Raw genomic sequence first — 184,561 nt, 5'->3', positions numbered from 1 at the left:
CTACCGACAACTGTTCGGTAGGAGATCCGGTCGGCGTGAGAGGTGACGGTTTATTGTTGACCGATCCATATCCAGTTGGTGAAACCACAATCACCTGGACGGTGACCGATATCCATAACAACGATGCGGTTCCGGTAGAACAGACTGTGACAGTAACTGATACTGAAGCTCCAGTAATCAACACCAACGGAGATCAAACTGTGGATGCAGAAGCAGGACTCTGCTCTGCAACTGTGATAGTTAGTGCAAGTGCTACTGACAACTGTTCGGTAGGAGATCCGGTCGGCGTGAGAGGTGACGGTTTATTGTTGACCGATCCATATCCAGTTGGTGAAACCACCATCACCTGGACTGTGACCGATATCCATAACAACGATGCGGTTCCGGTAGAACAGACTGTGACAGTAACTGATACTGAAGCTCCGGTGATTACCTCCAACGGCGATCAAACTGTGGACGCAGAAGCAGGACTCTGCTCTGCAACCGTAACAGTCAATGCAAGTGCTACCGACAACTGCTCGGTTAGTGATCCGGTCGGTGTCAGAAGTGACGGTTTATTGTTGACCGATCCATATCCTGTTGGTGAAACCACCATCACCTGGACGGTGACCGATATCCATAACAACGATGCGGTTCCGGTAGAACAGACTGTGACAGTAACTGATACTGAAGCTCCGGTGATTACCTGTCCTGCCAATATCAGTAGCACGGTAGGATTTGGTGAAACTGGAAAGGTAATTACCTATAACTTACCAACAGCTACAGACAATTGTAGTGTTGCTTCGGTTGAACTGATCAGTGGTCTGGCAAGTGGAGAGATCTTCCCAGTAGGTTCTACAACGGTGACTTACAGAGCTACCGATCCTTCTGGAAATACAGTTGATTGCAGCTTTACCATAACCATCACAGAAAGTGATGACAATGAAAATCCAGTAATCAATGATTGTCCATCGGATATTATAGTATCCAATGATCTTGATAATTGTAATGCAGTGGTGACTTGGACAGAACCTACGGCCACGGACAACAGCGAATCGGTGACTCTGACAAGTAACTTTGAACCAGGATCAGTATTCCCTGTAGGAACAACCGAGGTGACCTACACTGCAAAAGATGCAGCGGGCAACCAAGTGACATGTAAATTCAATGTCACAGTAAATGATACTCAAGCACCAACTGTATTTACCAGTAATAAATCATTCACTATTGATTTGGGTGAAGAGGTTAATTTGGTTCCTTCCGATATTGATAATGGGTCATCCGACAACTGTGGAATTCTTTCTTTTGAATTAAGCAAGACGTTGTTTACTGCAGCTGACGAAGGTGAAAATTCAGTAATACTTACGGTGGAAGATATGTACAGTAACCAGAGATCTGAACAAGCTATTGTTACCATTATTGTCAACGCTGCTGATCCAGGTGACGTAGATTCTGATGGCGATGGATTTACTCCAAATCAAGGTGATTGCAATGATTCCAACAATACAGTATATCCAGGTGCTCCTGAAATCTGTGACGGCATTGACAATGACTGTGATGGCCTAGTAGATGATGAGGATCCGGATGCTGTTGGGCTGACCACTTTCTATTTAGATCAAGATGGAGACGGTTTTGGTGACGCTTCTAATTCGATTGAGTCCTGTGAAGCTCCAACAGGTTATGTCACGGACAACACAGATTGTAATGATTCCAATGACACCGTTTATCCAGGTGCGCCTGAAATCTGTGATGGCATTGACAATGACTGTGATGGTATTATAGATGAAGGGGTTCAAACTGCATTCTATATCGATGCGGACGGGGATGGATTTGGTGATAAAAATGCGGATCCAGTCTTCGCCTGTGAAGCTCCAACAGGTTATGTCACGGACAACACAGATTGTAATGATTCCAATGACACCGTTTATCCAGGTGCTCCTGAAATCTGCGATGGCATTGACAATGACTGCGATGGACTGATAGATGATGAAGATCCGGATGCTGTTGGACTGACCACTTTCTATTTAGATCAAGATGGAGACGGTTTTGGTGACGCTTCTAATTCGATTGAGTCCTGTGAAGCTCCAACAGGTTATGTCACGGACAACACAGATTGTAATGATTCCAATGACACCGTTTATCCAGGTGCGCCTGAAATCTGTGATGGCATTGACAATGACTGTGATGGTATTATAGATGAAGGGGTTCAAACCGCATTCTATATCGATGCGGACGGGGATGGATTTGGTGATAAAAATGCGGATCCAGTCTTCGCCTGTGTTGCTCTTGAAGGTTATGTCCCGGACAACACAGATTGTGATGATTCGGATCCGAATAAAAACCCAGGAATAATCGGATCATGTGTTGAAGATCCATGCGTGGAAGCCCTTGATATTTTAAGCGTTAGTAGTCCATTAGAACCAATTCAAATCAATAATCCGGTGCTGGTATCTGCTGTTGTTTCCGGAGAAGTTGTTGAAGCCAAGTGGGTTTGGGATAATGGTGCGGAAACAGTTCTTAGCGCACCATTTAGTGATTTCGCAACTCAATTCGCTTACACAACCCCTGGGGTTTATCAGATTCAATTGGTAGTGAAAGATGCCTGTGGTAATGAGCAAGTCGAGTTTACAGATTTGGCTGTAATCTTTGATCCTGATGGTGGCTTTATCACTGGAGGAGGCTGGATTTGGTCAGAAAAAGGAGCATATACGGTAGACCCTAATGCTGAAGGAAGAGCTAATTTTGGCTTTGTGGCCAAATACAGAAAGGGAAATAATAAAGTTGATGGTAATACTGAATTCCAATTTAAAAATGGAGACCTCAATTTCAACAGCACTTCTCATGATGATATGGCCTTAGTAATCGCCGGCCATAAAGGGATCTATAGAGGCAAAGGGAGCATTAACCAAGAGGAAGGTTATTCCTTCATGGTTTCTGCTATTGATGGCAATTTGAAAGATCCTGTGGAAGCCGACAAGTTTAGGATTAAGATCTGGGAGACAGTATCTGAAGCGGTTGTATATGATAACCAACTAGGAAGTGCAGACAATGCTGATGCAAGTGCCTCAATCTCTGGTGGAAATATTGTGATTCATCAACCTCAAAAAGGTAAAAACAAATTCATTGATCCTTCGGGATTAATAAAAGTGGCCTGGAACACTCCATTTGAGGAGTTGAAGGATTACACAGTGCTTTACGATCTGGAAGGTGAAACGGTTGAGATCAAAGTAGTTTGGAATGAGAAGGATTACGATCCTTTGGTGCCGGGAATCTATGAAATCAAAGGAAAGGTAGATCAGATTAATGAAAACAGAACCATTCCGTTAGCTGACTTCAGTATGTTCGTCTTGGTGATGGATAAACCAATGTCACTTGATATCACGCTGAGTAATCAGGTGATTGGTAAAAATCAATTGGCAGGTCAGGTAATTGGAATTTTGGAAACGGAAGATCCTGCGGATAACATTCATGAATATTTATTGGAACCATCAGCTGAGTTTGCATTGGAGGGAAATCAGGTAGTATGGATAGGTTCAAATGAACTCCGACACGAATACAGCATCACTGTCAGCAGTATTGATCGGGTGGACCAAAGTATTTCCAAGGAGATCCGAATTACCAGAGAGTTTGGTGAAAATCAGGTGACGGTTTATCCAAACCCGGCATACAAGGAGACCAATATCAAGGTTGACTTGAATCAGGCTAATGAAGTTAGTATTAAAGTGTTTGATTCAGCGGGTAAACTGATTATTGAGGAAAGTGACTATCATGAGCGAGGATTTATCCGAAACATAGATTTAAGAGAATTGAGCAATGGTTTATATCAAATTCAAGTTCAGATCAATTTCCAGACAATTACGAAACGATTCATTAAAAACAATTAATTAAGAGTGGCTTAACAGTCAAAAACCGTTTGGAAACTATCCAAGCGGTTTTTTTTAAATGAGAACGAGGAAAGTCTTGCTGGTATCCTATTCTAGATTTTTTAAAAGGCGGTGCTCCCAATTTTTTACCGGTGGTTTGGGATCGCTTTTCTATTTAGGTTTCTTTGTAAAAATTTTAGGACTATGCATTTCAACTTGGCAAAGCCTTTCGTTGGGCTTTTTCTTTTAATGGTAGCTACTAGCAGTGTCTTTGCCCAGACAGGAAGATTTCAGCAAGCTGCTAATTACCAGATGGACGTTGATTTGGACGTCAAAACCAATCAATATAAAGGTACTCAGGTGTTGATGTACACCAACAATTCTCCAGATACTTTACATCGGGTGTTTTATCACCTGTACTACAATGCATTTCAGCCAGGCAGTATGATGGATGAGAGATCCAGAAGTATCACTGATCCAGATCGTAGAGTAGGAGATCGTATCAGGAAGTTAAAGCCAGATGAGATTGGTTATTTAAGAGTGACTAGCCTGACCATGAATGGTAAAGCTGTAGAATACAATGAGGTAGGTACTATTTTGGAAGTGGAGCTTGACGAGCCAATTTTCCCAAATTCCGATGCCAAATTCCAAATGGCATATATTGGTCAAGTACCTAAGCAGATCCTAAGATCAGGTAGAGATAGTAGTGAAGGAGTGAGATATTCTATGTCACAATGGTATCCTAAAATGTCTGAATACGACGAGCAAGGATGGCATGCTAATCCTTATGTTGGCCGTGAATTTTATGGTATTTGGGGGGATTTCGATGTGAAGATCACGATCGACAAAACCTATGTACTAGGTGGTACAGGGTACTTGCAAAACCCAAATGAAATCGGTCATGGCTATGAAGATGAAGGAGCTCAAGTGACTCAGGCCAAGGGCGATAAGCTTACTTGGCATTTCAAAGCACCGATGGTTCATGATTTTATGTGGGCTGCTGATCCTAAGTATCGTCACGATAAATTGCTCATGAACAATGGAGTGACTGTGCATCACTTGTATATCCCTTCCAATCAAACTACCAGAAACTGGGTCAAGCTAATGGAATACACGCCAAAAGCGATTGAGTTTATGTCTGAGCATTTTGGCCAATATCCATATAAACAATATTCAGTGATTCAAGGTGGAGACCGCGGAATGGAATACCCCATGGCAACTCTGGTGACTGGCGAACGAAATCTTAATGGGCTTGTCGGAGTCATGGCTCATGAGTTGGCTCATAGCTGGTTTCAGGGAGTATTAGCTACCAATGAGGCACTATATCCCTGGATGGACGAAGGATTTACTAGCTATGCATCAGCCCTTATCATGTCAGCTATTTACAGACCGACTGAGAATCCTTTAAGAGGATCATATGCAGGGTATTACAGATTGGTGAGCTCAGGTAAGGAAGAGCCTATGAGTACACACTCAGATCATTACCATGCCAATTCAGCTTATAGTTCTGCCACTTATTCCAAAGGAGCTGTCTTTCTTGCTCAAATGGGCTATGTCATTGGGAATGAAACTAGAGACAAAGGAATTCTGAGCTATTGGAATACTTGGGGTTTTAAGCATCCCAATGTGAATGATTTTATCCGTATCATGGAAAAAGAGAGTGGTTTGGAGTTGGATTGGTACAAGGAATACTTTGTATTTACCACCAAAACGATTGACTATGGGATCAAGTCAGTGATAGCTCAAGGAGAAGAAACAGATATTACTCTTGAGCGAATTGGGCTGATGCCAATGCCTATAGACTTGGTCATCACGTATAAAGATGGAACGTCTGAGATGGTTTATTTACCGCTGGAAATCATGAGAGGAGAAAAAGCTCCTGAAAAAGGAGCGGCTACTCGGGTGCTTTCCGACGACTGGCCATGGACCAATCTGACTAAAACAATTCGAATCCCTAAAAGATCAGATTCTATTAAATCGATTGAGATCGACCCTAGCAAAAGACTAGCAGATATTGATCAAGAAAATAATAAAGTGGAGTATTAAGGTTCACATTGAACACAACTCCATAAAAAAAGGTGACTAATTCGTCACCTTTTTTTGTTGTTGGGATCATCCTGAGTTCTTCATGTCTTGTACTTCCTTGCGAATGTCCTGAGCCATGTTTTTCAAGTCTTGCATTCCCTTTCTTACTCGTGTACCAGCTGCCTGATTACTTTTTTCGTAGAACTTGTCAAAATCGTCTTTAAGAGAATTAACCAGTTCGCTTACTTCACTAAATTTGCTCATAGTAAAAGTGTTTTTTTATTGTTGATGATAATTTTTTTGCAAATCAATATAGCCCAAATACTTGCTAAATCAATCCAGAGGGCATTTTATTTGAAATTTTTTTACTCACCAAACGAAATTGCAAACTCTGAATTTTTATAAACCCCGCTAGTCAATTTCTCTTTTATAGCAGCAAAAGCTGTAATCGTTTGATCTACATCTTCCAGTGTATGCACAGCAGTAGGGATTAATCTTAAGATAATCATTCCTTTAGGTACTACCGGGTAAATGACTACTGAACAGAAGATACCGTAGTTTTCTCTCAGATCTTGCGTCAATGCAGCAGCTTCACCCACTGTCCCGTTAAGTACAACTGGAGTCACGGGAGAGTTTGATTTTCCGGTGCTAAAGCCGTTGTCATGAAGTCCTTTTCTAAGTGCCCCAACTATTCTCCAAAGATTGTCTTTTAGTTCAGGCTGAGTTTTTAATAGCTCAAGACGCTTTAACGCACCAGCCACCAAAAGCATTGGAAGAGACTTTGCGAAGATCTGAGACCTCATATTGTATCTCAGAAATTGGATTACCTCAGGATCACCAGCAATGAATGCACCGATGCTTGCCATTGACTTGGCGAAAGTCGAAAAGTAAAGATCTACCTGATCCTGTACACCTTGTTCTTCATCTGTACCTGCGCCAGTTTTACCCATAGTACCGAAACCATGTGCGTCGTCAATTAAAAATCTGAAGTCAAACTTTTTCTTAAGGGCAACAATTTCTTTCAGCTTGCCCTGATCACCCGTCATTCCAAAGACACCTTCAGTGATGACAAGAATCCCACCGCCGGTTTCATTGGCTAGTTTGGTTGCTCTTTCTAGTTGCTTTTCACAGTTCTCAATGTCATTATGTGGGAAGACGTAGCGCTTGCCCAAGTGCATTCTAAGTGCATCGATGATACAGGCATGACATTCTGAATCATAGACTACCACATCTTTTCTATCCAGAAGGGAGTCTATCACAGACATGATACCTTGGTATCCGTAATTCAATAAATAAGCTTTCTCTTTCTTGACAAAGGCTGCCAATTCGTCCTCAAGTTGCTCGTGAAGGCTGGTTTGTCCTGACATCATACGCGCGCCCATAGGATAAGCGGCACCATATTGAGCAGCTGCATCTGCATCAGCTTTACGTACTTCAGGATGATTTGCGAGGCCTAGGTAATTATTCAAACTCCAGGTAAGAACATTTTTCCCCTGAAATATCATTCTCGGGGCAATTTCACCTTCAAGTTTGGGGAAGGAGAAATAGCCTTCTGCAAACTCAGAGTGTTTGCCCAAAGGGCCCATGTTCATTTTTAATTTTGCAAATAGATCCAAAGCGTATCGAATTTAAGTGATAAAGGATTTAATGATCTGTTCATTAAAATCCGACAAAAATAAAACTTTAATGCCTGCTAAGCAAAAATCGATGCTGAAACAAATGATTCTTAACAAAACTCAGATTATTTTCCTTATTTAGCCTAAACCCAAAATTTTAGCTTTTAATATCAGTGATAATGGCAAAAATCAGAAAAATACTAGTAGCAAACAGAGGTGAAATCAGCTTGCGAATCTTGCGAACTGCGCGTGAAATGGGTATTGCGACGGTAGCAGTTTACAGTGAGGCAGATAGACTTTCTCCACATGTACTTTTTGCCGATGAAGCCGTTTGTGTGGGGCCTGCACCCTCTGCACAATCTTATTTATTGGGAGATAAAATAATCGCTGTAAGTAAGGATCTGGGCGTAGATGCCATCCATCCCGGCTATGGCTTTCTCTCAGAAAATGCTGAATTCGCCAAAAAAGTAAAGGAGGCTAATTTAATATTTATTGGACCATCTCCGAAAGCAATCCAGGTAATGGGAAGTAAGCTTGCTGCCAAGCAAGCAGTGGCCAATTACGATATTCCCTTAGTTCCAGGAACAGAAGAAGCTATTTCTGACATTCCCATTGCCAAAGCTAGAGCTTCTGAAATTGGCTATCCTATTTTGATCAAAGCTAGCGCCGGTGGTGGTGGCAAGGGCATGCGAATTGTTGAAAATGAAGGGGAATTTGAAGAGCAAATGCAGCGGGCAGTGAGTGAGGCTCAATCTTCATTTGGCGATAGTGCGGTTTTTATAGAAAAGTACATCAGTTCCCCAAGGCATATAGAAATTCAGGTGTTGGGAGATCAGTTGGGAAATATTGTTTATTTGTTTGAGCGCGAGTGCTCCATCCAAAGGAGGCATCAGAAAGTCATAGAAGAGGCTCCCTCGGCGGTTGTTTCCCCTGCGATGAGAAAAGCTATGGGTGAAGCAGCAGTGGGCGTAGCGAAAGCTTGTGGTTACTATGGGGCAGGCACAGTAGAGTTTATTGTTGATACACAATTGAATTTCTTTTTCCTCGAAATGAATACCCGACTTCAGGTGGAGCATCCGGTGACGGAAATGATTACCGGAAAGGATCTTGTTCGTGAGCAAATCTTGATTGCCGAAGGAAACCCACTTTCTTTTACGCAGGATGAACTGAAAATAACTGGGCATTCGCTTGAAGTGCGGGTCTATGCAGAAGATCCAAGAAATAATTTTCTACCGGACATCGGTAAACTGGAAACGTATCGACGTCCTCAAGGCCCAGGGATTCGGGTGGACGATGGATTTGAAGAGGGGATGGAGATTCCGATCTTTTATGATCCGATGATTGCAAAATTAATCACCCATGCAGAAAATCGTGGCGCTGCTATTACTAAGATGGTGCGCGCAATTGAGGATTATAAAATTGTAGGGATTCAGACGACACTTGATTTTTGCAAATATGCAATCAGTCATGAGGCTTTTGTAAGTGGTGATTTTGATACCAAATTCGTTGAAAACTATTTCGATCCTTCAGTCCTTGATCAGGAATTTTCTGATTCTGAACTGGAATTGATCTCTGCTTTGGCTGTTGAGTTTTATACAAGAAACAAGCCTTCAGCAAGTCTAAAGTCTGAATCAACTACCCAAAAAGAATCCGCTTGGAGAAATAGACTTCAGTAAGATGGCAGAAATATTACCTTTAAGAGCTTGGCGATATGCAAAGTCTTTGACTCCCAAAATTGAGGAGTTGACTGCACCACTTTTCGATGTGGTCTCTACCAGGCAGCGACAAGTCCTTTATGAAAATCCCTTAAATAGCATTCATCTCGCCGTTCCTCAAGGAGAAGATCCCTCCCAAAATGCTTTGGAAATCTTAAATAAATGGAAATCTGAAGGCATTATTCAGCAGGATCTACGGCCTGGGTTTTATGTGTATTACCAATATTTTCACTTATCTGGAGAGCATGACCTGCGCTGTAGAAAAGGATTTATTGCCCAGATAAAAGCGTATGATTGGAGCGAGGAAGTTATTTTGAGGCATGAAAACACAATTGTCTCTGCGGTAAATGACAGAATTGATCTTCTGAAAACGACTCAAATTCAGGCAAGTCCTACGCATGGTTTGTATGAAGATAGCGATGAGCAGCTAGAACGGTACATGGATGAGGCAATTGCAAATCCCATGTACGAATTGGAAGATTATCAGGGAGTACGTGAAGTAATGGCGGTAATTCAAGACCCAAAAATCATCAGTCATTTTTTAAAAGTTTTAAAAGAAAAGCAAGTCATACTGGCTGACGGTCATCACCGGCTGGAAGGGGCAATTGAATATCGGAAATCGATGCTGGGAAAGTTACCAGAGAAGCAATGGAAAGGATATGATTATCACCTAATGTACCTGACAAATACCAGCGGAAACCATTTGAAGATCCTTCCTACTCATCGCTTATTTTATGGGTTAGAATTATCAGCAGAGGTATTGCTTGGCAAGATCAAAGAATGGTTTGAAGTGAAAAAATTTGCTGATCCTGAGGAATTGGGGGCGTATGCTTTTCATAAACCTCATACCTTTGGATTGGTAATGGGTGAGGAGAGTTATACTTTGCAGTTGAAAGCTGGTAAGCTAGGTGGTATCAACCTAGATTTGCCAGAGAGTATTAGACTGCTTGACCTGACAGTACTTCATGAGCTATTATTTGCAAGAATATTAGCCATTCCGGTTGTCGATCAGAGAAGCTCAGATCAGATTGCATATGAAAGGAATTTTTCAAGGTGCATTCATGAAGTTCGATCCGGAAAAGCAAGTTTTGCAATCATCACCCGTGAATTAGAATTAGAACAAGTGTTAGAAGTATGTAGAAGTGGAGAGGTAATGCCACAAAAGTCCACCTATTTCTATCCAAAAGCATTAGGCGGATTGCTTTTCGCTAGTATTAAACAAGATGAATTTGATTTCGATTATGGAGCCTTTTTTGAGTAACCTTACTGATAAGAAAATTATACTTGCCTCTAATTCCCCGAGGCGACAGGAATTATTAAAGGGGTTAGAAGTAGATTTTGAAGTAAGGGGCAATTTCGTGGATGAAACTATCCCTAAGGATATTCAAGCGGAATATTTAGCCGCTTACCTGTCTAAATTGAAGTCTGAGGCTTTTGCCGGGGAATTAGGGCTGAATGAAATCCTCATTACATCAGATACTGTGGTGATAGAAAACGGGCATGTGCTCGGGAAGCCAGCTACAGAACAGGAGGCATTTGACATGCTCAAGAGTCTTTCCGGTGCTACTCATACGGTGATGACGGCAGTGACGCTAAGAGATAGATCCAGACAAATTACTCTAGAGGATGAGACGCGTGTGACCTTTAGGTTTCTGGAGGAAGAAGAAATCTGGCATTACATCCATCATTACCACCCAATGGATAAAGCCGGGGCTTATGGTATTCAGGAATGGATTGGGTTTGTGGGAGTAGAAAAAATCGAGGGTTCCTATTATAATGTGATGGGTTTCCCGCTTCATTTGGTATATGCCCAATTGAAAAAATGGTAAAATAGAGGCAAATAATCGCCTTTGATTAATAAAGCCCTGTGAATTTCAATTCACAGGGCTTTATCGTTGGGAGGAGCGAAAAATCGTACGCTCCTGATGGTTAATCCTTTTTAATAGCCATGATCTTTCCTTCCACTGGTGCTATTTTATCACCTTCTTTCAGGTTTTTGCTTACGATGAAGTAAGGGCCTGAAATAATCTCTTCACCTTCAGTAAGGCCTTCTAAAACTTCAATATTCTGAAAGTCTGAGATACCCGTTTTAATTTCTTTTAATTTGGCTACGCCAGCGTCATTTACGAATACTAATTCTTTGGCGCGTGTGTTTCCACCTACCAAGGTGTCTTGCTTATGTTCTCTTGTAGTCACAGCACCTAAAGGAACTGACAATGCGCTATTCTTAGAATTCGTAATGATTTCAACAGAGGCAGTCATTCCCGGGCGAAATGGGTATTTCTTGCCCTCGTCCACCAAGTCTTGGTAGGAATCATTCAAAATTTTGATTTTCACTTTGAATTCCGTCACTGCATCTGCTGATGCTTTTGCATTAGCGGTGTTAGCAATGCTTGTGACCACACCTTTAAATGTCTTACCGGTATAAGCATAAGAATCTACATCTATAATAGTGGTATCTCCCAAGCTTAATCTTACAATGTCATTTTCGTTCACATCTACCCGGACTTCCATTTTAGAAAGGTCTGCGATGGTCAACATTTCAGTACCAGCCATTTGTTGAGTTCCTACTACACGTTCGCCTTGCTCTACCAGTAGGTTGGATACGATTCCGTTTACGGGCGAATAAACATTGGTCAATCTCAAGTTTTCAGAGGCTTCATCTACAGAAGCTTGAGCGCTTTTTACTACAAACTCCGAAGCGCGAACACTTTGTTGTGCAGCCTCCAAGTCTTTTTGTGCTGTAATAAAAGTAGCTTGAGCTTGCTCAAAATCTGCTTCAGAAATAGCTTTTTGCTCATAAAGGCTTCTCTGTCTGTTGAAATTTTGCTCTGCTTGAGTGAATTGAGCTTCCGATCTCTGCAGTGCAGCTCTAGATTGAGAGAGGTTAGCTTCCTGCTGATTGAAATTTGCTTTGGTCCTGTCCAATGCTGAGATGAAGTTATCAGGTCGGATTTTCACCAGCAGCATACCCGCTGCCACAGAATCTCCTTCTTGTACGTGCAGGGCGATGATTTCACCTGCCACATCAGGACTTAGATTTACTTCCACCTCAGGTTGAATCTCACCTGATGCACTTACCCGCTCTATGATTGCTACTTTTTTCACTTTGGAGACTTCTACCTGAGTTTCTTTTTCGCCGCCGACCCATCCGGCGTTTCGGGCGATTATTGCAAAAATGATTAGGACTACGATACCTCCAAGAAGGTAATACAACAATTTATTAGATTTCTTATTGGCCATGGTTTAATTAAGATTAATGGGATTGCCCAGGTAAAAATCAAGAACTTTTACTCTGAAAATATAAGTGTACTTAGCGTTTAGCAGATTTGCTTGCGCGTTGAAAAGGTTATTTTGAGCAACTTGAAAATCAACTGAGTTGATAGCCCCAAGATCAAATCTTTGCTGCGCAATTCTGAAAGTTTCTTGAAGACTTTTTACTTGAACTAAGGATGATTCGTAAGTCAATTGGGCTGCTAGCGCACTATTATAGGCAGTTTCTATATCATTTCTCAACTGATTTTCTGCTTCTAATGCTGCTACCTCGCTGAGTTGCTTTTGGACTCTGGCCCGTTGTACGCTTGCTTTATTATTTAGTCTAGAAAATAAGGGAATACTCAGCTGAAGGTTGACAGCTTCAGAGAGGTTGTTTTCGATCTGCTGACCAAAGGTTGGTTTTTCTGTTCCGTAGGATTGATCTACATAATTGGAGAAAATATTGGCTCCTATTCCTAGTGTCGGTAAGTATCCCGCTTGAGCCAATTTCACACCATACTCAGCACTCTCAATATTTGCTTGGGCGACTTTGATTTCCGGCATTGTTTCTACTGCTACAGCGTAGATATCTTTTGGAGTTTCAGTCGCCATAAGTAATTCATTTATTTCGAATTCAGGCTCTATTACCGAAAATTCCGGTGAATAAGGTATCTGCAATGCCTGCGCAAGATTAAGCTTGGCAATATTATAATTGTTTTTTGCATTGATCAAATTGACCTCATTAGTTGCATTTTGAGCTTGTACATCCAGCTGATCAGACAATGGCAATGAACCTGCATCCACTAATTTGGTGGTTCTGCTTAATTGATCCGTGGTAGTTGCCAGTTGATTTTCTGCCACAGTCACCTGCTCACGATTAAAGACCACGTTGATAAACAAATTAATAATGTTCAGTGTGATGTTGTTTTTGGTGGATTCTATAGTGTACATCCCAGCCTCCAGGTCAATTTTGGATTGCTTGATGGAATTGTTGATTTGATTGCCGGCAAAAAGCGTGAGGTTAGATGACGCAGACACGTTAATATTACCAATACGTGCTGTTTCGAATAAGTTGGACACCGGGTTGATAGAACGACCCCATCTATACCCCGAACTAGCGCCGGTAGTCAGGTTTGGGAGGCGTTGTCCCTGATTCTGCATCAGTGTGGCTTCATTCGAAAGTTGGTTTAGTTCACTTCTTTTCAAGGTAAGATTGTTTTCCAAAGCAATAGCAACTGCTGTTTCCAAATCCAGAGGACCAGATGGAATAACTGTTTCTTGAGCAAAAGTTGAAAAACCAATCCCAGTCGCTAAGGCAAAGCCTAGTAGGAATTTTCTCATAATGTAGTTAAAGGTCAATGTCTGGTATATAAATTAATTCTGTAATCCATGGTAATGATTTAAGGTAGGTTAAGGTAATTTCTTTGATCCCAGAGTCCATTTCGATCACGTGACATGCTAGGTTATTTTTACCTTTTCTGGAGACAGACATGGTGGCGATATTGGCTTGTTCTTGTGCGATTATTGCTGAAATAAAAGCGATAGCACCAGATGTGTCCTTTGCTTTAATAATGAGTGTGTGATCAGCTGCCGAGAAATTTGCAACAAACCCGTCAACTTCTGAGATATTTATCACTCCACCTCCCAGGCTTTCTCCCACTACTTCTACTATTCTTTCACCTTTTTTGAGTATAAGTTTGATCGTATTTGGGTGATGAATAGAAGAATTTGCAATGGACTTAAATCGATAAATAAGCTCTTTTTCTTGAGCTAGTTCAAGTGAATTTTTGATGTTGGCATCGTCAGTTTTGAAGTCCATCAGGCCGCCGATTATAGCTCGATCACTTCCATGTCCTTCGTAAGTTCTCGCAAAAGAATTATAAAAAGTAATAGAAGCATCGTCAGGAATACCTCCCAATACACGGATAGCAGCTCTGGCGATTCTCACGACTCCAGCTGTATGTGAAGATGATGGCCCTATCATGATAGGGCCTATCATATCAAAAATGCTACTTTTATTTGCCATCTGGGTCTAATGTTCCAATTTTGGTGCTAAGGTAAAATCGTTGATACGATTTCATGCAAAAATTCATTTTTATTGTATAAAATGGGATTTAAATGGACTTATGTTGACATTGTTTAACATATACTTTAGTAGACAAAGCTTTCGTCTGACCGAAAATGAACAATTTTATGATCGAAATCGAAACAATATTTCAAAAATCATCCTCAAGTGAAACTTGGTTCTGTAATGACACCATGAAAGCACCTAATCGGGCTAGTAATTTTGGAGATGGATTGTTTGAGACCATGGTTTGGGACCAAACTGAAATCAGGTTTTTCGAGAAGCATATTCAGCGCCTATTGGGAGGAATGCAGGTACTGGGTTTGGATACTGATGCTATCGACTCCTCTCAACTTTTAGGATTTTTAACCGCTAACTATTCCTCTCAAAGAAAGCGAGTCCGATGGAATGTCTGTAGAGCTGGATTAGGTAAGTACACACCTGATAGTAGTGAAGTTTTCCAACTGCTTCAAATTTCAGAATATAGGTCAGCACCTGCTGTCAAGCAGGTGGTTGATGTTTCTTTGAAAATTCAAATATTTCCTACGCTATGGTCCGCATTTAAGTCTCTTAATGCCTTGCCTTATGTGTTGGCAAATCAAGAAAGAAAGGACAGGGGATTAGATGAAATAATCATGCTTGATCACAGGGGGTATATTTCTGAAGCAGGCGCATCAAATATTTTTTGGGTAAGAGATGGTATTGTTTACACTTCAGCATTAAGCTGCAGTTGCATTAATGGAATAAGCCGTCAAGTTATTCTAGAGCATTTGGATCGAATAAAAATACCATATACAGAGGGGGAATTTCTAATTTCCGAATTGGAACTTGCAGAGCAGGTATTTGTGAGTAACTGTACCGGTATCAGTTACTTAGAAAGTTTTCGCGGGAAGAAGTTTTCCACAGTTCCTTTACGATTTTTACAACTAGTATTTGATTAATTTTTTAAATGCCTTTTATTATTACTGACATTATCTTGAAAATATTATCTTTAACGTCCTATTCAAAAAAGATTAGTCGTTTACCCAAACTAACTGCCCAAAACCTAACCTAACATTTTATGCTCTTAGAACCTTTAGATTTAGCCGTCTTTATAGGCTATTGCTTGCTCATCATCGGGATGGGTTTTTTTGTGTCCCGTGAGAAGAAGGGACACGTAAAAAATTCATCCGATTATTTTCTTGCTTCCAAAGCATTGCCATGGTGGGCAGTAGGGGCATCTTTAATTGCTTCTAATATTTCAGCCGAGCAATTCATCGGCATGTCCGGGTCAGGTTTCGCCTTAGGATTAGCTATCTCTACCTACGAATGGATGGCTGCAGTTACCCTGCTGGTAGTTGCAATATTCTTCTTACCGGTTTATTTCAAAAAAGGCATATACACTATGCCGGGTTTCTTACTGGATCGCTATGATACACGAGTAAGAACCACCATGGCAATCTTCTGGCTTTTACTGTATGTTTTTGTCAATCTAACTTCCGTATTGTACCTGGGAGCACTAAGCTTAAATACCATTCTAAATGTCCCGATGGCGTACGGTATTTTTGGATTGGCACTTTTCGCTATGATTTATTCTATCTATGGAGGTCTGAAAGCTGTTGCTTGGACTGATGTGATTCAAGTGGTCTTTCTAATAGCCGGTGGACTCGCTACTACCTACATCGCTTTGCAAATGGTCGGTGGTGGTGACGCATGGGAAGGCTTAGGATTATTGAGAAGGGAAGTTCCTGAAAAATTCTCTATGATATTATCACAAGGCGAAATGATGATTCCCGATGGAACTGGAGGGACTCGTGATGCCTATCTTGATCTTCCTGGCATCTCCGTTTTAGTTGGAGGTATGTGGATTACTAATCTAAGCTACTGGGGATTCAACCAGTACATCACACAAAGAGCACTGGCTGCTAAGAGCCTGGATGAAGCACAGAAAGGGATGATTTTCGCAGGTTTTTTGAAATTGCTTATGCCTTTGATCGTAGTGATCCCAGGAATTGCAGCTTTTGTCATTGTGGAAAACGGAATAGACGTGGGTTTTATCGAATCAATGAAAGATCCGGTAACTGGTCTAATAAAATCTGATAGAGCTTATCCTACCTTACTTCAGTTATTGCCGGTTGGCTTGAAAGGTCTTGCCTTTGCTGCTTTGACTGCAGCTATCGTGTCTTCCTTGGCATCTATGGCAAACAGTACTTCTACCATTTTCACCATGGATATTTACAAAAAGTACATTGAAAAAGATGCTTCTGAAGTCAAGCAGGTAAAAGTTGGTCGTATCACGGCACTAGTAGCTTTTGGAGTAGCTTCCATCGTGGCTCCAGCTTTAGGGGCATTGGATCAGGCATTCCAGTTTATTCAGGAATATACCGGGTTCATTAGCCCGGGTGTATTTGCTATTTTCTTCTTTGGTGTATTCTGGAAGAAAACAACTTCCAATGCTGCATTAACTGGTGCTGCATTGAGTATTCCACTTTCGGTGGTGTTGAAGATCGTTTTTCCGGCATTACCATTCATTGATAGAATGGGGGTTGTATTCCTGATTCTGGCTGCTTTGATGATCATTATTAGCTTGGTAGAAGGTAGAGGAAAAGATCATCCAAATAGTATAGAGATAAATAAGGATCTATTCAGTACTAGTACAATATTTAAACTGGGAGCTGTTCTGATTGCAGGTATTACTGCCGCATTGTACATCGTATTTTGGTAAAACATATTTTAAATGAGAAGATTATTATTAGGAATTGATATAGGGAGCTCCTCTGTCAAAACTTCATTATTAGACGCAGATACGGGTAAAGCTATATTATCCAAGTCATTTCCGGAGGAGGAAATGATCATAGAATCGCCTGAAAAAGGCTGGGCGGAGCAAGAGCCTGAGATCTGGTGGAAGTATGTGCAGCATTCTATCCGCTATGTTCTAAATAAGACTACAGTGAAAAAAGGCGAATTGAAAGGAATTGGAATCGCCTATCAAATGCATGGTCTTGTACTAGTTGATAAGGATCAAAATGTCCTCAGACCTTCTATTATATGGTGTGATAGCCGCGCTGTAGGTATAGGTGAAAAGGCTTTTAAAGAACTTGGAGAGGAATATTGCCTGAAGAACTTGTTGAATTCCCCCGGTAACTTCACAGCATCCAAGCTTCGCTGGGTGATAGAAAATGAGCCAGCTTTAGCTTCTAAAATCCATAAAATGATGCTACCTGGCGATTTTATTGCGATGAAATTGAGCGGCGAGATCTTCACATCCGAAACGGGTCTGTCCGAAGGAATATTTTGGGATTTTCAGAAAAATGGCTTGAGTGATAAGGTTCTTGATAACTATCAGATCTCCAAATCTTGGATTCCTGAGGTGGTTTCTTCTTATTCTATTCAAGGAAGAGTTTCAGCGTTGGCATCGGAAGTTACCGGATTAGAAGAAGGTGTTCCTATATCTTATCGTGCCGGCGATCAGCCAAATAATGCTTTTTCGCTTCAGGTATTAAAGCCTGGGGAATTGGCGACTACAGCAGGCACCTCAGGCACAGTTTACGGAGTTGCAGATAAACCTCTCCATGATCCTTTGTCAAGAGTTAATACCTTTGTACATGTAAATCACTCTGAAGAAAAACCATCGTATGGTGTTTTGCTTTGTGTGAATGGAACTGGTATTTTGAACAGCTGGCTGAAAAAAATAATGGGGGCTGCTCATATCGAATACGATGAAATGAATAACCTGGGCAGTTCTGCTCCTATTGGATCTGAAGGGCTAACTTTTATTCCTTTTGGAAACGGAGCTGAGCGTATCATGCAAAATAAGTACGTTGGTGCTCATTTATTAGGTTTGAATCTACTTAAGCATGACAAGAGACATATGGTTCGTGCTGCGCAAGAGGGAATAGTCTCAGCGCTTACCTTTGGATTCCGAATCATGCAGGAAATGGGATTGGATCTTAAAACGGTCAAAGCCGGCAAAGCCAATATGTTTCTTAGTCCGGTATTCCGTAAGACTTTTGTTCATATGAATAAAGTCGTCTTGGAATTGTATGATACAGATGGTGCACAAGGTGCGGCTCGAGGAGCTGGCATTGGTGCCGGTGTATTTGCCAGCGAATCAGAAGCTTTTGCAGGATTGGAACTTCTCGAAACAATAGAGCCTAATGAGCATTTCTTTGAGCCGTATGAAGAAGTATATTCTAATTGGAAAAATCACTTGGAGGAAATCCAAAAAATGAACTTATAATTGAATTTCAAACCTATAAATACCTATAAACCACAGGAAAAATGTCAAAAACTTATTTCTCTTCTATCGATAAAATTCCTTTCGAAGGTAAGGAAAGTGATAATCCACTAGCTTTTAGATTTTATGATGAAAATCGTATAATCGCCGGTAAAACCATGAAGGAGCATTTCAAATTTGCTATTGCCTATTGGCATTCCTTCTGTGGAACCGGTGGAGATCCGTTTGGCCCAGGTACCATCATTCATCCATGGGATGCTGCTGCTGATCCTATTCAGCGTGCCAAAGATAAAATGGATGCTGCTTTTGAATTCATCACTAAAATTGGAGCACCATATTATTGCTTCCATGATATAGACTTGATCGATGAAGGATCAAGCTTAGGAGAGTATGAAAAAAGGATGCAAATCATCACTGAATATGCTAAGCAAAAACAGGCAGAAACAGGTGTGAAACTTTTGTGGGGAACCGCCAACGTTTTTAGCAATCCCCGCTACATGAATGGTGCTTCCACCAATCCAGACTTCAATGTGGTATCTTGGGCAGGAACTCAGGTGAAAAATGCAATAGATGCAACAATTGCTTTGAATGGGGAGAATTATGTGTTCTGGGGTGGTCGTGAAGGCTATATGTCTTTGCTCAACACGGATATGAAGCGTGAGACAGAGCACCTTGCTCAGTTCTTGAGCATGTCACGTGACTATGCTAGAAAGAATGGCTTCAAAGGAACATTCTTCATCGAACCTAAGCCAATGGAGCCTACTAAACATCAATATGATTATGATGCTGCTACGGTGATAGGGTTCCTGAGACAGCACGGTCTTGACAAGGATTTCAAATTGAACATTGAGGTAAACCACGCTACGTTGGCGGGGCATACTTTCCAGCATGAACTGCAGGTATGTGCTGATGCAGGAATGCTTGGAAGTATAGATGCCAACAGAGGTGACTACCAAAACGGTTGGGATACCGATCAGTTTGCCATGAACTTGCAGGAAATGACCGAAGCAATGCTTGTGTTGTTGACCTCTTCAGGTATTCAAGGTGGCGGAGTGAACTTTGATGCTAAGATCAGAAGAAATTCTACTGACATGGATGACTTGTTCTATGCACACATCGGAAGTATGGATGCCTTTGCAAGAGGTATGCTGATCGCTCAGGATATTTTAGACAAATCTGATTACTTAGAAAGAAGAAAGAATCGCTATGCGAGTTTCGATTCTGGGAAAGGTAAATCTTTCGAAGAGGGAAGTCTTACCCTTGAGGATTTGAGAAACTATGCGGCTGAAGTAGGAGAACCTATTCAGACAAGCGGGAAGCAGGAATACTTCGAGAATCTATTGAATAGATTTATCTAAGCATCTTTTATAAAAAAATCAAAAAAGTCCGGTTGAGATTAATCAATCGGACTTTTTTAGTGAAATTGATTGCCACATTTTGTAAAATATTGGGATGGAAATAAGATGTTTCCTTTAATTCTTATAATTTGGCCTCCATAGTTACAGGCGTATGAAAGGATATGTGGTAAGTGGGTTAGCTTGTTTGATGATGCTTTGGGCAGGCATAGCTATAGGTCAAGGCGAATCAGAAAAGCTGGTATTCCGGAACCTTGACGAAAGTCTGGGTTTATCCAATTCCAATATTCTAAGTATAGTCAGAGATGCAGATGGCATGATGTGGTATGGCACTGCTTATGGTTTGTATCGGTATGATGGCACGCGCACCAAGATTTTTTTGAACACCAAAGATTCCACCTCCATATCACATAATAACATTCTCAAGATTTTCGTAGGCCCGGAAGATAAGCTGTGGGTCAAAAATGTGAATGGGATATTTGATATATATAATCCGGTTAACGAACAGTTTTCTCGGGGCGTTAAAGTTTATTCCTCAGTTTATCATCTAGCTTCTGATTCAGTAGGGATGCTGATGCAGGATCGCCAAAACAGATTTTGGTTTACACATCCTGCTAAGGGAATCAGTATTTATGACGTGGATACTGGGGAAACCAGCTATGTACAAAAGACTGATGAAAAAGGTAGCCTTTTCTCGAATCAAATAGCAGCTATAGCTGAAGCTCCTGATGGTTTGATGTGGGTGGTTCACAGTTCTGGAGTTATAGATTTACTTGATCCCAATCGTCTGATTGTCACCCAAACGTTAAGACTTCCAAAAGTTGAAATACCTTCCATTGCCAACTATGAGCTTATGATTGACTCCGATGGAGATGCCTGGATCTTTGATCCTGAGCGGGACTTGGGCGTTTTTAGGGTGGATGGATTTACCCATAAAATAGAAGCCAATCAAGAAGATAAAGGTACATATCGACTAAATAATAATATGGTGAAAGCCATAGTGGAAGCAAAAAAGGGACATATATGGCTAGGTACCGACCATGGCGGAATCAATGTCCTAGATAAAACCACCCAAACAGTCAGTTACCTAGCTGGTGAAAATGCTCAGGAAAATGCGATGCCTCACAATGTGATTTATTCATTGTATAAAGACAATGAAGACATTATTTGGGTGGGTACGCACAAAAAAGGAGTAGCCTATTATCACAAAGGTCTGTTGCGGTTTTCTCATGTACGCAAAAACTTCGCAGATAAAAATTCCCTCCCATTCAATGACGTGAATTCCTTTGCGGAAGATAAACTAGGTAACCTCTATATTGGCACCAATGGTGGTGGCCTCTATTACTATAATAGAAAGACTAATTCCTACACCGTGTACAAACATACTCCTGACGACAAGAATAGTCTTACAGGTGATGTGATTGTAGATTTGATGATCGATCACGAAGGGATTCTGTGGATAGGCACCTATTTGAATGGTTTGGGCAGCTTTGATGGCAAGCAGTTTAAAAATTATCAATACCTGCCTGAAGATTCATCAGGTATCCCTGGGCCGAGTATTTGGAAGCTTTTTGAAGACAGTACCGGTAAAATCTGGATCGGGACGCTGCGCTCTGGGATATCTATGTTGGATAAGGATCGAAAAGAATTTCATAATTACCCAGCCGGAAGCGCACCGTTTTTTACCAACAACCAGTACATCACAGGGTTTGCAGAAGATAAGGAAGGGAATATATGGGTATCTGGCGGTAGTGGTCTGAATATGCTGAACTTCGAAACTGAGACAAATGCATTTTATTCGGAAACACAGGGGAATGGTCTGATAGATTCTAACATCAGCGATCTGTTTGTAGATGCAGATGGAATTCTTTGGTTTACAACCTTAAGTGGTTTGTATTACTTAAATGCCTCTGACACCACATTTGTGCATTATGGGAAAGATAATGGCTTACCTACTGACTACTTAGTAGATCTGCTGGAAGACGACGACAAGAACTTATGGATAAGCTCTCAAATGGGGTTGACTTATGCTGAGATAAATAGGAGTGTGACACCTTTCTCTATTGCCTTTCAGAATTTCGATCAGAAGGATGGACTTCAGGCAGCCTTATTCAATAAAAATGCAGCCTTAAAGACTAGTAAGGGAGAGTTTATATTTGGTGGACCAAATGGCTACAACATTTTTAAATCTGAAAATTTTGCCTTTGAAAGAAACAACCCAAAAGTAGCTTTTACTGATTTTCAGCTGTTCAATGAAGAGGTAACAGTGGGAGAGAAGCTAGGCAATCGAGTGCTGCTGTCGAATTCTCTGGACAAAATGGATCAACTTGTATTAAAGCATGACGAGAATATTTTTTCGATCAGTTTTAGTGCCCTGAATTTTCTTTATCCTGAAAAGAACAAGTACCGATACAAATTACTTGGCTTCAATGATGACTGGATATACTTGAATGATGACCTAGCGAAAGTGACCTTCACTAACCTCGATCCGGGGAATTATACACTGGTGGTACAGCCAGGGACTGTTTTGGATGGCTGGAGTCCATACGAATACAATTTGGATATTAAAATCCTAGCACCTTTCTGGAAGACTCCATTTGCTTATTTTTTGTATGTGATGGTGATTTTTGCCATTATATTTTATTTTAGAAATCAGCTTTTGACCAGACAACGGGAGAAGTTTGACCGGGAGCAAGCAATGCGCGAAGCCAAACGTATTCAGGACTTAGATCGATTGAAGACTAAGTTTTTCACTAACCTCAGCCATGAATTCAGGACGCCACTTTCATTGATCTTGACTCCTACTGAGCATCTGATTTCTGAGACCGAAAACACGGGATTACTGAGTCAGTACAAGATTATCCAGCGAAATGCAAGACGCTTACTTAAGTTAATTAACCAGTTGTTGGATGTGAAAAATGTAGAAAAGGGAGGCTTGGTTTTCCACCCATCAGAGGGAGACGTGGTCCAATTTATCAAAGATTGTGTAGCCGATTTCCACGAATTGTCTGAGAATAAGCACATACATCTGAATTTTGAAACAAATACACACGGTCAGCAGGCGATTTTTGATCCTGACAAATTGGAGAAAGTTATTTTCAATTTACTTTCCAATGCATTTAAATTCACTCAGGAAGATGGCGCTATTACAGTCGCGCTGGAATTGCAGCAAGAAAATGAAGAGCGGGGACTTTTGGTTTTGTCTGTTTCCGATACAGGAGTTGGAATATCCAAAGAAGATCAGCTGAAGATTTTTGATAGATTTTACACCACTGAAGGACTCAAGCATCAACTGAATCAGGGAAGTGGCATAGGGTTATCCTTAGTACAGGATTTTGCTAAAACAATGAAAGGTGAAATCTCGGTAGAAAGTGAGCCGGGGATGGGATCTGTATTTTCGCTTAGCATTCCGCTAGTCTTAATTATTCCTGAAAATTGGGAAGAAGTAGAGGAAGACTCTAAGCATGAAAAAAATGATCTTAAAGAAGTGATTCTTATAGCCGAAGATCATGCGGAGTTTAGAAATTATTTGAAAGACTGTCTTTCTGACACCTATCAAGTCATTACTGCGAATAATGGAATGCAGGGATGGGATCTGGCCCAGCAGCATATTCCAGATTTGATAATATCGGATGTCATGATGCCGCAGATGGATGGAAAGGAGTTTTGTCAGAAAATAAAAACTGACATCAAAACTTCACACATCCCAGTGATATTGCTTACTGCCAAAAAATCTGAAGAGACGATGGTTCAGGGGTTGGATAGCGGTTGCAATCTTTACCTCACCAAACCGTTCAATCTGGAAATCTTACAGCTTAGCATAAAGAATCTCTTGCGTGAGCGAAATGTGATTCAAGAGCAAAACCGAAATAAAATCCAAATTAATGCTTCGCAAGTAAACGTGACTTCCCTGGACGATCAGCTGATCCAAAAAGCAGTCGCTTTGGTAGAGAAGTACATGGAAGATCCGCAGCTTTCTGTAGAATTCTTGAGTAAGGAATTAGGAATGAGCAGGGTTCATTTGTATAAAAAGCTACAGTCTATTACCGGTAAAAGTCCAATAGAGTTTATTCGGCTAATCCGATTGAAGCGTGCTTCTCAATTATTGGCTAAAAGCCAACTCAATATCTCAGAAATCGCCTACATGGTCGGCTATAATAATGCAAAGTATTTTGCGAAGCACTTCAAAGCAGAATTCTCAATCCTGCCTTCTGAGTATGCTACCAGACAGCAAGAAATTGCTGCTGAGTAATATTTTCCGAAAGTCTCTGATTAGTCCCCTCAGATTTACACAGAAAAAGACGCAAATTTTCGCAGATGTTTTAGATCAGATTAAACATTTCGGTTTGTGAAGGCTCATTCATGAAGGTTTTTATTGATCTTTTAACGATCATTACCCTAATCGGAAACAATTGATACCCATACTTAAAATTATGTTGGTGTAACATTGGTAATTCAATTAACAAACCCAACTAATGAAAAAACTGCTTGTTATTGTAGGCTTGATTTTGTCGTCCTGCGCAGAAGCTTCAGCTCCTGATCCTACTCCAACACCTCCAGTGACTATTCAAGATCCTATCGGGGAAGTAAAATACTTTGGAAGTCTCAACGTAACAGATGGCAAGTTGACCGATAGTAATGGTCAGACGGTGATGCTGAGGGGCGTAAGTTTTGGTTGGCATAACTGGTGGCCAAGATTTTACAATGCTTCCGCTGTCAAGTGGCTTAAAAGTGACTGGAACGCCAATTTGGTGCGGGCTGCTATGGGGGTAGATCCCGTAGGTGCCTATTTGGAGAATCCAGCGTTTGCCATAGAGAAAATCAAAGCGGTGGTGGAAGCTGCTATAGCAGAAGATATGTACGTAATCATCGATTGGCATAGCCATGAGCTTTATCCGGAGCAAGCAAAGGCTTTTTTTGTCGAAATGGCACAAACTTATGGTGATAATCCACATGTGATTTATGAGCTTTTCAATGAGCCGGATTATGAGACGTGGGAAGAAGTAAAAGCATACAGTGAAGATATCATCGCGGCAATCAGAAAATATGATCCCGATAATTTGATCCTTGTAGGCTCACCTACTTGGAGTCAGGATATTCACATAGTGGCGCAGAACCCAATCCTGAATCAAGAAAATATTATGTATGTACTGCATTTCTATGCAGCTACGCACAAGGATTATTTGAGAGATAGAGCCGAGAAAGCTTTTCAGGAAGGGTTGCCGATTTTCGTGACCGAGTGCGCAGGGATGGGAGCTACTGGAGATGGGCCGATCGATGCAGCTTCATGGAATGCCTGGCTCAGCTGGATGGAGAGTAGAAAAATCTCATGGGCGGCCTGGTCTATTGCAGACAAAAATGAGAGTTGCTCGATGCTATTACCTCAGGCATCTTCAGAAGGGGCTTGGAAAGATGCTCAAATTAAGCCTTGGGGTGAAGTAGTCAAAAAGGCTTTGGGAAAGAATCTGGAATAGTTCGACGCGCAACAATTCAAAGATACCAGTCTTTTTTCTGGATTTATCACTCGAATCGGGAGGAAACGGGGAGTGTAAAACTCTCATTTTCAATGGATTTTGTAGGTGTTAACATTTGATACCCCTATTATAAACATTTGAATACCCTCTGGCTAGTTTACTAAAACTACATTTATTCGAATCAAAGCTATAAACCCAAAAACCTGATCCCATTCTTTTCTGATTGAATTTTTCATAATTCAATCATCGCTGGAAATGCAAGTTCAGTGTAAGGAATAGTGCTCAGTTCTGGGTAGTGGTAGTGATGAATTTTTGTACAAAACCTAAAACTGAATGCAATACAACGCGCTATCAAGCAGATTAAATTTTACCTCGGGAAACCCTTTTCCTACTCAAAACCTATATTCCAATTTATTACAATTAAACCCCTCATGATGAAAAAACTATTACCACTTTGGCTCATGCTTCTGGTAGGTGTAGTTCAGGCTCAGGTCACGGTCAAAGGTACCGTAAACTCTGAAGCTGATGGACTCTCTCTTCCTGGAGTAACAGTGCTGGTGAAAGGAACCACTACCGGCGTAGCAACTGAAGTAGATGGAACGTATTCAATTACAGTTCCATCTTCGCAATCTATCCTGGTTTTTAGCTTTATTGGCTACAAGCCGCAGGAAGTCTTGGTAGGTAACCAATCCACAATTAACATCTCCATGGAAGAAGATATGGCTTCTTTGGATGAAGTTGTAGTGGTAGGTTACGGTACTATGAAAAAACGCGATATGTCCAGTGCACAGGTGTCTGTGACTTCTGAGGACATAGAGCGTACTGTCAATACAACTGTAGAGCAAGCTCTGCAAGGTCGTGCTGCTGGTGTATATGTGACTCAAAATACTGGTGCTCCGGGAGGAGGGATCTCGGTAAATATCCGTGGGGTCAACTCAATAGGAGGTACTAATCAGCCGCTTTATGTAATAGATGGAGTTCAGGTGCAGCCAGCTGCTGTGTCTTATGGTAATACTTCTTCTACCAATCCTTTGGCAGGTCTTAACCCAAGTGATATCGAGTCAATGGAAGTATTGCAAGGTCCTTCTGCAACTGCGATTTACGGTTCTAGAGGCACCAATGGTGTAATCATGATCACCACCAAACGTGGTAAGGCTGGTGAAACCAAAATTACTTACAATTACCTCTACACACTTCAGGATAAACCGGAAAATCTGGATGTAATGTCATTAAGCCAATATGCAACGATGACTAATGATATCCGCGAAATTACTGGTGGTGATCCACCGGCAGCATTTCTAGATCCTACACTCTTGGGTACTGGTACTAACTGGCAAGATGCGCTTTTCAAAACAGCGCCCTTGAACAAGCACAATATCACACTGACAGGCGGTGATGAAAAAACTAAATTCTTTATTTCTGGTGAATATTTCAATCAGGAAGGTGTGGCGATAGGTTCTTCATTTGATCGCTATTCAGTGAGAACAAACATAGACAACCAAACCAGAAAATGGTTGAAGCTTGGCTTGAACCTGCAGCTTTTCCATACGGATGAGCAGCTGGCTACAGGGAGCTCTGATGTGATCAACAATGCTATACAGATGGCACCAAATGTACCCGTTACCAATCCTGATGGATCATGGGGTGGTGCCGATCCTGTGAATGGATCGAGCTTGCAATTCACTCCAGCTAACCCGATCGCTTTGGCTAATCTACTGGACAGAACCTATAAAAGAAGAGGTTTGCAAGGTGGATTCAATGTGGAAATTGATATAGTGAAAGGATTGAAGTTCCGCACTATGGTGAACACAAACATTAACTATAACAACGGTCACTTCTTTACACCTACTTACACGCTAGGTGTGGTGACTAACGATACGAATACACTTTCTGAACAATCCAGCAATAGCTTCTACTGGAACTGGAACCAGATGCTGACTTACAGTGCCGTTTGGGGCAAGCATGCATTGGACGTAATGGCCAGTCACGAAGCACAGGAATCTCAATATGAGTTCTTGAACGCCGGAAGAGTGAATTTCCCTTCCAATGATCTTCAGGAATTAGGTCTTGGTTCTGCTCAGGGTGCTACTAATAGTGGTGGAGCTAATCAGTGGGCTATGGAATCCTACTTTGCTAGAGCAAATTATACCTTCGATGAGAAATACATTCTTTTGGGTGCGATCCGAGCAGATGGTTCTGCCAACTTTGGTCCAGAAAATAGATGGGGTTATTTCCCTTCTGTATCAGCAGCATGGAGAGTGTCTGAAGAAACCTTCTTGCAAGATGCTTCTTGGTTAGATGAATTTAAGATTCGATTCGAAACCGGTCTTACTGGTAATCAAGGTGATGCTAACGCAATCTATGCCCCTCTTAGCTCGCCAAGTATTCCTACTCCTTGGGGTGGTGGTTTCTTAGTCTCTAGGTTTGGTAACCCTAATTTGAAATGGGAAGAAACATCTACTGTCAATCTTGGTTTCAACTTGAACATGTTCAATAACAGAGTTCAGATCGAAGGGGATTTCTACTTGAAGAAAACTGACAACTTACTTTTGCCTAACCCACTGCCTTGGTACATGGGTACATCTGCAGAGGGAAGCATTGGCACTCCTACAGTAAATATTGGAGCTTTGCAAAACAAAGGTTACGGTATCACAATCAATACGATCAACATTGATCACAGAGCCAGCGGTTTCTCTTGGAGCTCTAATTATAACTTCTCTGGCTTCAAAACTGAAGTAACGAAATTCTTCTCTGAGACGGCATTCATTGACCGTACAGCGTGGTGGTTAAATAGCTTCACTGCAAGAGCTCAGCCTGGCTATGCACCATGGCTGTTCTATGGCTATCAGGCTGATGGCTTATTCCAATCTCTGGAGGATGTGGAAACAAGTGCAAGACCTGTAGATAACTCGGGAAACCCAATCCAAGTTGATCAACAAAATGGCATCTATGTAGGTGATATCAAATACAAGGATCTGAATGAGGATGGTGTAATCGATGAGCGTGATCAGACTTTCATCGGAAACCCATGGCCAAAATTCACTTTTGGTATGACTCAGCAATTCTCATACAAAGGCTTTGCACTTGATGTCCTGTTTACAGGAGCTCTTGGAGTAGATATCTACAATTACAATAGATTCCTAAACATCAACCCAAACAACGTGAACTTGGGCAGAAACATGCTTTTAGAAACCTATGATTACGCTAGAATCGAAATGGACGAGTCAGGTAATCCTTTCATCGCTAATGCAGGTACAGAAATTCCTAGAATTACAGGTACTGACATAAACGGAAACGGAACTAGAATCTCTGATAAATATGTAGAGGACGGTTCTTATGTGAGAATCAAAAACATCAACCTTTCTTATGTAGTCCCTAATGAATTGCTTGGAAAGCAAAAAGTAGTTAGAGGACTGAAGCTAGCCATCGGTGTTCAAAATGCATTCACTTTTACCAAGTATAAAGGATATGATCCTGAAGTAGGTGCATCTATAGGTAACAACGTTTCTGCCGGCAACCAATTGATCGGAGTGGACTACGGTAGATACCCTCAGACCAGAATGTACACATTCAGCTTAGGTGTTGACTTCTAATCCAAAAATCATAAACAAATGAAAACAAACACGAAATTCCAAAAATTAGTCCTTGGAGCTACTTTGCTACTTGGAGGAATGGTGGGCTGTTCAGAAGATTTCTTGGATAGACCCCCATTGGACGCGATTGTAGATGCCAACTTCTACAAAACGGATGATCAGATTTTGGCAGCATCTGCACCACTTTATAACATAGTGTGGTTTGCTTACAATGATAAAGCAAGCCATGGGATAGGTGATGCCAGAGGTGGTACACTTACCTCAGGATCATATCAACTAGAAAACGTAAGATTCAATACAACTGGAGAAACTGCTGAAAATGGAACCTCCTGGAGAGCTTTCTATAACGTAGTAGCTCAGTCTAACTCACTAATCAACAACATTACTGCCTATGCAGGTGAAAATGTGACGGAGCGAATCAAAAATCATGGCCTCGCAGAAGGTAGATTTATGAGGGGTTTGGCATATTCTTACTTGGTACAAAACTGGGGTCCAGTGCCTATTATTACTAATAATACGGCACTTCTTCAGGATACTACCATTGCGAGAAACACGGAAGAATCTGTGTGGCAATTTATCATCAAAGACTTTAGGTTCGCTACAGAGAATCTTCCAGAAAGTTCTGTCCTTAACGGAAGACTTACCAAATGGAGTGCTGAAGGTATGCTTGCAAAAATGTACTTGACTAAAGCAGGAGTAGGTGGATCAAGAAATCAATCTGATCTTGATTCCGCAGCTTACTATGCTAAGCGAGTGATAGATAACTCAGGTGCTTCCTTGATGGAAAACTATCAGGATTTGTTTAAAACTGAGAATAATAACAACGTAGAAACACTGGCTGCGCTACAGTGGGTGTATAATGCAGCACAAGCAGGTGCATGGGGAGCACAAAATTCCGTGCAAGCATTCTTAGCTTTCGGTTCTGAAATCACCGGATTCGGCGACGGATGGGGCGGTGATATTGGAGCCTCCAAGTGGATGTTGGATCTCTATGATGATCTGGTATTTGATGAACGAAGAAAGGGCACATTCATGTTCCCAGGTGATCATTATCCCTACATCACTCAAGTTCCTCCAGGAGGCTCTGCACAGGAGCTCAGAGTTCCTGCAAGAAGTATAGATGGAAGCAGAGAATATAATTCCCGTGCTTGGGTGAAGAAATATGTAGTAGGTCGTCCAGAAGACAATGGTGGAAAGGTTGTTCAGCAGGGCACTGAGATCAATACTTATATTCTAAGATTGGCAGATGTTTACTTGACGTATGCAGAGGCAGTTTTGACCAAAAATCCTGCTGAGGCTTTGAAATATGTCAATCTCGTAAGAAAAAGAGCTGGAGTGATTCCGCTAGAGTCCGTCACGTGGCAAGATATCTTCGAAGAACGAATCAAAGAATTTGCAATGGAGGGTCAGGCTTGGTATGAATTCACCAAACTACACTATTATGATCCTGCGAAAGCTTATGAAATCCTATCTAATCAAGATAGAGGTACTTTCAGAATCTATGCAGACAAAATTCCAGATCCTACACTGTGGGAAATTGAAATCCCTGAGGGAGATACTTCACCAAGATATTTTGATGTCAGTGCATCAAACTTCCTGATCCCTATCCCTTCATCGGAACTGTCGAGAGCTCCTAATTTGAGGAAACCGGCTGTGCCGTATGATTTCTCTGCACCAGAAAATTAATTTGTGGACTTCTATTGAACTATAAAAATATGAAAATCATAAAAGATATAAGATCCTCACATTCACTCCTTGTAGCGACTGCGCTAGTAATGGTACTTGCTGTAGGAGCATGTAAGGAAGAAGATGAAATAAATGTAGGTCCGCCGACTATCGAGCGGGTGCGCAGTACAGACCCTTCTACAGCAGACAGTGCATTTACTTCTGCTACATTAGGAAGTACAATTGCAATCTTGGGAAATAATCTATTGGGTACCCAGCAAGTGTATCTAAACGATTATCCGCTAGGAATAAATACTGCTTATGTCACTAATACATCTGTGATTGTTACAGTAGGGGATAGTGTCCCTACAGTAGCTACAAACCCTGGCGTTCCCAATACACTTCGCTTAGTAAATAAGAGCGGTGAAGCTATTATGGAATTTCAGACACTTCCACCGGCTCCGCAGGTCACACAAGTGAAAAATCAATATGTAAAACCCGGTGATGAACTTACGCTGTTTGGTAAGTATTTCTACTTCATAGATACAGTTTACTTCCCAGGTGAAGATGTATATGTCACTTCTGGTTTTGAGACTAATGCAGCTGGATCTTTACTTAAAGTGACTGTGCCTGAAAATCTAGATTTTTCAGAAGGTCAATCAATTAGCGTTGTTTCAAAATCCGGTGGATCTGCTACGAATAGAAATACTCAGATATATGCCAATCAAGGCATGGTTGCTGATTTTGATACCAATGGAGCTTTAGAGTGGCCTTGGAACTGGGGATGGGGAATATCAGGTGATATGATCCAGCCTTCTCAGCCTGGTATCTCTAGTTTGGAAGGCAGCTTCGCTGGAATGAATCAAGCTTTTCCTAGTGGCTATGGCTGGAACAACGACAAAGTTATCAATCTCGCAAACTGGGGTGGGGTGCAGATCTTCCCTGAAGGGGAAGGATACGAGCCAAACACTCCAGCAGCTAATTTTGATATTAGGTTCGAAGTAGCTATCAACACTACGGAATCTATTGCAGGACTTGAAATGCAAATTTGGTTTCCTGATAGCCAAGGCAATGAGTTGAGCTATAATATCCCTATGAGTGAGTTTGTTAAAGCGACTGATGGCAGCTGGTACACGCTGTCGGCTAACATAACCAGATTGACAAACGGATCTACCAGATTAAACACTTACGGGGACTTCTTGAAAGGTGATGGTGGTGTTAAGCAACTTCGATTACTAGTTGTTAATACTACGTCAAATGATATTCAAGCAGTAGTAGGAGTAGATAATGTGAGAGTGATCAGAGCAGTAAATTAATAGTATAGCATAAGAGGTTTATTAATTCAATCTCCGGGGCGGATGTTCTGCCTCGGAGATTTTTTCTAAGTTCTTTATTAATCATGGAGAACACGGCGTTTTGTACAGACGGCGCAGTAGCTCAATATGCTTACAATCCATCGTTTACGAGTTTTAATTCAGGTTAAAGAATGCTTTTCTTTTATTAATAAATAATTGAGCTTGATCACCCAACTTATATTTGAAAGAAACAAATCATCAAAATTATTCCAAGTTATTTTGCTGGGGGTACTATTGATGTTTTCAGCATGTCAGGAAAAAAAGGAAGCACAAACGCTTACACTTTTTGAGTTAGCAAGTGCTGACTCCACCCAATTGGCATTTACCAATCAGATCAAAGAAACAGAAGCAGCTAATATTCTTACTTACCAGTACTTCTATAATGGAGGAGGAGTTGCTGTAGGTGATGTGAATAACGACGGATGGGAAGATCTATATTTTACCGCTAATCAAGGACAAAACAAGCTTTTTTTGAATCAGGGAAACCTGAAATTTAGAGACATTACCCTTGCTACTGGAACTGCCGGAAGGGAAAATTCCTGGACTACGGGTACAGCAATTGTTGACATAAACGGAGATGGACTTACAGATATTTATGTATGCTATTCTGGGGATTTACCAGATGAGCAACGAAGAAATCAATTGTTTGTCAATCAGGGATTGGACAAGGACGGAATCCCATTTTTCAAAGAAATGGCCGCAGAATACGGTCTGGATGATCCGGGGTATAGCACCTCAGTATATTTTGCAGATCTAGATCTGGATGGGGATTTGGATATGCTTTTGCTCAATCACAATCCAAGGCTTTTTAATAATCTGAATATGAATGCCTTCGAAGCCATGCTCGGTACAGCTGACGCGATGAGCAGCTCGAAGATCTATAGAAATGACAATGGCGTATTTAAGAATGCAACCAAAGAATCCGGTTTGACCGAGACCGGTCTGAGCTACGGTTTGGGAGCATCGATCGCAGATTTCAACGGAGATGGCTTTCCGGATATTTATCTGGGGAATGATTATTCAGCCCCGGATTACCTATACATCAATCAGCGAGATGGTACTTTTTCCAATGAGATAAACACAGCAATCGGGCTTACCAGTCTCTATACCATGGGCGTGGATGCTGCCGATATCAATCGGGATGGCAGGCTTGACCTGATCAGTCTGGACATGCTGCCAGAAGATAACACCAGACAAAAGTTGCTTTTCACCCCCGAAAACTACGAACATTATAGCCTATTCCTTAAAGCAGGTCTTCATCATCAATTGATGCGCAATATGCTGCAGCTGAACAATGGGGATGGGACATTTTCGGAGGTTGGTCAGCTGGCTGGAATAAGTGCCACAGATTGGAGTTGGGCACCTTTATTTGCTGATTTTGATAACGATGGCTTTACAGATCTTTTTGTCAGTAATGGCTTTCTGAAGGATTTTACAAATATGGATTTCATCAATTATAGAAATGAATACCTGCAAAATTCCAAGGTATCAGCTTCCGGAATTAATGAATTGATCGAGAAAATGCCTGCTACCAAAGTTGGTAATTATGGTTTTAAAAATATCAATGGGATTCAATTTGAAAATCAATCTGAGAGATGGGGATTGAATGAACCAGGGAATTCCAATGGAGCTGTTTATGCGGATTTGGATCAGGATGGGGATTTGGATTTGATCTTGAATAACCTGAATGAACCCGCTCAGATTTTTAAAAATCTGACTTCTGAGCGTTCTACAGCAAACTACATACAGATACGACTGAAAGGTTTGGAGGGAAATCCAGATGGAGTAGGAGCCAAGGTAACTGTTTATCAAAATGGTCAACTCAACTATCAGGAGCAGCAAATTTATAAAGGATACCAAGGCAATGTCAGTTCAGTACTCCACTTTGGATTAGGAGAAGGAAAAGTAGATTCGGTGGAAGTTCACTGGAAAAACAGAAAAACTTCTCGTCTAGTCAAGCCGGCAATTAATCAAATCCATGAGCTGGTAGAAGCAGAGGCAAGTCCGAGAAGATGGCGTGAAAACTTAATTCTACAAAATTTCACAGGAATTGGGAGCTATGTTAATAAGGACAGCACTGTTAAACTTCCAAATGATTTTAAGAGGCAAAGTCAGTTGCTATATAGCTTGTCACAAGAAAAAGTGTCAATGATAGAGGCTGACTTAAATGCTGATGATAGTACTGAAGTAATAATCTCAGATGGGAAAAGAGTTTATTCTGTTTCGAAGGAAGGTGACTCAACTGGTGAGGATACTTACCAAATATATGCCTCAGATTCTCCTACGATTACTTCAATAGCAGCTTTGGATGTAGATGGAGACTCGGACTTAGATCTTTATGTGGCAAAAGGTGGGTATTTTGATTTGGAGGAAGGTGATCCCAGACAGCAGGACCTACTTTTGATCAAAGATGGAAATGGAAACTATACCAAGTCCCAACTGGATTTTGGGTCGCATCCTTCCGAAAATGTAATCACTTGGGATGCCAACGGTGATGGAATGGATGATCTATTTGTTGGTTCAGGGTATGTGCCTGGAAGATGGCCTGAATCTGTGCCAAGCCAAATTTGGCTGAATTCTGGTGATGGTAATTTTTCTTCTATTTCCTTAGAACACATATCTAGAGTCAAAGCTTCTCAAACTTATGATCTGGATCAGGATGGATTAGACGAACTGATTATTGCTTCTGAATTTGATAGGATTCGTATTTTGAATCTAAATGATGGAAAGGTAATTGATCGCTCTGAGGAGTTTTTACCAGGAGGGAAATCAGGACTTTGGTCATCTATTCTCATAAAGGATCTGGATGAAGACGGGATTCCTGAGTTGCTGGTAGGAAATTGGGGATTGAATTCCAGATTACAAACTGACGAAGATAATCCTGTTCGCGTTTATTTTGAGGACTTTGACAGTAATGGATCTATTGATCCGCTGATGACTTTTCCGGTGATGGGTGAGGAGTATCCCTTCTTTTCCCGAGATGAGTTAGCCGCTCAGCTGTACAAAAAGAAGGCGCTTTTTCCAACTCATGATGCTTTCTCCAAAGCAAAAATCCAAGATATCTTAACTGCTCAAGAACTAGAGAAAGCAAAGATAATTGAAGCTCAAATTCTTGAAACGAAAATGTACACCCTGAAGAATGAAATTTTTGAAGAAGTGAGTTTACCGATACTGATTCAGTCATCCCCGATTCAGTCGATTGCTGCTCTGAATGCATCCAAAGGTTTTGATTTGCTACTTCTAGGAAATCGGGAAAATGCTCGCCTGAAAATTGGTAAAATAGATGCAAATCCAGGCTGGATACTGCATAAAAACGATCAAGGAATATGGGAGGTTATAGCACCGAATAAAACCGGACTTCAGCTGAGATCCAATGTGAGCAGTGCGGTAAATATTGGAAATACACTCTGGGTAGGTATTCCTTCCGTTGGTGTTTACAAATTCGGGTATTGATTAAATTTTAGTAATTTAAAAATTGAAAATCAACTTGTTATGAAAATGAAAAGTAAGCATGTTTTAATTTTAAGTTTGCTTTTAATCCAGTGGGCTTGTAAAGCTCCAATGATAGATGAAAGTCTAGTAGTTGATGAATCAATTCGTCTTAATCAGATTGGTTTTTATCCTGAACAACAAAAGATCGCAGTAGTACTAAATCATGAAGAAGCGGTGGATTTTGTGATTTGGGATTTAGATAAAAAGAATATTGTATTCGAAGGGGACTTATCAAAGCAATTCACCAAAACACTTTCCGGAGTCAATTCAAGAATTGCTGATTTTTCTCATTTTAATCAAGCTGGAAATTATGTTTTAGTTTTGACTGGAATTGGCAAATCCTACCCCTTTGAGATTCATGAACAAATTAATCAAGAGCTTGGTAAAGCAAGTTTAAAGGCCTTCTATTACCAGCGTGCGAGTACTTCATTGGACGAAGCTCAGGCGGGTATCTGGGCTAGACCTTTGGGGCATCCTGACAATGAAGTGATGATTCATCCCTCGGCAGTTTCAGATACTAGAAAAGTAGGGGATTTAGTTTCCTCGCCATTTGGCTGGTATGATGCCGGTGATTACAATAAATATGTGGTAAACTCTGGAATCACAGTAGGGACACTGCTGTCTCTTTACGAGGATTACCCAGGTTATTTTCAAAAACTAGAATTGAATATTCCTGAGTCCGGAAATGAAATTCCAGATATTCTGGATGAGATTCGCTGGAACTTGGATTGGATGCTAACCATGCAGGATCCAGGAGATGGAGGAGTTTATCATAAACTTACTACAGCTAAATTTGAGGGAATGGTAGAGCCACATGTTGCAGTTTCGCAGCGCTATCTAGTAGCTAAAAGTACCACAGCTACCTTGGATTTCGCTGCAGTAATGGCTCAAGCTTCCCGAGTTTACAAAGCATACTATCCAGAGGAATCAGTTTTGTTTTTGAAAGCTGCTGAAAAAGCCTGGAGCTGGGCTAAAAAGAATCCAGCACTGCTCTACAAGCAAAATGAAATGAATGAAACGTATGATCCAGATATAGTTACGGGGGCATATGGAGATTCTGATCCAAGCGATGAGCGTATTTGGGCTGCATCAGAGTTGTTCATTACCACGCATAATTTGACCTATTGGGATGAATTGGCTAATGCAGATCAAAGTTTCAAACTTCCTTCCTGGAATCAAGTAGCTTGGCTAGGATACTATTCCTTGCTGCGACATCAAGATAGCATCACTTTACTGCCTCAAGAATGGATGGCTATGCTTAAAATAAACTTGCTTTCAGCAGCCAGAGCTCAACTAGCAGGAACTGAAGCAACAGCGTTTCACAGTCCAATAGAAACCAATGTCAGGAATTTTATATGGGGATCTAACGCCGTGGCAGCAAATCAAGGCATACTTTTCTTGTATGCATTTAAGCAAAACGGTGAGCATGTCTTCTTAGAAGCTGCTTATGACAATTTAGATTATATATTAGGCAGAAATGCCACTGGCTACTCCTATGTCACCGGTTTTGGAAGCAAAACTCCCATGCGCCCCCATCATAGATTAGCAGTGTCAAGACCTGATCTACCCCCCTTGCCAGGTTTTATAGTTGGTGGGCCTAATCCTGGACAGCAGGATGGATGTAACTACGCCAGTTCCTTTGCGGATGAGTCTTATTCAGACGAGAGTTGCAGCTATGCATCTAACGAAATTGCGATTAACTGGAATGCACCTTTTGCATACTTAATAAATTCACTTGAAGCAATAAATCAGTAAGTTTCTAATCGCTCTCCTAAATCCGAACTTCCCGGGACTAGTCCAGACGCGGTACAGCCTTGACTGGAAAAACAGCTATTCACTTTATGTTTTATATGTCTCCACTTCTTTACCAGTCAGTAACCGTGGCTGCCGAAGAATAAGGATAAGTCCTGAAGTTTGTCTTCCGTCTCCTGCCTTCCCGCCTGTTTAATTGCAGAAATTATTCTATTGGTATCATTTGGTATAGATGTTTCAGATTTTTTAGGCAAATTCCCATTTATAATATTCTATCCTTATGAAACCTATCTGGAAAGTACTCACCCTATTTATCCTGTTTTCTTGTGAATCGTCAAAATTTGACTCACTCGTATCCCTTCCCTTGCTATTTGGTGATGGGATGGTGGTGCAGCGCGAGGCAGCTATTTCCGTATGGGGGAGAGGTGTTCCTGGAGAGAATGTGCGAGTAAGTTTGGCCGGTGCTGTGACTAGCGGTACCGTGGAAGCGGATAGTACTTGGACGTTGCAATTGCCCAAATTACCAGCTGGAGGACCTTTTGTTCTGGCAGTAAATCATCAAAAAATCAATGATGTCTATATAGGTGATGTTTGGGTGGCGGGCGGTCAGTCAAATATGGAATGGAGACTTAGGTCGCAGGTAATTGGAGCTGAAAAAGAATTTGCAGAAGGAGGTAATCCTCAGATTCGGTTTTTTAAAGTTCCAAATTCTTATAGTGCTGTAAAGCTGGATGATGTAGTAGGAGGTGAGTGGAAAGTGGCGGATTCATTGAATATGCCAGATTTTTCGGCTGTTGCCTGGTTTTTTGCGAAGCGAAATAATCAAGAAAAAAAGGTCCCGGTAGGAATCATAGAGTCAAACTGGGGAGGTACGCCAGTAGAAGGCTGGACAGATGCCGAGATTCTGGCAGAAATGGATGGGTCATTTAATGATCAAGCAAAAGATGTAATAGAAAACAATGCTAGCTGGAATGCCAAGCTGAAAGAGAATGAGGCTAATCGTCAAATCCGGGATTCTTTGGCGAGTAAACCAGATTCTCTTGCAGCGGTTAAAGCTTCTTCTATCAGCTACGATGATTCAAACTGGAGCAAGATCAGTCTTCCTCAGGCAAATCCCTTGCAACATATCGCATGGGCACGCAAGAAGTTTATTATTGGGAATAAGGACAGTGTAACGCTTCATTTACCATTATTGGATCAAATGGCTTTTGTGTATTTGAATGGGGGATTATTGCATCATAAAGACTGGGGAACTACGATGCCTGATATTGAAATCCCGTCCGATATGCTAGAGGAAGGCAATAATGTGCTCTCTATCAGGGCAATCAATTCTTGGAATAATCAGCCTAGAATTGGACAAGAAGGTGAAATGTACTTGCTGGAAGCTGGCAAGAAAATCTCATTGGAAGGGACTTGGAGCTACTCGAATACGGCAGTAGAGCCTATTCTTCCCAAAGTAGAATGGTATAATTGGATGCCTGGAATGATGTACAATGCCATGATTGCTCCTATTAGCAAATACACCATCAAAGGTGCGATCTGGTACCAAGGAGAAAGCAATGCTGGTCGGCATGAGGAATATCAAGCACTTTTCTCAGCTATGATTACCAACTGGAGAGACGCATGGGGACTAGGTGATTTCCCTTTCCTTTTTGTACAATTGGCCAATTTCATGGAGCGGGAAGAAGTTCAACCCGCCAGTAATTGGGCATTTTTGAGAGAAGCACAGGCTCAGACCTTGGAACTCCCCCATACTGGGATGGCTACGATTATAGATATAGGAGAAGCCGGTGATATTCATCCCAAAAACAAAAAGGATGTGGGTGAAAGACTTTGGCTACAAGCTAAAAAAGTGGCTTATGGAGACAAGAATTTAGCCTCTGGTCCTCAGTTTGATTCTCTTTACAGGCAGGGAAATGAGTTGATAATCAAGTTTAAATCCGTTGGTGAGGGACTAAAACTGACTAATGGTGATGAAGTAAAGGGATTTATTGCTGGAAAGGAGGACGGTGATTTTCAGCTAGTCACTGCTACCATCCAGGATCAGGAATTTGTCAAAATTATGCTACCAACAGGAATGGAAGTGGGGGAGATTCGCTATGCCTGGGCAGATAATCCTGAAGTAAATCTGGTAAACAATCTTGGCTTACCAACTGAGCCATTCAGAGCGAAGTTTGAGTGAAAAATAAAATTAAGAAGACTGGGTATTGTACACGGCCTAATATAAAATCACTTTTAAAGGTAGATAAGGATTCAATAGTATCACCTTAAAATCCGCTTATCCAATTCAAGCGGGAAGACTATGGGCTCTATTAGTGAGAATTTTTCAGAAAGTGGGTTGACTACAAAATTTAATGATGTGGGATCCACTACAGAAGGGACAGCAAAGCAAAGGATGTCTGGTCTTAGCAAGTTTGTTCCATATTCCTGAGAGGCTCTGACTGCTGGGATTTGATTCCAGTCGAAAGGCAAATCAGATAATTCAGGTGTAAAAATGAGGTCACTGGGAATGCTGATTTCCATTACAGAATAAAAGATGTAGCGTTCTGAGGAAAATAATTCGGGGTCGATAGTTAATCTTTCAAGCAGTGAAGCAGAAATACTTGCTCCTGCATAGATTGCTGGATGGACTGGAAGATTCCATCGGCCACCATAGCGTTTGGCTCCTTCACCGCTGATATCACAGTATTGGGTTAGGGCTAATCGGTAGACTTTCACGACTGTCAGATAGCAATGCCATGTTGAAGACGCATGATTTCGGTTTTTAGTAAGTCTATACCTTCCGAAACATCAATCAAACCAAGGGGCTTGCGATTGCCAAGTGAAAAAAGTGGGCGATCCATCCACCTTCGGAATCCTTCACGACCGAAATAATTCACACCGATCGCATAGAGCTCCGCCAATTCGTAGAGCCTTTCGGACTGACCGGTATCAAAAACTTCTTTGCGTTGCAGGGTTTTGGTAGATACTCCCAATGCATCGGCGAGCGTGTTATAGTCGAGTCCTGAAAGCTCCTTCAAGCTCTCAAATGCATTTTTGTCCAAGCCATTGCGAAAAGTATCCACCCGGGAGAGTGGCTCAACCAGCCATTCTGAATCTACGCGGAGAATATCCTGAGGGGATAAATGTGCTCTTTGGTAAATGTCCACAGCTGGCTCGCTAAGCTTGGAAATTTTCTTTGCCATCGCTTTATCGGTTAATTGTCCATTAAGATAACGTAATTTGTCCGAAAGTAATTCTTTTTGATATTTTTTTAAAGATTATCTTTCATCTGTTTATAATTGATTTTTATTGGTCATATGGAACCTCGCACGCATTATAATCATCCCAGTGTGTGACTTTCTAGTCATGCTCGATTTCATGTGATTATAATTGTTTTTTAAAGGTCATAACCTATCCCGTGACGAAGGAAACGGTGCATAATCATTCCACTGTGTGTGGTTCTTCGTCATGCTCGATTTCAAGTGAATAAGGTCTTTGGACTTGTCCATATCGAGGGAAGACATATGCCTTCAAAAATGTGGCTCTTCGACTGCTTTTGAATAGCGGGGAAATCGCTTTTATTCTAAAAAAATTTTTAGGGTTCGAAATAGGTAGATTGAAATACTCAAATTAGACCGATTCCTTCTAAAAAGTTAACCATCGAAGGGTTACTCGATTCAGGATTGTTACAGGCGATTTCCCTGGTTTGAATAGTCCAAATTTTTGAAACTACTATTTTATAGATCATAGTTTCGGTTTCATTTCCTTTGGATATTTTGATGGGAATTGTCTGAAAATAAAGGAGACTCAAAAGACCAATTGATTTTTACTTAGGTCTTTTGAGTGTATTATTCAATGGTTCCCATAGATTCCTGCACTTGCAGTAACTCATCTACTTTCTCCTGAAATTCAGGCTTAGGTGGGATTTTTACCACATTTTCTAAGAAATCAATCGTACTAAAGAGCACTCCTTCCCAGTCACCAGAAGTAATAGAACTTCCAATCACATGATCACCTGCATTTGGAAAGGCTTTTTCTCGCTTCATTTCAGCTGGAGTAGAAATCTGCTCATACATTTCCTTCATCTTGGGTACCGAAACTACCATGTCTTGAGCTTCATTGTCTTTGTAGTAGTATCCTAAAAATAGGGGTTGCTTTATTTTTTTGAATGTATTTTCATTCATGTTGCTATACAAAATGATCGCAAGACTCTCGTAGGAATTGATATGATAATCTTCTGACCAGTACATGGCTTTTTCACCTTCTCGCTCCTGGTGTATCACTTTATTCTTCATCATCGTCATCTCCATGATTTTTTTCATCCATGGAGTGAAAAAAGATGAAAGCTTCTCGCCGTAGTCTCGAATAGCAGGTGAATAGACAGCCACAGCTTTGATGTCAGGTTGCTGGCTTGCCAAAAGCAAGGTCAATGCCCCGCCCATGGATGTCCCCACTACGATCACCTCATCACCAAGACTTTTTCCGATTTGATAAGCCTCACCAGCGGCGTTGCCCAAGGTCTGAGGACTTAAATACTCCAAACCATTTTCTCTCTTGACTCCATGATCAGGCAATCGGGTAACAAAAAGATTGGCACCGAAATGAGCTGCCAGAAACCTATGTACAGGATCTCCTTCCATAGGACTTGCACCAAAACCATGGATATAGACGATAGCGTAGGGAGTCTTGCGCTTATTCATACTATCTGCCCAGACTATATAGGCTTCATTTCCAGGTTTCAGGCCGATCACCGAATCTTCTCTTTGGTTTACATAGCTTCGCAGCTCAGCTAGTCGAGTAGGTACTTCAGGGAATTCTATGGCTATTTCTTCATTCTTCACCTTTGGACCCAGCATATAAACAATGGTGAGCAGCATCGCTGCGGCAAAAATTCCGAGTAGTATTTTTCTTAGCATAAGATCAGAAAGTTAAAAGCATTAGAAATGTTAATTGAAAAACTATTAAAACAGTAAAATTTTATCAAATCTAACCATCAAATTGGACCGAAAAGAGTTAATTCGTATTAATAATTTTTAAACCATCATTTATGAAACGTGTAATCCTTGGATTCTTACTGCTGGCATGTAGTCAGATAGCACTTGCGCAGGAAACAGAAAGAAAACTTTCAACTCAGGCTATTTATATGGAGTTAGGAGGAGCAGGACTTCCCTATAGTTTTAATTATGACTTTCGCTTTGATAAAAAGAGAATGGATTCATGGGGTATGAGAGTAGGATTTGGAGGTTTTGCAGTAAGTGGAGATTCATTCTTTTCCCTTCCGGTTATGGTTAATAAACTATACGGTAAAGGGACTAATTTTTTTGAATTGGGTTTTGGAACGACTTTCCTGGCTTTTAATAATGAGGAGTATTACTATGATAACTGCTATTATGATCAAAACGGTAATTATATCTGCAATCCCAGCTTTGAAAGTACTTCTGGGACTAGTTTTATCCTTGATATAGATGGTTCCCCTTCCATCATGGGCGTTTTGAATTTTGGCTATCGCAAAATGCCAACTGATGGCGGTTTTATGTGGAAAGTGAATTTAAATCCTATTTTTAACAACAATGGATTTTGGCCATTATTTGTAGGAGTAGGGCTAGGCTATGCTTTTTGATTATTAGACTATAATTAATACAAAATTCACAAGGTTTTTTGATGCAAAGTTTGAGAGTTCAGATAGCCGGATTCATCTATCTGAACTCTCAAACCCATAATCTCGCTCCACCAAACAAATCCGTGTTTTATAAGTTAAATACCATTTTTCCCGCCCCATTTTTTGGGCCAGCAAATGATCAGTCTGCTGTTTCCAATTGCGGATTGCGTCTAGACTTTCCCAGAAACTAACAGTAATACCCAATCCGTCCCTTACGCTTTCATGTCCCAAATAGCCTTCTTGGGCTTCAGCTAATCGTACCATTTCCAGGGCAGTTTCTTCATAACCTTCTTTTATTTCAGTTCTGATATTCGAAAAAATCACAGCGTAATAGGGTGGGTCAGGAGTATTGGCTATCATCTTTTTTTATTTCAGCTAAGGGGACATACAAAGTAAACTGTCTAATCTTTATCTGCTAAAGATGAATTGAAAATCTCTGTTTTTCGAATGAAATTTGGAAAAATCTGTAAGAAGAAAGTGATAAGACAGCACTGAAAAGGAAATGAATTCCGCATTCCTAATTTATTACTGAACTAGACCTTCCCTTTACAAATGGATCTAATTTGCAATTGCATTCTAGTTGTAATGTTTTTCTACGGCAGTCTGAAGTATGCATTGAAATAGGTCCAAGATTGAAGTCTTAAACCAGATGTTATTTACTCTTGTTTAACACTTAAAAAATAAGTTGTATTCCACCGGTAACTCCTCCAAAACTACGGTAGATGCCATGAGAAGTGGTTTTATCCAGTATATTCCACCCACCAGTGAAGTCTCCCTGACCTGGATCCAAGAATGCGAAGTTGAGACTTGGGCCTGCGAAAATGCGAAGACGATTGCCAATTAGATAACCTGGAACTAGTCGAAAAGATTGAATATGATTAGATATTGTCTGAAAATCGCTGGCTGTTAGGCTTACAAATTCTGTGTCTAAGGATAATTTGGAGTTGGGGAGCAGATGTAAACCTAATCCCGCCTCTAATCCTATAGGTGTATCAATTTCCCGAAAATTATAGGCTATCCCAAGAATACCATACATTTTCCTGCTCCCTGATCTAATAGTAAGATGAGAGAAACTTGACTCATCAAGACCATAAGAAAGACTTATCTCGCCGTCTCGAACAAAATTCAGCAAGCCAAGTGGGTAGTCGTTTTCTTCTGCGATATTTATCAGCGCAAATTGAAAGCCGTTGACTTTTTTGGCTCTGTTTATAATGGACGTGAATTGATGATTTACAGAATCCCCGGCAATGTTGGAAATTCCTGCTAACTGAAAACCGGCAGATTCAACAGCAATATTGGATATTCCGCCAAGCTGAAAGTGGTTTGAAGTTCTGGCCAGATTGACAATTCCTGCAATCTGAACATCGGCATTATTTTCTACATGATTGGCTATTCCTCCGATTTGGAGTCCCTTTACATTTCCTTTGACATAGTTATATATTCCTCCGACTTGAAGTCCATCTACATTTTTATACACTGAATTATATATGCCACCTGCCTGAAGACCTTTGGAACTTCCACCTACCATGTTAAAAATTCCAGCCACCTGAACAGATTTGACATCTCTTTTATTGATATTAAAAATCCCGGCGACTTCCAGACCTTCAATTCCCGCAGTATATCCACCGATTAAATTCAATGAAAAGTTACTGATCGTTTGACTGTTAAACATCCCCTTAGAGCTTAGTCCGGGAGTCAAAGACATCTGAAATGGACTTTCAGCAAAGAAACTTCCCACATTCATACCCTGTAACCGCTGCCTGAAACTAATAAACATCCTTCCCAAAAAACTGTCTTCCATTTCCCTGGTAGTGCTATCACCAGGTATATAGCGGAACCTTCGATTTTCCTTATCAGCAACAATACTCACGGTCGGTAAGAGTGAAAAAGTAGTATCTCGATAATTCTCCTTGCTCAGCGTAAGCCAAATCGATGAATCCAGTTTCTTAGATTTTAATTTGAAATATCCCTTCTCATCAGTAAGTGTAGAAGCAAGGCTATTTTTGTCATAGATACTAGCTTGGCTTACTACTTCATTGGTTCGGACATTTTTGATATAACCTTTGACTGTTACGGTTTTAAATCTGGTCTGCATTTCAGCATCCAGATCAAGCTTTTCAGGGGCATACCGGATGATGATGTAGCCAGGCAATTCCTTGTATTCATAGGTATTGCCCAACTCTTTTAATAGAAATTCCCCAATTGTACCCGAGAACTGATCGGTTCCCATAGGTTTATCCAGTTGTACCAATGTACTTTCATAAGAAAAATAGAAATCATTTTGGTCTGAAAGGGTATCTAGCATCTGACGCAGACTGAGCTCATCGTGGCTTTCAATCCTGATTTTTTTCTCCAGCATCATTTGCGAAAATCCATCGATCGAGTTGATCAATACCAATAAGAGAAGGAGTGAGCCCTGAAAAAGTGATTTTGAGCGCGGCATTAAGGTGAAATTTTTAAAAGCAAGAATGGGGATTAATATAACAAAGTGAGGACTATGATTTTTCAACCCTAGTCCTTTATTCTCAAGAACATAAATTCTTACTCGATGATAATCTTTCCATCCCGTTGAGATATTTTCAAATTTAGGGTTTCTCTAATAACCTCAAGATTTTTATTGAGGGAGCCATATTCCAAAGTGGTAGTGATCGGTAAGGTTTTCAATTCCTCTTTGGCGATTTCTATATTAGAATCATAAGCCTCATTAAGCGCATTGATCAAATCGCCTAAAGGGATTCTGTCGGCTTGAAATACGTTGCTGACATAATAATTGTACAGCTTATTGGAAGGTTGCGACTTTATCATTTCACCAGTTTGCTGATTAATTCTCAGCTTTTCGTCTGGTCTTAGTACTTTTTTCTTCCCATTAATTTCCACCTGAACTGAACCTGTAACCACAATAACTTCTGTGGTTTTCTGGACCGTCTTGACATGGAAACTTGTTCCCAAAACTGTGATAGAAACATTCTCAGTTTGGATTACAAAAGGCTTTTGTTCATTTCTTTTCACATCAAAGAAGGCCTCTCCACTTTCCATACTTACCTTTCTCACATTGCCAAAAAGCTTCTGGGAGTAGTTCAATGTGGTGTTTTTATTCAAGGTAATAGTGGTTCCGTCGAGTAAAGGAATTTCTACAGCATTGCTTTCTGACTGAAGTTCAACTGAACTGTAGTATGCCTTTCCTGATTGGGGGAGAAAGGTTGTATAAACCCAGGTAGATACAACTATCAAGGTGATAGCAGCAGCCACTCTAAACCAAGTGCTTTGCAAGAATTGCTGAGTTTGTCTGGGTTTAATCTCTACTTTTTGATCTCTGAGCGCGGTGAATTTTTGCCAAGCTAGCTTTTCATCCACTTTGCTTTTTTCCAACAGCGCCTTACTGGAACTCCATATCCACTGTATTTTATCTAATTCCTTTTGATTTGCCTCATCCTCTGAAACCCATTCTTCTATAGCTTTTGTCTCCTCGGAATTACTTTCCTGAAGCAAATATTTGATCAATTTTTCTTCTTTCATGGTTTCCATAGCTTATAGATTTATCAATAACATCAAAAGCAAAGGAAGAAACTCTGCCAATTCCACCCTTAGCGTTTTCAACGCCTTACCCATATGAGCTTCCACCGTTTTGATGGAAATGTCTAGCCGGTTGGCTATTTCCTGATATTTCAGTTCCTCAAACCTGCTGAGATTAAATACCATTCGGCATTTTTCAGGTAATTTTTCCAGCGCTACATGAAAGCGCTCGTACAGTTCGTTTTCTTGACCTTTGATCTGCTCACCGACTAGCTCAGGTTTGCCCTGAGTCATTTCATAATGCGCATGATCCCAATGTTTCCGTTTCACTTTCTGATGGTTGATGTAGTTCAGACTGTCATGGTACACAGCTCTATAGAGATATGCTTTTATAGAACTGTTGATTTCAATAGAATCTCGCTTTTCCCAAAGTTTGAGAAATACACTCTGCACGATTTCTTCAGCAGCTTCAGATTCTTTGAGAATAGCCATTGCATACGCATGCAACGCCTTGAAATAGGTCTTAAATACAGCCTCGAAAGATTGTTCATCCACGAAGGCAGGGGTGCTCGACGAAAGGGGTAAGATCTCTGTCACCATTGATTAATTGATGCTTTGAAGGATATGACAAGCTAAGTTGCACTTACCCTTAGTGCTTTTGGTAAAAATATGAGAATATTAGGAAAAAGATGGAAGACAGAAGACGGTAGACGGGAGGATTGAAGCATCCTACGTCAATTTTATAATGTATCAACATAGCAGTCTTTAAGTTGACAATTTTTTAGTTCTTCTGTCTTCTGTCTCCCGTCTTCCAACTTCCTAAAACCTCACATTCAGACCCGCAGTGAAACCCAAAAGAACGGCTTGGTAATTTTGGCGGTGAAATTGATCCCAAATCGTCAAACCTGAGTGGTCAACATTATCCAGCTCATTGGCATGCATGTAGGATAAGGTAGGTCCTGCAAAGAGGTGAATGCTTTGGGAAATCTTAAGTGCAGGAAGTAATTGGAAGCTGAATTTGTAGTAATCCTTGCTTTCGAAATCAGTCAGGTATTTGCTAACTCCTTCCATATCCAATCGGAAGTGAGTACTTTCTGTTAAATTCAAGCCTAGACCTGCCTCAAAACCATAATTTTCCTCTTTGCTTTCGAAATTTGTTCCCAAGCCAATAATACCGTAAACCTTTTTCCCACCCGAGCGGAATGTCAGAAATGAATTAAGATTTTCATCCACCGAAACACCCAATCTATGATCACCGTTTTTCACAATATTCAGCAAGCCAATGGTATAATCACTGCTGTCCGAGATATTTATCAGACCGATTTGTATGCCTTTAACGGTTTTAGCTCTATTGACCAGCCCTGCGATCTGCATGCCTTCTACATGCTCAGCTACGTTTGAAATTCCGGCGATTTGAATACCTTTTATATTTTTGGACACTGTAGCGATTCCGGCGATCTGTGCGCCATCGATTTCAGGTGAAAGACTAGCAATACCGGCTACCTGCAAACCCTTTACTGACTTAGTTAGACTAGCGATTCCTGATGCCTGAATTCCATCGATTGTGGCTGCAATATTCGAAATTCCTGCAAATTGAGCTCCCGTCACCATCTCGGCGGTATTGAAAATGCCTGCAGCCTGAAATGAAACATTGCCTAAGTTTATGTTGCTAATTCCTGCGACTTGTGCTGCTTGGGTAGCATCAGCGCTTTGATTCAGAATTCCTGCAGCCTGGAATCCGGTTACTTTTCCTGAGACATTGTTCCAAAGTCCTGAAATCTGTGCGCCTTGCACATCTCCTTTGACTATACCAGCCAAACCGTAGATGGCAGCACCAGTTTCTCCTCCAGATAGTCCGGTGAGTAAATGAAGGCTGAAGTGGTTGCTGTAATCTGCTGCCTCAGTTCCGTGGGTAGAAATAGGATAGAATAAACCTAAGTGCGCTGGACTTTTTTCCTGGGCATATGAAATGGAAATCATTAGTAAAAAAAGGAAGGAAAGGAGGGTGATTTTTAATGCTGAAGTTTTCATTGGTTTGTTTGTGAAAGGTGAACAGTTGACATCAGGAATTGGCTGTCTTCTAGGTTATAATCGGATGAAATGGTAATTTTTTTTTAAAGTATTTTTTAACCGCAGTGATCGAGGAGGTTTTCGCAGAGGGCACAGATCAGTGATAATTGTTAGAAAATCCTCTTTATGACGTCATCGGTAGGAACGAAGCAATCTCGTATAATAGACCCATATCGCTTAATCTCTCAGATTACCGTTGAAAAGGTCGCTGATTGCCCTGGATTTACTTAATCGGCTTAGTCACTTTCATTAGCTTTTGTGCCTGCCTCGCCAGTAGACGCGAAGTCCTAAAGCATGAATTCTATTTTAATTAAAGAATCAATCGAGCAGTAAAGCGATCAATTGGGACGGGGCGTTTACCTGAATGATTTTATGGTCTTCGAGCTCCTTGTTAAGGGCATATTCCAATTCGAAAATCAACCCATTCAGGAAGATTTTGTCCATTCTCAGGTCGAAAATGAAGTGATCATGCTTTCGAGCTCCAGTCAATACGATTCCGTATTCGCTGAAGACTTGTGTGATTTTTCGGAGTTGGCTATATTTTCCCATATGCTGTGATGACGATTTGTGGTGTCGTTATCTTGACAGCCTGAGAAGTAATTACCCTTAGTTGGGAAGGCAAAAAAAATAAAAAAGTAGAAAATGAAGCTTTTCCAAAGTTTAGAACTTTGGAAAAGCTGCTTTAAAGTTTATAATCCAGAAGCTATTGATTTTAAGCCTCTTTCCTTGATTAATGATTCTCTTACTTTAAGTGTTCGGAATGTATTAATAGGATCAATTGCTCCACCCGATCTGCGTATCGCTTCAGCCAGCAAGGGTCGAAGATCAGTTCTATAGGCATCTTGCAATAGTTCCTGTGCTCCAGTCACATCATGGATTTCCTGTGCATCTTCCAATGATTTGCTATCCACTAAAAGAGCTTGTGCATAAGACAGCTTGATTGCCTGAACGGATTGGATCAAATCTTCCATAGGATCTTTCAGGTTGTGACTGGCATCAATCATCCAGGAAAGTGGGGGATTATTGGTTTCCTCAAAACCCTTCACCAGTTCCTGAAAAATCAAGAATAACTGGTATGGTTTGATGCTACCCACAGTCAGATCATCATCTCCATATTTGGAATCATTGAAGTGGAATCCACCCAATTTCCCTTCTGTCATCAGGGTGGCTACAATCTGCTCAATATTTGTATTGGGCAAGTGGTGTCCAAGATCTACGAGCGTATAAGCCTTTTTGCCAAGCTTATTTGCCAAAAGGAAGGAAGTTCCCCAATCCTGAATCACCGTACTGTAGAAATGCGGTTCGTAAGGCTTGTATTCAATGAGTAGCTTCCAGTCTTCCGGCACTGCTTTATAAATTTCCTGTAAGGATAAATGAGTATTCTCAAGAGCTTTTCTCAGGCTATGCTGACCGGGAAAACTGCTTCCATCAGCTAGCCAGACGGTCAGCGCTTTGGAACCCAGTTTCTCTCCAATTTCAATTACCTGTTTGTTATGCTCTACTGCCAACTCACGAACCGCATCTTCTGAATTCGCCAAAGAACCGAATTTATAGCTTTGAGCTTGGTTTGCTTGGTCTTGAAAAGTATTGGAATTGACAGCATCGAAACCGATTCCTACATCAGATGCACTATCTTTAATAGCTTGATAATCATTGGGTATATCCCAAGGAATATGAAGTGAAACAGCATCACTAGATTGGTTAAGGGCATGCAGTATGCCTACATCCTGTATTTTCTGGATTAAGGTAGCAGGTTCCCCACCACCGGAGAATCTACCAAAACGGGTTCCACCTGTTCCCAGCGCCCAACTTGGGATAGCTATTTGCAATTCCTGAAGTTTAGAAATCAGCGCTTCTACCTTGATTCCTTTTTTGTCCAAAGTTTCGGAAAGGAATTCAAAGCTTCTGTTATGTTGAGCAAGCTGCTGTTTATTTTGATCTTGAATTTGATCTGGTGTAAGTTTCATAGGTTATGTTTTTTTAACCGCAAAAGGCGTGAAGATTACGCAAAGTGCACAGTTGTATTTTCCAAAGTTGTAGTTGTCCTGCTTCTCCAGAAGCTGGACTTTTATTATGACATCTGGTACAATCTACCCAACTTCCTCTTCTTTCTCGGATTTATTCAACCAAAGGGAAGCAGATCCAAACCAAACTAGGGTACCGACCAGCATAAGCGTTTTGCTTAGATCCGGCGTTATTATTCCCTTTAAAACCAAAAAGGAAGGGAGGAGTGTCAGAGCTAAAGCAGCGATTGATATGATTTTTAGTATATTTTTCACAATCAGTAAGTTAAGGGGACAGTTGGAGAGGCGTGTGTTACTTTTTTCTGAATGGCTTTGGAAGCAAGGAGGTAAACTAAAACAGCTACAAACCAGCCGGGAAGTCCAAGGAAGAAGATTTCAATTCCACCATATATATTCAGACCCAAACAAAAGATCAGAGAAATTGCCCAGGTAATGCCTACAGCCGGATTGAAATGTGACTTGGTCAGTTCTGCATAATTGCTTGCAAGTCCCATTTTTGGAAGAACAAAAACATCCAGGAAAATCACTGCTCCCAGAGGCATTAAAATCAGCCCATAGAGCGCTACGAATTCTAATAACTGCATCACCAATGCCGGGAAGCAAGCTGCGATCGTGGTTACCAAACCCACAAAGAGCGTTACCTTCCACGTCTTCCATTTTGGGTTGATGGACTGGATGGCAAGCCCAGCTCTATATAGCGTTGGGTTGGCAGTGGTCCAACCTGCAATCACCACACAAACAGCACCTGCAATACCGGCAGCTTCGTAGGCGATGGGACCCGGAGCGAAAACCAAGCTGCCCTGTGATTCCAAAAGAAAGAGGGAATATAAAATCCCAGATGCCATCCATGCGATAAAGTGCCCTAGGAATACACCTGCAGTGGATGAAAATCCGTATGTCCATTTCTTTGCGTAGCGAAGGAGCGACATGTCCGCCATTCCGATATGCATCCCCATGTTACAAAACCAAGCAAAGAACATGATGTGCCAGAAAGTAAATTTGCTTTGCCCTTCTAATGGTACTCCATTCCAAATGGTACTTTCTGCTACAGGCCAAAACTCAGAGAAGGAATTGATTCCCAATCTAGGCAATACACCCACCGCAGCTGCTATAAAGATCATAATCATCCATGGAGCTGCGATATTGGCGAATTTTGAGATCACGTTGAATCCAAACATGGCGACTACCGTAGTAATGGCACCAATGCAAAAAACCGTGATAATCCATCCTACGCTATTAGGGTAAACATCCGTGAGAGATGGCATAGGAAGATTAAAAGGAATCCCAACTGCAGTAGCTGAAACTGCAATCATCGAACCTGCGAGGAAGCAGAATAGCGCCGCATTTACTACATTATAAACAAGGGTAAATCGATTGCCGGCAATCTTTTCCAATTGATAATACAATGTGGTCCTGGTTTTTACTGCTACTTTTCCTGTAAGAAAAGCCCAGCTAAGAATTGCCAGAATATTACCGACTATTAGCCCACTCACCAAATCTCCCGCAGAAGCTCCATGTGCTACGAAAAGTGGTCCTAGAACAAATTCAGTTCCTGCCGTATGCTCACCAGCGTAGGTTCCAATAAAGCTTTTCCAGCCTTTAAGTTTGTTTTTGGGAATGGGAGTTCGCTCGTATTCGTTGACAGCTTCGAGCCGCTGTTTTAGGTTTTGGGTTGATGACATCGATTTTCTTTTGGGCTTGAAGTTCAAATTAGGATTGGAGATACGTTCATGTATCCTGTACTATATGGGTTATAAGAGATAAAAACCCTGAGGTAAACTCTCTTACTTATTAAAATTCCAGAAGTTGGATTTTTCCATCAAGTCCAGATGGCATTGTCCTCCAATTACTGGCGTCAAATGGTTTATAATCGATATTGACGAAGTTGATTTCGTGGTAATTTCTCCATTCAATCCCATTTCTATCCAGGTACCGAATACTATTCGCCATCAGATTTGCTACTTCAATTTTGATGGTGTTTTTGCCATTTTTTAGATGCTCAGTGACATCAAGTTGATAAGGGATACTCCAGGTATTGCCGGCATATTTCCCATTAATCCAGATTTTGGCACTTTCATACACCTTGTCTATGGCCAATAAATAATGCTTGCCCTTCGTTTTTGAGAATTCAAATTCAGAGGAATAGCTTGCCTGTCCTGAGAAATCATCTGCTGCGGGATGGCCATGGTTTGTCCAAGGTTTGATAATTTCCATGGCTTGAGGAGCAGGGAGATTTGGTTGTCCCTGGGTAAAGGAAAGTTTCCAGTTTTTGGAAATATCAGTAGTTTTTGATGGTAAACTGTAATCAGGCCAAGTAGAAATCTCCAAGTCAACTTTCTCATCAAAAGTCTTAAGAAAAATGGATTCTCCTGATTTAAGGAAAATTTTCACACTTGTTCCTTCAGCTGTATTGGTAGAAGGGATTGTGCCTGTATTACCCGTAAGAGGATCCATTGCCATCACGGTTCCTGCTTTTGCGTTTAGAGAAATAGTTTTATTAACAGGCTGGCCGGTATGATTTACAAGAAAGTAATACGTACCGTCTTCTACTTTTCTTCGGACAAAATCAAGCCCGGAATCCACCAGCTTTTCTCGATAGATCCCTAATTCTTCCAAAGTTTGTCCCAAGTTTTCAGAAAGATATACCTGTCCTTTTCCAAGTGTTGATTTTCCTACTTTAAACGGTATTGAGGTCCATAATTGATTAAAATCATTCTCTTTTGACTTTTGGTCAGTATGAAAGCCAGGGATAGATTTTGGCTTGGATTGGAAAATTATAGTTGCACCATTTTCCGCTAGTCTGATGAGTTCTGTTAAGGTCTGAATGGGCATAAACTCAGTTTCAGGAATGATTAACACTTTGGCGGAATTTTTCTCCGAAGTTTGTACCAGTCCATTTGTAACCTTTGATTTTGCAATCATATCATCGGAAATAAAATCCAGGGAATACCCAGCCTCCATCAGTTTTTTGGATTGCTTATAAAACTCCGTTGGATGTAACCACTCATCTATTGCATGCACGGTGATCATTTCCATTTTACCTTTTGGCTCCGCCCAAACATCATAAACCGGCCAATAAACCAGCAGTTCATTATTCGCTTTTCCAGCCTGTAAAATGGCCTGTGATCTGCCAATAAAGTCATTAAACTCTTTAAAATGTGGCCAAAGGCTATTCTGCTGGGTAAGATTTAGCGAAGCATAAAACAACCAGCCGGGATAGGGGACATCTTCGGGACTGTAAGTGACACCATGATAAAAAATGTGATTGACTCCTGCGAGGAATGCCTGCTCCACCTCAGGCTTCATCTGGGCAAATGAGGATTTGAAATGCTCACCCAACCAAGTAAAGGTCTCGGAGGAAACTAGGTTTTTGCCTGTTAAATGAGCTGCTGAAGACGCAAATTTCAGCATGATGGGATCAGGGTCCACATTTCGAATATCTGCGCTGTCTCTGCGTAATCCGGGAATAGGGAAGTAGCTTGATCCGAAGGTTTCACATTCTGGGATATCCACCGCAGCATAGAGATCAAGCAAGTTTCCGGGAGAACCGTGGGCTTGGTTCTTCGTGAGTTTGGATTGACTATGTGCCCAACTTGTCCAGTTCTTGGTGAAATTATTAAGCAGAAGATCATTGATAGTCTCCCGATAATCAGACTTCACTCTTCGCACAATATCTGTGTTTGCCTCGCTTTCTAGATAAGGCAGAAATTCTTTTAAATCATAGCCTCGACGCTTTTCAAATTCATCAAAAAAGCTGGCAGTAAAGTCTGCCCCATACACTTCAAAGCTGTCATTATAAAATGCCCGGAAGCCGTAATCCTTTCCTGTAAAGGCTTTTTCAAAATATGAATTATAAGAATCAACTGCTGATTTGCTAAAGTGATCTAAGGTCAATCCAACTCCACCGGGAGCTGCACGCTTTACCATTTGACCTGTTTTATCCATGAAAATGGCTTTAATCAGCCAATTTCCAGCTTCATTCCAAGTAAGCTTTCCTTTTTCATCTACATATGCCGTGATCTCCTTTGCAGTATTATTTTCATCATAGGCCATCACAGCGATCAATTGCGCATCCGGCTGACTGTCTTTTTTCTTTTGGAAAATAATGAGAGTAGAAAGCTCCACTCCATCCACTTTTTCATAATCTTGAATCACCATCCTGGTTGCCGCATTTTCCACACTTACCTGCGGACCTCCAAATGGCCAACCCGTTCCCTGAGTCATATCCACGCCCATCCCGAGAGAATGAGCTTTGTTCACCGTAAAATCAAGCATGCTCAACCAATTTTCGGAAAGAAAGTCGATGTAGCGGTTTTCATAGCCTTTAGCCCCGTAGATAGGTGCGATTTCCACTCCACCCATACCGGCTTCTTGGTATGTTTCTAAGAGTTTGGAAAGATTTTCTTGATCTACCGCGTTTCCCATCCACCACCAGCGGGTCCAGGGTTTGGCAGTCTGGGTGATTTCGGGCCATTCCGCAGAAGTCGGTGCCTGTTTTTTTACCTGATGGAAACCAAAGAACAGTAGGACGGGTATGGCGAGAATATAAAGGTTTTTGGATTTTTTGGTCATTGGGAATTGAGGTTATTGCAGATTAAAAACATTTGAAAGTTCTACAGAAATAGGAGAGTTATCGGGATTGGTTTCCATAATATCAGCCATGTTCTTCCACCAGCGTTGGACGATCTCGGTGCCGCCAAGCTCTTGGGAATTTGCATTTCCATCTATCACCTGGTAGGCAAAAAGACAGGAAGTTTCCCTATCTAAAAAGATCTGATAATCTATGATTCCAGTGTCTTTGAGTAATGTGACCAGTTCGGGCCAAATCTCTCTATGTCTTCTTTCATATTCTTCCTCAAAACCTGGAATCAATTTCAGGCGGAAGGCTAGTTTTCTAGGCATTTTGGGTTGATTTAGTAGATTTAAAAGAGATCGTTTTGATAAATATAGAATTCATGCTAGTCCTTTTTTAGGTATGTTTTGAGCGTCAGTTGATCTATATCTTTAATCGCTACTGCAGCAATTTTCGCATTCAATTCAGCCCCTTCCTTGATCGTGTGGGTATGATCTGAATCATTGAAGTAATGTGCTTTCACATACTCCTCACCCAGCTCATCGTACTTATTTGCCACCAATTGATTTAGATCGATAAAGGCCGTCTTGGTATCGTCTGCGACTTGTCTTGCCCATAGTCCATAATCAGTGTCTGCTGTGATGACTTTGCCATCTTTCCAGTTGTTTCGGGGAATCAGTGAGCAAACAATAGGCGTGACACCCTTGGCTTTGGCTGCCAGAATCATCTGACGCAGATATTGCCCATAGGAGTAAACCGTTTCTTGACGTTGGGTGATGGGATTGTATATGTTTTCAGCTTCCAGTCCGGCACTTTTTATTGTACCCCGAGCTCGCGCTTCATCATCCAGCGGACTTGAGTCATTATGCCCAAACTGCATAATCAAATAATCACCCGGTTCTAATTTTTCCAGCACCTTGTCCCAAAGACCATACGTCTGGAACGTTCGGCTGCTTGTACCACCAAGTGCATGATTTTGGACTTTGATTTTTTCCTTATCAAAATAAGGGGCGATAAAATCACCCCATCCCCAAAGTCCTCCGGCTCCATCGCCTTGACCATTTTTCACGGTAGAATCGCCGATCAGAAAAAGAGTAGGCTTATCCTTAGTCAGGTAATCTTTGAGCGTGCAATTTTCTAGGTTCCGTATTCCTTCAGTTACTGACCAGGCATTGATCCGTGCGCCCGCTTCATTTGTATGGGTGTGATCTTTCTCAAAAAGGCCTTTTACGACTTCATGTCCCCATTTATCATATTGGTCAGCTACTATTGAATTGAGGTCAATGAACGGCACGCCATGACGTCTAGCAGCATCCTTGGCCCATTTCCCAAAGTCTTTACTGGCTCTTTCTACTTCAGCGTCAAGGAATTTATTACGTGGAATCATGGATGCTACGATAGGAGTGGCACCTTTAGCTTTAGTGTCTTGGATAAATTTTTCCAAATACCATCCATAGGTATGAACCGTTTCCAGTGTGCCATCAGGCCAAGTGAGTTCTTTAGTTTCCTCACCCATTCCCCTCAATACGCCTCTGTATCCAGCTTTGGTAGTATCCGGGGCTGAACCTTCGTTATGGCCAAACTGCATGATGACGTAATCCCCTGGTTTCAGCGTTTCGAGGATTTTATCCCATCTGCCTTCTTTGATAAAGGTTCTGGTACTTCTACCAGCCATGGCTTGGTTACTGACTGCTAGTTTGGTGCTGTCAAAAAACTCGTGTAGAAAATTGCCCCAGCCGCGCTGTAGCGTTCCTTCTCCACCATTTCTAACTGTAGAATCTCCGATTAAATAGAGCGTTTTCTTATCTTCTTTCTGTTGCTGAAAAGCGGTGAAAAAGAGAGCAAAAACAAGAATAAATAAAGGTTTGATAAGGCTTTTTAACTTCATAGAATTCTGTGCGGAGCTACAACATAGCAGTTTTTAAGTTGCCTAATTTAGTGAAAGAATAGTAGGCAAAAGCTCGATATTAGCATAAGAAAGCATTTCCCGCAAATAAATCCAGCAGATTAGTGCTGATATTGTGATTATACAGAATTTAATGCTGAAAATATCTGCGACTATTTGCGCATCTTTTCCGCGTCAATCTGCGGGAAAAATTGATACTGAGATGACCTAAAAAGGAAATATCAGCAAGGCATGCTGGCCTACGGTATTAAAATCACGCCAGACGCGATTGAGTTCTGTGTGGGTTTTTGCGGCCTCCAATCCAGCAAATGGATAAAGCTTACCATTAATCTCTCTACACTTTTGCGTAAGCTTTCGACTGATTTTACTGATGTCCTTTAGCTTCACTTCTGAGATTTTACCTTTTTTATCAAGTTCAGCCCATGAGGCATTTATACTATGATAGAAATCATTTCTAAGATTTTGGAGTTTATCTTCCTGCTTTCCCAGAAGTTTCTTGAAATACTTGAGATGCTTTTTGTCGTACTTTCGGTATTCATGCCTTCTCCAAAACGAATGCTCAATCAGTTCTTTTAAGTGTAGAGAAATACCCAAAATATTCGCTGCTAGCGTAGCTTCGGCAAATTGAAGGAACGGATATTGGTAAACGGAGGCAGCCAATTGCGCCTTTTCGGGAAGTATTTCAAAGCAGCGATTGAGTGGAACGCTTAGATTTTCGCAGCGAAAAGCAAGGCTTCCAGTAGCTTTCATGCCCATGTAATCCCAGCCATCGAAGATTTCAACTTCTTTACTGGCTAGCACAAAAGCTTTGATCACTGGCTGCCCCTTTTTATCTAAAAGTGCTTTTCCAGCTTCAAAAATCTCACAGTTGGCGGTGAGATGCGTAGCATGCAAGGCTCCTGATGCATAGGTCCAACTTCCTGTGATCAGGTAATATTCTCCTATTTTATCAGCTTTGCCTCCCACAAACCCACTCCCTGCCAGACAGAGTTTGTCGTTTGGGAAAATGTCTTTTAGCAAGGATTCATCCATGAAACCTACAAACCAAGTTGCACCGGCGCAAAGTGTCACTGTCCAGCCCAGACTTCCGTCCAACTTTGCCAGTTTTTCTTCAATTTTCAAGGCTTCGGGCAGAGTACAGCCCAGTCCTCCCAAGTCTTTTGGCACAAAAAGCTTAAACCATTTTTCGGAATAAATCTCAGCCAACCATTCATCGGGAAGGTATCCAAGTTTTTCTGCTTTGGTGGCAAGTTCGTGACTAAACGGTTTTAATCTTTCCATGGGAATGGTCTAGTACTTTTTTCCAGTCGAAATAACCAAATATGGCTACGATGAAAAGGAAAATGGTGAGAAATGAGATTAGAATCAGTTGCTTATGAAAGAGCAAAGGAATGGCTACTATGTTAGATACATTCAGCCATATCCAGTTTTCCAGCTTTCTTTTTGCCAAAAGCCACATGCCTGCCCAAGCCGTGGACGATACGAAGGCATCTACTACCGGCACATCGGAGTCAGTGAAACTGGTAAGCATAAAGTAGAGAAATGCCCAGCCACCAAGGGCAATTGCCCAAGTGATTTTCTGATCAGTAACCGTACTTCTGGAGATCCGGGAAGCTCCTGAATCGGATCGGTTTTTCCACAAAGCCCAACCATAAATACTCATCACCAGATAATAGGCATGAAGTAGGGTCTCGGCGTAGAGCTTGGCATCCACGAGCAAGAAACCGGAACATAAAATTCCGATGATGCCTGCCGGATAGAGTAGTACATTGTTTTTGCGGGCCAGCAATACTTCGGTAACCCCAAAACTCACAGCGATCCATTCCAGTAAACTGGTGGATTTGATCTGCTCTGCAAGCAGACTCATGTCAATAGAAAATAACATTTGAATAACGTTTTATGATTATTCAAAAAAGGGAGAACAGTAATCTAATCCCTACGCCGGCATTACCCGGATCAGGTGCTCGGTGATGGCTCACCGATGGGTATGATCTCAGCCCGTAACTTTTAGGGCACCCCTCATTTGATGGGGCTAATATAGAAATTAATATTTTCTGAGTGGAACAGAAAGAGGAAATAATTGAGGCTAAAAGCCCTGCCTGCTTTCCAGGTTTATTTATTTATTAGTCTTAGCCACCTTTTGGGGTTTATTGTATTTGATAATTATTGTATATTATGTGATTAGTATATTCCTATAATCTTAAAAAAAATAGAGCCATGGATAAATTAGATAAATTGGAAATGATGGATAAAATCCTGAGGGAATTTGAAGATCTGAAGAACAGTCAGACTTCTGTTTTGAAAAAAATATCCAAAATAGAAGCAGATAATATCAATTTAGGCGTAGGGCTTCTGGAAAAGAAACTTCCTGACATATGGCAGGGGGTAGATAACAACCTCGAATTAGTTACTACACTAGAGGAGGAGTTTCAAGAATATCGGGATAAATACTATACAGATAATAACCTTGCAGCCTTACAAGATGAGGCGGACTAATTGAACATACTAAGAGTTCCAGTCAATAGGAAATGATTTTGGTATTTCAGTTTAGCACCAATTCCCCTCAATGGAGCAATATGCTATGTGAGCTAGTGGATTCACTATAACCTGTTGCCAAATTCATTTTTAATCATCCCTTACTTCTGTAAAACCTTCGCCGTCAACAGCAATTGCCCGAAATGTCTTTGGGTATGCTCGGCTGCATGGAATACTAAACCGCCTACAGACGAGGGAAGTTGATCCCTGCCCACAGCACGAGAATCAGTCAAAGTCTTGGGATCTATCATGGCGACAAACTGTAAAAACATTGAGATCTGGCGGTCCAAGTTTATCAGAAGGATTTCTGTGGTCAACCCCACATCCGCTTCACCTTCCTTTTTCAGATATTCAACTTGTTCTTTGCTAAGTGATAAAGCTTTGGCATAAGTAGCCATACGATCCATTACTCCTGCGATATGCTGCAGATGAAAGCCCGGACTGGCCATCCCGCCAGGTCTTTCCCAAAGCAAATCAGCAGAAAACCCCTTCATCAGCCTATGAATTTCTTCTTGTGCCTGCAAAACTGCATGTACTACGGGTTGCAATTCTAGAGGATAGCCCGGTATGGGTCCTCTCAGCCAGACTTCGGGTTGAGATTTCATTGGAGGTAAATTTAAAGCAAAAGTAGTAGGCAATTATCTTATCGCATGCCATTTCTTGGGGTTTAAAAATGTACCTGCTCTAGTTAAGGTTTTATAGAAATCATCTATTTTAGTTGCTATATACGCCTTAAGTTCAAGATGGGGAAGATACCGTCATAAATTAAAAAGTAATGAAAACCACAAGTAATCACGATGAGAGGATGGTGACTATGACCTTCTCCTCCGTATATCCGCATTATCTCCGCAAAGTGGAGAGAAAAGGCCGTAGCAAAGCAGAGTTGCACCCAGTGATCGAATGGTTGACCGGTTTTGATGAAAAAAAGCTGGATAAACTGATGGAGGAAAAAGCAACTTTTGAGACATTCTTTCAGCAGGCCAAAATCCACCCAAATGCACATTTGATCACTGGGATGATCTGTGGGTACCGGGTGGAAGATATCGAAAATACTTTGACTCAACAAGTCAGGTATTTAGACAAGCTAGTGGATGAATTGGCGAAAGGACGTAAGATGGATAAGATTTCAAGAAAGGCATAGCATGAGCTTTCCTAGGGCAAAAATCCCGGCAGAATTTACATCTTGGAGAAACGAGAAAATGCGGGTAACATGGATGCTAAAATTCCCCCTACAAGTGATAGTCCAATGATTGCTAAGGAGATCCACTCAGGTACTTCTACGTGATGCGAAAAGATCATTTTTAAGCCAACAAATGCCAAGATCACCACGAGACTGTAATTGATAAAGCGGAATTTGTTAAGCATACGTGAAATAAGGAAATACATTGACCTCAATCCCAAGATCGCTAAGATGTTTGAGCTAAAGACAATAAAAGGATCAGCAGTAATGGCCAAAATAGCGGGTATGCTATCCAGCGCAAACAGGATATCGGTAAGCTCTATGATAACCAGTGCCATAAAAAGTGGTGTGGCTACTCGAATTCCCCTTCTATGGAGAAAGAATTTATCACCATCCATAAAAGCAGTGAAAGGAATTACTTTTCTCAATTTTCTAAACACAAAAGAATCCTTAGGATTGAATTCAGAGTCATCTGATTTCAACATTTTATAAGCAGTAAAAATAAGGAAGGCACCAAAAACATAGATAATCCAGTCAAACTGATTGAGGAGAGCAACTCCAAAGACTATCATGAGTGCACGGAAAACTATTGCACCCAAAATGCCCCAAAACAGCACCCTGTGCTGATAAATATCCGGAATACTAAAAGCCTTGAAAATAACAGCAATCACAAAGACATTATCTATACTCAAAGACAGCTCAATCAAGTATCCGGTGATATACTTTAGTACTGCTTTGTCGGGGCTTAGTCCTGTAGGATTGGTAATAAGTCCCTCTGAAAATATCCACCAGATGACACCGGAAAAGGCCGTGGCAACCAAAACCCAGATTCCCGTCCAAATAGCCGCCTCCTTTGATTTGATGACGTGAGCTTTTTTGTTGAAAACCCCCAGATCGAGCGTGAGGAAAAATAAAATGCAGATTATAAAGATTATCCAGACACCCATACTAAGATTGATATTTTAATTAATTGGCGAAAGTATAAAAAAAGGAGGTATGTGCAACCCCTTAAATTATATCGGATTGGCAAAATTGGCCGACCTGAAATTTATTATTTTGGTGTGAGTAAAAACGCTTGCAAAATGGATTTATTTAAAGCTAACTTTAGCCTTTATTTCGAATGAAACAATGAACAACCAGCAGATATCATACTTTCTGGGCCTAATATGGCTGGCAAGCATATCTGTTATTTTTTTGGTATCTCCCCAACCGAATTTCGAAAAGATTGGCAAAGATCGACAGGAAATAGTGCAGGAGTCAACTGCTCTGAAAATTCTTCCTTTAATTTCCAGTGACACTCCCAAAACCCCTTCCTTTGTCATTGATTGGAGTCTTTGGTCTAAGTTCAATTCTGAATGGGTTTCCTTACAACATGAAGTAAAGGGTAGCTCTACCTTCTATTTATTTTTCAAAAAGTCCTTTGCGTTATTTGACGTGAAAGTAACTTTTATCCATTTTTTCCATCCCTGGTAGGATTTAATAAAATCAACTGGCCGTCTAATAGGCCTTTGTTACATTTTATTGCTAATCCAATTACCCTCACATGTTCGAAATTGATCTAGTGACATTACTTATGTCATGTTTGCTTATGTGCGCATTCAGCGTACCGTTCATTACTCATGGACTCAAAAACAAAAAGAAAACCAATTTACTGATTACCCAACTGAAGGAGCTGGGGCAGTCTATTGGTTCCAGCCCCTCGGAATTAGATACTTGGAGACATTGTTATGCAATAGGAATAGATGTGCATCAAGGTGTATTAATCTATGTGCGTCACGGTGTAGCTAGCGTAAGTCATCGCTTGGAATTGGCGGATTATAAGAAAGTCAATCTGATTAAAAACTTTCAGTCAAATACGGAAAGGCCCAAAGCTCCTCAACTACCAGAATATGTCGCTTTGGAGCTCATCCCGGTAGCTTCATCTGCAAATGCAGTTTCCTTGGAAATCTATGATGTAGAGCAGTATTCTGACCTTCTTGGAGAGACTGTGTTAGCTGATAAGTGGTTTGAGTTAGTGAAAAGTCAATTAAAATAATTTGGTATTGGGTGTCCTAGTGGCACCCAATATTTTTTACTTAAATCATATGGCAAAGCATAACGAATCCTGGGAATCCAGAACAGGTTTGATCTTGGCAATGGCTGGAAATGCGGTAGGGCTTGGCAATTTCCTGTACAGGATGACTCCTCCTAAAAAAAGTTTACAGATTAAAGTTTAAATACTGGTATTCGTTTACAGTATTGTTTAACCCGCATTATGCATTAGCAAATCTACTACGGCTTTAAACCGCCTCAAAATTAGTCGCTATGCTTCACTTTTCGCTCTCACCGTAGCAGTGCTACGACTCGATCTCCAAAGTGACTGATTTTCTTATAGTTTAAACCCTCGCTACGAATCCTAATGCATAGTCCGGGTTTAATCCTGAAATGGATTTACAAGTGTACGTTTTTAGGGTAGTAGTTTTTTCACAGTCTTTCAGTTTTTTGATTGGTGTGATGAACTTGTTCTGGCGTTAGGTTTCCAATGCTCAAGTGGGGGCTTTCTTGGTTATAGAGTTTGACAACCTCTTTTAGAAGTAAAGTAGTGTCCTGAATGGTTTATACTAAAGGGTTAAATATTAGACCAACTCCCTCAAATCCACAGGAACAACTCGTGAAACACCCGCTTCGATCATGGTGATGCCATAAATAATATCCGTGCTGGCCATGGTACGCTTATTATGAGTGACTATAATAAACTGTGACTCACCGCTGAATTGCTGGATGATCTGGTTGAACTTATCAATATTCGCATCATCGAGGGGCGCATCTACCTCATCAAAAATACAAAAAGGTGCAGGTTTCAGCAGGTAAATAGAAAAGAGTAGGGAAGTGGCTGTCAAAGTCTTTTCACCTCCAGAAAGCTGATTAATAGTCAGCGGTCTCTTGCCTTTTGGCTTGGCTATGATTTCAATCGCCGATTCCAGTGGATTACTTGGATCGACCAAAGTCAAATCGCAATCATCCTGCTCGGTAAATAAGGATCTGAACACTTTCACGAAGTTTTCTTTGATCTTGGCAAATGCTTCCAAAAAAGTCTCTTTGGCTACCAGGTCTATCTCCTTGATGGTTGTCAGCAGGGACTCCTTCGCTTTGACCAGATCTTCTTTCTGTGAGCTGATAAAATCATAACGAATCTTTATCTCATCATAGGCTTCCATTGCCATAGGATTGATCGGTCCGATTTTTTCCAGTTTTTCTTTTTGTTTACGGACCAGTTCCCGAAGTTCCTCCTCCCTGAAATTCGCGAATTCCTGATCTATTTCTGGATTTTCTTCCATGAGTTCGTCCAAATCCAGTTCGAATTCCACACTGAGTCTTTCCTTCATTCCGGCCATTTTCAGTTTGATCTCATTCACTGCATTCTCCAGTTCATGAATCAGCTGATCAAAGCTTTCCTTAGATTTTTGGAAACTTCGGATCTTTTGATCTGTCTCATCAATAAATCCTCGTGAAGCATAGTAGTCTTTTTCCGCTTCTTGTACTCCCAATTCAATACCTTCTTTCTCAGCATACAATTCGATAAGCTCATCATCCTTGACTTCATTATTGTCCAGTAAAGATTTTACTTCTGTATCAAGCTGGGAAAGTTCGGTTTGAGATTTTCCTATGCGCTCTTTCGAACCATCATATGCAGTTTGCTTGAATTCTATTTCCTGATCCAAACTCGTCACTCTGTTCAGATGCTGATGATACAAAATATTTTCAGCGTTGAATGACTGGGACTTCTCAGTCAGCAGTGCGGATTCCCTTTCGTAAGTTTCGTTGAGCTCCTCAAGATCATCATGCATGGCTTCAAACTCAGCCCGCTCGTCAAAAAGCTGTGGCTGAATCTCAGTCAAGCTTTCTTCAATAGAAGCGATTCTATCCAGAATATCCTCTCGTTTGTTAGCATTTGAGCTGAGCAATTCGGCTAGTTGCTCTTTCTTGGTGCGCACAGATACATAATCTTGATTGATGGAACTGATCTTATTCTGCCATTCTTCCAGCGTATTTTTATAGCTGATTTCCTTCAGTTTCATCAGTTCAGAGAGCCTATTGTCCAGATTATTTCTGGTGCTGCTGACTTTCTTATTCAGTTCTTTGATTTCCTTGTCCAGCTTCTCCAGATTCTTGGCTCTACCGATTCTTTTTCCTTCGAAAAGCCCCACAGATCCTCCCGAAATACTGAATTTCCGCTTGGTGTATTTTCCGTTTTCAGAGATGAAAATAGCCTCAGAATCCTGTGGAAAATCCCGGTACTCACCCGTAACGATATAGACATTGTCCAGTATGAAGTTGATCAGGCGGGAATACTTGACATCAAATTCAATAATTTCTGTAGCTGCGATAGCATTGGTAAAAAGCCTATTCTGACTAGGTTTAAAGCGCTCAAAATGTTCCAAAACAAAGAAATTAGCCTTTCCCCTCGCCGAATCACTGAGCAGTTGAATCGCTGAAATGGCCTGTGACTCCGTATCCACCACATAGTAATTCATGTAGCTGTCTAGGTAATTTTCTACGGTGACTCTGTACTTTTCTGAAGTGGCCAGCAGGTCGGAGAGGAGTGGCATGTCCTTACCCCAACTTGGATTTTTCTTCAGAAATTTGATTGCTTCCGGAAAACCTTCCAGATTCTCTACCAGAGACTTGGTGAGGTTGTATTCATTTGTTTTTGAATCGAGTTTTCTGGAAGACTGTGTCAGTTCCTCCCGGATCATTTCGATCACACGATTGGTTTCTTCAATTTTTTGATCTAGGTCTTCTTGCTTAGCTTTTAGCTCTTGATAGCCTTTAGTTGACTCATCAAGTTCAGCCTTTAGCGTAATCAGTTTCTCCTCAAAATCCACCAAGCTAGCTTCCTGGGAAGAATCATCGCTGGAGGTTCGTTCAAGTTCCTGCTTGAGTGTAGAAAGCTGAATTTGTTTGATTTCTATGTCTTTACTCAGCTGATAAACTTTCTCTTTAAGTGCTTCAAAATTATGATTGATCATCTTTTGAGCTTGCTGATTTTCTGCTTGGATTAATTTCTGGCTATCGTATGCTTCCCGAAGCTCAGCAACAATCATTTCCTTCTCGACAAGCATCTTCTCGGCAGATTCTTTTTCCTGTTTCAGGGAGCGAATACTGAATCCCGCCCGATCGTTTGACTTACGGTCAGTATCAATTTGTTCTCGCAGTTTCTGCGATCTATCCTCCAAAAATCTCAGACGCTCATTCTTAATTTTCTTCTCAGACTCAAAGGACCGGATTTTATTTACATGTTCATTGAGTGCTTTTTGCCGACTGGAAAGTAGTTTTTCCTTTTGGATCAAATCAGCTTTCAACTGGCTGAGTAATGCTTCCTGCTCTAATACTTGGGTCTGAAGCTGAAGTTTTTTATCTCCTTCATCCTGGATTTTATGACTAGACTCCAGAAGTGACTTGCTGTATTTCTCTAAGCTTTTTTTTGCGAGATTAATACTGGCCACTCTATAATCCTTTTTGATTTCAAAATATTTGGAAGCCTGCTTTGCCTGCTTTTCCAGGCTTTTTAGATTCTTTTCTATTTCAAAAAGCACATCTTCTACCCGGTCCAAATCATCGTCTGTATCCTGAAGTTTTCGGAGCGTTTCTTTCTTTCTGTTTTTGAATTTGGAAATACCGGCAGCCTCCTCGAACAGATCCCTGCGGGAATTATTTTTGTCATTGAGGAGCTCATCGATCATTTTTAGTTCGATGATTGCGTAGCTGTTAGAATTGATCCCTGTGTCCATGAAGAGATTGGTGATATCCTTCAGACGACAGGTAACTCCATTGATCTGGTATTCACTATCTCCAGATCTATAGTAACGACGGGTTATCGTGACGTAAGTATATTCGGTTGGAAGTAGGTTTTTGGTGTTTTCAAAAGTGAGGGATACTTCAGCAAGATTGGATGCTTTACGGTTCTTGGTTCCGTTAAAAATCACGTTCTCCATCTTATCGGAGCGAAGCAAGCGTGTTTTCTGCTCGCCGAGCACCCAACGGATTGCATCGACCACATTGGATTTTCCGCAGCCATTTGGCCCAACTACACCGGTGATTCCCTTGTCGAAGTTAATCACCATTTTATCCCCAAAACTTTTAAACCCTTTGATCTCCAGCTTACTGAGCAGCATCCTGATGAATTTTTCTTAATTATTCAAACAAATTAAGATCAATTAAGCCATTGTCCAAGAATTTGGGGAGAGGTGTTGGACAAATTCTCCTGTAAATTCATTTTGATTAAACCGCAAAGTCGCTGAGGGCACAAAGTAAAACGCCCAGGATATTTTTTATTCCTACAAAATAATTTTCTGCGAAATCTTTGCGTAGTCGGCACCTCAGTGTTTAAAAAAATATGTAATACTTAATGAAATGGATTAACTTACCACTGTGGATTTAGGAAATATAGTTTATATCGTCGCAATTTTAGCCTATTTTATCTATCAGGCTACCCGAAACAAGAAAAAAAATCAGGATGGAGAGGCACAAGAAATGTCTGATGTTCCTGAGAAAAAAGCAGTATCCTTTGAGGATTTGATGCGGGAAATCCGTGATACCCAGAAGCCAAAGCCTGTGGCACCAGCCAGACCTAGCTTGCAGCCTGCTCCTGTGGATCAATCAAAGCCAGTAGAATATGAGCGTGCAGGTGAGATTGAATCACGTCCAGAATGGAGAGCTGATCCAGCTCCGGCGGTAAAGAGATTTCCAACCAAAAAGTGGGAAGAAGGGGACGATGATGAGATTCAACATTATCAAGGTGCTTTTGAGAAAGTGAAATCTGATCTAACCAGGACTTCCAAGGGTATTCCAGATATTCCTTCCTTAAAAGAGGTGACTGTGGAATCCTCTAATACTGGAAGAAGTAGATACACCCGAATGCTAAAAGATCCCCAAGGAATCAGAGATGCTGTGGTGCTGAAAGAAATTTTGGATAAGAAGCATTTCTGATTTTCAGTGGCTTATGTGGGGTATTTAAATTTAAAATTCATTAGTGAAAGTATTATCTCACATACACCCGCTTCCAAATAATACCCCCATTTTCTTCTCCCCTCAATGTGTATCCTAGCTCAACCAGCTTAAGCATTACCCTATCAATTTCCTTCTGCTCTTGAGGATATGCATGCTGATAGTAAGAGTATAGCAATAAGGAAACTGTGTCTGTTTTAGCTTTTTCCCATTCTAAAAAACTGTCCAACCCATGAAGCTTTTGCTGAGTAATTTCATCCTCTGGAAAAATCACTTGCTCACTAAAGTCCAGAAAGTTGTTTGTAAGTAAAAATGATTGATTACTAGTGCGTTGTATTTCATTAGTTAAAGTTTTAATCATTCTTTCATACTGCTTCAGATTCTTCTGATAAGGAATGGCAATCAAGGCTGGGGTAAGTAGTATCCCCGCGAAAATAATAGCTTGGAATTTGAAGTGATAAACATACACAGCACCCACCAATGCAAGCTGAAAAGCTGTCATTTTCCAATCTGCTTGCATTAAGCTGATTATAGCGCCCAATCCAAGTAATCCCATAATCCAGCATCTCCATTTTCTGGAATATTGCCATTCTTTCCAGCCTATGGAAATCAGCAAACAAAGAATAGGAACGATGATAATCAGATGCCTTGGATTGAGATAAATTGGATTGTAGAATTCCAGTGTAGAAGTCATAAACCAAAAGCCTATCAACAGGCAAAGGAAAGCCAACGAGAATTCAAACCCCGGAGTATTTCTGGACTTTAATCCCGCTGCTATTCCGGGTACAGCAAAGACTATCCAGGCCCAATACGAGCGCTCTACAAACGTGATGATGGGTAGCATGGTGATCCTTCGGAGTATTGACCAAATACCTTTATCTGCATAAGTGAATTCGGATATATAATGACCGGCATTGATAGAGCTGACCCGATGAAGAGGATCACCGAACTTTATCCAAAAATAGAAGAGATAGGTAGCCGAAAGAACAATACCAGTTAGTACTAGGGCAATGTAAAAAGAGCTTTTTAAATTTTTGTTTTTCCAATCAAAGTAGAACAAAAGGATCGGGAATGGGGCTAAGAGTACTATGGTTTCTTTCGTGATAAAACCTATAAACAAAGCTGCAACCAATAGTATTCCAGAAAAGACAGGTTTACTTTTTCTGAAAGTAGCAGCAACTGGAACCACACAAGTCCAAAGTGCCAATAAACTATCAGGATATACTTTGGTCAGAAAATGAAGGAAATAGACTTGTGTACAAAACCAAAGCACCAATACCCAGACAGGTGCTGATTTTGGAATTACTTTCACTAACAAAAACAGGGTTGCCGAATAGCTAAGAAGGGAAATAAGAGAAATTCTGTGCGCATCAAATCCAACAAAATACCCAACCAATCCAGCGGGTACGTATGCTCCCCAGCGACTTGAAAAATGGTAATCATTCACCTCCATGGTGCCTTCCCAGAATTTTTTACCGGCGAGTAAATAATATACATCATCGCTGAAGGTGATACCATCGAAGCCAACGTACCAATAGACGAGAAGAAAGAGTAGGCCTACAGCAAAAGCTGAAAATTGGGCTTTGGATAAAAATCGATCCGATTTTAGGCTATTCATTGCGCTAAAATTAGAAGGAATTTTCGTCTTACTATGAAAATCTCCATCATAGATTTACTGACAATACACGTCAAATAGTAAAATCTATTTTATCATTTGTGTACTTTTACTTTTCTAAATCCAGAATAAGCTATGAGTCAGGCCGGAAAAATCGAACAGCAAAAAATTCTTCGTGTATTCAAACTAATCAATTTGCTACAAAGTAATATTGGTAAACCTGTACATAGACTGGCCGAACTCCTGGAGACAGATGAGCGAACGATCTACCGCTACTTCAAATTATTGGAAGCACTGGGTTTTGAGGTGGTGAAGGAATTCAGTAAATATAAAATCCAGCAACGTCCCGGAATGGAGCAGACGCTGAACTACGGCGCCTTCTCACAGGAAGAAAGTCAATGGCTGAGAGCTATGATAGAGCGTCAGGGGAAAGGCAATCTCCTGCATGATTCTCTCTTGAAAAAACTGGCTGTCCGGTCGGAAGTCAAGCAAGTAACTGAGCAATTATTCAAAGCAAATCTAGGTAGGTTGGTAGATGAAATCGGCCAAAGTATTCAGCAAAAAAAACAAGTTTGGCTAAAGGATTATTACTCCCTCAGCTCTGATACTACGAGTGATCGCTTGGTGGAGCCGGTTACATTTTCATCCAATTATGAAACTATTCATGCCTTTGAACCTACGAGTAAAAGTATGAAAGTATTCAAAATTGAGCGTATCGGTGAAGTGGTGTTGAGTCAGGAAGCTTGGAAATATGAAACTAGACATCAGTTGCCAAGCGCTCAGTTGTTTGGTTTTACCGGTAAAAACAAGTTTTTAGTAAAACTGAAACTAAGCAAGAAAGCCTATCAACTTATGCTAGAAGAGCATCCAAATGCGCGCCCATTTATGTCAATCAAGAACAGAAATCAGTATTATTTCCTTGGAGAAATCCCCCAGTTGCCTGGATTGGCGAGGTTTATTCTAGGATTGCCGGGTGAGATAAAAGTGGAAGAAGGAGAGGAGCTAAAAGAGTATTTGAGTGAGCAATTATCCAAGATGATTTTGTGAAAAATAGATTTTTTCTAGGGGTTTGATTGGGGGTTAATTCTACTATTTATTAATGAGTATCTGTAGTTACACACGTAGCCAAATGGCATTATGAGTATTGTCCCCTCGACTTTGCTCGGGGACCGAATTAAAGTCTAAACGTTGTGTGGAGAGAAAGATGCGGCTCCGCCGGCTCTTTCTCCCTACATTACATGATTAAAAAAAGGTCTTAGAATTTAATCAAAGCCCTTTGTTTAATCAGATCTGCCTGCTAATTGATGGTATTTACCTTGCTCTTCTATTCACAAGCATATTTCCAAAAACAATCAAAACTATCATACCAACTAAAGTCACCAAAACCCATATATTACTTAGCGATGGCCTATCTAACCAAAATCCCACAAAGTATCCTGTAATAGATATCAGCCCCATAACTCCAAATACAATAGCAGCAAACGTGGGCAGCCTGTTGGTTTCAGCATTTTCTTTTTCTCTATTGGATAAACTATTGTAACCCGCTAAGAGTCCAGGGAAAAATTTGATCAGAATTCCTAGTACTATAAAAAGCGAACCTATGTAAATACTTTCCATGATTGATACATTTGATAGTTAAAAACAACTATAGAATATAACAATTACAAATCAGATTGACAATATGAATTAGTTTTGTTATAACCGCCGAAAGCATGGCTATACCTTGCTCCGTGAAAGTAAAAGTTAGTGAAGTGAAATGATTTAGATTGTTTAACTGGTCACAATTTGTGACTAGTTCAGATTATTCTTTTTCAGTAAGCTGAAATACAACAATTTTCGGACAAGCCGGTTACACTCCTTCGGGGCTTAATTTTTCTTAGGTTTTTAGCTTCCCCCGGCTTTGCCGAGGGTTATGAATTGTTTCAATCCTTCGGATTTTTTCAGAGGAAATGAAAAGTAATTTGCAACAATTAAGTCAAAAATTGTATTCTGGTGTTATTGAGGATATACATATAAATAGATTACATACTGTCAGTCTCCAAAACTGAAAAAGGGCTTAGATTAAATTCTAAGCCCTTTTCTTATGTCTTATGTCTTAAGTCTTAAGTCTAAAGTCTTAAGTCTAAAATCTAAAATCTAATGTCTTATTTCAAGCTTTTATTCATCTTCTCTACTTTCTTGTTCAAGTCCAAGATTGCTTTTGAATAGCGCGTATCCCATTCTTCCAAACGCACTGTTGACTTGGTTTCTACTTCGTACTTGATGCCTGGCAAAATCCAAGAAGCATATCCAGAGAATGGATCTGTACTTACATAAAGCGATTTATACCAGCTACCGAAATACATTCCCTTTGGATCGATCCAGCTCTTTTCTAATCCAATCAATTTTTTATTCAACGCGAGTATTTTTTTCTTAGAAAGTTTACCGAATGTCAGAGTAGCATTAATAGCTGTTGCGTATGCAGCCGAACTCACGCTTAACTTCTCGATAGCGGCATCTACTTTGTCAAAGGAAACAAATGAAGAGTCCAGTTCTTTCACTGATTTCATCGCGTTGTCGAAATGAATTCTCAAATCCTGAGCATATCTTGGCACATCATAAGGGATGATTGTCGCATTTGCTAAGCGAAGAGTGAGCACACCGATCACAGAAGCTAACGTCCCGCCCATTTTGAACGTTGGGTCAACAAACTTGCTATAATAATGGAAGTTGTCATAATTGGAGTGGTAGGCAGAAGTCCCGCCCGTTCCTCCACTCATGCTTGGCACTCCAGCATACATATAGAAGGCAATATGATCTGATCCACCTCCCAAATTGCCAATTACAGGTTCCTCATTTTTTCCAGCCCAAACCTCATAAACTGATTTGGCAGAATCAGGATAAGCGACCTCTTTGGAAGCCTCTATAATCAGGTTTTTCAATGTAGGAGCAGCAGATACACCAAAATTTCTTCCTGAAACCGCTGCATCAAAATTCATATAGATTACAGCTTTCGCTCCCAATTCATCTTTGAACTGCTCTACCCATTCGGAAGAACCGATCACCCCTTGCTCTTCAGCATCCCAGTGCCCGATCAAAATGGATCTTTTGGGACGCTCTCCTTTCCTAATTAATTCTCCCATGGCTTCCGCCAAAGTAAGCATCATAGCAGTACCTGAATTTGGGTCAGTAGCACCGAAGCTCCAGGCATCGTAGTGACTTCCTAGAATAATCCACTCATCAGGATATTCACTTCCTTCGAACTTCCCAACCACATTATTTGCTCTGATGTAATCGACTGGCTGATCTACTTTCACTCGTACTTTCAGTTCAGAACCTCCGGTAATTCTGTAATCGAAAGGCAATCCTCCTTGCCATTCTTCAGGCACAGTAGATCCTTTCATCCGGCTTAGGATCTCTTTGGCGGCACCATACCCAATCGGTGAAACAGGAATTGTATGAAATGCCACATCTTTAGGGTCTAGTCTTTTCACTTTTTTCGCTCCATCTAAAGGAAGTGCCGGTTCGAACGGAGTCAATGGGTCTCCAGTGTAATTAAGCGTCAGCAAAGAGCCTCGCTGAATCGTAGTTTCATTGTAAAAAGGTCCCACTGGATAAACATCGCCTTTTCCAAATCCAGAGTCCTCTGGATCGGTATAAATAATCAATGCTGCCGCGCCATATTGCTCTGCAAATTGAGCCTTGTACCCTCTGAAATTCCCACCATATCTAGCAATGACAACTTTGCCTCTGAGATCAACTCCCATCTCTGCAAGTTTTTCGAAGTCAGCCTTCACTCCATAATTCGCATAAACCACCTCTGCAGTGACATCTCCAGAACCTGAATAGGCATTAAATCCTTTGAAAAGTCGCGAATCTGTAGAGAAAGGATCGCCTTCGATTGGACCTTCTTGCTGTGACAGCGTGATTCTATCCGGAGTTATGATTTCCAAAACCGATTCGCCCGGATCATTTGGCAAATACACGTCATAAGGGTAGGAGGTCACATCCATTCCCGCATCGCTCATTATTTTGGTCAAGTAAGTCGCAACTGCTTCGTTTTCGGGCGTTCCCGCAATGTGAGGGGCTTTAGTCAGTTCTTTTAGGTGTATTTTGAAGCTGTCAAAATTGACGGCTTTTAGGTAATCCTGCTCCAGGGAGACTTCTTTGCTTTTATCCTTTGGCAAAAAGCCAGTGACCTGTTGGGCATTTGCTGTGAGACCTAAGCTGATAGCAAATGCAATCCCTAAACATATTTTGTTTTTGGACATTTTAATTGTTGGTTAAAAGCTCTGAAACGGATAAAATATGCTCGGAAGGCACATTGGCAATTCTTTTTGTCCTCAAATACCTTCCTAGTTCGTACGCATCATAATTAGGGTTTTCCGGGTCAAAACTTGAAATCCTAACCAAACCTCTAGAGTGGATAAATTCTCCATTTCCAATCCACATCCCAACGTGAACCACGCGTTCTTTTTTCTCAGGAGTGCCTTTTACTCCGAAAAAGAGTAAGTCTCCGACTTGAAGTTTGTCCCAGTTTTTATCGGCATCTACTAGTTCGCCTTCATTGATTTGTTGTGAAGCATCACGGGGAATAATCTTTCCATTGAGGTAATAAATCGTTTTGGTAAATCCGCTGCAATCCATGCCTTTGATTGAAGTGCCACCCCAGAGATAGGGTGTCCCCATCATTTGCTTGGCCGTAGAAATCAGCGCTTCAGGAGAAGTATTTCGGGAAGCAATCCAGCTTTCCCATAATTGGGCTTCTTTTGCAGAAATCCAGCCTTGACGTCCGTCGGGAAGCCTTACTTTCAACTGGTCTTTTGTCTCATCTTCAAGCGTCATAATATCGCCAGCAACTAAGTCAGACACCATTTCTGTTTGTTCTGGATTTTGCCAGATGTGACCTGTAAGGGCCGTATAAACTACTTTTGGTTCTCTAAACCAATGCTCCATCTCCTCCACAGTCATCAAATGTATGCCAGCTTGGTCCACCCAAGAAAGGTATCCGTCTGGAGTTTGAACCAGAAACCACCCGTCATCCTCTTTGAGAACATTAAGTGGTGTACCCATTAGGGCTTGTGTAGCAAGTTCGGCTGAATGCTTTGGGTTGCTTCGGATATTTGCCACAGAGATGGTGACCAAAGCTCTGGTTTTTTCTCCCAGTGCTGTATCTGGCAAGCGTACTACTGCATCGGTAAAATTGATTTGTTGGGATTTGAGTTCTTCAATTAAATTTACTAGAGCCCCAAGTTGATCAGTTTCTCCTTTGAGTGAGTCATTTTCAAAGATCAAGTCCCAAAGTGCCACACGTTTATCCGGTGCAATTTCGGCTCTTTTTTTTTCGACTAGATTGTTTATTTCCTCGTTTTTATTCTTCCTTTCACAGGAAAACAAAACAACAATCAGGGAAATTAGAATTCGGATATATATACTTTGCATAGCTAGGGCAAAATAAAAGAAAACCACAAGAAAAGCTCAAAATCTGAACCTTTCCTGTGGTTTTAATTGATAGGGGTCAGATGATTAATTCATCTTCAATCCGGGAGAACGATCGAGGAACTCCTGGTAAAGTCGGATTTGACGGTTTGAAAGGGGCATTCTATAGCCATTAATGAACACATGCATGATATTGGTTTTGGTCTCAAAAGGATCACCGTCCGCCACGATCAAGTTTGCGACTTTACCGGCTTCCACAGATCCGTATCGATCTGCCAAGCCGAAGATCTCTGCAGGATTAATAGTCACAGCTTTCCAAGCTTCTTCTTTGCCCATACCGTAGGCTGCAGCAAAAGCAGCGAAGAAAGGTAAGTTTCTTACGTTCTCTTGATCGTCTGTTCTGATTGCAACTTTTACGCCTGCTTTGGCCATTTTACCTGCATTTGCATAAGGTGTGTCGTAGCGATCTGAATCACGAGTAGGTAATGCTTGGATAGGACCCGTAATCACTGGAATTTCAGCCTTAGCTATTTCATCGGCAACTCTCCAGCCTTCAGCTACACCTGTGAAGATTACTTTGGCATCTTTTCCTTCTACCCACTTGATAGCTGCCTGAATATCAGCTGCCACATTTACTTCGATCAAAAGAGGAAGCTCACCACTTGTTGCTTTGGCTAGCTGGGCCATTTCTGGGTAATACTCCAATTCTGCACCATTTGAAACCAGTGAAGCATAGCTCATAGCCTTATCCCAGAGATCATTCGCCTCTTTAAGCGCTTTTTCGGTCGCCTTTTTGATATCCTCATCAGATCTTCGGTCATACCTGCCTCTACGTCCAGAGCTAGGAAAGTTCATCACGATGCCTTTGAAGCCTGCATACATCTGGTCCGGCGTGTAGCCATTCAGATTAATAAGGGCGGCTGTACCTGGGAATAATCCGCCTGCTGGAACAGTAAGAACTGTAGTAACACCCGAAACTCTCGTCACTGGGATAGCCACTGAATTGGGATTTACGGCAGTCAATGCCTGCATATTCGGAGTGAAATTGCCTATTTCAGCATAATCTACCGTCTCTGCGACAGAGTTAATCTCTACCAGGCCTAGTTTTGTACCGCCATCGATCATACCGGGATAGATATATTTACCGGTACAATCAATCACTTCAGCTCCATTGGCAGAAATAGTAGTACCTATTTCCTTAATTTTTCCATCTTCTACCAATACAGAGGCATTGTTTAAAATGCCTTGGGTGATAGTTATTACTGTCGCATTTTGTAATAAAAATTTACCCGGTCTTGGTTTGATGAATTCCCCGTCGATCTGTGCCATCGCCATCATTGGCAGTAAGGCAAGGAGGAAGGCGAAAAAGGTTTTGTTTAGTCTTTTCATGTCTTCTTTAATAGCCGGTGATTATTTAGTTATATGGAAAAGAGAATTGGTAGTCTCAAACAGGCTTTCTGTATCCTGCATGCATCTGCTATCGTGGCCTTCAGAGATCATCACTGGCTCTACCATTTCTGTAGGACTGACTTTGATTCGTTGATCATCAGCATCTTCTTTGATGTCGAAGTATTTCACACCATCAACAAAAGTCATTTGAGGGACAGCATAAGACGAAAGAGGATGTCCTTCGAAAATCACCAAGTCAGCTTGCTTTCCTTCTTCTATAGAACCTACCTTATCAGCAATACCCAATTGCTTGGCTGGGTTAATAGTAATCATAGAAAGTGCTTGCTCATCTGTCATTCCACCATATCGCTGGGTCTTAGCAGCTTCGTGATACAAGTGGCGGATCAGTTCTGCATCATCAGAATTGATAGAAGTGATGGCTCCATTTTCTGTTAAGATCGCTGCGTTGTAGGCAGTGGAGTAATACACTTCAAATTTGTATGCCCACCAGTCAGCAAAGACTGAGGCTCCCATGGTGTATTCTGCTATTTCCGGAGCTACTTTGAAACCTTCATTGGTATGTTGGAAAACCAGTTTAGTAATTCCAAAATCTCTAGCCACATTGATTAGCATGTAGATCTCATCCGCACGATAAGAGTGACAATGTATAATGATCTTACCATCTATAATGTCAGATAGAACTTGGAGCCTTTCATTGTGAACAGGAGAAAGAGCAGTACTTCCTTTTTGAGATGATGCTTGATTGTATTCATCCCAAGCTTTCTTGTACTGAATTGCCTCATTGAAACCATTTCGAAGAATAGCCTCTACGCCCATTCTAGTTCGTGGTTGAATACCATTGCCTCTACCATGCACTCTGGTAGGGTTTTCACCCAAAGCAAACTTAATGGTACGTGGAGCCTCTTGCATGATGATGTCAGCAGGATCTGTAGATCCCCATCTATGTTTTAAGGTAGCATTTTGACCGCCGATCACATTCGCAGATCCATGCATCGCATGTGAGATAGTCACTCCACCAGCCAATGCCCTGTAGATTCCTACTTCATACGGATTCACCACATCTTTCATCCGTACTTCAGCTACTATAGGAGATGTGGATTCATTTACCACATCTAAGCCTAGGTGGGAGTGTGCATCTATAATACCTGGCATAAGGTACTTGCCAGCGGCATCTATAGTCGTTACTCCATTGGGAGCAATTAGATTTTGGCCTACTTTCTTGATGAGACCATCTTGAACGAGAACGTCTGAATTCTCAAGTGTTCCTTTAGTAACCGTAAGAACGGTTGCATTCTTTATTAATACACTGCCTTTTTTCACTTGAGCTGAGGCAAACTGCATACTCAGACCCAAAAGTGCAGCAAGAAAATAATTTACTTTTTTCATGTGTTTATAATTGTTTTTCAAAGGCCATAACCTGTCCCGTGACGAAGGAAACGGGATGGAATCTCGCAAGTCTTATAATCATCCCAGTGTGTGACGCTTGAGTCATGCTCGATTTCATGTCTTTACTTATTTGCAATTAGAATAGGATTGAGTGTGCCTTTGAATGGAAAAGATCCATACTCACCGACCGTCATAGTGGCTTCAAAGCTACCTTTACTGACTTCACCTGATACATCCACGGTGATCTCCATTCCATTAGCTGTGACATCAAATGAAAAAGATAAGGTGCATCCGTCCAAGACTACATTTCTGATTGCTGAAGTAGTCTGGCCAGAGCCAGAAGGATCATCGTATGTGATGGTACCAGTATAGTCTCCCCCTTCTTTTTCAATAGTAAATATTCCTCCTGAAGATCCAGCAGGGCTTTCTGAAGTGTAGTCCCAGTTTCCTTCGACTTTCGCAGATCCTTCGCCTTTACCTTCTTTAGATCCTTTCTTTTTTGTTTTGGTTTCATAGTCGTAGATGAAGCCATCTACGACCATGTGTTTTATTTGAGAATCCTTTGCAAAAATAGAATCCGTACTCAAAATCAAATTTGCCATTTTCCCTTTTTCGATAGATCCAGCCACTTTGCTCAAGCCTAGGATGGATGCAGGGTTGGTGGTCAAAGCGGCTAGAGCTGCTTCTTCAGAAAGCCCATTTTTTATCATTTTCTGAAGAGCTTTCTTAATATCACCTGATTTAACTCCTACCGTAGTGAATGCGAAAGGAATACCAGCTTCTTCCAATTTACCTGCTTGCGCTAGTGCCTTGTCATATGCTTCCTTTACACGGGCATTAAGTGCCTTTACCTCATCTGTAGCATCGCCTTTCTGAGCTTTGATGGCTTTATCCTCTGGGATTTCCAGTTTTACTAATACACTAGCTCCAGATGCTTTTATTACATCAAGCACACCTTCATATTCTTCCAAACCAGTCAGAATTAATTTGAACCCTTTTTCTTTTTGTAAATTGATGGCTCTTCGGATTTCCAATTCGGAGGAAGCAGAAAACAGGATAGGAATTTGGCCTGTGATTACTCCCTGCATAGCAGTATAAGTAGGGGTGAGCTCAGGACGCTTCAGTCCAGCTAGGGTTGTATATTTTTGCGATCTTTCCGAAGTAAGCTTAGTGTTTTCATATATCTCTCGGAATTTCGCCATTACGCCAACTGCGGTTCCTGGATACATTCCTCTCGAACCTCTAAAACTGGCAGACAAAGCAGTATTTTCCTTCAATAAATTATTGGAATTCTCAGATCCTAACAGGATTATGGCAGCCTTTCCAGCAAGCATTCCTCCATCTGGGGTGATCTGGGCTATCGCAAATCCGACTTTTCTGAGGTCATCTACTTTACTGTCCTGAATAGAAAATTGATCAACTGCAGATCTCCAAGGAGTGATACCTGCGATTTCATCCGGTGGATTAGAGGAGATAAAATTTTCTGGCCTTTCAGGATCTTTTGGTTTTGTGATTCCTACATCGCTTGCTCCGGCTACAAAACCAGGATAAATAAATAAAGAATCTCCAGCGATGGTTTTTGCCTCTTTTGGTAGGTTAATATTACTTCCGACACCTTGAATCAAGCCGTCTTTGATGAGGACTGTCGCCTTAATTCCTGGTTGGCCTGGCGCAGTAAAGACAGTTGCATTTGTTATTGCGTAAGTGTCCGTGATTCGTTTCTTTCCTGAAGGATCGCTTTGAGCCTGTACTAAAGGGGAAGAAAGTAATCCTGCAACCAACAAGCACAAAACACTTGCATACAGTAGTTCTTTTTTCATTTGATTGAATTAGTTAAAAATAAAGTGGAGTGGTTAGCACTAGTAAATAGGATGGTATTTCCTAAGTTATTTAGTATCAAGCTTTCCTTGGTTGATGGTTGAATTTAGAAAAGCAAGCTAATAAAAGCGATTTCAGAATCCATTTGGAATTATTTTTCACACCTTATTATTTGACCAATGGCAGGAAAGTAGATTTGAAATGCTATTTCATTTCTATAAGAATCACTCCTAGTAATATGAATTTATTTGACTGGTAAATGGAGTTTGGTTTTAATTATAAGATCCTATATTTGAGGTCAGTGTCACCCACAAATTAGAATGAAAAAAATCCTGATCATCGAGGATGATTTGCTTATTTCCAGCTTAGTACAGTTTCGTCTCAAAAAGGATGGGTACGATACTGTATTGGTAAAAGATGGGAATGCAGGCATCATTGCTATCGATACAGAAACGCTTGATTTGATTATTACAGATGTTATGATGCCTTTTAAAAATGGGATTGAAATCATTCATCATGCCGTAAAGACAAAACCTGAAATCCCTATTATAGTGTTAAGCTCCTTGGGGGAAGAGGAAAAAATCGTGTTGGAAGCGTTCAATTTGGGCGTGGCTGATTTTATCCCCAAACCTTTTAATCCCAATGAACTGGCTATCCGTGTTAAACGCATTCTCAAATCCTGATTCATGAAAGTTAAAAATGCAGTTGCACTTGTGTTCTTGCTTTTTTTGGTAATCAGAACAGTTGAGGTTTTAGGTCAGGAAGAGCAGGAGTTGACAGACTCAGTTTCTTTCGTAGATTTTTTGATAAGCCAAGGCGAAATCCCGGGATTGCAATTCAGGTTAATTGATACTGGAAGCGGAATAATTTCAGACAGCCTACTTAATGTCATCCATGGGACTGGGCTTATTGCTGATTTTGCTACAGCGCTCACTTTGAAGGATAGTCTTTTGCTGTCACAAGCCATATCCTCCGAGGTTCAATTTTTAATATTTGAGGAGCCAAATACCTATGTGGCTACACAAGAATACGTTTCAAACCTTCTTAGAAATGGCGATTTAATTGCAGAAACTACAGATAATTCGAACGGCAAGGACTTAATATCATTGGCAAGTAGGGAGCGGTACGCTCCATTATTAAAGGGTACTTATGCCTATTTTGGAGATTTTAAAATTTTTGCTGTTACTATAATAATTTCCTCCTTCTTCATTTTTGCTTTTTCGATGATCCTCTTTATGCTGATTTTCAAGGCAAGAAGAAATCGAAAGGAGATATTACAAAGAACCTACGACGAGCAGGTGGTGGGACCACTCTCTGAGATTTTATTTGAAAAAACCCTTGAGGAATTGGAATCCTTGAGTGATGAAGACCTCTACCGGAATTTCCCTGCAAAGCAGCTCAAAAAGCCGCTCTATGTGCAGGTGTTGGTAGAACGAATACTGGCCTTGAACAAAACAATGAAGGGTGATTTTAAGCTGAAACTGAAAGCACTCTATCGAAGGTTACAGCTCGACAAGGTCTCCATAAAAAAGCTGCATAGCTCTAAATGGGACAAGGTGGTGATAGGATTAGTTGAGGTCAATGAGATGGACTTGCATGAGTCGCTACAGGAAGTAAGGAAGCTTGTCAATTCCCCGAATTTTTACATTCGTTCTCAGGCCGTGGCTACCTTATTGAATCTTTCGGATAGTGTTGATCTTTCATTTCTACGTGACCAGACTTTCCCGCTTTCTAGATGGCAGCAGATGAATTATTTACGAATCATTAAGTTCCTGAATTCCTCAAGAGAGCTCAATATAAATAGTTTGTTTAGTTCTGAAAATCAGAGCATAAGGTTATTTGGATACAAGCTGGTTCGGATACTTGGACTAGTAGATCTATTGGCGGAATTAGAAGAGAAATTTGAGTTTGTATCAGATGAGGAGAAAATAGAGATTATCAAAACTTTCGAGTACCTAGGGATTCCTACACAAACCGAATTAATAAATACTAGTCTAAAGTCTGAAAATACAGAGTTGGTTTCTACCGCAGCAAAGGCCGCGGGCTCAATTGGCGATGATACTTCAGCAAGGATTATTTGCGAAATATTAGAAAAGACTCCTGATTTTAGACAGCAAATGAACTTGTTGAAAAGCCTTCAAAATCTAAATGGGGAACTATACCGTCACTTTACTACTGAAAATTCAACTTCAGATCTACGGAGAATTAATAAGCACTTACTAGACCCTTTACTACAAGATGTATAATTTCTTGTTCTATCTTATCATGGAAGTTTTGGGAATTATTTTTCTATTCCTCAGTTTTTCTGTGATTGTTATCTACTTACTTATAATGATTCTGAGTGCACTAGAAATGCGCGATCACAGAAGGAAAAATAGATTTGCCGATTATCACGATATTATCACTTCGCCTATTGCCCCAGGTGTTTCTATTTTGGCACCTGCATACAATGAAGGAGAGTCAATTGTACTTAACGTAAAGAGCTTGTTATCACTTCATTATGGTAAGTTCGAAGTGATTGTCATCAATGATGGGTCTAAGGATGATACACTAGTCAAGCTGATCAAAGCCTTTGAATTGGAAATCACTGATTTTGCATATAGTGAAGAAATCCAAACGCAGACTGTACGGGGAATTTACAAATCCAAAAACCGCTCATATAATAGACTTGTAGTTATTGATAAAGAAAATGGCGGAAAAGCAGATGCCCTCAACTCAGGGATCAATGTTTCTTCGAAAGAGCTATTAGCCTGCATCGATGTAGATTGTATTCTTTCTCATGAATCTATCACGAGAATGGTACGCCCATTCATGGAGGAAACCAATCGACAAGTCATCGCTGTAGGCGGTGTGATTGGTATAGCCAATAACTGTGACGTACAAGATGGCACAGTGACCAAATATCGCGTACCAACGACGCTTTTAGGAAGATTTCAAGTTATTGAATATTGCAGAGCTTTTTTGATGGGAAGAATGGCATGGACTAGAGTCAATGGCTTAATGCTTATTTCAGGTGCTTTCGGTTTTTTTAAGCGTGATTTAGTAGTAGAAGTGGGAGGATACTTCCCGAAGACTGTGGGTGAAGATATGGAGCTTGTGGTTCGGATGCGACGTCACATGGAGGAGCGAAATATCCCGCATAAGGTTGGATTTGTACCAGACCCACTTTGCTGGACAGAGGTTCCGGAACAGGAAGAGGTTCTTTCCCGCCAGAGAAATCGCTGGATACGTGGGACAATCGAAACACTGCAGCTTCATCGCGTGATTCGAATGAATCCCAGCTATGGGATATTGGGTATGGTATCTTATCCCTATTGGAATATCTTCGAAAAAATGGCTCCAGTATTAGAGTTACTTGGTCTAATATATACCTTAGTACTTATTATCATTGGTGATTTCTCAGCATTCTATTTTATTGCTCTATTCGTTGTTTTGTACTTGTTGTCAATTCTAGTATCCTCTTTCAGTATCTTGTATGAACAGATTTCTTACAACAATTATAAGGACAGAAAGGACCTAAATAAACTAATCCTTACTATTTTTCTAGAGCCTTTATTTATTCACCCAAAGATTGTTTATTGGGGACTTGGTGGGCATTGGGACTTTATCAAGGGCAAAGGTGGCTGGGGCCATATGATTCGAACTGGCTTTAAAAAATCGGAAGATAAAAAAAACATAGAGCCTAGTACGCTGAATTCTTGATCATGAAACAAGCATTTATTCTTTTGATTTGTTCGATAGTATTCACTACTGCAGCTAAGGCCCAAGATTCATTTGATCCTGATGCTTTACTCGTGGATGCCCGAACACTGATTTTGGATGGTAAATATTTGGAGGGTAGAAAGATTGCATTTAGAGCGCTTTCTAAATACCCCGATTATGCTGATATTCTGATTTTGGTAGGCAGAAGCTATGCCTGGGAAGGCAAAAATGATTCAGCTTCTATCTATTTGGAGCGTGCCATTTTGGCAAGTCCTGCTTATGCAGACGGATATTCTGCCTACTTGGATAATCTGTCTTGGGCAGAGCTCTATGATCAAGCAGACGTAGTTTTAGCAAAAGCTAAAGAAAACTTAGGTACGCCTCTTCCGAATGGTCTTCGCTACAAGGAATCCCGATTGCTTTATTACAAGGAAGAGTATGACGAAGCTTTTGAAATCGCTGAGGATCTATTTAGAAAGGATTACAAAGCGGATAATTTGCTCAGCTATATACAAACCTTGCAGCGGCTGAGACGAAACAATGCAGTGGGGGGTACCTATGATTACGATACTTTTGAAGGAGATATTTCACCATGGAGCACCTTTTCTTTCTATGGTAGGACACGTACGAATCTGACAGGAACTCTAATAGGCAGAGTGACTCAATCCTCTCGTTTTGATGCTAATGGGACGCTGTTCGAACTTGATGCATATCCTTCATTGGGAGAAAAAGCTTATGCTTATTTAAACGTAGGGGGATCTTCAGCAAGTTTCTTTCCTGACTTTCGATTTGGGGTTTCTGTCTATTATAACTTACCCAAAGCTTGGGAAATAGAAGGTGGATATAGGTACTTGAAATTTTCTGATGCTACTCATATTTACACAGCTTCATTGGGGAAATACGTGGGCAATTGGTGGATTAATCTTCGTGGAAATTTAATTCCTGGGACTGGAACTAGCCTGGGAACCTCAGCAAATATGCAAGCCAGATATTACTTCAAGACAGGAGAGGATTTCTTCTCCCTGCAGCTGAGCTCGGGTGTGTCTCCTGATGAGGAAACCCGTGACCCCACCCAACTTCTCAATTCCTATCGTGCCAGAGTGGGCTATCAGCAGTTGATTACACCCAGTATTATGGTTTATGCCTTTACGGGCTATAGTCAAGATGAGCTCGGGCCAGATAGGTTTAGAAACAATTTGAACTTTTCTTTGGGCATTGAATATAGATTTTGATGAAAAGTATAGTTACCGAAGAATTTAAACTTTTTTTAAGACGGGTTTTACCCTTCGTGTTTGTCGTGCTCTTTATTCCATTGTTCAGTTATTTGCTTTGGTTGATATCTCCTTCAAAAGCGATGGAAATATTAGTGATAGACAAGACTGTGCCTGTGAATGACTATCAAGAGCACCAAGCTGCTTTTTGGGCTTTTGAACATCTAAAGTTTATTAAAAAGACTGGAGAATTTTTTCAAAAAGATAAAGACTATCTGGGGTTTTTTCCAGATAATTCTCCTTCATTCGGTACATCCAAAGACCTAATGAAACTCTCTGAAAACGAGATACTTGAAACTGCTTCGAATCTTGATATTCTTTATTTTACAGACACCTACGGTGTATTCGAAAATGATTTTGAGCAGCATGATGCTGATGAAATATCCAAAAAAATATACGGAGGGTTAAATCGCGGCGATATCAATTTATTACGCGAGGTAGCTGCGCAGAATAAAACCGTTATTGCAGAATTCAACACGATGGCTTCCCCGACCTCTGTAGGCATTAGAACAGAGTTTGAGAACCTGATGGGACTCAAATGGACAGGGTGGATTGCCAGATATTTTGATGAAATGGATACCACCATCAATCAGGATATTCCAAAGTGGTTTATAAGTCAATATGTAGAGCAGCATGCTAATACTTGGGTTCCATCTGGGCCAGGGATAGTATTTGTACATGAAACTGGGGGCGTAGAAGTCTTTTCCAATGGCTTGGATTACTTTGGAGAAACTCCAAAAATCCGTACCCAACGAATCAATCAACATGGATTTAAACTTCCGGAAATAGTGCCTTACCCCGAATGGTTTGACATTGTACTTATTGAGCGGGATTATCAGGTGATTTCTTATTATGACATAGATCCATCTAATACAGGAAAAGAAAAGTTAAGGGATATGGGCTTGCCGAGATTTTTTCCGGCGGCAGTCTTCAAAGATGTAGGACAAGGACAATATTATTATTTTGCAGGAGATTTTTCTGACATGCCAAATTCTATGGGCTCTCCACGCTTCAAAGGATTGCCGAGTCTCTGGAGAGGATTTCATCTGGTGACTGATTTTACCGATCGAGAAAGCTTTTATTGGAATTATTTTTATCCCTTGCTTTCTCAAGTTCTAGCGAAAACGTACAAGGAAAAAAACGCTCGCTGATAGTCAATCTAATGGCAGCAACTTACGCGTTTGCACAGTGTAGCTATTTTTGTTTTTGAAATCCTCAAACTCCCCCGTTAGCTTATTCTTCAGGTTCTGATCTTCAATAGGATCAATATTCAATCCATCAGAAATCGCAAATAGCTGATCATCTGACAGGAAAAATTCCCCATCTATGTATTCCATTAATTGATTCTTATTTCGCATCAGTGGCATAGCAATTTGGGATTGGAATACCCGGGAAGTGTCCAAAACCTGCCCCATCCAAATGTTCTGCTCAGGTAGTTGGATACCTAACTGCGCATGCAAAAATGCCAAAAAAGAAGGAGTGACTTCGAAATGGCTAATTATACCCTTGAAGTAGGCAGGTCTAGTGATCAGTGGTGAGTATATAATCAGTGGAACATGAAACCGATCCAATCTGGAAGCCATAGGGATATCTGGCAATCGATGATCTCCGGTGAAGACGAAGATAGTATTAGCGAACTCGGGCTTCTTACTGTAAGAAGTGATGAAATCCCTAACCGCGTCATCAGCATAAAGTATCGTCATATAGATATCCTGGTAATTCCTATATTCGGTCTTTTTGGCTTCTGCCAGTTTCAGGTAGTTTTCTAAATGGTCTTCAAATTTTTTTGAATAGAATTCTCGCTCAGGAACCAAATAGGGGTCATGGGATGTGATTGTTTGAAAAATTCCTAATTGAGGCTTGCTGTTGTTTTTTGGAAAAAATGAGAGTCCGTTACTGAAGATTTCTTTGTCACCATATCCCCAGGTGAAGCCATTGGCAGGAGGCATTTTTTTGTATTTGGGATCAAAGTCGTCAATATCTATGACTTGGGATACGCCTGCATTCTCCAAAAACTCCTTCTGATGGTCAAAACTTACATCACTGCCTATGAAAAAGCTTGACTCATAGCCAGTACGATTCAAAACACTTATCAGGCTCTGGTGATGAGGAAAATCCTCATATAATTCTTGAAACCCTTTTTCACCGAAAGGAAGCCCGGCAAAAAGTCCGGGTAGAATGCCGAAAGTTCTTCCGGTAGAGGAAATAGCATTAGTCCAAACCAAACTATGAGACTCCAGAGAATCGAGAAAAGGAGTGAAGCTTCCCAGATAAGCATCTTTTCCTGAATATGCCTTACCTATACTCTCAATAATTACAAAAACTATATCCGGTGGAGATGAAAGGCTATCGAAATATGGACTCAGGACGTCAGGGTAATCAGCCGTATGAAGAAATGGATAGCTGGGATCTGTGTATTCCTTTTTGACAAACAAGGCATTATTTATAGACCTCAGATAGAAATCAAAGTAATACTCATTTTGATACATGAAGTAGTCAAATGCCTGCTCGGAGAGGTACTTTGATTTGTTCCGCTCAATATTAATTTTTTCTTCGTTCAATTTATCCGTATCTGTGAATGGTATAAAATAGAAAAAGATCAAAAACCAATAGGTAGTGATCGTCAACAGAACTGAGACCTTTGTACTCAAATTCAGTAGCTTATAGGCAAGATGGAAAATGTAAAAAAGAAACAAGCAAACAAGTAGTATTGCCCCAACTGATATAAAGTTCAGCAGCCCTGAGGATCTCAGGGTAAGAATAATATCATCCAAATTGTAGGCAAAAAGATCATTTCCTAGAGGCAGAAGCGTTTTAAGGAAATAGAAAATCAAGGCAGTTTGAGTCAAGAGTGCAATCACTAACCAGGATTGGGTAAACCACTTGGCTAACTTGGCAGAAAACAGACTAAGAATCACATGAAGAATGAAGAGCAAGCCAAGAAAATAGAGGATCCAGTTGAGATCCTCGTATAAGCTATAGCCTATTACCTCTCGAAAACTAACGCGAACTGCGTGAGAATTAAAAACCAAGACCAATTCAATTGCTCTAGTCAAAAACATTAAAATTGAGAAGATCAGCGTCATACTCCAAAAGTTATTTAGAGTAGTTTGAATTTTTGCTGGTAGATTAGATCGGATTTCAGCCTTTTGGGCCATATTTGCGTGTTGACTTTTTGGGTGAAGACCGAAAAGATAGGTCAAAATCAGGTATCTTCAAGGAGAGAATTAAATATTATATGAGCAAATCGGATTTGTTGTTGGAGTTGTATTCCAATCTGAGCACAACTGGAGCTGTAGCTTTCAGTTCAAAAACATTGGTAAAGAAAATGCTTACACATGTGGATTTCAAAGATGCCAAATTAATTATTGAATTAGGTGGTGGTGATGGCAGTATCACTAAAGGGATAGTAAATAAATTACAGCCAGATACTGAGCTTTTGGTTTTTGAAATTAGCAAATCTTTCTGCAAATCTATGGAAAAGTCATTTCCTCAAAAAAATGTGAGAATTATAAACGATTCAGCTGAAAATATTGGGGCGTATTTAGAAGAAAGAAAGGCGGACTACGTGCTTTCCAGCCTGCCTTTTAGTTTTTTTGCTCCAGAAGTGAGAGATCAGATTCTTTTTCAGAGCAAAACTGCTCTTACTCCAAGTGGGTTTTTTATTCAAGGTTGTTATTCTTATTTGCTGAAGAATCTGTTCAAAAAACACTTCGTAAGGGTCAACACCAGTTTTACGCTTAAAAATATCCCTCCGGCATTTGTGATGGTATGTAGATAAATCTTTGCTATGGAAGTGCTACGAACAGCCATATTAGACAGGTTAAATCGGGAAAAAGGCGAGTTTTTTACCACATGCGAAATTGTTCAGCTGATGTTTCCTCAGGATTGGGATCTATTTCTCGAAGAAGTAAATACGGTTGCAATTGAACTCTATCATGAAGGTCTTATAAATTTAAGTTCCTCAGAGCTGCCTATTGATTATGATACGATTCGGTCTATTCCCTTGATAATATCATCTCCAATCAAACTTTAGTAGATTTATTTCAGTTGAGAATGAAACAAGAAATCGAGCATGACTAGAAAGTCACACACTGGGATGATTATAATGGATGCGAGATTCCATCCCGTTTCCTTCGTCACGGGACAGGTTATGGCCGTAAAGAAAAAATTATAAACATATGAAAACTGAGCTATGGCTAACGAAATAAAACTACCCACCACTGAAGTGCAGATTCCAGAAGGGTTAAATTTGATCACACTTGGAGCAGGTTGCTTTTGGTGTATTGAGGCCATTTTTCAGCGCCTTCAAGGCGTGGAAAAGGTCATTTCAGGTTATTCCGGAGGATTTATTGCAAACCCTGCCTATGGAGCTATTTGTTCTGGAACGACAGGTCATGCAGAGGTGATTCAGGTTTACTATGACCCTTCAATACTGAAGTTGTCGGAACTTCTGGAGGTTTTTTGGGCTACTCATGACCCCACTACCTTAAACAGACAGGGTGCTGATGTAGGACCACAATACCGATCTTCAATTTTCTTTCACAGTCCTGAGCAGAAGAAGTTGGCCACTACTATTATGATTCAATTAAATGATTCTAAGGTGTTTGACGATCCAATAGTGACGGAAATTACTGCTTTTACTAATTTTTACCCGGCAGAAAACTATCATCAAGATTACTATAATCAGAATGATACGCAACCCTATTGCCAGTTTGTGATCAAGCCAAAAGTGGACAAGCTGAAGAAATTCTTTGCGGAGCGTTTAAAATAGTATTTGCTATTTTTGCCTTGCAAAACCCATTTGCACTTATGAAGTCGAGCTTGTCGAAGGCGACACACAGAGAGTTGATTATTCTCTATGCGAGATTCTCCCGATCCGCCGCGGCGGACGGGACAGGCTATCCCGTTTCCTTCGTCACGGGACAGGGTATGACCTTTAAAAAACAATTATAATCAGATGAAATACCCATGATCCCGTACCTACGGGGACACACAGGGGGATGATTATATCCCAGCATACACCGCAACAGCAGATATGCTTGTTCTTAGGGCGCGTAAGGCTGTCGCAGCAGCGAGCCAGGCGGCTGGTCTGCGGGGTGGAGCTTTGCTGGCGTCTTGACTTTTTGGTTCTTTTGCGTCAAGGCAAAAGAACCAAAGAAATTGAACATGACTCAAGCGATACTTAAGAGAACGATTATTAAATCCTTCAGGTGTTTTTTCGAATTCCGCAGGCGTTTAACTAAGAAATCTAAATTATAAACACATGAAAAGAACCCGAGCACACGAATCCAGAGCCGCTATCGAGCGATTGTACATCACGATGCGGCACCTTTTTACCCGAGGTAGCTACAAACCAATGGGAGTTTCAGGTGAAAGTCTAGTAGATGCCTTGCGTGTATTGAGTCCGGAGATCTACGGATTGGTGACTGACAATGAAAAGATCGAGTTGGATGGGTTACTTTATGTGATGGAGCGACTTCCACGAGGAATAGAAGAGTGTCGCTTCGTGCGTCTGATCAGCCGTGAAGGCTATGAGACTTCCAAGCTAAATGCTATCATTCCTTCCAAGCGTAAGCGTAATTGCTATAGACTGGATGAAAATATCATGTATGTAGAGATGACCCGTGGTCGCTCCGATATCTATGATATTTTGACACACTTGACATTTTTGTATATCGAGTCCAACAAGATCTATAACAACAGCACTGATCCAAAAGGTAAAATATCTACCAATTGGCTTATGCTGGAAGAATTTGTACAAAAAGAATCAGCCGGTGAGGAGTTTGAAAGGGAGGCTGCAAGTGCTTACTTGAGTCATCTTATCGGCAGGACCTACGAAGAGACTGTTCAGGCAGTGGATAAGTTTGAAAAAAGCAGTAATTCCAACAGCCTTTTTTCTATCGTGTATCATATGGGCAGACTAGCACAGGATGAAGCCTCCAAGCATTTGGATCGAGAGATATCGTTTTCCACGACGCTGAGAGAGCGCATCGGCCATCACGTCTATGGTGAAATGTGGGCTCGCAGAATTAAAGTTGCGCTTGATGAGCATGATTTACTGAAGCGTCCCATTCACATCATTTCTGCCAATCTTCATTCTGTTGTCAACACAATTTACGGTGCACAGCTCCTTAATCTGAAAACCTACGAGGAACTTGAAGAGGTGGTGATGGACATCTCGGTAAAAGCAAAAAATAATAAGGGAGCAGCTATTGACAAGTATGCTGTCAAACACGGTTTTATCAATCTCCCTGATAAGTCCGGAACCAACATAGGTGCTCAGATTATAGATACGGCACTTTTGGAGAAGGATGAGTTGATACCCGGAGTTAAACTGCCAAAGGAAACAGAAAAAAGACCAGTATTCGTGGTCATGGATTATGCCTTTGGAGAACAAGCTTACGAATGCTTTGATGAGCTTTTGAAACCCTATGAAAAGGAAGGCAACTCTATTCCATTGGACGTGGTATCTACTTCGATCATGGGCAAAGCAGGTATTCTCTACGGAGGCAAAGGAGATCTGATGATCCCAAATGCTCATGTATTTGAGGGAACTGCTGACAATTATCCCTTCAAAAATGAATTGAAAAAAGCTGACTTCGAAGGGTTTGGGTTAGGCGTTTATTCTGGAACCATGATTTCTGTTCTGGGAACGTCCCTCCAGAATAAGGACATACTTACTTATTTTATGGATTCATCATGGAATGCGGTAGGATTGGAAATGGAAGGAGCCCATTATCAGAAAGCAATTCAATCTGCCTCAAAAATCCGTAGATCCATCCGATCAAATGTGAAAGTGCTTTACGCTTACTACGCCTCAGATAATCCTCTGGAAACGGGCAGTACCTTAGCTTCCGGAGCTTTGGGAATGGAAGGAGTACGACCTACTTACTTGATTACATACAAGATTTTAGAGAAATTATTCGGATAAAAATCAGGCTGGATGGTAGCACTCAACTTGATTTTATCGTCTTTTCAAAAAGCTCTGCTATGAAATATTATTTTACGATTTCGCTCTTGTTTTTCCTTTTTCTCCAAAGTTGTCAAGAGAAAAATTCATTAAACTTTTTGGAATTCTACTGGGATCAAACGGGCTGTACTGATCCTTGGAATACAAATTCTAACGACTCTGATGAAGAAACCCAACAAGCTGTTGAGGATTATCTGAAGGGGGAAGACATAAGAGGAGCCAAAGTAATTTCGATTACTAGTGATGGTGTTCAACAAAGTTGCGAGGCTTGTTTTTGCACAAATGGAACCCGGATTAATTTGACTGTTCCTATAAATCAAAAAAGCAAGATGATAGCGTTGGGATTTCAGGAACCCAACTAGAAAGTTTGTTAAATGGATTTTTTCTGAAGGAGCCTTTCGGATAATACTCTGGTAACTTTCTGAATATTCTGAAGTGTCTACAAGTTGGGCACTTTTCCTTTATGCTGGGCAAATAGCCATGACCATAAATTGGGCTCATTGCTTACCAGATGCCAAATGTTATGGCCTTCGTTGTCATATTTCGTATATAGTGGATTTCCGCCAGCAGCTTCGATTGCGAGTATCATTTCGCTAGATCCGCTCACCGGGACATTTCTGTCTTTTTCCCCATGAAAAGCCCATACTGCAACCTGAGTAATCTCGGAGGCCAAGGAAGTATTACCTTCACCACAAACAGGAATAGCAGCAGCGAATAAATCGGGTCGTGCCGTGATAAAATGCCAAGTGCCATAACCACCACGGGAAATTCCAGTAATGTATCTTCGATCCACATCAATGTTTTCGTGTCCGTCGAGGGCTTCTATTGCTTCGAACACTAACTCATCAATAACAGGAGTAGTTGGAACACCGCCCCAGCCTTTTCCTTCAGGACAAAAGGGCACAAAAATATACGCTGGGTACTTTAATCGATTTACATTTTCTGAAAGAACCTGTGCTGCACTGGCATGATATCCTGCATAGGGAAGTGATACCACCAGAGGATATTCTTTTGTAGAATCAAATTGAACTGGCCTGAGTAAGAGGTACTGCAGGCTGTCTCCTTGACTTCCTACAAATGTATTTTCTTCAAAAAGCTCTGTAAGTTGATCTGCCCTTTCTTGATTCTTTCCTTGCCAATAGACTTGGGAATAACTGGCGGTAGCGAAGGGAATGCTGATAGTGAGAAAAGCGAGGATAAATAGAATACCTAAGATTCCATAAGCATAGCCAGCACTTTTTGATTTAGCATTAGAATAGGAATTAAGTTCATCCTGAAAATTAAGTGCCAAAAAGATCGGGATTATAGCTGTACCTAGTGACATCCATTTAGCTGACTTATCTAAGGTGGAAAGAACCTGAAAATCTCGTGTAGAAACGCTCCAATATGCTGTTACCATTAAAATTCCACTTGAAACCAGTAGAAGAATCCCGGTAATTTTAAGCCATTTTCGTTTTGAAGATTCTGAAAAAGTGAGGACTCCTCCAAGGAGAAGGCCTGAAAATAAGGAGAAGATCAAAGCCTGAAAATAATATTCATCAAACTTCCGCTCTACTATCATCATATAAAGTATCACTACTTGAAACAAAGTGGCAATAGCAGAAAATAAGAGAGTAAGTAAAGCAGGTCTGTAACTTTTGGAATAGAAATACTTACCTAAAACAGCTATGGAAGTGAAATTGATAGCATTTATAAGTATAAACCAAGCAATAAAAAAGTCTTGAAAAAACATTAGATTCCCAAGAAACATATAGATAACACCTTGGATTAGTCCTGTAATAAAGGCTAGAATCATAAGAAATACCGCAAAACTATAATCGCTGCTATTCATTGCTTGTGGATTTAATTGGAATCCAGAGTTCCTCCTCGGAGTTAGCATCATTGTTTTTGTACTTTTCACCCATCAACGCAAAATGAGGTCGGTGATCCAACTCATAAATGGAATTTGGAATCCAGCTTCCAAAAATATACTGATACATCTTAGGAGCCTCGCTTGCTATTCCTCTAAATGGAAATACAGCGTAAAGTCCAGATGGGATAGTGAGATTTTCCATCCCTACTGGAATGTCTTCATGTTTTTCAACTTTCACAGCCGCCCATTTATCAAATTCACGAGCAGGTTGATAGGAAGTAAAATATGAAAGGGAATCATACAATTCCACGGAATACAACTCACTCCCAATGCTATATTGAATTTCTTTTTTCCTAGGCATAAATGCTTTCCATAACTGTCCAGCTTGATTGTTCAGAAAGCTCATTCTTTTCTTTATACCCACTAGCTTTGTCTCTGGAAGGGTTTTAATGGTTGGATTCATTAGGATATCATATAGAAATTATCATCATCATCTTTTGAATTCAATAAAAATAATAATGCTCAAAAGAGCCGAAAATATAACAGCTAACCTGGGAGCGAATTAAATCTATTCTACAAGATAAATGTCGCTGATGAACTTTCCCAATCTTCCTCCAGTTTGCAAATAAGGTATTTAGACTCTTTTCATCCATTTGCTTATTGGCATTACTGACAAGTCTTTGTACCTTGGGAACCCTGTCTTTTTGTGATTCTTCACAATTAGGGCTTATATTTGACAAGGCAATAAAAAGATATCGCCTGTTTTTTACTTTACTTCACTCAACTCATTTTGGAATTTTCATCATTCAACTTTGAAACCTCGCTTCAGGAAGGACTGGACGCAATGGGTTTTGAAAAACCAACTCCAATCCAAGAAAAGGCCATTCCGGTCATCATGGAAAATAGGGATCTTATCGCTTGTGCCCAGACGGGAACAGGTAAGACAGCCGCATTTATACTTCCGATTTTAAATAAGATAAGTAAGAACGGTACTAGCACTTTGAATACACTTATTCTAGCGCCGACTCGGGAACTTGCTATCCAGATCGATCAACAAATCCAAGGATTTGCATATTTCCTTGGGATAAGCTCTATTCCTATTTATGGAGGAGGAGATGGCATAGTATGGGAGCAACAAAAGAAAGCGCTGGAAACCGGGGCTGAAATTATCGTAGCCACACCTGGACGTCTTATCGCACTTCTTGCAGGCGGCAAAATCGATTTGACTTCGCTTGAGCATTTGATTCTTGATGAAGCAGATAGAATGATGGATATGGGATTCTCAGATGATATTCTGAAAATCGTCAATTACCTTCCAAAAAACAGGCAAACCGTTCTTTTCTCCGCTACCATGCCTACCAAAATCAGGCAGTTTAGCATGAAGTTTCTAAACAACCCCGCCGAAATATCCATTGCTATGGGAAAGACGGCCGAAGGAGTAACCCAAGCCATGTATTCTGTGTACGATACGCAGAAGGAAGAATTAGTCAAAAATATACTTTCTCAGAAAGCTTACGAAGCTGTGATAATTTTTGCTTCGACTAAGGACAAAGTGAAATCACTCTTTAAAGTGCTGAGAAAGCAATTCGATATAGAGGCTTTTCACTCAGACCTGGAGCAGGTGGAGCGTGAGAAGATCATGTCTGCCTTCAAGAATAAATCAGTGAAAATACTGATAGGCACAGATATTATTTCCCGTGGCATCGATGTAGTAGGGATCGAATTGGTGATCAATTATGACACGCCATCTGATCCGGAAGATTATGTCCATAGAGTAGGACGTACTGCCCGTGCAGATGCAAAAGGTGCTGCTATTACCTTCGTGAACCCTAAGGATCAGTATAAGTTTGATAATATAGAAAAACTGATTGGGATGAAGATTATCCAAAATCCGCTACCTGAAGGGTTTGAAGCCGGTCCTAGCTATACAGGGACTGCAGAGAAAAGCAAATCTGACTATGGTTCAAAGAAGAAATCTGGCTTCAATAAAAACAAAAAACCTAGTGCCTCGGGAAATAGAAAGTCTTTTCCAAGACGAGAAACCTCCGGAATAGAAAATCATAAAGAAACTCAAGCCAAACCTTCTGAAGCAGAAAAAGCACCTTTATCAAAGATTGCTTCTCATCCAAAGGAAGTGAAGCCAGGTAAATTTGGAATGAGAAAAAATGTCATCGATCCTAATTAATTGACAGAATTTTCCATTGCGATTACGAAGTACTTCAATTAAATTGAGGTACTTTTTATTTTTAAATCTTAAAGCAATGCAATACATAAGACGCAGATCTCGGGGCTCATCCGTTTCATTTTTACAGGAGCTTATAGGGGGAATTGGTTATGAAATCCCTCATCAAGTTATTTTGGAATTGAAATTGAGGTCGCTGTCAAAGACTTCCAGATGAAATCGAGCATGACTTTAGCGTCACATACTGGGATGATTATCCCTAATGCGAGATTCTCCCGATCCGCCGCGGCGGACGGGACAGGCTATCCCGTTTCCTTCGTCACGGGACAGGTTATGACCATTGAAAAACAAATTATAATCAGATGAAAAATCAGTTGGAAGTAGATGGTGAGGTAGGGATCAAAATGTGGACTTTACTATTTGACAAAACAAAACCAGCGGATGTATTTGGCCGCTATATCCTAAATAATGGCTGTTTGGCTCACTTGCAGCGTAAAAACTGGGCAAAATACGCTGAGTGCTATAATGCTTCGGGATATGCTCAGAATAAGTATGATGTAAAGATGGCTAAGGCCTATGTGAAATTTTCAACCCAAAGATAAGTTATGGTACTTGAGGAATTGATTAGACTTTTTGAGCGGGATATTGAGCGACTGAAACTGGAAATACACTCCTATTCCAACGAGGAAAATTTATGGAAAGTAGAGCACAATATCACAAATTCAGCTGGCAACCTTTGCCTGCATTTGGTGGGGAATATGTCTCACTTTGTAGGTAAAGAAATGGGGGGGTTCGACTACGTCCGAGATAGAGAATTTGAGTTTTCCTGCAAGTACGTTCCCATATCTGAATTGGCAGGTATGGTGGAGAAATTGCAAGGTCTAGTGACTGCCAGTCTGGAAGGGTTGGATGAAGAAATGCTTGAGAAAGACTATCCTTTGGAAGTGTTTGGATCAAAAATGTCTCACAGTTATTTTTTAATCCATCTTTATGGTCATTTTAATTACCATTTAGGCCAAATAAATTACCACCGAAGGCTTCTTGATAAATAAAGACATACGATGTACAAGACAAAAAAGTATCCATGAATTTGGACTCAAGCCTATTTTCAATTCACGGATCACATTAATTATTTAAACTTATCAAGCTTGACAAATCCCCCTATTTAAGACAGAATAACCTTCAATAAATTTTCCTTTCTGTACCTTTTTTGCAGAATTCAGATTTAGTGGTAACTTATTGATTACCAAACAAAATTACTTTTAAATTCTTACCAACAGCGTTCTCTTCAAGCTGATATTCTTCACTGGTGAATGACATCCGCTCAGAGGGGTTGCCTCTAAATCGAACCAATTATGAAATCGAGCATGACGCAGACGTCACACAGAGGGATGATTATCCCTAATGCGAGATTCTCCCGATCCGCCGCGGCGGACGGGACAGGCTATCCCGTTTCCTTCGTCACGGGATAGGTTATGACCATTGAAAAACAAATTATAAACACATGAAAAGAAGACACTTTGTTAGGATCTCCGTACTCAGCGTGACAGCGATAAGTGCTTTCGGATTTATCCGATATGACGGAGAAAAGTATGTAGCTGACTGTGCTACTACATCAGATATTTTAGGTCCTTTTTACAGGCCTGCAAGTCCGGTTAGAACTAACTTCCGCCGACCTGGTGAAAAAGGTAAAAATGTAGATCTCAGCGGAAAAATCCTTCATCAAGACTGTACCACCCCTTACCAAAACGCAAAAGTCGAACTCTGGCATTGCGACGCAGAAGGAGTCTATGATAATTCCACGGATGAATTCAAATATCGTGGCACTGTCATAACAGATGCTGAAGGGAATTATGCTTTCCAAACCATACTTCCCGTTCCTTATGATGCAGGAGGAGGATTGATCCGGCCTGCCCATTACCACATGATGGTAACAGCAGAAGGATATCAGCCTTTAGTCACCCAACTGTATTTCACAGGAGACAAAAATATAGAAAAAGACCCATGGGCATCTAAGGCCAAGGGGAGGATTTTGGATGTACAGGACAATCCAAATGGGACGATCAAGGTTATTTTTGACGTAGGAATGGCTCAAACTTTGGCAATTGAAACGGCCTCCATTGATAAGCTTATCGGAACCTATATCGATGAAAATGACCCTCAAAAAACACTTATACTATTCAAAAACAAAAACGCTCTTTGGGTGAAAAATGAGGTGTTTGGGGAAGGATACGAATACGCTGGCAATAACCTATTTGTATATCCCAGCAACCCGGAAGGAAGTTTTGACAAACTGGAATTTGAAATCATTCCTTCAGGTTCAATCAGATTGACCCATTCCTTTCAATATGTGGATCTTGGCAAGGCAACCCACGTTTACATTAAAAAAATCTAATCGCCTGAAATCGAGCATGACTCAAGCGTCACACAGTGGGATGATTATCCGTAATGCGAGATATCACCTGCCTGCTGGAAGGCTGGTGTGGCCTTTAAAAAACAAACTATAAACACATGAAAGCCAGAATCCTTCTACTTTTATTTTTCATCTTTTTCTCCCGGCACCTTGCCTTTGCTCAGGAAAAAACCAGATTCTCAGGCTTTCTTTGCTAAGTATTGGTTTGGGAGAATGCCTATTAGAGGAATGGGACGACAATGACAACAGAACCAAATCCACCTTCCGGGAACTGGGAGGGAAGGTTTTTCATTCTTCCGAACTGAATGCGACAATGGATTCAGAAATGAAATTTATCATGCCGACCACCAATCCCCAATTGATCACAGATGATTTTTCTGTTATCAATGAGACAGCATTTCAGATCCACTACCTATCCAAAATGACCAAAGGCAATAGCCTTCGAGCGGAATCCTTAAAATCTGATGCAGCTCGCTTATTGGGCCTGATTCATTCAAAATATAAACTGAACTGACCATGGAAAAACCACAGATAAACCAAGATCAGACTTTTGAAGAACACAATCCAAATGGGCCAATTGTCTCTAAAAAGAGAAATTGGACATCCTATTTCAAAGAATTCCTGATGCTGTTTTTGGCAGTTGTCCTTGGATTTTTTGTAGAAAATCAGCGGGAGGCCTACGTTGAAAACAAAAACGCTGAAGTCCTTGCGAAATCCATGTTGGAAGATTTGGAACAGGATAGAAAAGGGAGAATGGGAACTGGTACCGATTGCAGCCTCATTGATCAATTTTGAGGTGACAGGTGAGTTGCGATTCAATAAGCCCATTACCAAAGAGACGTACATCAAAATCCGGGACCAAGATACCTTGGACTTATTTATCAATAAGGTGGTGACGGTCCGGACTATGACAGGGCGTTCGCTTCAGGAGTATAAGGCGCAACTGCTACTAGGCGAAGACCTGATCAAAGAGATAGGAGGTAAATACAGATTGAATTAAGCATCACAAGCTATTTGGAAAAGGGTAGATAGAAAATTTAATAATATGTATAAAAGCAACATTACTTGTAATGAAAAAGACTTATAGAAATTTAATTTCCCAATTGATCCTGTTAGGTTTGAGTAGGTCAGGTGCCATCTTTGCGCAGGATGTTTCCATCCAAATCGGAGTCCATGAAAGCATCCAATCAGAAATCCTCCAGGAAAACAGGCCCTTTTTGATTCATCTACCGGATAGCTATCTAACTTCCGCTTCATCCTATCCGGTTTTGTACCTGCTCGATGGTTCGGAATATGGACTATTTAACGCCATCGCTGATCTCAGAAGGTTGCAAGGAAGAGAGTTGGCCCCGGAAATGATCATCGTGGCTATTGAGAATACAGACCGCAATAGGGATATGATGCCGGTCCAAGCCGAAGGCTATCCCGGACCTCCCAGGGCAGAAGATTTTCTATCCTTTATCGAAAAGGAACTGATTCCTTCCATCGAAGAAACCTACCGTACCGACGGGCAAAGAATCCTGAAAGGTCAATCTCTAAGCGGCCTTTTTACACTGTATGCCTTGCTTACCAAACCAACCGTATTTGATGCATACATCGGACACAGCGCAGGTTGGTTTAAAGAAAGCAACAATTATTTTCTGGACTTGAGCGAAAAAGCTTTTCAAAAACTTGCAGATTTTGATGGCAGAAAAATCTTTATGGCCAATTCCCTGAACGACCCCTATGACTCCGATCGGGTTATCCATAAGCAATTAGCGGACTTTTCAGAATTAATCAAAACCCGATTAGGTGAAAGGATTTCCTACAAGTATGTCACTTATGCCGATTACGGTCATGTGCCATTTCCGGGATTTTACGATGGAATCAAATTCATTTATGAATCTGAGGAAACAAGACTTGCGATCGATACTGATGAGACCGCTGTTAAGAAATTGGTAAATAGCTTTTTAATTGCCATTGGAAACGGGGATGTAGATGCCACTGAACCTATATTTTTACCAAAGGCGACAATTGGAGGGGCAAGCTTTAGAGAAGGAAAACGGAATTTGGAAATTTCTGAGTGCCGCATACACCGCACAGCCAATAATCATTAAATGAGAATTTCAATGAAACGAATCCTAACCACCCTAAATGAAAAATGGCCGGAATACTTCCTAGAAATCCTTGTGCTGATCATCGGTATCTATGGGGCCTTTGAATTGGCGAATTATGGAGAAAATAGAGCCCGAAAAAGGACGGAGCTCGAAATACTGAAAGGGTGCAGAACAGAACTGATCGCCGATCTGAAGGATATTAATATTAATATGGAGGATTTGAGAAAAAGCCAGGTAGCATTTGACCTGATCCTCGAAGTATTTGAAAATGACGGACCTTACCATGATTCCTTGAGTTGGCATTTCAATCACACCTTGCTCCCCATGCATTTTGTGCACTCGACTAGTTCTTTCGAAACAGCTAAATCCAAAGGATTGGACATCATTTCCAATGCGCACCTACGGACCAAGTTGATTTCACTTTATGATTCTCAGTATGATTTATTCCTTCAGGCAGAGGCAGAGGAGTTGGCCGAAGTACAGTATGGGATGAGGCATATTCTGTCGGGTCGGTTTGAATCAGGATTTAATTATGATGGATCCTTTGCAGGAAAGATGGTTCCCTTAGATTTTGAATCACTCAAAAAAGACCAAGAATACCTTTACTTCATCAAAACCCAGCAAAATAGAACCCGATCCTATCAAAGTTACTTTTATGAAACTCTAAAAAACTCGGTAGAATCCATGATTCGTGATTTGGATATAGAAATTAACAGACTGGATCGATGAACAGTATGCCAACCAACTTAAATAATATGATCTCACTTTTCCAAAAAATCCGTCAAAACTACTTTAACAAAACAAGATAGACAGTGCCTTAAAATACGCCATTGGCGAAATCCTACTAGTGGTGATTGGAAAGATAAGTCCCTTTAGCCACTTGATATGGGTAGAACAAACAAATAACCAAGACACCGCCGTGCCTTTTGGTACGGGATATGTTGGAACCCCTACGGAAGACACAAATCAAATCGCGTACCTATGGCACGCTCGTCAAATTATTTACATTTTTATCTACCCATGTTTTGTCCCTAGGGGACAATTACCACAATAACAATAATTGCCTTCAAACCAATGATGGATCTCTTCCGAAAAATCCGTCAAAAACTCCTCGCTCACCTGCCTGACGACAAGGCAGGAAATAGAATTACCCAATACTTAGCTTATGCCATAGGTGAAATAATTCTTGTAGTCATCGGGGTCATGCTCGCTCTGCAGGTCAATACCTGGAAAGAAGAGTGCGCAAATCGGGCCCAGGAAAGCAGTTTTTATATGGCTCTTCCGCTCTGGTGATCGCAGAGGGAGGCAAAAAGGGATTTTATGCCCATCTCTGGTCAGTCAAAGACACAAGAAATATAGATTCAGAATCAGCATTGTAAAAAAAGCCAATACATAAAAAGGAAGTGGTGAAAGCATTTTTTAATCTATCCATAGGGAAATCGATTTTTTCTAGAATTATCAGTTCAAATTGAGTCAAGGTCGAGGACATGAAGTTAAGCTGATAACATACGGCAGGCTGGTGTTTTCATCGAAGAGGGTATAAGGATTGAATTTGCCTTCTCTGAATAGGGGGGACTGCGTTCTAGGTTTAATCCTCATCCTCGGAAAATTTTCCATTCGAGCAGGGAAATAAAAACATGCCTTCGTCCTAACCAAGATTCTATTGAATAGAAATCAGGTTAGTTTAACACAAGCAGAATTTTTTCAACCCTGCTTCTTTTTCAAAATCATCATTCAATTAAACACCTCACAACTATGACCCAAACCCCCTCTCTTGAGCTCACTCCACTGGCAGAATCAGAGCGAATCCAATCCCTAGACGTCATGCGCGGGATTGTTCTTTTTGGAATTCTATTAATGAATATCAACGCTTTCGGGCTGGCAAATTCTTATAATGACCCCACCGTAGCAGGTGGATTTGCAGGATGGAATCTATATTCCTGGATTGCTACCAACATGTTTTTTGAAGGTACTATGCGAGGGTTATTTTCACTCCTTTTTGGAGTGGGAATGTTCATTTTTCTGGATCGGTTAAGTAAGAGGGGAGCAGGCATCAAAGCCGCAGATATATTCTTTCGCAGGCTTACCTGGCTGCTTGTTTTTGGATTGATCCACGGATATCTGCTGCTTTGGACAGGAGAAATTCTATACGATTATGCGCTGATGGGTTTCTTGGTGTACTCATTTAGAAATATGGCTCCAAAGAAATTGATCACAGCAGCAACAATTTTGGTTTTAGGAGGTATGGTTTGGAACTATTCGGATTTTCGAAAAAGTGAAAAACTTGTAGCTGATGTTGCCCTCATTGATACTTACAAAGCGGAAAATAAAGAGCTAACCAAAGAGCTTAAAGAATCCCAAACCCAATGGGTAAAGATGCAGGAAGAACGATCTCCCGAATTCATAGCAGAATACAACACATCGATGCGGAAAGGCTATTTTGATGTGCTTGCATTTTTGGCACCTATCAATTCTCATTACGATCAATTTATGTCCTACCGATACGGTCTCTGGGATATTCTCAGTATGATGCTTATTGGGATTGCTCTGTTTAAATGGAATGTACTTTCAGCCGAAAAATCTATGAGTTTCTATGCTATCATGGCTGCAGGAGGATACCTGATAGGACTTTCAGTTAATTATTACGAACTCCAAACTGTTTTGGCTGGTCAGTTCTCTTCCGTGGCAATAGCTAAATCCAATTTGACCTACGATGTAGGAAGAATCGCTACCTGTATGGGTCATATTGGGTTGATTATGCTATTGTGCAAGTCAAACTTTTTGATTTGGTTGAAAAGCAGCATTTCCGCAGTCGGAAAAATGGCTCTGACCAATTACATCATGCACTCTGTCATTTGCATGGTTGTCTTTACCGGAGTTGGATTTGGACTTTTCGGAAAGTTGCAGCGCTATGAACTCCTTTATGTAGTGTTTTCGATCTGGATTTTCCAGCTGATCCTAAGCCCGATTTGGCTCACTTATTTTCACTACGGTCCGATGGAATGGCTTTGGAGAAACCTGAGCTATCAGAAAATCCATCCGATCAGGAAGGAATCATCGGCACCAGTCTCAACCTCGTACTTGTAATCATTCATACAGGCATTTATCCACTTTCAGAAGTAGTTCTTACTACTATTTCTTGAAAAGAATCTCCTGGACTTCGGACATTAGAACCCCCAGTTCGTCCTATGCTCCTTTCTAATCACTGGTAATCTGTAGATTTTTAAAATATTAAATAAACTTTTCCTATTACTAAATAATCAAATCCAATTATCATGAAAAATTTCAAAACAATCTTAGCATCTGTATTCCTGCTGTTGCTGACGACCCTTGTTTCAATAGCTCAGGAAGTGACTCTGGAATTCCAGAATGCAGCTAAAGCAATGGAGGTGGTTCAAGCCTACACCAAAGCGCTTCAGGCCGGAGATGTGGCTACGATGAATGCTCAGTTCGCCCCAGGTACAATGATCTATGGTTTGGGCGGAGGCTTGGACTCACTTACAGTTGCCCAGCACAAAGAATATTATACCAATAGCACCAATACTTACAAGCATAACCTTTCGCAAGAGCTTTATCTGCCTGTCAAAGTAAGTAACAACTGGAATGAGGGGGAATGGGTTTTAGCATGGGGAACAAACACACTTACAGATAAGGCAAGTGGGAAGAAGATAGTGGTGCCATATCACACAGCCTCACAAATTGAGAATGGTAAAATTACTTTTATAAGATACTGGTATGATATGCTCAGTATTCTGGAAACGCAGGGATTTAAGGTGACCCCTCCTGCTAATTAAACTAGTCAAAAGTCTTAAAAAAAGCTTAGCTCCTTTGGTGGTCTTGAGATCGCCAAAGGAATTTTTTCAATCACACTTACACTATAAAAGCTGGCCTACTTTCTAGTTTATTGCATTCATTTAATCCTCATCAATAATTAATATCAAATAGATAATCATGAGAATTTTCTTTTTACTATGTCTTTTTTTTCTGTCAGTTGCTCATGTTTTTCCTCAAGGATTGATTCAAGGAAAAGTCCACGATAATCAGGCCAAGGGAATATCTTATGCCAATGTACTTCTCAGAAGCCCGACTGATTCGGTACTGATAAAAGGAGCTATTTCCGATGAATCCGGGAACTTTGTTTTTGCGGAAATTCCAAAAGGGGAATACTTTGTTGAAACTTTTTTCTTGGGTTATGCCAAATCCTATACTCCTTTTTTTAGTTTTTTGGGAACAGAAACCATTGGTTTGGATGCAATCACTTTAATTGAAGAAGCTAAAAATCTGGATGAAGTGACCGTAAATGCCACAAAGCCTCTTTTCGAATTGGAAATGGGGAAAATGGTTGTCAACGTATCCAACAGCGTAACGTCAGCCGGTTTATCGGTAATCGATGTTTTGGAAAAATCTCCGGGGGTAATGGTCAACAGGCAAAATAATTCACTGTCTCTTTCGGGTAAAAATGGGGTGGTGATCTTGATGAACGGAAAAAGATTCAGAATGCCAATAGATGCTGCGTATCAGATGCTGGCAGGCTTGAATTCCAGTGATGTGGAAAAGATCGAAATCATGACTGTGCCTCCTGCCAATTATGATGCAGACGGCGACGCAGGATTTATCAATGTGGTAATGAAAAGGGATAATAGCATGATAGGCACCAATGGTTCCCTGACAATCGGCCAGGGTTATGGCACAGGGTATAATGGTAATTTGAGTTTCAATCTCAATCATCAGGGATCAAAATTCAGCTGGTTTGGGCTTTTATCTTCGACCTATGTGGATCAAGTCCAGATTTATGAAAGTCAAAGAACCAACAATGACGGGATACAGGACATTGGTATCAGTTCGGTGTTAGATCGAGTCATGTCCCGAAAAGCCTTTAATTATCAAGCGGGATTTGACTATAACCTGGGAAAAAATACCATCCTAAGCGCTTTAGTCAGTGGCTACGAAAATCGGTGGGATCTGACAGCAGGAACTGATACTGAATCCATCTATTCTATCTCGCCTGATACCATTGCCACCATGACAACCAAAGAAGAAAATTACTGGAGCCATATTATGGGAAATATCAATCTCCAGCACACATTCAAAAACGGACAAGTCATCAATTTCAATTTAGATTATCTAACATATAAAAACTCATACCCAACCTGGTATACCACTGAATATTTTTCAGAAACCAACGATTTTCTCAGGTCAGAAGAAATAAGAATATCAAAAGAAACTCATATTGACATTTGGGTTGCTGATCTGAACCATTCCATGAAAATAGGAAAGTCTTTAACGGTAGATTCGGGAATAAAAGGCACCTTTTCCAACTTAACCAACCAAGTCGTTTATGAAGAACAGCTGGACTCGGACTGGATAGTCTACCCCTACTACAGCAGCGATGCCTTGCTAAAGGAGGATATTTTGGCAGCTTTCTCCACAGCAAAAATTGTTTTCGATGAGAAGACGACCCTAAATGCCGGCGTGAGGTACGAGAATACGAAAACCAATCTGACCTCGGTCAAAGGTGAGGAAATCGTTGACCGTCAATACGGTGATTTCTTTCCAACAGTATTTGTATCTCGAAAAATCAATTCTGATAACCTTGTCCAACTTTCTTATGGGCGAAGGATTACTCGCCCAACTTTCAATGAAATGGCTCCTTATGCAATTTTTTTTGATCCTTTTACATTTTTTACTGGTAATGAAAACATCCTGCCTACCTATACGAACAACATCAAAACTGATTACTCTTACAAAAGTTGGATCTTCTCTGTACAGTATAGTATAGACAAAAACGTGATAATGCGATTTCAGCCTACCCTGGATGAAGAGACCAATACCCTTTTCTTAAAAACAGATAATATCGACCAAAGACAAACAATATCCATGGTGGTCGCTTTCCCTTGGCAGGTGACATCCTGGTGGGAAATGCAAAACAATCTTACCGGGAATTATCAAAACGTCAATTCTGTATTGAACGGGGAAGCTTATGAAGTGGATCAACTGGGTATTCAAATCATTTCCACCAATACTTTCAAGCTTCCCAAGAAATATACCATTGAGTTGGTTGGATTTTATTCATCTCCAGTGGTTAACGGCTATTTCAATTGGCTTTCCCGTGGATTTGTAAATCTGGGAGTTCAAAAGGAATTCGAAAAAGCCGGAGTTTTAAGATTTTCATGCAACGATATTTTCGAAACGACGCAGTTCAGATGGAAATCATTTGAGGGTTCTGAAATCGGCTTTTCCGGCAGGATTAAATTTGAAAAGCGGGTGTTCATGGCGACCTATACCTATAAGTTTGGAAACAATAAAGTCAAAGGAACCCGAAATAGATCTGTAGGATCCCAAGCCGAACAGAACAGGGTTACGAACTGACAGGAAAGCTGGTACTATCAGCCTCTCTCGGAAAATAATTCCTAGACTTCGGAAAGTAGAAGCAGCTTTTCGTCCTAGGCAGATTCCAAATCAACGCTAATCCGAATAGCTTGTGTTCAAATCTTTTGGTTTGCCCGATTTTTAGAGACTAAGAACATTCATTCATTTTTAAACCCCACAAAATGAAAAAGGTACTGATTACCGGAAGCAGTAGAGGCATAGGACTTGAAACTGCTTTAGCATTTGGAAGAGCAGGATATCAGGTGTTTGCTGCCCTTAGGAATCCTGATGGAGCCACTGAACTTAAGCAAAAAATCCAGGAAGAAGCTTTGCCGATCTCTATTCATGCGATGGATGTCAACTCAGACGAGTCTGTCAAATCCTGCATCAAGCAGATTATCCAAGACTATGGAGTGGTCGATGTCCTCGTCAATAATGCAGGAATTGCCTTAAATGGATCTATTGAAGAAATGTCTATTTCGGATTTTAAGGGGGTGATGGAGACCAATTTTTTTGGAGCTGTCAGATGTTTACAAGCAGTCATTCCTTCAATGAGAACGCGAAAAAGTGGTTGCATTATTAATATTACTTCCATCTCCGGTCGATTGACTCCGTCTCCTTTAGGATGCTATCCGGCAAGTAAGTTTGCCCTGGAAGCAGTGAGTGAAGCATTAGCTCAAGAAGTCAAGCCCTTTAATATCCGTGTAGGAATAATCGAACCAGGTATCATTGATACTGATATGGCCCATGAGATAGAGCAAGAGCACACCTCTATCTATCCAAGCTCCAAACGAATGGCGGATCTTTTCTTCGCTTCCTTGAAGAATCCAAACCCTGCCTCTTTAGTCGCTGATCAAGCGGTGGACTTTGCGTCTGGAGATTCTTGGATCCTTCGGCATGCTGTTGAGCCTGATGCTTTAGCATTCATTCAATGGCGCAATTCCATGACCGATGAGGAATGGATTAATTGGAATTCTGTCAGCGATGAAGATTGGTACACTGCTGTAGAGGAAACCTTTGGATTGATGGCTAGGCGAGATTGATTTTTGAAGGAATTCCTGTTCCTGAAAATATACCTGAGTAGAACTAATAGCATTTCTTTTTTATAGAAAAACCTTAAAAAAAATATCGGGGAAGCTGAAAACCGACCAGAGTAAGCTCAAAAATTTAGATAAATGGAAAATCAAAACATTAACCCTTCGCCGGAAACCATCATGAAAATTGGATCTGGTTTTTGGCCTTCAAAAATTTTGTTGACAGCAGTGCACTTTGAAGTCTTTACAAAATTAGCCAAGAAGAAATCCATGTCTGCCCGGGAGCTAAAAAGTGAGTTGGGACTGCAGTGCACAGATAGGCACGTTTATGACTTTTTGGATACCTTAACCGGACTAGGGTTTTTAAACAGAGAGGGTCTTCTTGACAATGCCCATTATTCTAACGGCACAGATACTGATGTATTTTTAGACAAAAACAAACCTTCCTACATAGGCGGAATTCTCGAAATGATGAATGAGCGCTTGTTTGGGTTTTGGGACAATCTTGAGGAAGGTTTATTGACAGGGCAGCCTCAAAATGAAGCTAAAAAAGGAGAGAATATTTTTGAAGCGATTTATAGCGACCCGGATAAACTGAAAGTTTTTGTGCACGGCATGACAGGTGTTCAGATGGGAGCGTTTATCGCATTTGCGGAAAAGTTTGATTTTTCATCCTACCAAACCTTGACCGATGCAGGAGGTTCTGCCGGAATGCTTTCCATTATGGTGGCAAAACATCAACTGCATATAAGCTGTGTCACTTTTGATTTACCTCCCATTGAGGCTATCGCCAATGAGACCATCCAAAAGTTTCAGTTGACTGACCGGGTGAAAACAGCGAGCGGAGACTTCTTCACCAGCTCATTGCCTCCTGCAGACCTTGTGGTCATGGGCAACATCCTACACGACTGGGATGAAGATTCCAAAATTGCCCTGATTAAAAAAGCATACGATGCCCTTCCGGCCGGAGGGGCTTTTGTGGTCATAGAAAATATTATTGATGACGATCGCAAGCATAATGTATTTGGGATGATGATGAGTTTGAATATGCTGATTGAAACAGGAACAGGCTTCGATTATACATTCACTGACTTTAATAAATGGGCAAAAATGGCTGGGTTCAACTCAACAAATCTACTTCCATTGGTAGGGCCTACAAGTGCTGCAATTGCTTATAAGTAATTTTTCTATAAGAAACGGGTAAGCTGAAAACCGATCAGAGTAGGCACTTAACAACAATGAAAATGACCCAGAAAAATTATTTCCAATTAGCGACTGCCAGTATCGCACTTTCTCTTTTCAGTGTGGCATGTAGTCCAGCTCCAGACACAGCGACTGTCTCTGAAGAAATGGACACTCCGGTAATGGCAGAACCGGATATGGCTGCTATCAAAGCTGAAATTCAGGCCTTGGAAACTGCCTGGTCTGCCGCTGATAATGCGGGCGATGTAGCTGCCTTACTTGCTTTCTATAGTGACGATGCCGTGAGTATGGGAAGTGGAACTCCAATGGCAGTGGGCAAAGCTGCTATTAAACAGGAAATAGAGGAGTCCATGGCATCCAGACCTGCCGGAAGGACTGTTTCTTATGAGGTATTGGATGTTTTTGGGGATGAAAATACCGTCACTGAAGTTGGTAAATCCACTCGAATGGATGCTGCCGGAAAAGTGATTTCCACAGGGAAATATATGGCTATCTGGGAAAAGCGGGATGGCAAATATCTCTGTGTAAGAGATATCGGCAATAGTGATGCGGAGGAGGATTAATCTCTTTGAGTTAGAGATCTCTTCCTTTTAAAAAACTAAGGAGGTATTACCAAGTGCCTCCTATGTCTTCTTGTCGTTATATCCGAGAGGTAGCTTTTCTCTCTCTCAATGAAAAAGCTTATAAAATTGAAAGAAACGGACAAGCCGAAAACCGTGTAGAGTAGGCATTAATTAAACAACAAAAACAATGGCAACTTATATATTTCGTCACAAAGTAGGGGATATCAATACTTGGCTAAAGGGCCATGTCGATAGAGTAAGAATATTTGCTCCGGCATCCAATGGGTTCCGAACCTTTCAGGATGCTGATGATCCCAACTCCATTTTGATTGTAGTCGATACCGATGATATCGAAAAATTAGGTGCAATTATCAACGATCCAAAAATCCAGCATATTAAAGATTCCCATACGGTACTGGAACCAATTACCATGTCCAGAGAGATCAAATTGTAAGTATAATATGGGCAGTTAGAGTTAAGGGCGGAGTAAGGTAACAAGCATCTGCTCCACCAAAATTTTTGTTTGAAATTCCTAACCACGTAAACATGAATTCAGAAAAACCCGAATACTTCTGCCTCAGACCTGAGGTTGAAAAAGCATACGGCTATTCCCATGCCGTCAAGATTGGAAACAGTATCAAAGTCTCCGGCGCCGTCAGCATGGATGATGAAGGTGCCCCCACAGCCAATGGTGATTTTCTCCAACAGATGAAAAACTGCTATTCCGATCTGGACAAGGTGTTGAAGCACTACGGCTGCACATTTGACGATGTGGTGGTGGAGAATGTATTTACTACAGATATGCCAACATTTTTGGAACATGCCGAATATCGCAATTCCATTTACACCAAACATTTTCCGACCGGTACCTGGCTAGAAGTCAAAGGCTTGGCTTTGCCTGAATTTTTGATTGAAATCGAATTGGAAGTAGAAAAATCAAATTAACATTTCACCTAAAACTAAATATTACACTATGAATACATTAAAAAATTACCTGTTCATCGTTGCATTGTTTTCCATAACAATTCCAGCTATCAGTCAGGAAAGTAATGCCAAAAAATCTGGTGGCTCTGCTGAATCAAAAAAAAACACAACCATTGTTGATGGACTTTATAAAGCCTTTGCCGTTGGCGATATTCCTACTGTTTTGGGAGGCTTGGATCCAAATATTGCCTGGAATGAAGCAGAAGGAAACTTCTATGCCGATGGTAATCCTTATATAGGTCCAGATGCAGTACTAAATGGCGTTTTTGGCCGACTAGGTGCTGATCACGAGTATTTTAATCTGAAGGATATTGTCCTTCACGAAATGTCCAATGGCAAAGTATTGGCAACATTACGCTATGATGCCAAATTCAAGAATGGCAAGGCTTATGATGCACAAGCGGCTCATCTGTGGTCACTAAAAGACGGAAAAGTCGTGTCTTTTCAACAGTATGTAGACACCAAAAAATTGCATGAGGCGATGGCTAAGTAAATCAACTAACCTATGGCCAAAACCCTCACCCTAGTCCCCTATAAACCTAAAGCCTGGCTGATGCTATTGGCTTGGGCTTTCCTGATCCTCTTTGCTGGAAAATTTGTACTAAATGATGCCTTGCCTTATTTCGGATTTGATCAGGAAGTTTTTGGCAGATATTGGGGAATGAAGTGGCCTCTGATCGGGCATATTTCCGGAGGATTACTTGCCTTGATATTAGGTCCCTTTCAGTTTTGGGCGGGGTTCCGAAACAAGTATTTGAAGATTCATCGATGGATGGGTAGACTTTACCTGACAGGAATTTTGGTCGGAACCATCAGTTCGGTAATGCTTGCTTTGACCACAGGGATTGCCATCCATTTATCATGGGCTGTTTCCTTATTTGTCTTAGCAATGGCTTGGTTTTTAACTTCTGGAATGGCCTTACGATTTATCCTGCTGAAGCGGGTCAACCTCCACAAAGAATGGATGATCCGAAGCTATGTGGTCACTTTTGCCTTTGTGCTGTTCCGCTGGCTTAATGGAATGGCATGGATCCATGAATTTGGAAATTTCACAATAGTAGGACCCAATTTGATCTGGATTTCCTGGGTTATCCCGCTTTTTTTCACTGAGATCATTTTACAATGGAATAAGAAATATTGAAAATAGAATATCGATTCAACTAGTTGATTTTCATTTAGTAACGTTTTAAATTCAAGAAAAAAATATGAAAGTATCCGCATATGCATCCTATGGTCCGTACGAAAAATTAAAACCATTTTCTTACGAAATGGGAGAATTAAGTTCTGAACAAGTCGAGATCCGGGTGATCAACTGCGGAATTTGCCACTCGGATCTCAGTATGATGAACAACGATTGGGGAATGACGGCCTATCCCATTGTCCCCGGCCACGAGATTATTGGTGAGGTGAAGGCAAGGTTTCGAATTATTTTAAAAAATCAGCTTGAAATGAATTAAAATTTCCAAAACATACCACTAAATAAAAAAACGATATGCTCAAGAAAATAATGCTCGGAATTGTTAGCCTCCTAATCTTAGCGATTGGAGGAATAGTTGTTTATGTCCAACTGAATTGGGATAAAAAATATGATATTCCCTATCCTGACTTACAGGTAAGCACTGACTCCACAGTAATCGCGCGAGGCAGGTATCTGGTTCATGGACCTGCTCATTGTTCTAATTGTCATGTGGGCAGTGTCGCGGAAATGATATCCGCTGATGCTGGAGAAAATATTCCATTAAAAGGAGGGGCAGAATTCCCTTTGGGTCCAATAGGAACAATTTACCCGAAAAATTTAACTCCTGACCCAGCCACCGGTATAGGAAGATACTCTGACAATGAAGTCTTCAGAATGATGCGGCATGCAGTGAAGCCAGATGGAACGGCTACTTTGTCCGTGCTCATGCCTTTTTGGGATATGGCAGATGAAGATCTAATAGCAGTCGTATCATATTTGAGAAGTATGGCACCTGTCCAAAATGACGTTCCCGAAAACGACTATTCCTTTATGGGAAAGGCTGTCCGAGTGATGGCTGCATCCTTTAAGCCAATCGAAAACCCCAATCCATTCCCCAAAGCTCCTCCAATGGAGGCAACTATCCAACGAGGAGAATATTTAGCTCGATATGTGGCCAACTGTGTGGGTTGCCATACCAATAGGGATCAGATGACTTTTGAAGCTATAGGCCCTGAATTTGGCGGAGGAATGGAATTTGAACCTTGGCCGGAATTTGCCTTGGCGGTAGGCGGGGATCCTGAAATGTGGATGAGAACTCCCAACATCACCCCGCATCCCAACAGTGCTTTGTCCAAATTCAAGACTGTGGAAGAATGGAAAGCACGATTCCGACAAGGAAGGCTGATTAATATCTCACAAATGCACTGGGGGCCTTTTTCAAGGATGTCAGATGAGGATCTGGAAGCACTATACCTGTATCTGACAAGTCTTGAGCCAGCTGACTATGATGCCGGGGAAGTGATGTTTAAGAAATAGACTGTTTCCATTTAGTGACCTTGAACTCACCCACATATTCAATGTATGAATCGGATTTGAATAATGATTTAACCCGCATTATGCATTAGCAATCTAACGAACATCTTAATATGAATAATCTAACAAAATTGCTAATTCATTTTTTTTCTCTATTCGCGCTGATTAGTTGTGACAAAACTTATGAATCAGGAACAACAGATCACATCAAATCCGTAACCGATCAGGTCGACGATAATCAGCTACTGAATGCAGATGAAAGGCCTGGCGACTGGTTGACTTATGGGAGAAATTATTCAGAAGATCGATATAGCTCACTTAATCAAATTACAAAGAGTAATATCAAAGATTTAGGATTGGCTTGGAGTCTCAATCTTGGGACTAATAGGGGAATTGAGGCAACACCTATCGTAGTTGATGGAATCATGTATATATCAGGCCCCTGGAGTGTCGTGTACGCTATTGATGCTAGAAAAGGGGAATTGATATGGACTTTTGATCCTGAAGTTCCAAAAGAAAATGGAGAAAAAGCCTGTTGCGATGTAGTCAATAGAGGAGTTGCTCTTTACAAAGGACATATTTTTGTTGGGGCACTTGACGGAAGACTAATTTCAATAAATGCTGCTACAGGAAAAAAAGCCTGGGAAGTCATGACCGTCGATCAATCAAAAGCATATACCATCACCGGTGCTCCCAGAGTGGTAGAGGGAAAGGTAATTATTGGAAATGGTGGTGCGGAGTATGGGGTACGGGGATATGTTACAGCTTACGATGCCATAACAGGTAATCAAGTGTGGCGTTTTTATACCGTTCCAGGTGATCCTTCGAAGCCATTTGAATCCAATGCCATGGAAGAAGCTGCCAAAACATGGACAGGCGAATGGTGGAAATACGGCGGAGGTGGAACAGCTTGGGATGCAATGGCTTATGATCCTGAATTGAAATTGTTATTCATCGGCACAGGTAACGGAGCCCCATGGAACAGAGAAATTAGATCACCGGAAGGAGGGGATAACTTATATCTTTCATCCATCCTTGCAATCAATCCTGAGAACGGTGAGTTGGTCTGGCATTATCAGACTACTCCCGGAGATTCTTGGGATTACACCGCAACTCAACATATCATTCTTGCTGATATTGAAATAAATGGAGGCATGAAGAAGGTATTGATGCAAGCTCCGAAAAATGGATTTTTCTATGTGATCGACCGAACTAATGGAAAACTAATTTCAGCTGACCCTTACACGTATGTCAATTGGGCCAAGGGAGTTGATATCACTTCTGGACGCCCTATAGAAACTGATTTCAGTCGCTATGCCAACATTAATGCTCTGATAGCTCCTTCAGCGGTTGGTGGACACAACTGGCAACCGATGGCATTTAATCCAAAAACTAGATTAGTATACATTCCATCGCGGGAGTCATCGATGATGTATGGTCAGGATAAAAACTGGGAATTTCGAGATGATTCAAAATCTTGGAATACAGGAACAGGATATGATGCTACAAAATCAGTTCGCCAAGATTCTTTGGCACCGGGATGGTTTGGCAAACTTATAGCCTGGGATCCAGTTGAGAAAAAAGAGGTTTGGCAGGTGAAACAGCCTTCTCCATGGAATGCAGGTGTTCTAACTACAAACGAATTGGTTTTTCAAGGTACAGCGGAAGGTCATTTTGTAGCCTATAATGCAAGTACTGGGGAGAAGGTTTGGCAAACAGAATTAAATACAGGAATCATTGCCGCACCAATCACTTATTTGATTGATGATGTTCAATATGTTTCCATTGCAGTGGGCTGGGGTGGTGTTTTAGGTTTATGGTCAAAGTTTACCAAGCAAATAAATCCTGGCACGATTTACACGTTTGCACTTGGGAAAAATGCATCGATGCCAATCTATCCAGACAAACCTGAACCGACACTTATTTCACAATCTTTTGAAGCATCAGAGAGTGAGTTAGAAAATGGAAATTTAGTCTATGACCGCTATTGCAATAACTGTCACAAATTAAGTGATAGTGGGGTGATTCCCAACCTTGCGTACTCTACTTCTGAGACTTTCAACAATTTCAAATTAATTGTTTGGGATGGTCAATATCTGGGTAAGGGCATGCCTAAATTCAAGGATCGCTTGTCTGAGCAGGATGTAGAAGATGTAAAACATTACATTCTGTCTATAGCAGAAAAGACCCTTGCAGCGATAGAAGTTGAGTGAAATCCGGGATTTAAATGAAAATGAAGGTGGGGCTCTCATCATCTTACTGCGAGCTCACCTGAAATTGCTCTAAAGAATTCAATCCCAAAAAAATCGCCCGTTAATTAATCCAACGGGCGATTTCTATTGTTTCTGCAAAACCTAGCTATACTTACAACTTACAACAATCACTTACCAACGTGGTAGGCTAAAGCAATAAACTTTATAAATTTTGAACTTTAAATTCCTTTAGCCTCATTAACCAACAGCTCATTCTCATCAGCCAATCCAGCTGCAATAAAGGCTTCTATCTCGGGATTTCTCGATTTGCCTTTATTCAGTAATACACCAAGGATTATCATCACACCGATTCGAGTTCCTACTTTCTTCGCCGCGGTATTGAATAAAGGGGCTAGTTCCTCATAGCTTACCTCTTCAGCCAATTTTGCAATATCTGCCCTAGCGGCTGCGAGCTTATCACCTGAAAGGTTGGTGTATTTTTTGGCAATTTTCTGAATTTCATTCAAAGCAGATCTTTGGCCTTGAGGTTGTCCTCCGCTTTGATTTGTAGGCTTAGCTTGCTGATTGTTCTGAGCAGCCGGAGTAGGCTGTTGTTTGGCCCAGGAATCGCGCAAACCTACCGTCTTATTAAAGACAAGCTTCTCAGCAGTGGAATCAGTATCCAAAGTGAAGTAACCCAAACGCTGAAACTGAAACTTATCATTCCTAGTAGCCTCTTTCAAATAAGGCTCCAAATATGCTTCCTTGATCACATTCAGGGAATCCGGATTGACAAATTCCATAAAGTTTTTGTCTTCGTGACTGTCTGGCGCTTCGTCCAAGAACAGTCGGTCATACTCGCGAACCTCCGCTTTGATGGCATGCTGTATAGAAACCCAGTGAAGCGTTCCTTTGACTTTGCGTGTGCTAGCCTCCGTTCCGCTTCCAGATCTTGAATCTAAGTCTGCAGTACAGTGGATTTCAACAATTTTTCCAGAATCATCTTTTACAACAGATTCTCCTTTGATGATGTATGCACTTTTTAAACGGACCTCATTTCCCAAAGTCAACCGGAAGAACTTGCTCCCAGCTTCCTCCTTGAAATCTTCTCGCTCTATGTAGAGTTCGCCAGAAAACGGTAACTCATGTGTACTCGAATTCGGATCTTCGGGATTGTTTTCTGCGAAAAGAAGTTCAGTCTTTCCCTTCGGATAATTGGTTATGACCAATTTAACAGGATCCAAAACTGCCATCGCACGGGTAGCAGTTTTATTTAAATCCTCCCGGATGCAATATTCCAATAAAGAAACATCAGTCACGCTGTCGCGCTTAGAAATCCCTGATAGATCAGAGAATTTACGGATGGATTCAGGGGTATAGCCTCTTCTTCTCAAACCCGAGATGGTGGGCATGCGGGGATCATCCCAAGCCGTCACTGTTTTGCTCTGTACCAGTTCCAGCAGCTTTCGCTTGCTCATCACCGTATAGCTGAGATTTCTACGGGCAAATTCCCGCTGCTTCGGTCTGAGTTTAGCCGGATCATATATTTGATCGAGAAACCAGTCGTATAATTCCCGGTGCATTTTGAACTCCAGGGTACAAAGGGAATGGGAAATCTGCTCGATGTAATCCGACTCACCATGAGCCCAATCGTACATAGGATAGATGCACCAGTCATTTCCGGTACGGTGGTGAGCCTTTCTCACGATTCTGTACAAAAGAGGATCACGCATCAGCATGTTTGGCGAAGCCATATCAATTTTGGCACGGAGTACATAACTTCCCTGCTCAAATTCTCCTTCCTTCATACGCTCGAATAAATCCAGGTTTTCTTGCACGGATCGATCACGGTAGGGACCAGGCACTCCAGGAGTAGTAGGCGTTCCTTTTTGTTCTGCCATGGCCTCAGCAGATTGTTCATCTACATAAGCCTTTCCTTCTTTAATCAGCTGAAATGCCCAGTCATACATCTGCTGGAAATAGTCGGAGGAATAACATTCTTTAGCCCATTGAAACCCTAACCAGTGGATGTCATTTTTGATGGCGTCAACAAATTCTTGTTCTTCTTTGCTGGGGTTGGTGTCGTCAAAACGAAGATTGACCGGTGCATTATGCTGCTCACCCAATCCAAAATTCAGGCAAATGGATGCTGCATGGCCTATATGTAAATAGCCGTTTGGCTCAGGAGGAAAACGAAAACGAAGTTTGTCCGGAGAAAAGCCTGCGGCCAAATCGTCAGCAATGATTTGTTCGATAAAATTAAGTGATGCGGTTTCTTCAGTCATAGATCAAAATTGAAAATCAAAATTAAGTCAAATGACTTGAAAAGCAATTAGGGGATGCTTGATTTAGGGTTACGTCATTGCGAAAGCGAAGTATGAGATTGAAGCAATCTGATTTTAGTTACGATATACGAATTACGATTTACGAGGCGTATTTCCTTGCTGGACATGAAATTGGCTATTTGGCGATTTCCTATGTATTGGAATAAGGAAGGGTTTTTTTAATGATGAAGTATACGTCATCGCGAGCGATTCGCGGCGATCTCACAGTAAGTAGAATTAATTACAAACAGATTGCCTTGTCAAAATCAATTCCCTTTGGTCATTGGATTTTCCTACCAAAGACGAACTCCAAAAGTAACGAAAGTTGAAAATGAGGATCAGATTAAAGAGAATTGGAGAATTGGAGAGGATGCCTTTCTGCCTTTTTTAAAAATTATTTTGATAATTTGAGAGCTCATAAAAATCACTTTTGAAATCGAGCATGTTGTTCGCGATTAACAGAGGGATGATTATCCGTAATGCGAGATTCCATGTGACCTATAAAAAACAAATTATATACACATGAAAAGACTAATCATATGACCTTAACGATCTGCCAAAATCCCTTGGAATTGGGAGAACAAGCCTCAAAAGAGGGTGCAGCTTTAATCCGGGAAGCGATCCAAAAACATGGCCTTGCCAATATAATCTTAGCTACGGGCACCAGCCAATTTGAGACCTTAAATCAGTTGCTTGCTGAAGAAGACATAGATTGGACCAAAGTGACTGTATTCCATTTGGATGAATATTTAGGCTTACCGATTACTCATCCGGCAAGTTTTAGAAAATATTTACTGGAACGTTTCTTCAATCATTTACCACAATTGAAAGGTTATTTTTTAATCAATGGGGAAGTCGATCCAGCTGAAGAATGTGCACGCCTAGGTGAATTGATCAGCAAACATCCCATTGATGTGGCATTTGTGGGAATTGGTGAAAACGGACACCTAGCCTTCAATGATCCTCCGGCAGATTTTGAAACGGAACAACCGTATATCGTGGTCGATCTCGATCATGCATGTCGAATGCAGCAATTTGGTGAGGGCTGGTTTCCCAATTTAGAGGCAGTTCCTCAGCAGGCCATCAGCATGTCTATTCGACAAATCATGAAATCGAACGCTATTATTTGCTCTGTACCAGATAGCCGAAAAGCATTAGCCATAAAAAATTGCATAGAAGGTCCAATTAGCCCAGATCACCCAGCTTCCATCCTTCAAAGTCACCCCAATTACCAATTATTTTTAGACGAAGGTTCCTCGTCACTGCTTTCCGCGCATTGATCGGAAAAGTCTTGTATTACTGAATAAATATTTTGTATTTATAGAGATTCTCAATTGATCATTTTGAGATTCCCATTTAATATAATCAGCCCAAAAGTGCTATGCCGTCAAAAAAAATGGCCGTAAAATCGGAGTCATTAAGTCAAAAGGATACCTGGATCTCGATCGCAATCATCGGAATTCTTTTTTTTGTCTTTGGATTCGTTTCCTGGATCAATGCCATCCTGATTCCCTATTTCAAAATAGCTTTCACACTCAGTAATTTTGATTCCTATCTGGTTGCTTTCGCTTTTTACATTTCCTATTTGGTGATGTCTATTCCCTCATCTTACCTACTCAAGGCAGTCGGTTTTAAAAAGGGGATGATGTTTGGGTTTTTCATCATGGCTGTAGGAGCATACATCTTTATTCCAGCGGCTATGACAAGAACCTACGAAGTATTTTTGCTGGGACTTTTCACCTTGGGAACTGGCCTCGCAGTACTTCAAACTGCCGCTAATCCATACGTAACTATTTTGGGTCCCAAAGATAAAGCAGTTCAAAGGATCAGTATCATGGGGATTTTTAATAAAGGCGCAGGAATTCTGGCTCCCATCATCTTTGCTGCGGTAGTACTAAGAGTAGGGGATAACGAACTTTTCCAGCAGCTGGAAACCATGGGAGAGCTGGAGAAAAACACAGTATTAGATGAGTTGATCCAACGGGTAATCACACCTTATGCTGTTGTGGGAACCGTGCTGGTGGGGTTGGGGATACTGGTGCGTTTTTCACCACTACCTGAGATTGATACCGAACATGAAAGTGAAGCGCTTGCAGTAGCAAATTCCAGCAAAACCTCCATCTTACAATTCCCACATTTGATTTTGGGAGCATTGGCTATTTTCCTACATGTGGGCACCCAAGTGATTGCCATCGATACCGTAATTGGCTATGCCAACTCATATGGAATCGGATTGATGGAAGCCAAAGTCTTTCCATCCTTTACACTTGCATTCACCATTATCGGTTACCTGATTGGGATTTCACTGATTCCAAAAGTAATTTCCCAAGTCAATATTTTAAGAATATGTACGCTTTTAGGTACGACTTTCACGCTCTTGATTTTATTCGCTTCCGGTGATGTTACAGTTTTTGGCATTACTACAGATGTTTCCATCTGGTTTGTAGTGCTGCTAGGTTTGGCGAATTCATTGGTCTGGGCAGGAATCTGGCCATTGGCGCTGGATGGACTTGGCCGATTCACCAAATTGGGAGCATCCATCATGATCATGGGGCTATGTGGCAATGCAATTATGCCGTTGATCTATGGATATCTAGCTGATTTGTACAATGTCCGGTTTGCTTATTGGGTACTTTTCCCTTGTTATCTTTATCTGGTTTATTATGCGGCTTATGGACATAAAGTCAGAAAATGGACTTTATCATCATGAAAATCCAAGGCAACTCATACCGGGATGGATCATCTATAGAAATTTCTTTTTCTGAAGGAATCCTTGATAGCATCACAGAAACTCAAACTTCTTTAGAACCAAATCTGATCCTTGGGCCTGGCTTTACAGATATTCAGGTCAATGGATATGGAGGAATCGATTACAATGAGATTCAGTCAGATCCGATGAATCTAGCCGGCATTTCCAGTCTTTTATATAAAGAAGGTGTAACGACACATTTCCCGACAATCATCACCAACGACCCTGAGCAGATCAGTCAATTAATTCTTCAGATTGTTTCCCTTCGGAAATCCGATGCGTTGTCCAGAATGAGCATAGAAGGACTACATATAGAAGGCCCGTTTATTTCTCCAATGGATGGCCCAAGAGGAGCGCATCCAAAAGAATTTATCCTTCCACCAGACTGGAGAATGGTTCAAAAATGGCAGCTAGAAGCAAAAGACTTGATTAAAATGATCACCCTTTCACCAGAATGGGATAATGCCCTTCCTTTTATCACAAGATGTGTGGAACACGGGATTCTGGTTTCTATCGGTCATTCGAATGCTACACATCAGCAAATATTGGATGCTGTCAATGCTGGAGCGAGTTTGTCAACTCATCTTGGAAATGGGATGCATCCGACCATAGCCCGCCATCCCAATTACCTCTGGTCACAATTGTCTCAAGATCATCTAGGAGCTTCAATTATTGCAGATGGATTTCATCTTCCTGCGGAAGTGATTCAGGTTTTTCAGAAAGTGAAAAAAGAAAATCTCATGCTTGTTAGCGATTCAGTTTCCTTGTCAGGAATGCCCGCAGGGGATTATAAACTTCACATTGGCGGAGAAGTAACCTTGACTCCAGAAGGCAAGCTGCATCTCAAATCCAATCCTTCGATCCTCGCCGGATCAGCTTCCAATATCCGTAGCGGAGTTTCTTTCCTGATCAGAAATAAGCTTGCCTCTCTCACAGAAGCTTGGGAAATGGCTTCTGTCCGTCCCGAAAAACTAATAAACCCAGGTCATGTCCTATTCAAAGAAGGCGCTATTGCCGATTTAATCCTGTGTAGAAAACATAAAAATGGAGAGCTCGAAGTACTCAAAACAATCAAACATGGGAGGGAAGTATTTTCCGCCTAATCATACGCGAATCATTAACCCAAAAACCACTCACCTATGAAGAAGGAAGTCAAACGAAGAAATTTCATCAAAACCGTAGCTACTGGAAGTCTTGGGCTGGGCGTGATGAGTTCGGCGCATTCATTCAATATTTTGTCCCGATATCCTCTTGAAGACAAGGTTCGCGTGGCAATCATGGGAGTGAATGGACGAGGTTCCCAACATGTTCAGGCATTTGCTAAAGTTCCCAATGCAGAAATCTCATATATCTGCGATGTCGATTCCCGAGCGGTCACCAATGGTTTGGCACTGGCAGAAAAATCCGGAGTAACGAACACTCCACAAGGAATTTCTGATTTCAGAAGGGCTTTGGATGATAAAAATGTAGATGCGATATCTATCGCATTGCCAGATCATTGGCATACTCCGATGGCCTTGATGGCTTTGAAAGCCGGCAAGCATGTCTATGTAGAGAAACCGGGAAGTCATAATCCGGCAGAGGGGGAATTGCTCTCAAAGGCAACTTCTGAATATGGGAAAATTGTCCAAATGGGCAATCAGCGAAGGTCCTGGCCAAGAGTGCAGGAAGCCATAGCCGAACTCCACGGCGGAGTAATCGGCAATGCGTATTACGCACGTGCCTGGTACACCAATTCGCGCCAATCGATTGGTTTTGGGAAAGAAACCGCAGTTCCTGAGTGGTTGGACTTCGAACTTTGGCAGGGTCCGGCTCCTAGAGCAGCTTTCAAAGACAATCTAATTCACTACAATTGGCACTGGTTCTGGAACTGGGGCACCGGTGAAATCGTCAATAATGGGGTTCACTTTCTGGATTTGGCGCGCTGGGGATTGAATGTGGACTATGCGAAAAAAGCCTATTCTAGTGGTGGTCGCTATCACTTCAAAGACGATTGGCAGACGCCTGATACGCAGATTGCTTCATTTGATTTCGAAGACAACAAAAGCATTCTTTGGGAAGGTAGAAGCTGCAATCGCAGAGGAATAAATGACATGGGTTCAGGGGTTTCCTTTCACGGGGAAAATGGAACGATGGAAATACTTGACAATTCTTATAAAATCTATGACAATGCAAACAAACTCATCAAAAGCGCTGAGCCTACAAGCAATACGGTTGTAGATCAGCGAGGCGCTGGTTTTGATATGGATATTGCGCATTTCACGAATTTCACAAATGCCATTACCAAAGGAGAGAAACAGATTTCTCCGTATCAGGACATAGTAAAAAGTGTCATGCTGTGCCATTTGGGCAATATTTCCTACCGAACCGGAAGAGCTTTGGAGATTGACCAGAGTTCAGGAAGGATCTTAAATGATAAAAAAGCGATGAAACTGTGGGGAAGAGATTATGAAAATGGTTGGGAACCTAAACTTTAATCCAAATGGCTTTAACTCTAACTACCAAATCGAAACGTCTAGTATCAATTGATGCATTGAGAGGTTTTGATATGTTAATGATATGCGGGGCGGATGCTTTTTTTAGTAGTCTTGAAGGAAAGACCTCTTGGGGGTGGTTGAATGGATTAGCACTCCAATTTGAGCATCCGGAGTGGATTGGCTTTACCTTTTATGACTTTATCTTCCCACTCTTTCTTTTTATTTCGGGAGTATCTATTCCTTTTTCATTAAGCAAAGCACAGGAGCTTCATATTTCTAAAAAAGAGATTTATAGAAAATCCTTTATCAGAATGCTCATTTTGATCGGATTTGGTTTGCTGGTTAAAAATGCGCCTTTTCCCTTCTTTGACTGGGAACAAATCCGGTTGGGATCTGTGCTTGGAAGAATCGGGATAGCTGGATTTATCACTACGCTGCTTTGCCTCAATTTTGACTCGAAAAAACGTCTGGTGGTCGTAGGAGCCATTTTGCTGCTCTATTATGCGGCTGTTTTCTTGATTCCGGTTCCAGGCTTTGGAGCTGGAGACCTGAGTTTTGAAGGGAATTTTGTTGGATGGTTTGATAGATCTTTCCTCCCTGGCAGGTTACTTCAAGGACAATACGATGAATTGGGAATCCTGACAACTTTCCCAGCAATCTGTCTCACGATTTTGGGAGCTTTTGGAGGGGAAATTCTGAAAAAGGATAGCCTTGCTCAATACCAAAAACTCAAGCAAATCCTGATTACCAGTTTGATTTGTATTGTCATTGCGTTGGTATGGAGCCTTCATTTCCCGATTTTCAAGCGCTTGTGGACAAGTTCGTTCATACTTTTGACTTCTGGAATGTCCTTTCTTTTCCTCGGCTTGTTTTACTGGATTATCGATATCCTCAACTTCAAAAAATGGTCTTTCTTCTTTGTAGTGATTGGAATGAATAGTTTGACGATCTACCTGATTTACCGCTTTGTCAATTTCAGATATACCTCCAGATTGCTGTTTGAAGGACTTTACCAACCCTTAGGCGAAACTTGGCAACCAGTTATGGAAAGCCTTGGTGCATTGCTCTTGGTTTGGCTGTTTCTGTATTTCCTTTACCGTAAGAAAATTTTCTTTAAAGTGTAGCCGCATTATCGGGTTTCAGTTCCGATGCTAGTTTGAGTCCAAAACCAGTTTAATCAACACAATTCAAAGAGTTATATGAAAAATAGTAGAAGATCTTTTATCAAAAAATCAAGCGCATTGGCAACAGCCGCAAGTCTTAGTACCTTGCCCTTTTCTCTTTTTGCAAAAACTATAGCAGATCCAATTAAAATTGGAATTATAGGACTGGATACTTCGCATTCCCCGGCATTTACCAAGCTTTTCAACGCAGAAAATCCAAGACCGGAACTGGCTGGCTTCAAAGTGACCGCGGCTTATCCATATGGTAGTAAGGATATCAAATCCTCTATGGATAGGATCCCGGATTACATTAAGCAAGTCAAACAAATGGGAGTAGAGATCACTGATTCTATTGAAGCTTTACTCGAAAAAGTCGATGTGGTGCTTTTGGAGACCAATGACGGAAAGCCAAGACTAGCTCAGGCTAGAAAGGTAATTCAGGCAAAAAAGCCTTTTTTCATAGATAAACCTGTGGCATCGAGTTTTGCTGATACCCAATTGATCTATCAGGAAGCTGCAAATAATAAAGTGCCAATTTTCTCCGCCTCCTCACTGAGATACATGAGCAATGCACAAGCTGTACGCCATGAGGGAAAAATCGGAAAGGTTCTCGGTTGTGATGCATTCAGCCCAGCCACCATAGAAGCTGGACATCCGGATTTATTTTGGTACGGAATCCACGGTGTGGAAATCCTTTTTACGGTAATGGGACCTGGATGCGAATCTGTAAGCCGAACGCATACTCCGGACAGCGATTTGGTAACCGGGATATGGAAAGATGGGAGAATAGGGACTTTTAGAGGGACGAGAACAGGTAAACATGAATACGGAGGAACTGCATTTGGTTCTGAGGGGAATCTGGTTTTGGGGAAATATGAGGGCTATGAACCCTTGGCTGCAAAAATAGGTGAATTCTTTAAATCAGGCGTATCACCTGTGGATCCGGCGGAGACTTTAGAGATCTATGCCTTTATGGAAGCTGCCGATGAAAGCAAAAGAAGGGGTGGAGAAGCAGTTGGGATGAGTTCTGTGATGTAAGATTAGGAGAGAATGGAGATTGGGAGATTGGAGATTAAGAGAATGTTGAATGTCGAATGAAGAACATTGAATTACGAAGTAAATTGAATCCAATGAGGATCAGAACAAGTCATCCCATATCAAAAATGCCGTAAATCGTACTTCGTAAATCTCATATGAATTACAAATACGACTTCTATCGTCCCCTTAAGGCATGGCCTTTGTTCATTTAGACAGCAAAAAAGAACAAATATGGCCATCATAGGAAAGCTTGTAAAAGCCGGATTAGACCTGAATGCAAAACTCCAATCAGAAGAAGACAGCCCGCAACATGCGCAAGAAAATCAGCTAAGAGAACTTTTAAGTCAAGCTAGAAGTACGGCTTTTGGAAAATACCATGGTTTTGAAGAGATTTTAAAATCTACTGATCTGATTTCATCCTATAGAAAGGAGGTTCCGATATTTAACTACGAACAAATGCATGAGCAGTGGTGGTCAAGGCAGGAGCGCCTGAAGGATATTACTTGGCCAGGCAGACCGGATTTCTTTGCCAGAAGCAGTGGTACCACAGGCAAAAACAGTAAGCGAATTCCAATTACGAAGGAGTTCATGGAATCCATGCAATCGGTAGGTACCTCCCTGATCAATGCACTTCATGAGTTCGATTTCCCCGAATCTTTGTTTGAGTCTGAAGTGTTAATGCTGAGTAGTTCTGCCAGTTTAGAAAAAAACAAGCAAGGCTTTAAAGAAGGAGAGATCTCAGGTATCAATGTGAGCAATTTCCCCGATTGGTACGACATTTTCTACAGACCGGGAAAGGAAATTGCTGGTATCAGTGACTGGGATGAGCGTGTGGCTGCCATCGCAGAGCAGGCACCTCAGTGGAATATCGGAGCCATAGCCGGGATTCCTTCCTGGGTTCTTCTTATGCTTCAGCAGATTATAGAGCGACATCAATTGAATGATATTCATGAAATCTGGCCGAACTTCCAGGTTTATGCTTCCGGTGGGGTTGCCTTTGAAACTTACCGTGAGGATTTCGAAGCGCTTTGCAAAACACCAATTACGATATTAGATACCTACCTAGCCTCAGAAGGTTTTATTGCCTATACCAGTACCCCAGGCACCATGGCCATGAAATTGGCCTTGAACCATGGGTATTTTTTTGAGTTTATTCCCTTTGATGAGCGAGGGATAAGCGAATCTGGGGACTTAGGCAGCAAGTCGACGGTATTGAGTATAAATGAGGTCTCAATGGGGGAGGAATATGTGCTCGTGCTGAGCTCCAGTGCAGGTGCCTGGCGCTATGCTATTGGTGATGTGATACGATTTGAAAGTTTGAATCCACCACAGATTAAAATAACCGGACGTACCAAATTCTTCCTCAATGTAGTCGGTTCTCAGCTCTCTGAGGAGAAGATGGACAAGGCCATTTTAGAATTGGCTGAAGTATATGGAACTACAATCAATGAGTATATGGTGGCGGCGGTAAAAAATAAAGCAGGAGATTATATGCATCAGTGGGTGCTTGTCTCAGAGGTGGAATCTGCAAGTTTAGCGGAGAAACTAGATGAGCTACTCAAGTCAGCGAATAAGAACTACGCAGTTGCCCGATCGAAAGCGCTTAAAAATATTTCAGTTAAAGTCATCTCTAAAGAGCAGTACACAGCTTTTCTAGCCCTAACAAATAAAAAAGGAGGGCAGACAAAAACGCCCAAAGTTATGAAGGAAGAAAAAATGAATTCGCTTTTAGAGTTTATATCTCAACCTTAGGAAGTACTGGCACTATTCCATCAGGGCAAAGCTCCGCTCCACGTACAGACATGTAGAATTTCTTGATCTGACTCTGATATTCTGGGGAAATAAAGTCGTTTTCTAACAAGTATTTTTTGGCCACAATAATTTCCTCTCTAAAGCCATGTCGGATAGCAATACTATCAGCTTCATGTTCACGCTCACGTTTAAACTGATCAGAAAGGGAATAGCGTATACCGTATATGATCATTCCGGCATTTGTATGGTTTTCATAATCTACAATATGTCCCAATTCATGTGCAAACCATCCTCTTAAAACTTCATCAGGTAAATCGGCTACGTTAAGATCTCCAGAGTCTAAGACTTTTTCGGCCACATTTAATTGATACCCGCGCTTACTACCAAATATCTGGCTGAGATCAATCACTGGCCTAGCCTGCATCGTAGAGGAAGTTAAGTGTTTTTGTACCACTTCAAACCCGTAGCGATGCAGTGAAGTGTAATGCTGCCATACTTCCAGAAAGGCCTTTCTGATATTATCATTCATTCCAGCAGAAAAAGCTGGGGATTTCTCCGAAGAGGAAGGAGCTTGCGTCGATATAAACGAAAAACCGAATAAAACTGAGAGGAACAATACCCCCACAATAACTTTGAATTTGTGTTGCATTGCTGTATTGAGAGACAAAGAACATACCAGCATTGGGATTGGGGGATAGAGATTGGGAGAATGGAGAATAGAGATTGGAGATTGGCGAAATTAGCTCCAGAGGAGCGACAACTTTGTAGAAAAGCATGAAAACCAACCAATTCCCTCCCGCGCAGAATATTCTTTTGGAAATCATAGCTGGTGCGGGAGAATGGAAACGGTTTTTCTTTATTACCACATAGCCCACATTAGCCACATAGAGATTTGATATTTGTTATAATTTTCACCTAAACTATGACCTGTGATTTGTGTAAGAATGAAAAACTAGGATGTAATGATATGAAGTATAAGAAGCCTCACGTTTGTGGCAAAACGTAATAACTATGGTTGATCAAAATATGAGTGATATTAAGAAAGTTTGGGAAAATGGTCCCCTGAGATATTTGATCATGTTAGGTATTCTAGTGGTGGTACTTTTTATCTTCAAACCATGGGTTCAAGTAGGAGCGGGGCAACGCGGTATTGTTCAGAATTTCGGAGCTGTTCAAAACAAGGTGTTGCGTGAAGGAATTCACTTCAAAATACCTGTTGTCCAAACGGTCATATTAATGGACGTAAAAATCCAAAAAGCTATGACCGACGCTGCTTCTTCATCTTCTGATCTTCAGGATGTAGCTATGTCAGTAGCACTTAACTATCATGTCATGCCAAATGAAGCATATTTGGTCTATCAAACAATCGGAGTCCAATACAAAGAGCGTATCATTGATCCTGCCATTCAAGAAGTAATGAAAGCTGTATCTGCAAAATATACAGCTGAAGAGTTAATCACCAAAAGACCTGCAGTGAGTGCCGAAATGAAGGAAGCTCTAAAAGCTCGATTACTTGAGTCAAACATCGCTGTGGATGCCTTTTCTATAATGGATTTTAGCTTTTCTCAGACTTTTACAGATGCCATAGAAGCAAAGCAAACCGCAGAGCAAAATGCACTCAAGGCCAAAAGGGATCTGGACCGGATAAGAGTAGAAGCCGAGCAAACCATCGCAGCTGCCACGGCAGAAGCTGAAGCGCTAAGACTACAGAAGATGAATATTTCACCTGATCTGATTGAGCTTAGAAAGATCGAAGCCAACCTAAAAGCCATAGAGAAATGGAACGGGATTTTGCCTGAGGTGACTGGTGCCGGCGCGATTCCATTTATTGGAGTAGGCGAAGTTGGGAAGAATTAAGAAAGTGTAAGTTCAATAACCGCAAAGAGGCGCGAAGAAATGCGCAAAGAAGTTTACATATCCAAAACTACCGGCAGTTCTCAGTCGGTAGTTTTTTTATGATCATATCTGAATCAGGTGATTAACGTTTAATTGGAATTTGTTGGAGCGGGTTGAGTTTTTTTGCCGTAAAGCCGAAGAGGGGATAAGAGATGGGAGATTGGGAGAAAAGAGATTGGAGATTAGAGATTAGAGATTGGAGATTAGAGATTGGAGAAATCAGCTCCAGTAGAGCGACAACTTTGTAGTAAAGGCCGAAATTAGCTCGGAATCACAAATCCCAAACAGCTGGCTTCCCATTTATCCTGTGCTATTTCACAAATATAATCTCACCCTGACCCACACTAACTGCAAGTCCCCGAAGCAAGTGGTTATAAACTTTACCTTTTTAATATCAGAGATTTCCCTTCTGTAAAAATTCTAACAAATCAGCCATTTTCTGAGCGTCCATACTATTTTCTAAACCTTCCATCATAAGAGAGGTGCCAAGTGACCGAAAGGATTTAACCTCCGATTTTGGAATCCTCACATTTTCACCCCCCATTTTTTTTATCGAAAATTCTTGATCCGTTTCATGTGCTATGATTCCAATATGAATAATACCTTCTTTCGTTTCCAAACGATGATTGATGTATTGAGGGTCCGCAACAGCATTGGGATCTAAGATATCATGCATCAGGGTTTCCTTACTCTTCCTGCCAATTTCAGTCAAAGCTGGCCCCACCTCATTTCCAAGAGAACCATAGCGATGACAAGAAGCGCAAACTTGTTCAAAAACTACCTTTCCGGAAACCTCAGAACCTGATAATCCAAGAGCTGGCTTCATCTGATCTATGGCATTCTGGCGGTTGCTGACCCCTGAATCAGTAAAAAGGTCTGCCGCTCTTCTCTTTGTCTCTGCATTATCCGTCCACCAGAGTAACTGTCGTCTACGCTCCAAATCAAAATTCATCTCGCCAATATTGATGCTTCCATCCTCTAAGCCAGTAAGTAAAGCATCGTGGTGGGTCTCATTAAACAATAATAGGTCACTGGCATTGCGACGGGTCTGAGGACTCAATTTACTCCATATCCCAACTAACTGGTTTCCAATACTTGGTTCATTAATAGTAGCGAGTTGTTGCAATGCCTTTTCCTGAATTTTTAGAGGTTCTGATTGGCCAAGACAGAAAAACAGCGTATTCGATTTTTCGCGGAAGGGAAGCAGGACAAGTAAGTCCATTTGCTGAAGGCGGATGCTATCGGTCAGGCTATGATCCATCACCTTGTTGAGGGCCTGACGACTATATTGGAGAAACTGGGTACTAGGGGGAAGTTTCAATTTATATCTCAGAACAGCCAACTCAGAAATTAATCCTGGATAGTTAGTTTGCTCCAACGATTGGATTGAAGTTAGTATACTAGGACTACTTTTAGTCAATTGATTGGTCAATGCACGAATCAAGAGTTGTTTATCTGATAATGGAATGATGGATTTAACCATCGCCGCCATCAGCTGGTCTACGCCTGGTTGTTTTCCGGCGACGTGTGCCAGGGAAGCCAAAAATTGAGTGGGAAAATCTTTCGATTGTGTACTGTTAAGTATTTCAGTCAATAAAATTCCGGCAGCATCTTGGCTAGCCAATACCATTGCGGTCAATGTCCATGTATCTAAAATACTTTTCGCCGATTCTTTAAGTTTGTCGAGTATTTGTTGTTGATGTGCCTTAAAAGACTCTTGTGGAAGTGTGGATAGTGATAAAGCAGCTTGCATGGCTACCCGCAGGTTGGGATCCTGAAGCAGTGCAAGGCAGATTTCCAATAATTCCTCATTGCTTTGAAGACGACCTTCCGCAAGTTTTAAAGCAGTTTCACGGATCGGAAAGGAGGAATCCTGTAGAGCCTGAATCAATTCATGATCCATTAATTCGCCCTTGTTATCCAATAACCAAAGGGCTTGAAGCTTCCCCATTTCGCTGGAAGTAGAAAGTAAACTCCTCAAATTTTTTAAAGCATTGGTATCAAGTTGTTGATCCATCAACAATCGATGGGCGGTCATACGCACCCATTGGTTGGTATGTGAAAGACTTTCAATTAATCGGGCTTGCTCCTGAAAGTGAGAAAGCTGGAAATTCTCTGAAGTCCCCGTTTTCTTAATCTTATAAATCCTTCCTTGATCTTTCCCTGCTTCCAGGTCCAAGGTCTTTTCTATAGCATCAGGTATCCATTCAGGGTGTTCTATTACCTTTCTATACATATCCACCACAAACATGTCTCCATTTGGGCCAACAGACATATTAACTGGTCGAAAAGAACGGTCAGAACTAGCCAAAAAATCTCTTTTTTCTTCATTTCTAGAGGCAGTGAAAGAAGCCCCATTACCTGTGATATGATCTACATGTATCAAATTTAAGACGACATCAGCTACCCAAATAGTATGGTCATATTCTTTACCAAAAGTACCCCCTCCATAATGGGTGATTCCACAGGAACCAGAAAAGTAGCCAGATTGCTCTGGGTGATTTACGCGTGACTCCTGTTCTCCAATAGGGTAAACCCTTGCCAAACCATTGTCATCATGATCTGAAATGTTTTCCAAAAGATGTTCCTGGTACAATTGGTTTCCATTGACATAATGATCCGGAATGACCAAATGGGAAATGTGAATCAAATTATGGGTCTCAAAAATACGCCCCCATTCATCGATCCCTAGACCATACCCACCAGATGATTCTCCTAAGCGTTCCAAGGTTTTGGTTTCCAAATTGAACCGGAAATCCTGTCCGCGAAGCGCCATCTGGCTGGTAGTATCTCCCCACCAATATGGAGCTCCGTCATTTCCGCCATTGGCAGCATAAATCCAATTATCTAGGCCATAAGTCAGGCCATTGTAATTGTGTTGGAGATTTCCGGTGGAGAATCCTCCCATTAGGGTATCTATTTGATCCGGAAAATAGTTTTGATCCTCATCTCTTACAAATAAAAGGTAGGGGGGAGCCGCGACCAACACCCCTTTTTTATAGGGCAGAAATGAGCTTGCCAATTTCAGATCCTCGACAAACACCTGTGAATCATCATATATCCCATCCTGATCAGTGTCTTTTAGCAGTACGATTCTACTTTCCTGATCTTCAAAGGGATATCCAGGCATCTCCAGGACTAGGGCATTACCTAGTTCATCAAATTCAAGATCAACCGGGTCCTTGATCAATGGCTCCATCGCAACTCGGGACAATTCAAAACCTGGAGCAATTTCAAAGCCATCAAGAGTCTCCATACCTTTGTTGCATGAATAGAAAGCACTACTGAGAAGAAAGGTTAAAATGAGGTAATGGAAACGCATAGAAGTAGATATACAATAAATAGTTTATGATTATCCGTATTGATGCCAGTAGACATATTTCCTTTGTTTTACTGGCTGGAAGACCGATGACGGATGACCGAAGTGGCCTTGACGCTAGTGTTTTCCAACTCCTACAATGCTTTTATCGCTATACTGGCACAAAAGCGGATATACAATAAAATAGTTTAACTGAAACACGAATCAATACATCATCCCCCGAAGCCACATAGAGAACTTAACTGCTTAAAGTACTGAAAATTAAGAAAATTGGACTAGTGATGCTTTGAGAATTTCGCAGAGGGTCTGGCTGGCAAGTCTCCAGACTTGTGCCCATGATAATGCAGTCTCCTGACTGCCAATTAAAGTTAATTATTAAAATCTAACCCTTTTGTGCAGCAGATTTATGATAAGGGATTATTTTTAATCAAATAACCTAAAATAGCATCATAGAAAAGGTAGAGGCTTTGTTATCGGAATTACATATCGATAGTAAGTCAAGAGGATATTTCACAGACTTACAAATTTTTGATAACTTCCATTTCGTCCAATTAATAGACCCGCTATGATCAAGATAATACCTTTATTCTTTGCCATTTTTTTATTGCTTCTTCAATTCAAAGTAAAACCGGGTATACCAGATCAAATCCCCTTAAACCAAAACAATCCCAGAGCAGAAACTATCATTGTACCGGCCACTGATTTTCTTTATGAACTTCCGAAAGGAGATGTTATAGCCAGCTCACAGGCATTGAGAGAGGAATGGGTTTTTAACAACACGGCGATTGTGCTGAATTCTCCGAGCAACCTTTTGACACATATTATAGTTGCAGAAGCTGGTGAATACAAGCTTTTTGTAAGAAGCAAGGGCAATTCGAACAGCTCTTTTAAAGTAGCAGTCAATGAGCAAGTCACTAAAAGTATTTTCGGCATTGATTCACTGATGACATGGAAGCAGGGAGGTAGTTTCGAACTTAAGGCCGGAAGTAATGTCGTAAAAATTACCAGAATAAACGGTGGTGCTGCATTTGACGTGTTGGCTTTCACTAAATCTGACACATTGGAAGAGGCGGATATCAGACCCTATGAACTTAATGAAGATGTAAAGCTGCTGAAGGAATATACAATTCCAGCTTCCAACTCCGTGAAATTCGGAGATCTCAATGGGGATAATCTGACAGACTTCATTGTGTTCACAAGGGACTATTCCGCTCATGCATTTGATAATAGTGGAAAGGAACTTTGGTCTTGGGAAGCCCCTGAAGAATACCGACGTGAGCGCTCAGAATTTGAAGCTCCGGGTGTAGTTTGGGATTTTGATCAGGATGGAAAGGCTGAAGTAGTACACTGGCGTATGTCCGAAGAGCAGGAATGGTTGGTGATAGCTGATGGGGAAACTGGTGAAGTAATCAGGCAAACGGAATGGCCCACCAAAGCACTGCCGCATGTATATAACAACTTTCGCCTGGCAATAGGCAAGCTCACTGCTGGAGATCCGAATGAAGTAGTTGTGTTCACAGACATGGGCGGAACCATCAGAGTGGATGCATATGACAGCAAGCTCACACATTTGTGGAACCATACCGAAAACCGAAAAAAGGATAACCTGGGCCATTATGTTTACCCCGTAGATCTGGACTATGACGGACTGGATGAGGTATTGGTAGGGTCACTGTTACTTGATTCGGATGGAAAGGAAATTTGGAACCGTTTTGACTTGCTAGATGACAACCATGATCATGCTGACAACTACAAGTTTGCGGACATAAACGGAGATGGTAAACGGGAAATTATTAGCGCCAACAGCGAAACAGGTGTTTTCATGTATGAGGCATTAACGGGCAAAATCCTGTGGCAAAACATCGCGGAACATTCCCAGCAGATAGAAGCAGGAAATTTTCTTAAAGACAGGAGCGAGGCTCAAGTAGTGGTTGGTGCTCGGACCTATGGCAACCGACAGGCCGGAGAGCAATATCTGTGGAGCCAACTGTATTGGTTTTCCAATAAAGGGGAAATGCTTTTTAAGTGGCCTCGGAAACCAATCAATGGAAATCCCGATTTCGTAAAAGGAGATTGGAAGGGTGACGGAAAGGATCAATTGTTCTGGTTCAAATTTTTTATCAATGAGCATGGGGAAGGGGATTTATACTTTCCCGATCCGGTCTTTCATATGTTTGACTTTACCGGTGATGGGGCAGAAGAGGTAATAACGCTGGACGGGAGAACGCTACGCGTATTTGGCACTAAGAATCCTCAGGTAAGTAAAGACAAAAAAGAAAATCTTAACTATCTAAAACACAAAGTGGTAAATCATACTCATTATTAATGGTAAAACCAGGTACCGCTTTCAAAAACTGATCAGGCTATGCAGTGCGAAATTTATCTGCTGTTTCACAGAGCTCTGAACTCCAAGAAAATTCTAATTTCTGATTTAGAGTATTTGGGTAGGAGGTAAGCAGCGATCGTTTTTTTTACCGCAAAGGAGCTAAGGGTGTAAAGACTTGCGCGGAGAATTTTAAAAGAAAAGCTCCATAGGAGACCGCTAATACTATAGCCAGTTATTTAGCGAAAGATTTTTGCATATTTATGGATAAAGCTTTCCCAACATGAAAAAATTAGCGTTTTCGTTTTTCTTAATTACTTCAGTGATGCAACTTGGATTTGCTCAACATGAACTGATCCATGCCAACCCCTCTACATTAGGATTTGATAAAGATTTCATCACCCAAAAAGTGGATTCTCTTATGGAAATGGGCATCGACAGTTTGGCTTTTCCAGGAGCACAACTTTTAGTAGCAAAGAACGATACGGTTATTTTTCACAAAGCCTACGGTTACCATACCTACAGCAACAATCAACCTGTCGCGTTGAACGACTTATACGATTTAGCCTCGGTGACCAAAATTGCTGGGCCTTTACCCGCTTTAATGAAGTTGGTGGACGAGGGGAAGCTTGATCTGGACAAACCTTTCAGCACCTATTGGAAACCTTGGAGAAATCGAAAAGACAAAAAAGATCTAACGCTCCGGGAGATTTTGGCACATCAGGCAGGTTTAGTCCCCTACATTGTGTTTTTGGAAAAAGTAGTTCGGAAAAATGGCAAGATCAAAAGAAGATTTGTGCATCATTCATCTGATAAACGATTCCAAGGGCAAGTATATGATGGGCTTTATATCAACAATCGCTTTGAAAGGAAAATGAACAGAATCATTAACCGGTCCAAAGTCTCGGATGAAAAGAAATACCTGTATTCGGGACTCACTTTTTTGATTTTTCCTAGTTTGATCGAGCAACTCACAGGAAGCGACTATCAAACCTATTTGGCAGAGAATTTCTATCAACCTATAGGGGCTAATACCTTGGGATATCTGCCTGAGGGGAAAAATTATGTAAATGCCATCGTCCCCACAGAAGTGGATTCCCTCTTTAGAAAAACCTTGGTAAAAGGATGGGTACACGACGAAAACGCAGGGCTAAAAGGAGGTGTTTCTGGTAATGCAGGCTTGTTTGCTACAGCCGATGACTTGGCCAAATTGATGCTCTTTTATCAAAATTATGGCAGAGTGGAAGGCTTACAGCTTATCTCAGCCGAAACCGTGAAAGAGTTTACTGAGGTGCAATTTCCAGAAAACGATAACCGCCGTGGTCTTGGTTTTGACAAACCTCTCTTGAATAATGCCGAGCTACCCTTGGCGGAAGCTTATCCTTCCCCTTTGGCAAGCCCCACAAGTTTTGGTCACTCTGGTTTTACGGGAACTTTTGTGTGGGCCGATCCCGAAAACAAGCTCACGTTTATATTTCTATCCAACCGGGTTTATCCGTCAAGAGACCACCAAAAACTGTATAGTTTGAATATCCGAGAAGCTTTGCAAGATGTTTTTTATCGGGCAGCAGACCACTAGTGATTGTCATCTTCTTTAACCATAAGGCTTAGAAATTTGTATTTGAGATAGCCGCTCTATAGTAGGGCTACAATAAAAAGCTCCTTAGGAGAGAAATTTTGTATCCAGCCCACCATGGTGGGGCCATGGGTACAACAGTAAAGTTCTTTTTTCTTGTCCTTTTGGCTTGACCCAAAAGGACCAAAAGGTCAAGTCGTGGCAAAGCTTCCACCCGCTTACCTACCGCCGGCCCGCTGCCACGACCGCCCACCGCGCCCACACAACTGGCGATAGTGGTAAATAATTAAGCACTTGCTTATTGCTTTGAATGAATATATCAATTTATATCACCACCCAGCAAGCTCCGAAGGAGCGATATTTTTGTAGTAAAAAATAAGCCTCCAAAATCTGAGTTATGTAGGTTTTGGAGGCGATTTTAAAAGGTTGTTCGGGCTAATTAATCCGTTTGGCTTAGTCCATATTTTTCTTTTCCACAACCCAGCCTGCTGATTTTGCCAATGCCGGAGGATTGCTGGTGAAAAGCTTTCCCGCTTCCTCGTCTCCTTTAAGTTGCCACTTATACCAGTTAAGAGCTACCCGGGCAAATTCTCCACCATGTGGCTGTCCATAGGTACCCCCATGTCCCACATCCAGATTGCCCACAAATATGGGAATATGATTGATGCGGCTGAAATCGTCCATTCCATTTCCATAGGCGATGTCTGATTCTCCACCCAGCAAATAGAGGGTAGGAACTTTGATTCTTTGCAATTGTTCCTTACTGACCTGTGGCATGCCGGGCATCCCCGCACCTGGATTGCCCAATACTCCACTGTTGAATACTCCAACCGTAGTGATTCTGGGATCACCGGCAACTTCAATAGTCTGCAGGCCCCCGCAAGACATACCGCTCACTCCAATGTGACCGGTGTCGATCTTTTGGTAATAAGGGCTTTTGGGATCATTATTTTGTGCAATGGCCCAGTCTAGGGCGTCCAGTAGTTTTTGCGACTTGGAACGAACATCGGTCTGTTTGGGCATCGTACCGATCGCGACGACCAGAAAACCATGGGAAGCTATTTCATTCAGGAAGTTGACATGCTCCCAAGGGGAATCGTAGCAGGCACCATTGCCCCAAGCGATAACAGGAAGTTTGTGTGCTCCTCCAAAAGCATCTGTATTCTGGGGCCTGAAGATGGTATGCGTAGGCAAGCTGGTTTCCGATGTCATCACGGCAGGATATTGTCCTGTACCACCATTTTCAATGATTTCGCTGACAGAGCTTTCCTGAAAAACAAGGTTCTCAGTAAAGAAAGGCAAGGCTTTGGTTTCTATGCGTTCAGCGATGCGGTTGAGATGGTCACCTTCGTAGCTTTCATAGAGATGCTCGATCTGATATGAGTCCAATATTTCATGTAGCTTTTGGGTAGCCTCGCTGATGCCTCTATCCTCTGTGCCGGCATCCATTCCTATGGCTTTGAGCTTTTTCAGGTTTGGGATATAGTGGTCTATAGTGGTGAGCGTCCGGCTGGCGATGATCTTATTGATAATGTCCTGTCTTGGTGATCCGTCCTTCGCTGGGAGATCCAGGTAGAAGGGAGGATTTTGGGGATTTGGCGCAAAGGCAGCAGAAGTAGCAAGTGCCGCTATCTCGAAAAACGATGCATCCTGGAGTTGATCAGGTGTGAAATTTTCCAACTTCGAAATCATTTCAGGATTGCTGCCTGCTCCGCCGTCCATACAGCAAGGGCTAAGGGCATAGATCGCAGCATAAACCTCCGGATATTTCATGCCCAATCGTAGTGTACCATAGCCGCCCATAGAATGTCCGGCAAGTCCTCTACTGGCCTTATTGGGCAGCGTTCGGTAGTTGGAGTCTATGTAGCTCACTAGCTCTTGGGTGACAAAGGTTTCCCAGTCGCCTATGGTGGCCGAACTTGCATACATACTCCCCTTAAACTTGTTGTAAGCATTGGGCATTACCACAATCATCTCTTTGGAACTTCCGGCCGAGAGGGACTGCTCGATCACATCCTGAAGGTTAATCCAATGGTCTTCCCATCCAAACCACTGGGAATCCGTGTCGGTAAATCCATGTAGCATGTAGAGTACTGGGAAGTTTCTGTCAGGATCCGTTTGATAAGAAGGAGGGAGATAGACTGTCACATCTCGGTCTGCAGGGTCACCAATAAGGTTGCCCTCCAGTGCTTTGCTATGTACTTTGACCCGCTCTTTGGTTCCGTTTTGTGCCTGGGTGACAGTCAATCCGAGGCATAGGAGTAGGGTAAGTAGAAAAGTTTTTTGCATAGGTTAATGGGTTTAGGTCTTTTGTAAAAATAGGTCAAAGCGAGAAGTTGTCCAACCGCTCTTGCTTAGATTATGGTTCGCCAGGGCAATGACATTTCCTTCAGGAGGATGGAAATGAGTTTCATTTTGTTAGCATAGGTGAGATCATCCGATAATTATGATTAACGGTATTACAAATTCCTGAAATATTGGTTCGGGATAACCTTTGAGTTTTTTTTACACCTCGAAGGTTTCAGATCTTCAGGACAATCTTCAACTTTATATCTTTGATATTCATCGGAAGCCAAATAGCTGAGTGATTTTTTTTTAAACCGCATAGGAGACGCGAAGCACACAAAGGTTTCGCAAAGAAGAATATGATTCACTAAACCCCTAATACTATTGAAGCTTCAATATCCAACTTTCGGCTTATGCCTCGGGCGACTTTTAGTGTAAGTTCACTTTTCCCGTTAAGGTATTCGCTAATTCTTGAACTGCTTATCCCTAAAAAATCAGAAAGAGCTTTCTGGTTTAAACCTCGTTCATGCATTCTCAATTTTATGGCTTCTACTAAGGTAGGTGGTAATACTGAAAAATGGGCTTCTTCATAATCCGCAATCAAATCTGAAAGAATATTCAATTCAGCAAATCCCTTGGCTTCAGAATTTTTTATATTATCTGGATTAGAAAGCAATTCCTCAATTCTTTCTAAAATGGCGTTATATTCCTATAAATCAATGGCTAAAACTCTTTCCAATTTGGATATCGTCGATAAATTAAAATCAAATTCACCTTTTACCATTTGGCCTACTTGCTTAGGAGTCACACTAAGTGCCTTGGCCAGATCTTTTTGATTCCAGCCCTTGTCATCCAATGCATCCAGAATGCACCAAGCTATCTTTCTAGAGCTCTTGAGCCATACCTTGTTTTCTTTTCTGAAAACAACTTTGTCTTTCCAGTTGGAACTGGGGTTCTTTGCCGCTAAATCTTTTAAATTTCCCATAGTCAAAATCACAAAGCTTTCAATTCCAATGCATAATCATAAGGAATAAAATTCCTTGCTGTTGCATTTTCAATCCAACCGACTTCTTGATGGCTAATTTCCACGATTTCTGTAGGAGAGGTTTCCAGAAATGTGTTAGCAACTTGTTCTAAAAAACTAATTTCTGACTCCAAAAAAAGGGTAGAATCAAATGGGCGATCTTGTCTTCCTATTAATTTTTCTTTTCTGCTTCCATTATCCAACGGCGTATAAAAGATATCTATAACATCTGTCTCAGATAGATTTTCAAATAAAGTCTGAAATTTATCTGGCACAGGTCCATATGGAATTGCTTTGTAACGGGCTCCACTCATACTTACTCCAAGCTCTCTAAAACACAGGAAATCAGCATAAAACAAGAGCTTATTCATCTTTGTCTTAAAGGATGGAACCTTATGTGCAAAAAATACCACCATTTCTTTTAGCCGTGCTAGACTGGGTTTTCTGTATCCTGTCAATTCGCTTAAAGGTGAGTTTCCTATCAGATAAGATTCCAGAAAGTCTGTTTTTGACTCTTCTTCAATCCTTGTATTGACCTTATCAAGTAGCTTAGATTTAGTTTTTGCATTATCTATTTCCCAATCTTTGACAAGGCTATGGAAACTTTCAGGGTCTGAAGCCAATTTCAGTAGTTTGGAATTAGCTAAACTAGGTATTTCTCCTCTCTCATACAGTCCATAACTGTTAGGCCCAAACCCAAGAATCTCACTCATTTTTACAGCCGACAACCCATACTTCTCCCGCGTTTCTTTTATTTCTTCTGGAGAGGGGATATGGTGCTTGGCCCGGAAGGAATTATACACCAAAGAAAGATTTAACTCATCTAATTGTGTGCTGGTAAACCGTTCGCCGGAATCCTCACAGAGATAAAATCGCTGCTTTAAAGTAAACTCTTCCTTACGAAAGGTCAGTGTTTGAACTTCAGTATGGATAGCCATTGGCTTTCCTGTTAGTGGACTATTCATTTTAATTGGATCTAAACGGATACTTCATCGGGTGCTCAGCGATATGGAAGGAAATGTAAATAACATTTGAATTTGGAGCTCCGAGGCAAATCTTGATATATACTTCTTTCTCCTTGATTTCTTTTCCAAAAACCCACATTTCCTTACTTCCATGCCATTCTTCAAGCAGTGGTCCTTCTGAAAAATCCTCGATGCTTAATTGATCGATGAATTTTTCTCTGTCTATAGGTCTAATTTCCAAGTCAAGCATGGTTTGCTTGTTTTTAGGACGATCCATAAAAATGATTTCGAATGTCCTTCTTTTCTCCTGAAAACCTTTGAGGAATTCATTTACCTCAGGTTTGTTGCTGCTTATATTTTGCAAATATAATACCTTAAAGTTTATAATCAATAAAAATATCTATTAAATTAAACTTTAAAGGTTGAATGTCGTGATAAATAAAATTCAGAATTTCGAATAAACATCATCCTTTACCTGCTCACAGATTTTCGAAAAGTCTGGAAATGCAAATCTTTTGAAAAAGAGAGAATGGTTCACCAATACAAATTAGAACTATTAATTATTCTCTATTTTTCCCTCAATGAATCTGATTCAATAAATTTCTTTGTATCTAGGACTTCTTCAATTTCTAGACCGGATTTAGTGTATTGGCACATAGCAATTATTGGTGTATACCCATTCTTGGCTAGTGTTTTTATAACTATTTCAAAACATTTTTTATGAACTTGTGGACCAAAGATCACTCTAACTAACTCGGTCTTATTAAAGGGAATTGTTCCTACGTTTTCAATTATTCTCCACTCTTTCTCATAACCCCATGCTTTTCTTTTCTTGATATATGCTTTAGATCTGTCGAGGTCATTTTTAGCCAGAATTACTTTGTTTGAATATCTAATAGGAATTAATTTCTCTTTGAAATAATCATTTGTACTAAAATCAAATTCTAAACAAATTCCTTTTCCTGAATCAGCATAATGAGACCACATTAATTCAGAATCTGGTTTTGAGCTAAAGCTACATATACCAATAGACTGGCGAGAAAATCTCTGGAATGTCTTGATTTGTTCTTCATTAAGGACGGAGGCTAGGCCGTCCCAAAACCAATCCTCATTATTTGGTGATTTAGGATCTCTTCCATTCTCTGCAATAGAAAGTTTATCAAAAATAGTTTCCTTTAAAAACTCTCGACTCATTTCAAAATCACAGTCATAAGGATCATTCAGATTTGATGCAGAACCTGCCCAAAGAGAGTTATTTCTTAGAAGTTTAATCAAATTCCTATTGATACTATGGTATTTATAGAGAGCCTTTGGCTTTGGTTTAAGAATTTGCCAAAATGTCCTTAAATGCTTAATATTTTTAAAAATCACTATTTCAATGTTTGGCCTGGAAAAACTGAGTAATAATGTTTACTAACAGACTGATCAATATAAAAGAATCTAAAAAAAAGAAAATAACCAATTGTGTTTAGTTTAAAATCCACTATCAAAGATTTATTGATAATTAAGTCTCCAGCTTTAAATTTATTAATAATATTTATGTATTCTGGCTTATCATAATCAGTTATCTCTCCAAGTTTTGTCAAAATAGTTGATATTGCTTCTCCAGCTTCATTTAATTCTTCTGTGCTAAAGCTAGTGTAGAGATTTTTTATCTCCTCCCTATTAAAAAGAAGAGTTAATTGATGGTTGATAATTTGATTAAGTTTATTTGTGTCAGATTCAAGAGAGGATACCTGTTTTTTATTATTTTCAATTGCTTCTTCTTTTTCTCTAAGTTTAGATTCTAATGAAGATATTTTTTCATTTAATTCTTTTTGATCTTTATATCCATTTTCGGCTTGTTCATAATCAAATTTTGCTCTAGCAACAATTTCCCTTTCGCCATAGTCTTTACTGATTTTATCATAGTAAGTTTTCTTTCTTTCATTGTAAATTCTTGCTGTGCCTTTTTCGAAAAGATGAAAAATATGAGGGATTACTAAAGTGTAAATAACTGCTAAGCTTGTTGGAAAAAATAGTGATGTCCAAAAATCCAAATAGGAAAAGGAAACTAAGGAAATTCGATGTTCAACAGAACTATCAGACAAGAATAGAATAAATAAGGCTTTCCAATTAAATAATATCCAGAAAAAAGTCAAGCTACCAAGAAATGGATTTTTAGTTCTTTCTTTTATAAACTCTTTAAAGTCATCAAATAGCTCCATAATTATTTGTTTTCAATTTTCTGATTATACCACCTCCCTCAAACAACTCTGCATCCACTGTTCCTGCGTAATTTGCTGGGTTTCTATTTCTTCTTCTAATTTATCACAGAATCCCATTAAAGCATTGACTTTTTCTACAATGGCTTTTTGTTCTTCTGCTGGTGGTAATGGAAATATCATCTTATGAAGTGATTGCCCTGTCAAATGTTGTATTCCAGCGCCTGTAAAATATTGCTCAATTAAACGATTGCTATCAAGAAGCCATAAATAGAAAACAAGTAATTTTGGCTCAACTAGTTTGCCAACAAACCTCACTCTATGAAGCGCTTTTTGAATCATAATTGAGTCTTCGTTCTCCCAAACTGAAGCTCTCCCTGGATATCCTCCTTCACAAATGAGAACATCTCCCTTTTTTGCAGAGAACTTCTCAACTTCGTCATCTTCAAATCGCATTTCTTTCACATCGTTCATGTCAAATGAAAACCACCTAACATTCTGATTTCTTAGATAAGGTTTGAAATCACCTTTGTTCTTGTTTCTATCTAACATTTTCCCAAGTATGTGGTCTGCAATCTGTCCCAACCTACACCATGCCCATCCTTCTGGCAATTCATAAGGGATCTCTTCTTCTGAGATCTCAGGAAGCGGTTTTTCCTTTTTAATTTTTCCTTCTTTGATCAGTTGTTTTTTCTCTGCTTTTATTCTGGCAAGTAGGATAGTGGCTGGCTCTACCCCTCTGCCTTCGGCATCTCCCTTGAAAAGGGGAGAGGTCTTCAATGGGTTTTCCGTTCTCCAATGATGAGTCAACTTCCCCTGCACAGCCAACTGCAAAATGCTTTCTCGGAGTTTTTTGATGTTTTCTTTTTCGGTAAAGAAAGTGCCGAAATGTTCCTTTAAATATGTCCACTGCTTAGCTGTATCTTTCTCTACGGCTTGGCACAGCTGCTGCAAAGCTGAGGTCACATAATCTGCTTTGAGTTGAATACGCTTTTCGGTTAAGTCTTCCAATTGGGCCACTTCCGCAAACAATTTATTGACGACTTCTACAATAGCTTTTTGTTCTTCGAGAGGAGGGATTGGAATGTACAGATTTGCAAAAGAATTCCTTGAAATACCTCCAATAATCCCAGTCATATTCTCCTTAAAAGCTTCACTAAATGAAGATGATCCGTACAACGAAAGAATGTAAACTGACTCAATCCCACCAAATTGTTGAACTGCGTAAAGCTTATTTCCAAAGCAGCAATCTTGATTGACAATCCCCATTTTTTTTCCTGCACTTCCTCCTTCAGAACAAATTAGGACTGTTCCCTTAGAAATTACTTTGAACTTGATTTCATCAAAAGGGATTTTCACTCCATTTTCATGATCTATTGAATCAAATATGTAACCTACATCTTTAGTACCTATATAGGGATAACCAATTTCAAGATTTGAATATTTTGCCTCCTTTATACTTTTATTTATGCTATCTCCATTAAAAATAAATCCAATATTCCCTAACCTTTCCCATTTCCAATTATTCGGAATATCAAAGTAAAATTCATCACTTAATACAGGATCAAACCTTTCTTTTTTGATTTTCTTAGCTTTGATCAATTTTACCTTTTCAGTTTCAATTTTTTCCATCAAAACAGAAGCGGGTTCCACGTTTGGATTTTCCTCACGCCATTGCCTGGTCAATTTCCCTTGCACCGCTAATTGCAGAATCAATCCTTTCAGCTCTTGGGCGTTTTTGGGATGAAGGGTAAGGGCCTTAAAATGTTCTAGTAGTTTCATAGTTGTTCTCGTCTTTGCGAGGAGGTACGACGAAGCAATCTTAAGTCCATTGCTGAGATTGCTTCCCCGACTCATCGGGGCAGGCTGTGCCTCGCAATGACGATAGTAAGATTGCTTCGTCGTCGTTCCTCCTTCTCGCAATGACGATTAATTTAATATGCTTGTCAGGCAATGACGATTTATTTTAAGGCTTCGGTTAATACGTTAATAATCTCATTCTGAATCTCTGAGATCTTATTTTCGGTTTCTTGAAATTTCTTCAGCAATACCTCAGGGCTGGCCAGATTATCAGCTTCCTGATGAGGATTTTTGATATCCAGATTGTATCCTCGGGTTTTGATTTCCTCAGCAGAAACCTTCCAAGCGTGTTGGCTGTACGCTTCATTTTCCCGGTCATTCCACCAGGCTTTTTCCAAGTCAAACTCCTTAATGTTTATAGGTTTGCCCTTATTATAACTCTTGACTCCATCAGGGTAAGGATGATCAAAATACCAGATATCTTCCGTTTGATTTCCCTTCTCGAAAAACAGCAAATTGGTCTTTATGCCTGTATAAGGATTGAATACGCCATTGGGAAGTCGCACGATGGTATGCAGATTACAGCGTTCCATCAGTTCTTCTTTGATCCGGGTTTTGACACCTTCGCCAAAGAGCGTCCCATCAGGTAAAACCACGGCACATCTGCCTCCATCTTTCAGCAAACGAATAATCAAAGCCAGAAATAGATCGGCTGTTTCCTTGGTTCGGAACTTTTGTGGGAAATTTGTTTCGGTACCGTCTTCTTCCACACCGCCAAAAGGAGGATTGGTCAAGATGATATCTACCTTATCACTCGCTCCCCAATCTGCATAAGGCTTGCTCAACAGATTATCTCTGCGTACTGCCGGCACGTCAAAACCATGCAGCATTAGGTTAGTTGTACACAGCAAATGGGGCAGGGGCTTCTTTTCTATTCCACGGATTGTAGCCTGCAAGTCCCGCTCGTCTTGGTCGTTTTGTACCAGCGTTTTTTTATGATCTATGGAGCAGGTGAGGAATCCACCCGTTCCGCATGCAGGATCAAGAACTGTCTCTTTGAGTTGGGGATTGACAATATCCACCATAAACTGTGTCACCGCTCTCGGGGTGTAATATTCCCCGGATGATCCTGCCGATTGCAATTCCTTAAGAATCGTTTCGTAAAGGTCATTAAACAAATGCCGCTCTTTGGAACTGTTGAAATCGATCCGGTTGATCTGATTAATTACCTGACGGAAGAGCGTTCCGTTTTTCATGTAATTATAGGTGTCCTCAAAGACCGCACGTATAATCTTTGCTTGTGGGCTAATGCTGAAATCAAGCTCTTTCAAAACTGGAAAAAGCTCATTATTGATAAAGTCCATCAGCTCATCGCCAGTTAACCCTTCCTCATCAGCTGCCCAGTTTTGCCATTTGAGTTTGTCAGGAATCGGGCTTTGGTAGTCTTCAATGGTGATTTCCCATTCCTCTTCCTTATCTGCAAAAATCTTCATAAAGAGCATCCAGACCATTTGCGAGATGCGCTGTGCATCTCCGTCTACTCCTGTGTCTTTCCGCATGATATCACGGATGCCTTTAATATTGGTGGTAATTTGGGACATATAACTATATTTTCTATTCAGTTTTTTAAATCAGATTGTTGCTGTTGGCTTTCCGTCCATAGACGCTCTTACCAGACCCGCTATAAGCTCAGCAAAAGGGGTGATGTCTTGGTTTACACTGGCGCTTTCGAGTGCATTCATATACCGATCACGCTCTTCCACAGGAATGACTGTCCAGGGAAATCCCCCGGATACTAACATCACATTCATCAGAAATCGACCAATTCGACCATTTCCATCCATGTAAGGATGTATGTAAACGAATATAAAGTGGCCTAAAACCGCCCGGACAGATGCCTCTTTTTCTTCTTCTAATAATTTAAATAATATGGGCATGGCATCGCGTACTGCATCTTTACTCAGGGGCAGATGTTTCGAATTGCTGATGAATACTTGGTTGCTTCGATATCCCGCCAATTCTGCCGGTCTTATTATTCCCGTAGCCACACTAGGTGCAAATAGTGCTCTGAACCAATCCCCATGATCGGCATCAGCAATGATACCGGCATTTTTCCCGGATAAGATCGCATGAATACTCAACTCTACTTTGGTATAAGCCTCCCAATATCCACGGGCAGCCATGGCATCTTTCTGTTTTCTGTCAGATTCATTGTCAGTGACATTCCACCCACCTGACCGTACGCGCTCGATCAATTCCGCGCTCACTACATAATTTTCAATAGATAAGGAATGGTATGCATCCGTAGTATAAATCTCTTTTATTTGAGCAAGGGTGGCTTTTTCATTCCCTGAAAACCCAGGAGCTTTAGGGAATTTATCTAGTATGATAGGACGCATGGTTTGCCACATTAAGCGTATTCTATTTGCATACGGGGAAGCTTCCTTCAAATTGAGATTCAACGTGATCGGTGTTTCAAAGGGATCGCTTTCTCTCACGTCATAGCCAGCAGCTTTCATAGTCTTCAAAATATCATCTGCAATTTTATCCTGAGCCAAGTTGCGGTAAGCTCCAGCCAGTCTCCCGGCAATTTTGGAGTGTCCTCCCGTCAGTAGAATCGATAGTAGTTGAGAAGCGTCTTTTACCAATATCAAAGCAGCACGCACGTCGATGGGTCGTTTATGAAAAAGAGATGGAAGGGAATGCACAATAGCAGATTCCAGACGCATTGCCCGCACACCATTGATGAGGGTTGTTTCAGCCACTATGGGCAAAGGAGATTTCATTACAAATAGTGAAGTATTATAAATGAGCTGAGTGAGCGTATTGTTCCCCTTTGCAGATCGAATGATAAGTTGAGTCGGTATCACTGTGGAACCTGCATGAAGCATGAGCGATTGCTCAGCGGAAATACAATATTCTTCGCCGTAGCGCTCCTGCAGGTATCGAGCGCAAAATGTCCAGAAAGAAGAAAACCAAGAGGTACTCTCGCCGGTAGAATTATCAAATGAAGTGGCGAAATACCAGCCTTTAATCACCTCTTTGATAAACCCATTTTCCAGAAGCCTTTCGCGATGTACACGGGATAGATCACTAGATTTAATAGCAACTACAGATTGATCTTGAAGGCCTTTGAGCTGTTCTAATGATCTTGCTAATTTCTCACCCGGTGTAGCCATTAGTTTGTCGAGGTCTTCCTACTATTAATTGAATCCGTACTATTTTTATTAAACAAGGATGTGTAATTATTATTAGTAAATGTATAAATAAAGTATTTAGTAGGTTAAGCCGTTTGGTATATTTCGTTTTCCAGTTCTTTGATAGCCACATCAAAATCTTTTCTTTTCCCAAAAGCCCGTACCAACTCTACTGGGGAACCCAGTTGATTAAGCGGCTGCACTTTGAGAATTGATCCTTGTTCGATGGTGGTAATCCCTTCTTCCTCATATTTATCCAAAAGTGCAGTCAAAACTCGCTGGGCTTTTTCACTGTATTTGGCATAGTAATTCCTCTTACGAACCTGTGCAGCTCTTTCCTTACGGGTGAGGGGAGGCTGATCAAAAGCCACATGGCAAATTAAGTCAAAAGCATCCATGTCTTTGCCCACTTCTTCGCGTAATGCTTCCAATAAAATCCCCTGCTCTGCAAGTTCCTCTAAAAGAGCTTCTTTCTTTTCTGATTCGGTCCAGCGCTGGATAAAAGCATCTAAAGAGGCGAAATTCTGATCAATATTTTTGCGGGTATAATCTTTTAGAGATTCAGTAATCAGTCTTCCGTCTGCTCCAAAATATTGAATCCGTTCATTGATTACGGTTACCACTACATCATTGACGTAATACTTTCTTGGTTCTGCATCCGGGTCGGGTTCGTGAATAGTAATATCCGGTGGAGGAGGCTGAAGTAGTTGACGTGGCAATTCACTGACTCCCTCTACTTCTGAATCTAGGTCAGTTCCTTCTTCTGGTGGCACAGGTGATTCGTCAATTCCAGGTTCATAGATCTGAACCGGATCCCCATCAAAGTCCGGATCAGCAAATAGGTTTGTAGCTTTTCTGAAATCCATAATGGTGAAAAACAGTTTCCCTTCCGCTTCCCGGATTCTTGTGCCTCTTCCCACGATTTGCTTGAATTCTGTCATCGATGCGATGTTGGCTTCCAGCACGATAAGCTTGACCATTTTGGTATCAATTCCCGTAGTCAGCATTTTAGAAGTGGTGGCGATTACCGGGAATCGTTCTTCTACGTCCGTAAAGTTGTCCAACTCTCTTTTACCTACTTCATCATCTCCAGTGATTTTTACTACATAATGCTGATGCTGTGAGACCAGATCAGCATTTGCATTGATCAATGCCTGTCTCATTCGCTGAGCATGCTCTATATCAATACAAAAGACAATAGTCTTGGCAAATCGATCTGTAGCTTTTAGAAATTCTGTAATCTTCTCGGCGATCAATAGAGTCCGCTGATCAATGACCATTTTCCGGTCATAATCCTTCAGATTATAGATTCTATCCTTGATTTCATTTCCATATTTATCCAGCATTCCTGCTGATGGACGCCAACCTTCATCCAGATTGGTGGTGATCCTTACTACTTTATATGGAGCCAAAAAACCATCCATAATCCCTTGCTTAAGGGAATAGGTATAGACAGGCTCACCGTAATAATCCATATTGGAAATATCCTTGGTTTCTTTTGGCGTGGCAGTCATTCCGATTTGCGTAGCGCCTTCGAAATAATCCAATATTTCTCTCCATGCGGAAGCTTCAGAAGCTGATCCTCTATGACACTCATCTACAACAATCAGATCAAAGAAGTCTCTGCTAAATTCTTTATAGGCATTTTTCTCTTCTTCGTTACTTGTCAAACCTTGATACAGCGCAAAGTAGATTTGATAAGATTTATCGATTTTTCGGTTTTTGATGATATGCATAATATCATTTCCGAAAGGGGAGAAGTCCCCATTTTTTGTTTGGGTCAAGAGTGCATTTCTATCCGCTAGAAATAGAATCCGTTTCTTGATGCCGGTTTTCCAGAGTCGCCAAATTAAGTTGAAAGCCGTGTAGGTTTTTCCCGTGCCCGTAGCCATGACCAAAAGAATTCGATCTTGTCCTTTAGCAATAGCCTCAATAGCCCGGTTGACTGCATTTGCCTGATAATACCTTGGATTCATTCCAGAGTCATCGGTGTGATAATCCTGCTCAATGATTTCACGTTCCTTGGGAGTTTCTATTCCTTTAGAATTCAAATATTTCTCCCAAAGCTCTGCCGGAGATGGAAATTCCTGCATTGAAAGCTCTTTTTCACGAACTTCAGGATTGGTTTTGTCATGGAAAATAAAGGAGTCCCCATTGGAAGTAAAGACAAAAGGAAGTTGAAGAATATCCGAATACTCCAAAGCCTGTTGCATTCCTGCACCAATTCCTTTTTTATTATCCTTGGCTTCGATGATGGCAAGAGGGATATTCTTTTTATAGTAAAGAATGTAATCCGCCCGTTTTCTTTTTCCTCTGGTATGAAGAGAACCTTGCACAATGATTCGGCCGTCAGTAAAAAACACCTCTTCACGAATCTGTTTTTGAATATCCCAACCAGCCAATTTTAAAGCTGGAGTGATGAATTTGGTGCAGATATCTCTTTCAGAGAGGCTTTTTTTGTGCATTGGAAAAAATTAGAATAAAAATCTCATTGTTAAAGATATTAGTTTGAGCCAGAAGGAAAAACTGTTTCAGATAAGTGAAGGTAATTTTTTCAGAATTGAATGGGAATTCATGAAAACGATAATGGATTTATGGAGACCAATTGTTAATGGCGAACTCAGTATATTTCAACCCCGCCAGTCGGCAATTAAAGGGTTTTCGTGTTCCATTTGCATTTTTCAATTTGCGGTAACTTGAAAAGGGAGGTTTTAATTACAAATCGATTAATAGCACATTCTTTTGGCTTTCCAAATTAGGTTATATTTGACGTATGAATAAAGCTAGGGAAATAAGAAATAGGCTTATTGATCGTTTGATGACAATCAATAATACTGATTATTTGACTGCCCTTGAGAAAGTAATTGCTACATCCAACATACAGGAATTAACAATTACCCTCACAGAAGAGCAGAAATTGATGTTGACGAGAAGTGATGACGATATCAAGCATGGTAGGATCATTGATCAAGATTCTCTAAATGAGCAAGAACTTGAATGGCTAAAAGAAAAATAGTCTGGACAGAAACTGCCGCCAAACAAAGAAAAAGTATTTTGAAGTATTGGGCTAATCATAATAAATCAAATTCTTTTTCTCTTAAATTACTGAGGCTAAGCAATGAGAAAGCTAAAGTAATAGCAATAAATCCTGCTATTTTTCAAAAAGCTGATTTCCTTAATACACATGTTGCAGCCATGAGGCATTTAAGCAATTTTTATCAGTTTACTTCAAGACAAATAATTATTACAGCATTCTGGGATAATAGGCAAGACCCGCAAAAGCTTTATTACTTATTAAATCAAGAATAATTTTTATCGATCAGGACTATTATGTTTCTAGCCGCGTATTTGAAATTGATCTGCATAATCTTCCGAATAATCAAAAATAGAGCGATAGGAAATCATTGGTTCAAAAGCTTCTAAGACTTTATGGATGACTTTCAAAATTGAACCTAATAATGACGCATCACTAAAACCCTCCAGTGGATGTAGAATTATTCCGTGATTTACTTTAACATAAAATCAAGCCAATATCGTACTAACCGTCCGATAACTTATTTTAAGCTAATCAGCCCAACTGAGCGCAAATCACTGTAATATGTTACATAATTTACGTTATGTTAAATACAAAATTCAATACTCCTCCATTTCCCATTTATTTTTAACTTAAGGCTTTGGATTACCTAATACCCCGACCAGCAGCTTTATGAATAATCAACTTCCCCGACTAGGGCTTTTTCTTGGACCTATAGCTTTTCTGTTGATATATTTTCTTGTAGATTCTCCAGGCTTAACTCCTGAATCCCGAGCTATGCTGGCACTTGCTGCGTGGATGGCGATCTGGTGGATCTCTGAAGCGATCCCAATTGCCGCTACCGCATTTCTCCCGCTGATATTTATGCCTATGCTCGGGATATTGCCTATTGGAGATGTCTCCAGTAATTACATGCATCCCACGGTAATGCTCTATATGGGTGGCTTCCTACTGGCCACAGGAATTGAGAAATGGAATCTGCACCGCAGGATTGCACTTAACATAATAAATTTATTAGGGACTGATCTGCGACGGATCGTTTTGGGATTTATCCTCGCCACAGGAATTCTCTCCATGTGGATCTCCAATTCCGCCACTTCCCTGATGATGCTACCGATTGGTTTGGCTGTAGTCAATCAATTTAAAGATCAACTAGGTTCTTCTAATTCTGGGATTGCACACAGTCTGGGTAAAAATATCATGCTTGGAATTGCCTACGGAGCATCTATCGGCGGAGTTGCTACCTTGATCGGTACACCTACTAACACTATTCTGGCTGCGGTGGTCAAGGATCTGTATGATTACACTATCGGATTCAATGAATGGATGCTTTTTGGTCTGCCTTTGTCCATTTTCCTCTTATTTTTCTGCTGGTACTACTTAGTAAGTAATGCCAACCCATTGCCCAAAAAATTCAGTCTCAGTGAAGGTAAAAGTATTATTGCAGTCCAACTTAAAGCCTTGGGCAAGATCAGTTTCGAGGAGAAAACCGTGATGATTGTGTTTGGATTGGTTTGCTTTTCTTGGATTACCAGAAGCTTTTTCCTGGAGAAATTCTTACCGGGAATCGACGATACGATTATTGTATTGACAGGTGTAGTTTTACTTTTTGTACTCCCCTCCTCCTCTGGTTCAGAGCGGATTTTGGACTGGAAAACTGCCGAAAAAATCCCTTGGGGAGTCTTAATCCTATTTGGAGGCGGCTTGGCATTAGCAGCTGGTTTTCAAAGCACTGGGCTTGCGGAATGGATCGGCCAGAAATTCACCTTGTTGGAAGGCGTCAGCTTCATACTGCTATTATTGATCATAGTAGCTTCCGTCAACTTCCTCACCGAGATTACTTCCAACGTAGCGACAGCTTCCATGTTGCTTCCGATTCTGGCTTCTGTAGCCTTCAAACTTGATTTGCATCCTTTTGGATTGATGATTGGAGCGACCTTGGCGGCCAGTTGTGCATTTATGCTTCCTGTGGCCACTCCACCAAATGCCATTGTCTTTGGTTCGGGCTATCTGCAGATGAAGGATATGGTCAGTGCTGGCTTTTGGCTGAATATCATTTCGATTATTCTGGTGACTTTGATGGTGTATTTTGTGCTTCCTCTTATGTGGGGAATTGATTTGATGAGTAATCCGTTCTGATTTTGGATTTTTGATTCGGTCGTCTTTGCGAGGAAAAATTAATGACCAAAGGGAATTGTTTTTGACGCGGCAATCTCTTATGAGTACTCATTACTCTGGGATCGCCGCGCTTTGCTCGCGATGACGAATAGTCACTGATGTTTGGTTCATTTCGACATTCGATATTCATCATTCGGCGTTCGATATTAGCTTATTTACGATTTAAGAATTGGGATTTACTACATCTTTGATTCTCTGAGGTTTAAATTGATTTGTCCGTCTTTGCGAGGAAGAATCAATGACCAAAGGGAATTGAATTTGACGCGGCAATCTCTTTTAAATGCTCATTACTATTAGATCGCCGCGCTTTGCTCGCGATGACGAATAACAACGAGCTTGTGTGCCTCAGCTTCGTGATGACGAATAACAATGAAATTGCTTCATCGTGCCTCCTCGCAAAGACGCCAAAAAATTGTCTGTTGTGCCGCTGAGCCTTTGCGGGAGTTACATTACAATCCATCCCACAATCCCCCTATTTCGTCACATATTTTTGCTAAGCCATTCGACTCCGACTAATCTTGAACTATCAATTAGAAAGAGAATTAATGAACACCAGGAAAGTCTTTTATTTGCTGATACTTTTGGCTTTTATTTACAATCTCATGCTACTCTACACGCATGGAAAAGAGCAAGGAGAAACGGAAAAGACTACACAGAACATCAAGACGAATCTAATTGAATCAAGGTAGTTTAACGTATTTAATACTAGTGAATTATGAAGTCAAACAGATTTGTATTTAGAGATTTAGAATGGTGGATCACCACCTTAGTTTTTTTGATTATAGTGCTGACTAATATCGTCATCAGCATGACTTCCAATCATTACCCGGTGGGGAAGTTTTTCGGGATCGTCTTTCTGCCAATTGTCCTATATATAGGCTTTTATGTGATGCACTTGATCGTAATCCCAAAATTCCTGAAGGATAAAAATGTGCTTCATTTGGTATTATACAGCATCTTGACGGCTGTAGTGACTGCCGCACTTTCAGGTGGCTGTGCCGGAGTCAACGGCGTAAATGCAGAAAGATTCTTCCGCTTTTACCTCAGTACCATAGCACTCTATTCCGGGTATTTGGTCACAGCTATTTTACTGCGAAAGATGTTTTTACCACCAGTGTTCAAGGACTTCCAGCTATACAACAGCATCAGGTTATTTATGATTTTCCTCTTCGTGAGCATCTTCTTATTTGCTTCCCGACTCTTTGTAAATGAGGTGATTCTGGTTATTTTCTTAGCAATCATTCCTGCTATAGCTTTCTTTGTTCTCTATAATTATTTTCTACTATATAGAAATAAACTAGAAGGCAACATCATAGCCTACCGTTGGTTTCTTTGGGCATTGATCAGTATCATCGGCTTTATTTTCCTCGCGATATCCATAGACCAAAACGTACCCGAAATTTTGCTCTTGGGTATAGGAATGATAATGATTCTGGTTTTTGTGATTTTCCCTCTTTCCAATCTGATTTTTAAAAAATACGACGACTATGTTGGCAAAATTGATCACTTGTCTGTGCAGGTAAACCAAAGCACAGCCAACCTCAGTTTTCTAAGATCCCAGATCAATCCGCACTTTCTCTTCAATGCACTGAACACGCTCTATGGAGCTGCGCTGATGGAAAATGCCGAAAAGACTTCGGATGGGATTCAGAAGCTTGGCGACATGATGCGCTTTATGCTTCACGAAAATCAAATGGATAAAATCCCGCTTACCAGAGAAATTGATTACCTGAGAAACTACCTGGATCTGCAGATGTTGCGCTTTAAAAATGAGTCAAATCTGGATGTGGAAATCAAATTGTCTGACGACATCTGTGAGGGTAATATTGCGCCTATGTTGTTGATTCCATACGTAGAAAATGCTTTCAAACATGGAATAAGCACCAAAAGTAAGTCTTGGATCAAGATCAATCTGAGATGTCTTCAAGGCTCAGTTCATCTGGATGTGGTGAATAGTATTCATCCCAAAAAGCAAACGGAAGATCCTCGGGATGAATCAGGAATAGGTTTGGAAAATGTCAAAAGCAGACTGGCACATTTCTATCCACAAAAACATAATTTAGCCATCGTATCAAATGACACAGAGCATTTCGTTCATTTGTCAGTACAATTATCCTGATATGATTCAAGCCATAGCAATAGACGATGAAAATATGGCTTTGGAGGTCATTAAAGCGCATGCCTCCAAAGTCCCGTTTTTAGATTTGGTACAAGTTTTCACCGATGGAGTTGTGGGTTTGGAATATATCAAATCAAATTCTGTTGATTTAGTTTTTCTCGATATCAATATGCCTGATATTTCGGGTGTGGAGCTGGCTGCACTACTGCCCAAGGAAACTCAGGTTATCTTCACTACGGCCTATTCGGATTACGCAGTTCAGGGTTTTGAACTCGATGCACTCGACTATTTATTGAAGCCATTTAGTCTGGTGAGATTTCTCAAAGCCTGTCAAAAAGCTCAGGAATGGCTGGAACTTCAGCCGAGTAATGAACCGCAGTTTATCTATGTGAAAACTAATGAAGGGCAGTTTAAAGTACGATTTGATGAGCTCATGTGCTGTGAGGCCACAGGGAATTACGTGACATTTCACCTGAGAAATGAAAAGCTGCTAAGTAGAATTACACTTGCAGAAATAGAGAAAGAGCTTCCCTCCTTCTTTCTCAAAACGCATCGGTCTTATATCGTGAATATGAAGCTGGTGGATAAGGCTGAGCGGCATCAACTAGTAATCGAAATCAGCTCCTTTCCTGTAAGCAGTACTTATTTGGAGCAGGTGATGGAGAAGTTTGAAAATAAGTGAGTTGGTTTTGTGGGGAGACAGCATTATTGCGTCTTGACTTTTTGCTTCTTTTGCGTCAAGGCAAAAGAAGGTAATGAAAAGAGTCATAGAGTGAAGTCAATACCTAAGAGATATATCTATCCCTACTTACATGCCGAAATTAATATTAGATCAAATTCACATCAATTCTTTCTACGATGTAGCAAATTATATATCAAAAAGGCTCCATGTACTCCTTTTTATAGTTCAGGGGCGTTTTGCCAATGCGGTCTTTGAATTGCTTATTGAAATTGGAGAGTGTAGGAAAGCCACTTTCGTAGCAAACCTGACTGATGTTCAGATCTTCGTCATGAAGCAATTTTCGGGCATTGCTGATTCTCACATCACCCAGAAAATCTGAAAAGGATTTATTCACTCGAGTTTTAAAATACCTGCTAAAAGCACTTTCAGACATATTTGCTAAAGATGCCACGTCCTGTAGGGTAATTTTTTCTTTGAAGTTCTTCAGGACATATTCCAGTATTTCGGAGATTTTGTCTTTTTCATGTGCGGTATAATTACTCTTGTAATTTATATGGGTAATGGGTTCAAGTTCGGTGGAATGTGCCAGCACCTCCAAGATCTCCAAGAGGCCTATTATACTCGCACCGCCTTTGCGATGAACGAGTTCCTTCATCATTTTCGTCACGATCCTATTAGTCTGGCCAGTGATTTCCAATCCCCTGCCAGCTTTTGCCAGCAATTTCCCTATTTCCTCAAATTCCTCTTTTTCCAAAGCGTCTTTTCCCAAGAAGCTTTCAGGAAAATAGATGACAATATCATGTGTATCCAATCCATTTTCAGGATCAAAGTAAGCATTATCACTTCGCCAGACATGAGGAAGATTAGGGCCGGTAAGCACCAGGTCTCCTTCCTTAAAAGGCTTCATATGATCGCCGATATATCGGGTTCCCCTACCCTTCAAAATGACATTCAACTGATATTCTTCATGAGAATGCCAGTATTTATCTAAGTAGGATTCCCTCAATTCCTTGATAACAAAGACCTTATTCTCGGGTATTTTTGATTTCTGTAAGGGCTTCTTCATCGATTATATCTGATTTATTGTATTATTCCTTTGCATTGGAGACGTAATTAATCATAATTCAGTCATTTTTCAAGCTAAAACAGGGAGAATTCGTGGTAATAATACGTGTATTTAGTAAGCTGAAAAATATATTAATCGTAACATGAATTTGAAAACCCCCAAATTACCTAAGTCACCCTATTTTAGTCTGGTGATTTTAATGCTTGCTTTCCTCGCGGGATGCGGTGGCAAAAGCAGCAAAAACTTTCTTTCATCCACGGACTCTAGGCGTGTAGAAATTCTAGTTCTAGGTCATGAAAGCGAGCATCACAATTCAGAGAAATTGATGATGTATCTACAAACACCCCTCTTCCAAAAGGGAATTAACCTCACGTACACAACAGATGTAAATGATCTGAATGAGACCACGCTCAATAATTATGATGGCTTGATGATCTATGCCAATCATGAAAAAATCACGCCGGAGCAAGAGTCTTCACTGAAGTCTTATATAGAAGGTGGTAAAGCATTAATTCCTCTTCACAGTGCTTCGTTTTGCTTTCAGAATTCTCCTTGGTACATAGAGGCAGTGGGCGGACAGTTCAGCACGCATGGTACCGGTGATTTCACTGCCACTATTGTAGATGCAACTCATCCAGTGATGCAAGGTATCTCTGAGTTTGAAACTTGGGATGAAACATACGTGCATAGTCAGTTGAATCCTGATATGAACATCCTGATGGAACGTGTAGAAGGAGATAAAAAAGAGCCTTATACATGGGTTCGCGATCAGGGAAAAGGCCGAGTATTCTATACCGCATATGGTCACAATGAGAAGACTTGGGAGAAAAAAGAATTCCAAAACCTTGTAGCTAATGGTATCCTTTGGGCTGTTGGTGATAAAGTGAATAAGCTTTTGACAGAATACGATGTTCCTACGCCGACCTTTGAAGATGCTGATATCCCCAACTATGAGAAGAGAGATCCAGCACCTAGCTACCAGTTGCCACTTTCTCCAGAAGAATCAATGAAGCTGATTCAGTTGCCTGTGGGCTTTGAATTGGAGCTTTTTGCATCTGAACCTATGATCATCAATCCAATGGCAATGGCCTGGGATGAGCGTGGTAGATTGTTTGTTTTCGAAACAACTGATTATCCAAACGAAATCCGCAAAGAAGGCGGGGACGATAAAATTAAGATCCTGGAAGACACTGACGGAGACGGCAAAGCGGATAAAGTGACTGTATTCGCAGAAGGACTGAATATCCCTACCAGTATGACCATGATTAATGGTGGAGTTCTGATCTCCATGGCTCCGGATTTTATTTTCCTAAAGGATACTGATGGCGATGATGTCGCTGATGTAAAGGAAGTAGTAATGACCGGCTGGGGCAAAAGCGATACTCACGCTGGCCCATCAAACCTAAAATACGGATTTGACAATAAGGTGTGGGGAGTTTTGGGTTACTCAGGCTTCAAAGGTGAAGTAAGCGGTGTATCTCACTCTTTCTCACAGGGAGTTTACCGATTCAATCCTGACGGCACTAACCTGGAATATTTGGGACATACCAGTAATAATACTTGGGGATTGGGTTTCACAGAGGATTTCGAAACATTCATCTCCACCGCAAACGGGCAGCACTCTGTCTATTTCTCCATGGCAAATAACTTCCTGAAAAGACCAATCTATCAGGGATCTGCGAATACAGTGCATGGAATTGATACACATTATGACATGCCACACTTGACTCCTTTCTTGAGGCAAGTGGATTGGCATGGTAGCTACACAGCTGCTGCCGGGCATAACTTCTACACTGCAAGAAGCTTCCCTGAGAACTACTGGAACAGCATAGCTTTCGTAGCGGAACCTACCGGACGTGTGCTTCACAATGCCAAAATCCTTCCTGAAGGATCGGGCTACACTGAGAAAAACAACTTCAATATCTTGGCGAGTTCTGACGAATGGTTCTCCCCAGTTCATGCGGAAGTAGGTCCTGATGGATCCCTTTGGGTAGCTGACTGGTACAACTTTATCATACAGCACAATCCTACGCCAAGAGGCTTTGAAAATGGGGAGGGTAATGCCTACATCAACCCTATGCGTGACCGTGAGCATGGTAGAATCTATCGTGTTACTTATAAAGGTGGTGAACCATCCAAAATCTTCAATTTGAAAGATGCTGAATCTGATGAGCTTTTGGCCGCCATAGAAAGTGAAAACATGTTCTGGAGATTGACCGCTCAGCGATTGATCGTAGAATCCAAGGACTTGGATGTACTAGAAGGGCTGTATGATATCATCAACAATCAGCAAGTAGATGCCATTGGAATCAATGGCCCTGCTGTCAATGCACTTTGGGCACTTCATGGTCTGGGGGTATTGGATGGAAATAATGCAGAAGCTCAGCAAGTAGTAGAGAAAGCACTTAGCCATCCTTCTGCTGCAGTTCGCAAGAATGCACTTCGTGTACTTCCAAAAAACCCTTCAGCGATGTCGGCTATTTTAGCTGGTAATCTGCTTCAAGATCAGGATCTGCACACTAGAAAGTATGCCTTTCTTGCAGCTTCTGAGATGCCATTTTCTGAAGATGTAGCCAAAAAGCTTTTGGAAGCCACGAATGACGAGGGTAATCAGCAAGATGCTTACTTACCACAGGCTATTTTCGCAGCCGTACTTGCTCATCCTACTGCTTTTGCAGAGAGAGAAAGTGCAAGTGCAATGCAGGATGTGGAAGGTCAGGAATTGAGCCTCGCTGATAGAATCTCCAGAAGCTTAGTAGCTGAGCAATACAATTTGGATCAGAGAAACAGCATTCTTTTCCCGCCGGATCCTGTCGGAAAGGAGATTGATATTAAGATTATTGTTTCCAAAGGTAATGATCCTATGAGAGGTATTTTGGCAGCACAAGGTAATGGCACGAATGGTTACAGCTTATACATCTATCAGGACGCTGTTCATTTTGCAGTAGCTCAGGAAGGCAAAGTAGAGATCATCAGCTCCCGCAAAAATATGCCGGAGGAGCAATTCACCATTGATGCTTCCTTGAAAGAAGATGGACGTATGTCTCTGAAAATAGACGGAGATGAAGTAGCCAAAGGCAAAACCAAAGGCTTATTTACAGAACAGCTAACTCCTACTAGAATTAGAGTGGGGCAAGATGATAGCAGAAATCGTATTGGAAAATACGAAGGAGATTGGTGGTTTAATGGTCGCCTGAGCAATAAGTCTAGTTTGGCTTTGCGCAAACCAGGTGCTGGAGTGGTGCAGGAAACTGCCACTGCTGAAGCTAAACCTACGACTAATGCTGCTGGTGGTGCAGTCATCAAAATCGCTGTAGTTCCTCACGAGATGAAGTTCAATAAGACGCTGATCATAGTGAAAGCTGGAACACAGGTGACGATTGACTTCGAAAATCCTGACTTCATGCAACATAATATGGTGATCGGTAAAGCCGGTTCATTGGAGATTATTGGTAAAGCAGCAGATGAACTTGCACGCGATCCAAAAGGTGCAGAGCAGAATTTCGTGCCTAAGATTCCAGAAGTGATCGTAGCTACTAGGCTGGTAGATCCAAACGGGAAAGAATCTTTAGTCTTCACAGTGCCAAATGAGCCAGGAGAATATCCATTTGTTTGTACAGTTCCAGGTCATTGGAGACTGATGAACGGAATCATCAAAGTAGAGTAATAGATGAGTTTAAACGTAAAATTCGGGGTAAGTACCTGGTTATGGACTTCCCCTTTCAGTTCAGAAACACTTTCTCTTTTGCCTAAAATAAAGGGCTTTGGCTATGATGTTGTGGAAATCCCTGTAGAAGATCCAGCATTGATAGATATTAAAGAAGTAAAACAAGCACTTAGCGATAACGGCCTAGAGGCCGTTATCTGCGGGGCTTTTGGTACAAGTAGAGACTTCACCAATGAAGACGCTTCATTTCACAAAACTAGTTTTGACTATTTGGATCAATGCTTTGAAATAGCGGCGGGTTTGGGATCCAACTTCGTAGCCGGACCTATGTATTCTGCTGTGGGAAAGGCCAGGTTGGTTTCACCTGAGCAGAAAAAAGTAGAGTGGAATCGAGCAGTGACCAACCTTAGAATAGTCTGTCGAACTGCCCGGAAGTTCGGTTTGGATATCGCTTTAGAAACGCTCAATCGCTTCGAGACAGACCTAATCAATACCTGTGAGGAATTGATGCGATTGATTGCTGATATCAATGAGCCAGAAGCAAAGGTGATATTGGATGGCTTCCACATGAATATAGAGGAACCAAATCCAGAAGCTGCCATCCGTAAAGCTGGAGATAAATTGATTCATTTTCAGGTTTCTGAGAATTATAGAGGAACACCGGGAACGGGAATAACTCCTTGGGATGCATATAAGCGTGGCCTGGAGGCGATCAATTATCAGGGTGTAGTCTCTATAGAAAGTTTCACCCCTGATGTAAAAGAGCTAGCAGGTGCGGTGTGTATATGGAAGCCTTTGGTACCCTCTCAGGATGGTTTCGCAAAGGAAGGACTTGAGTTCTTGAAAAAATGGGCGGCGGAATAAATTGAAGAATTAAGATCTAAGAATTACAAGCTCAACTTATACAGTGAAGTTCACGAGTTAGGCTGCCTAATTCTAAAATCCGTAGAAATCAGAAAAATCTTCCTCAGAAGGTTTTCAAAAAAGGATAACTACTAACTGAGATCATCTTTTTTAACACTTGAAATAGAATATCATGAGTAAGAAACAATTTAATATCGCAATTATAGGACTTGGATTTGGCGCCGAGTTTATTCCGATCTATCAAAAGCATAAACTGGCGAATATGTATGCTATCTGCCAAAGAAATAAGGAGAAGGCTGAGGAAATCGGCAAAGCATTCGGCATAGAGAAAGTATATACGGATTACGATGAATTGCTAAAAGACCCTAATGTCGATGCAGTTCATATCAATACACCAATTCAAAACCATGCAGAGCAATCGCTAAAAGCCCTTAGGGCTGGCAAGCACGTAGCTTGTACGGTTCCTATGGCTACTTCTGTAGAAGACTGTAAGAAAATAGTGGAAGAGGTTCAAAGAACGGGCTTGACTTATATGATGATGGAGACGGTGATTTATAGCCGTGAATTCCTTTTCGTCAAAGAAATGTATGAGAAGGGAGAATTAGGTAAAATCCAGTTCCTAAGAGCTTCTCATCAGCAGGAAATGGCTGGCTGGCCAGGCTATTGGGAAGGCCTCCCTCCTATGCACTACGCTACGCACTGCGTGGGACCTGTTTTGGCTTTGCCAAAAGCTCAGGCTGAATACGTGTCATGCTTAGGTTCAGGACGTATAGACGAGAACTTGATTCCTAAGTACGGATCTCCTTTCGCTATCGAAACCTGTCATATCAAATTCAAAGATTCTGATTTAGCAGCTGAAGTGACTAGATCACTTTTCAATACAGCGAGACAGTACCGGGAGAGTTTTGATGTGTACGGCTCTAAAAAGTCCTTTGAGTGGACTTTGATTGAGCACGAGGATTCTGTAATACACACTGGAGAAAGTCCTGAGAAAGTCAAAATCCCTGATTATGGGCATTTGCTTCCTGAGGAAATTGCGGCCTTCACCACAGCTGGGGTATATGATGGTGATGACAATCAGCACTTGTCATTTATCCAAGGTTCGGGACACGGTGGATCTCATCCACATTTGGTGAATGAATTCTTAAATGCTTTGACCGAGGAAAGAGCACCTTATCCAGACGCACAAGAATCAGCCAATATTACCTGCGTAGGTATTTTGGCACATGAATCAGCCATGGATGGCGGCAGGATTATTCCCCTGCCGGAGTTTACATTTAAAAAATAAGATAGTAAGTCCACGGACTATAAACTTTAAAATAGATTGGGTTACAAGACTAAAAAAGGTGGCTGAACGTTCGGCCACCTTTTTTCATTTTTATAGATAGATCGGGTTATTAACAACTTTTACTTGGTAATCGAATCAATAAGACTACTTCTTCACTCGGGTACCCTCCGCATCAAACATACCCATAAGGTCACCTTTGGCTTTGTCATCATCTACCTTGGTCAATGATAGGGTAACATCGTAACCACTGATATTGAAAGCTGTATTAATTACATCACCGCTGATAGTGGCAGAACTCATTTTTTTCTCTTCAGTAGCACCTTCTTCCACGAAATAGCCGGTAGTCTTGCCATCTTTTGTCTCGAATCGAATCGGGATCGTAGCATCGCCATTCGGGGTTCCTTTGATTAATACACTCCACTTACCTTCAAAATATTGAGGGGAAGAAAAGGAGGCAGCTAGTGCAAAACTTAAGGATAGCATGAAGATTATGCTAGCCATAATTAATTTAGTTGATTTCATGAATTTGGTTTTTTGAGTCCTATTGTAATTTTTAGATACAATAAAAATAAATTATTCTACGCTACAAATTTTTAGTGGGAAAACTTTGGGAAAATTAATATTTTAGACATAATATCGCCAAAGAAGCTGGTAGCTGGAGCCTTTGATTCTTAAAGTAAACTCTTCCTTATTCAATCGCAAAGACGTGTATAATCGAACCTCAAGCCATTAATTCATTCATCATCACTTTTTTCAGCTGTTTGGGAGTTTCTATATTTCTCCTGATAGCTGCTGAAATATCCGAGGTTGCAATTGATTAGGAAGTTCAGATTTAGTAATAAACGCTGAGCGCATTATTGGATAGGTATTTTGCAACTCATTATTCAACTATGATTAAATCACTAGCAATATTTTTAGTATCTCTCCTATTTATCGGTTGCAGGGAATCAGAAAACCCTCAGTTAACTGTAATTCCTGAAAATGGTATTGAAATAGGAGATCAGGTATGGATGAAAAAAAATCTAGATAGTAAGACCTTCAAAAATGGAGATGAGATTTTACAAGCAAGTAATCAAGCTGAATGGAATAAGGCCTATTCTGATCAAAAACCTGCTTGGTCCTACTATGACAATTTAGAAGAAAACGGGCAGGTTTACGGATTGATTTATAATTACTATGCTATTGTAGATTCTAGAGGATTAGCTCCAAATGATTGGAGAATTCCAACAATTTCAGATTGGAATGAGCTATTTAATTCCAATGGAGGTACGCTATCGGCTGGAATAAAACTCAAAAGTGTTGGATACTGGATTCAGGATACCGGTACCAACGCGAGTGGTTTTAATGCTCTTCCAGGAGGACAAAGATATATTGCAGGTTATTTTGGAGCAAAGGGATTTATTGCCTCATTTTGGACATCGAGCTTCGAAAAGAATGGAGATATAGTCACCGTTGGGATTTCAGATCTTTCTGAAGATTCTAAAATTTTCGTATCCACTTCCAATCCGGCTTACTTTTTTCCGTCGCAAGAATTGCCTGGCTTTTATGTGAGATGTGTTTATGAATAAAAATGGTTAGACGATTATTTTAATCACTGCGTCTTAGATAAAAAACGCTAGAATGACCTACGCTACCAAAGTTACTTTGCACATATAGGAAAGCTTGGGAGCCCTAACATACAAAAAGGGAAACATTTCTGTTTCCCTTTTTGAGCCTCCTATCGGGATCGAACCAATGACCTACTGATTACAAGTCAGAAATTGGCGTATATTTTTATTATCAGTATTATTATTAAAATATTGATTTAAAGCTAATTAAATGGTTTTATATATGTTTTTGCTTATTGTTTATTTGTGCAAATAGTGACCTTTTTTTGTGCAAATGGTATGCAAGTGGTATCTTTGGGTAAAGCTACTTTAACATGACACGAAAAAAAGACAAAGCCAAAGATCCGGTTAAGGTCAATTTATACCTTGACACTAGGCGCAAAAAAGACAATGGATCCTATCCGGTGAAAATCCGGGTTTATGACACCTCCACTAAAAAAGTCCGACTTTATACAACTGATTTTGACCTTAGTGAAAAAGATTTCAATAAGATATTTTTTCCTGAAAAAGGCCAGCGATTCAAAAAAGAAGAAACCGATATAAAAGAGGACTTGGAAGAGTTGAGGAACCATTATTCCAATAAAGTCAAACTCTTAAACTCATTCACTTTTGAAGCGTTTGAGAAATCACTTTCTATTACCTCCGGGGAATTGCTCAATGCCTTTTATCATTATGAAAGCTATATCCAAGAGCTAAGGGATTACAAGCGCATTTCCACGGCTTCGAGTTATGAGTTAAGTATGAAGGCCTTGAAAGCTTACCTTAAGGATAAGACCGGAAAGGAACCAAAAAAGCTATTGTTTCAAAATATCACAGTTAAGTTTTTAAATGACTTTGAACTTTGGATGATTGAAAAAAAGGGGAAATCCCTTACAACGGTTGGAATTTATCTTAGAGGCCTTAGAGTAATTTTTAACAGTGCTATCGAATCCAAAGCCATAGACAAGGATATTTATCCTTTTGGATCCAAGCGTTATGAGATACCAGCCTCTACCAATACCAAGAAAGCTTTTGATTCCAATGAACTCCAAACCCTATTTCAGGCTAAAGCTGAAACTAAGGAGCAGGAAAAGGCAAAGGATTTTTGGTTTTTCTCCTTTGTGTGCAATGGTATGAATATGAAGGATATTCTCCACCTAAAATGGAAAAACTTGAATAATGGTCAAATCGAATTTGTAAGGGAGAAAACCAAGCGTACCAAAAAAGCAAACTCAAAGCCTATTCAAGTACCACTAACTGATTTTGCGAAGTCATTTATTGAGAAATATGGCACTACTACACATACCCCAAACGGATTTGTATTCCCTATCCTATCGGAAAATGATAGTGCCGAAAAACAGCATTTGGCAAAGTTAAATTTCATACGATATGTAAACCAGCATATTAAAAAGCTAGCGAAAGCAAACGGATTAAATGAAAATATTTCGACCTATTGGGCACGGCATTCTTTTGCTACCACGGCAGTAAGGAAAAAAGCAAGCTTGGAATTTGTAAGTGAGGCATTAGGTCATTCCGACCTAAAAACCACTAAAAACTACTTTGCAGGGTTTGAGGATAAGACCAAAAAGGAGATCTTAGAGGATATTACCGATTTCATGCGAAAATAAAGGTTTTTAAAAAGCCTCATTTCGTTCATTAAATTCATTCAAAGCTACTTAAAACCAATGAAAAAGGATTTTCATATAGAGTTGATCTATGCGATAAACGAACCAGAGGAAGCAAAATGGGATTACTTAGACAATTTGCGGAAAGAATCGAAACTTTCAAAAGCTGGATTTATAGCTAAATTAAAGCAAGCAAAAAAAAATATTTTCACAGCTTGGGAGGATTTGGAAAAGAAATCAAAACTACGACTTCCAGATGTGGATGATTTAAGTTTTCCATATAATTCCTTCCTTTATTACCCTCATTTAAAAGACTTTTCAACTCAATTTCACGGCCATATCAATGAGCAAAATTTAAAAACCTTAGAGAATTTCATAAGGCAGTATGAATTGAGAACCCTACAAAAGGAATTTTTAAAAAAAGCTAATAAAGCTCAAAGCAGTAAGGATGACGCAGAAACAAAAAAAAATGAAGAAGGAATAAAAAATATTTTCAACTCCATGCCTATTGAGCAAGTCCGGGAGCATTTTAGGCCATTGACTGAAAAAGAGAATCCTAAAAAAATGGTTTGGATGACAAGTGAGGATTTTGAAATTTTCCTAAGTAGGTCATTTGGTAAGGTTGAGGATTTAGAAAAGCCAAAAATCAATTTAGGCCATGGTGCGAAGTTGGCACTTGTAAAGTTATTTTATCAATTCTATGAGAAGAGTCAAATTGAATATTACAGTCAAAACAGAAGCAAAGAACCGTTCCTAAATTTGCTTAAGGATGCCTTTTTAACAAAAGAGTTTAATGACTTAGATGCAAGTAATTTTAAGGCTTCAAATTCAAAATATGAATGGGATTAGTGAGGTTTTTACCTCGAATTAGATTTATTTTTTACCCTCTTTACCTTTGTTTTTACCCTCTTTACCTCGAATCAATATTGATTTTTTAGCCTTTATAGATTGCCTCCATAATCAAAAACCAATTGCGATATGGAAGCAAACCAAATTACTTTCGACAGCCTCCCAAAGGCCATGGCCACCTTATTCGAAGAGGTCAAGCAAATCAAATCCTTAATCCTGGACACCTCCACCAAAGAGGCCGGAGATCAACTCTTTACAATTCAGGAAACTGGAGAATTTCTCCACGTCAAACGGCAAACCCTTTACAGCTATGTTTCAAAAGGGATTATTCCTCACCACAAGAGAGCCGGAAGGCTTTATTTCTCTAAGAGTGAATTAATCGACTGGATTAAGTCAGGAAACAAAAGGCCGTTTGATGTAGAGGAGCAAGCACAAAAAATCATTACCAAGCGCAAAAGAAAAGGAGGAAGTCATGAATAAGAAATTCAAAGCCTCCTCCATAAGTCTCAAAGCTACTTGTGACAAGAGTAAAGATAAGCATTTTGAAATAGAACTTGAATACCTTACCAAGTTTGGACTTGCTACTATTACTCTAAAAGCTTTTCCGGTAAAGCCATTTAACACCTTAATAGAGTTTTGGGATCAGTCCTTTAAGTTCGGAACCGTCTTTTCTGAAATCGGAGATATGCGAGCGTTTCCGGCCTTTGATTATGTAATTGATAATTATTTAGAGAGCCCGGAATTTGAGCAAAGCAGAAAGGAGGCAGGGAGATGCAACTAAAGAAAAGCGAGTTTCAAAAACACCTTAAAGAGAATCTTACAAAGGTGGAAACCAAACCTCATGAAGAAATTCTCCAAGCCCTTTTGGATAGTATGGAGAAGGTGGATTTTATGACCAAAGCATTCCCGGAATTAAAGAATCTTCAAGATAAAATCAATGACTTAAGTGAGTTTCTTTCAAATCAGCCAGACATAGAAACGGATGAATGCAAAGCCAAACGAGAGGAAATGAAGGATCTAAATGATAAGATCAATTCCATGAAATTAAAGGAAAAGCACTATCTAGTTATTTCAGTAGAGGAGATTCTAAAGAAGGCTAAATCCCAAAAATTAGGGCTTTGCCTGAATGGAAATTTCGTGTACCTCTACAATGGGGAATTTTGGAAAAACATAGAGCAAAAAACCATTGAAAATTTTCTTGGTGAAGCTTCTCAACTATTGGGAATTGAAAAATTTACAGCCAAGTATTTTATTTTCAGAGAGAGGCTTTATAAACAGTTTACAGCTTCAGGTTATTTACCTACCCCACCAAAGCCAAAAAATAAAGTTCTTATTAATCTAAAAAATGGAACTTTTGAAATATCCGAAAAACCGATTTTAAGGGCTTTTGCCCCTACCGATTTCATGAGGTATCAATTACCCTTTGCCTATAATGAGAAGGCCACAGCACCCAAATTTGAGGCTTATTTGAACAGGGTATTACCGGAGAAGGATAAACAAGAAGTCCTATGCGAATATTTGGGATATATTTTTATTCCAAGCCAGCATTTAAAACTCGAAAAAGCCCTATTCCTATACGGTGGAGGCGCAAACGGAAAATCAGTCCTTTACGATATTATCCGAGCCCTTTTAGGAGATCAAAACACAAGCGAATACTCCCTTCAATCCCTAACCGATGTAAGTGGTTATTCCCGGGCGCAAATAGCAGACAAATTAGTGAACTATGCCACCGAGATAAATGGCAGGCTTGAAAGCTCAAAGTTTAAGGCCTTAGCCTCCGGGGAACCAATGGAAGCTCGCTTGCCTTATCGAGATCCTTTTATCATTGAGAACTATGCCAAATTGATTTTCAATGCAAATGAACTTCCAAAAGAGGTGGAATTTACACACGGATTTTTCAGGCGGTTTTTGATCATTCCTTTTGAAGTGACCATTCCAGAAAAGGAACAAAATAAAGGCCTAGCCAAAGGAATAATTCAAGAAGAATTGCCTGGAGTATTTAATTGGGTTTTGACTGGATTAAAGAGGCTTTTAGTAAATGGTAAGCTTTCTCAAAGTCCTTCCATTGATAATGCCTTAGAGGATTTCAAGACCGAATCCGACACGGTAAAACGGTTTTTACAGGAAAACGGCTTTACTCCCGATTCTGAAAAAAAGATCCTACTCAAAGACCTTTACCCTCAATACAGGGAATTTGCTTTAGAGGATGGAAATAAGCCCCTATCCAAGTCCAATTTCAAAAAGCGATTGGAGGCAAATAAGATTTTTGTCAATAGAGAAAGCGAAGGACTGCAAGTCTATGTTTCACATAAAGATTCTGAAAATGGAAACCCTATCTTTTGAAAAACAAAGAAGTAGGATTGCACCTCTTTGCCCGTGTGGGAGATCCAATAAGGATGGCAAATTTGCACCATTTAAAGGTTTTCAGGATAAAGGCTATTGTCATTCATGCGGTGAAACCTTCATACCTCAAAATAAAGAAGAGGGCACTAAAAAGCCCTTTTCTCCTTTGCCTCCTAAGCCTATTTCCTACATTGATCCAAAGGTATTGGAAGCCACTTTGCAAGCCTATGAAACGAATAATTTCTTCTTATTCCTGAAATCCACCTTTGGCAAATCCTTAGCCATGCAAGCGGTGGAAGCCTATAAAATCGGAACCTCCACGGCACGACCGGGCGCAAATGTTTTTTGGTATGTGGATGCAAAAAACCAAATAAGAGGAGGCAAAATAATGCTATACAACGCAAGCACCGGGAGGAGGAAAAACTTCTTTTCATGGAGCCATTCCCGGCTAAAGTTGGAAGGCTTCAATTTAAAACTTTGCCTATTTGGTGAACACCTCCTTAGAACTGATCCTTCGAAAAGTGTGGGAATAGTAGAGAGCGAAAAAACGGCCATGATTGCCAGCATAGTTTTCCCGGAGTTGATTTGGCTTGCAAGTGGAGGTAAAGAAGGCCTCACTCCTACCAAGTTCGAAAGCCTACGAAACCGGAATGTGTTTCTATTTCCTGACCTAACCAAACCCGGAGACCCTAAGAATTGCTTTGATCATTGGGTAAAGGAAATCAAGAAGATCGAAGGGATCATTCCGGGATTTTTTGAGGTATCGGATTTTTTCGAGAAAAGAGCCAGCATAGAAGAAAAGGAAGCGAGTTTGGATTTAGCGGACTATATTCTTACTAATGACTGGAAGCCAGAAAATGAACGAAATGAACAAAATGAACCCTCACAAAAAACAATTATAAAAAATGATGAATCCTTATCTACAAGAGAAATTGAAAGCCTTAGAAGCCGAATTGATCAAAGAAGAAACCAGAGCAAAGCAATTTGGAGAAAAATTAAAGTGGTACGAAACCAAATTAGAAATCTCCTTATTCCTGAAGAAGCAATTCGAGCAAATAAGGAACTACTTAAAGCAGTCCGAGGATGGTGATAATTTCCGTAAATTACGGTAGAAATACGAAGAAAATTTAAACTGAGGTAATATGAAATACTTTGCATTTATTTTGATCACTATATTTTTTTTTGCCTGCCAAAGCGAAAATAAAACTGAAGAAATCAATCCCATATATTACGTTCAGGTTTACAATAAGCAGGATTCAAAAATAGAAAGAATTTTAGGTAAGGAATTTGGAGAATTACAAGAAATAAATTCTGAATTTGTTTTCGATGATTCATCAGCATACGTCTTTGCATGGGAATTTACGGAAGTAATAAGGGAGTCTTTCAAAGACGAACCGGAGTTCTTGCCTCAGATTAATGGATTCAAACTTTATAATTCGGAAATGACTGAAATAACAAAATCGGTAACTTTTGAGGGCATTAAAAACTATCCAAACCAATTAAATTAAGAATTTAATAATGTCAAAGTTTCAAGCTGGAAATCCGGGAAAGCCTAAGGGAGCGAAAAACAAAGTCAATTCTCAGATGAGGGATTTGATCCAAGGTTTATTTGACTCGAATTATGAGACAATCCAAGAGGACTTGGACAGCTTAGAGCCAAAAGACCGTTTGAAATTCCTATCTGATTTATTGCCTTACCTATTGCCTAAACTTCAATCCACGACATACAGGCAAAAACTGGATTTGGATAGCATGAGCGAAGAGGAATTGGATTTATTGATAAATAGGATAGCCAATGAATAGCGAGGCGAAGAAAGCGATATTGAAGGCTTTAAGCCATGGCCAAATATCGGGAGAAGAGGCTAAGAAATTAATTTCTTCAAATGGGTATATGGTTTTGAATTTGTCTGAAAGTGGAGGCGAAGAAATGAGCAATAGTATTAATGAGATCCTAGATAGGATGCCAGCTTTAAAAACTTATTTCCAAACAATAATTTCACTAGGCAAAGGGATTAAGCCATGAAGAAAATAAAGAATTTTAGAGCCACAGTATTAAAAAACCTCCACCACGGCAAAATTTCTAAGGATGAGGCAAAGGAATGTTTGAAAAGAGGATTTGGTAATATTGAACTGCCATTATTCTTTGAGTTTGAAGAAAAAGACCCTATGAGAGCATATATTCAGGGACTTGAAAAAATTGGCTTAATTAATCCTTTATTTCGAGAATAGACTTTTACTAATTTTTAATCTTAATCTTTTAAAAAATACACCATGGAAAATTGTCCAAACTGTGATTCTAAAATCAGCACCTCAATATTTAATGAAAATTTACCTCTAAGTGATAATGAAGTAAAACTAGTTAATAGATTCACTGATAACTCGAGTGAAGGATATTGTCAAAAATGTAACGATAAAAATAAATTACTAAACCAAGCAAATAAAAGTTTCTTCACTTTAAAAAATGAATTAACCATTTTAAAAAATAATCAAATTGAAAAACTAGGTAAAATTTCCGTAAATATTCCAATATCTACCCTTCAAAATCCTCAAGATTGGAAATATAAAAGTATTGAAATGGTATCAGCGCAAATGGTATCAGGAACAGGAATCATTTCTGAAATTGCGTCAAACTGGACTGATTTTTTTGGAACGGATTCAGGATACTATAATGAAAAGATAAAAAGTGCTGAAGAAAAATGTAAAAGCATACTTAGAGCAGAAGTAATAAAGATTGGAGGAAATGCCATTCTTGGAACTGACATTGATTATTCGGAAGCGGGAGCAGGAAAAGGAATGCTTATGGTTTGTATGGCTGGAACAGCCGTAAAAATAACCAACCTAGATGAATTAGATTACAATAAGGAAGCCTTAGAGGAAATTGATAGTTTACTAAAGGCAATAGACGAGACACAATTGAAAATTCAAGAATTGTCTGAGTTCAAAGTTCCTGCATAATGGATACTATGCCATAAGAAAAATGACTTCTATATTAAAAATATAGGCATTACTCAAATAGACCTTAAAAGACTCCCTAAGTACCTATTTTTATGCAAATGGTGTGCAAATAAAAAAAGCACTTAGCAAAAATTAATGCTAAGTGCTTGATAATTAAGAGCCTCCTATCGGGATCGAACCAATGACCTACTGATTACAAGTCAGTTGCTCTACCAGCTGAGCTAAGGAGGCTTATTCTGTAATGGTGATGCAAATATAGCCCTTCACTTTATTTGCTCCAAACCCTCAGAAAAGAAAAGTCCTATCTTCCTTATTCTGAGTGAGAAAAATTTAAAACTCCCTTAATATTGACAGCTTACTCTTCAATTTCCCGATCTCCTCTTCTGCTTTTTGAATTTTAAGGTCAAACTGATCTTTCAACTTGTCTGCAGTTTTGGAGGCAGCGAAGAATTCCAAGTTGTTTTTCCAAAGTGTGATATTATTCTCCAACTCAGAAATTTGCTTTCGAATACCATGCTCTTTTTTATTCAGCGTCTTCACTGAATTAGGATCTGACTGAAGCCTGTTCAAGTTCAACCGGAACAAGAACTCTTCTCTCCCTGCACCTTCCGGACTCAATTTCTCCAAGTATAGATCTACAGCGGTTTTGAATTGTGCTTGTATCTCTTTCATGGCCTTTCTTGGCACAAAGCCTAGATCATTGAAATCGCCTACTAATTTGGTTAAAGCTTCTTCGGAAACTTCACCACTTGCAGCAGCATCCGTAATCTGCATACAAATAGCCTGCTTGCTTTCCAGGTTTTCTTCAAACTCAGCATTGGATTGTTTATTGGAATCTCTCCTATTATCAAAGAAGGTATCACAAGCCAGCTTAAAACGCTTGTAAAGACTGTCCCTACTTTTCTCTGGAGTTGGCCCAAGTTTTTTCCAATCTTGCTGTAACTTGACTAACGCATTGGCTGTATTTTGCCAATCTGTATTATCTTTTAGTTCTTCTGCTTTGGTAATTAATTCCTCTGCTTTTGCTTGATTAGTAGCTCGAATCTCATCTAACTCTTTGAAGAATAAATTCTTATTATGAAAAAATTGCTTGAAAGAAGCCCAAAATGCCTTATTAATTTCCTTACCGGATTCTCTAGGTACTGGTCCTATTTTCTCCCAGAGTTTCTGGATTTCCAAGATCTCTTTAGTCTTGATATTCCAATCTCGGATTCTATCTGCTTTGAATTCAGCGAAGGGCTTTAATGCGGCTATTAAAACTTCTTTTTGATCTTGATTAACTTTGAAAACTTCCTTTTGGCCTTCATAAAAATCTTTTCTTCGATCATAAACTGCATCGGATGCACCTTTAAATTTTTGCCATAACGCTTCCTGTTCATCTCTAGGCACAGGACCAATGTGCTTAAATTCCTCATGAAGTTCATTCAAAGCTTTGATAGCATCCTTCAGGTCTTTGACATCTTTCAATGCCTCAGCTTTCCCTACCAGCTCTAATTTGCTCTCTAGGTTTTTCTTACGATCAAGTTCTTTAAGCTCAAAATAGATACTTCGATTGTCATAGAAGCGATCCATTAGTGCATTGTAGCTTGCCCAAAGACTTCTGTTTTGGGAGGGCGGAACCTGGCCTATACTTTTCCACTCTTCTTGTACAGCTTTGATCGTAGCCATACTCAAGGTGGTTTCTTCTCCATCGACTAGCTCTCGAAGTTTATTTAGCAATTCCGTCTTAGCTGCCAAATTCGTTTCCTTTTTATTCTCGGCCTCTTTGCGAAGCGCTCCCAGTTGATGACGGTATTCGTAGTAGTAGGTATTGAATTCTTTCTCTTCATCGCTTGGACGGAAGTCAAAATCATCTTCTACTCCACCTTCTGCTTTGAATTTCTCTAGAGCTTCGTCTTTTTCCTTATGTATAAATTCATCAAATGCCGCCTTGATTTCATGGACTAGCTTATCGATTCTGTATATATTTTCTTGTTTAACCTTGCTCTTTAGCAAAGCTACTAGCTCGATTTTGGAAAGTGTAGTGACATCATTCTCCTCTTCCGCATGTTCTTCATCTTCCTCTTCATCCTCTGATTTATCGTCTTCAGAATCTGAGTCTGCAGCTGGCTCGGCAGCTACATGAGTTTCCTCTGCTGTGTCCGGGGAACTTACTTCTTCAACAATATTTTCTGTGGGAGCGATTGAGTCCTCATTTGTAGTGGACTCAACGATTTCGGATGACTTGATTTTTACTCCGGTATTTTCCTCGGCTGAAGCTTCTGCTGCTGGTTGCTCGATGGTTTCTGAAGGCTCAACTTTCTCCTCGGATATAGGATCCTCCACAAGAGATTCAACTTCAGCCGCATCTTCTGCTGCTGGTTGCTCGATGCTTTCAGAAGGCTCAGCTTTCTCCTCGGATACAGGTTCCTCTCCTAGAGATTCTACTTCAGACTCAGACTCGCTAGTCTGATCAGCTACAATATCTTCGTTGGCTTCAGAATTAGGTTCTTTTTCGATACCCTTTTCCTCCTTAGAATTGGAGGCTTGGGTCACCTTGTCCTTGTCGGACAAATCATTACTTTTATCAGTCATAAAAACAGTACTATTAGGCGGCAATATGGGCAAAAGTAGGGATTTTGCCTAATTTAATCTTGGATCAAGAGGATAATTTGCTATTACTTTGAACTCCCCTCCCATATTTTTGAGCAAGTTTTTCCAGAGTTCTTCTGGTGTGAAATCAAAGGTTTTCTCTCCTAGATTTTCTCTACAAATAATCCAGGTTTCCTCTGACAATTCATCCTCCAACTGCGTGGATCCCCAGCCACTATAGCCTAAGAAAAAACGGACTGAATCCGGGTCAACTACTCCTAGCTTTAATTTTTCGACTAAGGATTCATAGTCACCTCCCCACCAAAAATTATCTCCGAGAGGAATGCTCCCTTCCAACACCTTTTCCCCGACGTAAACAAAATGTAAGGTATTTTGCTCAACAGGACCACCTACGAATACATCTTTGTCCAAAAAATCTAACGCTTCCACAAGTTCCCCCAGTTTAAGGATGGAAGGTTTGTTGATAATTAGGCCAAAACTACCCTCTTCTGAATGCTCACAAAGTAGAACCACAGAGCGAACAAAATTTTCGTCTTGTAAAAATGGCTCGGAAATTAGAAGATCACCGGCTTTAGGATTATGCTGTTCATCTTTACTCATTCTTCTCTAAAATCTAAATTCTTGAAAAATATAGATTATAATTTTTTAAATACAATGCAGATAGTAATTTTATCGACAAGATTTTCTTGAGAAACAATCTCCTATGGACATATCAGCAATACGTAAAGACTATTCTATTAAATCACTGGATATCAGTGATGTAAACCTAGATCCGATTACTCAATTTAGGTCATGGTTTGAAGAGGCTGTGTGTGCGGAAGTTTTGGAAGTCAATGCCATGACTGTCTCTACTTTAGGCTTGGATGGTACTCCCAATGCAAGAATATTGCTTTTAAAAGGGGTAGATACTGGTTTTGTTTTTTTTACTAACTATAAAAGCGAAAAAGGAAAGGAACTTGAAAAGCATAATACTGCCTCCTTGACTTTTTTCTGGCCCGAACTGGAGAGACAAGTCCGTGTACGTGGACTAGTAGAGAAAGTAACGGAGGAAGATTCTGATACCTATTTTTTCTCTAGACCTTTAGGTTCACAAATTGGCGCATGGGTATCATCTCAAAGCCAAGCAATAGATTCACGAGCAGATCTTAATAAACGACAGTTAGACTTGGAGCAACAGTTTGCTGGCAAAGAGATGTCTCGACCTCCTCATTGGGGAGGTTATCGATTGATGCCATCGACTATTGAATTCTGGCAGGGAAGACCAAGCCGGCTTCATGACCGGATAAAATACCAACATCAGGATGGTAAATGGACTATTGCTAGGCTGGCACCTTGATTACTTCAGCTCAAAAAGATTATCAGTCCCTAGCTTCCGCTCTACGGTGAATCCTTCACCGTATTTGGCTAGGATTTTATGCCCAAATTCCCTTGCTCTAGCTTCAATGAAAGGAAGGAAATCAGGATCTGAGATAAAACTCACAGGTTCTTCGCTGCTAGGATTATAGAACTGGGATTGGAATGCTAGAATACTATCGAGTTTTGTCTGCCAAAAAGGAGTGATATCCATCACAAAATCAGGTTCTATGTAATTGTTTTGGATATAATGATAGACAAACTTGGGTCTCCAAGCCTCCTGCTGTACAGCCTCAAGATGGGTTTCTATCTTCCGTAGCCCGCTCATAAAACATGCCGTACTTGCTAGCTCAGCTCCTTTGCCATGATCTGGGTGCCTATCTGATACCGCATTTGCTAAAACAATCTCTGGCCTGTATTTTCTGATCATTTCGATCAGTTTCAACTGATGCTGTTCATCATTTTGAAAATACACATCCTTGAAGCCTAAGTTTTCTCTAACGGATAGTTTAAGAATTTTGCTGGAAGTATGTGCTTCTTGAAGACGTAATTCAGAAGTGCCGCGTGTCCCCATTTCTCCCTCGGTGAAATCGACTATACCTACTTTGTGACCTTTGGCTACATGGGAAGCTATTGTACCTGAGCAACCTAATTCTGCATCATCTGGATGCGCTGCGAAAACTAAAATATCTAGCTTTGTCATTTTCTGATATTGCTAACGAACTCGGAGGTTCTGACCTATTCTCAAAATTGTACGGGTAGATATACTATTTAATCTAGTCAACGAACTGATCGAAACCCCATATTTTCGAGCAATTGAACCGAGGTTTTCACCTTTTCGTACTTTGTGATAAGCGTTTGTTCTGGCTTGAACAATATTGCCAAAAAGAGAAGGCGTAATTAAATAGTTTTGGTTAAGTATTTTGTAATCAGTAAAATTATAAACTTGCTCTGCATCAAAAGCCAAACCTCGATACCGAAGCTCGTAGTGTAAATGTGATCCTGTACTTCTACCAGTGCTACCCCCTTTCGCAATCACATCTCCGGCTTTCACTTCCTGACCCACATCTACCAGCTGTTTTGATAAATGTCCATAGAGTGTTTCTAACCCATTTTTATGACGGATTACAATATAATAGCCATAGCCGTATCTATCGTAAGATTTCACACGGACTATTCCATCAAAACCACTATATACAGGATCACCTGTATTCAAATCTAAGTCTGTTCCATAATGCCATCTTCGCCATCTATACCCATAAGGTGAAGTCACAGGAGTAGTCTCTAAAGGCATTTTCCAATTGTACCCAAAAAATTCGTCGTATAGCCGAATGTTCACTGTGTCAGTAAAAGTCTTGGGATCAAAGTTATAGATGTCAATTTTATTGGAATCCCAGGAAGAGTAATACTCAAATGCGGTCACCCAAATACTGTCAATTTGAATTTGCTCAGATACTTTGATGAGCTGATTAGTAGGTGCCCACACCATTATACTCTGATCTTCACTGATGATAGACCTCACCCTACCTAGGTTGACATTATTTTCAAAAATAATAGAGTCAGTGACAGAAGATAGCATCCTAAGGTATGATTCCTGATCGAATGTCCTCAATTCAATATTTCTTCTCTCTTGGCTTACTCCAGACGATTGTGTCGTGTTATTTTTCTTAATAATCTTTGGAAAAATCTGAGCATTGGCATTTATAGCGCCAATGCTCAGATTTAGACAAAAGACTACAAATAGGATCGAATACCTCATTTATTGGGTTTAATCATTCTCGAACTCAGCCAAATATCGCTCTGCATCCAGGGCTGCCATACAGCCAGTACCTGCTGCAGTGACTGCTTGTCTGTAGATATTATCTTGTGCATCTCCGCAAGCAAAAACACCTTCTATGTTGGTTTTTGTACTGCCCGGGATAGTTTTGATATATCCGGCCTCATCCATATGAATAAAATCTCTAAATATGTCGGTGTTTGGTTGATGACCAATAGCAACAAAGAAGCCAGAAATAGCGATTTCTGATTTCTCCCCTGTTTTATTGTTAAAGATTCTTATGCCATTTACTTCCTCATCACCTAGGATCTCATCGGTTTCTGTATTCCATAGAATTTCGATCTTAGGGTGGTTCATTACGCGTTTTTGCATAATCTGAGACGCTCGCATTTCATCCTTACGGATTAGCATATATACTTTACTACAAATATTAGCAAGGTAGGAAGCCTCTTCACATGCAGTATCTCCTGCGCCTACTACCGCGACTTCTTGGCCTCTAAAAAAGAAACCATCGCAAACCGCACAAGCAGATACACCTTTCCCGTTCAGACGGGTTTCACTTTCCATTCCCAGCCATTTGGCAGATGCGCCTGTAGAAATCAAAACGGTATCAGCATGAATGGTAACTTGTTCATCGATGATCACTGTATGAGGCTTTGTAGAAAAATCCACACTCGTAGCCAAACCATATCTAACTTGTGTACCGAAGCGTTCCGCTTGTTTTCTAAAGTCTTCCATCATCTCGGGTCCTACCACTCCATTAGGATATCCGGGGTAATTTTCCACATCATTTGTGATGGTCAGCTGACCACCTGGCTGTCCACCTGTATATAATATTGGGGCAAGTCCTGCTCTAGAAGCATATATGGCGGCAGTGTATCCTGCCGGTCCTGATCCAATGATCAAAACTTTTACTTTTTCAATTTCTGGATTCATTAATAGGAAAGTATTAAATCGCGCAAATTTTATGAATTCTCAAGTAGTAACAAAGTTGCGTATTGTTAAAATTCCCTAAGCTTTTGACTTAAGGAAATCATTCTGTCTGCAAGAAAGCATTAAAGCGCATGTAATGAAATAAAAAAAGGGGGCTAAAAACCCCCTTTTATTCTTTTGATTGCTTATCCGAGGTACGGTTTCAGCGTCTTACTACGGGAAGTATGCCTCAGACGGCGAATAGCCTTCTCTTTGATTTGTCTTACTCGCTCCCTAGTTAGGTTGAATTTCTCTCCAATTTCTTCCAAAGTCATCGCATGCTCACCATTCAAACCAAAATAAAGCGTAATTACATCAGCTTCTCTTTGGGTCAATGTAGAAAGTGCGCGTTGAACTTCCTTACGAAGGGAATCATTCATCAAGCCATCATCAGGCTTTTCGTCTCCATCATTTTCCAATACATCCAACAGGCTATTTTCTTCACCTTGTACGAATGGCGCATCCATAGATACGTGACGCCCAGAAATTTTCATTGTATCCACTACTTCATTAGCAGTCACTTCAAGCACTTCCGCTAATTCCTCTGGAGATGGCTCACGCTCAAATTTCTGCTCTAGTTCGCTGAACGTCTTGCTGATCTTATTCAGTGAACCTACTCTGTTCAATGGAAGGCGGACAATTCTAGACTGCTCAGCCAATGCCTGCAGGATAGATTGTCTAATCCACCATACGGCATAGGAGATGAATTTAAATCCACGCGTTTCGTCAAATCGCTGCGCAGCTTTGATTAGTCCAAGGTTTCCCTCATTGATCAAATCTCCCAAAGAAAGTCCTTGGTTTTGGTACTGCTTGGCAACTGATACTACAAATCGAAGATTGGCCTTAGTTAATTTTTCAAGTGCCAATTGGTCACCTTCTCTAATTCTCTTGGCCAGAACTACCTCTTCATCTGCTGTCAACAGGTCAACTTTTCCAATCTCTTGAAGGTATTTATCCAAGGACTGACTTTCTCTGTTGGTAATCTGTTTGCTAATTTTTAGCTGCCTCATTCAGGAATATGATTTGTGAATTTTAATATATTAAGAGTATCAAATTAATCAATTGTTTCGATTAACCTTATGCATTTGGTGCAGGTTATTAAGGTTTTGGCAATAAAGCCTTTCTTGAAAGCTTGAATTTGCCCGTTTTTTTATCGACATCGATCAATTTAACCTGTATTTCTTCTCCTGGCTCAAGTACACCGTCCATGGTTTCTACACGCTCGTGTTTAATCTCGGAGATATGAAGTAAACCATCCTTACCTGGCATAAATTCCACAAAGGCACCAAAAGGTTGAATGTTTTTCACTTTTCCAGTGTAAGTCTCTCCTATTTCAGGCTGAGCTACGATGGCTTTGATACGAGAAAGGGCAGCATTAAGTTTATCTTGATTAGCAGAGAAAATATTGATTTTACCCTGATTGTCAATCTCTTCGATCACGATAGTAGCTCCAGTATCCTTCTGTATTTCCTGAATTACTTTACCGCCTGGCCCGATCACTGCACCGATCAATTCTTTTGGAATCATCATGATGAATGATCGTGGAGTATGAGGCTTCAATTCTGATTTAGGTGCAGCAAGTGTTTTGGTGATTTCATCCAAAATATGAAGTCTTCCTACCTTGGCCTGTAGCAAAGCTTCTTTCAAAACAGAGTAATCCAATCCTTCCACTTTCAAATCCATCTGACAAGCAGTGATTCCTTTAGCAGTACCAGTTACTTTGAAATCCATATCACCCAGGTGATCTTCGTCTCCCAAAATGTCAGATAGAATAGAATATTTACCAGTTTTCGCATCTGAGATCATACCCATTGCTATACCCGTAACGGCAGATTTGATAGGAATACCTGCATCCATCAATGCCAATGAACCAGCGCAAACGGTAGCCATGGATGATGACCCATTTGATTCCAAAATATCAGAAACGATACGGATGGTGTATGGATTCTCATCGGCAGGAGGAAGTACTTTCTTTAAAGCTCTCATAGCAAGGTTACCATGTCCTACTTCTCTTCTTCCAGGTCCCCTGTTTATTTTTACCTCGCCGGTAGAGAATCCCGGGAAATTATAATGAAGATAGAACTTATTGTAACCTGAAATGGTCGCTCCATCTACCATCATTTCGTCCATCTTGGTACCTAAGGTACAGGTCGTCAATGATTGAGTTTCTCCTCTGGTAAATACAGCAGAACCGTGAGCAGATGGTAAGTAATCAACCACGGACCAGATCGGTCTCACTTCGTCAAGTTTTCTACCATCCAATCTTTTCTTCTCGTCCAAAGTCAGGTTCCTAGCAGCTTCCTTATGGATTTTGCTGAAATATGGGCCGATTAGACTTGCTTCGAATCCATGCTCCTCGCCTAGGTTAGCTACGAATTCTTCTTTGATTTCTTTGATTAATGCCGAACGCTCAGATTTATTAGCGATTAGCTTACTTACTGAGGCATAAAGTTTGTCATAAACATCAGCTCTCATTTTTTCGAAAAGTGCCGGATCAGACTTTTCATGATTGTATTCTCTCTTTACTTCTTTGCCAACAATCTTGGTCAGCTCGATTTGAGCTTGGCAATGTCTCTTGATTTCCTCATGAGCATATTGCATAGCTTCCAGCATCTCTTCTTCTTGAATCTCATTAGCTTCGCCTTCTACCATTAAGATAAATTCTAGCGAACCGGCAACGATAAATTCCAAAGAAGCTTTTTCCAACTCAGTTGGAGTTGGGTTGATTTTCAATTTGCCATCGATTTTCGCTACGCGAACTTCTGAGATTGGCCCATTGAAAGGGATATCAGAAACAGCCAAAGCCGCAGAAGCAGCAAGACCAGCCAATGCATCTGGAAGGACATCCTCGTCCCCACTGATTAATGTGATAGCAATCTGAGTATCTGCATGATAATCATCAGGGAAAATTGGGCGGATAGCTCTATCTACGATTCGGCTAATCAAAATCTCGTAATCGGAAAGCCTTCCTTCTCTCTTCAAAAACCCCCCAGGAATCTTGCCTGAAGAAGCAAATTTTTCTTGGTAGTCCACAGACATAGGTAAAAAATCCACTCCTTCTCCAGCTTCTTTCTTGGACATTACTGTCGCCAAAAGCATAGCTTTTCCCATCTTCACTACAACTGATCCATCAGCCTGCTTAGCCAATGCACCGGTTTCTATTGTAATTTCTCTGCCATCTTCTAGAGTGATGGTCTTGGTAATTAAGTTCGGTAACATAAATGATTGTTAGTTTGCGTCGTTAGTGATAAAAGTATTAGTATAACCTAAAAAATAAAAAAGTAAGGTTCTCTAGCGTGAGAACCTTACTAGTTTGGTTATTTTCTGATTCCTAGCTCGGCGATGATTGATCTATATCGCTCGATTTCTTTCTTGTGAAGGTAATCCAATAGGCTTCTTCTCTTACCTACAAGCTTCAACAAACCAAGTCTTGAGGAGTGATCCTTCTTATTTGACTTCAAATGCTCTGTCAAATGCTTGATTCTGTGCGTAAAGAGGGCAATCTGAGACTCAGGAGATCCTGTGTCAGTAGCAGATTTTAACCGTCCATGATTCTTAAATAACTCTTCTTTAATCTCTGAGGATAAATACATGTTTAGCTAAATTTTGTAAAACAACCACAAAGGTAGGATTTAATTTAAGAAAATGAAAGCTTAATGCGCTTTTGAAACAAGAACTTTAAAGCCCTTCTGTACGGTTTTCCAAAAACTTATATAAAAGTCTGGTTCGAACAATCTAGCGTCCTTTCTAGCCTGCCGCACGAAAAATAGTCCAAATGGTAGTAAGCAAAGATTTGAAAACCATGTTCCAAATAAAGGGTCCGCAATACCTTCCTTTGCCCACTTCTCGCCTGTGATGGTAAGCATATAATAGACAATAAAGAAAATAATAGAAACCAGCACAGGCATTCCTAACCCACCCTTTTTGATGATGGCACCAAGTGGTGCGCCAATCAAAAACATTGCAAAACACGCAAATGCTTGGGTATATTTTTGATACCAAGCTATTTGATATCTCCTGTATTCTCGCTCATAATTGTCGATTTGCATTTTCTTTACCCCGAAGGTGTTTTTGAGGTTCCTAGAATTATTTAATGCCATCGTAACTGAATTCGTAGCATAGCCCCTACTAGTGACTAAAGAATCAATCTGTTCACGTTCCTTATCTGTCAAAGGGGCAGTTCGAGGTACTTTGACCGCCATTTTTGGAAGGTTTATATGATTTGTGCCCAAAGTAGCTGATGTGTTTGCAGCTTTCTTTTTGTTCTTTGGTGAAAGAAATAGCGAATCAATCTCTGGGATTCTATTGGAAACATTAACTGCCGTACCGGTAGCAATAAGCGAATCATTAGAGGTAAACTTTTTTGATTCTGGTTTATCGATCAATACCGATGCAGTATCTCTTTGAGCAAGTTTTTTTAGCTGTTCAAGTGAATCAACTAGTGCCTTTTCCCTTTTCATTTTTAGTGTTCTCATAGAATCATCTAAAAATTTTCGTTCAGCTATATCTGCCGCAGGTTTAAACTTTCTATCTCTGGTGAAAAAAGAATATACACTTTCCGCTTCTCGATAATTTTGAAAACGCTGTTCATTGACCAAAGAACCTATCGAGTCTAGGCCTAGCTTAATTTGGGAAATGTTCTTGATAGACCGATTGGTAGACCATGCATCTTCCGCGGTCCTATTGAGTTTGAAGGTATTATTCAGGTCAAACACAATCTCATTCATATCAAATGAGGTTCGCTTAAATTCTGGGGGCTTAGTATTGATTCCTCTACTGGGTCTGTCTTCATGGTAATTGATACCGTGATACAAGGTGAGCTTCATGTAATTTTCACTGAAAAAGGGCTCCATACTACCCGAATCAGCAAGCGTGACATCCAAGTTGGCAGATTCACCCCCAGCATGGCTATAAATCAAAATATCCTTGAGCCCATACTCTCCTACTTTGTCATTGACTTTGATGCTATACCCAGGAATACCATCGTAAAAGACACCTGCTTTGATATCAAGTGCAGGTGATTTCATCCGAATGTCATAGAGCAGGCTGAATGTCTTAAGGTTTACTTTTGGAACCAGATAATTATTAGAAAGGTAGGCTGCAAAAGATAATACGATGACAAATACACCAATTGGTCGTAGTGCACGAAGCAAAGAGATGCCACTGCTTTTGATAGCGGTGAGCTCAAAATGCTCCCCTAGATTTCCAAAGGTCATCAAACTGGAAAGTAATACAGCTAGAGGCAATGCCATTGGTGAAATACTGATCACGAAATACCCGATCAGCTCCATGTAGATCCAAAAACTCAGACCTTTCCCAAAAATCTCATCGAAGTATTTCAGCATGTTGACGGTCAACAGGATGAAATCCACGACAATAAAAGTCAATAAAAATGGGCCTAAAAAAGACCCAAGTATAAGTTTATCTAGTTTCTTCATTATTCAAACCGCTCACAAGGCCAATACGTTGCCGCGGAGCCGAAGTTCAAAATTGGTAAAATCAATTGAGATTACCCACCAATAATATCTTTCAATCTTCCAATCATGCCTTCCCAGATTGCAATTAGCTCTTCGTCATCATAGACATCTGAATAATCAATGACTTTTAAAAACAGTGTTTGGGTAAGATCGTTTTCTTCCAATTTGAATTCTATAAATGCATGATCCGACTCATCTGGATTTTTAGGGTCATAAAATTCAAATTTCACATGGGAATTGCTGCGTTGAGAAGCTAAACGGGCATAATGATCTTCATTGTCAAAATTGAAAATATAATTCTTGTCTTCGTTTATTTTCACTTCATCAGCAAACCACTCTTCTAATCCACTTGCAGTACTCAAATAGTGGAATACTATCTTTTTAGAGGCATTGATTTGATAATCAGCCACAAACTTGTTTTTAACCATGATAATCACTTTTAAACTATATAAAAAATCACTTTTTTAAAGAACGTCAACTTGCATTTCACAGTACAAGACCTCATATTTGCATTCCCATTCGAAAGGGAGGTTTTCGGGGTTGATAATAAACGATTGTCAACTAGTACATTTGACTTATGATGGTGCTTTAATATAGGCATTAATTTCAAAAATCAATACCCAAAAAATGTTTCTGATAGTTCAGAAACTTCTTGAAGCAATCCAACCAAGATTAAAAATAAATGGCGAGGTATCCCGATGGCTATCGGGAGCAGGATTCATATCCGCCGCGGCGGACGGGAGTTCAAATCTCCCAATTGAGATATTGAAATAAATTATAAATGGCGAGGTATCCCGATGGCTATCGGGAGCAGGATTCATATCCGCCGCGGCGGACGGGAGTTCAAATCTCCCAATTGAGATATTGAAATAAATTATAAATGGCGAGGTAGCTCAGTTGGTTAGAGCGCAGGATTCATATCCGCTGCGGCGGACGGGAGTTCAAATCTCCCAATTGAGATATTGAAATAAATTATAAATGGCGAGGTAGCTCAGTTGGTTAGAGCGCAGGATTCATATCCGCCGCGGCGGACGGGAGTTCAAATCTCCCAATTGAGATATTGAAATAAATTATAAATGGCGAGGTAGCTCAGTTGGTTAGAGCGCAGGATTCATAACCCTGAGGTCGGGAGTTCAAATCTCCCTCTCGCTACAAAGGCTTTCAGAAATGGTGGCCTTTTTATTTTTATCTATGGATGAATTCGTTGTATATGTTCTTTT

Annotated in this window: 151 protein-coding genes and 4 tRNA genes; 93 read left to right on the top strand and 62 right to left on the bottom strand. The window is 40.6% G+C overall.

Translation table 11 applies throughout. The features are described from left to right. Positions 1-3,863 (top strand): MopE-related protein (locus U3A58_RS06950; protein WP_323822680.1); only part of this gene is annotated, 3,863 nt, incomplete at its 5' end. A gap of 183 nt (positions 3,864-4,046) precedes the next feature. Then, positions 4,047-5,888 carry a M1 family metallopeptidase gene (locus tag U3A58_RS06945; RefSeq protein ID WP_323822679.1) on the top strand — a complete coding sequence of 614 codons (1,842 nt, stop codon included), beginning with the start codon at positions 4,047-4,049 and terminating at the stop codon, positions 5,886-5,888. 66 nt (positions 5,889-5,954) lie between these two features. Here the strand turns inward: U3A58_RS06945 and U3A58_RS06940 are convergent, their stop codons facing one another. Then, positions 5,955-6,131: a histone H1 gene (locus U3A58_RS06940; RefSeq protein ID WP_323822678.1), complete on the bottom strand. Its 177-nt coding sequence runs from the start codon at positions 6,129-6,131 to the stop codon at positions 5,955-5,957. A gap of 101 nt (positions 6,132-6,232) precedes the next feature. After that, positions 6,233-7,483 carry an aminotransferase class I/II-fold pyridoxal phosphate-dependent enzyme gene (locus U3A58_RS06935; protein WP_323822677.1) on the bottom strand — a complete coding sequence of 417 codons (1,251 nt, stop codon included), beginning with the start codon at positions 7,481-7,483 and terminating at the stop codon, positions 6,233-6,235. Positions 7,484-7,662: 179 nt separating this feature from the next. On the opposite strand from U3A58_RS06935, the gene U3A58_RS06930 reads away from it, so the two are divergent. Genes U3A58_RS06930 through U3A58_RS06920 form a run of 3 tightly spaced genes read left to right on the top strand, consistent with a single transcriptional unit; the run spans position 7,663 to position 11,027 of the window. Beyond that, positions 7,663-9,159 carry an acetyl-CoA carboxylase biotin carboxylase subunit gene (locus U3A58_RS06930; protein ID WP_323822676.1) on the top strand — a complete coding sequence of 499 codons (1,497 nt, stop codon included), beginning with the start codon at positions 7,663-7,665 and terminating at the stop codon, positions 9,157-9,159. Position 9,160: 1 nt separating this feature from the next. Beyond that, positions 9,161-10,459: a DUF1015 domain-containing protein gene (locus U3A58_RS06925; protein ID WP_323822675.1), complete on the top strand. Its 1,299-nt coding sequence runs from the start codon at positions 9,161-9,163 to the stop codon at positions 10,457-10,459. After that, positions 10,428-11,027, top strand: a complete 600-nt coding sequence (locus tag U3A58_RS06920; RefSeq protein WP_323822674.1) for a Maf family nucleotide pyrophosphatase — start codon at positions 10,428-10,430, stop codon at positions 11,025-11,027. Before U3A58_RS06925 ends, U3A58_RS06920 begins: the two co-directional genes overlap by 32 nt. Positions 11,028-11,127: 100 nt before the next feature. Here U3A58_RS06920 and U3A58_RS06915 read toward each other — a convergent pair whose 3' ends face one another. Genes U3A58_RS06915 through sdaAB form a run of 3 tightly spaced genes read right to left on the bottom strand, consistent with a single transcriptional unit; the run spans position 11,128 to position 14,479 of the window. Continuing rightward, entirely contained in the window at positions 11,128-12,441 is a 1,314-nt protein-coding gene (locus tag U3A58_RS06915; protein ID WP_323822673.1) for an efflux RND transporter periplasmic adaptor subunit, read from the bottom strand. 3 nt (positions 12,442-12,444) lie between these two features. Next, positions 12,445-13,794 (bottom strand): TolC family protein, encoded by a 1,350-nt coding sequence (locus U3A58_RS06910; RefSeq protein ID WP_323822672.1) that lies wholly within the window; start codon positions 13,792-13,794, stop codon positions 12,445-12,447. A gap of 7 nt (positions 13,795-13,801) precedes the next feature. Then, entirely contained in the window at positions 13,802-14,479 is a 678-nt protein-coding gene (gene sdaAB, locus U3A58_RS06905; RefSeq protein WP_323822671.1) for an L-serine ammonia-lyase, iron-sulfur-dependent subunit beta, read from the bottom strand. Between the two features lie 167 nt (positions 14,480-14,646). Here sdaAB and U3A58_RS06900 point away from each other — a divergent pair, with 167 nt between their 5' ends. From U3A58_RS06900 to U3A58_RS06845, 12 genes are all read left to right on the top strand, one after another. Beyond that, positions 14,647-15,459 (top strand): aminotransferase class IV, encoded by an 813-nt coding sequence (locus tag U3A58_RS06900; RefSeq protein ID WP_323822670.1) that lies wholly within the window; start codon positions 14,647-14,649, stop codon positions 15,457-15,459. A 119-nt stretch (positions 15,460-15,578) separates the two neighbouring features. Next, positions 15,579-17,222: a sodium/sugar symporter gene (locus tag U3A58_RS06895; RefSeq protein ID WP_323822669.1), complete on the top strand. Its 1,644-nt coding sequence runs from the start codon at positions 15,579-15,581 to the stop codon at positions 17,220-17,222. A gap of 12 nt (positions 17,223-17,234) precedes the next feature. Further along, positions 17,235-18,737, top strand: coding sequence for a xylulokinase (locus tag U3A58_RS06890; RefSeq protein ID WP_323822668.1), 1,503 nt, complete (start codon positions 17,235-17,237; stop codon positions 18,735-18,737). Between the two features lie 41 nt (positions 18,738-18,778). After that, positions 18,779-20,092 carry a xylose isomerase gene (xylA, locus tag U3A58_RS06885; protein WP_323822667.1) on the top strand — a complete coding sequence of 438 codons (1,314 nt, stop codon included), beginning with the start codon at positions 18,779-18,781 and terminating at the stop codon, positions 20,090-20,092. Between the two features lie 151 nt (positions 20,093-20,243). Next, complete coding sequence (locus tag U3A58_RS06880; RefSeq protein ID WP_323822666.1) at positions 20,244-24,341, top strand: hybrid sensor histidine kinase/response regulator transcription factor; 4,098 nt, start codon at positions 20,244-20,246, stop codon at positions 24,339-24,341. Positions 24,342-24,564: 223 nt separating this feature from the next. After that, positions 24,565-25,563, top strand: a complete 999-nt coding sequence (locus U3A58_RS06875) for a glycoside hydrolase family 5 protein (protein WP_323822665.1) — start codon at positions 24,565-24,567, stop codon at positions 25,561-25,563. 434 nt (positions 25,564-25,997) lie between these two features. Further along, positions 25,998-29,156, top strand: a complete 3,159-nt coding sequence (locus U3A58_RS06870; protein WP_323822664.1) for a SusC/RagA family TonB-linked outer membrane protein — start codon at positions 25,998-26,000, stop codon at positions 29,154-29,156. Between the two features lie 18 nt (positions 29,157-29,174). After that, on the top strand, positions 29,175-30,842 hold the full coding sequence (locus tag U3A58_RS06865) for a RagB/SusD family nutrient uptake outer membrane protein (protein ID WP_323822663.1): 1,668 nt from the start codon (positions 29,175-29,177) through the stop codon (positions 30,840-30,842). Positions 30,843-30,871: 29 nt separating this feature from the next. Next, positions 30,872-32,137 carry a glycan-binding surface protein gene (locus U3A58_RS06860; RefSeq protein ID WP_323822662.1) on the top strand — a complete coding sequence of 422 codons (1,266 nt, stop codon included), beginning with the start codon at positions 30,872-30,874 and terminating at the stop codon, positions 32,135-32,137. A 201-nt stretch (positions 32,138-32,338) separates the two neighbouring features. Next, positions 32,339-35,629 (top strand): VCBS repeat-containing protein, encoded by a 3,291-nt coding sequence (locus U3A58_RS06855; protein ID WP_323822661.1) that lies wholly within the window; start codon positions 32,339-32,341, stop codon positions 35,627-35,629. Positions 35,630-35,668: 39 nt separating this feature from the next. Then, the gene (locus U3A58_RS06850; RefSeq protein ID WP_323822660.1) at positions 35,669-37,423 is read left to right on the top strand and encodes a glycoside hydrolase family 9 protein; all 1,755 of its coding nucleotides are present in this window, start codon (positions 35,669-35,671) and stop codon (positions 37,421-37,423) included. 277 nt (positions 37,424-37,700) lie between these two features. Further along, positions 37,701-39,602, top strand: coding sequence for a sialate O-acetylesterase (locus tag U3A58_RS06845; protein WP_323822659.1), 1,902 nt, complete (start codon positions 37,701-37,703; stop codon positions 39,600-39,602). Positions 39,603-39,682: 80 nt separating this feature from the next. Here U3A58_RS06845 and U3A58_RS06840 read toward each other — a convergent pair whose 3' ends face one another. From U3A58_RS06840 to U3A58_RS06830, 3 genes are all read right to left on the bottom strand, one after another. Further along, positions 39,683-40,138: an RES family NAD+ phosphorylase gene (locus tag U3A58_RS06840; protein WP_323822658.1), complete on the bottom strand. Its 456-nt coding sequence runs from the start codon at positions 40,136-40,138 to the stop codon at positions 39,683-39,685. 5 nt (positions 40,139-40,143) lie between these two features. Then, complete coding sequence (locus U3A58_RS06835) at positions 40,144-40,605, bottom strand: antitoxin Xre-like helix-turn-helix domain-containing protein (protein WP_323822657.1); 462 nt, start codon at positions 40,603-40,605, stop codon at positions 40,144-40,146. A 645-nt stretch (positions 40,606-41,250) separates the two neighbouring features. Further along, on the bottom strand, positions 41,251-42,318 hold the full coding sequence (locus U3A58_RS06830; RefSeq protein WP_323822656.1) for an alpha/beta hydrolase: 1,068 nt from the start codon (positions 42,316-42,318) through the stop codon (positions 41,251-41,253). A gap of 131 nt (positions 42,319-42,449) precedes the next feature. Here U3A58_RS06830 and U3A58_RS06825 point away from each other — a divergent pair, with 131 nt between their 5' ends. After that, positions 42,450-43,022: a hypothetical protein gene (locus tag U3A58_RS06825; RefSeq protein WP_323822655.1), complete on the top strand. Its 573-nt coding sequence runs from the start codon at positions 42,450-42,452 to the stop codon at positions 43,020-43,022. Between the two features lie 72 nt (positions 43,023-43,094). Here the strand turns inward: U3A58_RS06825 and U3A58_RS06820 are convergent, their stop codons facing one another. From U3A58_RS06820 to pnuC, 14 genes are all read right to left on the bottom strand, one after another. Beyond that, positions 43,095-43,421, bottom strand: a complete 327-nt coding sequence (locus U3A58_RS06820) for an antibiotic biosynthesis monooxygenase family protein (RefSeq protein WP_323822654.1) — start codon at positions 43,419-43,421, stop codon at positions 43,095-43,097. 313 nt (positions 43,422-43,734) lie between these two features. Next, positions 43,735-45,504 (bottom strand): peptidase associated/transthyretin-like domain-containing protein, encoded by a 1,770-nt coding sequence (locus U3A58_RS06815; protein ID WP_323822653.1) that lies wholly within the window; start codon positions 45,502-45,504, stop codon positions 43,735-43,737. A gap of 98 nt (positions 45,505-45,602) precedes the next feature. Beyond that, positions 45,603-46,586, bottom strand: a complete 984-nt coding sequence (locus U3A58_RS06810; protein WP_323822652.1) for a FecR family protein — start codon at positions 46,584-46,586, stop codon at positions 45,603-45,605. Between the two features lie 3 nt (positions 46,587-46,589). Then, positions 46,590-47,174, bottom strand: a complete 585-nt coding sequence (locus tag U3A58_RS06805) for an RNA polymerase sigma-70 factor (RefSeq protein WP_323822651.1) — start codon at positions 47,172-47,174, stop codon at positions 46,590-46,592. 219 nt (positions 47,175-47,393) lie between these two features. Continuing rightward, positions 47,394-48,605, bottom strand: coding sequence for a hypothetical protein (locus U3A58_RS06800; RefSeq protein WP_323822650.1), 1,212 nt, complete (start codon positions 48,603-48,605; stop codon positions 47,394-47,396). A gap of 357 nt (positions 48,606-48,962) precedes the next feature. Continuing rightward, positions 48,963-49,193 carry an acyl carrier protein gene (locus U3A58_RS06795; RefSeq protein WP_323822649.1) on the bottom strand — a complete coding sequence of 77 codons (231 nt, stop codon included), beginning with the start codon at positions 49,191-49,193 and terminating at the stop codon, positions 48,963-48,965. Positions 49,194-49,333: 140 nt separating this feature from the next. Beyond that, the gene (locus U3A58_RS06790) at positions 49,334-50,611 is read right to left on the bottom strand and encodes a sugar isomerase (RefSeq protein WP_323822648.1); all 1,278 of its coding nucleotides are present in this window, start codon (positions 50,609-50,611) and stop codon (positions 49,334-49,336) included. 123 nt (positions 50,612-50,734) lie between these two features. Continuing rightward, a complete protein-coding gene (locus U3A58_RS06785) occupies positions 50,735-50,923 on the bottom strand; it encodes a hypothetical protein (RefSeq protein ID WP_323822647.1) in 189 nt (62 codons plus the stop codon). A gap of 2 nt (positions 50,924-50,925) precedes the next feature. Beyond that, positions 50,926-52,350, bottom strand: a complete 1,425-nt coding sequence (locus U3A58_RS06780; RefSeq protein WP_323822646.1) for a purine-cytosine permease family protein — start codon at positions 52,348-52,350, stop codon at positions 50,926-50,928. A 109-nt stretch (positions 52,351-52,459) separates the two neighbouring features. Then, on the bottom strand, positions 52,460-55,240 hold the full coding sequence (locus U3A58_RS06775) for a glycosyl hydrolase (protein WP_323822645.1): 2,781 nt from the start codon (positions 55,238-55,240) through the stop codon (positions 52,460-52,462). Positions 55,241-55,252: 12 nt separating this feature from the next. Then, complete coding sequence (gene rhaM / locus U3A58_RS06770) at positions 55,253-55,570, bottom strand: L-rhamnose mutarotase (protein WP_323822644.1); 318 nt, start codon at positions 55,568-55,570, stop codon at positions 55,253-55,255. Between the two features lie 56 nt (positions 55,571-55,626). Further along, on the bottom strand, positions 55,627-57,129 hold the full coding sequence (locus tag U3A58_RS06765) for a rhamnogalacturonan acetylesterase (RefSeq protein ID WP_323822643.1): 1,503 nt from the start codon (positions 57,127-57,129) through the stop codon (positions 55,627-55,629). Positions 57,130-57,354: 225 nt separating this feature from the next. Next, the gene (locus U3A58_RS06760; RefSeq protein ID WP_323822642.1) at positions 57,355-58,428 is read right to left on the bottom strand and encodes an acyl-CoA dehydrogenase family protein; all 1,074 of its coding nucleotides are present in this window, start codon (positions 58,426-58,428) and stop codon (positions 57,355-57,357) included. Continuing rightward, positions 58,406-59,032, bottom strand: a complete 627-nt coding sequence (pnuC, locus tag U3A58_RS06755; RefSeq protein ID WP_323822641.1) for a nicotinamide riboside transporter PnuC — start codon at positions 59,030-59,032, stop codon at positions 58,406-58,408. Before pnuC ends, U3A58_RS06760 begins: the two co-directional genes overlap by 23 nt. Positions 59,033-59,364: 332 nt before the next feature. Here pnuC and U3A58_RS06750 point away from each other — a divergent pair, with 332 nt between their 5' ends. Beyond that, on the top strand, positions 59,365-59,643 hold the full coding sequence (locus U3A58_RS06750) for a hypothetical protein (RefSeq protein WP_323822640.1): 279 nt from the start codon (positions 59,365-59,367) through the stop codon (positions 59,641-59,643). Positions 59,644-59,783: 140 nt separating this feature from the next. Here the strand turns inward: U3A58_RS06750 and U3A58_RS06745 are convergent, their stop codons facing one another. Next, positions 59,784-60,287, bottom strand: a complete 504-nt coding sequence (locus tag U3A58_RS06745) for a DinB family protein (protein WP_323822639.1) — start codon at positions 60,285-60,287, stop codon at positions 59,784-59,786. 170 nt (positions 60,288-60,457) lie between these two features. Here U3A58_RS06745 and U3A58_RS06740 point away from each other — a divergent pair, with 170 nt between their 5' ends. Beyond that, positions 60,458-60,823 carry a DUF2200 domain-containing protein gene (locus tag U3A58_RS06740; protein WP_323822638.1) on the top strand — a complete coding sequence of 122 codons (366 nt, stop codon included), beginning with the start codon at positions 60,458-60,460 and terminating at the stop codon, positions 60,821-60,823. A gap of 35 nt (positions 60,824-60,858) precedes the next feature. On the opposite strand, the gene U3A58_RS06735 is transcribed toward U3A58_RS06740, so the two are convergent. Continuing rightward, positions 60,859-61,809 (bottom strand): TerC family protein, encoded by a 951-nt coding sequence (locus U3A58_RS06735; RefSeq protein ID WP_323822637.1) that lies wholly within the window; start codon positions 61,807-61,809, stop codon positions 60,859-60,861. Between the two features lie 596 nt (positions 61,810-62,405). On the opposite strand from U3A58_RS06735, the gene U3A58_RS06730 reads away from it, so the two are divergent. Then, positions 62,406-62,897 carry a hypothetical protein gene (locus U3A58_RS06730; protein WP_323822636.1) on the top strand — a complete coding sequence of 164 codons (492 nt, stop codon included), beginning with the start codon at positions 62,406-62,408 and terminating at the stop codon, positions 62,895-62,897. A gap of 49 nt (positions 62,898-62,946) precedes the next feature. After that, complete coding sequence (locus U3A58_RS06725; protein WP_323822635.1) at positions 62,947-63,078, top strand: hypothetical protein; 132 nt, start codon at positions 62,947-62,949, stop codon at positions 63,076-63,078. A 399-nt stretch (positions 63,079-63,477) separates the two neighbouring features. On the opposite strand, the gene smc is transcribed toward U3A58_RS06725, so the two are convergent. After that, positions 63,478-67,017, bottom strand: coding sequence for a chromosome segregation protein SMC (gene smc, locus U3A58_RS06720; protein ID WP_323822634.1), 3,540 nt, complete (start codon positions 67,015-67,017; stop codon positions 63,478-63,480). A gap of 256 nt (positions 67,018-67,273) precedes the next feature. On the opposite strand from smc, the gene U3A58_RS06715 reads away from it, so the two are divergent. Next, on the top strand, positions 67,274-67,831 hold the full coding sequence (locus U3A58_RS06715; RefSeq protein WP_323822633.1) for a hypothetical protein: 558 nt from the start codon (positions 67,274-67,276) through the stop codon (positions 67,829-67,831). Positions 67,832-67,883: 52 nt separating this feature from the next. Here the strand turns inward: U3A58_RS06715 and U3A58_RS06710 are convergent, their stop codons facing one another. Next, positions 67,884-69,467 (bottom strand): hypothetical protein, encoded by a 1,584-nt coding sequence (locus U3A58_RS06710; protein WP_323822632.1) that lies wholly within the window; start codon positions 69,465-69,467, stop codon positions 67,884-67,886. A gap of 132 nt (positions 69,468-69,599) precedes the next feature. On the opposite strand from U3A58_RS06710, the gene U3A58_RS06705 reads away from it, so the two are divergent. Further along, positions 69,600-70,511: a helix-turn-helix transcriptional regulator gene (locus tag U3A58_RS06705; protein WP_323822631.1), complete on the top strand. Its 912-nt coding sequence runs from the start codon at positions 69,600-69,602 to the stop codon at positions 70,509-70,511. Positions 70,512-70,775: 264 nt separating this feature from the next. On the opposite strand, the gene U3A58_RS06700 is transcribed toward U3A58_RS06705, so the two are convergent. The 6 genes from U3A58_RS06700 to U3A58_RS06675 form a co-directional block, all read right to left on the bottom strand. Beyond that, entirely contained in the window at positions 70,776-71,081 is a 306-nt protein-coding gene (locus tag U3A58_RS06700; RefSeq protein ID WP_323822630.1) for a DUF3784 domain-containing protein, read from the bottom strand. Between the two features lie 527 nt (positions 71,082-71,608). After that, positions 71,609-73,714, bottom strand: coding sequence for a M28 family peptidase (locus U3A58_RS06695; protein WP_323822629.1), 2,106 nt, complete (start codon positions 73,712-73,714; stop codon positions 71,609-71,611). A 1-nt stretch (position 73,715) separates the two neighbouring features. Further along, positions 73,716-74,885: a C40 family peptidase gene (locus U3A58_RS06690; protein ID WP_323822628.1), complete on the bottom strand. Its 1,170-nt coding sequence runs from the start codon at positions 74,883-74,885 to the stop codon at positions 73,716-73,718. A gap of 84 nt (positions 74,886-74,969) precedes the next feature. After that, positions 74,970-76,271, bottom strand: a complete 1,302-nt coding sequence (locus tag U3A58_RS06685; protein WP_323822627.1) for an amidohydrolase family protein — start codon at positions 76,269-76,271, stop codon at positions 74,970-74,972. 21 nt (positions 76,272-76,292) lie between these two features. After that, on the bottom strand, positions 76,293-77,678 hold the full coding sequence (locus U3A58_RS06680; RefSeq protein WP_323822626.1) for an amidohydrolase family protein: 1,386 nt from the start codon (positions 77,676-77,678) through the stop codon (positions 76,293-76,295). Positions 77,679-77,800: 122 nt separating this feature from the next. Continuing rightward, entirely contained in the window at positions 77,801-79,498 is a 1,698-nt protein-coding gene (locus U3A58_RS06675) for an amidohydrolase family protein (protein ID WP_323822625.1), read from the bottom strand. 318 nt (positions 79,499-79,816) lie between these two features. On the opposite strand from U3A58_RS06675, the gene U3A58_RS06670 reads away from it, so the two are divergent. From U3A58_RS06670 to U3A58_RS06650, 5 genes are all read left to right on the top strand, one after another. After that, positions 79,817-80,179 (top strand): response regulator transcription factor, encoded by a 363-nt coding sequence (locus U3A58_RS06670; protein ID WP_323822624.1) that lies wholly within the window; start codon positions 79,817-79,819, stop codon positions 80,177-80,179. A gap of 3 nt (positions 80,180-80,182) precedes the next feature. Then, positions 80,183-81,742 carry a HEAT repeat domain-containing protein gene (locus tag U3A58_RS06665; protein ID WP_323822623.1) on the top strand — a complete coding sequence of 520 codons (1,560 nt, stop codon included), beginning with the start codon at positions 80,183-80,185 and terminating at the stop codon, positions 81,740-81,742. Between the two features lie 85 nt (positions 81,743-81,827). After that, positions 81,828-83,198, top strand: a complete 1,371-nt coding sequence (locus tag U3A58_RS06660; protein WP_323822622.1) for a glycosyltransferase family 2 protein — start codon at positions 81,828-81,830, stop codon at positions 83,196-83,198. Between the two features lie 2 nt (positions 83,199-83,200). Next, entirely contained in the window at positions 83,201-84,430 is a 1,230-nt protein-coding gene (locus U3A58_RS06655) for a YaiO family outer membrane beta-barrel protein (protein WP_323822621.1), read from the top strand. After that, positions 84,430-85,620 (top strand): hypothetical protein, encoded by a 1,191-nt coding sequence (locus U3A58_RS06650; protein WP_323822620.1) that lies wholly within the window; start codon positions 84,430-84,432, stop codon positions 85,618-85,620. The genes U3A58_RS06655 and U3A58_RS06650 overlap by 1 nt, the downstream gene beginning before the upstream one ends. 3 nt (positions 85,621-85,623) lie before the next feature. Here U3A58_RS06650 and U3A58_RS06645 read toward each other — a convergent pair whose 3' ends face one another. After that, positions 85,624-87,627 carry an LTA synthase family protein gene (locus U3A58_RS06645; protein ID WP_323822619.1) on the bottom strand — a complete coding sequence of 668 codons (2,004 nt, stop codon included), beginning with the start codon at positions 87,625-87,627 and terminating at the stop codon, positions 85,624-85,626. A gap of 80 nt (positions 87,628-87,707) precedes the next feature. On the opposite strand from U3A58_RS06645, the gene U3A58_RS06640 reads away from it, so the two are divergent. From U3A58_RS06640 to U3A58_RS06615, 6 genes are all read left to right on the top strand, one after another. Continuing rightward, entirely contained in the window at positions 87,708-88,250 is a 543-nt protein-coding gene (locus U3A58_RS06640; protein ID WP_323822618.1) for a class I SAM-dependent methyltransferase, read from the top strand. A 9-nt stretch (positions 88,251-88,259) separates the two neighbouring features. Beyond that, the gene (locus U3A58_RS06635) at positions 88,260-88,505 is read left to right on the top strand and encodes a hypothetical protein (protein WP_323822617.1); all 246 of its coding nucleotides are present in this window, start codon (positions 88,260-88,262) and stop codon (positions 88,503-88,505) included. A gap of 159 nt (positions 88,506-88,664) precedes the next feature. Then, entirely contained in the window at positions 88,665-89,243 is a 579-nt protein-coding gene (msrA, locus tag U3A58_RS06630) for a peptide-methionine (S)-S-oxide reductase MsrA (RefSeq protein ID WP_323822616.1), read from the top strand. A 38-nt stretch (positions 89,244-89,281) separates the two neighbouring features. Further along, positions 89,282-89,425 carry a hypothetical protein gene (locus U3A58_RS06625; protein ID WP_323822615.1) on the top strand — a complete coding sequence of 48 codons (144 nt, stop codon included), beginning with the start codon at positions 89,282-89,284 and terminating at the stop codon, positions 89,423-89,425. Between the two features lie 310 nt (positions 89,426-89,735). After that, entirely contained in the window at positions 89,736-91,403 is a 1,668-nt protein-coding gene (locus U3A58_RS06620) for a DUF6909 family protein (protein WP_323822614.1), read from the top strand. A gap of 59 nt (positions 91,404-91,462) precedes the next feature. After that, a complete protein-coding gene (locus U3A58_RS06615) occupies positions 91,463-91,804 on the top strand; it encodes a hypothetical protein (RefSeq protein ID WP_323822613.1) in 342 nt (113 codons plus the stop codon). Positions 91,805-91,881: 77 nt separating this feature from the next. Here U3A58_RS06615 and U3A58_RS06610 read toward each other — a convergent pair whose 3' ends face one another. Both U3A58_RS06610 and U3A58_RS06605 read right to left on the bottom strand, forming a co-directional pair. Further along, positions 91,882-93,273: a carboxylesterase family protein gene (locus tag U3A58_RS06610; RefSeq protein ID WP_323822612.1), complete on the bottom strand. Its 1,392-nt coding sequence runs from the start codon at positions 93,271-93,273 to the stop codon at positions 91,882-91,884. Beyond that, complete coding sequence (locus tag U3A58_RS06605) at positions 93,266-93,757, bottom strand: GyrI-like domain-containing protein (protein WP_323822611.1); 492 nt, start codon at positions 93,755-93,757, stop codon at positions 93,266-93,268. Before U3A58_RS06605 ends, U3A58_RS06610 begins: the two co-directional genes overlap by 8 nt. A gap of 327 nt (positions 93,758-94,084) precedes the next feature. On the opposite strand from U3A58_RS06605, the gene U3A58_RS06600 reads away from it, so the two are divergent. The 24 genes from U3A58_RS06600 (at position 94,085) to U3A58_RS06485 (ending at position 114,842) form a co-directional block, all read left to right on the top strand. Next, positions 94,085-95,479 carry a DEAD/DEAH box helicase gene (locus U3A58_RS06600; protein WP_323822610.1) on the top strand — a complete coding sequence of 465 codons (1,395 nt, stop codon included), beginning with the start codon at positions 94,085-94,087 and terminating at the stop codon, positions 95,477-95,479. 210 nt (positions 95,480-95,689) lie between these two features. Next, complete coding sequence (locus tag U3A58_RS06595; protein ID WP_323822609.1) at positions 95,690-95,842, top strand: hypothetical protein; 153 nt, start codon at positions 95,690-95,692, stop codon at positions 95,840-95,842. Next, on the top strand, positions 95,839-96,078 hold the full coding sequence (locus U3A58_RS06590) for an N-acetylmuramidase domain-containing protein (RefSeq protein WP_323822608.1): 240 nt from the start codon (positions 95,839-95,841) through the stop codon (positions 96,076-96,078). The genes U3A58_RS06595 and U3A58_RS06590 overlap by 4 nt, the downstream gene beginning before the upstream one ends. 3 nt (positions 96,079-96,081) lie before the next feature. Then, positions 96,082-96,528: a DUF1572 family protein gene (locus U3A58_RS06585; RefSeq protein WP_323822607.1), complete on the top strand. Its 447-nt coding sequence runs from the start codon at positions 96,082-96,084 to the stop codon at positions 96,526-96,528. Between the two features lie 452 nt (positions 96,529-96,980). After that, a complete protein-coding gene (locus U3A58_RS06580; RefSeq protein WP_323822606.1) occupies positions 96,981-97,871 on the top strand; it encodes a dioxygenase family protein in 891 nt (296 codons plus the stop codon). Positions 97,872-98,079: 208 nt separating this feature from the next. Beyond that, entirely contained in the window at positions 98,080-98,403 is a 324-nt protein-coding gene (locus tag U3A58_RS06575) for a hypothetical protein (RefSeq protein WP_323822605.1), read from the top strand. 2 nt (positions 98,404-98,405) lie between these two features. Next, positions 98,406-98,684, top strand: a complete 279-nt coding sequence (locus tag U3A58_RS06570) for a hypothetical protein (RefSeq protein ID WP_323822604.1) — start codon at positions 98,406-98,408, stop codon at positions 98,682-98,684. Then, on the top strand, positions 98,671-98,889 hold the full coding sequence (locus U3A58_RS06565) for a hypothetical protein (protein ID WP_323822603.1): 219 nt from the start codon (positions 98,671-98,673) through the stop codon (positions 98,887-98,889). Before U3A58_RS06570 ends, U3A58_RS06565 begins: the two co-directional genes overlap by 14 nt. A gap of 70 nt (positions 98,890-98,959) precedes the next feature. Then, positions 98,960-99,985 (top strand): alpha/beta hydrolase, encoded by a 1,026-nt coding sequence (locus tag U3A58_RS06560; protein WP_323822602.1) that lies wholly within the window; start codon positions 98,960-98,962, stop codon positions 99,983-99,985. Positions 99,986-99,997: 12 nt separating this feature from the next. After that, on the top strand, positions 99,998-100,714 hold the full coding sequence (locus tag U3A58_RS06555) for a hypothetical protein (RefSeq protein WP_323822601.1): 717 nt from the start codon (positions 99,998-100,000) through the stop codon (positions 100,712-100,714). A gap of 345 nt (positions 100,715-101,059) precedes the next feature. After that, positions 101,060-101,278, top strand: a complete 219-nt coding sequence (locus U3A58_RS06550) for a hypothetical protein (protein ID WP_323822600.1) — start codon at positions 101,060-101,062, stop codon at positions 101,276-101,278. A 462-nt stretch (positions 101,279-101,740) separates the two neighbouring features. Beyond that, positions 101,741-103,072 carry a DUF418 domain-containing protein gene (locus tag U3A58_RS06545; protein WP_323822599.1) on the top strand — a complete coding sequence of 444 codons (1,332 nt, stop codon included), beginning with the start codon at positions 101,741-101,743 and terminating at the stop codon, positions 103,070-103,072. 188 nt (positions 103,073-103,260) lie between these two features. Then, entirely contained in the window at positions 103,261-103,779 is a 519-nt protein-coding gene (locus U3A58_RS06540; RefSeq protein ID WP_323822598.1) for a nuclear transport factor 2 family protein, read from the top strand. 157 nt (positions 103,780-103,936) lie between these two features. Further along, positions 103,937-106,354 (top strand): TonB-dependent receptor family protein, encoded by a 2,418-nt coding sequence (locus tag U3A58_RS06535; protein WP_323822597.1) that lies wholly within the window; start codon positions 103,937-103,939, stop codon positions 106,352-106,354. Between the two features lie 182 nt (positions 106,355-106,536). Continuing rightward, positions 106,537-107,397 carry an SDR family oxidoreductase gene (locus tag U3A58_RS06530; protein ID WP_323822596.1) on the top strand — a complete coding sequence of 287 codons (861 nt, stop codon included), beginning with the start codon at positions 106,537-106,539 and terminating at the stop codon, positions 107,395-107,397. A gap of 132 nt (positions 107,398-107,529) precedes the next feature. Continuing rightward, on the top strand, positions 107,530-108,570 hold the full coding sequence (locus U3A58_RS06525) for a methyltransferase (protein WP_323822595.1): 1,041 nt from the start codon (positions 107,530-107,532) through the stop codon (positions 108,568-108,570). A 62-nt stretch (positions 108,571-108,632) separates the two neighbouring features. After that, complete coding sequence (locus U3A58_RS06520) at positions 108,633-109,154, top strand: YybH family protein (RefSeq protein WP_323822594.1); 522 nt, start codon at positions 108,633-108,635, stop codon at positions 109,152-109,154. A 187-nt stretch (positions 109,155-109,341) separates the two neighbouring features. Continuing rightward, positions 109,342-109,608, top strand: a complete 267-nt coding sequence (locus U3A58_RS06515) for a hypothetical protein (protein WP_323822593.1) — start codon at positions 109,342-109,344, stop codon at positions 109,606-109,608. 92 nt (positions 109,609-109,700) lie between these two features. Then, positions 109,701-110,099 (top strand): RidA family protein, encoded by a 399-nt coding sequence (locus U3A58_RS06510; RefSeq protein ID WP_323822592.1) that lies wholly within the window; start codon positions 109,701-109,703, stop codon positions 110,097-110,099. Positions 110,100-110,127: 28 nt separating this feature from the next. Next, on the top strand, positions 110,128-110,631 hold the full coding sequence (locus tag U3A58_RS06505; protein ID WP_323822591.1) for a nuclear transport factor 2 family protein: 504 nt from the start codon (positions 110,128-110,130) through the stop codon (positions 110,629-110,631). Positions 110,632-110,643: 12 nt separating this feature from the next. Beyond that, positions 110,644-111,279 (top strand): DUF2306 domain-containing protein, encoded by a 636-nt coding sequence (locus U3A58_RS06500; RefSeq protein WP_323822590.1) that lies wholly within the window; start codon positions 110,644-110,646, stop codon positions 111,277-111,279. A gap of 64 nt (positions 111,280-111,343) precedes the next feature. After that, a complete protein-coding gene (locus U3A58_RS06495) occupies positions 111,344-111,595 on the top strand; it encodes an alcohol dehydrogenase catalytic domain-containing protein (protein WP_323822589.1) in 252 nt (83 codons plus the stop codon). A 35-nt stretch (positions 111,596-111,630) separates the two neighbouring features. Beyond that, positions 111,631-112,632 (top strand): cytochrome c, encoded by a 1,002-nt coding sequence (locus U3A58_RS06490; RefSeq protein ID WP_323822588.1) that lies wholly within the window; start codon positions 111,631-111,633, stop codon positions 112,630-112,632. A 110-nt stretch (positions 112,633-112,742) separates the two neighbouring features. After that, on the top strand, positions 112,743-114,842 hold the full coding sequence (locus tag U3A58_RS06485; protein WP_323822587.1) for a PQQ-dependent dehydrogenase, methanol/ethanol family: 2,100 nt from the start codon (positions 112,743-112,745) through the stop codon (positions 114,840-114,842). A gap of 218 nt (positions 114,843-115,060) precedes the next feature. Here the strand turns inward: U3A58_RS06485 and U3A58_RS06480 are convergent, their stop codons facing one another. Beyond that, entirely contained in the window at positions 115,061-117,106 is a 2,046-nt protein-coding gene (locus U3A58_RS06480) for a glutamine--tRNA ligase/YqeY domain fusion protein (RefSeq protein WP_323822586.1), read from the bottom strand. A gap of 578 nt (positions 117,107-117,684) precedes the next feature. Here U3A58_RS06480 and U3A58_RS06475 point away from each other — a divergent pair. From U3A58_RS06475 to U3A58_RS06445, 7 genes are all read left to right on the top strand, one after another. Then, positions 117,685-118,425 (top strand): glucosamine-6-phosphate deaminase, encoded by a 741-nt coding sequence (locus tag U3A58_RS06475; protein ID WP_323822585.1) that lies wholly within the window; start codon positions 117,685-117,687, stop codon positions 118,423-118,425. Between the two features lie 101 nt (positions 118,426-118,526). Next, positions 118,527-119,855 carry a sugar MFS transporter gene (locus U3A58_RS06470; RefSeq protein ID WP_323822584.1) on the top strand — a complete coding sequence of 443 codons (1,329 nt, stop codon included), beginning with the start codon at positions 118,527-118,529 and terminating at the stop codon, positions 119,853-119,855. Next, positions 119,837-120,997: an N-acetylglucosamine-6-phosphate deacetylase gene (locus tag U3A58_RS06465; protein ID WP_323822583.1), complete on the top strand. Its 1,161-nt coding sequence runs from the start codon at positions 119,837-119,839 to the stop codon at positions 120,995-120,997. Before U3A58_RS06470 ends, U3A58_RS06465 begins: the two co-directional genes overlap by 19 nt. A 36-nt stretch (positions 120,998-121,033) precedes the next feature. Further along, on the top strand, positions 121,034-122,371 hold the full coding sequence (locus U3A58_RS06460; protein ID WP_323822582.1) for a Gfo/Idh/MocA family protein: 1,338 nt from the start codon (positions 121,034-121,036) through the stop codon (positions 122,369-122,371). A gap of 5 nt (positions 122,372-122,376) precedes the next feature. After that, positions 122,377-123,495, top strand: a complete 1,119-nt coding sequence (locus U3A58_RS06455) for an acyltransferase family protein (RefSeq protein WP_323822581.1) — start codon at positions 122,377-122,379, stop codon at positions 123,493-123,495. Between the two features lie 75 nt (positions 123,496-123,570). Then, positions 123,571-124,572 carry a Gfo/Idh/MocA family protein gene (locus tag U3A58_RS06450; RefSeq protein ID WP_323822580.1) on the top strand — a complete coding sequence of 334 codons (1,002 nt, stop codon included), beginning with the start codon at positions 123,571-123,573 and terminating at the stop codon, positions 124,570-124,572. A 231-nt stretch (positions 124,573-124,803) separates the two neighbouring features. After that, the gene (locus U3A58_RS06445; protein WP_323822579.1) at positions 124,804-126,324 is read left to right on the top strand and encodes a GH3 family acyl-acid amido synthetase; all 1,521 of its coding nucleotides are present in this window, start codon (positions 124,804-124,806) and stop codon (positions 126,322-126,324) included. Here the strand turns inward: U3A58_RS06445 and U3A58_RS06440 are convergent. Then, positions 126,308-126,973 (bottom strand): M48 family metalloprotease, encoded by a 666-nt coding sequence (locus U3A58_RS06440; protein ID WP_323822578.1) that lies wholly within the window; start codon positions 126,971-126,973, stop codon positions 126,308-126,310. The two genes, U3A58_RS06445 and U3A58_RS06440, sit on opposite strands and share 17 nt — an antisense overlap. A 377-nt stretch (positions 126,974-127,350) precedes the next feature. On the opposite strand from U3A58_RS06440, the gene U3A58_RS06435 reads away from it, so the two are divergent. Then, on the top strand, positions 127,351-128,181 hold the full coding sequence (locus U3A58_RS06435) for a prohibitin family protein (protein ID WP_323822577.1): 831 nt from the start codon (positions 127,351-127,353) through the stop codon (positions 128,179-128,181). Between the two features lie 433 nt (positions 128,182-128,614). Here U3A58_RS06435 and U3A58_RS06430 read toward each other — a convergent pair whose 3' ends face one another. Beyond that, a complete protein-coding gene (locus tag U3A58_RS06430) occupies positions 128,615-131,476 on the bottom strand; it encodes a PVC-type heme-binding CxxCH protein (RefSeq protein WP_323822576.1) in 2,862 nt (953 codons plus the stop codon). Positions 131,477-132,104: 628 nt separating this feature from the next. On the opposite strand from U3A58_RS06430, the gene U3A58_RS06425 reads away from it, so the two are divergent. Both U3A58_RS06425 and U3A58_RS06420 read left to right on the top strand, forming a co-directional pair. Then, a complete protein-coding gene (locus tag U3A58_RS06425; protein ID WP_323822575.1) occupies positions 132,105-133,865 on the top strand; it encodes a hypothetical protein in 1,761 nt (586 codons plus the stop codon). 280 nt (positions 133,866-134,145) lie between these two features. Beyond that, positions 134,146-135,441 carry a serine hydrolase domain-containing protein gene (locus tag U3A58_RS06420; RefSeq protein WP_323822574.1) on the top strand — a complete coding sequence of 432 codons (1,296 nt, stop codon included), beginning with the start codon at positions 134,146-134,148 and terminating at the stop codon, positions 135,439-135,441. A 450-nt stretch (positions 135,442-135,891) separates the two neighbouring features. Here U3A58_RS06420 and U3A58_RS06415 read toward each other — a convergent pair whose 3' ends face one another. The 11 genes from U3A58_RS06415 to hsdR form a co-directional block, all read right to left on the bottom strand. Beyond that, positions 135,892-137,727 carry an alpha/beta hydrolase-fold protein gene (locus tag U3A58_RS06415; RefSeq protein ID WP_323822573.1) on the bottom strand — a complete coding sequence of 612 codons (1,836 nt, stop codon included), beginning with the start codon at positions 137,725-137,727 and terminating at the stop codon, positions 135,892-135,894. A gap of 364 nt (positions 137,728-138,091) precedes the next feature. Then, on the bottom strand, positions 138,092-138,400 hold the full coding sequence (locus U3A58_RS06410) for a helix-turn-helix domain-containing protein (RefSeq protein ID WP_323822572.1): 309 nt from the start codon (positions 138,398-138,400) through the stop codon (positions 138,092-138,094). Between the two features lie 33 nt (positions 138,401-138,433). Further along, the gene (locus U3A58_RS06405; RefSeq protein WP_323822571.1) at positions 138,434-138,709 is read right to left on the bottom strand and encodes a helix-turn-helix domain-containing protein; all 276 of its coding nucleotides are present in this window, start codon (positions 138,707-138,709) and stop codon (positions 138,434-138,436) included. 8 nt (positions 138,710-138,717) lie between these two features. After that, positions 138,718-139,713, bottom strand: coding sequence for a type II TA system antitoxin MqsA family protein (locus U3A58_RS06400; protein ID WP_323822570.1), 996 nt, complete (start codon positions 139,711-139,713; stop codon positions 138,718-138,720). 1 nt (position 139,714) lies between these two features. Next, entirely contained in the window at positions 139,715-140,077 is a 363-nt protein-coding gene (locus U3A58_RS06395; protein WP_323822569.1) for a hypothetical protein, read from the bottom strand. Positions 140,078-140,280: 203 nt separating this feature from the next. Next, positions 140,281-141,084, bottom strand: coding sequence for a DUF2971 domain-containing protein (locus U3A58_RS06390; RefSeq protein WP_323822568.1), 804 nt, complete (start codon positions 141,082-141,084; stop codon positions 140,281-140,283). After that, positions 141,084-141,920: a hypothetical protein gene (locus tag U3A58_RS06385; protein ID WP_323822567.1), complete on the bottom strand. Its 837-nt coding sequence runs from the start codon at positions 141,918-141,920 to the stop codon at positions 141,084-141,086. The genes U3A58_RS06390 and U3A58_RS06385 overlap by 1 nt, the downstream gene beginning before the upstream one ends. A gap of 24 nt (positions 141,921-141,944) precedes the next feature. Continuing rightward, positions 141,945-143,699, bottom strand: coding sequence for a restriction endonuclease subunit S (locus tag U3A58_RS06380; protein ID WP_323822566.1), 1,755 nt, complete (start codon positions 143,697-143,699; stop codon positions 141,945-141,947). 179 nt (positions 143,700-143,878) lie between these two features. Continuing rightward, complete coding sequence (locus U3A58_RS06375; RefSeq protein ID WP_323822565.1) at positions 143,879-145,318, bottom strand: class I SAM-dependent DNA methyltransferase; 1,440 nt, start codon at positions 145,316-145,318, stop codon at positions 143,879-143,881. A 30-nt stretch (positions 145,319-145,348) separates the two neighbouring features. Next, on the bottom strand, positions 145,349-146,896 hold the full coding sequence (locus U3A58_RS06370) for a Fic family protein (RefSeq protein WP_323822564.1): 1,548 nt from the start codon (positions 146,894-146,896) through the stop codon (positions 145,349-145,351). A 104-nt stretch (positions 146,897-147,000) separates the two neighbouring features. Then, positions 147,001-149,379, bottom strand: a complete 2,379-nt coding sequence (hsdR, locus tag U3A58_RS06365; RefSeq protein ID WP_323822563.1) for an EcoAI/FtnUII family type I restriction enzme subunit R — start codon at positions 149,377-149,379, stop codon at positions 147,001-147,003. Positions 149,380-149,687: 308 nt separating this feature from the next. Here hsdR and U3A58_RS06360 point away from each other — a divergent pair, with 308 nt between their 5' ends. From U3A58_RS06360 to U3A58_RS06340, 5 genes are all read left to right on the top strand, one after another. Continuing rightward, positions 149,688-149,930, top strand: coding sequence for a hypothetical protein (locus tag U3A58_RS06360; RefSeq protein WP_323822562.1), 243 nt, complete (start codon positions 149,688-149,690; stop codon positions 149,928-149,930). Next, on the top strand, positions 149,912-150,223 hold the full coding sequence (locus tag U3A58_RS06355) for a type II toxin-antitoxin system RelE/ParE family toxin (protein ID WP_323822561.1): 312 nt from the start codon (positions 149,912-149,914) through the stop codon (positions 150,221-150,223). The genes U3A58_RS06360 and U3A58_RS06355 overlap by 19 nt, the downstream gene beginning before the upstream one ends. Before the next feature lie 397 nt (positions 150,224-150,620). Then, positions 150,621-152,087 (top strand): SLC13 family permease, encoded by a 1,467-nt coding sequence (locus U3A58_RS06350; RefSeq protein ID WP_323822560.1) that lies wholly within the window; start codon positions 150,621-150,623, stop codon positions 152,085-152,087. 754 nt (positions 152,088-152,841) lie between these two features. Beyond that, positions 152,842-154,245: a sensor histidine kinase gene (locus tag U3A58_RS06345; RefSeq protein WP_323822559.1), complete on the top strand. Its 1,404-nt coding sequence runs from the start codon at positions 152,842-152,844 to the stop codon at positions 154,243-154,245. A gap of 1 nt (position 154,246) precedes the next feature. Beyond that, complete coding sequence (locus U3A58_RS06340) at positions 154,247-154,927, top strand: LytR/AlgR family response regulator transcription factor (protein WP_323822558.1); 681 nt, start codon at positions 154,247-154,249, stop codon at positions 154,925-154,927. Positions 154,928-155,120: 193 nt separating this feature from the next. On the opposite strand, the gene U3A58_RS06335 is transcribed toward U3A58_RS06340, so the two are convergent. After that, complete coding sequence (locus U3A58_RS06335; protein ID WP_323822557.1) at positions 155,121-155,993, bottom strand: AraC family transcriptional regulator; 873 nt, start codon at positions 155,991-155,993, stop codon at positions 155,121-155,123. A 142-nt stretch (positions 155,994-156,135) separates the two neighbouring features. Here U3A58_RS06335 and U3A58_RS06330 point away from each other — a divergent pair, with 142 nt between their 5' ends. From U3A58_RS06330 to U3A58_RS06320, 3 genes are all read left to right on the top strand, one after another. Then, the gene (locus U3A58_RS06330) at positions 156,136-159,660 is read left to right on the top strand and encodes a PVC-type heme-binding CxxCH protein (RefSeq protein ID WP_323822556.1); all 3,525 of its coding nucleotides are present in this window, start codon (positions 156,136-156,138) and stop codon (positions 159,658-159,660) included. Between the two features lie 3 nt (positions 159,661-159,663). After that, a complete protein-coding gene (locus tag U3A58_RS06325) occupies positions 159,664-160,524 on the top strand; it encodes a sugar phosphate isomerase/epimerase family protein (protein WP_323822555.1) in 861 nt (286 codons plus the stop codon). Positions 160,525-160,696: 172 nt separating this feature from the next. Continuing rightward, a complete protein-coding gene (locus U3A58_RS06320; RefSeq protein ID WP_323822554.1) occupies positions 160,697-161,812 on the top strand; it encodes a Gfo/Idh/MocA family oxidoreductase in 1,116 nt (371 codons plus the stop codon). A 144-nt stretch (positions 161,813-161,956) separates the two neighbouring features. On the opposite strand, the gene U3A58_RS06315 is transcribed toward U3A58_RS06320, so the two are convergent. Then, on the bottom strand, positions 161,957-162,334 hold the full coding sequence (locus U3A58_RS06315; RefSeq protein WP_323822553.1) for a hypothetical protein: 378 nt from the start codon (positions 162,332-162,334) through the stop codon (positions 161,957-161,959). A gap of 368 nt (positions 162,335-162,702) precedes the next feature. On the opposite strand from U3A58_RS06315, the gene U3A58_RS06310 reads away from it, so the two are divergent. From U3A58_RS06310 to U3A58_RS06260, 11 genes are all read left to right on the top strand, one after another. After that, positions 162,703-163,380, top strand: coding sequence for a fibrobacter succinogenes major paralogous domain-containing protein (locus U3A58_RS06310; protein WP_323822552.1), 678 nt, complete (start codon positions 162,703-162,705; stop codon positions 163,378-163,380). Positions 163,381-163,733: 353 nt separating this feature from the next. Further along, positions 163,734-165,026, top strand: a complete 1,293-nt coding sequence (locus tag U3A58_RS06305; protein ID WP_323822551.1) for a tyrosine-type recombinase/integrase — start codon at positions 163,734-163,736, stop codon at positions 165,024-165,026. Positions 165,027-165,083: 57 nt separating this feature from the next. Further along, positions 165,084-165,872, top strand: coding sequence for a hypothetical protein (locus U3A58_RS06300; protein ID WP_323822550.1), 789 nt, complete (start codon positions 165,084-165,086; stop codon positions 165,870-165,872). Positions 165,873-166,001: 129 nt separating this feature from the next. Beyond that, positions 166,002-166,352, top strand: a complete 351-nt coding sequence (locus tag U3A58_RS06295; protein WP_323822549.1) for a helix-turn-helix domain-containing protein — start codon at positions 166,002-166,004, stop codon at positions 166,350-166,352. After that, on the top strand, positions 166,345-166,653 hold the full coding sequence (locus tag U3A58_RS06290) for a hypothetical protein (RefSeq protein ID WP_323822548.1): 309 nt from the start codon (positions 166,345-166,347) through the stop codon (positions 166,651-166,653). Before U3A58_RS06295 ends, U3A58_RS06290 begins: the two co-directional genes overlap by 8 nt. 44 nt (positions 166,654-166,697) lie before the next feature. Further along, a complete protein-coding gene (locus tag U3A58_RS06285; protein WP_323822547.1) occupies positions 166,698-168,215 on the top strand; it encodes a DNA primase family protein in 1,518 nt (505 codons plus the stop codon). Further along, the gene (locus U3A58_RS06280; RefSeq protein WP_323822546.1) at positions 168,196-169,305 is read left to right on the top strand and encodes a DUF6371 domain-containing protein; all 1,110 of its coding nucleotides are present in this window, start codon (positions 168,196-168,198) and stop codon (positions 169,303-169,305) included. Before U3A58_RS06285 ends, U3A58_RS06280 begins: the two co-directional genes overlap by 20 nt. Before the next feature lie 52 nt (positions 169,306-169,357). Beyond that, positions 169,358-169,723, top strand: coding sequence for a hypothetical protein (locus U3A58_RS06275; protein ID WP_323822545.1), 366 nt, complete (start codon positions 169,358-169,360; stop codon positions 169,721-169,723). A 10-nt stretch (positions 169,724-169,733) separates the two neighbouring features. Beyond that, entirely contained in the window at positions 169,734-170,018 is a 285-nt protein-coding gene (locus tag U3A58_RS06270) for a hypothetical protein (RefSeq protein ID WP_323822544.1), read from the top strand. A gap of 216 nt (positions 170,019-170,234) precedes the next feature. Further along, positions 170,235-170,444: a hypothetical protein gene (locus U3A58_RS06265; protein ID WP_323822543.1), complete on the top strand. Its 210-nt coding sequence runs from the start codon at positions 170,235-170,237 to the stop codon at positions 170,442-170,444. 42 nt (positions 170,445-170,486) lie between these two features. Beyond that, positions 170,487-171,170, top strand: coding sequence for a heavy metal-binding domain-containing protein (locus tag U3A58_RS06260; protein ID WP_323822542.1), 684 nt, complete (start codon positions 170,487-170,489; stop codon positions 171,168-171,170). A gap of 158 nt (positions 171,171-171,328) precedes the next feature. Here U3A58_RS06260 and U3A58_RS06255 read toward each other — a convergent pair. From U3A58_RS06255 to U3A58_RS06245, 3 genes are all read right to left on the bottom strand, one after another. Beyond that, a tRNA-Thr gene (locus U3A58_RS06255) sits at positions 171,329-171,401 on the bottom strand. A gap of 99 nt (positions 171,402-171,500) precedes the next feature. Continuing rightward, positions 171,501-173,744, bottom strand: coding sequence for a DUF349 domain-containing protein (locus U3A58_RS06250; protein WP_323822541.1), 2,244 nt, complete (start codon positions 173,742-173,744; stop codon positions 171,501-171,503). 48 nt (positions 173,745-173,792) lie between these two features. Beyond that, positions 173,793-174,362, bottom strand: a complete 570-nt coding sequence (locus U3A58_RS06245) for a YqgE/AlgH family protein (protein WP_323822540.1) — start codon at positions 174,360-174,362, stop codon at positions 173,793-173,795. A gap of 103 nt (positions 174,363-174,465) precedes the next feature. Between U3A58_RS06245 and pdxH the strand changes: the two genes are divergently transcribed. Continuing rightward, on the top strand, positions 174,466-175,098 hold the full coding sequence (gene pdxH, locus U3A58_RS06240) for a pyridoxamine 5'-phosphate oxidase (RefSeq protein ID WP_323822539.1): 633 nt from the start codon (positions 174,466-174,468) through the stop codon (positions 175,096-175,098). Here the strand turns inward: pdxH and bshB1 are convergent, their stop codons facing one another. The 8 genes from bshB1 to U3A58_RS06200 form a co-directional block, all read right to left on the bottom strand. After that, the gene (bshB1, locus tag U3A58_RS06235) at positions 175,099-175,818 is read right to left on the bottom strand and encodes a bacillithiol biosynthesis deacetylase BshB1 (RefSeq protein WP_323822538.1); all 720 of its coding nucleotides are present in this window, start codon (positions 175,816-175,818) and stop codon (positions 175,099-175,101) included. It lies immediately after the preceding gene. Between the two features lie 12 nt (positions 175,819-175,830). Further along, on the bottom strand, positions 175,831-176,874 hold the full coding sequence (locus U3A58_RS06230; protein WP_323822537.1) for a M23 family metallopeptidase: 1,044 nt from the start codon (positions 176,872-176,874) through the stop codon (positions 175,831-175,833). A gap of 9 nt (positions 176,875-176,883) precedes the next feature. Continuing rightward, the gene (trxB, locus tag U3A58_RS06225) at positions 176,884-177,828 is read right to left on the bottom strand and encodes a thioredoxin-disulfide reductase (protein WP_323822536.1); all 945 of its coding nucleotides are present in this window, start codon (positions 177,826-177,828) and stop codon (positions 176,884-176,886) included. A gap of 182 nt (positions 177,829-178,010) precedes the next feature. After that, positions 178,011-178,874, bottom strand: coding sequence for a sigma-70 family RNA polymerase sigma factor (locus tag U3A58_RS06220; RefSeq protein WP_057936313.1), 864 nt, complete (start codon positions 178,872-178,874; stop codon positions 178,011-178,013). 88 nt (positions 178,875-178,962) lie between these two features. Continuing rightward, positions 178,963-181,083, bottom strand: a complete 2,121-nt coding sequence (gene pnp / locus U3A58_RS06215; protein ID WP_323822535.1) for a polyribonucleotide nucleotidyltransferase — start codon at positions 181,081-181,083, stop codon at positions 178,963-178,965. Between the two features lie 98 nt (positions 181,084-181,181). Continuing rightward, on the bottom strand, positions 181,182-181,457 hold the full coding sequence (rpsO, locus tag U3A58_RS06210; RefSeq protein ID WP_057936311.1) for a 30S ribosomal protein S15: 276 nt from the start codon (positions 181,455-181,457) through the stop codon (positions 181,182-181,184). Positions 181,458-181,517: 60 nt separating this feature from the next. Further along, positions 181,518-183,302: an LptF/LptG family permease gene (locus tag U3A58_RS06205; protein WP_323822534.1), complete on the bottom strand. Its 1,785-nt coding sequence runs from the start codon at positions 183,300-183,302 to the stop codon at positions 181,518-181,520. A 71-nt stretch (positions 183,303-183,373) separates the two neighbouring features. Continuing rightward, positions 183,374-183,769: an START-like domain-containing protein gene (locus U3A58_RS06200; protein WP_323822533.1), complete on the bottom strand. Its 396-nt coding sequence runs from the start codon at positions 183,767-183,769 to the stop codon at positions 183,374-183,376. Positions 183,770-183,968: 199 nt separating this feature from the next. Here U3A58_RS06200 and U3A58_RS06195 point away from each other — a divergent pair, with 199 nt between their 5' ends. The 4 genes from U3A58_RS06195 (at position 183,969) to U3A58_RS06180 (ending at position 184,493) form a co-directional block, all read left to right on the top strand. Continuing rightward, positions 183,969-184,115 carry a hypothetical protein gene (locus tag U3A58_RS06195; RefSeq protein WP_323822532.1) on the top strand — a complete coding sequence of 49 codons (147 nt, stop codon included), beginning with the start codon at positions 183,969-183,971 and terminating at the stop codon, positions 184,113-184,115. 116 nt (positions 184,116-184,231) lie between these two features. Then, positions 184,232-184,294 (top strand) — tRNA-Met (locus U3A58_RS06190). 35 nt (positions 184,295-184,329) lie between these two features. Beyond that, positions 184,330-184,392, top strand: a tRNA-Met gene (locus U3A58_RS06185). A gap of 27 nt (positions 184,393-184,419) precedes the next feature. Then, positions 184,420-184,493: transfer RNA gene (locus U3A58_RS06180), tRNA-Met, on the top strand. Positions 184,494-184,561 lie beyond the last annotated feature (68 nt).

Origin of the sequence: Algoriphagus persicinus (assembly GCF_035156415.1) — a bacterium.
In the GTDB taxonomy this organism is placed as follows: domain Bacteria; phylum Bacteroidota; class Bacteroidia; order Cytophagales; family Cyclobacteriaceae; genus Algoriphagus; species Algoriphagus persicinus.
The sequence above is the reverse complement of the archived record's forward strand: the minus strand, read 5'-3'. Positions and strand labels throughout refer to the sequence as shown.

Coding starts and splice junctions, on each gene's coding strand:
- U3A58_RS06495 (WP_323822589.1), top strand. CDS start 111,344: ATGAAAGTATCCGCATATGCATCCTATGGTCCGTACGAAAAATTAAAA.
- U3A58_RS06445 (WP_323822579.1), top strand. CDS start 124,804: ATGGCCATCATAGGAAAGCTTGTAAAAGCCGGATTAGACCTGAATGCA.
- U3A58_RS06685 (WP_323822627.1), bottom strand. CDS start 76,271: ATGAAAAGACTAAACAAAACCTTTTTCGCCTTCCTCCTTGCCTTACTG.
- U3A58_RS06895 (WP_323822669.1), top strand. CDS start 15,579: ATGCTCTTAGAACCTTTAGATTTAGCCGTCTTTATAGGCTATTGCTTG.
- U3A58_RS06765 (WP_323822643.1), bottom strand. CDS start 57,129: ATGAAGTTAAAAAGCCTTATCAAACCTTTATTTATTCTTGTTTTTGCT.
- U3A58_RS06220 (WP_057936313.1), bottom strand. CDS start 178,874: ATGAGGCAGCTAAAAATTAGCAAACAGATTACCAACAGAGAAAGTCAG.
- U3A58_RS06945 (WP_323822679.1), top strand. CDS start 4,047: ATGCATTTCAACTTGGCAAAGCCTTTCGTTGGGCTTTTTCTTTTAATG.
- U3A58_RS06480 (WP_323822586.1), bottom strand. CDS start 117,106: ATGACTGAAGAAACCGCATCACTTAATTTTATCGAACAAATCATTGCT.
- U3A58_RS06595 (WP_323822609.1), top strand. CDS start 95,690: ATGAAATCGAGCATGACTTTAGCGTCACATACTGGGATGATTATCCCT.
- U3A58_RS06775 (WP_323822645.1), bottom strand. CDS start 55,240: ATGACCAAAAAATCCAAAAACCTTTATATTCTCGCCATACCCGTCCTA.
- U3A58_RS06555 (WP_323822601.1), top strand. CDS start 99,998: ATGAAACGAATCCTAACCACCCTAAATGAAAAATGGCCGGAATACTTC.
- U3A58_RS06360 (WP_323822562.1), top strand. CDS start 149,688: ATGAATAAAGCTAGGGAAATAAGAAATAGGCTTATTGATCGTTTGATG.
- U3A58_RS06455 (WP_323822581.1), top strand. CDS start 122,377: ATGGCTTTAACTCTAACTACCAAATCGAAACGTCTAGTATCAATTGAT.
- U3A58_RS06605 (WP_323822611.1), bottom strand. CDS start 93,757: ATGAATCCAACCATTAAAACCCTTCCAGAGACAAAGCTAGTGGGTATA.
- pnuC (WP_323822641.1), bottom strand. CDS start 59,032: ATGTTATTTTCTATTGACATGAGTCTGCTTGCAGAGCAGATCAAATCC.
- U3A58_RS06535 (WP_323822597.1), top strand. CDS start 103,937: ATGAGAATTTTCTTTTTACTATGTCTTTTTTTTCTGTCAGTTGCTCAT.
- U3A58_RS06400 (WP_323822570.1), bottom strand. CDS start 139,713: ATGAATAGTCCACTAACAGGAAAGCCAATGGCTATCCATACTGAAGTT.
- U3A58_RS06345 (WP_323822559.1), top strand. CDS start 152,842: ATGAAGTCAAACAGATTTGTATTTAGAGATTTAGAATGGTGGATCACC.
- U3A58_RS06545 (WP_323822599.1), top strand. CDS start 101,741: ATGACCCAAACCCCCTCTCTTGAGCTCACTCCACTGGCAGAATCAGAG.
- U3A58_RS06790 (WP_323822648.1), bottom strand. CDS start 50,611: ATGAAACTTACACCAGATCAAATTCAAGATCAAAATAAACAGCAGCTT.
- U3A58_RS06435 (WP_323822577.1), top strand. CDS start 127,351: ATGAGTGATATTAAGAAAGTTTGGGAAAATGGTCCCCTGAGATATTTG.
- U3A58_RS06710 (WP_323822632.1), bottom strand. CDS start 69,467: ATGAATAGCCTAAAATCGGATCGATTTTTATCCAAAGCCCAATTTTCA.
- U3A58_RS06280 (WP_323822546.1), top strand. CDS start 168,196: ATGGAAACCCTATCTTTTGAAAAACAAAGAAGTAGGATTGCACCTCTT.
- U3A58_RS06570 (WP_323822604.1), top strand. CDS start 98,406: ATGGAAAAACCACAGATAAACCAAGATCAGACTTTTGAAGAACACAAT.
- U3A58_RS06315 (WP_323822553.1), bottom strand. CDS start 162,334: ATGAAATCAACTAAATTAATTATGGCTAGCATAATCTTCATGCTATCC.
- U3A58_RS06610 (WP_323822612.1), bottom strand. CDS start 93,273: ATGAATAGCAGCGATTATAGTTTTGCGGTATTTCTTATGATTCTAGCC.
- U3A58_RS06515 (WP_323822593.1), top strand. CDS start 109,342: ATGGCAACTTATATATTTCGTCACAAAGTAGGGGATATCAATACTTGG.
- U3A58_RS06560 (WP_323822602.1), top strand. CDS start 98,960: ATGAAAAAGACTTATAGAAATTTAATTTCCCAATTGATCCTGTTAGGT.
- U3A58_RS06695 (WP_323822629.1), bottom strand. CDS start 73,714: ATGTCCAAAAACAAAATATGTTTAGGGATTGCATTTGCTATCAGCTTA.
- U3A58_RS06295 (WP_323822549.1), top strand. CDS start 166,002: ATGGAAGCAAACCAAATTACTTTCGACAGCCTCCCAAAGGCCATGGCC.
- U3A58_RS06780 (WP_323822646.1), bottom strand. CDS start 52,350: ATGTCATCAACCCAAAACCTAAAACAGCGGCTCGAAGCTGTCAACGAA.
- U3A58_RS06350 (WP_323822560.1), top strand. CDS start 150,621: ATGAATAATCAACTTCCCCGACTAGGGCTTTTTCTTGGACCTATAGCT.
- U3A58_RS06275 (WP_323822545.1), top strand. CDS start 169,358: ATGAAATACTTTGCATTTATTTTGATCACTATATTTTTTTTTGCCTGC.
- U3A58_RS06335 (WP_323822557.1), bottom strand. CDS start 155,993: ATGAAGAAGCCCTTACAGAAATCAAAAATACCCGAGAATAAGGTCTTT.
- U3A58_RS06640 (WP_323822618.1), top strand. CDS start 87,708: ATGAGCAAATCGGATTTGTTGTTGGAGTTGTATTCCAATCTGAGCACA.
- U3A58_RS06740 (WP_323822638.1), top strand. CDS start 60,458: ATGAAAACCACAAGTAATCACGATGAGAGGATGGTGACTATGACCTTC.
- U3A58_RS06585 (WP_323822607.1), top strand. CDS start 96,082: ATGGTACTTGAGGAATTGATTAGACTTTTTGAGCGGGATATTGAGCGA.
- U3A58_RS06430 (WP_323822576.1), bottom strand. CDS start 131,476: ATGGAGACTCTTGATGGCTTTGAAATTGCTCCAGGTTTTGAATTGTCC.
- U3A58_RS06300 (WP_323822550.1), top strand. CDS start 165,084: ATGAAAAAGGATTTTCATATAGAGTTGATCTATGCGATAAACGAACCA.
- xylA (WP_323822667.1), top strand. CDS start 18,779: ATGTCAAAAACTTATTTCTCTTCTATCGATAAAATTCCTTTCGAAGGT.
- U3A58_RS06900 (WP_323822670.1), top strand. CDS start 14,647: ATGATCGAAATCGAAACAATATTTCAAAAATCATCCTCAAGTGAAACT.
- U3A58_RS06510 (WP_323822592.1), top strand. CDS start 109,701: ATGAATTCAGAAAAACCCGAATACTTCTGCCTCAGACCTGAGGTTGAA.
- U3A58_RS06325 (WP_323822555.1), top strand. CDS start 159,664: ATGAGTTTAAACGTAAAATTCGGGGTAAGTACCTGGTTATGGACTTCC.
- U3A58_RS06340 (WP_323822558.1), top strand. CDS start 154,247: ATGATTCAAGCCATAGCAATAGACGATGAAAATATGGCTTTGGAGGTC.
- rpsO (WP_057936311.1), bottom strand. CDS start 181,457: ATGTATTTATCCTCAGAGATTAAAGAAGAGTTATTTAAGAATCATGGA.
- U3A58_RS06915 (WP_323822673.1), bottom strand. CDS start 12,441: ATGGCCAATAAGAAATCTAATAAATTGTTGTATTACCTTCTTGGAGGT.
- U3A58_RS06845 (WP_323822659.1), top strand. CDS start 37,701: ATGAAACCTATCTGGAAAGTACTCACCCTATTTATCCTGTTTTCTTGT.
- U3A58_RS06405 (WP_323822571.1), bottom strand. CDS start 138,709: ATGGGAAATTTAAAAGATTTAGCGGCAAAGAACCCCAGTTCCAACTGG.
- U3A58_RS06200 (WP_323822533.1), bottom strand. CDS start 183,769: ATGGTTAAAAACAAGTTTGTGGCTGATTATCAAATCAATGCCTCTAAA.
- U3A58_RS06505 (WP_323822591.1), top strand. CDS start 110,128: ATGAATACATTAAAAAATTACCTGTTCATCGTTGCATTGTTTTCCATA.
- U3A58_RS06690 (WP_323822628.1), bottom strand. CDS start 74,885: ATGCAAAGTATATATATCCGAATTCTAATTTCCCTGATTGTTGTTTTG.
- U3A58_RS06930 (WP_323822676.1), top strand. CDS start 7,663: ATGGCAAAAATCAGAAAAATACTAGTAGCAAACAGAGGTGAAATCAGC.
- U3A58_RS06620 (WP_323822614.1), top strand. CDS start 89,736: ATGAAAAGAACCCGAGCACACGAATCCAGAGCCGCTATCGAGCGATTG.
- U3A58_RS06735 (WP_323822637.1), bottom strand. CDS start 61,809: ATGGGTGTCTGGATAATCTTTATAATCTGCATTTTATTTTTCCTCACG.
- U3A58_RS06925 (WP_323822675.1), top strand. CDS start 9,161: ATGGCAGAAATATTACCTTTAAGAGCTTGGCGATATGCAAAGTCTTTG.
- U3A58_RS06675 (WP_323822625.1), bottom strand. CDS start 79,498: ATGAAAAAAGAACTACTGTATGCAAGTGTTTTGTGCTTGTTGGTTGCA.
- U3A58_RS06820 (WP_323822654.1), bottom strand. CDS start 43,421: ATGATAGCCAATACTCCTGACCCACCCTATTACGCTGTGATTTTTTCG.
- U3A58_RS06450 (WP_323822580.1), top strand. CDS start 123,571: ATGAAAAATAGTAGAAGATCTTTTATCAAAAAATCAAGCGCATTGGCA.
- U3A58_RS06805 (WP_323822651.1), bottom strand. CDS start 47,174: ATGGTGACAGAGATCTTACCCCTTTCGTCGAGCACCCCTGCCTTCGTG.
- smc (WP_323822634.1), bottom strand. CDS start 67,017: ATGCTGCTCAGTAAGCTGGAGATCAAAGGGTTTAAAAGTTTTGGGGAT.
- U3A58_RS06440 (WP_323822578.1), bottom strand. CDS start 126,973: ATGCAACACAAATTCAAAGTTATTGTGGGGGTATTGTTCCTCTCAGTT.
- U3A58_RS06680 (WP_323822626.1), bottom strand. CDS start 77,678: ATGAAAAAAGTAAATTATTTTCTTGCTGCACTTTTGGGTCTGAGTATG.
- U3A58_RS06795 (WP_323822649.1), bottom strand. CDS start 49,193: ATGGGAAAATATAGCCAACTCCGAAAAATCACACAAGTCTTCAGCGAA.
- U3A58_RS06760 (WP_323822642.1), bottom strand. CDS start 58,428: ATGGAAAGATTAAAACCGTTTAGTCACGAACTTGCCACCAAAGCAGAA.
- U3A58_RS06290 (WP_323822548.1), top strand. CDS start 166,345: ATGAATAAGAAATTCAAAGCCTCCTCCATAAGTCTCAAAGCTACTTGT.
- U3A58_RS06525 (WP_323822595.1), top strand. CDS start 107,530: ATGGAAAATCAAAACATTAACCCTTCGCCGGAAACCATCATGAAAATT.
- U3A58_RS06270 (WP_323822544.1), top strand. CDS start 169,734: ATGTCAAAGTTTCAAGCTGGAAATCCGGGAAAGCCTAAGGGAGCGAAA.
- U3A58_RS06370 (WP_323822564.1), bottom strand. CDS start 146,896: ATGGCTACACCGGGTGAGAAATTAGCAAGATCATTAGAACAGCTCAAA.
- U3A58_RS06665 (WP_323822623.1), top strand. CDS start 80,183: ATGAAAGTTAAAAATGCAGTTGCACTTGTGTTCTTGCTTTTTTTGGTA.
- U3A58_RS06860 (WP_323822662.1), top strand. CDS start 30,872: ATGAAAATCATAAAAGATATAAGATCCTCACATTCACTCCTTGTAGCG.
- U3A58_RS06825 (WP_323822655.1), top strand. CDS start 42,450: ATGAAACGTGTAATCCTTGGATTCTTACTGCTGGCATGTAGTCAGATA.
- bshB1 (WP_323822538.1), bottom strand. CDS start 175,818: ATGACAAAGCTAGATATTTTAGTTTTCGCAGCGCATCCAGATGATGCA.
- U3A58_RS06730 (WP_323822636.1), top strand. CDS start 62,406: ATGTTCGAAATTGATCTAGTGACATTACTTATGTCATGTTTGCTTATG.
- U3A58_RS06310 (WP_323822552.1), top strand. CDS start 162,703: ATGATTAAATCACTAGCAATATTTTTAGTATCTCTCCTATTTATCGGT.
- U3A58_RS06650 (WP_323822620.1), top strand. CDS start 84,430: ATGAAAAGTATAGTTACCGAAGAATTTAAACTTTTTTTAAGACGGGTT.
- U3A58_RS06425 (WP_323822575.1), top strand. CDS start 132,105: ATGATCAAGATAATACCTTTATTCTTTGCCATTTTTTTATTGCTTCTT.
- U3A58_RS06580 (WP_323822606.1), top strand. CDS start 96,981: ATGAAAAGAAGACACTTTGTTAGGATCTCCGTACTCAGCGTGACAGCG.
- pdxH (WP_323822539.1), top strand. CDS start 174,466: ATGGACATATCAGCAATACGTAAAGACTATTCTATTAAATCACTGGAT.
- U3A58_RS06470 (WP_323822584.1), top strand. CDS start 118,527: ATGCCGTCAAAAAAAATGGCCGTAAAATCGGAGTCATTAAGTCAAAAG.
- U3A58_RS06655 (WP_323822621.1), top strand. CDS start 83,201: ATGAAACAAGCATTTATTCTTTTGATTTGTTCGATAGTATTCACTACT.
- U3A58_RS06830 (WP_323822656.1), bottom strand. CDS start 42,318: ATGCTAAGAAAAATACTACTCGGAATTTTTGCCGCAGCGATGCTGCTC.
- U3A58_RS06320 (WP_323822554.1), top strand. CDS start 160,697: ATGAGTAAGAAACAATTTAATATCGCAATTATAGGACTTGGATTTGGC.
- U3A58_RS06540 (WP_323822598.1), top strand. CDS start 103,261: ATGAAAAATTTCAAAACAATCTTAGCATCTGTATTCCTGCTGTTGCTG.
- U3A58_RS06590 (WP_323822608.1), top strand. CDS start 95,839: ATGAAAAATCAGTTGGAAGTAGATGGTGAGGTAGGGATCAAAATGTGG.
- U3A58_RS06745 (WP_323822639.1), bottom strand. CDS start 60,287: ATGAAATCTCAACCCGAAGTCTGGCTGAGAGGACCCATACCGGGCTAT.
- trxB (WP_323822536.1), bottom strand. CDS start 177,828: ATGAATCCAGAAATTGAAAAAGTAAAAGTTTTGATCATTGGATCAGGA.
- U3A58_RS06835 (WP_323822657.1), bottom strand. CDS start 40,605: ATGGCAAAGAAAATTTCCAAGCTTAGCGAGCCAGCTGTGGACATTTAC.
- U3A58_RS06660 (WP_323822622.1), top strand. CDS start 81,828: ATGATTCTGAGTGCACTAGAAATGCGCGATCACAGAAGGAAAAATAGA.
- U3A58_RS06725 (WP_323822635.1), top strand. CDS start 62,947: ATGGCAAAGCATAACGAATCCTGGGAATCCAGAACAGGTTTGATCTTG.
- U3A58_RS06705 (WP_323822631.1), top strand. CDS start 69,600: ATGAGTCAGGCCGGAAAAATCGAACAGCAAAAAATTCTTCGTGTATTC.
- rhaM (WP_323822644.1), bottom strand. CDS start 55,570: ATGCCTAGAAAACTAGCCTTCCGCCTGAAATTGATTCCAGGTTTTGAG.
- pnp (WP_323822535.1), bottom strand. CDS start 181,083: ATGTTACCGAACTTAATTACCAAGACCATCACTCTAGAAGATGGCAGA.
- U3A58_RS06205 (WP_323822534.1), bottom strand. CDS start 183,302: ATGAAGAAACTAGATAAACTTATACTTGGGTCTTTTTTAGGCCCATTT.
- U3A58_RS06800 (WP_323822650.1), bottom strand. CDS start 48,605: ATGAAAACTTCAGCATTAAAAATCACCCTCCTTTCCTTCCTTTTTTTA.
- U3A58_RS06550 (WP_323822600.1), top strand. CDS start 101,060: ATGATGGATCTCTTCCGAAAAATCCGTCAAAAACTCCTCGCTCACCTG.
- hsdR (WP_323822563.1), bottom strand. CDS start 149,379: ATGCACAAAAAAAGCCTCTCTGAAAGAGATATCTGCACCAAATTCATC.
- U3A58_RS06485 (WP_323822587.1), top strand. CDS start 112,743: ATGAATAATCTAACAAAATTGCTAATTCATTTTTTTTCTCTATTCGCG.
- U3A58_RS06420 (WP_323822574.1), top strand. CDS start 134,146: ATGAAAAAATTAGCGTTTTCGTTTTTCTTAATTACTTCAGTGATGCAA.
- U3A58_RS06625 (WP_323822615.1), top strand. CDS start 89,282: ATGAAGTCGAGCTTGTCGAAGGCGACACACAGAGAGTTGATTATTCTC.
- U3A58_RS06500 (WP_323822590.1), top strand. CDS start 110,644: ATGGCCAAAACCCTCACCCTAGTCCCCTATAAACCTAAAGCCTGGCTG.
- U3A58_RS06635 (WP_323822617.1), top strand. CDS start 88,260: ATGGAAGTGCTACGAACAGCCATATTAGACAGGTTAAATCGGGAAAAA.
- U3A58_RS06260 (WP_323822542.1), top strand. CDS start 170,487: ATGGAAAATTGTCCAAACTGTGATTCTAAAATCAGCACCTCAATATTT.
- U3A58_RS06670 (WP_323822624.1), top strand. CDS start 79,817: ATGAAAAAAATCCTGATCATCGAGGATGATTTGCTTATTTCCAGCTTA.
- U3A58_RS06330 (WP_323822556.1), top strand. CDS start 156,136: ATGAATTTGAAAACCCCCAAATTACCTAAGTCACCCTATTTTAGTCTG.
- U3A58_RS06890 (WP_323822668.1), top strand. CDS start 17,235: ATGAGAAGATTATTATTAGGAATTGATATAGGGAGCTCCTCTGTCAAA.
- U3A58_RS06305 (WP_323822551.1), top strand. CDS start 163,734: ATGACACGAAAAAAAGACAAAGCCAAAGATCCGGTTAAGGTCAATTTA.
- U3A58_RS06870 (WP_323822664.1), top strand. CDS start 25,998: ATGAAAAAACTATTACCACTTTGGCTCATGCTTCTGGTAGGTGTAGTT.
- U3A58_RS06355 (WP_323822561.1), top strand. CDS start 149,912: ATGGCTAAAAGAAAAATAGTCTGGACAGAAACTGCCGCCAAACAAAGA.
- U3A58_RS06940 (WP_323822678.1), bottom strand. CDS start 6,131: ATGAGCAAATTTAGTGAAGTAAGCGAACTGGTTAATTCTCTTAAAGAC.
- U3A58_RS06490 (WP_323822588.1), top strand. CDS start 111,631: ATGCTCAAGAAAATAATGCTCGGAATTGTTAGCCTCCTAATCTTAGCG.
- U3A58_RS06520 (WP_323822594.1), top strand. CDS start 108,633: ATGACCCAGAAAAATTATTTCCAATTAGCGACTGCCAGTATCGCACTT.
- msrA (WP_323822616.1), top strand. CDS start 88,665: ATGGCTAACGAAATAAAACTACCCACCACTGAAGTGCAGATTCCAGAA.
- U3A58_RS06415 (WP_323822573.1), bottom strand. CDS start 137,727: ATGCAAAAAACTTTTCTACTTACCCTACTCCTATGCCTCGGATTGACT.
- U3A58_RS06810 (WP_323822652.1), bottom strand. CDS start 46,586: ATGGAAACCATGAAAGAAGAAAAATTGATCAAATATTTGCTTCAGGAA.
- U3A58_RS06475 (WP_323822585.1), top strand. CDS start 117,685: ATGACCTTAACGATCTGCCAAAATCCCTTGGAATTGGGAGAACAAGCC.
- U3A58_RS06230 (WP_323822537.1), bottom strand. CDS start 176,874: ATGAGGTATTCGATCCTATTTGTAGTCTTTTGTCTAAATCTGAGCATT.
- U3A58_RS06380 (WP_323822566.1), bottom strand. CDS start 143,699: ATGAAACTACTAGAACATTTTAAGGCCCTTACCCTTCATCCCAAAAAC.
- U3A58_RS06385 (WP_323822567.1), bottom strand. CDS start 141,920: ATGGAGCTATTTGATGACTTTAAAGAGTTTATAAAAGAAAGAACTAAA.
- U3A58_RS06910 (WP_323822672.1), bottom strand. CDS start 13,794: ATGAGAAAATTCCTACTAGGCTTTGCCTTAGCGACTGGGATTGGTTTT.
- U3A58_RS06460 (WP_323822582.1), top strand. CDS start 121,034: ATGAAGAAGGAAGTCAAACGAAGAAATTTCATCAAAACCGTAGCTACT.
- U3A58_RS06375 (WP_323822565.1), bottom strand. CDS start 145,318: ATGTCCCAAATTACCACCAATATTAAAGGCATCCGTGATATCATGCGG.
- U3A58_RS06750 (WP_323822640.1), top strand. CDS start 59,365: ATGGATAAATTAGATAAATTGGAAATGATGGATAAAATCCTGAGGGAA.
- U3A58_RS06700 (WP_323822630.1), bottom strand. CDS start 71,081: ATGGAAAGTATTTACATAGGTTCGCTTTTTATAGTACTAGGAATTCTG.
- U3A58_RS06530 (WP_323822596.1), top strand. CDS start 106,537: ATGAAAAAGGTACTGATTACCGGAAGCAGTAGAGGCATAGGACTTGAA.
- U3A58_RS06815 (WP_323822653.1), bottom strand. CDS start 45,504: ATGCCGCGCTCAAAATCACTTTTTCAGGGCTCACTCCTTCTCTTATTG.
- U3A58_RS06465 (WP_323822583.1), top strand. CDS start 119,837: ATGGACTTTATCATCATGAAAATCCAAGGCAACTCATACCGGGATGGA.
- U3A58_RS06875 (WP_323822665.1), top strand. CDS start 24,565: ATGAAAAAACTGCTTGTTATTGTAGGCTTGATTTTGTCGTCCTGCGCA.
- U3A58_RS06645 (WP_323822619.1), bottom strand. CDS start 87,627: ATGGCCCAAAAGGCTGAAATCCGATCTAATCTACCAGCAAAAATTCAA.
- U3A58_RS06880 (WP_323822666.1), top strand. CDS start 20,244: ATGAAAGGATATGTGGTAAGTGGGTTAGCTTGTTTGATGATGCTTTGG.
- U3A58_RS06850 (WP_323822660.1), top strand. CDS start 35,669: ATGAAAATGAAAAGTAAGCATGTTTTAATTTTAAGTTTGCTTTTAATC.
- U3A58_RS06865 (WP_323822663.1), top strand. CDS start 29,175: ATGAAAACAAACACGAAATTCCAAAAATTAGTCCTTGGAGCTACTTTG.
- U3A58_RS06245 (WP_323822540.1), bottom strand. CDS start 174,362: ATGAGTAAAGATGAACAGCATAATCCTAAAGCCGGTGATCTTCTAATT.
- U3A58_RS06250 (WP_323822541.1), bottom strand. CDS start 173,744: ATGACTGATAAAAGTAATGATTTGTCCGACAAGGACAAGGTGACCCAA.
- sdaAB (WP_323822671.1), bottom strand. CDS start 14,479: ATGGCAAATAAAAGTAGCATTTTTGATATGATAGGCCCTATCATGATA.
- U3A58_RS06195 (WP_323822532.1), top strand. CDS start 183,969: ATGTTTCTGATAGTTCAGAAACTTCTTGAAGCAATCCAACCAAGATTA.
- U3A58_RS06615 (WP_323822613.1), top strand. CDS start 91,463: ATGAAATATTATTTTACGATTTCGCTCTTGTTTTTCCTTTTTCTCCAA.
- U3A58_RS06265 (WP_323822543.1), top strand. CDS start 170,235: ATGAAGAAAATAAAGAATTTTAGAGCCACAGTATTAAAAAACCTCCAC.